The sequence below is a fragment of the Emcibacter sp. genome (assembly GCF_048269205.1).
GTDB lineage: Bacteria > Pseudomonadota > Alphaproteobacteria > Sphingomonadales > Emcibacteraceae > Emcibacter.
The window spans coordinates 344,327-568,062 of the sequence record NZ_JBLXJC010000001.1 but is presented as its reverse complement, the minus strand read 5'-3'; the positions used below and the strand labels follow the sequence as shown (position 1 = coordinate 568,062).

Sequence of the window (223,736 nt, the reverse complement as noted above, 5' to 3'; positions counted from 1 at the left end):
GATACCGCCCGGGCCGAACCCTTCGTAGCGAATTTCCTCGTAATCATCGCCTTCTCCGGCCTGGGATTTATTAATCGCCCGCTGGATATTATCCTTGGGCATGGAATTGGACTGGGCGTTTTTCACCGCCAGCCGCAGGCGCGGATTGGCATCAACATCAACGCCACCCATTTTGGCGGCAACGGTGATTTCCTTGCTCAGCTTGCTGAACAGGGAGGAGCGTTTTTTATCCTGCGCACCCTTGCGATGCATGATATTTTTGAACTTGGAATGTCCTGCCATAGGTCCACTTCTTTCTTACGTCTTCTGGTCTTCAATACCGGGGCCAACCGGTAAGTCTCCGGCCGCCCGCAAACAGGGTTTCCTCCTTGTACTTCACCGAGTCGCATTTGTGAACAGGGAGTTGTATTTTTTAGAAAAAAAGCTGACACCTAAAAAAAAACTTCGCTACCGTGCAGACACTGTCACCCCAGCCATCAACAAGCCATCAAACTGTAAAAAAAACTGATGATGTGTCAGGATTTTTTACATATTTAGAAGGACCTAATAATCAAAAACAATAAAAATTATTATTTTTCAATAGGTTATATTTTTGGCACGAAGATTGCGTAGTATCGCGGAAGTATAATTTATTAAGGGTAGTAAAATGAAAAAACTTGCAATTATTCTTTCTTCTCTTTTCCTGATGCTTTCCGCATCAGCCGCCCATGCCGTCACCGTCACCTATGATTTCGCCGGCATGAACGACATTGACGATGATATCGAGACTTTCGCCAATGGATTTATTGCCGATAGCGGCACCATTCTGGATGTAAATGTCGCTTTTCAGATTACCCCTGAATATGCAGGCGATATCAGTGTTTTCCTTAATTTCAACGGCACGTCGATCACGCTGATAAGCGCGGCAGAAGATGATGTTTTGGACGCATATTATGATGTTGTTCTGGACGATGAGTCAGGGAACAGCCTGCCTCTGTCCGGCACTATTGACGGAACCTTTGCCCCTGAAGAAGCCCTGAGCGCTTTTGATAGCATGAACGCCAACGGCCTTTGGAGCCTGAGCTTCCTTGATACCTATGAACCCGGCGAAGACAACACTCTGCTGGGCTGGAGCCTGGAAATCACTTACGGCGATGATTATATCGCCCGCGAAGTTTCCGCCCCGGCCTCGCTCGGCCTGCTGGGCCTGGGTCTGGCTGGCTTCGGCCTCGCCCGTCGCCGCGGCTAAAATATAACGACTAGTATTCTGAAAAGGCGGCCTCCGGGTCGCCTTTTTTATATCCCCTTTTCATTTTCATGGGCTTGCCCTTTCCGCGTTCCGGGGATAGGCTTTTCTCCATGAACAAGAAAACCATCGATTTCTGGTATGAATTCGCCTCCACCTACAGCTATCTGGCGGCGGAACGCATCGGCCCGCTGGCCCGTGACAGAGGCATTATCGTCCGCTGGCGGCCGTTCCTGCTGGGCCCGATCTTCCACGCCCAGGGCTGGAACACCACCCCTTTCAAGATATACAAGGCCAAGGGCGACTATATGTGGCGGGATATGGAGCGACAGGCAGCGCGCTATGGCCTTCCCTTTAAAGTCCCCGTCGTCAATGAATTGCCGCAGCACAGCGTATTGGCCGCCCGGGTGGCGCTCAGCCTACCCGATGACGGAATGCGGGCCGAATTCAGCCGCCGGGTCTACCGGGCGCAATGGACCGCTGATAAGTGCATCTCGGACCCGGAGGTGATTTCCGGCATTCTGGCGGACATGGAACTGGACGCCGGGCCACTTCTGGCGCAGACCCAGACCCCGGACATCAAGCAGGCGCTTAAAGATAATACCGACGAGGCCATAAGCCACGGCATTTTCGGCGCCCCCAGCCTCACCACCCCGGACGGGGAGCTCTTTTGGGGCGATGACCGGCTTGATCAGGCGCTGGACTGGGTCGCAAGCCGTTAAAAAGGCGGCCTTTCGACCGCCTTCCACTGCATCAGGCCGCTTCTGTCAGCCTTTCCCGCACATCAAGCATGGCGAGGCACGCCTGGGCCACTTCCTGGCCCTTGATCACAAAATGACCGCGGAAGAAGTTTTGATGATCCTCTGTCTCGTGGAAGTTATGCGGGGTCAGAACCGCCGAGAAGACGGGCACGCCCGTATCCAGCTGCACCCGCATCAGCCCGTCGATGACCGCCGCCGAGACGAAATCATGCCGGTAAATGCCGCCGTTGACCACAAAGGCGGAGGCAATCACCGCATCATACTGCCCGCTTTTGGCCAGATCCTGGGCCAGAAGGGGAATTTCAAAGGCGCCGGGCACCTTGAAAGCCTCCAGCTCAACCGCCTTGCCGGCATGATCACTGAAATAAGCCGCACAGCTGTCATGACACTGGTCGACAATGTCCGCATGCCAGCGGGCCTTGATAAAAGCGACCTTGAGAGCCGCAGAGGGGTTTTGGGATAATTTATCCATGGTTTGCTCCTTTTCAATTTAAGAAAACAGAACCAAGGCGCACGAAAAGATAAATCTGGCCGCCGACCGGCAACCAGTACATAACTTTCGCTCTCTTCCATCCGGACTGTGACCGTCGGCTTCGGAATCTCACCGAATCTGCTTGACCCATCTGCGATAAACCACAGGCAGATGGCGCTCGCGGGCTTGAGGCATACCGCCCCTCACCGCCGGTGGGGAATTTCACCCCGCCCTGAGAACTTGCCCTGCACCATGCAGGGCTGCACTCAGGCTAGCAAATGGAAGGAAATATGTCGATATTACAATTCCGGAAAGGCCCCATGCAGATGGGCGCCGAGCCTGACCGGCTCGATCCGTTTGGCAAGGCCGCTGCGATCGTCCGTCTCCACGAAAACCCCGCACAAGGTGCCCTCGCCCATGGCCGGGCTGAAGCGGCCGGTGGCAATCTTGCGGGTAAAGCGTTGTAACGGCTCCTCTTTTTCCATACCGATCACCGAATTATAGTCGCCGCACATGCCCGCATCGGTCTGATAGGCGGTGCCGCCCTCCAGAATATGCGCGTCCGCCGTCGGCACATGGCTGTGGGAACCGACCACGAACGAGACCCTTCCGTCGCAGAAATGGCCCATGGCCTGCTTTTCCGACGTGGCCTCGCAGTGAATATCCACCAGAATGAAGTTCACCGTCTGGCCAAGCCGGTGGCGGCCAAGCTCTTCTTCCACGGCGGCAAAGGGATCATCCAGCGGATCCATGAAAATGCGGCCCATGACATTGATAATGAGCGCCGTGCGCCCCCGGCCCGCCTCATAGATACCGGCGCCGATGCCGGGCGTGCCCTTGGGAAAATTGATCGGCCGGATCAGGCGTTTTTCCTGGCTGATGAACTGAACCGTCTCTTTCTGGTCCCAGATATGGTTGCCGGTGGTGATCACATCCACACCGCCCTCAAGGAGCTGATCGCAGATTTTCCGGGTGATTCCAAAGCCTGCAGCGGCATTTTCCCCGTTTACCACCACCAGGTCCAGTTTCAGTTTCTCGCGCAGTTCCGGCAGCTTTTCCAGCACCAGGGCCCGGCCAGACCGGCCCACAATGTCACCCAGATATAAAACCCGCACAGTTATCCTTTCTGTTCCGGCTCCTCAGAACCGGTAAATCTCTTCTTCCGTGACGATCATGTCCAGCGGCTGGTCATGCACATCGGCAAAGACATCATCCCGCCTCTGGCCCTCGAAGGCAAGACCGATGGTCAGCAAATCCTCGTTCCGGCTCCTGTAGGCATGCAGGGTGCGGTCGTAATAGCCGCCGCCGTAGCCCAACCGGTGTCCGGCCCCGTCAAAAGCCAGAAGCGGCACCAGCATCACATCGGGCATCACTTCGTGACATTTGTCATCGGGCTGCTTTGTCCCGTGCCCGCCGTCCTCCAGCGCATGAATCATGTCCCATTCCCGGAATTTTAGCGCATGGTCTTTGGCCACAATCACCGGCAGGGCGATACGGAAATGTGCCGCATGCAGGGCCTTCAGCACCACAAGGCAATCCAGCTCGCTGCCCAGCGTATGATAGCCGGCAACGATATCCGCCTCTTCCAGTTCCGGCAGCAGAATCAGCTTTGAGGCCACACGGCGGGCGGCGTCCTCTCCGGTCTTTTCTTTCAGCTCAAGCCGGTGTTGGGCGAGCTCCTGGCGCAGTTTTTTCTTGGTCGTCATATTTTCCTCCGGGAGATTTCTTTCCGGGTCAGGACCGCTAAAACCCCCGGTTTTCCTTGGTTTTTATAAACATAAATATATATACATATATATGCACGGGACCATCGCTGCCGTGATTTTATGTTTAATCCTCCGGAACCTGTTAAACAGGTGGGCGCCGTATAAAGAGACCACGGTCTCCACAGGGACAGCTCCCCGGATAGTGATTATAGCCCCAGGGAATAAAGAAAATCACGTACAGGGCAGTACCCGCGCACGTCCTATATGTAGGGATCATGGGACAAAAGGGCAATGGGGAAGTAGGAAACACCGCCTATTTTACTAGTTTTCCCACTCCAAAAAGAACAAAAAAAGAACAATTAGCTATAGACACCCAAATCTCTGGGTGATAAATTCCCCTAAATGTCAAAATAATTCCCAGATAAATGAAACAGGAGGAGAACATGGAAGTGGCCGAATTCAAGGAACTTCGGGAGCTCAACGCCCTTTCCGTGGAGGATACCGCCCACCTTCTGGGTGTCACGCCAAAAACAGTATATCGCTGGGAAAACGGGGAATCGGAACCAAAGAAAGCCTTTGTCCAGCTCCTGAAAGACAGACTGGAATATAAACGCGACTTCCGGGACCCTCATCCGGATTTCACCTTCATTGATCTGTTTGCAGGGATTGGCGGCATTCGCAAAGGCTTTGAAGCTTCAGGCGGCAAATGTGTATTCACCAGTGAATGGGATGAATATGCCCAGCGCACCTACCGGGCAAATTTTCATGACGACCACAAAATTGTCGGTGATATTACCAAGGTTGATCCAGCTGATATCCCCAGACACGATGTGCTGCTTGCCGGTTTTCCTTGTCAGCCTTTTTCAATTGCCGGCGTTTCCAAGAAAAAGTCTCTCGGACGCGAACATGGTTTTATGGACAAGGCCCAGGGTACACTGTTCTTTGATGTTTTACGCATTCTGAAACATCACCGTCCCGCCGCCTTTCTACTGGAAAATGTAAAAAACCTTAAAAGCCATAACAAGGGCGACACGTTCGCCACGATTGTTGGCGCCCTGGAAAACGAGCTTGGCTATAAAATCAGTTGCCGGGTCATTGATGGCAAGGGCTATGTCCCCCAGCACAGAGAACGTATTTTCATTGCCGGTTTTCGTGAAGACTGCGATTTTGATTTTGACAAGCTGGATTTTAAAACCCCGGACAATGGGCCGGTTATCGGCAGCATTCTGCATGAAGAAAGCGAAGAAGCAGAAGCAGAATATACATTGCCGGAAAACGCACCGGGTTCCAACGCCTCCTGCCGGATCAATGACAAATATACCCTGACCGACAAGCTCTGGAAATACCTTCAGGACTATGCCGCAAAACACAAGGCAGCAGGTAATGGATTTGGTTATGGCCTGGTCGGTCCAAATGACAAGGCAAGAACCCTGTCTGCCAGATATTACAAGGACGGCAGCGAAATCCTGATAAAGCAGGAAGGCAAGAACCCGCGCCGCCTGACACCCCGAGAATGCGCCCGGCTCATGGGTTTTGATCCGGACAGGAATACCCGGATGATTATTCCTGTATCAGATACAAGAGCTTACAAGCAATTCGGCAATTCCGTCGTTGTCCCGGTAATCACTGAAATTGCCAAATACATGAGACCCTACATACTTGACCAAAAAGAAAAAGAATTGATCCCCGAAGTGGTTGCAGCAGAATAGTCGTCAGTGACCGATGTCGTAACACCGCAAAAACGTAGCCAGATGATGGCTGGTATCACGGGCAAAAACACCCGCCCCGAGATGCTGGTGCGTCGAGCCCTGCATAAACAGGGTTTCCGCTACAGACTGCACGACAAGGACCTTCCTGGCAAACCGGACCTGGTTTTCCCAAAATACAAGGCTGTTATCTTAGTGCATGGCTGCTTTTGGCATGCACATGACTGTCATCTGTTCAAATGGCCTAAAACCAGACAGGATTTCTGGAAAGAAAAGATTGAAGGCAACAAGGCCAGAGACCGCAAAATCATCAAACAACTTCAGGAACAGGGGTGGCGTGTACTGAATATCTGGGAATGCGCCCTGAAGGGAAAAACAAGACTTTCCCTTGAAGAAGTTATAGAGAAAGCCTCTTTATGGTTGCACTCAAAAGATTCATGTGCTTCAGTTTTCGAAATAGTTGGGGAGAAAGCACAATATGACAATGGAGTTACCTGAAATCAAAAGCCTATCAAAAATTATAGGCCTCATGAGAAAAAATCAGGTACATACCCTTGTTTATAAACGTCTTGCTCCAAATGATAATTCAAAGAACCAGATATACTTGGGTGGAAATTATTCTATCTTGCAACTCCTTCCATTCGGTGCGGTTGTTACCGATAAAAGCAGGAAAGATAGCAAAAGAGACCGCTTCAAAGCCAACCTAGACTTTTTCTGGATGGACGATGAAGGAAAACTGTTTGAAGCTCCCGGCTCTCAACTTATTCTTTACCCGAAGTACCCTGAAGTACGCTTGTCGGGATTTCTTCAAGGCTCGGAGTACGCACCAAGAGACCACCTAAATTCAAGAAAGGAAGGACGAGTTCTATTACTCGGTATTACCCATGCCCGCCACATAGTTGCGCATGTAATTGGCCTCGAAAACCCTGCGAATCAAGAACTGGGAACTTTTGATACATGCAATGTCCTAAATGAAATCTACAGAGAACCAACCAACTTAGAATCGAAGCACAAACTTCTTGAGAAATTAAAAGAGATTCACGAAATAGGCTGGATAAACTCTTGTAAACTAGACAATAATGGTATTACACATCCTTATCAGGCACTGAACGGCGGTGGCTATACCATTGAAGCTATTCTTGGTGTTACACCAAATGGTCAAAACGAACCTGACTACCTTGGCTGGGAACTAAAACAACATAATGCCCCTCTGGATAAACCTCTATCAGGAGGGGCAATTACACTTATGACACCGGAACCTACCGGGGGTATCTACAAAACCAGCGGACTGATCAATTTTGTGAAAGAATTCGGGTATCCCGACACTAAAGGCCGAGAAAATAGATATAATTTTGGAGGTATACATAAATTTGGAGAAAGGCAAAATAGAACAGCTTTAACCCTTTCCCTCGATGGCTATGATATCAATTCACACAAAATTGTTAATATTGAAGGTGGTATCACTCTTCGCTCAGATTCTAATTGCAATGCAGCTTCATGGGACTTTGGCAGCTTGTTAGAAAAATGGAATAAAAAACACGCTCACGCAGTTTACATTCCATCACAGAAAAGAAAATCTGAAACTATTCAATATCGATATGGAAGCCATGTCGCACTAGGAATGGGAACGGATTTTGATAAATTTCTACATGCCGTCGCCATCCAATCAATATATTACGATCCAGGAATTAAGATCGAGAATATTGATCGTAATGACCAGAAATCAAAAAAACGTAGCCAATTCAGAATTAGACCTGCAAAGATTCCCGACCTCTATCAAGAAATGCAATTAGTTGATTTGATCAACTTTGAATAAATGTCACTTTATTTCTGACAATATAAAGCCCTAAACCCCCTCGAGCGTCCGGGCGAGGTTTTCCACCTTTTTCACGGCCTGGGACAGGGTTTTCTCGTAAAGGGCAGGGCTGTCCAGGTCGAGAGAGCCGTTTTTCAGGTCATCGAGCTCATCGGCCAGCAGAATAGCGGTCATCAGCATCAGCCGGCTGTCGGTAATGGCGCCCATCTGGGATTTGAGCTGGTCCGCCTTGGCATCGATAAATTCCGCCAGATTGCGCAGGCGCTCTTCCTCGCCGTTGCGGCAGGCCAGATGATAGGATTTATTATTGAAGGTGACGATGGTTTCCGCCATTTAAAATGCTCCCGCGCGTATGCGATTTCAATGCGATTCTAGTGAATGGTTTCCGCCTCGATCAGCTCATCAAGCTGACGGAGGGTGTCATCCAGTTCACGGTCTGCCGATTCGGCCCGGTCCTGAAGCTCCTGATGCTCCATTTCCAGAATTTCATACTGCTGTTTCAGCTTGGAAACAGCGTCCCGAAGCTGACGGTTTTCCGCTTCCAGCCGGCTCATCCGGTCTTCCACTTCACCCCCGGCCTCGCCGCCTTCGCGCACGCTGCGGGCCCGAACATCAAGGGCTGCGCGCTCGAGGCGGGTCAGCGCCTCGTCCAGCTCGATTCTCAGTTTTTCAGCGTTTGACTGGTCTTCCTTAAATGGCATTTCCTTGTACCCCTAACGGTCTCCTCCCGGGACCTTGAATTTATTCTCCAAGCCTAGACTCATTTCCATATGAAAATCCACTTAAAACGATTTCCGGGGCATTTTTTCATCAAAATCACCCCCAAATCATCAAAAAAGGGCCTGTTAACCACAAGATTCCCCAAATCGGTGCAGAAGTATATTGACGGGGGGACCTGTTTTGTTCATTGTGCCCGCGACCGAAGACAGAGTGCTTTATTTCTTTAAATACCTAGAGTAGACCGGCAAGAGGAATATGACTGCAACACATGGCGATATGGCCAACACGATCCGTGCCCTCAGCATGGATGCCGTACAGGCTGCAAATTCTGGTCACCCGGGCATGCCCATGGGCATGGCAGACGTGGCCACCGTTCTTTTCACGAAATATCTGAAATATGATCCCAAATGGCCCGACTGGCCGAACCGCGACCGTTTTGTATTGTCCGCAGGTCACGGCTCCATGTTGCTCTATTCCCTGCTCTATCTGACAGGCTATGAAAATCCGACCCTGGATGACATCAAGAATTTCCGCCAGTTGCACAGCCCCTGTGCCGGACATCCGGAATATGAGGAACTGCCCGGTGTTGAAATGACCACCGGCCCGCTGGGCCAGGGTCTGGCCACCGCCGTCGGCATGGCGCTCGCCGAACGCTTGAGCGCCGCCCGTTGCGGTGATGTTATCGATCATTACACTTATGTGCTGGCCGGTGACGGCTGCCTGATGGAAGGTGTGAGCCACGAGGCCATCTCCATGGCCGGTCACCTGGGCCTCAGCAAGCTGATCGTGCTGTGGGACGACAACAGCATCAGCATCGACGGCGACACCAATATCACCACCAGCGACGACCAGATCGCCCGCTTCCAGGCCCATAACTGGCATACCATTGCCATCGACGGCCATGATCCGGACGAGATTTCCGCCGCCATCGAGGAAGCGCAGCAGGCCGACAAGCCGACCCTGATCGCCTGTCGCACCACGATCGGTTATGGCGCCCCCAACAAACAGGGCACCTCCTCCACCCACGGTGCGCCGCTCGGGGACGAGGAAATTGCCGCCGCCCGGAAATTCCTGAGCTGGCCCCATGCCCCGTTCGAGGTCCCGGACAATATCATGAGCGCCTGGCGCGAAGCCGGCGAACGCAGCAAACAGGCCGCCTCCGACTGGAAAGCCGCCTGGGACGGGCTGGACGCCAATATCCGCGCCGATTTCGAGCGCCGGCTGAACAAAGAGCTTCCGGCCGGCCTGAAAGACGCCATCAACGACTATAAAAAGCAGCTGGCGGCCGAGCCAAAAAAAGTGGCCACCCGCAAGGCCTCCGAAATGGCGCTTGGTGTGATCAACCCGATCATGACCGAAACCATTGGCGGTTCCGCGGACCTGACCGGCTCCAACAATACCAAAACCGCTGACATGACCCCGGTAACCCGTGACGACTTCTCGGGCCGTTACATGTATTACGGAGTGCGGGAGTTCGGCATGGCCGCGGCCATGAACGGCCTCGCCCTGCATGGTGAATATATGCCTTATGGCGGCACCTTCCTGGTCTTTACCGATTACTGCCGTCCGGCGATCCGTCTTTCCGCCCTGATGAAACAGCGTGTGGTCTATGTGATGACCCATGACAGCATCGGCCTTGGCGAAGACGGTCCGACCCACCAGCCGATCGAGCATGTGGCGTCATTGCGCGCCATGCCCGGCGTGGCGGTGTACCGTCCCGCCGATGTGGTGGAAACTGCCGAATGCTGGCTTGCCGCCCTGGAAGACAAGGAACGGCCCAGCGTACTGGTGCTGACCCGTCAGAATCTGGAGCAGCTGAGGCTCGACCATACGGACGAGAACCTGTCTGCCAAAGGCGGATATATCCTGAAAGAAGCTGACGGAGAGGCCAAAGCCACCCTGTTTGCCACAGGTTCCGAGGTGGAACTGGCCGTCAAGGCCCACGAAGAACTGCAGGCTTCCGGCATTCCGACCCGCGTGGTTTCCCTGCCGAGCTGGGAGCGCTTTAACGAGCAGGACGAGGCTTACCGGGCCAATGTACTGGGGGCCACCCCGGTCAATGTCGCCATCGAAGCCGGCGCCACCCAGGGCTGGGAGCGTTTTGTCGGCCGCGACGGCACCGTCATCGGCATCGACCGTTTCGGCGCCTCTGCCCCGGCCGGTGATCTGTTCAACTATTTCGGCCTGACGGTGGACAACGTCGTCAAGACCGTCAAAAACAAGGTTTAACTGTCTAACAAACGGAGATTACCCTCATGACTACTCGTGTAGCAATCAACGGTTTCGGTCGTATCGGCCGTCTTGCCCTCCGGGCCATCTACGAATCCGGTCGCACCGACATCGAGGTCGTCGGCATCAACGATCTTGGTCCTGTGGATATGAACGCCTATCTGCTGAAACGTGACTCCGTCCACGGACCCTTTCCGCATGAGGTAACGGTAAACGGCGATGTCATCAACCTGGGCCGCAACGACATCAAGGTGGCCGCAGAGCGTAACCCGGCCGATCTGCCCTGGGGCGACCTGGGCGTTGACATTGTTTACGAGTGCACAGGTATCTTCACCCACCGCGACAAAGCCAAGGCGCATCTGGACGCCGGCGCCAAGAAAGTGCTGATTTCCGCACCGGGCACCGAAGTCGACCAGACTGTCGTTTACGGTGTAAACCACGACAAGCTGGAAGCAGGCCACACCATCGTGTCCAACGCCTCCTGCACCACCAACTGCCTGGCCCCGGTGGCCCAGGTGCTGAACGACACTGTCGGTATCGAAAAAGGCTATATGACCACCGTGCATGCCTACACAGGCGACCAGCCGGTGCTCGACACCCTGCATTCCGACCCGCGCCGCGCCCGTGCTGCTGCGCTCAGCATGATCCCGACCTCCACCGGTGCGGCCAAGGCCGTTGGCCTGGTTCTGCCGGAACTGGCCGGGAAGCTGGACGGTTCAGCAATCCGCGTTCCGACACCGAACGTGTCCATGATCGACCTGAAATTCGTGGCCAGGAAATCCACAAGCGCTGACGAAATCAACGCCGCCATCCAGGAAGCCGCCAACGGCCGCCTGAAAGGTGTTCTGGCCTATATCGATGAGCCAACCGTTTCCATCGATTTCAACCATGACCCGCACAGCTCCAGCTTTGATTCAAGCCAGACCAAAGTCATGGACGGCACGCTGGTCCGTGTGCTGAGCTGGTACGACAACGAGTGGGGCTTCTCCAACCGTATGTCCGACACTGCCAAAATCATGGCATCCCTCTAACCCGAACCGGGGGAGCCTGATGGCGACGTTTAAAAACATCGAAAGCCTGGGCGCGCTTGACGGCAAGCGCGTCCTGGTTCGTGCCGACCTCAATGTCCCTATGCAGGACGGTGAAGTCAGTGATGACACCCGCATCCGCTCCGTCACGCCGACCATCAAGGCGCTGGCGGCAAAGGGAGCCAAAGTCATTGTCATGTCCCATTTCGGCCGCCCCAAGGGCCAGGTCGTCCCGGACATGTCACTGGAAGCCCTCGGCCAGCCGCTGGCCAATATCACCCGGCTGCCGGTGGCCTTCATCAATGACTGTATTGGTGACGATGTGACGGAAACCATTGACGCCATGGAAAACGGTTCCGTACTGTTGCTGGAGAACGTGCGTTTCTATCCCGGCGAGGAAAAGAACGATCCGGAGTTCACCAAACTGCTGGCCGCCAATGGCGATGCCTATGTGAATGACGCCTTTTCCTGCTGCCACCGGGCCCATGCCTCCACCGAGGGCATCGCCCACCTGCTGCCGAGCGCGGCGGGCCTGGCACTGGAAGCGGAACTTGTGGCGCTGGAAAATGCCCTTGGCACCCCGAAACACCCGGTTGCTGCCGTGGTCGGCGGGGCCAAAGTCTCCACCAAGCTTGATGTCCTGACCCATCTGGTGGAAAAGGTCGATCACCTGATTATCGGCGGCGGCATGGCCAATACCTTCCTTGCCGCGCAAGGCGTGGATGTGGGCAAGTCGCTGTGCGAGCATGACCTGGCCGATACCGCCCGGGATATTCTTGGACGTGCCGAGAAAGCCGGTTGTACCCTGCACCTGCCGACAGATGTGGTGGTGGCCAAGGAATTTGCCGCCAACGCGGAAAACCGTACAGTGGCGCTTGACCAGGTGGCCGCGGACGACATGATCCTGGATGTGGGCGCGGCTTCTGTCGCAGACCTTTCCGCCGCCCTGCATGGATGCAAGACCCTGATCTGGAACGGCCCCATGGGTGCCTTCGAGATCGAGCCGTTTGACAAAGCCACGGTCGCCTTGGCAAAAGCGGCGGCAGAGCTCACTGATGAAGGTTCCCTTCTCAGCGTGGCCGGCGGCGGTGACACCGTTGCAGCGCTTAATCACGCTGGTGTGGCCGAAAAGTTCACCCATATTTCCACCGCCGGCGGCGCCTTCCTCGAATGGATGGAAGGCAAGGAACTGCCGGGCGTAAAGGTGCTCGAAGTATAGTTTTAGTCAAGGTCCCGGTCCGAAAAGGTCCGGGATTTTCATTATAAAACAATAGAATATACAAAATACACAGATAGAGATAACGAGGTAAATGACATGAGAATGACACGCAAGGTAAAGCAGATCCTCTCCTATTATGAAAGCGACAATCCCGGCACAAAAACCAATCTGGCCCGCATCCTGATGCAGGGCAAGCTCGGCGGTACCGGCAAGATGATCATCCTGCCGGTTGACCAGGGTTTCGAACACGGGCCGGCGAGAAGCTTCGCGCCGAACGCCCCGGCTTACGATCCGCATTACCATTACCAGCTTGCCATCGATGCCGGCCTCAATGCCTATGCTTCCACGCTGGGTATGCTGGAAGCGGGAGCCGACACCTTTGCCGGCCAGATCCCGACGATCCTGAAAATCAACAGCTCCAACAGCTGGGCCACCACCAAAGACCAGTCTGTGAACGCCAGCGTCAATGACGCCCTGCGCCTGGGCTGTTCCGCCGTCGGTTTCACCATGTATCCGGGGTCCGAATTCGCCCTCGAACTGATGGAAGAGTTCCGTGAAATTTCCGAAGAAGCCAAAGCTGCCGGCCTGGCCGTCGTTCTGTGGTCCTATCCGCGCGGCGGCGACCTTTCCAAAGACGGCGAGACCGCCATGGACGTGGGCGCCTATGCCGCTCACCTGGCCGCCGAACTGGGCGCCCATATCATCAAGGTGAAGCTGCCCTCCGATCACCTGGAACAACCGGAAGCCAAGAAAGCCTTCGAAGACGCCAAGATCGACCTGTCCACACAGGCGGCCCGTGTGGCCGAAGTGATGCGCTCGTCCTTTAACGGCCGCCGCATTGTGGTCTTCTCCGGTGGTGCCAAGAAAGGCGCCAACAGCATCTATGACGACGCCCGCGCCATCCGCGACGGCGGCGGTAACGGTTCCATTATCGGCCGCAACACCTTCCAGCGTCCGCGCGAGGAAGCGATCGAGATGCTGAACAAGATCATCGCCATCTACAAAGGCCAGGAATAAACATTTAGGCAAGAAATAAGCCTGCCGGGAGACCCAAGCATATAAAGACCAGGCTTATTTCTGAAATGTCTGAGGGACGACCGGGCTCGCTTCATGCGGGCCCGGTTTTTTATAATTGTCTTACGTTCGGGAAAACATTACCCTTTTGAAGCAATCCGAAATTAAGTCATGGGGAAAATCCGTGGACGTATTTCTAGAAATTAACCTTATCGCCGTTTTGTTGTTGATACCAGCATGGAAAATTTGCGGCAAAGCAGGATTCTCGCCTGCACTTTCCCTGCTGATTTTAATTCCCGGCCTCGGGTATCTGATTTTATTGATCATACTTGCCCATTCAGATTGGCCAAATACCACGCAAAAAGTGGAGAGTTAAAATGGGATTATCTATTTGGCAGATACTGCTCGTAATTTTCTTCATCTATTCTATCTGGGCATCCATTCGAGTTATTCATAAGGCTGGTTATTCTGGATGGTGGGTATTAATTACCTTCGTGCCGATCGTCAATTTTATCATGATCTGGGTCTTTGCTTTCGCTGACTGGCCAAACTTGCGTTACCAGGAAGACGAGCCCGCCGCTATAGAATAAAACTGGGTGCTGGCGACAGCCCCCTACTTCAACCAGTTCACCTCATACAGGTCAAAGCGGCGGTCCTTGAAGTTGCGCACCGTGCCGGACTTGCGGGCAATCAGAAGGTCGTCCAGGTTCAAATCGGCAAAGATGATGGTTTCGGCGTTGCTTTCCGCCTCCGCCGCGATGCCGTCCCGGGCGAACGGGAAATCGCAGGGGGTGAGAATATGGCTGGCGGCATAATGGATATCCATATTTTCCACATCCGGCAGGTTGCCGACCATGCCTGATGTTGCCACATACAGCTGGTTTTCCACCGCCCGGGCCTGGGCACAGTAACGGACCCGCAGATATCCCTGCCGCTCGTCGGTGCAGAAGGGCACAAAAAGAATTAGCGCCCCCTGGTCGGCGAGATGACGGGCCAGTTCCGGAAATTCCGCATCATAGCAGATCAGCACGCCGATGGGGCCGCAGTCGGTCTGGATCACATTCAGTTCGTCGCCGCCCTTCATGTTCCACCAATAGTCCTCGTTGGGGGTGCAATGAATCTTGGCCTGCTGATGGACCTCCCCGCCGCGCAGGAAGACATAGGAGATATTCATCAATTCGTCGCCCACCATGGTCGGATGGGTGCCGCCGATGATGTTGATGTTATAGCTGATGGCCATCTGGTTCATGGCCTTCACATAGTCTTCCGTATAGGAGGTGAGCCTGAGCGCGGATTCCTGCGGCGTGAGGCGGTTGTCCTCCGCCGACAGCAGCGCCTGGGTGTAAAGTTCGGGGAAAACCACGAAATCACCCCGGTAGTCGGAGGCAATATCAACAAAATATTCAATCTGGTTCATGAAGTCCTCGAAGGATTTTACCTTGCGGGCCTCGAACTGCACACTGGCCACGCGGACCACGCCCGGCCGGTGGCGGCGCTGCTTCTTGGGCGTATCCTCCACATACAGCGCATTATGCCAGACCATATGCACGGCAAAGTCGGCGCTTTCCTTGTCCCCCACCAGATAGTTTTTAAGGATGCCGATGGGCTCGAATTCATTGCGGAGCTGAAAGCCAATGACTGTATCGCGAATTTTCTTTTCCCTGACCTGCTCCAGATATTCCTCAGGGGTCATGCCCTTACGGGCATAACGGGCGTAACCGGGCATGCGGCCGCCGAACACAATCCCCTTGAGGCCGAGCTGAACGCAGAGCTTCTTGCGCATGTTATAGAGCCGCTGCCCAATCCTGAGACGCCGCATGTCCGGATCGACACAGACCTCCATGCCATAAAGGTAATCGCCTTCCGGGTCATGATGGGTGGCATACCCCTTGCCGGTGATCTGTTTCCAGCTATGGGGGCGGAGGGCCGTTTTCTCGTCAATAATGAAGGTGGCGGCATGACCGACGATACGGCCCTCATAGATGGCGATGATCTGCCCCTCGGGAAACTTCTTGATATGGCTGGCGATCATTTTTTCCGTAAAGCTGAAATCGCCATAAACCTTGCGGTTGAGGGCGGCAAGGCCCGGCACATCTTCCAGAGTGGCTGTGCGGATAAAAAGTTTCTGGCGTTTAATAATATTGCTCATGGCGGAAAAGCCCTAAAACAGCAGTTGATAATAAAATCTCGTATATACTAAAACTGCGGCCATACAAGAAGATTTGAAGGGATAGACCGCAGTAGTTTCAACCATCCACGAGACAGTTAACTTTCCCCCTGTCCCTTGGCCTTTTTTTTCGGTAGGCTCACGGAAACAAGCCACAGGATCAAAGCCCTCAATGGAAGAACATTATCACGCCCTGACCTACCTCGCCAGCGTCCTTGCAGCCGCCTTTGTCGGCGGGGCCGTGTTCAAGAAACTGAAACAGCCGGTGATGATCGGCTATATCATCGTCGGGCTGGTGCTCGGCCCTTCCGTGCTGGGCCTTGTGGAAGGGCGTGAGGAAATCTCCCTGCTGGCGGAGCTCGGCATCCTGCTCTTGCTGTTTGTCGCCGGGATGGAGCTTGACCTGCATAATTTCAGATCGGTTTCAAAAATCTCGCTCATCACCTGTGCGGCGCAGATTATCCTGGGCCTGGTCATTATGTTCATTCTCGGCTGGCTGTTTGACTGGCCGCTCAACCGATCGATACTGATGGGCTTTGCGGTATCCCTGAGCTCCACCGCCGTGGCGCTCAAGATTCTTGAGGATATGAAGCTGAAAGACACGACCATCGGCCATTCCAGCCTTGGTATCCTGATTGCCCAGGATCTGGCCGTGATCCCCATGATCCTGATTATCGGCGCCATGCATACGGCCGAAGGCTTCAACTATATGGGCATGGCGCGGCTGGCCATCGCCGTGGTGCTTATGGGCGGGCTGATGTATGTGCTGACACAAAAACCCAGGATATTCCTCGGCATCTGGGCCCGTTTTGAACGCATCAAGGGCGAGGCCATGCAGGGACAGGCGGCAATCACCGCACTGGCCTTCTGCTTTACCGCCGCCGCCGTCTCCGGCTTCTTCGGCCTGTCCGCCGCCTACGGCGCCTTCCTTGCCGGGATCGTGCTGGGCCATACCATGAACCGGCACGAGCTTGAGGAACACACCCGGCCCATCTTTGATGTGATGATCATGGTGTTTTTCCTGTCCATCGGCCTGCTGATCGACCTGCAGTTCCTGTGGGATCACCTGTTCGCCGCCCTTACCGTTCTGTTCCTGACCATGTGCCTGAAAACCGTCGCCAATGTGGCGATCCTGCGCTGGCAGGGCATGGAAAAACAGGAAGCCTATACCACCGGCGCGGTGCTGGCCCAGGTGGGGGAGTTCTCCTTTATCCTCGCCGCCATGGGGCTCGGTGCGGGCACCATTGATTATGACAGCTACAAGTATGTGGTGGCGGTGATTACCCTCAGCCTGTTGTTCACACCGCTCTGGCTGTATCTGGTGAAACATAACGAGAGCCTGCCACAGCTGGAGCTTGGCCGCCTGAAGGAACAGGTGGACAAAATCAGGCAAAACGGGTCAAGCGGGGATGTGCGCACAAAACACAGCCCCAAGAATGACGACGATACTGAAAGCACTGATAAAGGCGCTTGATTTGCCCCTCATCCGGACGACGGTTATTTCAGGGACTTCGAGAGAGCCGAAGGCGAACCTTTTGCCGAAATCTGCCCCGCCCCTCCGATCCTCATGCCGTTGACATGTCCCGGGCTGGTGCAAATGTTTGCATTGCCGGCAATTTTATCTATACTTAGAGTCATTATAAAAAATAATGTATCTGCGCTAAACAAAGATAAAAAAGGGAAGTTTTCATGTCTTCAGACGTCATGACCGCAACAAGCGGCCTGCGACAGCCTTTGCTGGGCATCGTCGCCACCATTTTCCTGATTGTTATTTCTTTTGCCGTCATCAAATTCAGCGGCAGCAACTTTGCCACCTGGGTGGCTTTTTTGTTCATGTGCTGTGTGCCCGCACAGATGCTGATGGCGCTGGCCTGGCATACAGACTTGCCCAAATTTGCCAGCCGGCTGGCACAGCCGCTCAAGGGACTTGTTTTCCTTGCCCTGACCATGGGTATCGGCGCCATCGTGGCGATACTGTCCATTATCGTGATCGGCAAGGGCCATACACCGCCCACCCCGCCCCTGATCATGTATATTATTTTCAGCGTGGTCTGTACCTTCTGGATCATGGCCCTGTGGCGTCTTTATCCCTTCAACAGATTCTGCAAAAACCCTATGATAGCGGGCATTGTCGGACTGATCGCCGCCTATGTGATTGCCTGGGCGCTGTTTGTCAGCCTGTTTAATTTCTCCTTCCTGGCTGGCTCACCGGTCTATATCGCGGCTCAGGACCCGGGCGGCGCTTTCATGGCCTGGGATGTGCTGACCTTTGCCGTCACCACAGTCGCTGCCATCATGATGTGCACCCTGTTTGACTTTTGGCCGGTGACAGAGCTGAACCCGTCAGGAAATCCCTTACTTCATGGCATCCTGGGCAGTATCTATGTCCTGCTTATTGCCGGGGCGGTCAAATATATCTCAACCCAGATGCTGGGCATGGACCAGGTGGTTTATATGGTCACCGTACCGATCAGCTTCATTTTTGCGGTCTTTGTCATCAATGTCTTGTTGGAACACAGTCTGTTTGCAGGCAAGGCGCAGCCACTCAAAGGTGTCCTGTCGCTCGCGGTCGCCATTGTCCTGACCTTTGCCTGCAAGCAGGTCTATATGGCTGCAGCACCGATGCTGAGCGGCGACATGCTGTCGGGACCGCCAGCTTATACCCTTGACCTGTGGATTGCCGATGCGCTGCTGGCCATCACTTTCCCACTGATAGTGGCCTTCTGCGACTATTTCAATTTCTGGCCGTTCCGGCGTTAACCCAACAGCTTTCGAAAGTTATTTATAGCTTCTGGTCATCTCTCCCCCTTGGCAGTCCTGGACTGCCAAGGGATTTTTCTGTTCACCAACGCAACTGAAGGACCAGCCCCTCACTTAACGTTGTCAAGGTACCGCATTGACGAGCAGCAACATTTATGCAAAAATTTGCGCAATATATTTTATATTTACTACAGGAGGCCACAAGGTGGACCCGGAACCCTTCTTTTACAAACTGTCCTATGCCTCGGCATTCACGGCCCATATGGCCGACAGGGTCAATGAAAGCATCATGGACCAAAGCAAGCATCTGTTCGAGCTGAACCATATCCAGACGCCGACACGATCGGCCTCGATCATGATCTATCTTTATGAGCATGGTGCGAAAAGTCTGACCGAGATTGCCCGCGACTATGTTCAGCAGCATCAGCTTGTTGCTTCCAGAGTTACCCCCCTTGAAAAGCTGGGGCTTGTGGAACGATATCGCGATCCGGACGATGCCCGGCGCAACCTGCTCAGGCTTACTGAAAAAGGGAAAAAAGACGCGGAAAAAATTGTCCAGGTCAGCAAACTAATCGCCACTGCCCTGGATGAAATATTCAAGCAGACCGGGATTGATCTGATGTCCGGCCTTCTGGAAGTGGAAAAGCGCCTTAAACGCCCCCACCCTTCGGACAGGCCTGGCACGATTTCCAAGCCAAGGGAAAAATAGATGCGTATAAAAAAAATAATATCGGTAGTGGCGCTGGCAGTTTTTCTGTTCACCCCCACAGTTCAGGCCGCCTGTAAAAACGCTCTTTACGGCCATAATCAGGAAAAAGTCGTTCTTTACCAGCGCGCAAGCGACATGAAAGAGAATATTGTCCGCTATCTGTTTGTAGACGGCCGGCGCGGCATCTTGGGCAAACCCGGCGCAGAGGTCAGCTGCAACGAAGACAGGCTTTTAAACCGGAGCGGCAAAGCCTTCGAAAGCATTGAACTGAAAGAACAGGATATTTCTTTCCGGAGCAGTGGCCTGGACCTTGTCGGCAAACTGGTTGACGCCGCCGGCGGGGCAGGCTCGGATAAACCGCTGGTGGTTTTTGTCCACGGCTCGGAAAGCACACCGACCGTGGGCTATTCCCCCTATCCATATATCCTTGCTGCTCAGGGCATCTCTGTTTTCGTTTATGACAAGCGCGGCACCGGACAATCCGGCGGACATTATAGTCAGGATCTGATTGCTCTGGCCGGTGACGCCGCCGCAGCTGCAGAAGCCGCAAAAAGGATGGCATCAGGACGCTATAACCGCTTTGGTTATTACGGTGGCAGTCAGGGCGGCTGGGTTGCGCCCCTTGCCGCGAAGACCACAAATGCGGATTTTATTGTCATCGGTTTCGGTCTGCTGTTGTCCCCGGTCGAAGAAGATGCCGAACAGGTGTATGACGAGCTCAGGCGCATGGGCTATGGGGAAGATGTCATTGACCTGGCGCGGGACGTCACTGCTGCGACAGGGGAAATCATTGCCAGTCATTTCACGAAAGGCTTTGAAGACTTGACCCGGGTCCGGAAAAAATACGCAAACACAAACTGGCTCGGGAAAATCGAAGGTGAGTTTACCGGCATGGTGCTTGCGGCCAGTGAACATGACCTGAGAAAGGGCATAGCCGGCGATTTCGAGGATTCCGGCGTCCCCTGGCGTCATAATGCCGTCGATGTGATCCGCAGCCTCAGCGTGCCACAATTGTGGGTAATTGCCGGAGATGATATTGTCGCGCCGGGGTCCGTGACGCGGGACCGGCTGGAACTCTTGAGGAAGGAAGGCCTGCCCCTGACCACTGCGCTGTTCCCCAAAACGGACCATGGCATGCTTGATTTTACGCTAAGGGAGGACGGATCCCGCATCTGGACCCGTTTTACCGAGGGCTATTTCCGACTGATCGCTGACTTTATGAAAAGCCGTCTGGAGCCACCCTACGGCAGGGGACAAATCACAGAACCCCGGCCCGAATAAGCAGGCTGCGCCTGCAAAGACTGTCCGCAGTCAGCTTTTTCTTTGACCCGCCGGAGGTTTCGGATATCTATAGGGGAAACAGTCAGGACAGGAACCATGGCAGAAACACGTCTTTATCTGATTTCCCCGCCACGTATCAATGTGGAAAACTTCGCCGAGCAGCTCAGAAATGCACTGGAAGGCGGAGATGTGGCCAGTTTTCAGTTGCGTCTGAAGAGCGTACCCGATGTGGAAATCGAGCGGGCCGCAAAAGCCCTGATGCCGATCTGCCACAAGCATGATGTGGCCTTTCTGATTAATGATCACCCAAAGGTTGCCGCACGACTGAAAGCGGACGGCGTACATATCGGACAGAACGATATGCCCTACCAGGAAGCACGGGAGATTGTCGGCCCTGACAGCATCGTCGGTGTGACCTGCCATAACAGCCGCCATCTGGCCATGACGGCCGGCGAGGCCGGCGCAGACTATGTGGCTTTTGGCGCCTTTTTCCCCACGGACACCAAGGATGTCAGCCATGTGGCCGACAAGGAAATCCTGGGCTGGTGGGCAGAGCTTTTTGAGGTGCCCTGCGTCGCCATCGGCGGCATTACGGTGGATAACTGCCGGGAACTGATTCAGGCCGGTGCAGACTTCATCGCCGTCTCCGGCGGGGTCTGGAACCATCCGGACGGCCCGAAAGAGGCCGTCCGGCAGTTCAATCAGGTCATATCAGACGTCTGACCGGTCACTTCCGCCGCGGCGGCAAGGGCCATTTGTTCCAGCTCCGCCCGGGTATAGTCCCTGTCCGGCGAAGTCTGTTCCAGTCCGGCCTGCCTGCGTTCCCCGTAACGCCGGCGGGCTTCTTCCCTGTCCTGTACTTCCTGTTGTTTTCTCTGGCGACGCACCAGAATCAGGCCACCGCCGCTAATAAGGCCAACAAGGCCGAGGGAAACATCCATAGGTACCTCCGGTTTTTGTTTATCTTCCTCCCCTCCCGCGAGCTTGAACCCGGGGAGAGCATAACCTTCATAGTCAAGTGTAGCCCCTGCAAAATGGTAATCCCCCTCCCCGTCAAGGGTGAAGGGAAGAATACCGTCTTCTGCAAGATCCCGCAGGGCCTCCAGACTAAGATTCTTGCTGTGAATAGTGAATTCATCGGAATAGCCGTCCCAGCGTTCCACCAGTGTACGCTTTGTCAGGGAATAGGCTGCCAGTTTGCCCGCACTCTCGGCATCCTGTTTCAGTCCGAGGAAGCTTCGGCTCTCGCCGCGATCGTGGACTTTCTCGAGCCGACGGTGACTGGTGGCGGCATAATACCGGTCCGCCCCGATCTGAAGGCGGGCCACCTCTGGCGGGTTTGAATATAGATTATAGACTTCCTGGATATAATGCTGCTCAAGCGCCGGACCTTCGGTACCGACGATGCTGCGGGTCATGGTCCGGCGGGGCCGTCCGTCTTTTTGCGGCCGGCCCCTTCGTTCCTTCATCTGCCATTGATCATTGTCCCGGAAGTGGAAAGTCACCACAACCCGGGTCAAGGTCAGCCGGGGGTTGTCTCCCCACTGATCCCTGAGATCGAATTGTCCCGTGTATGGTTTATTCTCGCTGATCAGCACGTCTTCCGCCGGAAGACTTACACTGCCTTTCAGGTTTGCCGTCGCCATCGCCTCAGCACTCCAAAGAGTAATAAAGGCTCCGAAAAGCGACATTTTGAAACCATTGCGAATCCGGTTGTCTGTCACTTCTGCTCCAGCGGGAAAGCATAGACTTTCTGCCTTCTTCCCGTCATGAGAGAAATTTCTTTCCCCTAATGTGAACAGAAATTGTAGCCAACAAAAATATCCGATCCCTTAAAAATAGCTAAAAACTTATCTGTCTTGTTTTCAGTGCCTCCAGCTATCAGACCCAAGCTTGCCCAAGGGCAGATTAACCCGCTATGAACAGGGCTGTTCAGCCGCGGTTCAGGAGCAGGTCTGTAGAAGGAAAAGACAACATTTATTCCTCCTACCCGTGGTGTTGTGAAGAGGCGGGCCGCAGTTCCCTACGCTGCGGCCCCTTTTTTATTTGCAAACATCCACACATGTGGCAGCATGCGGCCATGACTAAAAAAGCTGGACAAATAGACGTCAGAAAACTGCCCCCCGACAGCAGCCTCGGGGACTGTTTCATGATCCGCCGCAAGGTGTTTATCGAAGAACAGGATGTTTCCGAGGAAGAGGAAATGGACGGCCGGGATGATACTGCGGATCATTATATCGTCACCGTGAGCGGCACCCCCGCCGCCACGGCAAGGGTCCGCTACCCCGAAGCGGGAAAGGGCAAGGTTGAGCGTGTCGCTGTGTTGAAAGAGTTCAGGGAGCTGGGGCTCGGCCGGATCATTATGGAGAAAATAATCCAGGATATTTCCGCCCGACAGGGAACCAGGGAAATACTGCTTGCCGCCCAGACACAGGTGACAGGCTTTTACGAGAAACTGGGCTTTACCGCTTACGGGGAGGAATTCCTGGACGCCAACATCCCCCACTACTGGATGACCAGGTCACCCCTGAAACAATAACCACCGTTGTTCAGATTTTTACATCCTGCGCCCATTTCTCGGCCAGGTCGCCAATCACCGGCAACTTGTATTTTTCTCCCTGGTATGCCTTGATCATCAGAATGATCCAGAGCACAACGCCGATCACATACAGCAGTGGCACCAGAACGGCCCCCACAAGTGTCACGACCAGAACAAAACCGGCCAGATGCAACCCGCCGAACAAAACCATCGACTGCATGGCGTGAAATTTGATGGTGGCGTTTTCCTTCTCGATCAGGAAAAAGGCCAGACCGGAAATCCAGAACAGAAGATAGCACAGCAGACTGGCAACATTTTCCTCTAGTCCCGTACTCGTTTTTTCACTCATTTCCTTCCCCTTGATTAGCATGATTGAAAAAAGTCTACCTCTTTTGTGGAAAGTTTTCCAGCATGCGTCGTCAGAACTTCACAAAAATACAGGCCCTTGCAACAGTTGTCGTCATTGGTTACATGGGAGGGATGACCTATCCCGTCCTCTATAGCTTCCGACGCTGCCCCTATGCCATGAGAGCGCGCCTGGCCCTTGCCTACGCCGGAATCACCTGTGAACTGCGCGAAGTGGTCCTGCAGGACAAACCACGGGAATTGTTGGCCCTGTCCCCCAAGGCTACGGTTCCCGTGCTGCAGTTACCCAACGGGACCATCCTGGAAGAAAGCTTTGATATTCTGAAGTGGGCCCTGTCACGGAACGATCCCGACAATTGGCAGGCCGGCCTTGACAAGACCGGGGAACTTGTCAGGGAAAATGATGGTCCCTTCAAGGACGCCCTGGACAAATATAAATATTCAAGCCGTCATCCGGAAGAACCAAAAACAGTCTATCGGAGCCGCGGAGAAGTTTTCCTGGGCAGACTGAACCGGCAACTGACGGACAAGGAATTTCTGTTGGGCGATCGGCAGACGGCGGCAGATATCGCTGTCTTTCCCTTCATCCGACAGTTTGCCTTTGTGGACAAAACCTGGTTTGACGAAAGCTCTTATGAAGCGCTCAAGAGATGGCTCGATCATCATCTGCACAGCAGCCTCTTCCAGAGTGTCATGAATAAATATGCCCAATGGACTCCGGACCGGGAACCGGTCTTTTTCCCATGATACATCCCGATGACCTGGATCAATGAAGGCGAAGAAGTCTTGGCGCACCTTCGGGAAAGTGATATTCTTTTCGAAGGAGGTAGAACATGGCTGCACTGAACATCGATACAATCAATTACATCATTTCCCTGGCCCGCGAGGTTCAACAGGACGCTCCCGAAATAATAGAGGAGGAACTGGCTGAATCCGGAGACGGCGCCACCCTTCTGACAAACGATGACATCACCCAGATTGCCGATGAGGGCATTATGGAAGACCACGCGCAGGATGCCACCTACCAGGCCTTTGTTGCAGCCATCGATCGTATGAACGAGGAAGAGCGCAACGAACTTGTCGCTCTGATGTGGGTCGGCCGCGGCACCTACAGCAATGAAGAATGGGACCAGGCAGTCGCCGCTGCAGCCGAAGCCTCCAACGATCATACAGCCGACTATTTGATCCGGGCACCGCTTCTCCCCGACTATCTGGAAGAAGGCCTCGTTCAAATGGAGGACTTTCTGGGAGAAGATTGAGGGTTCCTCCTTGCCGTTTCAGCAGCCTATCCGTTTTATTATAAATATCTTAATTATTTTTCAGTAATGTTCAGCCATTAAACTCGGACCTGACCCCAAAACCGGTATGGCAGAATGCACGAAAACAGCCTGATATTTCCCCCCGCAGATTCAGCAAGAAAATCACATACGCTCCTTGAGGAAACTCCATTGGCCGACCCGTCGAGAATACTTTCGCCACGTCTGAAAGAAATTCTCGACATTTGGAAAGCCAGTGGCGGAGAAACAGGCGTGCCGTCCTGGAAATTATTTAATCCTATGAACTTTCCGGATCTCCTGCCGACCATGAGCGTCTACAGCAATGAGGGCACACCTGAAGAGCCGGACTATATCCTGCGGCTGGAAGGTGACCTGAGTGCGCAATTTTTTAATGTACCAACCTCCATGACAAGAGTTCGCGATATCCACAGCCACAGCCAGAAAGATTATCTGGTCAATCACCTGACAACTGCCATTCGTCTCGGCAAGCCCAACTATATCGTGAGAAACCTGGGCTGGAACAAGGGGCGTGACTTCATAGAGTACGAAATTTTAAGCCTGCCTTATGCAGGCTACAACGAAGGTATTGCAGACAGAATCCTGTGCGCTAAAATTTTCCGCAACAGAGAAAGCTCCCCGGTCCTGTGACCTTCTTTTTAAAACCCCGCTTGTATCCGGAAACATTCTTCCCTAGACTCTGGAGAAACAGGCTTGAGAATAACAGACAGGCGGTCATGGCAGCCGGAAAAAACGAAAACTCCCGTAATGCGAAGGATCAGGATTCTTCCTACCTCCTTGTGGAAGCGCCACTTACCGACATCTCTCTGGTTGAGAGCCCGCGTCTGAGAGAAATTCTGAAATTCTGGGAAAGCCAGAAAAGAGGCGATGATGTTCCGCTCTGGAAAAGCTTTAATCCCATGAATTTTCCCGATATTCTTCCTACAATCAGCGTTTTCAGTAATGAAGGCACCCTGGACGAGCCCGATTACCTGCTCAGAGTGGAAGGAGAGCAAAGTGCGAGAATTATGGACCTTCCCACATCCATGACCCGGGTCCGGGAACTGGACTCATATTTCAGCAATACCAGACTTCGGGAACATCTGGATATTATGGCCCGGGAAAAAATGCCGATTTATTTCATCCGCAATATGGGCTGGAGAGAATACAAAGACTATATAAACTACGAGATCCTTTGCATGCCTTTCGCGACGCAGGAGAACGGCCCCGTTGACAGGTTCCTGTCAACAAAGACGTTCAACCAGAAACCACTGAAAAAATAACGCTAGTCGTCAAGAAGCCTGTCCAGCGCGTCATCTTCCAGGTGATAGAGGGTGTGCTGCCGCTCCCGGCGTGAACCGAGCGCCTCGTAAAACCCGATGCCGCTTTCATTCCCGTTTTCCACCCACCAACGCAAAAAATATCCGCCGCTATCCCGGACTTCCCCGGCCAGGTGGGCGAAGACTTTCTTCCCTATTCCCAATCCGCGGTAAGGCGGCTGGATATAGATGTCCTCAAGATATATCCCCGGTTTTCCCCGGTAGGTGGCGAAGAAATAAAAATAAAAGGCGGACCCGACCGGTGTGCCATCCACTTCCATAACAAGGGTCTTTGCTTTCGGCTCCGGCCCGAAAAGGAAATGGCGGAGGCCCTCTTCCGTGGCCTCCACCTTGTCCAGCTCTTTTTCATATTCCGCAAGTTCCCGGATGAACCCCAGCAGCGTTGGGATATCATCCGCTGTTCCCGGACGCAACACTACCTCCGTCATGACAGCTTTTCCGCCACCATCAGAATGACCCCGTCCGATCCGGTCACATGCACAACATCTCCGGTCTTGCCGGCGAATTCCCCCCTGACTTTCCACAGCGTATCACCGATCTTGATCTTGCCCTCGCCGTTTTCCATGTCGGAAACCAGGGTATAGTTATGACCAATATACTGAGCGCCGCGGCGGTTCAGGTTGGTATCCTCTGTCTCCAGGGGATGTTTTTTAAGGTAACTCCGCCCGGCGAATACGCTGACCACCGACAGGACCGAGAAAATAACAAACTGCATTTCCCAGCTCATATCCGGCAGCACCAGAACAATCAGACCAACGATGGCGCTGGCAATGGCAAGCCACAGGAAGACAACACCCGGCAGGGCCACTTCGAACCCGATCAGGGCCAGGGCGGCCACAAACCAGAGCCAGTGATTGAATACGATATCCTCAAACATGCTTACATCCTTTCCTGACTAGCCCGCATTGGGCACCCGACCGCGCGCACCGCCGGTTTTCGGGGCATCCTTGAGATTATTCAGCATCTCCGTCATGCCGCCCAGCGCCCCGATCACACCGGAGGCCTCCAGCGGCATAAAGACCAGTTTTTCATTGGGGGAGCGGGCAAAATCGCTGAGCGTTTCCACATATTTCTGGGCTACGAAATAGTTGATCGCCTGGGGGTCACCATGGGCGATGGCGTCAGATACCATCTGGGTCGCCTTGGCTTCCGCTTCTGCCTCGCGTTCCCGTGCTTCCGCATCCCGGAAAGCGGCCTCCCGACGGCCTTCGGCTTCCAGAATAGCGGACTGTTTCTCACCTTCCGCCTTCAGAATTTCGGACTGACGAATACCTTCCGCTTCCAGAATATTGGCGCGCTTTTCGCGCTCTGCCTTCATCTGGCGGGCCATGGCATCGATGATGTCGCGCGGCGGCTCAATATCCTTGATTTCGATACGGGTAATCTTGATCCCCCAAGGAGTGGTAGCATCATCTACAACAGTCAGCAGGCGGGTATTGATCTGGTCGCGCTGTGACAACAGCTCGTCCAGGTCCAGAGACCCCATCACTGTCCGCAGGTTGGTCATGGTCAGATTGAGTATGGCCAGCACCATGTCGTGAACTTCATAGGTCGCCTTGGCCGCATCCAGAACCTGGTAAAAAACCACACCGTCAGCCCGCACCATGGCATTGTCCTTGGTAATCACTTCCTGGGAGGGCACGTCCAGAACCTGCTCCTGCATGCTGACCTTGGAGCCAACGCGGTCAATGAGCGGAATGATCAGATTAAATCCCGGCTTGAGAGGTCTGGTATAGCGACCGAACCGCTCAAGTGTCCACTCATATCCCTGTGGAACCGTTTTCACACCTGCAAAAATAAGAAATACGGCAATGACGATCAGTGCAATGCCGAATGTGCTGAAACCTAGCATATCAATGTCCCCTTGTTCTGTTTACATAGTCACCGGTCAAAGATACCCGATTGAATGGCAACAGGATACAGGATTGTAGAATTGCTAATCCAGTCACAAAAAACGGCAGTTTTCCAGTGGAAAACTGCCGCTGATATCTTTTTCTGCGTTGTGACTTCAGAGCTGGGTCAGCACATGTTCCGCGCTGGAGACCCGGAACTCGCCAGGACCCTCGATATTAAGCTCTTTCAATACACCGTCCTCAACAATCATCGCAAAACGCTTGCCTCGGGTACCCATGCCGAAACCTGTGGCATCCATTTCCAGTCCCAGCGCTTTGGTATAATCCGCGTTGCCATCGGCCAGCAGAGTTACCTTGCCGTCCGCGCCCTGGGATTTACCCCAGGCGCCCATGACAAAGGCATCATTAACGGCGAGACAGACAACTTCATCCACACCCTTGGCTTTGAGTTCATCCGCATGCTCTACAAAGCCCGGCAGATGCTTGGCTGAACAGGTGGGTGTGAAAGCCCCCGGAACAGAGAAAAGCACCACCTTGCGGCCATTAAAGAGATCTGCTGTTGACCGTGGCGCAGGACCGTCCGCGGTCATTTCAACAAGTGTGCCCTCAGGCATTTTATCGCCAGTTGAAACTGTCATGATTTTTCCTTTTCTGATTGTTTAACCCTGAATACGAGAAGAAGTATGAAAGACATAAGAAACGGCACCAGTCTTTCAAGTATATCACCAACAGAATCCGGCTGCAGGTAAAAATAGATGGTGGACAGGGTACCAAGCGCCATTGCCGGCAGGATGCTGCGCGGGTTAAGTTTCATTCCCGCCAGACGGAGCACCACAACCGGCCCGAAGGCGGCCCCCAGCGCGGTCCAGGCGAAAATCACCCGGGTGAAGATATCCGACGGCAGGTAGATCGCCACCAGCATCGACAGAACACACAGAAGAGTAATCACCAGCCGGGAGACCCAGAGATGACTTTCCCCTTCATTGGGCTCCCCCATGATGTCATGGGCGATGGCAGAGGCGCTGACCAGGAGCTGGCTGTCCGCCGTGGACAGGATGGCGCTGAGAATGGCCGCCAGCAGAACAGCGCCGAGCAGCGTGGGCAGCAAGCCGTCAGATAGAACGAAAAACAGGCTTTCCGGATCCTGCAGCGGCGTACTCACCAGTACTTTTCCACACAGTCCCAGAACCACCATATTCCCGAGCACCACAAAGAACCAGAAAATCGCATATTTTTGCGCAGTGCGGACCGATTTCGCATCTTTCAGGGACATGAATCGGGCCAGCAGGTGGGGCTGGCCGAAGGCCCCCACCCCCATGGCCATGGTGCCGATGATATACCCCACGGCCGTCAGTCCGAGATTGGGCCCGCTTAGTGACAGCTGATCCGGTGTCGAAACCGCCTGGAGGCCCTCCCAAAGCCCTGAAGGACCACCTACTTCATAGAGAGCGGTCGCCGGCAGCACAATGGCTGCAAACAGCATCAGCAGTCCCTGCAGCGTATCGGTCAGGCTGACGGCCCAGAAGCCCCCAAGCAGGGTATAGAGCAGCACGATGCCGCCACCGATAATGATGCTTGAGGAAGCCGATACATCAAAACTGCTGGCAAAGGCCTTGCCGGCGCCCATGAACTGGGTTGCCACATAAAAAATGAAACAGAAGGTCACGATGGCCGCTGCAAAATAGCGGATATTCCGGCGCGTCTTCTCTTCGCCTTCCAGCGCCAGAAAATCGGTCAGGGTGACGAGCTTCTTGTCATGAGCCGCTTTCTGTAACTTCGGCGCAACCCAGAGCCAGGATGTGCTGTGTCCGACAAGCAGGCCGAACAACATCCAGACCGTGGAAATGCCATAAGTGAAGGTGGCGGCACTCAGGCTGAGGATCGACCAGGCCGAAGCAGAGCTTGCCGCATAGCTGATGGAGGCCACCAGCGGGCCGAGGCTTCTATTACCAATAAAGAAATCCGAATTGTCGTGTGTCCGGCCCTTGGCCCAGAAACCGATCAGAATCAACACCAGCTTGTACACAACAAGCGTGACGAGAATGGTTGTTTCTCTCGACATATACTCCCCTGCCACAAAACAGTTTCAGGCGATCACTCGCCCGTCACCCCGACCTCTGCCTCAAGCGCCGGGCCGGAGACCGGCACCAGGGTCAGGGTAATTTTTCTGCCGGCCAGTGTACCGTGTTCCCGTTCCCGGGTATAGGGAATTTCAAAGATGACGTCCTGTCCCTTGCCGACGGGGACCGGAGTGGAAAAGTAAAACTCGTCCGGCCCCTCCACAAACAGATCCCGATAGGCTGGCTTGTCCTGCAGGGGACCTGCAAGACGCACCTCCAGTTTGCCTTTTCCATTATCCCGGACGTCAACGAAGCCGTTTTTCGCCTTTCGGGGTACAAGGGCACTGTATTTTTGAAGAAGCGCCGACTGGTAGGGCGTAATTTTCAGAGCCGCCGGATCCTCAATGTGAAGCCTGTATTTCGCATCAAGAGGAATACAGACATCCTTGCAGATCATGAAATCCACACGGAGCGCGATCGCCACCTCCCCGGCATCTTTTTTCAGGCGAACATCAATGGGGATGACAATCTCGTCATGGTAGATATTGGAATCATACCCGAAAAAGGTCATTCTCTCGGGCGCTGGCCATTTCACTGATATTTCACTGATTCGCCCCTTGTTGTTCCAGTTCCAGGACGGCGGCATGCCGGTTTCACCAGGGGAACGCCAGTAGGTTTTCCAGCCGTCTCTGAGCCTAATCTGCCAGCCCAGATGAACGATATTGTTCCCTGCATCATATCCGCCCACGAACAGCCGTGAGGTGGTATAGGGGCTTTTGACCCAGGCAGAAGAGGGCTCATCTGCAAAAACAGGTGAGGAAACACACAGAGCCAGTACAATAAAGCACCCGACAATTTTTATTATGGTTTTCATGATGTTTATGTAGCCTTTCCCACCCCTGTGTTAAAGTCACTTCTTCGTGAAAAATAATTCCGGTTCGGCTCTGGCCTCACCGGTCCGGCTGATGTAAAATGCGCGTAATCCAGCTTCACAACGGATCAAAGGGTTTTTGACAGTGAAAAAACAAGGCTACCTGGAAGGTCAGCTGTTACTGGCGATGCCAGGCATGACGGACCCCAGGTTCGATCACAGTGTGATCTATGTCTGTTCCCACAATGAAGAGGGAGCAATGGGTCTGATTATCAACAAGAGAACCACAAGCATCGACTTCCTCTCCCTTCTGGACCAGCTGGATATTGATGTGGATAGCGACCTCGGCGACAGTGACAACCCCGTCCTGAACCGGATCATGCTGCATGCCGGCGGCCCGGTTGAAATAGGGCGCGGCTTTATCCTGCATTCCGCCGACTATGTGCAGGATTCCACCTTGATCGTTTCCGAGACCATCGCCCTGACCGCCACCGTGGACATTCTGAGCGCCATCGCCCGGGGAGAAGGCCCCCAGGACTACATTATCGCCCTGGGCTACAGCGGCTGGGGCGCCGGACAACTGGAACAGGAAATGCAACAAAACAGCTGGCTCAACATAGAGGCTGACGAGGAGCTTGTGTTCCGGACAGACCTGGAACTCAAATGGCCGCGGGCCATGGCAAAACTGGGGGTGGACGTCTCTCTGCTTTCCATGGACAGCGGACATGCCTGATATCGACACAAGCGACGGAGGTTCGCTGGAAATAAAATATTCCAGCGGCCCGACAGCTGAAACTGTGGAACGATTTGTCAGAGAAACAGCCTCCATGACCAGTCTGGAGCAATTGAAAAAGAAGTTCGCCGAAACCCTGTTGGAATTCGACTGCCCCTGGTTTAACTGCTTCTCCATCACCAACCTCGATAAACTGCCCTCGAATGCAGTCCGTATTCTGCACTTCCCGAAACATTGGGTGGATAGATATATCACCCAGGGTTATTTCAGGATTGACCCGGTTCTGACAGAGGCCCTTAAAACACACCTGCCCCTCATCTGGGACGAGAAACTGAACCCGGCCGGATACACCCCGGATCAGATTAAGCTATTCGAGGAGGCGGCGGAGGCCGGCCTTAAACATTTTCTGACCGTGCCTGTACACAAGCCAGGCGCCCTGCCCGCCGTCATCACCATCGTCGGGGAGAAGGCATTTTCTGACCGCACACACATTCACCTGCTTCATCTGCTGGCCCTTCACCTGCATGACAGTGCGGACAGAATTATCAACACACCGAACCGTCCCCATCACCGCAAACAAATATTGACCCCCCGGGAACAGGACTGCATTACCTGGTCAGCCTATGGAAAGACAGATCATCAGATCGCCGACATCCTGTCCATCAGCCACAACACCGCCCATCGACATCTTGAAAACGCCAAGCGAAAACTGGGCGCTTTCAACCGGGCGCACGCCGTCAGTATTGCCATAAGATTAGGGGAAATTATCCTGTAATCGACTCAAGTCAAGCGATTCGCTCAACCCTCAGCACAAAGCTATGCATTTTATGCATATCTGATCTGTGGTATTAGGTGGTTCTCAATTGCCGGAAGCCTCCCTATATACCCTCACAGATGTTGTATGCGTCTAAGACTGAAATCCTCCCTTTTTATTTCAGTCGGATATAACCTCTTCTCCCCTTTGGGGTTATATCCAGTTTCATTGTCTCCTAGGCATGAAACCTCCCTATATTTTTACTATGCCGGGCTTGTCCCGGCATTTTTTTTCTTCCCTTATTCTGCCGCTGTCAGACGTAAAAAAAACAGCAAAACCGTAAGCTACCCATACAAATATTATCCCGCACCACGCCGCCCCGGCCAAATTTCCTTCGTCTTTCACGAAAAAATAATATCTAAAATTTTATCCATTAAACCTATGTTAACTACTTACACTCTAAACAGTTTTTAGGATTTTAGGGTATCCCCTGTCCACGGCGCAGGTCCGTTGAAAAACCCGGGGTATCGAAAACCTGATTTGGATTGAGTTAAATAATACTAGGGTAAAACATTATGACCAACGTAAAGACAATTTTGAAAATCGCCACACTGGTGTCCGCACTCGCACTGCCTGTTTCTTTTGCACAGACTGCAAGCGCTGGCGACATCAAGTCCTGGCAGACTTCTATTGTGAAACTGGTTGCCAAGAAGCAGGTTTATCCCCGCGCAGCCATGAATGACGAGCTGGAAGGCAAAGCCAAAGTTAAAATCAGCATTGACCGCACCGGCACCATCACCGCTCACGAACTGATCGAATCATCCGGTCATGACGTTTTCGACCAGGAAGTTGAAGCCCTGGTGTCACGCATCAACCCGCTGCCAACCCCTCCGGCCGAACTGTCAGACAATAACCTGAGTTTCGTTCTGCCCCTGACCTGGCAGATCAACTAATCTACCGCTATTTTTAAATAGCCTGTATGCGTAAAGGAGCTGCCCTGCGGGGCAGCTCCTTCGCATTTGTGGAAATAGTTCCGGACCTCAGTATCCTGCGGCCTGGCCATCCTTACGCATTTCACTGGCGCCTTTGTAAACGCCCTGTTTCCCGTCCCGCATGATCGCCTGGTAGCCGCCATACCCGCCCTTTCCGACCTCTACAGTGTGGCCCCGGGCCCTGAGCGCATCAACCACGCCGGACGTGATGCCGCTTTCCACATGCAGAACACCTCCGTCCCGCATCACATGACCTGTGGGCTGGCTTGATCCGTCATGCCGATAACGGGCGGCATCTCCGGCCTCCTGCACATTCATGCCAAAGTCGACGATATTGGTGACAATCTGGGCGTGCCCCTGGGGTTGCATACCACCTCCCATGAGGCCAAAGCTCATGAAAGGTTTACCGTCTTTCATGATGAAGGCGGGGATGATGGTATGGAACGGCCGCTTGCCCGGGGCATAGACATTGGGGTGCCCCTTTTTCAGGGTGAAGAGTTCCCCCCTGTCCTGCAGCATAAAACCAAGTCCGTCCGGCACCAGGCCGGAGCCCATGCCCCGGTAGTTGCTCTGGATCAGGGATACCATCATGCCGTTTTCATCGGCAACAGTCAGATAAATGGTGTCCCCTTCCTGCAGCACATCCGGATCCGGATAGTCCACTTCACGGAGGACCTTGTCCATACTGATCAGCTTGCGCCGTTCCGCCGCATAATCCTTGGACAGAAGTTTATCCATAGGCACCTTGTAAAAATCGGGGTCGGCATAGAAGCGGGCCCGGTCTTCAAAGGCAAGTTTTTTGGCCTCCACATGCAGATGCAGATAGTCGGCCGAATTATGCCCCAGGGACTTCAGGTCATATCCTTCGAGGATATTGAGCTGTTGCAGGGCGGCGATACCCTGCCCCTGCGGTGGCAGTTCGTAAACATCATAGCCCCGGTAATTGACGCTGGCGGGCTCTACCCAGCGGCCCCGATGAGCCGCCAGGTCTTCCTTGCGCAGATAGCCGCCGATCCGCTTCATATAACCATCAATGACCTCGGCAATTTCACCTTTGTAAAATACATCCCGGCCGCCTTCGGCGATTTTCTCGAGAGTATTGGCCAGGTCGGGATTGCGGAAAACCTGCCCTTCCCCCGGCGCTTTGCCGCCCGGAAGATAGGTTTTAACGAAATTGTCCGTTTCCTCCACACCGCTGTCCGGGGCGAGATAGCGTTTCTTCGCCACGCTCATATAATAGGCAATCAGCTGGGTAACCGGAAATCCTTCACGGGCATAGCCAACAGCCGGCGCCAGCACATCGGTCATCTTCATGCTGCCAAAGCGATCATGCATCATGAACCAGCCGTCGACGGTTCCCGGAACAGATACCGGCAGCGACCCGAAAGGCGGAATACTGTCCCGACCCCGTTTCTTCAGTTCTGCCGCCATCTGATCATAGCTCAACCCCTTCGGTGAAGCCCCGGCTGCATTGAGACCATATAGCTTTTTGGTCTTTGGATTCCAGATAATGGCAAACAGATCGCCGCCGATACCGTTACCCGTGGGCTCCATCAGGCCGATTGCCGCATTGGCGGCGATGGCCGCGTCCACCGCATTGCCGCCCTTCTTCAGCACATCAAGGGCGACCTGCGTCACCAGGGGAATGCTGGTCGCCGCCATGCCCCGTGTGGCAATGACCTGGGAACGAGTGGCGAACTGCGCCCCCACATTGCGGTCCCCCTTGTTGGTCAGAGGCCATTTTTCATCGGCCAGCGCCTGTTCTGTCTGGCCCGTCATCAGCAAAACTCCTGCTGCCATGAAGCCAGCCAGGAACTTCTTTTTAACACCTGTGCGCTCCCTGCTCATTTTGTACCGTCCAGAATAAACTGCCGCACTGTATTCGCCAGTTTTTCCAGCGACGGACGATGCACATACATCATGTGACCGGCTTCGTAATAGGTCATGGTGACCCGGGAGGTATCCATGCCGTACTGGCTGAAAGTCTGTTCCGTGGCGAAAAACGGTGTCGCCATATCATAATATCCGTTTGCCACATAGACCCTGAGGTCCTTGTTCTGGCGCATCCCCTTGGCGACGACCGGCCCCAGGGTCGGATAGCCACCGGTCCAGCCGTCACTGGTTTTCCAGTTCCAGTTGCGGCCCGGCTGGCTGCTCAGCACCTGGTAGCGGTCATCAATTTCAACCTGGAGGTCACGGGCCATATAGTCGTTTACCGCGGCCGTATAGGCGGCGCTGATGCCATAGCCCGAGGGATCGGCGGTGAAGGTTTCCCCGGCATCATCCTGCTCCTCGCCCACGTAACGGCTGTCGAGACGGCCCACCACTTTGCCTTCTTCCCTGAGCAGTTCCCGCATGAAACGGAATTCATTGACCCAGAGGCGGGTTTTTTCGAGATAGCGTTTCTTGAGACCGGTATAGAGGCTGAGCTTGTCGAGCACGGCGTCTTTCTCCGCCTCGCTCAGCCGACTGCCCTTGAAAATGGCCAGCATATAGTCATTCAAGGCAAACTGGCGGGCTTCCTCGACAAAGCCCTCAAAGGTCCGGCCGGTCTTGTCCACCTTGCCGTGGTACCAGGCCGTTGCCGCAAAGGTCGGCAGGAAGAAGATATTGGGCTCCGGATTGTCGGCACTGTGACCGTCCACGGTCTGGAAATCGAGAATGCTGGACACCAGAATGATCCCGTTCAGGGCCATGCTGTTGTAGCCCTCCTGAAGTTCCTTCACCAGAGCGGCCGTCCGGGTCGTGCCGTAGCTTTCTCCACCGACATATTTAGGGCTGTTCCAGCGCTTGTTGTCGGAAACATACTTGCGAATAAAGTCGCCCACCGACCTGGCGTCTTCATTGATGCCCCAGAAATCCTTGCCGTCTCCTTTGCCGATGGCTTTGGAATATCCCGTTCCAACCGGGTCAATAAATACAAGGTCGGTGACATCCAGCAGGCTGAGCGCATTATTCGCCACATTATAGGGCGCCGCGCCGGCATTTAAGGCATCAGACGGCACATCAATGCGTTTGGGACCAAAAACCCCCATATGCAGCCACAGGGATGCTGAACCAGGGCCGCCGTTGAAAAAGAAGGTTACGGGTCGGGCGGACGGGTCTTTCACATCATCCTTTGTATAGGCGATGGAAAAAATACTGGCTGTGGCCTCGCCCTTTTCATTCTTGAGATGAGTATCCCCCGCAATGGCGGTATATTTGATCTTTGCGCCGTTAAAGGTGCCGGAATGGGAGGTTTTGAACTGCCGGGCCTCAGGGATTTCCCCGGAGGCCTCCTTTTCAGCCGGGTTGGCGGCGGCTCCCGCACCATGAACAAAGTTCACTGGCAGACAGATCATTGCCGCCGCCAGCACTATTTTCAGAAATGCTTTCATGTTATATCCCCTTAATCTTATATATATAATTGAGCAAAGTCTGACAAAAAAAACCACTCTGTGCAACCGGAAGCGTTTTTTATCTGTAAATACTGGAAGCCCTGCCCGATATGGGATATAGAAAAATCAAAACGTGAGGATTATCATGCCGCTTAAAAAACTTATCTCGGGGCACAAGAACTTCCTGAAAGGTCGATTCCAGCAGGACAAAAAACTTTATGAAGACCTGGTGGAGAAAGGCCAGTCGCCGGAGGTCATGATCATTTCCTGTTGTGATAGCCGGGCCGATCCGGTTCTCATTACAGAGGCCGATCCGGGTTCCATCTTTTCCCTGCGCAATGTGGCCAACCTTGTCCCGCCAAGCCACCCCGACGGTACCCGGCACGGCAGCAGCGCCGCCCTTGAATTTGCTGTCCGGCACCTGAAAGTCAAGGACATCGTGGTTATGGGACATGCTCACTGCGGCGGCATAAAGGCACTCTATCACGGCGACTTTGACAATCAGGAACATGTGGATTTCATCGAACCCTGGATGAGCATCGCCAACGAGGCTCGCTATACTACCCTGAAGAAGTTTGAGGGAGAGCCGGAAGAAAAAATCCTCAAAGAACTGGAAATGGAATCCATTAGAAACAGCCTTAAAAATCTGCGCACCTTCCGCTGGATCAAGTCGGCAGAAGAAGAAGGAAAACTCGGCCTGCATGGCTGGCACTTCGATATTGAGAGCGGCAGGCTTTACGCCCTCAATGAAAAAAGCGGTGAATTCTCTCCTCTGGTCTGAACGGGTATTTTCCGGCATACTCCAGCACCAGCAATGATAGCGGAAACTAGAAGAACAGAAGATGATTTCCCTGACGCTTCCCATAATGGCTGATCCTGCGACGGTCTGGGCCTGTCTGACAGAAAATAAACATCTCACGAAATGGTGGGATGACGGGGTATCCCTTGAGCCCAGGGTGGGGGGCGCCTTTGAGGAACGCTGGTTTGACCGCAAGGGAAATGAAAAAATAACCCGCGGCACCGTCAAGGCGCTGGAGAAAGACTCAAAGCTTCACCTGACCTGGACCGATGAGGACTGGGAGGTGGATACCGAAGTGGTCGTCACCCTCACCCCTGCAGAGACCGGCACCGAACTAACCCTGTCCCATACGGGCTGGGAAGGTTTTATGGGCGATCTGATGGATACATTGCGGGAAACTCACGAGGCCGGTTGGCAAAGCCATCTTCACAACCTGAAATCCTACGCTGAACGGCTTAATGCCGGGTAAGTAGCTTTTCGATTTCCGGCTGGCCCTGGGCAAAATCCCTGGCGCGGCGGCCATCTTCGGCAACGAGCGATGAATCAGCGCCTTTTTCCAATAACAAAGTGACCAGCTTGTCATACCCCTGATGGGCTGCAGACATCAGCGCCGTATAGCCCCCGGCCTGGATTGCATTGGGATCCGCCCCGGCTTCGAGAAGAAGGCCGGCAACAGCCTCCTGTCCGGCGGCCACTGCACTGTGAAGGGGATAAAGCCGGCTGTCGTTTGGCGCCATCATATTGACGTCAGCCCCCTTGTCGATCAGCAGTTCCACCGTCTCCGCCTGCCCGAAAAATGACGCCAGATGCAGGGCGGAAAAACCGTCGCCTGCATACATGTTCACATCCACCCGCGTATCGGTGAGGATCACCGCCAGCAGATCATTCATGCCCAGCGCCGCCAGATCGAATAGATCAAGCTGCGGGTCATGGTCCAGCAGGATATCTGTCAGGTCATGTTTCTGGAGATAGAGGGTAAACAGCACCGCCGACAGACCATCCTCGCTGCGGGCAGACGCGAGGCCCGGCTCCCGCTCCAGTATTTCGGTCAGTTTGTCCGCATCAGCGATATCAATGGCCTTGAACACATCGTCTCTGGTTGCCATCTCCGTCTCCTCTACTGGTATTTCGACATGCCGCGCCGGGCCAGTTCGTCGGCCTTTTCATTCCCCGGGTGCCCGGAATGCCCCTTGACCCATTTCCAGCTGACATTGTGGCTTTCAATGGCCTTGTCCAGTTTCTGCCAGAGTTCGGCATTTTTCACCGGCTTTTTCGCCGCTGTCCGCCAGCCGTTATTTTTCCAGTTGTGAATCCATTTGGTAATGCCGTCTTTCACATAGGTGCTGTCGGTATAAATGGTCACATGACAGGAAAATTTAATGGCGTTCAGAGCCTTGATGGCGGCCATCAGCTCCATCTGGTTGTTGGTGGTTTCCCGCTTGCCGCCGCACAATTCCTTTTCATGAGTGCCCGACTGCAGCAGCACACCCCAGCCACCGGGACCCGGATTGCCTGAACAGGCGCCGTCCGTATAGGCGATGACTTCCTTCATCACATATCCAGTCCGTAAGCTGTGGCGTTCCTGACTTCCTGATGGAATCTCAGCTTGGTGAGATATTCGGTCGGGTCCTTGACCTGGACCAACGCCCCTTCCACCCGGTTAAGCCAGTCATAGAGACGGGTCAGCAGGAAGCGGAGCGCCGCCCCCCGGCATAACAGGGGAAGAGCCTGAAGCTCCTGTTGCCCAAGCGGCCTGACCTCGTTATAGCCTTTAAGCAGCTGGGTGGATTTGGTGATATTGAACGACCCGTCGGCCTCGAAACACCAGCTGTTCATACAGACCGCAATATCATAGGCAAAGAAATCATTGCAGGCGAAATAATAATCGATCAGGCCCGACAATTTGCCATCGAGAAAAAACACATTGTCCGGAAACAGGTCCGCATGAATGATCCCTTTCGGCAAATCCACAGGCCAGTTTGCCTTGAGGAAAGCAAGTTCCTCGTTAAGGACATTCCGCAGGCCCGGCGCACAACGGTCCGCCTCTGCCTCACAGTCTGCCACCAGCTTTTCCCAGCCGGAGACAGACAGGTCATTTTCCCGGCTCATATCGAAATCTGCCGCCGCCATATGCATGCGGGCCAGTTCACCGCCGAGCTGACGGCAATGTTCCGGCTTCGGCCTGTTGACCGCCATGCCGTTGAGGAAGGTAATCAGGGCCGCCGGACGGCCACAAAGGGTCTTCAGGTTGCTGCCCTCACGATCCCGTACCGGCGTGGCGCAGACGATATTCTTGTGATTGAGATGATCCATCAGCCCCATGTAGAAAGGCAGGTCATCAGGATTAACCCGGGCCTCGAACAGGGTCAGGATGAAACTGGCCTCTGTGGTTTGCAGAAAATAGTTGGAATTTTCCGATCCCTCGGCGATCCCTTTGAAAGAAACCACCTCGCCCACATCATACTGGGTGATAAACTCGTTAATTTCTTCTGCGGTTACCTGCGTATAAACAGCCATTTTTAATCCCTGAGCAGTATGGCGGGTACTTTGAACACTACATTTTCCTCGACGGTCATGACCTGGTCAAGGTTGACATCATACCTGTTCCGGAAGGCGTCGATAACTTCCTCGACCAGAACCTCGGGGGCGCTTGCCCCGGCGGATATCCCGACATTTCCGACCCCCTCCAGCCAGCTCCAGTCAATATCGGCGGCCCGCTGGATCAGCATGCTCTTGCAGCCCTGGCGACTGGCCACTTCCACAAGACGCTTGGAGTTGGAGCTGTTGGGCGCGCCGATAATCAGCACAGCATCCACTTTTTCCGACATGGCCTTGACGGCGCCCTGCCGGTTGGTGGTGGCGTAACAGATATCTTCTTTTTTCGGGTCCTGTATGGACGGAAAGCGCTCTTTCAGCGCGGCAATAATATCAGTGGTGTCATCGACAGACAGGGTGGTCTGGGTAATATAGGCCACATTGTCCGGATCATTGAGCTCAAGGGAGGCCACATCCTCCACCGTTTCCACCAGATTGATCCGGCCTGCCGGCAACTGCCCCATGGTGCCGATCACTTCCGGATGCCCGGCATGCCCGATCATAATGATGTCATGGCCGGTGCGGTCATGTCTTTCCGCTTCCCGGTGCACCTTGCTCACCAGCGGGCAGGTGGCGTCCACATAAAGCATTTTGCGTCGTTCCGCCTCGGCAGGAACCGATTTCGGCACCCCGTGGGCGGAAAAGACCACCGGCATATCGTCCGGCACCTCGTCCAGTTCATCCACAAAGATAGCGCCACGCTTTTTCAGGCCCTCGACCACATATTTATTATGCACGATTTCATGGCGCACATAGACCGGCGCGCCGAACTTTTCCAGCGCCATTTCGACGATCTGGATAGCCCGGTCCACCCCGGCGCAGAAGCCCCGCGGGTTGGCGATATAGAGATTGATAGCGGCTTTGTTCATGGCCCCGCTTATACACAAACTTCCCGGCATTGAATACCGGAAATTTACCGCGACTTTTGCTCCCCTCAGACCGACCCTGGCCTCACCGATATTTGCGGATGATTCGCCCCCGGAAAAATAGTCCAGTCAAAGCAATATGTTAATGTTGTGAACGAAACTTCTGGAAACTCACATGAATTTTTTCCGGAAATTTCACCGATTGACTTGCCCGTTTTCCCGTCTATGCTGGGGATCGCAAGTATACCCTGCGGGAGAGACCGCTAATACCGGCGCCGAAGGAGCAACCGCCCCGGAAACTCTCAGGCAAAAGGACCGCAGGGAACAGCACTCTGGAAAGCGGGATCTCCTTCGCCGGAAATCCCCACCGACGGGGTAAATCTCTCAGGTTCCATGACAGAGGGGGCACAGTTTGGCGAATTAGTCTGCTGTGAAACCCTATGTGACATAGTCACTGTCTGGAGAGATTTATGAGTGCTGATCTGAATGATCTGAAACAAACACCCCTTTTCAAGCTGCATGAAGAGCTCGGCGGCAAGATGGTGCCCTTTGCGGGCTATGCCATGCCCGTACAATATCCCATGGGCGTCATGAAGGAACATCTGCACTGCCGCGCCGAAGCGGGACTGTTCGATGTCTCCCACATGGGCCAGGTGGTGATTACCGGTGATGATGCCGACCGCTGGCTTGAAAAGCTGGTGCCCGGCAATATCGTCGATCTGAAACCGGGCCGCATGCGCTATACCCAGTTTACCAACGACGCGGGTGGCATCCTCGACGATCTGATGGTGACCAAACGGGAGAATGACCTGTTCCTGGTGGTCAATGCCGCCTGCAAGGTTCAGGACATCGCCCATCTTGAGGCTCACCTGCCGGAAGACTTTACCCTCACAGAACTCACCGACAGGGCCCTTGTGGCGCTGCAGGGACCGAAGGCTGCCGCCGTGCTGGCCCGCTTCGTTCCCGCCGTCGCGGAAATGCCCTTCATGTCCTGTCTTGAGGACGACCTGGATGGTGTTCCCTGTTTCTTCAGCCGTTGCGGCTACACCGGCGAAGACGGTTACGAGATTTCCCTTCCATCGGAAGAGGCCGATAGGCTGTGCCGCCTGCTGCTCGCCGAAGCGGAGGTGGAAGCCATCGGCCTTGGCGCCCGCGACAGCCTGCGGCTGGAAAGCGGTCTCTGCCTCTATGGTCACGACATTACCAAAAGGACCAGCCCTGTCGAGGGCAACCTTCTCTGGTCCATCGGCAAACGCCGCCGGGAACAGGGTGGATTTCCAGGTGATGTGATCATCCAGACCCAGATCGCCGATGGACCAGGCCGTCTCAGGGTTGGCATCCTGCCCAAAGGCCGCGCCCCGGCCCGGGAAGGCACCGAAATTCTGGATGCAGACGACAATGTCATCGGCACCATCACCAGTGGCGGCTTCGGCCCTACCCTCGGCGGCCCTGTCGCCATGGGCTATGTCAAAAGCAGATTTTCCAAAACCGGCACGGAAGTCTTCCTGTCGGTCCGGGGCAAGAAACTGCCGGCCCGTGTGGCCGACATGCCCTTCGTTAAGCAGCGTTATTACCGAGCATCAAAATAAAAAGTCAGAGGAAGTAAAATGACAACCTATTACACAGACGAACATGAATGGATTACCGTTGACGGCGAGATCGGCACCGTCGGCATCACCAATTATGCCCAGGAAGCCCTTGGCGACATCGTTTTTGTGGAACTGCCCGAAGCAGGCCGCGAGCACAAGAAAGGCGACGAGATCGCTGTAGTGGAATCCGTCAAGGCCGCCAGCGAAATCTATGCCCCGGTGGACGGTGAAGTCACCGAGAGCAACCCGGCGCTTGAAGAAGACCCGGCCCTGGTGAATGGTGCTGCCGAAGGCGACGGCTGGTTCTATAAAGTGAAACTGAGTGATATGAGCCAGCTCGACGGCCTGATGGATGCCGCAGGCTACAAGGCCTTCACCGACGGCCTCAACTAAGCCAAACAACAGGATTTCCCATGCGTTATCTGCCCCTTACCCCCGATGATCGGTCGGCCATGCTGGCCAAAATCGGCGTTAGTCATATTGACGATCTCTTTTGCGACGTGCCGAAAGAGGCGCTTCTGGCCGGGCCGGTCGACCTGCCCCGCCATGCCACGGAAATGGAAGTGGAAGCCGCTTTCAAGGCCTTCGCCGGACGCAACCTGCCCGCGGGCGAAGCGCCTTTCTTCGTCGGCGGCGGCGCCTATCGCCATCATGTGCCCGCCACCGTGGATTATATGATCCAGCGCGGCGAGTTCCTGACCGCCTATACCCCCTATCAGCCGGAAATCAGCCAGGGCACCCTGCAGGCCCTGTTTGAATTCCAGACCCAGGTTGCGCAAATCTTCGGCATGGATGTGGCCAATGCCTCCATGTATGACGGCTCCACCGCCGCCGCCGAGGCGGTCCTGATGGCGCGCCGGGTGACCCGCAAGAACAAGGCGATCATTTCCGGCAGCCTGCATCCGCAATATATCGAGGTCATCCGCTGCACCACCGCCTTTACCGAGGATGTGACTGTGGTCAACCCGCCCGCTGTCAGCGGGGTCGAGGACTTGATCAACCAGATCGATGACGAGACAAGCTGCATCGTGGTCCAGAACCCGGATTTCTTCGGCAATATCCAGGACTTCACCAAACTGGCCGAGGCCGTGCACGCCAAAAAGGCGTTGCTTGTCGTCGTCGTGACCGAAGTAGTCTCCCTCGGCGCCATCAAGTCACCGGGCGAAATGGGCGCGGACATTGTGGTCGGCGAAGGCCAGTCCCTTGGTGTCGGCCTCAACTTCGGCGGGCCCTATGTAGGCCTGTTCGCCACCAACCAGAAATATGTGCGCCAGATGCCGGGGCGGCTGTGCGGGGAAACCCGGGATGCGGACGGCAAGCGCGGTTTCGTCCTCACCCTCTCCACCCGCGAGCAGCATATCCGCCGCGAGAAAGCCACTTCCAACATCTGTACCAACGCCGGGCTTTGCACCCTCGCCTTCAGTATTCACATGACGCTGCTGGGCGAAGCGGGCTTTACCAAGCTGGCGGCGCTCAATCATGCCAAGGCCGTTGAACTGGCCGACAAGCTTTCCGGCATCGACGGGGTGGAAGTGCTGAACGACAGCTTCTTCAACGAATTCACCCTGAAGCTCAGCAAACCCGCCGCCGAAGTGGTGGAAAAGCTGGTTGACCAGGGCGTGATTGCCGGCCTGCCGGTGAGCCGCCTTTATCCGGGCAAGAAGGAGCTTGAAAACCTGTTGCTGGTCGCGGTGACCGAAACGGTGAGCGAGAATGACATGTATGCCCTTTATTACGAACTGAAGGAGGCGCTGAAATGATGAACAATCAGGGACGCCCCACCAACATCGATGCGGCACAGGATCTGTCCGCCGCCGCCCGTGACACCTTCAGCGGCAACATGGGCCTCGCCCAGGAAGAGCTGCTGATTTACGAGATCGGCGATACGACCACCTCAGGCGTCGACCTGCCGGAGGTGCCGGAAGTGCACAGCCGCCTCGGCGGGCTGGACCGGACCGGCGAGATCGGCCTGCCGGGCCTGAGCGAGCCGGAGGCCATGCGTCACTACACGCGCCTCAGCCGCCAGAACTATGCCATCGATATGGGGCTTTATCCGCTCGGCAGCTGCACCATGAAGCATAACCCGAGGCTCAATGAAAAGCTCGCCCGCCTGCCGGGCCTTGCCGACATTCATCCGCTGCAGCCGCAGTCAACGGTGCAGGGTGCCTTTGACCTGATCGACACCCTCGCCCACTGGCTCAAGGAACTGACCGGCATGCCGTCTGTGGCCATGTCGCCCAAGGCGGGCGCACATGGGGAGCTGTGCGGCATGATGGCGATCCGGGCCGCGCTTGATAAACGGGGTGAGAACCGCAGCATCGTGCTGGCCCCGGAGAGCGCCCACGGCACCAACCCGGCCACCGCCGCGCTCTGCGGTTATCAGGTCAAAGCCATTCCGGCCACCGAAGACGGCCGTGTGGACCTACAGGCCCTCAAGGACGCGCTTGGTCCGGATGTGGCGGCGATCATGCTGACCAACCCCAACACCTGCGGCCTGTTCGAACGGGACATCAAAAAAATCGCCGATGCGGTGCATGAGGCGGGCGCTTACTTTTACTGTGACGGCGCCAACTTCAACGCCATTGTCGGCAAGGTCCGTCCCGGCGATCTGGGTGTCGACTGCATGCACATCAACCTGCATAAGACCTTCTCCACCCCGCACGGCGGCGGCGGCCCGGGCGCGGGTCCGGTGGTCTTCTCGGAAGCCCTGGCCCCCTTCGTCCCCACCCCTTATGTGGTGGTGGGCGAAGAGGACTTCACCATGGTCGAGCATGACGACACCGGCGACAGCTTCGGCCGCATGACCGCCTTCCATGGCCAGATGGGCATGTTCACCCGGGCATTGAGCTACATGATGTCACATGGCTCAGACGGGTTGCGCCAGGTGGCCGAGGATAGCGTCTTGAACGCCAACTATATCCTCGCCAGCCTCAAGGATGTGATGACCGCCAGCTTTGAAGGCCCCTGCATGCATGAGGCTTTGTTCGATGATAGGTTCCTGAAGGGCTCGGGCGTGGAAACGCTCGACTTCGCCAAGGCCATGATCGACGAGGGCTATCACCCCATGACCATGTATTTCCCCTTGGTGGTGCACGGCGCCATGCTGATCGAACCGACCGAGACCGAAAGCAAGCAGTCGCTCGACCAGTTTATCGGCGCCATGCGCTTTCTGGTGGACAAGGCCAAATCCGGCGAGGCCGATCGCTTCGCCGGCGCGCCCTATCACGCCCCGCGCCGCAGGCTCGATGAAACCACCGCGGCCCGGAAGCCGGTGCTCAGGTGGCAGAAGCCGCAAGAGACGGCGGAAGCTGCGGAATAAAATGAGAAAGGGAGCCGGTTGGCTCCCTTTTTTAATGCCTGACGGTCTTTCCGTCTTCGATCGTCACCCCCGCGCCCCCTTCGTCACCCCCGCGAAGGCGGGGGTCCAGTCCTGATAAAAAAAGCCCCTGTCAGCCACGTCCTGGATTCCCACTCTCCTTAATTTTTCGCAGAAACGACAAAGCTTTTCTTGAAAGCTGTTAGCTCATGAGATTTTTATTTACTCACCTTCTCATATGCTTCCAATAACTGCTTAGAAAATTGCTGAAAATCTGTATCTGTGGACATGAGATCATTTGTCAGAAAGACATTGGTTGGATACCTCCAGAAGAGGAAATACGCGCTCCCATACCTTTTACTTGATCCACGCCTTACCAAATGCTCACGATATGCATAGACATCGTTGGCTCCCATATAATAGGGTAAGGATAGTACTACACAGGCCGCAAAACTCTTACTTTCCTCTGGTGTGTACCCCTTTTTGTTAGGGTCGTATTTGACAATGGCCAGAACGGGGCTGATATAGCCGTTCTCTATATGCCTGCCGTAAAGGCAATGGCCTTTATTTGGTAGGTTCTCCACAAGCAGATCTTTAGAACCCACCTCGTGTCCAAAATATTTCTCATATGTACTTTCAGGCATATCAAACAAATACTCTTTAATGTCCTTTACACCTATCAATGTGAGGTTGCCTTCACCTCCACTGGTATGGCTCACTGAATTATGAAATTGCCATATTGGATTAGCTATCTGAGATACAAATGGCAAATTACGCGGTCCAACTTTCTCTAAGCCACCATCCAGTTTGTAGATGATATGAGAGTCTTTGGCTTTGTAAAAACGATCACTTTCTCTCTTGAATACAATTGCCTGATAAGCAGAGAGCGCAAATTTTTTATCGCACTTTTTAAATAATTCTGTTTGTTCCAGGTTTTGTGTATCTTCCACATCATCCTTCAATTTATCCCGGCAATCCTGAGGGAATTCTTTGTTCAACTCGAATTCCCCATCTCCGCAAGATTGTAGAAGAAAACAAACAAACAGAAGGTGTATACTGGCTATCCTCTTCCCCCGGTTTTCTTCACTTCGGTTGTGCAGAAAACGAAAAAAAATCCGGATCCTATAAAATAATGTCACGGGCTTCCCCCTATTCTTAAGAATAATCAGTCTAGCCCGGATTTACCCCGCCCTCAACCCGTCACCCTCGCGAAAGCGGGGGTCCAGTCCTGATAAAATAAGCCCCTGTCCACCATGTCCTGGATTCCCGCCTCCGCGGGAATGACGAGATATGTCTGTTGTGCTATCATCTCTCAAACAAATTATTGGGGAGCCAGAATGGAAAATCTCATCACAATAGTCGGAGCATTAGGAATTGGTGGTGTTCTATCTTCCTATGCGACCATGATTTGGACCAAAAAGCAAAAACTAGACGAAGCTCGCCAGAATTTTAAAGAAGAACGCTATAAATGCATAATTCTGTTAATGACTGCCTATATAAGTTTTGACGAGAAGGCGAAGCGCTATTTGCAAAAATACGGCTATAACATTGAAACGGAAGAGGACTTGGGCGACTTGCTAACAGACGAGTATGTTAACTCTTTCTTGTTTGCCTCCGATGAGTTTGTACTAGCTATGAAGGATTTCATGCTTGATCACACAAAAGAGAAATTGATGATAACTGTGCTTAGCATGAGGAAAGATTTGTACGGCATAAAATCCAAACTTACGACAGATCAACTTTTCTAACTTATTCTCAACAAGTTAATTCGTCACCCCCGCGAAGGCGGGGGTCCAGTCCTGATAAAAAAAGCTCCTGTCAGCCATGTACTGGATTCCCGCTTTTTATGACTTTAGGCGCGGGAATGACAACAAAGGGGTAGGAATGACGCATTTTTTGCTTCGTCACCCTCGCGAAAGCGGGGGTCCATGGGTCCGCGTGAAAGACCGGGCCGGTTGAACGATGGATTCCTGCTTTCGCAGGAATGACGGGGAAAAGTGCAGGAATGTCGAGGGGGTAGTCCGGAATGACAAGGAAGAGTGCGGGAATGACGCCCTTCCCTTCCTGTGCTATCCTGTCCCAAACCACATAAGGGGACATCACATGCTCAGAACATTCACCCTCGCCGCCCTGCTTTCCGCCCTCGCCCTGCCGGTCCTGGCGGACGTGACACATCATCCACACCCTAACCCAAACCTGCCCTTTGCCGAGGCGGTCGACTATAACGGCGTGCTCTATATGTCAGGCCAGATCGCCACCGGGCCCGACGGCAAGATCGTCCCGGGCGGCATGGCGGAACAGGCGCGGCAAACCATGGACAACATCAAGGCGGTGACGGAAAAATACGGAAGCCACATGGATAAAATCCTGAAATGCACCGTGTTCCTGGATGATATGAGCCAGTGGGGCGACTTCAACAAGGTTTACGTGACCTACTTCCCCAAGGGCAAGCTCCCGGCCCGCTCGGCCCTGGGGGCGGACGGGTTGGCGCTGGGGGCGCTGCTGGAAGTGGAGTGCATAGCTGCGGTAGATTAGAATCTAGAACCGATAAGCAATCCCGGCCAGGGCCATCAGCTCGTCCCGGGTTTCGATCAGCGGGCTGTCGGCCGCATCGCCCAGCAGGTGGCTGTACAGCGCCAGGCCGTAAACCCCGATTTTGGGGCCGATGAAAGTGATCACATTGACCTTGACGCCCATCTTGTGGAAGCCGGCCCCCACATCATAAGCCTCGAAACTGCTGGCCGCGGCCTGGGCGTCGGTCACGCCGTAAAAGGCATTGACGAATTTCTGGTCGCCAAAACTGATGAAGGGCCCGCCCTGGACCTGGTATCTGGTAAAGATACGCTGGCCATATTCAAAACTGAGGGTGGTGGAAAAGCCGCCATGGCCGGAGGAATTAAGCCCCTGCGCGCCCTCGAGGCTGACGTTGAAGCTGCCAAGCTGATAGTCGGCAAACAGCATCAGCTCCACCGAGCCATCCACATCGCCGAGCCCGGCGAACCGGGGATCATCACTTTCCTTGCGGTTGCTGAAACTGTAACGCAGGGACGTGGAGAGCGAGAGGGTATGATCCTTATCGAAATCAACCTTGGCAAACCGGGCGCCGAGCCCGTAATAGGGATTGAGGAAAAACCGGCCCTTGTAACGCACCTCGCCAAAGGGAATGGGGGTCACATTATAGGATTTGCTGCCGGGAAATTCCGGGGAAATAATGGTGCCGAGACCGGCAAAGATACGCCAGTCTTTCTGCGGCCTCGCCTCGGGCGGCCCTGAAGCGGGCATATCCTGGGCCCGGACAGATGAAGCCATCATCACCGCAAAAAGAAATAAAAGAAAATAAACCGAACCGTTTCCCATACGCATTAGTCTGATATTCCCCAACGTTCACTTGGTGTTTATTTATTCGCCGGCACAGTGTGTGTAAAGCCTGTAATTATTACGACATTTCCCTGCAACCGGATTATCGTCCTGCATCCAGAAGGCCATATTATGGCAACAATATGTGAAAATATACTGACATTATCTGTAAGCTGCCATTCCTTTCGGACATGGATCGGCCCGGTTTTTATATTCATGTTTCTCCCAGGATAGGTTATTAACAGGGCCGGGTTTCCCTTTTTTTAACATCTTGGCTCTACCATACGGCGAAAAATCAGAGGAAGACGGCAGAGGAAAATAAATGACTGAAACCGATATAAAAATGAAAAGAAAACCAAATCTGTTTCTGGTCGGCGCGGCCAAAAGCGGCACCACCGCCATGGATACCTATCTGGCCCGCCACCCCGACGTTTTTATGGCCATCAAGGAGCCCCATTATTTCGCCACCGACCTGCTGGATGAAAGCCGTCCCGGGCGGCAATGGGAAAGATACTGCCGGATCTTCGCGCCGGTGGAGGACCAGAAAGTGGTCGGCGAATCCTCGGTCTTTTACCTCTATTCAAAGGAAGCCGCGCAGAATATCCGCGCCTTTAACCCGGACGCCAAGATCCTGATCCATCTGCGCAACCCGATCGAGGTGATCCCGTCCCATCATTCGCAGAATATTTTTGAAAATAACGAGCCGCTGGAAGACCTGCGCGAGGCGCTGGCGGCGGAAGAGGACCGCCTGCAGGGCAATCGCCTGCCCAATCACGTCTGGAACAAGGTGACCTGCTACCGGGATTTTGTCCATTTTCATGACCAGGTCAAACGCTTCATGGATGAATTCCCCCGGGAACAGGTCAAAATCAACTTTTTCGACGACCTGAAAAAGGACACCCGCGAAGTGTTTCGCGACACCTGCCGGTTCCTGGAAATCGATCCGGAGTTCGATGCCGGGTTCGAGGTCATGAACCCCAACAAGAAAATGCGCAGCAAGAAAGCCATGGACCTGTTTGTGCGCAAGCCGCCGGCCTGGCTGTCCGCCATTGCCAAAACCATCATGCCGCTGGAAAGCCGCACCGCCCTCAAGGCCAAAATCAAGGAAATGAATACTGCCAAACCCAAACGCGACGCCCTACCGGAAGACATTCGCGAGGCGCTGAAGCGGGACCTGGCCGAGGATGTGGAAAAGCTGTCCCATCTTGTGGACCGGGACCTGATGCACTGGGTCGCCTGAGACAAACAAAAGCCCCGTTATAAACCGGGGCTTTTTTTTACTTCAGAAGATTGCGGACCGTCTGGGTCAGTTCATGACACCAGAGGCCCCGGTCGCCCGGAAAAAATCCGTCTGAATAGATCGCCGGATTAAGCCCGACCAGCAGGAAATTCACCAGCGCGCCAAGCTTTTTACCAATCCCGACCTCCCCATCCTTGAGGAGCGAGAGAAGATATCCGGTCTCGAACGACAGGCAACGGGCCGTGGCGGGCCGGGGCACAGGATAACTGGGCACGGTGTCGAGCCCGAGATGGTCATCAGCCAGCAGCATCGGGAAATCCACCCCGCCATAAAGGCAGAGATGCAGATAGCCCCAGAACCTGAGGTTAATCTCCACCAGGGCGAAACGGTCGGTTTCCTCATCCCAGCGATATTCGACCATCAAGGCCCCGTTCCAGCCCACATGACGCATCTTGGCGATGGCATCGGCCAGCATGGTGTCATGCTGCCAGGTATGGCGCAGGGAGGCGACACCGCCCTTGTGCGGGGTCTCATGGGTCGCCTTCATCACATAGTGAGCTTTGACCTCGCCGTCTTTGATCAGCAGGTTGATCCCCGCCTTGCGGCCCGGGATATAGCCCTGCATGAGGAATTTGTCATAGCTTTCGGCAAGTTCCATGATTTTGGCGAAAGCCTCTTCCGGTGTCGTGACCTTGGCAATGCCGTCGCCATCTTCCGCCGTCCGCCCGTGCGCCGCATCCATTTTGATGAAACAGGGAAAGGGCATGACCGAAATCTGCCTTTTCAATTCCGCGTCTGGGGGCATATTTTCCCGATCCACATAAAGAATATCCGGACAGTTCTGACGCACCTGCGGATCGTCGCTTGTGGTGATGGCATGGAAATAATCATATTTATTGATCATGCGGTAGATAAAGTCCGCCTCAGGCCGGATCGGCATTTTGGCGGCCAGCCTGTCGAAAATGGGACGGACCGCCCAGAGGAAGCCCTCACTCGGGATGATCAGATCGATGTTATTTTCGGCGATATATTTTTCCAGCCAGTCACAAAAACCGGGATCGTCATAGGTCGGATGTTGTGTCCTGACCTCGGCCAGACGGGAACGGAGCCCGAGGGCATCCGCCTTCGCACTCAGGGCATGGACCCGGTACCCGGCCCGGCCGAGCGAACGGATCACCGCAATCTGCCCCATGGCGTGCACATCGCTCACCATGACCCGGTAATTGCTTCTGAGCTGCTGGTTTTGGTCCGGCATGCTGGCCATTTTCCCCTGCTTTATCCTTATTCGACCAGTATAAGTCACTGGTCCCAAATGTCATTCATAGAATAAAGCCGTTAAGAAATTCCTGCAAAGCCGTCATAAGGGACTGCAAATAAAAAGGGGCCCGAAGGCCCCTTTCCTTGTTGTCAGTTTATCAGGCTCAGCCCAGAAGAGGGGCAATCACCAGAGAGACAAGCGCCATCACATTGATCAGGATGTTCATGCTGGGCCCGGAGGTGTCCTTGAACGGGTCACCCACCGTATCCCCAACCACAGCCGCGGCATGGACTTCTGAGCCCTTGCCGCCGAGGTTGCCTTTTTCAATGTACTTCTTGGCATTGTCCCAGGCGCCGCCGGCATTGGCCATCATCAGCGCCATCAACACACAACCGAGAAGCGCGCCGCCGAGCATGCCGCCCAGACTTTCCGCCCCAAGCAGGGTGCCCACCGCCACCGGTGTGACAATGGCAATGGCGCCCGGAAGGATCATCTTCTTCAGTGCCGCCGTGGTGGCAATATCCACACATTTTTCCGTATCCGGATCGGCGGTGCCTTCCAGAAGGCCGGGGATTTCCTTAAACTGCCTGCGGATTTCCACAATCATTTCCATGGCCGCATCCCCCACCGCCGTCATGGTGATGGAAGCAATCAGGAACGGTAATGTGCCGCCGATGAAGATGCCGACCAGAACCTGGGGATTGTTCAGTTCCAGATTAAAGTCCGGCACATGCTGGGACACGATGGCCACATAGGCGCTGATAATGCTGAGCGCCGCCAGGGCCGCGGCCCCGATGGCAAAGCCCTTGCCGATGGCGGCAGTGGTGTTGCCCAGTTCATCAAGGCTGTCGGTGATATCACGGGTTTCCTTGCCAAGACCGGCCATTTCCGCAATGCCGCCGGCATTGTCCGCCACCGGGCCGTATGCGTCGATGGCCATGGTAATGCCCACGGTCGCCAGCATGGCGATGGCGGCAAGGCCGACACCATAAAGACCGGCAAACATGGTCGACAGGAAAATGATGACACAGATAGTCAGCACAGGGATCACGACCGACTGCATACCCACGGCCAGGCCGGTGATCATCACCGTCGCCGTACCTGTTTTACCGGATTCAGCAATACGACGCACCGGCGCACCGGCGGTGTAATATTCCGTCACCAGGCCAATGATGATGCCGCCGACGGCGCCACAGATAATGGCATACCACTTGCTGACATCAATGCCGAAATGCTGAATCACAAAGTAAGCCGCGGCAATAAACAGGACTGCCGCCCCAATGGTTCCGGTGCGCAAAGCCTTTTCCGGCGAGCTGTTTGACATCAGCGTGACCAGGACAATACCCAGAATGGAGCAAATCAGGCCGATGGAGGCCAGCATCAGCGGCAGCGACATCAGGTTGGCCTGGTTGGCCACCGCCAGGGTTTCCGCCAGGGCAATGGTGGCAATCATGGAACCGCAATAGGATTCGAAAATATCCGACCCCATACCGGCCACATCACCCACATTGTCCCCCACATTGTCGGCGATCACACCGGGGTTGCGGGGGTCGTCCTCGGGAATACCGGCTTCCACCTTGCCCACCAGGTCGGCGCCCACATCGGCGGACTTGGTATAGATACCGCCGCCCACACGGGAGAACAGCGCCACCGTAGAGGCCCCCATACCAAAGCCGTGAATGGCTTCCGCATGTTCTGCGCCAAGGAAATAATACAGCAGCCCCAGCCCCAGCAGGCCGAGAGAAGCCACACAAAGCCCCATGATAGAGCCGCCAAAGAAAGCCACTTTCAGAGCTGCGGCCGCCCCTTCATTATGGGCCGCCATTGTCGTCCGGGTATTGGCCTTGGTGGCGGAAAACATGCCCAGATATCCGGCGACGGCGCTGGCCACGGTACCGGCAATAAAGGAGATGGTTGTTTCCACCCCAAGATAATAATAGAGCGGGATAATAATCACGATATTGAACAGGAACAGCATTTTATATTCGCGGTTCATGAACACCATGGCGCCCAGATGAATCTGGTCGCCGATCTTCGCCACTTTTTCATTGTCAACCTTATGGCTGACCACAACACGGTATAAAATAAAGGCCACCACCAGACCCAGAAGGCCAAGTGCCGGGGGATATAATGCCAAATCCGCCATATTCACTCCTCAGATTAGTTCAGTTACAAGCTACCTATATTTTCAATCTATTTTGTCGTTATTCCGGGCTCTTCTCCCTCAAGCCCGAAAAAACGTTAAATCATATGGGGAAAGTTAGCAAGATTCATGCTGACAACGGCCGAGAAATGGGTATATTGCGGCGCAATAGATCAAAACATTCAACCGCAAGACAAACAGGTGAATATTCATGCCACAAGTACACTTGATCAGCGCCGGGCTTAATCCCCCTGAAGAAATCAATGTGATCATCGAGGTTCCCGCTGGCGGCGCCGCCGTAAAATATGAAATGCACAAGCGTTCCGGCGCCATCCTGGTGGACCGGATCCTGCATACCCCCATGCGCTACCCGACCAACTACGGCTATATGCCGCACACCCTGTCCGAGGACGGCGATCCCTGCGACGTGATGGTGGTGGTTGACGAACCGCTGGTGCCCGGTTGTGTGATCCGCGCCCGTCCGGTCGGCGTACTGCTGATGGAAGACGAAGCCGGCGGTGACGAGAAAATCCTCGCCGTGCCGGATACAAAAACCGACCCGACCTACAAAAATGTAAAATCCTACGAGGACCTGCCGGAAATCCTGATCCAGCGCATCCAGCATTTCTTTGAACATTACAAGGACCTGGAAAGCGGCAAATGGGTCAAGGTGACCGGCTGGGAAGGCCCGGAAAAAGCCAAAGCCATGATCCTTGACGGTATCAAGCGAGCGGAACAGGAAGAAGCCGAGGAAGAAGCCAACGCCTGATTTCCTCCCGTATAGACAATATGAAAAGGCCTCCACATTCCGGGGGCCTTTTTTATGTCCGGAACTGTAAAAATTCCTGACAAAGCGTCGGAATTTTTTACAACTTTCAAGTACGCCAGCCATCATTCAGCACCACCTGTGATAATAACCCTTTGTTTTTCCAGCACCCTCTTTTCTGGCATAATATTTGCTTAGATAGCTCAGTATATTTTTATTTTTTTGAGCAGAGGGGATTACCATGCGTAAATCTGTATTATTCGGCGCTCTGATGGCTACAGCAACAATGGCATCAGCCGCATCAGCCGCCACAGTTAACATCGATGCCTTTGACCAGGGCTGGTATGACGAGTTTGATGGTCATGACCCCGGTAATACTAACATTTTTGTCGGGCAGGAAACGTATACGGAGGATGATGAAGAAATTACAGCAAATACGCGTAATTTCCTGACCTTTGACGTGTTCTCAGTCTCTGGCCCGGTCACAGGGGCGAGCATCACATTTCGCGCTAATCCGGATTATACACCTCCTGGTCCAGAACCTCTACCAACAGATTATTCAGGGACCGGCGCATATTACTCAAACGATCCATCAGAAACTTACGAACTATATTCCTATGAAGGGGATATTTTAGATCTGCTCTTTGGTGGACCAGACCCAGATTCGGTATATGACGACCTGGGCGACGGAGACAATTATGGGTCCTATGAATATTTTGGAACCTGGGCCGAAGGGATGAAGGAGTTCACCATTCAGCTTTCACTGGATGCCGTCGATGATATCAATGCGGCCCTTCTTGGAGACGGGTACTTTGCAGTAGGCGGACTTCTTTCCTCACTGGGCGGCGGCGAAGTTGAAGCGCTCTTCTCCTACAGCGCATGGGAGACATTTATCCCCGCCGCCTATCTGACGCTCGAAATCGCTGACGTGCCTGAACCCGCCGCCCTTGGCCTGCTGGGCTTAGGTCTTGCCGGTTTCGGCCTCGCCCGCCGTCGCCGCAGCTAGGCCCATCTAAAAATTTTCCTGAAGGCCTTCGGTAACCGGGGGCCTTTTTTGTGGCTGAAACTGTAAAAAATTCTGACAAAGCGTCGGGATTTTTTACAGCTTTCAAGCACACTAGTCATCATTCAGCACCACCTGAGATGATAAGCCTTTGTTTTTCCATCGCTTTCTTTTCTGGGATAATATTTGCTTTGACTGCTCAGTATATTTTTATTTTTTGAGTAGAGGGGATTACCATGCGTAAATCTGTATTATTCGGCGCTCTGATAGCCGCGGCGACATTCGTGACATCAGCACCCGCCGCCACTGTTGATATCAACAGCTATGACAATGGCTGGTATAATTCATCAGGTGTCCATAACTCCAACATCGACAACACCATTACCGGCGCCTGCTGTGGCGCAGCAGAATATCGCAACTGGTATGCCTTTGACCTGTCTGCCGTTTCCGGCCCGGCCACCGGGGCCAGCATTACCTTTTATGCCAACGGGAACTATGATTCCCCCGATGCCTCCGAGACCTATCAACTGAATGACTACAGCGGTGATATTGCTGCCCTGGTTGCCGGCGGCAGCGGACTAACCGCTATTTTTGATGATCTGGGTGACGGCGATATCTACGGCTCCGTTGAATATGTCGGTGTGGCAGGTGTTGTGTCCCCCATGGTTCAGTTCACCATCAACCTGTCCCTCGCCGCCCTGACGGACATCAATGCGGCTATGCTGGGGGACGGTCAATTCGCCCTCGGCGGCATGTTAACCACCCTGTCCGGTCAAACACAGCTCTATGAAAATCTGTTCTCCAAATCCAGCGGAGTTCCCGCCGCCTTCCTGAGCATCGAAGTCGCTGACGTGCCGGAACCCGCCACTCTTGGCCTGCTGGGTCTGGGTCTTGCCGGTTTCGGTCTTGCCCGCCGTCGCCGCAGCTAGGCATATAAATATTTCAGATCAGAGGCCCTCGCATACCGGGGGCCTTTTTTCTGTTTCCCCTCTTTTCTGTTTTCCCCCTTTTTTATTTTCCCTTTGCGACTTTTCACTTATAACCGCTTTATGAGTTATTCCTCTTTACGCGACTTCATGGATCATCTGGAACAGACCGGCCGTCTGGTGCGGGTCAGCGAGCCTGTGTGCACGGACCTGGAAATGACCGAGATCCAGACCCGGGTGCTGGCCGAGGGCGGGCCTGCGATCCTGTTTGAAAATCCGGTCGGCCCGAACGGCGAAAAATACCACATGCCGGTGCTGGTCAACCTGTTCGGCACCGTGGAGCGGGTCGCCTGGGGCATGAATAGGGAACCCGCCGAACTGCGCCAGATCGGCGAAGACCTGGCCGTGCTGCGCCAGCCGCAACCGCCGCGCAACATGCGCGATGCGCTCGATATGCTGCCCATCGTCAAGAAGGCCATGACCATGTCGCCGAAAACGGTCAAGAAAGCCCCCGTGCAGGAAGTAATGCTGACCGGTGACGATATTGACCTTTCCAGGTTGCCCGTCCAGGGCTGCTGGCCCGGTGAACCGGCGCCATTGATCACCTGGCCCCTTGTCGTGACCAAAGGGCCGGGCAAGGTAGCCGAGGATGATTTCAACCTGGGCATCTACCGCATGCAGATGCTGAACAAGAAGCAAACCCTGATGCGCTGGCTCAAGCATCGCGGCGGGGCCCAACATTATGCCCGCTGGAAAAATGAAAAGCCGGAGCCCCTGCCCGCCGCCGTGGTGCTGGGCGCGGACCCGGGCACCATCCTGGGCGCGGTGACGCCAGTGCCGGATACCCTGAGCGAATATAAATTCGCCGGCCTCTTGCGCGGCAAAAAAACCGAACTTGTCGACTGCAAGACCGTGCCGCTCAAAGTCCCGGCCACGGCCGAGATTGTGCTGGAGGGGCATGTCTCGCTCTCAGACTATGGCGACGAGGGCCCCTACGGCGACCACACCGGCTATTATAACTCCGTCGAACAATTCCCGGTCTTCACCGTCAGCGCCATTACCATGCGCAAAGACCCCATTTACCTCAGCACCTATACCGGACGTCCGCCAGACGAGCCCAGCGTGCTGGGAGAGGCCCTGAACGAGGTCTTCATCCCGCTGTTGCAGCAGCAATTCCCGGAAATTGTCGATTTCTGGCTGCCGCCGGAAGGCTGCAGCTATCGCATTGCCGTGGTCAGCATGAAAAAGGCCTATGCCGGACATGCCAAGCGGGTGATGATGGGGGTCTGGTCCTACCTGCGCCAGTTCATGTACACCAAATTTGTCATTGTGGTGGATGATGACATCAACTGCCGCGACTGGAAAGATGTGATGTGGGCCATTTCCACCCGCATGGACCCGGTGCGCGACACCACCCTGATGGAACATACCCCCATTGACTATCTGGACTTTGCCTCGCCCGTCTCCGGCCTTGGCGGCAAGATGGGACTTGACGCCACCAACAAGGTGGGCGGCGAAACCGACCGGGAATGGGGCGAAGAAATCAGGATGGATCGCAAAGTGGTCGAAAAAATTGACGGTCTCTGGGAGAAGCTCGGTTTGCCCGGCACGGGCAGGTCAATCTGGAAAAACGACTGATCCCCGGTTTCAGATTGGCTGTGGCCCGGCAATCTTCTGAACCACATTGGAAATATGGTTGATTGAGGACAGGTGGTTCAGGAAATCCTCGGCTGTGAAATTCTCTGTGATTTTCTGTTGCGCCACTCGCCAGTAGTTCAGGCCGTCCGCCACCACATCCCGCCCCTTGTCGGTCAGTGAGACAATTCTCTGCCGGCGGTCCTTGCCGGGTATGACCGTGATCAGTTTCTGCTTTTCAAGCGGTCTGAGGTTGCGGGCCACGGTCGATGTATCCATGACCAATTCCTCGGCAAGCCCGCTGACCGTGATATTTTCCAGATGGTCCAGAACCATCAGGATGATCAACTGGGTATATCTGATCCCGGTCTCGTGAAGCGCTTCATCATAGAGTCTGGTGACTGCCCTGGATGCTTTCCGGATATTCAGACAAACACAAGTATCTATATATTTCTTCAACTCGTTCTTGGATATTTCCGACCCCTGGTTGCCCACGGTTTTTACCCCTTTCCCACTCAATACATTGCACGGGACGCCTGCCAGTCTCTGGTGTTGCCACTCAAAACTTTATTGCTTCATTATACTTTAATGCAGGTGTCGTACCGGCCATGCTGTAAATATAGCGACTGCCTTACAATATTAACCATGTTAATTAACCATATGGATGCATGTCAGGCAATCATTTAACTTAAAAAAATTCAATATTTAAATACTCTCACGGGCAGAAGTTGAATCTGGCGCTCCCGATGAATAGCTTTTATAAACAGGAGTCTATAAACAAAAAAGTGCGTCCAAAGGAAGCAAAAATGTCCCAAAATGAAATTAATATTGCTCAAAATAACCTAAATAGGTTAGAAAACCTGATCAATCTCGCACAAAAAGCAGGGGCAGATCAGGCGGACGCTGTTTTTTTCTCCAGCCAGTCTGAATCAGCCTCCTGGCGACTCGGTAAGATGGAAGAGGTTGAAAGATCCGAGAATACCGACCTGGGGTTGCGGGTCATCATCGGTAAAAAGCAGGCCATTGTCTCCTCAAGCGATCTCAGCCAGGCCAATCTGGACATGCTCGTAGAGCGGGTAATCGACATGGCGCGTAATGCCCCCGAAGATCCCTGGTCCGGCCTGGCCGACAAAAATCTGCTGGCCGACAGGATTCCGGAGGATCTCGATCTCTATGATAATACGGAAATCACCGCCGAATTTCTGAAAGAGCAGGCCCGAAAAACAGAGGAACTGGCCCTGCAGGTCGACGGCATCACAAATTCCCAGGGGGCTGGCGCCGGCACCGCAACAACAAGCATTGCGCTCTGCAACTCCGACGGTTTTGCCCAGACCTACCGGGCCAGCAGCTTCAGCCTCAGCGTGTCCGTGATTGCCGGTGAAGGCACCGGGATGGAACGGGACTATGCCTACAGCTCCAAACGCCATCTGGACGACCTGGACAGCCCCGAAAAAATTGCCCGGGAGGCCACAGAGAGAGCCCTCAGACGCCTTAATCCGCGCAAGGCCAAAACAGCAGAGGTTCCGGTTGTTTTTGATCCGCGGGTCTCCAAGACACTTGTCGGCCATCTGGCAAGCGCCGTCAACGGACAATCTGTGGCCCGGGGCACCAGCTTCCTGAAAGACTCCATGGAGAAACAGATCCTGCCCGCCGGAATTTCCATCATTGATGATCCGCATATCCGCCGGGGCGTTTCTTCCAGACCCTTCGACGGTGAAGGGGTCGCTAACGGGAAAATGGAGGTTGTCGGTGACGGGGTCCTGAGCAACTGGATACTGGACAGCACAAGCGCCCGACAGCTTGGGCTCAAAACAAACGGCCACGCCAGCCGCGGCACGTCTTCTCCGCCGCATCCGTCCTCAAGCAACCTCTATCTGGCGGCAGGGACAGTCAGTCCCGAGGAGCTGATTTCGGACATCAAGTCAGGTTTTTATGTCACCGAACTGATCGGTATGGGCGTGAACGGCATTACCGGTGACTACAGCCGGGGCGCCAGCGGCTTCTGGATCGAAAATGGCGAAATCACTTTTCCGGTCAATGAAATCACCATTGCCGGCAACCTGAAAGACATGTTCCTGCGTTTAAGCGCCGCAAACGATCTTGAGCTGAAATACGGCACCGATGCACCAACCCTGCGTATCGAAAAAATGATGCTGGCCGGAAGCTGACCACCCCCCCTGTACCAATAAATAAAGAGCCCGCCCCCACAAAGGGGACGGGCTCTGAAATCTTTACTGTTCTAACTGATTAGAATGCAGCGCCGATTGTGAATACGACAGTGGCGTCGGACAGTTCGTCATCCAGGTCAGTGTCTACATAAGCCAGACCGAAATCCAGACCGCCGTAGGAAACAGAAGCACCGAGGCTCCAGTCCAGTTTGCTGTCAAAGAAACCGTCTTCATAACCCAGGTGGGCTGTCAGAGTGATGGGAGTATCCGGAATGGCTGATTCCAGATCGCCATACACATATACGTCATCCTGGTCGCCGGTGTTTTCGCTTGAGAAAGCATAGGCAAGACCAATGGTAGCAGAAGCTACACCCAAGTCGGCGCCAACTGAACCGTAAGCTTCCAGGTAGTCACCATCGTTGCCTGACGGATAAGCATAATACAGCAGACCGATGTCATAGGAGAAACCTTCGACTTCACCACCGAAACCGGCGTAAATGTCCATTTCAGTTTCACCAAACTGTACAGAATCGTCCATGCTGGACATCCATGTACCTACGTAGAAACCACTTTCGTGGGCGTAGTCAAGACCACCCTGAATGGCGATGTCTTCACCACTGAAAGATACACCGCGGAATCGGTAGTCGGTAGTGATCGCGACATTTGCGCTGATCTCACCGCCCATAAAGCCCTCTTCTTCAGCAAATGCAGGTGCTGCAGCTGAAGCAATGGCGACAGTAGCAACAGAAGCCAAAATGGCACTCTTAAGTGTTTTCACGTTTCTCTCCTTAAACTTTAAAGTTTTATTATAGAACCTTGGCAAGTTCATACTGCCTCAATTCAATTTTCATGCCAAACTTCCCACATGAATTAATAATCTATTATTATCAATGTATTAACGGAAGGTTAACAGAAGGGGCCGGTTGATAACCAGTCCCAGAACCGATGTATCTACCCCAATTAAGGCAAAATTTTGTTCAGTACGTGCCTATTTTTTACTCAATAATTTACGATGATCATTTTTTAATCACGCGCTGCGGCAAAAGCCGCAGAAATCCTCACTGGCGGATGCTGCGCCTGCGAAGCAAAAAAATACAAACTAATTTTTTTAGCCGTTTTTTTCGGCCAAATGGAAGACTGCGCCCGACAACCCTCTCCAATCGTTGCAAAATCTTGACCAAAAGTACCGGACGTGACAGGCTGTTTTTTCTGCCGGAACAAGTGCTATTCAAGCAATCCGGCTTTTGTCACATATGGCACAATACCGGGGAAGACTGATGTCAGGAAACGAATCCGCATATCTGAAAAATATTGTTCTTGTTGTTGCCGCCCTCATCGTCATTTCATTGGTCATCTGGCCACTGAGCAAGTTCTTCCAGTCCTCCGGCTACCGTACCCTGATCTTTTTTCTGTCCCTGGAGGCCGGCATTTATTACTGGCAGGAACTGAAAAATCATCACTGGCTGGAAAATATCAAGCATACCCAGTGGATGAGAGTGGCCTATCATGCCGGTCTTGTGATACTGGCCATTGCCCTCGCGGTCTTTACGGAAAGATATTTCTTCGAAGGCCTGAACAAGGCGATCGAGTTCCTGCTGCTGGTGGCGCTGGCTATCTTCGGGCTGAAAAAAGCCAAGGATTTCCTGATTTAATCCTCAGGGACTGGGGAGTGACAATTCCGGATTGAGCCGTTCCCCGTACCAGTTCAGCCCCCAATGCAGGTGCGGTCCGGTGGCCCGGCCGGTCATGCCGACCTTGCCCAGGTCAGCGCCCTGCTCGATTTCCTGGTTTTGCTCCACATCAACCGAGGACAGGTGGCAATAAACGGTACTGACCCCATAGCCGTGATCGATGATCACCGTATTGCCGGTATAATAAAGGTCAGCCACCATCGTCACCCGGCCACCCCAGGGCGCCACAACGGGTGTGCCTTCGGGTGCCGCAATATCCATGCCTGTATGGGGGCTGCGCGGCTCCCCATTCAAAATCCGGTGGTTACCGAAATGACCGGAAATACGCCCCTTGACCGGCCAGATCATGGGCTTGCCGAAATCGCTGAGATCGCTGTCGGACTTGCGGGCCTCACGCACCCTGATCGAATCCTGCTTGATCCGTTCCTGTACTTCCGGCGGCGGGGTTACCATTTTCGGCGGCAGGCCATCCACAACAGAAACATCATATTTCTGCTCGGCCACCGCAAAGCTGTATGTTTTCTCGGTTCCGTCCCCGTTCACTACCCGGAAGGAGACTTTTTTGCCTTCCTTCCAGTTCAGGCCGAAAGGGAAATAGCCGGCCGGTGTTGTTCGCACCCTGCGCCCCCGGAACCAGACTTCCGCCTCTTTCGGGGCCTTGCCCACATAAAAGCCGCCCTGGGTCAGGGTATCGGGCACCCGGAATTCCTCTGCCGTGGCCGCCAGCGGTCCAAAAATGGAGATCAGAAAAAACAGTCGCACCATCATTAGAACAAACTCTCCTGCCGGTCATCTTTCGAAGATTTCGGTGATGATTTTGCGGGACGTTTTTGTTTTTTCTGTGGCGATGACAGTTTGGGAGGTCCATCGCCCTCGGCCCGGGCGGCCACATGACCGTCCCGGAACTCGATATCCAGCAGGTTACCGGCCGATACATCGGCCGCCACCGTCACCGCCTTGCCGTCATCACCGCGGATCACCGCATAGCCGCGATCCAGCACCCGCTTGTAATTGAGGCTGTCAAACAAGCGGGTTGAGCTTTCCAAAGCCCTGCGGTGCTGATCGATCTGTCGCCCGGCGGCCCGATCAAGACGCTGGCCAAGATCGCCAGTTCTGTCAGTCTGTCGCCCGATGTCGCGCACCAGAATGTCAGAGCGCAGGCGATGACTGACCGTTTCCAGACGCATCTGCTGGCGGTCGCTCAGGTTTTTCAGCGCCCGGGGCAAGCGTTCGCTAAAATCATCAAACTTCTGCTGACTGAGGGACAACAGATCCTGCGGTTTGGGCAGACCGCGGCCAAGTCCCTCCACCCGCTGGCGGCGTTCGGCAAGCAGACGCTGGACGGCCCGGTTCTGGCGGGCAACAAGATCTTCTACCGTATAGACCAGGTCGGCACGCACCGGTACCGCCATTTCCGCCGCTGCCGTCGGGGTCGGCGCACGCCGGTCCGAGGCATAGTCAATCAGGGTGGTGTCGGTTTCATGCCCGACGGCACTGATCAGCGGAATACGGCTTTCCGCCGCGGCCCGCACCACATTTTCTTCGTTGAAACTCCAGAGGTCTTCGAGGCTGCCGCCGCCACGCGCCACAATCAACACATCCGGGCGCGGCAGATCGCCGCCCTCGGGCATTTGGTTAAATCCCCGGATGGCTTCGGTGATCTGGTCAGCCGCCCCTTCCCCCTGCACCAGCACCGGCCAGACCAGCACTCGGCGCGGAAAACGGTCGCGGAGCCTGTGCAGGATATCGCGGATCACCGCCCCGGTCGGTGACGTCACAACACCAATGACCTCGGGCAGGTAGGGAATCGGCTTCTTGCGGGAGGGTTCAAACAGGCCTTCGGCGGCCAGTTTCTTCTTGCGTTCCTCCAGAAGCGCCATCAGGGCGCCGGCGCCGGCAGGCTCCATGCGGTCAATGACGATCTGATATTTGGAACGTCCGGGATAGGTGGTCAGCTTGCCGGTGCAGATGACTTCGAGCCCGTCCTCGGGCCGGAAATTGAGACGTCCCGCCGTACCTTTCCACATGACGCCGTCGAGAACCGATTTTTCATCCTTGAGAGCGAGATAGACATGGCCGGAAGCCGCCTGCTTGAAACCGCTAATCTCACCCCGCACCCGCACATAGCCGAAATTCTCCTCGACAAACCGCTTCAGCGAAACACTGAGCTCGGTGACGGAATATTCAGGGGCATTGCTGGACTGCTGCTCGGAGGAATAGGGATAATCTGACATCTGCTCCACGGGCTCTACTTGAATATCGTTTTGCTTATGGTACAAGAGGGAAATTTTTTTTAACAGGATTAATCTGCATGAATATTCTGATCATCGGTTCAGGCGGCCGCGAACATGCGCTGACCTGGAAAATCGCCCAGTCCCCGCTGGTGGATAAAATCTTCACCGCCCCCGGCAACGGCGGCATGGACGATATTGCAGAACCGGTGAAACTGGACCTTGCCGATCACGGCGCGGTGATCACATTCTGCGATGAAAATGATGTGGAACTCGTTGTTGTCGGCCCGGAAGCCCCCTTGGTGGAGGGCCTTGTAGACAGCCTGCAGATTGCCGAAATCCCGGCCTTCGGCCCCACTGCCGATGCGGCCCAGCTCGAGGGCTCCAAGGGATTCACCAAAGACCTGTGCGCCAAATATAATATCCCGACGGCGGCCTACGGCCGCTTTACCGAGGCCGCCCCTGCCAAGGCCTTCATTTCCGACAAGGGCGCCCCGATCGTGGTCAAGGCGGATGGCCTGGCCGCCGGCAAGGGCGTGATCATTGCCACGTCCGTTGAAGAAGCCCACCAGGCCGTGGACGATATCTTCGGCGGCCAGTTCGGTGACGCCGGTGCGGAACTGGTGGTCGAGGAATTCCTCGACGGTGAGGAAGCCAGTTTCTTTGTCCTGACTGACGGGGAAAATATCCTGCCGCTGGCCACCGCCCAGGATCACAAGCGAGTGGGCGACGGCGATACCGGCCTGAACACCGGCGGCATGGGCGCTTACAGCCCGGCCCCGGTCATGACCCCGGACCTGGTGGAACGCACCATCAACGAAATTATCCTGCCGACCGTGCGCGGTATGAAGGAAGAAGGCTATCCCTTTACCGGTGTGCTCTATGCGGGACTGATGATCACCAACAAGGGACCGGAACTGATTGAATATAACGTGCGCTTCGGCGACCCGGAATGTCAGGTTCTGATGATGCGCCTGAAATCAGACATCGTGCCGGCGCTGATGGCCACCGCCAGCGGCACTCTGGATCAGGAAAATCTCGACTGGCATGATGACAACGCCCTGACTGTGGTTATGGCCGCCAAGGGCTATCCCGGCTCCTACGAGAAAAATACCGAAATCAAAAACCTTAAAGCCGCAGGATCCGACAAGGATGTCGTCATCTTCCACGCCGGTACCAAAAAGCAGGATGGTAAAATCCTCGCTACCGGCGGGCGTGTCCTGAATGTCACGGCCCGAGGCGAAAGCATCACCGAGGCGCAGAAAAAAGCCTACATCGCCCTTGATAAAATCGACTGGGACAACGGTTTCTGCCGCCGTGACATCGGCTGGCGCGCCATTGAGCGGGAACAGTCCTGATCAACACACCTTCCTGCCGCCATTAATTGTGACAGTTTTGTTGCAATAATATGACGCCCGTGGAATCATGCCGCCCAATTTAGATGATTCTTATCCGAGGGGATGGCATGACCGATATAACGGCGGCGGGGGAACAGGAAAAACAACTCTGGCAGACAATCATTCAATGGTTCTTTGTCGCCTTTCTGGTTTATATGTTGATCTGTGCCGTGGGCATGATCGGCTCCGGCTTCAAGGGCGCCACCAAGGGGCACGCAGAAGAGCTTTTTGAATTTGCCACCAATCCCTTTATGGGCCTGATCATCGGGGTGATTGCCACCTCCATGATCCAGTCTTCCTCCACCGTCACCTCGATCATCGTCGGGCTGGTCGCCGGCGGCCTTCCGGTGGAAACGGCAATTCCCATGGTCATGGGCGCCAATATCGGCACCACCATCACCAACACCATCGTCAGCATGGGCCATGTGCGCAAGAAAAAGGAATTCCGCCGGGCCTTTGCCGCCGCCACGGTGCATGATTTCTTCAATGTCATGGCGGTGATTATTTTCCTGCCCCTGGAAATCATGTTCGGCTTTCTGGGCAAAATCGGCGGCTGGCTGTCAGGCCACCTTGTCGGCGGCGAGGATATGAGCGTCAAGGGGCTCAATTTCATCAAGCCGGCCACCAAGCCGATCATCAATGAATTCAAGGATATCGCCCATATGCTCTCGGCCGAGGTCGGCAGTATCATCCTGATCATTTTTGGCGTCGCCATCATCTTCATCTCCATCACCTGGATCGGCAGGCTTTTGAAAAAGCTGATGGTGGGACGGGCCAAACGGATCATGCACGGTGCCATCGGCAAGGGCCCGCTGACCGGCATTACCTCCGGCGCCATTGTCACCGTACTGGTGCAGTCTTCTTCCACCACCACAAGCCTGATGGTGCCGCTGGCGGGAAGCGGCGTGTTCCGGCTGAAACAGATTTATCCTTTTACGCTCGGCGCCAATATCGGCACCACCATCACCGCCCTGCTGGCGGCGACGGGTGTGAGCGGACCGACCGCCGTACTGGCGCTGCAGGTGGCCATGGTGCATCTCTGTTTTAACATTGCCGCCGTCTTGCTGATTTTCGGCATCAAACCGCTGAGACAGCTTCCCATGGCCGGCGCCATGTGGCTAGGCAGGGTCTCCACAGAGAATAAAATTTATGCCATAGTCTATCTGCTTGGCGTGTTTTTTGTAGCCCCCGGGCTTATGGTTCTTCTTTACAGAGCATTCAGTTGAGGAATTAAAAATGGCAGAAAAAGATCTTTCACAACTTTCCAATAAAAAGCTGAAAAAACTGATCGCGGACACGGAAGAAATGCTCGTCCTGATGAAGGAAGAGCTTGAGGCGCGCGAGCTCCGTTCCCAGCATGAGGAAGTGGAGCATCTGGAAGAACATATGGACGAAGCCGAACACCGGCTCGGCAACCTGAAAACCTTCCTCACCGCCCTGTTCCAGGAGATGAAGAAAAGGTAATCAGCTCTCCGGACGGTCCTTCATATCCTTCATACGCACGTCCGAGACAATATGCACATCCCGTTGCGGGAACGGCATTTCGACGCTGTCGTCTTCCTGGAACTTCTTCCAGATCAGGTAATAGACGTCACTGGCCACATTGGTGACCCCATGTTCGCTGTCGGCGATCCAGGCGCGCAGCTCCAGATCGATGGAGCTATCCCCGAAACCCTTGATCAGCACCCGTGGCGCCGGGGCCTTCAGCACCCGCGGCGTTTCATCAGCCGCCTCAAGCAGGATTTCAATAGCCCGGTCCAGATTGGAGCCGTAGGAAATCCCCACCGGCAAATGACGGCGGACCTCGGAATTGGTGTAGGTCCAGTTGATCACCGGCTGGGTGATCATGTCCTCGTTCGGGACCAGATGTTCACGTCCGTCCCGGGAAATCACCGAGGTATAGCGGGCCGCAAGCTTGTCGATGCGCCCGTAAGTGCCTGATACCTCAATCACATCCCCCGGCTTGATGGAGCGATCCAGCAGCAGGATAACCCCGGAAATAAAGTTGGAGACCACCTTCTGCAGGCCGAAACCAAGCCCGACACCGATGGCGCCACCAAAGACGGCCAGCGCCGTGAGGTCAATCCCCACACTGGACAGGGCAATCAGGAAAGCCAGCGTGACCAGCAAAATGCGCGAGACCTTGCCCAGCAGCACCCGGGCCGAGGGGGTAACCGTCGGCACGCGCCTGAGCCAGTTTTCCATCAGGTTGGCCAGCAGGTTCCCCACCCAGACCAGGATCAGAAGGGTCAGAATGCCGACAATGAAGCCAAGGACACTGATTTCCGCCTCCCCCAGGGCAAAGCGGGTCTGGTCCATCATCGCCATGACCGGATCAAGCCAGCCAACGATATTGAGCGCCACCAGAATCCAGACGAATATCCTCACCAGCCGCGCAATTTCCCGCGTTTTGATAAGGTTTGTCGCAAGGCGGATCAGTATCCAGGCGGAAAGAAGGCTGATGGCCACCCGCATAACCCCCGTCGGCGTCAGCTGGGCCTCCATGATTGTCTGGGCAATCTGCAGGAAAATCAGCCAGATCACCGGCAAATAAAGGGGATTGAGATAAAGGCCTTCAAGTTTCTGGAAAGTGGATGTTTCACCCCAAAGTTTTTTGATTGCCGGCTTGAGCCAGAAAACAATGCCCGAGCTGATCAACAGCATGACAAAAACAGTGGCCAGTTGCGCAAGGCTTTCATAGGTCAGGACATCCCCCTGCACCCATTCCATTAACTGCCGGGCGAGATCCCGGCTTCTGGCTATTATCGCTTCCATGTCATGAGTTTAACCGCTTTCAGGCAAAATGCAAAAGGACTTCAGCGTCGGGTACGGAAGAATTCCCTGAGCAGGGCGCCCGCCTGTTCGCCGCCGGGGCCGCCGTAAACTTCCGGCCGGTGATGGCAGCTTGAAGAGGCAAATATTCTGGGGCCGTGTTCGACCCCGCCGCCTTTGGGATCTTCCGCCCCGTAATACAGCCGTCGTATGCGGGCAAAGCTGATCGCCTGGGCGCACATGGGGCAGGGCTCCAGGGTCACATAGAGGTCACAGTCGACGAGCCGTTCACTGTCGAGGGTGCGGCAGGCCTGCCGGATGGCAAGCAACTCCGCATGGGCAGACGGATCCTTGTCCAGCAGTACCCGGTTATGAGCTTCCGCAAGCAGCCGGTCCGTCGGGCCATGCACGATGACGGCACCGACCGGGACCTCGCCCTGATCGGCAGCTTTGGCGGCAAGCTCCAGCGCCCGCTTCATATGGGGTGACAACATCATGGGGGCAGAGTGCGTTTTCATGCTATAAAGGTCAAGCCGAAAGCGGGCCATAACGAAGGATTACATTGATTTTTTCCACAACAGGTCTATGGTGCGCGCTTGTTTACGGATGACGGATATGACCGAAGAGAAAACTGAAGATACTCCCCAGGAAACTTCAAAGGGAGAACGAATTGCCAAGCTGCTGGCCCGGGCCGGTGTCGGCTCCCGCCGCGCCGTGGAGCGCATGATCGAAGCCGGCATGGTCAAACAGCACGGCCGGGTCATCACCACCCCGGCGACGCTGATCACCTCCACCGAGGGCATTACCGTTGACGGCATGAAGGTAAAGGAGCCGGAACCGGCGCGCCTGTGGCTGTATCACAAACCGCCAGGACGGGTGACCAGCTACCACGATCCGGAAGGACGCCCCACCATTTTCGAGGCTCTGCCCGCCCACCTGCCGAGGGTGATTTCCGTGGGCCGGCTTGATCTCAATACGGAAGGCCTGATCCTGCTGACCAACGACGGAGAACTGAGCCGCTGGATGGAGCTGCCAGCCACCGGCTGGCTGCGCAGCTACAAAGTCCGCGCCCATGGCCGACCCTCGAAAAGGAAACTGGAGGAAATCAAGGAAGGCGTGACCATTGACGGTGTGGTCTACCGGGAAGTGGAAGTTGAGCTGGGTGAACAGGAAAAGTCCAATCTCTGGCTCACCGTCGGTATCCGCGAAGGCAAGAACCGGGAAGTGCGCAAACTTCTGGAATATGTCGGCCTGCAGGTTACCCGCCTGATCCGGCTCAGCTATGGCCCCTTCGACCTGGGCAAGCTTGAACGGGGCGCCGTGGTCGAGGTCGAAAAAGACGCCCTGCATCAGCTCTGCCGCCCCTTCTTTGTGGCTCGTGGAGTGGAAGTGGCCGAGGAGAAAAAACCGGCCCCCAAACCGAAACAAAAGACAGGCTGGGCCAGGGCAAAGCCCAAAACAGGTGGCCGGGCGAACCCGCGCCGGGATAGCAAGCAGCGCCAAAAGGCCGCGGCGGACGCTTCCCTGGCAAAGAGGATCGAACGTAAATCTGCAACCAGAGCTGCCGGGAAGCAGAGCAGCGGTGCCCAGCGCAAACCAGCCCCCACCAGAACTCCCCGGAAAAAATGAGGCTGATTGCCGGAACATACCGCGGCCGCAGGCTGAAGGCTCCTTCAGGCCAGCATATCCGGCCAACCACAGACCGGATGCGGGAGACACTGTTTAACCTGCTGCAGAACAGCCTCGGGCTCGAATTCAATGGGCTTCATGTGTTGGACGCCTTTGCCGGTACCGGCGCTTTGGGACTGGAGGCCCTGTCCCGCGGTGCAGTCCATGTGACTTTCGCCGACAAGGACCGACGGTCTTTCACGCTGGTAAAAGAGAATATCACGCTCCTCAAGGCAGAGGAACAATGCCTCTGTATCGGCATGGACGCCATCCGCCTGCCCGCCCCCGAGATACCCTACGGCCTGGTCTTCCTTGATCCGCCCTATCACAAGAATCTCCTCCGGCCGGCCCTCGACAATCTGCTCTCTAAAAAAGCATTGGCGGACGGCTGCCTGGTGGTCGCCGAATGCGCACATGATGAAGAACCGGACTTCCCGGACAGGCTTGAGGAGCTCACCTTCCGAACCTATGGCGATAGCAGGATCACCATCCTGAAATACGACAAATAGATTATTTATAAATACAACTTATAGTTGTATAATTTCTGCATGCCTGAGGGGGAAAATGCAGAATTTGATCTGGAAGTGTATCTGGCCATGGTCCGGCGTGACCGGGACGATAGTATCGCCTGCCTGAAATATCTGCTTGAAGAAGCCAGGAAGGACGACATGACATCGGTGGTGGAATTGCTCGAGCGGGCAATCCCGGAAGTGGAAACTGCCTTTAGCGACGAGAGTTAGCGGCGGCCGAACAGTCTCTCCACATCGGACAGTTTCAGTTCCACATAGGTAGGGCGACCATGATTGCACTGGCCGGAATGGGGGGTAGCCTCCATCTCCCGGAGCAGGGCATTCATTTCCTCGGTCGTCAAACGCCTTCCAGCCCGCACACTGCCGTGACAGGCCATGGTGGAGCAAACCTCCTCCAGCCGCTCTTTCAGAGACAGCGCTTCGTCCAGTTCGGCAAGCTCGTCGGCAAGATCGCGCACCAGCCCCTTGATGTCCGTATCGCCCAGCAAGGCAGGTGCCTCCCGAACCACTACGGCCCCCTCGCCGAAGGCTTCCAGCACCAGACCAAGCTCGGAAAGCTCTTCCGTTCGTGCCGCAAGACGGTCGGCGGCGCCCTGGTCGATCTCCACCACCTCCGGCAGCAGCAGGGTCTGGCGCGGTACGCCGGTTTCGGCCATATTCTTTTTCATTCGCTCGTAAACCAGCCGTTCATGGGCGGCATGCTGGTCCACCAGTACGATGCCGCTTTCCGTCTGGGCGATGATATAGGTTTCATGGAGCTGTCCCCGGGCGGCCCCCAGGGGATATTTGGTCAGGTCCGGCTGATTTGCAGAAGGTGCCTGCTCCGCCTCATGACGGCCCACCGGCGGGGCGAAAGGCTGCTCTTCCTGCTCTCCAAGACCATACTGCCTGCCCTGGTCCAGAGGACGCTGGAACTCCGACGCCTGGTCGGCAAATCCGGAAGGATAGGAAGGTGTTGAGCGGTAACGACCATAATTTCCCTGATACATGCCGCTATGGGGTTTCAATGCGGGTTCGGAAAGTTCAGGCCGCATGGCGCCCAGAGCCTGGTCAGCCACTGTGCTGGACGACCGGTGTCCGGCCCCTTCCAGCGCCCGGCGCAAACTGCCGACAATCAGGCCGCGGATCAGGGCGCTGTCCTGGAAACGCACCTCAGCCTTGGCCGGATGCACATTCACATCGACCAGTTCCGGCGGCACCTCCAGAAACAGGGCAAGCACCGGATGCCGGTCCCGGGCCAGATAGTCCATATAGGCCCCGCGGACGGCGCCGGTGAGCAGCTTGTCCTTGACCGGTCGGCCGTTGACAAACAGATACTGGTGCTGGGCGTTGCCCCGGTTAAAGGTGGGTAGCCCGGCAAAACCGCTGAGCCGAATACCTTCCCGCTCCACCTCTATGGCAAGGGAATTATCGGCGAACTCATGCCCGAGAATGGCCGACAGGCGCCTGAGGCGGCTGTCCAGGAGCTCCCCTTGCGCGGCAGAAACCTGAAAGCTTTTCCGTTCCCCGTCGCTCAAGGAAAAGGCCACCTCCGGATGGGCCATGGCAAGACGTTTCATCACATCGAGGGCATATGAATATTCTGTGCGTTCGGTCTTGAGAAATTTGAGCCGGGCCGGCGTCGCGAAGAAAAGGTCCCTCACCTCCACCCGGGTACCAGGCCCCTGCGCCGCCGGCTGCACGGCCTTCTTTTTACCGCCCTCGATTTCCATTCGCCAGCCTTCGTCAGAACCCTGCGGGCGGCTCGACATGGCAAAGCGGGCCACAGAAGCGATGGACGGCAGGGCCTCGCCGCGGAAGCCCATGGTGGTAATATGGGTGAGGTCGTCTTCGCGAAGCTTGCTGGTGGCATGTCGCTCCACTGCCAGCTCCAGTTCATCCCGGTCCATGCCGCAACCGTCATCGGTTACCGCAATCAGTTCCCGGCCTCCACGGGCCATCATTACCCCAATGTTACGGGCCCCGGCGTCAAGCGCATTTTCCACCAGCTCCTTCACGGCGCTGGCCGGACGCTCAATCACTTCCCCGGCGGCAATTCGGTTGATAGTACTTTCGGAAAGGCGGCGGATCTTCACGTAAAATTGATCTCCGGTTTATTTGTATTTTTCCCCTGCAAGTCTTATCCCTTCGGACGGCATCTTAGCAAGTCTGTCTGCCACAAAATAGCCCTATATTTTCACATTGCTGACATGCGGAAGACATATTAGGGGGCTAGGATCCAAATCATGGTTAGGGCAAACCAAAACGTCTAGAAGAAAACAACATTAATTGCCGGGGAACACATATGAAACTTGTACATGGTCTTATTTTCGGGCTGGGGCTTGGCGGACTTTCCGCCGCAGCGCTGGGTATTGCAGACAAACACCAGGTTCTGCTGGCAGCCGGCAGCATTCTTCTGCTGGTCGTGGAAATCAAACTGCTGCGGGACTTGCGCGGCGAGCACCGCGGGAGCCGGCCGGGCATCTGATCCCGGTCACCGTCTTCCCTATTCCTTTATCACCGCATCGCCCCTCAGCGGAATATCCAGAGTTTCAAGCCCGACAGGACTTCCCACAACAACCCAGAACAATTTATCCGGATGCAGCAGGCGCCTGGCAACCCGGCGGATCTGGTCGCAGGTGACCGCATCGATATATTCATTGCGGCGGTCAAAATAGACCGGTTCAAATCCCAGAATCTGGGCCCCGAGCAATTGCCCGGCAATGGCATCGCTGGTGGAAAAATTAAGCGCATAGGAACCGGTGAGATAGGTCTTGGCATCTTCCAGTTCCTTCTCTGTCACCCCCTCTTCGCGAAGGCGGCGAATTTCCTGCCGCGTCAGGGCAATGGCTTCCGACGCACGCTCATTCTGTGTGCCCATGCTGCCGCTGAACAGCCCACTGTATTCCATGGGCTGAAATCCGGTTCCCACCGAATAGGCCAAACCATTTTCCTCGCGCACCACTTCCGACAGGCGTGATGTCAGGCCACCACCGCCCAGAATATAGTTCATCACATAGGCCGCATACCAGTCCGGGTCCAGACGCTTGATCCCCGCATGGCCGAACAGGATTTTAGACTGATGGCCGGGATGCCGCTTAAGATACAGAGCTGCCGGCATCTTCGGCTTGGCGTCGGTAACACGGGCATCAATGGCCTCGTCCACCAGTGAACCAAAGGCCCGGTCCAGAAGATCGCCCAGTTCCTCGGCCGTCACATCGCCAACCACACTGATCACCAGCCGATCCCGGGTCACGCGCTCTTCCATATATTGCACCAGATCGTCCCGACTGAGAGCCTTCAGGGTCTCCTCGGTCCCGATGGGGCTGACACCATAGGGGTGGTCGGGAAAGGTATGTTCCCGGAAGATTTCAGACGCCATGCTGCCCGGATCTTCCTTCTGCCTGAGCAAAATGGTGATCAGTTGCTGGCGAACACGGTCAATGGCGTCCTGATCGAATCTGGGCCTGTTCAGGGCCAGGGAAAGAAGATCAAAGGCTTCAGACCGGTTTTCTGTCAATGTCTTGAGGTAACCGCTAAAACGGTCCCGTCCGGATGAAAAGCCAAGCTTGATGGCTTTTTCTTCGAGTCGGCTCTGAAATGCGCGGGAGTCCAGATCACCCGCGCCTTCATCCAGAAGGCCGGACACCAAGGCTGACAGGCCCGCCTTGTGAGCCGGGTCCTTCACTTCGCCGCCCTGGAAAGCAAAACGTATGCTGATCAACGGAATGGTGTGATTTTCCACCAGCCAGGCTTCAACACCCAGCGGGCTGATCACTTTCTGGATATCCATGGCCGCTAGAACGCGCCCGGCCGGCAGGGCCAGAATCACTGTCAGGAACAGAAGCAGGGATCTCAGTTTCATTTTGTAACTCCCTCTGCCTCAGGCTGCATTTCCGGTAACAACCGTCCGGTAACAGACTTCCGGATGTCCAGCACATACCTCGCCGCCTCCAGCACGTCCTGTTTTGTCACAGCCCGAATGTTATCAGGCCAGGCAAGGACATCCTTGATGGTATTGCCACTGGTCAGCGCCTGGCCGAAAATCTGGGCCATGGTGCTGTTTGAATCCCGGGCATAGATCATATCCGCCACGAGACTGTTTTTCACCCGGTTCAATTCCTCGTCGCTGACGCCCTTGTCCAGCAGGTCGGCGATCACCCCGTCAGTGGCCTGTTCCAGTATCTCCAGCGCCTTTTCGGGCGTTTCCGCCAGGCCGGGACGCGGAATGGCATACAAAAGAAAGCTGTCGGGATCATAGGATGTAGAGCTGTACTGGCTACCCGAGGCCACGGCCACCTGTTGTTCGACCACAAGCTTCTGATAAAGGCGACTGGTCACACCCCCTCCCAGGATTTCACCCAGCACATCCAGCGCAGGGGCATGCTGCTTTTCACCGGCGCTGTAGCTGGGGGCATGATAGCTGCGAAGCCAGGTGGGCTGCTGAACTCGCTGATCCCGATAATCCACACGTTTGGCTTCGGCCTGTTCAGGTTCCTGCGGGCGCTTCCGTTTCGGCAACGGCGTCCCCTTGAGAGGGCCATAGTATTTTTCAGCAAGATCCCGAATCTGATCCGTTGTCACATCCCCGGCAACGACAAGGACGGCATTCGCCGGATTATAATATTTATCATAGAAATTCCGCACATTCTCCAGCGACAGCTTTTCCAGCTCCCGGCGCCAGCCAATGATCGGAATGCCGTAAGGATGAATACTGTATTGGGCCGCGGCCATCTGTTCCCTGAGCAGGGACATGGGCTGGCTGTCAATGCGCATGCTGCGCTCTTCCAGCACCACATCACGCTCCGAGACAATGTCCTGTTCGTCCAGAACCAGGCCCACCATGCGGTCAGCCTCAAGTTCCATCATCAGCGGCAGGCGATCCACAGCCACAGTCTGGTAGTAGCCTGTATAATCAGCGGAAGTGAAGGCATTCTGCCGGCCGCCATTGCGGGCGACGATGCGGGAATATTCCCCCTCGGCCAGTTTTTCCGTGCGCTTGAACATCATATGCTCGAGAAAATGCGCGAGGCCGGACTGTCCCTTCGGATCGTCAGCCGCCCCGACATGATACCAGACCATATGGGTCGCGATGGGCGCGCGGTGATCGGGAATGACCACCACCTGCATGCCGTTATCCAGTGTGAAGCTGTCGACAATCGCCTGGTCCGGGCGGGCAGACGCAGAAAAGACAAACAGAAGCACCAGGACAGCGATGAACACCGCGCCCTGCCTTACTCTTCTTGTCTGGAGGAAAAAGCCGGTCATTTCAGTCTCCCGTCCGGAGAGGTCATGTCACAGGAAAGCAACAGGATTATTCGCCGAACAAAGCCTGACGGGCCAGTTCTTCCGGCGTATAGGTTTCCGTCGCGCCATCATCTCCCGGCGGACGCAGGTGATATTCCGGCGGTACCGCCAGAGACGGGTTTTTAAGAACCAGAAACTCGTCCGGAGCGTCCTTCCCGCCACAGGCGGAAAGAATGAGGGTCATTGCCGTTGCCCCGATTAACATTACATGTCTGATCACCAAAATATTCCCTTTCAATCGATATCTGCCATTCAGGGTGACAGTCCTGTCAGTTCTTTTGTTCCTTGTCGGCGCGACCGCTGCCGAAAAAGGCATCCCAGGCCAGCACCACTGCTCCGCAGGATATAAAACAGTCCGCCACATTGAACACTGCAAAAGACCAGTCCCCCACATGGAACTGAAAAAAGTCTGCCACAGCCCCGTATATGACGCGGTCATAGATGTTACCAATTGCGCCGCCAATGACAAGCCCTATTGCCACCATTGTGAGACGAGTGTGCACGGATCTGAGCCAAAACAGCAATATGGCAACGATCACAGAAGTCATTCCCACCAGAAACCAACGGCCTGTGTCCGTCTCCGCAGAAAAAAGACTGAAGCTGACGCCGCGATTCCAGACCATAACAACATTAAATACGGGCAGGATTTCGACCACGCCCTTCCGGGCCAGTTCATAGACGTCCATGAACCACCATTTGCTGAGACGGTCCAGCAGGAAAACAACAGCTGCCAGGATCAGACCGCGAGCAAACATCAGGCCTCTTCTTTTTCCGGAAGCTCGATACCCAGCGCGTCCACCGCTTCGGCGCAGCGGCCGCAGATGTCTTCATGCCCGTCGATGGTGCCCACTTCCGGCAGCACCTGCCAGCAGCGTTCGCACTTGTTACCATCGGCAAGTTCCGGCACCACAGCCACATCCGCCACATCTTCAAGGGTAAAGGCCCCTGCCGGTGCCGCGGCTTCCACCAGGGACGCCATGGATGTGATACTGATTTCGGCGAGGTCGATGTCTTTCAGGGCGTCCACATAGCCACCATCGGCCACGTAAACCGCCACTTTCGCCTGCAGGCTGGAGCCGATGCGCTTCTCGCGACGTTCCACTTCCAGTGCCCCGGTCACCACCCGGCGCAGGGACCGGACCTTCGACCATTTGGCGGCCAGCGCCTCGTCGCGCCAGTCGGCCGGCACATCATAGAATTCCTTCAGATGTACGCTGTCCCTGTCATCAGGGAAACGGGCCTGCCAGACCTCGTCAGCCGTAAAGGCCAAAATCGGGGCCATCCAGCGGGTCAGGCAATGGAAAATGGCATCCAGTACCGTACGCGCGGCCCGGTGACGCGACGTCATCAGCCCATCGCAATAAAGCGCATCCTTGCGGATGTCGAAATAGAACGCACTCAGATCGACAATGCAGAAGTTATAGAGCGCATTATACATCCGGTGGAAATTATAATTCTCGATGCAGTCGCGCACCAGCACGTCCAGTTCGCTCAGGCGATGCAGTACCCAACGTTCCAGTTCCGGCATCTCGGATACCGGCAGACGCTCTTCCTCGGCGAATCCTTCCAGGTTGCCGAGCAGGAAGCGCAGCGTGTTGCGAATCTTGCGGTAGGCTTCCACCTGGCCCTTGATGATATTGTCGCCGATCCGGTGATCGTTGAAATAATCGGTGGAGGTCACCCACAGGCGGATGATGTCGGCGCCATACTGATTGACCACCTTCTGCGGATCGACGCCGTTGCCCAGAGACTTGGACATTTTCAGTCCCTTTTCATCCAGGGTAAAGCCGTGGGTCAGCACCGCCTTGTAGGGCGCATGGCCCCGGGTGCCGCAACTTTCCAGAAGCGAGGACTGGAACCAGCCACGATGCTGATCGGTACCTTCCAGGTAAAGGTCAGCCGGGCTCTGCAGGTCAGGGCGGTCCTCCAGCACGAAGCTATGGGTGGAGCCGGAATCGAACCATACATCCAGGATGTCCATGACCTGTTCATAATCGTCAGGATTATAGTCGTTACCAAGGAACCGGCTGGGCTCGGAAGCGAACCAGGCGTCGGCGCCCTCTGCCTTCATAGCCTCGATAATGCGCCGATTGACATTTTCGTCTTTCAACAGCTCGCCATCGGACTTGCGTACGAAAAGAGAGATCGGCACACCCCAGGCGCGCTGGCGGGAGATCACCCAGTCGGGACGATCCGCCACCATGGAACGGATGCGATTCTGGCCGGTCTGAGGGAACCATTTCACTTTTTCGATTTCGCTCAGTGCCGTGTCGCGCAGGTCGTTGGTGTCCATGCTGATGAACCACTGCGGCGTACAGCGGAAGATCACCTTGGCCTTGGACCGCCAGCTGTGCGGGTACGAATGCTCGAAATCGTCGCTTGCCGCCAGCAGCTGACCGCTGTCGCGCAAATCACTACAGATCGGGCCGTCCGAAGCGACAAATTTCTTGTTGATCACATTGCCCTGACCGCCAAGCCACAGCCAGTCATCCCGGTAGGTGCCGCCGTCGGTGACCGCGAAAACCGGATCGATGCCGTTTTCCTTGCAGAGGTAGAAGTCATCTTCACCATGGTCCGGCGCCATATGCACCAGGCCGGTACCAGCATCGGTGGTGACAAAATCACCGGACAGGAACGGGCGGGGAGTTTCATAGAATCCACCAAGATGCGCCATCGGGTGCTTTGCCTTGGTACCGGCGAGATCAGAGCCCTTTCCTTTCCACAACGCAGCAGGTGTCGCCCCTTCATATCCCATACGTCCAAGAAGGGATCCAAGCAACGCTTCAGCCGCAAGCACACGCTTGCCGTCAACCTCGGCCACCACATAATCCACCTCGGCCCCGTAAGCCAGCGCCTGGTTGACGGGGATGGTCCAGGGGGTCGTGGTCCAGATGACCGCGTTGGCGCCAACCAGCTCCTTGATCGGGCTGTCGGTGATTTCGAAGGCCACATCGATCTGGGTGGAGGTCACATCCTGATATTCCACTTCGGCCTCGGCGAGGGCGGTTTTTTCCACCACTGACCACATGACAGGCTTGGCGCCCCGGTACAGGCCACCGTTCATCAGGAATTTGAGAAGCTCTTCCTCAATCTTGGCTTCTGACGCGAAATTCATGGTCAGATAGGGATTGTCCCAGTCGCCGAAAATGCCGAGCCTTTTGAACTGTTCCCGCTGCACATCAATCCAGTGGGCGGCAAAGTCGCGGCATTCCTGACGGAATTCGCTCAAAGGCACCTCGTCCTTGGATTTCTTTTTCTTGCGGTATTTTTCCTCGATCTTCCATTCGATTGGCAGGCCGTGGCAGTCCCAGCCCGGCACATACACTGCATCAAAACCGGACATCTGCTTGGCACGGACGATCACGTCCTTCAAAACCTTGTTCAGGGCATGACCAATATGGATATCGCCGTTGGCATAGGGCGGGCCATCATGAAGGATAAATTTCTCTTTACCTTCGCTTTCCCTGCGCAGGCGGCCGGGAATATCGTTCTCCCTCCAGCGCTCGAGCCACTGGGGTTCCCGGTTAGGCAGGTTGCCTTTCATGGGAAAGTCGGTCTTCGGCAGGAAGATACTTGTGCGATAATCTTTGGTCATGTCTTTTCTTGTTGTCAGAGCTTGGGTTCCGGACTGAAAAACGTCACTTTGTAGCAAGGCTTGTTGCTTACTGTCGAGCCTTTTCTCGGGCGGGAAGCGGAATCAGGCGATTATATCTCAAAGATAATCTTCAAGGCGGGGAACGGGAATATAATCCCGGGCATTTTCCGGCTTTGCCAGAAGCTCGCGGGCCGTCAGGCAATCCTGCCCGATCTGCGTCTTCAGGGCCTCCAGACCATCGAACTTGGCTTCCTCGCGGATGAAGTCGACAAACTCCACTTTCACCGGATGGTCGTAAATGTGATCGTCAAAGTCAAAAAGATGAACCTCCAGCAGAATATCCTTTTTGTCAAAGGTGGGTCTGCGGCCCACATTGGCCACCCCCTGCCAGATACCTTCCTCCTCGATAATCACCCGGACCGCATAGACACCGGCCAGCGGCTTGAGATAGCCATCCATGGAGATATTGGCGGTCGGGAACCCAATCATCCGCCCCCGCTGATCCCCCTGGATCACATGGCCTTCCACGCTCCACCAGTGGCCGAGGCGCTCCGCCACCTGGCGCACATCCCCCTGGCGCAGACTGTCGCGAATATTGGTAGAAGAATAGATATGATCCCCTTCCATCACTTTCTCCACAATGGTGTAGCCGAATTGTTCCACTTCACTGAGCCAGCCCAGCACATCTGTCCCGCCGCCGCGTCCCGCACCGAAACGATAGTCATAACCGGTGACCACATGCAGGGCGCCGATTTTGTCCCGCAGAACATCCAGAACAAAATCCTGGGCCGTCATTTTCGAGAAATCCCTGTCAAAGGGCAGGGTAAACAGCTGGTCTACGCCGAATTGTTCCAGCAAATGCGCCTTGGTGCGAAAGGAGGTCAGCCGGAAGTCCTCCTGCGACGGATTAAAAAAGGTGCGGGGGTGCGGTTCTACGGTCAGCACCGAAAGCGAGGTCTTCATTTCCCGGGCAATACGTCCAGCCCGTCCTATGACGATCTGATGCCCCTTGTGAAAACCGTCAAAATTGCCCAAGGCAATGACAGATCCCCTGCAGGTATCCGGTATATCGTCGTAATGCCTGAATATCTTCATAGGCGCGTTCGATTGTCCCTCGGATCATCTGACCGGCGTGCAGCATCTTTTCCGGCCGTATCTCTTGCTTGCCCCTGTTATCCGCGGGCAGGAACCATCATAAGGGCTTCCCCGTCCATAACAACGGTATCGCCTACTTTACACACGCACTGAAGTTTTACACGCTTTTTTTCCACAATCACGTCTTCCACCGTCACCGAGGCCTGGATTGTATCGCCGATTCTGACCGGGGCCCGGAATTTAAGATTCTGGGACATATAGATTGCGCCCGGCCCGGGAAGTTCGGTTCCCAGAACGGCGGAAATAATGCCAGCAGTCATCATGCCATGGGCAATTCGCCCCTCAAAGACTGTTGTCGAGGCATATTCCTCTTCCAGATGAAGGGGATTCGAATCTCCTGTCACCTCGGCAAAAAGTTCAATATCTCTCTCGGAAACTGTTTTTTTCAGGCTGGCCGACTGGCCGGGAGCCAGGTCTTCAACAAAATACTTCACTAAATCGGACACAGGTAACTCCCACAAAATATGTTAGAATTTCTCGATATACGCATATAAATGCCGCAATTTTTTTGCAGCGCACCATATACCAATATAAAAAAAAACAAAACCCCCCCCATTCTATTAACCCTTTTTTTAGTCCCTCGGGATAATTTGTACCTGTCACCTACTCGGATTTGCCGGATACTGACGTGTTTAAGATTTTTAACCTGTTAGCTTAAGGAGCGGGGAAAATAATGGCTGTAGAAATGTCAATGCCTATCCTGATCGTGGATGATTACAAAACCATGCTGCGTATTATCAGGAACCTGTTGAAACAGCTTGGTTTCCAGAATGTAGATGAAGCCAGCGACGGTTCAGAGGCCCTGAACAAAATGCGGGCCAAGAACTATGGTCTGGTTATTTCCGACTGGAATATGGAACCGATGACCGGATATGAACTTCTGAAAGAAGTCCGTTCGGATGAAATGCTGAAGGCGGTTCCCTTCATCATGGTTACTGCTGAATCCAAAACCGATAACGTGATTGCGGCCAAAAAAGCCGGTGTAAACAACTACATCGTCAAGCCGTTTAACGCAGCGACCCTGAAAACGAAGCTGGTTACTGTTCTCGGAGACTTCTAATGGGTTCGGGGCTGCTGCCTGACCATATAAGTCCGCTTGTCGACAAATTGCGACAGGGCGACCACACTCCTGTATCACTACCGGATGTGGCCGCGCTGACCGAAGTCCTCATGCGGTCCACCGAGAGCTATTTCCGCTCTATCGACCTGACACTCTATCAGGAGTGCCAGTCGCTGGCCGACTATATTAATGACGCCAAGTCGGAAATTGCTTCCCTGTCAGCAGATCATTCTGACGATGCTCAGATCCCCCGCGCCGGTCAGGAGCTTGAAGCTATTGTTCAGCAGACCGAAAGCGCGACCAACACCATCATGGAAGCTGCCGAACGGATCATGTCTGCTGATCCGGAGGATCACGAGGCGTATCAGTCCTGCGTGAATGATGCTGTGATGGAGATTTTCGAGGCCTGTTCCTTCCAGGACATCACCGGCCAGAGAATCAGCAAGGTTGTCGGCACCCTCGAATATGTGGAAGACCGGGTCGACCGTCTGATCAACATTCTCGGCCTTCAGGAAGGTGATGTTGCCAAAACCAACGAGGATCAGGAAGAAGTTGATGAAGAAAAAGCTCTTCTCAACGGTCCGGCTCTCGAAGGTGAAGGTATCGATCAGAACGAAATCGACGCTCTTCTTAATGGAGAGACCGACCCTGGTGCCGCTGAAGAAGAAGCTGAAAGCCCAGAAGCCGCAGCAGAAGAAGTAGAAGCCGCCCCCGATGAGGAGGCTGCAACCGACCAGCAGGACCTGGATGCGGATGATATTGATGCGCTGTTCGCAGAAGATGACGCCGCAACGGAAGAAGCGCCAGCCGCAGAAGCAGAAGCCGAAGCTCCTGCCGAGGAAGCTGCCCCTGAAGAAGCTGCCACCGAAGAACTGAATGCGGATGATATCGACGCCCTGTTCTCAGAGGATGCGCCGGCAGCCGAAGCCGCCCCGGAACCGGCCCCTGAGCCGGAACCCGAGCCGAAACCCGCACCGAAGCCCGTAGCAAAGAAAAAACCCCAGACCTTTGCCAAGAAAACTTATGAACAGGATCCTCAAGCGGCCCTGGAGCCCAAAAAATCAGATAAAACCTCCCAGGAGGACATTGACGCCCTGTTCGGTTGATAAATTACAGCCATATCAATTAAGAATGCCGGCCCGTTAGGTCGGCATTTTGTTTTCATCTTGTTTTCAGGCGCTAGAGACTGAGCGACGTATCGCTGCTGAGTCGCGGCTCACCGAACAGGTACCCCTGACCGAAGTCCATACCGAAATCCAGCACTTCGAGAATCGTCTGTTCATCCTCAATCTTCTCGATAATCAGGTCAATGTCATAGCGGGCAAAGGCCTCCTTGATATCATCGGGATGAATATCGGATTCCTTGTTGAGCAGTGATGCGGCATCCATTTTAACATAGCGGAAATAGCGGGACGCCAGGTCACCGAGATCGATATTGTAATCAATCACCTTGTCCATGGAAAAACGGAACCCGCGCCGACCCAGGGCCGCCAGACTACGCCCCACATTAGTGGAATGACGCATTACATCCTGCTGCGAAAATTCGAAAACCAATCTGTCCGCCAGTTCCTGGTTTTCCAGCATGAAATCGATAAATTGCGGGAAAAACTCCTGATCATTGAGGGAGACCGAAGAAATATTACAGAAAAACCTGAGATCGGGCTTGCGAGGACCCAACCGGCGGATCACCTGGATACAGCGAAACAGAAGGAGATTATCCAGCGTTCCCACAAGGCCGCTATCCTCCGCCAGCGGCATATATTGACTGGGAAAAATCACATGATCCTGTTCATCCCTCACCCGCGAATAGGCCTCGAAATAAACCACACGGCGGGACGGAAGGGCAACGATTGGCTGCAAGTATAGATCCACCCGGTTGTCTTCCAAGGCATAATGCATGACGCGCAGGATATCCTCATCGCTGCGGTCCTTGCCGTTGTCCTCTTGGGCAGTCCCACCCGAAGTGCCGCCGGCAATCCTGCGGGCCAACGTCTCGTCCCCTCTCCGGCCGGAAAGTCTTTTGCCTGATTTTTCGACGACCTGGTTCAGAAGGGTCTGGAGAACCCGCATCTCGGAGATGATTTCCGCATTCTGGCTCGATTCAGAACGGCTCAGCTTCTCTTCCTGTTTTCTCAGTTCAAGCCGCATTTCCTCCAGACGGTCCACGGCCATCTGATAGTCCTGGTGAAGGTCCATGAGCCGGCCAGCCATATCCTGACGGCCCATACGGAAAATATAAAGGCCGTGGAGCTGCATACTGGCCAGAAAAACAGTCACGCCAAGGACCATCTGCGTGCCCGGAGCAAGAACAGGAAATACCTCGGGGCTGACCAGATAGACAAGAACAGCCACAACCGCATAACTCGCCATAATCAGAATATGCGTCAAAATATTCATCTAACGTCCCATAATCCGTTGGTGCGTATCCACAATTTGCTGATTACAGCGGATTACCACCCCCTCTGCCTCTTTTATTGCTTTTTATGCAATCTGGCTACGATAGATGAGATGAATTGCAGGATCAAGTATTCTGAAAACCGTAACAGCGTTTGCCGCATCGGGACAAAGGAACACCCCGGAAATCCGCCGTTTCAGAATTAAAAAAGGCGACCTCCCGATCGCCTCTCTTGATATATCTATATATATTTATATCTTGATGTCAGCTCTTGCCGCCAAGGAATTCCTTGATATCCGCAAGCCGCTTGGCTTCCTTGGAAAGATAGGAAATCCACTTGTTGGCCATTTTCCGGCTGCGCTCGAACTTGCGGGCTTCTTCAAATTCCTTGCGGGCCTTGTCCAGCTGTCCCAGATTGAAATAGGCCATACCGCGCACCACATGAGCGGTGTCCTCGCGCTTCAGCTTGCCTTTGTTAATGGCAAGACCGATATATTTGGCCGCATTCTCATAGTCATCAAGCTGCATATAAACCTGGCCGAGACGCATGTAGAGATCGCCGTCCTTGGACAATTCAGCTGCATTTCTCAGCGGCATCAGGGCTTTCTTGTAGTCCTGACCGTTGATGAATGCCTGGGAGAGATATTCCCAGTGTTTAGAGGTTTTCTCTACGGCGCCATCCTTGATGGCCTTATCGAGCACCTTTGAAGACTTGTAGGGAATCTCGTGATAGAGGAAAAGCTGGGACATATTGACCAGTTCCGATTCCTTCTTCAGGAAACCCTGGCGATAGGCCGTTTCATACACGGTAAGCTGTTTGCGTTCCAGTTCCCGTTTCTGTTTTTCGGTCATGCCTTTTTCGTTAGTCAGTTCGCCATACATGCCGGCCAGCTGAATCCAGTATTCCTTCTTGGGCCATTTGGTCACCAGAAGCTCAAGGATATCAGTAACCGTCTGATAGTCTTTCAGCTCGAAATACATGACACGAAGAAGCAGGTACCAGTTTTCCTTGGGCTCCTTGCCCTTTTCCTCGAAAAGCTTGATGGCTTTTTCAATATAGGGAATACCCGTCTTGTAATAGGACGTATCATTCTTCTGGTCACCCAGGGAATAATAGGCCTGTCCCAGAATGACGTAAGCGTTGGCGCTTGGCGTCTCCTGGTATTCCAGCCAGTCGTTCATATACTCAATGGTCTTGTTATACTGCTCCATCACGAAATAGAGCTGAGCCATGGTATAGGTGACGTTGTCCTCAAGAGCGGCCGGAAGATTTTCCTGCTTCAGCACGTTCTGGTAAGCCGTAATGGCGCCCTTGTAGTTTTCCTGGCTATAGGCCAGAAAACCCTTGAAGTTATAGTACTGGGCGCGTTCATAGCTGTTCAGACTGTCCAGCTTTGACCCCAGTTCTTGTTCAAGCACCTTGTCGGCTTCCACCCAGTTTTCCGCTTCAGCGAATTCCTGGGCCTTGCCAAGCGCATTACCCACTTTCAGCCTCATGGCCGGTGTTTTGCGGGTTTTTCGATCGGCATACTTGCTCTTTTCCTCCTCAGCCTGGACGACCTGGCCTGTCAGTTGAACAGTAACCGGGGCAACCAGAAGCGCTGCGGAAAGCGCAGAAGCAGAAAAGAGGGTTTTCGTAAATCCAGTCATTTTTTTCATTACGTTTCTCCGTTCTACTTCTCAAGCTCGAATGTGATTTTGTGAAGAACGCCGGCCACATCGACCGCCTCTCCGTCAACCACCTTCGGCTTGTACTTGAATTTTTCCGCTGCCTTGATGGCGGCCCGGTTAAACAGGCTGCTTGTGGTTTCAACAACCACAATATCAGTTACCGTACCGTTCTTTGTCACGGTAAATTCAAGGATCACATAACCCTCGATTCCCCGTTCCGCCGCACGGCGCGGATAGACCGGCGCCACCTTAACAATTGGCAGATAATCACCGTCGCTGGCGGCAAACCCGCCTGTTCCGGCAACCTGGATACCCGTGTCAACCTGGGCAGAACCGATCTCGAAACCGGTCTGAACATTGAGATTTGCATCCATTTCAATGTCAGGCGTTTCCGGCGGAGTTTCCACGTCTTCGGGCTTTTCGGGCTTGCGGACTTTCTGCTCCACTTCCCGGGCCTTACGGACATCGGCGATTTCCACGCGGATATTGATGCCTTTTTCCGTATTCGGCTTTCCACCCATTGCAATCAGCAACTGCATCCCAAAGAACAACGCAAAGGTAACCAGAAGGGCGAATGAAAACGCTAGTGTATATCTTGCTATCATTGATCCCTCGTCGATACTACGTAATCCATGACACCTGCAGCACGGACGGCGTCAACAACATCTGTCATCACACCGGCTTTCGCTGCAGTGTCGGCCTGGATCACTACGGTTCCTTCAGGGTTCTCTGCACGCAGTCGTTCCACATTGGCGCGGATCGCCCGCACATCAACACGTTTTTTCTGCATCCAGACTTCATTCTGATCGCTGACAGCGATCATGATGTTAGCCTTGGACTGTGGCACAGAGGTTTGGGACAGAGGCCGGGTCACATCGATACCGGCCTCTTTTACAAAGGCTGCTGTTACAATAAAAAAGATGAGCATGATAAACACGATGTCCAGCATCGGTGTCATATCGATTGTTGCATCATCCTGACTCTTTGCAGCATGTTTTCGCATGGCTCTCTCTTAATGATCCATAGTTAAGTGATCTTCGAGCATTTCGGCTTCCTTGTTGGCGCGGTTCTCCAGATAAGAGGAGGCAAACACGCCGGACAGGGCACCGACCATTCCGGCCATTGTCGGGATCGTGGCTTTGGATACACCCGCAGCCATGGCGCGGACATTGCCGCTTCCCAATATCGCCATCACGTCAAAGACCTCAATCATTCCGGTTACGGTACCCAACAGACCCAGCAGAGGACAAACAGCCACCAGAGTTTTAATCAGGGGGATGGTTCCTCTCAGATCCATGGTTACCTGGCTGATCATGGCTTCGCGAATTTTATGGGCGAACCAGGAAGTCCGCTCGGAGCGAGCTTCCCAGGTTCCCATTACTTCATTCACTTGCTTGCGATGTCCGGTTTTGAAATAGACCAGACGCTCGAAAACCAGCCCCCAGATCAACAAGATTACGAGAAAGATCCAGGTCAGGATCGGGCCACCCCGTTCCATAAAGTCCCGCACCAACTCGAATGCTTCAATCAGGGGCGTCATGATCAGGCTCCTCTACCGGACTGCTGCTCTGCATGAACGGCGATGATGCCAGCGCTCTGCTCTTCCAGGGTATGGATGATGCGCTTGCTCATACCAGACACGATGCTGTGCAGGAACAGTGTCGGCAGAGCCACCACAATACCAAGCACGGTTGTCATCAATGCCTGAGAAATACCACCGGCCATCAGCTTCGGATCGCCTGTACCAAACAGTGTCATGGACTGGAAGGTCACGATCATACCGGTCACCGTACCGAGCAGACCCATAAGCGGGGCAACGGCGGAGATGATTTTGATCATTACCAGGAAGCGTTCAAGAGCAGGTGTCTCTTTCAGGATTGCTTCGTCCAGTTTCAGTTCGAGAGTTTCAACATCAACAGTTCTGTTGGCATCATAAACGCTGAGCACACGGCCAAGCGGGTTGTCGGTGTTGACCACATCGCTGCGGATCTGCTTTTTGACTTTGCTGTTCGCAAGACCAAGGCTCACGAAGCAATAGATAATCAGCAGTACACCGATAGCGCCGATGGCCAGGATCAGGTAACCAATGGTACCACCCTGGTCGATACGCTCACCGATTGACGGTGCCTGGATCAGCAGAGCCAGGATTGAACCACGTGACGGGTCAAGCGCAAAGGCTGTGAAACCTTCTTCTGCTTCCTGAAGATCGGAGGCAGTTGAAAGGAAACGGTCAGCCGGCTGACGCACCAGTTCGGTCACACGCTTGGCGCCCGGGCTCCATTCCAGATATTTACCGTCAGAGACCAGGTTAAAGGTACCAACACGGGTCACTTCCTTTTCCTCGGTCACACCGTCCGGATACTGAACAGTGGTGTTGAACTTAACCACTTTACCGGATTCGGTCATTTCCCGCTGCACTTCATACCACAGACGCTCGATTTCCTCGATGGTCGGCAGCTTGGAGCTGGAAGCGGTTTTCTGAATCAGTTCGTCCAGGAAGTCTTCACGATTGGCGTACTGGGCGCTGATGATGGAAGATTCGAAGATACCGCGGGCATCACCGGATACCTGCTGCAACACACCGAACAGTTCTTTCAGAGCACCAAGCTCATTGGACAGCTCTTCCTGCAGCTGAGCCAGTTTTTCCTCGTTGGCATTGAATTCGGCCTCGAGGCGGTCAGAGCGGCGCTCTTCGGCCCGCTGCTCGGCTTCAGCCTGCCTCAGAAGCTGCTGCTGCTGGGCTTTGTTGCGCAGGAATTCCTGCTCACGTTTTTTATGCTCGGCAGTTTCATTGATTTTTCCCTGCCGGACAAGTTCCAGGAGCTCATCAAGATTCTGAGCTGCCTGCTGTGACATAGCTGTTGAGGCAATTCCGCCGATAGCAACAGCAAGAATAATTGTTATCAGCTTTTTCATTGTGCCTGCTCCGGTGCCAGAATGGGAAGTTTCAGAAGCCTGTCAGCAGCAGCCTGTTTGTTTGCCACTTTCAGAGCCTGGGTAACGGAAGAATTGTAGGAGTCAGAGAGAATCTCGAACTCACCCGTATTCTTGTTCCAGGCGCCGGAAATACTTCCGTCTTTAGTCTGGTAAACCAGGGCTACGCGACCAATCTGCAGGAACTCAACTTCACGTGAGGTTCCGTCAATTTCGATGGAATCCGTATAGGAAACCAGGGCGCGGCCATAATCACTCTCGATCTGATAAGCTTCAAACACGCTGCGGAACTTCTCGGAAGCGTCCACAGAAGGATCGTCCATCAGAGCTTTCAGCTTTTCGACAGCTTCCAGACGGGTTTCCTTCTGGAAAGGAATGTCATGTGTGACAAACTGCTCGAGGGCATCAACCATTTTTACCATAGTCGGCGTAATCTGACGCTTCACATAGGTAACCTGCTTGATGGATTCGTTCAGATCCACCATCATTGCTTTCTGGTTGTCAATCTGACGCTGCAGCTGGGCATTGTAGATTTTCAGACCTTCAACAGTTTTGATCACAGCCTTGTATTGGGCAGTGATTTTGTCAGTTTCTTCAACGATGCCGTCGATGCGTTTTTGTGACTCCTGTGCAATCTTGTTCGCAGCTTCGCCTTCATTGAGGACATCCTGCAAACCAGTTGCACCCGCTACGCCAGCGCCCAGAACAAGGGCCCCAGCAGCAACGGCGGAAAGAACAGCAGTTCTTACTCGGTGCTTAATCATGCGTCTTCCTACAGCTTTTTATGGGTTGTAAAAATTGAACCATCCAATATGGCATAATATGTATTCGGAGAATTTGTATGATGTCGGAAACTGCCCTGGCGAGAAAAACACACAAAGTTGTCCCGCAGTTCCAGGTCTGATTTCTTCATACTCGTCCCCTTGTACACAATCCTAATTAAGCGCTCTTCCTGCCAAAATGGCTTTGGACAGAAAGAGTCCTAAAAGTTTTAATCCGTTAGAATGCGGTTTTCCTTTTCGGTTTTATTATCCGCATTTTCTTTATTTGGCCCGGCGAACCGGGCTCACACCTCACAGACAGTGCGTCACACTATCCCAAAAACTGCATGCTTTTCAAGACCTGCTTCATGGCAAATCCAAAAAAAACTATATTTTATAATTTTGAAACCGTGATACGCCTCTGCCGGAAGTTCTAAAAAGTGTGTAATACCTACAGTTTATCAGTGTGTTAGCCCAATCAAAAATCAGCACCGCACAGGCCGGGTGCAAGGAAAAAAATGCCTCCGAACAACACTGCCGCCAGTCCAGCCAGCCACGTTTAATGAAATAAATATTAAATTACACCGGGGACCGGCGAAAGAATCATGCGGAGAATTTCAGTCGGCGGAAAAAAAATAAAAGCAGCACCCTTTAACTGTGCTGCTTTCTGTCACGCCGACCGACGACCGGCACGACCGGGCCAGACTCAATGCCGGACTCAAATATATGCATCAACCGCCGGAATTGCCCAACGAACGGGCAAGTCTATTAGTGAGTGCGGACAGCATTCACGGCTTCGAGCACACCGTGCCATCTGTTTTCAATGCAGGTCTGCCGGGCCGCGGCGAGACCGAACCTTTTCACCATCTGGTAAGCCAGTTCCTGCTTGTATTCGAAATCGTCTTTTGCGGAAAATTCTGTAGTCATCTTACTGCGTGCCATCCTAAATTTCTCCTTGCGGTAACCCTGCCATCCCCGAAGCATTTAGGGGGACCAGTGGTTTTGCGTCCCGCCGTTACCGACGGTTTGCCCTTGTCACCAGAGACTTTGAAACTCAACTCGTCTGGAATATTCAACTTTAAACAAAATATCTAAAAAGGTCGTAAACAAATGGGTAAAATTTTACAAAAATACGGCAGATATCCCGACTCACGGAAAACAGGCCGTGCGAACGTCATTTCTATTGAATGATTGGGGCGGTATTAAGACAGCTGTGACAGGAATTGTCGTCCGGGCTTACGGGTTTAGGGTTTTTGCCACATCCTCGACCTGGCGCCAGACCCTGAGCAGGTTGCCGCTCCAGATTTTGGCGACATCTTCCTCACTGTAGCCTCGGGACAGAAGCTCCCGGGTTACGTTTGTGGTCTCTGCAGCATTATTCCAGCCGATGATTCCGCCACCGCCACCGAAATCGGAACTGATTCCCACATGATCAACGCCCATAACCTTCACAGCGTGATCAATGTGATCGACGAACTCTTTCACTGTGGCAGGAGGATAATCCCGGTCCAGTTGTTCCAGACCCTGTTTCATTTCAGGCGTTTCATAAAGCTGATCTTCGTCCAGTCCCTGGCCACGGTAGATTTCAGCAACCCTTTCCTCGAGCACGTCATAGGCTGCCTTGCGGGCGGGATCCACCTTGATATAGGCGCTGAGCGCGACGATCTGTGCCACCCCGCCATGCTTTGCCAGCAAACGCATCTGGTCGTCGGTCAGGTTACGGGGGTGATCCGCCAGAGCCCGCACGCTGGAATGGGAAGCAATCACCGGCGCTTTTGAATATTCCACCGCCTGGCGCATGGATTTCTCGGAAATGTGGGATATATCCACCATCATGCCGAGCCGGTTCATTTCATCAACCACCTTGCGGCCAAAATCGCTGAGACCGCCGTGCTCCTCTTCACCGTCGCCCAGTTCCTCGCTCGGTGTGGAAGTATCACAGATATCATTGTGCCCCATGTGGGCCAGGGTCATATAGCGACCGCCCAGGTCATAATATTTTTTCAGGAGGGAGATATCCTTGCCGATCACAAAACCGTTCTCGATGCCGATCATGGCCACCTTGCGACCGGCGGCATGGATTTTCTCAGCTTCATCCGGGTGATAGGCCAGACCGATACGGTCGCGATACAGCTCGTCGGTCATACGGTGAATCAGGGAAAACTTCCTCAGCGCATCCTGTTTCGCCTTTGCGTAATTCTCAGGCGTTCTTTCGGTCTGCCCCACATAGACGATAAAGAACCCGCCATCGAGACCGCCTTTTTCCATCTTGCCCAGATCCACCTGCATCTCTGTGGCCTTACCGGGATCGGTTTCCGGCGTTTCGGTATAATTGAGAGGGATATCCACATGACTGTCTATGGTGAACATCTTGTGATGTGTTAACACTTCGGGCGTCAATAACCTTGAAGTTGCCCCCGCCGGCTGAGCACAAACCACGGCCATTCCCATGAACAGCGCCGCAGTCAGGCCGCAATAAAAACGTTTTCCCGTGGAACACCTCTGATTTTCAGTCATAATTCTGAAATCCCCGAATGATTTACATTAGATTACTTGCAGTTATACTCATATTTGGCATATGATAGCTGTAGATTATTATGCGGGCAACTCGATCCTGCCAGTACAGAAATAACAGTACATAATAAACTTTGACATCTGAGGGGACAGGGGTTTGGCTATTATAGACACATTGTCCGTTTCCCATTTGAAAAACAGTCACTTGGACCGTTTTTTCGCTTTCCTCGCCCTGTTTTTGACTCAAATCAATGAAGTAAAAGGACGAATGTCCTATCCGAGTGCTGATGATCCTGCACCGAAGGTCGGTGGCGGGTCGAATGGTACAGCACGCTATGCGAATTTTAATTCTCTAAAAAGACAGGTTTGTACATGACAACCCAAACTACACCACCTGCTGTCAGTTCACTGGCACAATGGCTTACCTCCCTGGGGCTTGGGATTGGCGCCATTCTCGCGCTGCTAATTGCAGCACAGACAACTTCAACCCCCTTCCAGATACATGCCTTTGTTATGCTGGCCGCCTTCATTCTGGGAATCGTCGGCGTTTTCAGTCTCGGGTTTGGCAAGAACAATATCGTCAAGTCAGAGCCTTCTCCGGCCGGCGTCTATTATAATGACGGCATCATCAAGGCCGGTGTCATTGCAACCGTCTTCTGGGGAATTGCCGGTTTTCTGGCCGGCGACATTATCGCCTGGCAACTGGCCTTCCCGGCATTGAATTTCGACCTGGAATATATCAACTTCGGACGTCTGCGCCCACTGCATACTTCGGCAGTGATTTTTGCCTTTGGCGGTAACGCGCTGATCACCACGTCTTTCTATGCCGTGCAGCGCACCTGTAAGGCCCGTTTAGCGGGGGAAGTCGCGCCCTGGTTTGTCTTCTGGGGCTATCAGCTGTTTATCGTGCTGGCCGCTACCGGCTACCTGCTGGGCATTACCCAGTCCAAGGAGTATGCCGAGCCGGAATGGTATGTGGATATCTGGCTGACCATTGTCTGGGTCACCTACCTGCTGGTCTTCCTGGCGACCTTGTGGCGCCGCCGTGAACCGCATATCTATGTGGCCAACTGGTTCTACCTGGCCTTCATCGTCACCGTGGCCATGCTGCACGTGGTGAATAACCTGACCGTGCCGATTTCCTGGACCGAACCGAAAAGCTATGTCCTGTTTTCCGGTGTTCAGGACGCCATGACACAATGGTGGTACGGCCATAACGCGGTGGGCTTCTTTCTGACCGCGGGTTTCCTTGGTATCATGTATTATTTTGTGCCCAAGCGGGCGGAACGGCCGGTCTATAGCTACCGGCTGTCGATCATCCACTTCTGGGCGCTGATCTTCATTTACATCTGGGCCGGCCCGCACCATCTGCATTATACCGCCCTGCCCGACTGGGCGCAGACACTGGGCATGACGTTCTCCGTCATGCTGTGGATGCCGTCCTGGGGCGGCATGATCAACGGTCTGATGACCCTGTCCGGCGCCTGGGACAAACTGCGCACCGACCCGGTTCTCAAGATGCTGGTGGTTTCCGTGGCTTTCTACGGTATGAGCACCTTCGAGGGGCCACTGATGTCCATCAAGGCGGTTAACGGCCTCAGCCACTATACCGACTGGACCATCGGCCATGTCCATTCCGGTGCTCTCGGCTGGGTGGCTTACGTCAGCTTCGGCGCCATTTACTGCCTGGTGCCCTGGATCTGGAAACGTCAGTCACTTTACTCCATGAAGCTGGTGAACTGGCATTTCTGGGTATCCACCATCGGCATCGTGTTCTATATCTGCGCCATGTGGGTCTCCGGCATCATGCAGGGCCTGATGTGGCGTGCCTATAACGAACTCGGCTTCCTTGAGTATTCTTTTGTGGAAACTGTCGAAGCCATGCATCCCTATTACATCATCCGCGCCACCGGCGGGCTGCTCTTCGTACTGGGCTCCCTGATCATGGCCTATAACCTGTGGATGACCGTGAAGGGCGAGGGCGACGCCAAGGCAAAAGAACCGGGCATGTCCCCGGCGATGGCTGAATAAGGAGGAATGGACCTATGTTTAAACATGAAATCTTTGAGAAGAACTCCATTCTTCTGGTCATCGGTATCCTGATTGTCGTCTCCATCGGCGGCATCATCGAGATCGCACCCCTGTTCTATTTGGACAGCACCATCGAAAAAGTAAAGGGCATGCGTCCCTATACGCCGCTGGAGCTGGCCGGACGGAATATCTACATCCGGGAAGGCTGCTACACCTGTCACTCCCAGATGATCCGCTCCACCCGTGATGAAGTGGAACGTTACGGCCATTATTCACTGGCAGCGGAAAGCATGTATGACCATCCGTTCCAGTGGGGCTCCAAACGTACGGGGCCGGACCTTGCCCGTCTTGGCAACAAATATTCCGACGAGTGGCACCGGGCCCATATGGTTGACCCCCGTCAGGTTGTCCCCGAATCCATCATGCCGGGGTACCCTTTCCTGGCAACCAGCAAGCTCAGATACCAGACTATCGAGGCCGATCTGAAGGCCAACCAGATGGTCGGCGTTCCCTATACCGATGACATGGTGGCAAACGCCACGGCGGATCTGGAAGCCCAGCTGAACGAGGACAGCGACGGTTACGACGGCTTGATGGAGCGCTATCCCGGCGCACAGGTTCGTGATTTTGACGGCAACCCGGAAAAAATCACCGAACTTGACGCCCTGATTGCCTATATGCAGATGCTCGGCACCCTTGTCGACTTCTCCCTCTATGACGAAGAAAGCAACCGGCGCTAATCCGGGTGAAGGAGAAAGAAGATGGATTTATCACATCACGAAGTCTCGGCTTTTGCCCAGACCTGGGGCCTGGTCCTGCTTTTGGTCCTGTTTGTGGGGGCAGTGGCGTACGCGCTGTGGCCCAAAAACAGGGACAAGTTCGAAAAAGCTTCTCACGCACCACTGGATGAGGAATAGACATGAGCACTCAAAAAGAAATCGATAATGTCAGCGGTGTGGAAACAACCGGACATGAGTGGGACGGCATCAAGGAACTGAACAACCCGCTGCCGCGGTGGTGGATCTGGACCTGGCTGGTCTCCATTATCTGGGCCATCGGCTACTGGGTGGCCATGCCGGCCTGGCCGCTCATTACGGAATATACCCAGGGGATGCTGGGTTACAGCCAGCGGGCCGTTGTTGATGCCCAGGTGGAAGCCATCAAGGCTGATCGCGCCACCCGGGCCCAGACACTGCTGACCGCCGACCTTGAAACCATCAAGAACACCCAGGAACTGATGGAATTCGCCATGGCTGGCGGCAAAGCCGCTTTCGGTGACAACTGTGCCGGCTGCCACGGCTCCGGGGCCTCCGGCGCCAAGGGCTATCCTAACCTGAATGATGACGACTGGCTATGGGGCGGCACGCTTGATGCCATCCATGAAACCATTAACGTCGGCATTCGTTCCGTTCATGAGGACACCCGGATAAACGACATGCCCGCCTTCCTCAAGGATGAAATTCTCGAGAAGAAACAGGTTGCCGACCTTGCCAACTATGTGATCTCGCTGTCTGACAGCGACGTTGCCGCACCGGAAGGCGCAGCGGTTCTCTTCGAGGAAAACTGCGCTTCCTGTCACGGCGAAGACGGTTCAGGCATTCAGGAGCTGGGCGGACCCAACCTGACTGACGGCATCTGGCTGTATGGCGGTGACTATAAAACGGTTTACGAAACCATCTCCAACAGCCGCCGCGGCGTGATGCCGACCTGGGCGGGACGTCTTGACCCGGCGACAATCAAAAGCCTGGCCGTGTACGTCCACTCGCTGGGTGGTGGCGAATAAAGCATAAAATCCGGGACCCGGGAGATGACACCTCTGCGGGGAGGAACTTGAGTTCAGAGTGACAAACAATGTCACCATGGGTCCCGGACTTCAACAGGGTATATTTACTAGTCAAAGGCATGTAATATGGCAAACCAGCCTCAAGATCCGGAGGGACACAACCCCCTGCCGGACCCCGCTCCCCAAAACATCGTCCCGCATCCCGAAGTGGAAAGGGCAGAGGTCGAAGCGGTCAACCGTCCTGAAGAACGCTCCCTCTATAAAAAAAGGGAGCAGATTTACCCGAAACGGGCCCGTGGCACCTTTCGCAGCATTAAATGGGCCATCATGATCGTCACCCTGGGTATCTATTACCTGGCCCCCTGGCTCCGGTGGGACAGGGGCGAGGGCCTGCCCGACCAGGCCATCCTGATCGATTTTCCGGCGCGGCGTTTCTATTTCTTTTTTATCGAAATCTGGCCCCAGGAAGTTTACTATCTCACCGGCCTGCTAATTCTGGCCGCCATCGGCCTGTTTCTGGTCACCAGTACCGCCGGGCGCATGTGGTGCGGCTATACCTGTCCGCAGACCGTCTGGGTCGACCTGTTTCTGGTGGTGGAACGCTTTTTTGAAGGCGACCGCAACGAACGAATCAAACTGGACAAGGCGCCCTGGACCTTCAGCAAAATCCGCAAAAAACTCTCCAAACATATCACCTGGCTGCTGATCGGTGTGGCGACAGGCGGGGCCTGGGTCTTTTATTTTGCCGATGCCCCCACCCTGTTTCAGCAACTGATCCATTTCGAGGCGGACCCCAACGCCTATTTCTGGATTGCGTTGTTTACCTCCACCACCTATCTGCTGGGCGGTTTCGCCCGGGAACAGGTCTGTACCTATATGTGTCCCTGGCCGCGTATCCAGTCGGTGATGCTGGACGAGGATTCCCTTGCTGTCATGTATCGCTACGACCGCGGCGAACCACGCGGGCCGCACAAGAAAGGCGAAAGCTGGGAAGGCCGCGGCGATTGCATCAGCTGCCGCCAGTGCGTGGTGGTCTGCCCCCAGGGGATCGATATCCGCGACGGCATGCAGCTGGAATGCATCCAGTGTTCGCTCTGTATAGACGCCTGTAACGAGGTCATGGACAGGATTGATCGCCCGCGCGGCCTGATCGCCTATGACAGTCTGGCCAATTTCGAAGCCCGGGCCAAGGGCGAAAAGGAACATTTCCGGATTATCCGCCCGCGGACCATTATTTACAGCACGCTGATCCTGGTGGTCGGCGCCTTCATGCTCTATACCCTGCTGACCCGGGCGGAGCTGGAAGTTAACGTGCTGAGAGACCGCAACCCGGTCTTTGTCCAGCTCTCCAGTGGGGATATCCGCAACGGCTATACCCTGAAAATCCTCAACAAATCCCGTTTGGACAGAGACTTCTCGGTCAAAGTCCTGGGCCTTGACGATTACGAAATCCGGGTGGAAGGTGTGACAGATATCACCGAGGGCGGACTTCCCGTCGTTCATGTGGAACGGGACCGGCTGAGATCCGTAAAGGTCTATGTCGCCGCACACCGGAAATCCCTGGCCGGACCCAGCACCGACATCGCTTTCGAGGTTCATGATGTGAACGGCGAGGAAACGGACGTCCGCAAAACCAACTTCAAGGGCCCCAGATAATGCATGACACACCAAAACGAATTACCGGCAAAACCGTCCTCATCTGGCTGATCGGATTTTTTCTGGTTGTCTTTGCCGTCAACGGTGTCATGGCCTGGATAGCCCTGGACAGCTGGAACGGCCTGGCCACCGACAATGCCTATCGCAAAGGGCTGGCCTACAACGAAGAGATTGAGCAGGACCGACTGCAAAAGATGTCCGGCTGGAAACTTCATATTGCCTCTCCTTTCAAAACACAGAAGGGAAGCACACTGGGCATCAGTCTTTTACGTCCGGATGATGCGGCAACCCCGGCTACTCTCCTGGTGCAGTTCCGCCGCCCCATAGTCGAGGGATATGATTTCGAAATGACCCTGCCGCTGACGGCAGAAAAAGACGGCAGTTTCCTGTATCAGGCCCCGGTCGACCTGCCGTTACCCGGCGTGTGGGAAATCACCGCCATTGCAAAAAGCGATAATGAGACTAAATATATTCTCAGGGATCGAATTATTGTGAGCAAGTAATGACCGAACCTCTGAAATCACCGGAGATTGAACATTTTGTGGTCGAGGGACTGCATTGCCCGTCCTGTATCCGCGAAATCGAGGGTACGCTGGCAAAGAATCCGGCAATCCGCAATGCCCGGGTGAATCTCACAACCCAGCGACTTGCGATCCAATGGGCCAATGACGACCAGCCCGAAACCAGGGACGAAACAGGCCGCAGCGAGCAAGTCATCGAAACCCTGAAGAATATCGGCTTCCGGGCTTTCCGCTTCAAGGATGACCCGTCACTGATGGCCGATGACAAGGAAAGCCGCAGATTGCTGATTTCCATGGCCGTGGCCGGGTTTGTTTCCGCCAATGTCATGCTGCTGTCGGTTTCGGTCTGGTCCGGCAATGTCTCCGACATGACCGAAAGTACCAGGCTTCTGATGCACTGGATTTCCGCCCTGCTGGTGCTACCGGCCGCCGCCTATGCCGGACTGCCCTTCTATCGATCTGCCTGGGGCGCCATCAAGGCGGGCAACCTGAATATGGATGTGCCCATCTCGCTGGCGGTTATCCTGGCCTGCGCCATGAGCCTGCTGGAAACCATGCAGGGGGCCATGCACACCTATTATGATGCCGCGGTGATGCTGCTGTTTTTCCTGCTGATCGGCCGCTATCTGGACCGCAAGATGCGCAATCACGCCCGCGGCATGGCCCAGAACCTGATGTCTTACCGGCCCCATACGGCAACCCAGTTGCTGGAGAACGGGGAGACCGAAACAAGCCCCATTGAAATGCTGCGTCCCGGCCAGATGGTGCGGGTCATGCCCGGTGACCGCATTCCGGTGGACGGTGTAATCCTGAAGGGTGTCTCGGAAGTGGATACCAGCCTGGTGACCGGTGAAACCCTGCCGGTCAAGGCGGAGGAAGGCACCGAAGTCTTTGCCGGCACCATGAACCTGAACGGTGCGCTGGACGTGAAAATCACCGCGCTGAGCGGCGAAACCCTGCTGGATGAAATCATTACCCTGATGGAAACCGCCGAACAGGGCCGGGCCAAATATGTGCGCCTTGCCGACAAGGCGGCGAAAATATATGCCCCGGCAGTGCACCTGCTGGCCCTGTTTACCTTCATTGGCTGGATGCTGTTTTCCAGCGTCGGCTGGGAACAGTCGCTGATCACCGCCATTGCCGTGCTGATCATCACCTGCCCCTGTGCGCTTGGCCTTGCCGTGCCGGTGGTGCAGGTGGTGGCCTCCAACCAGCTGTTCAAGTCAGGTATTCTGGTCAAGGCCGCCGACGGGCTGGAGCGGCTGGCGGAAGTGGACACAGTGGTGTTTGATAAAACCGGGACCCTGACGCTGGGCCAGCCGGAACTGGCCAATGCGGATGATCTTGATCCGGCAACGCTGGAACTGGCGGCAAGCCTCGCCAAATCTTCGAGCCATCCCCTGTGCCGGGCGCTGATTGTTGCCTGTCACGAGCGTAATATCCCCACCATCGCCACCGACAGTGCGCTGCATGAGGAAGCCGGCATGGGCCTGAAAGCGGTCATTGACGGCCGCGAAGTGCGGCTCGGCAACCGGACATGGTGCAACGTGCCTGATGACGCCCTGGACAATACCCGTTTCAGCGAGCTCTGGCTGGCCGTCGAGGGGGAAGCACCACTTTTCCTCGCCTTCCGTGACCGTCTGCGCCGGGATGCCGTCGAGGTCTGCGACTGGATGAAAAAAGACGGGCTGGACCTGATCCTGCTGTCCGGCGACCGGGAAGATGTGGTCCGCGAAGTGGCTGCCGAACTCGGCATCGGCAACTGGAAGGCCGCCTTCAAACCGCAGGACAAAATCAAGGTTCTCGAAGAGCTGAAAGACAAAGGCAAAAAACCGCTGATGGTGGGTGACGGCCTCAATGACGCCCCGGCGCTGGCCGCAGCCTATGTGTCCATTTCCCCCAGTTCCGCCGCCGATGTTAGCCAGAATGCCGCCGACTTCATCTTCCAGTCCCAGAAGCTGGATACTGTGGTCCGGGCGCTGCAGGTTTCCCGCAAGAGCCGGACCCTGGTCTTCGTCAATTTCGCCTTTGCCGCCGCCTATAATATGGTGGCCGTGCCCTTTGCTGCCCTTGGCTTCCTGACCCCGTTGATTGCGGCCCTGGCCATGTCCGGGTCCAGCATTGTAGTGACGTTGAATGCGCTCAGGCTGAACCTGGCAAAACTCTATAGCAGCAAGGGAGAGGCCTGATGGATATTATCATCTATCTGATTCCCCTTGCCCTGCTGATGGGCCTTGCCGGTCTCGCCGCCTTTCTGTGGTCACTCAGAACCGGCCAGTATGACGATCTGGACGGGGCCAGCTACCGCGCATTATTTGAGGAAGATGAGATGGAAAAGGAAGAGGGTCAAATCCCGGACGTTCAGTCCTCACCATCGAAATAATCCGTTTCATTGGGATAGAAAATTGACCTGATAGCCACATTTTCCGGATTGCCGCCCGGCGCCTGACCAGAAAAGACTCCCATTTTTCCGCTATTGGGATAAATAGCCACCTCCGGCTCATTCATGGTAGACATGCAGAGATATTCCAGGTCCTGATCGGTGTGGTTATACATCTGGTGGGAATAGTCTTCGCCCCGCGGCAGGGAAATGAAATTGCCTTCCCGAACGATCTGCTCTCCGCCGTTGCCAAGAAGCGTGCCTTCGCCTTTCAGGATATAGATCGCCTCCTCATTGGCCAGGTGATAATGCTCTGGAAAGGATCGTTTCCCGGCCGGCAGGCGGTTGAAGCAGCAGCCCAGTTCCCGGGCGCCGGAAGGCACGGTAAAGGATTTGGCCAGGAGATGTATTCTTCCCCCGTTACTCACCTCCCGCCAGTCCAGATCATCCCGGTGAACAATATTCGTACTTTTTTTCATATCCCCGCTCATCGGCTCAACTCCTGATATTTCTTTTCAACGGCTCCAAGATCATTTAAGACAGGCACTATAGCAGAGAAATAAATACGGCAGGATCACGAAAATGTCAGAGATCAGAATCGGAATTGTCGGGTGTGGCGGACGCATGGGACAGGCGCTGGTCCGGGAAGTGCTGGATAATAAGGCCGCGACCTTAAGCGGCGGTACTGAACGCCATGACAGCCCGCTTGTCGGCAGCCCCATCCGCCATCCCGCAACTGGCGAGGAAAGCGGCCTCAAGGTCACCGACAATGCGGAAAAGCTGTTCGAGATTTCTGATGTCGTGATTGATTTCACCTGCCCGACCGCGACCCGGCTGCATTGTTCCTATGCGGAAAAATACAATACCGCCCACATCATTGGCACCACCGGGCTGACAGAGAAAGACGAACGGGCCATTAACACCGCTGCCGAAGTCGTCCCGGTGGTCTATGCCTCCAACTTCTCGCTCGGTGTCAATCTGCTGTTTTACCTGACCCGGCAGGCGGCAAGCCTCTTGGACGAGGATTTTGATATCGAAGTCCTGGAAATGCATCACCGGCATAAGGTGGATGCCCCCAGCGGTACGGCCCTGAGCCTCGGCAGGGCGGCGGCACAGGGACGCGGTGTAAGGCTGGAAGATGTGACCGACAAGGTGCGCGACGGCATTACCGGCGAACGCAAGCGCGGTGATATTGGTTTTGCGGTGTTACGCGGCGGCAATGTGGCCGGCGAACATACCGTCAGCTTTAATGCCTATGATGAACGTGTGGAGCTCACCCACAAGGCCACGGACCGGGCCATCTTCGCCCGCGGGGCCCTGAAGGCCGCGCTCTGGTCCTTTGGCCACCAGGCCGGCCTCTATGACATGTTCGATGTGCTGGGACTGCCCAAGGGCTAGCCCCGGACCATCATCCTATTGTTCTGACGGCAGAACCTGTTTCAGGGCATCAAAGATCAGGTTCTGCTCCATCACGCCGCCGATAAGTTCCGATCCGGCGCCCTTGGCATAGATGGCCACATCTTCGCCGCCGTGGGTCTCGCTCTTGCGCGGCAGCAGGGCCTGTTGGTGAAACTCAGGATCCGTTGTATCCACCTGTGTCAGGTCCTTGCGGTCATAATGATGATCGTCCGTCGGCCAGATGCCGCCCGGGCCGTTCTGATAGCCCAGGGTGGTATAGGGTTTGCCGTCTTCCATCAGGCTGTAGCTTTTTGCCGGATTACCGTGATCGTCATTGCCGATGACCTTGCCCAGGATCGGATTGCCCCGGGTCGGATAACCGGCCATGACAAAGGTATGACTATGATCCGCTGTGACAATGATCAGGGTATCCCCGTCATCGGTCAGACTATCGGCCATTTTTACGGCCTCGTGCAAAGCCACGCCATCGGTCAGCGCCATCGCCGCCCGACCCTCATGATGACCGTGGTCGATACGTCCGGCCTCCACCATCAGGAAGAACCCCTTGTCATTCTTTGACAGCATCTTTACGGCTTTTTCAGTCATTTCCGCCAGTGAGGGTTCACGGGAACCGTCCTGCCGACGGTCATAGTCATATTGCATGTGCGCAGGCTCGAACAATCCCAGAAGCCGGTCGGTTTTTACCGGATCAATAGCGGCAAACTGCTCCGCATTCCAGACATAGGCTCCTTCCGGATGTTTTGCCTGCCACTCCCGGGTCAAGTCACGTCCGTCATGACGTTCACCGGATTGGTCACCATACTCCGGATCGGGCATGGTCGCCGGAATGAAATTGCGCCGGCCGCCGCCAAGAGCAACCTCTATGCCGTTGCCTTTATTAAAGTCAACAAACTGCCGGGCAATATCCTTGCATCCGTTTTGCCGGGCTTCGTCGCTCAGGTCGCTGTCCGCTTCCCAGTCCCGCTCGGAAATATGGGCATAAGCGGCCCCAGGGGTGGCATGGGTCAGCCGGGCCGTGGTTACAATCCCTGTAGACAACCCCTTCTCTTCTGCCAGCTCAAGAATGGTGGGAAGTTCTGTTCCAGGAGTTGAGGCACAGTCGGCTCTGATCACATCCGGTCCCACACCCAACACACCGGCCTTGGTCTTGATACCGGTATACATGGCAGTGGCCGTACCGGCGCTATCCGGCACCTGCTGATTAGTATTATAGGTCTTGGACAGGGCAACCCGGGGAAAAGCCTCCCAGCTCAGGATGTTTTCCTCCCCGCTCTGGCCACGCAACTGACCCTCATAGATCCGAATAGCCGTCACCGTACTGATTCCCATGCCGTCGCCGATAAACAGGATAACGTTTTTCGGTTTGACAGGAACCAGCGGCGTCTCTGTGATCTGTTTATCGGGCGCGCAGGCCGCAACAGACAGGGTGAGTAAGGCAGCACAGGAAAGACGGAAAATGCTTCCATCAATTTTTTTCAGCAGGTTCATTCAAAGTCCTTAATTGTACAAATTCCCGACCAGCCACAATCAGCCGATCAGAAATGATAAATTTCTGTTTTCATGTAATGGAGTTTTGTTGAACTATTATGAAATACCGGATGTGTTCAGATGGCGGCAGGAGGTTCACTGCTTTTATACCGCCACAACGCACCCGCCAGGTCCTGGTTTACTTCCTCACGCTCTTCCTCGGTCAGAAATTCGCCCACGAACAGCCCCTGCCCATGAGAGGAAATCAGCAAGTGACGCTGGCGCCAGGCCTTCGGATCCTTTTTCCGGTATTCCAGAGCCACCTGAACCCAATAGGGATTGAAAGACCAGGCTTGTTCTTCCCCCTTGTGATCAATGCGCCGGATAATCAGTTCATCACCAACCAGAGAGATTGTCTCTACCAGTCTGCCTGACCGGTAATTGAGTTTGAAGGCGGCATAGATCAGCAGGACGTCCAGCCCCATGAAGCCAAAAATGGGCCAGGCGCCGCGCAGGTAAAAAACCAGACCGATTGCAAAACTGACCAGGCAGATAAGCGTCATGAGGATCACAAATCCCCTGGGACTTAACGACCGATGCGGATAGAGTGTGGCGTCAAACCAGATTTTGTCAGTACTTTCCTGCATTATTCCAGTATAGCCCCCTTCCCTTGTGCAACCAAGCCCGTTAATATCCGGCCGGAAAAAGGACCTAGAAACAATGAAAAAACAGGATGTCTACGAGTTTTTCTCCCGCCTGCAGGAAAGGGATCCGGAGCCGAAGGGGGAACTGAACTACACCAATCCCTATACCCTGCTAGTGGCCGTCGCCCTGTCCGCCCAGTCCACCGATGTGGGGGTCAACAAGGCCACAAAGGACCTGTTCAAGATCATTTCCACCCCTCAGGACATGCTTGAGCTGGGGGAAGAGGGGTTGAAAGAGCATATCAAAACCATCGGCCTCTATAATTCAAAGGCCGCCAATGTGATCAAGGCGGCCCGGCTTCTGGTGGATGAATATGATGGCGTTGTCCCCCAGGAACGCGAAGAACTGGAAAAGCTGCCCGGTGTGGGACGCAAAACCGCCAACGTAGTCCTCAACATTGCCTTTGGACAGCCGACAATTGCCGTGGATACCCATCTGTTCCGGGTGTGCAACCGCACCGGTCTTGCTCCGGGTAAAACCCCGCTGGCCGTGGAAAAAAAGCTGGAAAAGATCATCCCGAAAGAATTTGCGCTGCATGCCCATCACTGGCTGATCCTGCACGGGCGCTATATCTGCAAGGCCCGGAAACCTAATTGTCCGGTGTGCCCGGTTGAGGATCTGTGTCGCTATAAGGCAAAGACGGTTCTTGATGACTGACAGCTTCTTCATCCGGTGTTTCCGCCCCGGATGAAAGCGCCGGCGTTGCCCCGTCGTCCTTGACGAAACTGTCAAGGCAGGCATCGGCCGAAACGGTCGGATTGGGCGCTGTCAGGTCCGCCGCCAGACTGTCCACATAGTCCAGGGTCATATCGCCAAGCTCATTTTCATAAAAATACAGATGAATGACGCAGTCGGCGTTCTTGTACATCCAGACCCTGGCGTCCTTTTCCCGGCGCGCGATTTCCGCCGGTCCCAGAATTTCCTCCACGGTTTGCGGCGACAGGCCGATGATATTTTCCACCCTGAACAGGGGTTCAGGCTCAGGCATGGCAGCCTCTTTCGTCGCCGTTTCCGGCGTTGCTGTTGCTTCAGCCTGCGAGACATCTGTGACCGGTGGATTACCCCCGGCTCCGCCACATCCGGATATCAGCAACACAGTGAGCGCCAGTAGAATATTTTTCTTCATATGTCGTTCAGTTCCCGTTCTTCGCCGCCGCGGCCATATTCCTGCGCAAACATATGTCCATTTGCCTGCCGGTCGCGTACAGTGAGATGAAAGACGTGGCACATGATCGCTGCCGCCAGGATGGGTGCTGCCAGATTGACAATGGGTATGGTAAACAGAATCGTGATCCCGAGCCCTGCAAACAGAACATACCCACGAATGGATTTCCGGTGATCACCGGCTTCCTTTACTCCCAAGTGACGCACCGCCACCATCTCATAGTACCCCCAGCCCAGAAGATAGCCGTTCAGCAGGTAAAAGATAATCAGCGGACCAATGCCGGTCCAGAAAAAGATGATGTAAAACGGCACAGCCAGGATATTGAGGAGAATGATATAAAAGGATAGCCGGAGGGCCAGATAACAGAGATGCCAGAGGCCCAGCCGCTTTCCGGCCCGGTGTGACGGATAATATTTGTTTTCCACTGCATCGACCACATCATCCAGAAAGATGGAGACGAATATGGTGGAGATGGGTACAAAGAACAGGGCGGCAAGCCAGGCCAGGACAAAACCGAACGCCACATCAAACAAAGCCTGGAGCCATCCCCAGTCAAAATCAAGGTAGGGAATCTGCCCCTTCAGCGCCCCGGCAAGAAAAAAAGCCACGGCCAGCGCCACAAGAGTGGATATCATCCCCAGAATGAAAACACGTAGAAATGCAGGATCGAAAATCTGTGCAAGGGTCCGTTCAATGGAGGTCACCAGATGGTTCACTTGTTTGCTCTTCCTTCTTTGCCCCTAAATACCCTCTCCAGAAATATGGGGATTTTTCAGAAAAAGGCAAGACTGATTTCCCCCCGCACCGAAATCCAGGCCGGTAACAATGAACTTGCGCCCCCTTCCGAGATATCTATACTCGGCGCACCTGCAGGAGTTTTATATGACACAGAAATATGACGTGGTTGGCATCGGCAATGCCATTGTGGATATCCTCACCCATGTGGAGGACAGTTTTCTGGCAGAGCGCAAGCTTGCCAAAGGCAGCATGCAGCTATTTGACGAGGCAGACGCCGCCAAGCTATACGCCACACTGGGCCAGGCCATTGAATGCTCTGGCGGATCAGCCGCAAACACGGTGGCGGGTCTTGCCTCCCTGGGCAGTAAAACAGCCTTTATCGGCAAGGTCCGCGACGATCAGCTGGGCCGGATTTTCCGCCACGACATTACCGCGCTCGGAGCGCATTTTCCCACCCCCAACGCAGTGGAAGGCCCGGCAACGGCACTGTGCCAGGTGCTGGTAACCCCCGATGCGGAACGGACCATGTGCACCTATCTGGGGGCCTGCGTCAACCTGACGGAAAAAGATATCGATGAAGAGACCGTCAGAAATGCCTCTATTACCTATCTGGAAGGCTACCTGTGGGACCCGGAAGAAGCCAAGAAAGCCTTCCGCAAGGCCATTGCCATTGCTCACGAAGCGGGACAAAAAACATCGCTCAGCCTGTCGGACCCATTCTGTGTGGATCGCCACAGGGAAGAATTCCTGTCCCTGACCAGAGAGGATATAGACATCCTGTTCGCCAACGAGGAAGAGCTCCTGATGCTGTTTGATACCCGTGATCTGAACAGCGCGCTTGAAGCCGTCAAGGAGCATTGCGAGATCGCCGCCATCACCCGGGGCGCCGCAGGCTGTATTGTTACTGTCAATGGCGAAACCATCGAGGTCAGCGGCAGGCACGTCAGCAATCTGGTGGACACCACGGGTGCCGGCGATCTGTTTGCCGCCGGTTTCCTGCATGGCCATGTATCCGGCAAGGACCTTGCCACTTGCGGCAGCATGGGAAATCTTATCGCCAGCGAGGTGATCAGCCATCTGGGCGCCCGGCCGGATATTGACCTGAAGGCGTTTCTGGCTCAGAATATGGACACAAGCGAAGAGGATAAATCATGAAGTCTGGTACCAGAGTCATTTTCCTGTCCCTGTTGCTGGCCACCGGCCTTGCACAGGCAGGGCATGCCGAATGCGAGTTCCCGAAGCGCCCCGTTATTCCGGATGGAAAAACGGTGAGCCGCGACCATCTTCTTGAAGTCATTCACGTCTTCAAGAGTACGTTCCAGCCCGAAGTAAGAAGTTTCCAGAACTGTATCAAGAATGAACAGATTGCCGTCGGTGACCTTGCCACATCCGAACAGACCGAAGAATGGACGGCCCGTCATGATGCCGCCTACCAGATCGAGGAACGTCTGGCCGGATTGTTAAACCAGGCGATCCGGGACTTCAAGGCCCGGGAGGCCGCCGGGGAGGATGTGTCAGGCGATACGGAAAGCGGGACAACCGCAACAACCGGTACCGGAACGGCACCGGATGCGGATACCCCTACCGGTGACGACGATACATCCCGGTAACGTTATTCCGCCTGGGTGCGGGCCTCGCCCACTCCGGTATTGAAGAAATAGTGAAAGCCGAAGAGGATCATGTTGACATCCCTGTCGTTGTCGGACAGGGGCAGGGCCAGGGCGTAATAGCTCAGATAGTTTTTATTCTTCCAGCTCATGGTATCACAGGAAAGATAGGGCTTATGGCTTTCCACAAGCCACAGCATGTGTTGTGTAAGCTTCTCATGATCATGCAGGGTTTCCAGATATTGGCCCGTCAGGTCCTCCCCCATGACTTTTACCGTTTCAGTGCCCATGAGCCTGATTTTAAAGCGTTCCGGGTTCTGTTCGACATCGACCAATACCAGCAGGGGCAGAATGGAGGCAAGTTCGGCGGGCTGGATATCTATCCGGGCAGGCATCATGCGGGTGCCGCGAATTCTGTTCCAGTATTCATATAATTCCCGCAGAGGTTCTACGGGAATATCCTCCAACCCCACATCTGTATTGAACATTCTTTTACCCAACTGCAACTAAACCCCAATGTGTCTTCACGCATTACTTGTGATTACACATAACTGAAAGTTTAGATAAAAAAATGGACCACACAAGGAATATTTTGCAGAAAAATCAACTTGTTACATAAGTTTCAAATGATATAGAGCGGAAATAGTGACATCCCCAGTTTACAAAATATTCACCAGCCATTAGCTCAGCACATAGCTGCCTTGCAAAATTTACGTCTTCTCGGGGAATGCTATTTTTTATAGGTTTATTGCGTTGCAACAATGCGGCCAAAAAAACTATAGGGAGGCCCCTGGACGTTTTTAGAATTTAAGGAGCCTCGACATGAAGAAGAATTTTGTACTTACAGGTATCTGCCTTGCTACACTGATTGCCACCCCTGCGCTGGCAGCAAAATGTGTCAAACCGGAAGCCCCCGTGCTTCCCGACGCCTATATTTCCGGCTCTGAGCAGCTGATTGATATGGTTGAAAAGTTTCGTAACGAATTCCAGCCTGCCAATGAGGCATACAAGAAATGTCTTCTGGATTCCATCAGCACCTATGCCCACAAAAGTGCCATCGAAACCAAGCTGGCCTTTGCCAATGCCACTGAAGTGAAAGCTGCCAAAAAGCTGAACGCTGCCATTCGTGAATTTAACGAGCAGTCTGAAAGCTAAAAACAGCTTACCAGTAAAATCAGGGTTTGGAATTACAAAAAAGCAGCTCCCTCGGGGCTGCTTTTTTTCTGTATAGTGCCTGTAATGCGACTGCGACAGCCTATCCCGCAAGCATTGGTCCCAGAGGTCTTCCCCCAAAGATGTGAATATGCAAATGCGGCACTTCCTGATGCCCGTGCGTGCCGATGTTGGCGAGAATGCGGTATCCCGGCTCGTCCAGTTCCAACTGACGCGCCACCTTTCCCACGGCCTGGAAAAAACCTGTGATCAGTTCCGCGGGGGCCTTGGCGGTAAAATCATCCATGCTCACATAGTCGCCCTTGGGGATCACAAGCACATGGACCGGGGCCTGAGGATTGATATCATGGAATGCCAGGCTGTATTCATCTTCATAGACCTTGTTGCAGGGGAGTTCCCCGCGCAGGATTTTCGCAAAAATATTTTCCGGATCATACGCCATTTCAATTTCCCTTTCCCGGGCTGTCAGCCCCGTGATTTCTTCTCTTCAATGCCTGAAATACCTTCCCGGCGGGCAAGTTCGGCATAGACCTCCTCGGGCCGGATATCCATATCCGCCCACAACACCATCAGATGGAAAATCAGGTCGGCAGATTCAGCAATCACCTCGTCATGACTGCCGTCAACGGCAGCAATGGCCGTTTCCACCGCCTCCTCACCCACTTTCTGGGCAATCTTGCGGCGCCCCTTGCGATACAATGAGCCCACATAACTGTTTTCAGGCGCAACACTTTTGCGTTCCTTCAACAGAGCTGCCAGACGTTCCAGCACTTCCGTATTTTTCATCATCTTCCCCTAGCGTCTTACCGGAATGCCGGCCTTTTCCATATATTCCTTGGCTTCCCCGATAGTATATTCGCCAAAATGAAAAATGGAAGCGGCCAGCACCGCCGTGGCATGCCCGTCCCTTATACCTTCCACCAGATGGTCCAGATTGCCGACCCCGCCGGAGGCAATCACCGGAATGGTGACCGCATCGGCAATCGCGCGGGTCAGATCAATATTAAAGCCCTGTTTGGTACCGTCCCGGTCCATACTGGTCAGCAGTATCTCTCCGGCCCCATATTCAGCCACCTTTTTGGCATATTCCACCGCATCAATCCCTGTCGGCTCACGACCGCCATGGGTAAAAACCTCATATTTGTCCGGCCCCGTCTGCTTGGCATCGATGGCGACGACGATACACTGACTGCCGAATTTTTCCGCCAGTTCCCGCACCAGCTCCGGCCTTTTTACCGCCGCCGTCATGACAGAAACCTTGTCGGCCCCGGCAAGAAGCAGGTTGCGGACATCTTCCTCGGTCCTGACCCCACCGCCGACGGTCAGCGGCATGAAACACTGTTCCGCGGTCCTGCGCACCACGTCCAGGATAATACCGCGATTATCGCTTGAGGCGGTAATATCGAGAAAACACAGCTCATCGGCACCGGCCCTGTCATAGAGGCGGGCCTGCTCCACCGGATCACCCGCATCGCGCAGATCGACGAAATTCACCCCCTTGACCACACGACCATCTTTCACATCGAGACAGGGGATAACACGGGCCTTCAGCATTATGCCTCTCCCCTGAGAAAGGCGAGCGCCTCTACCGGGTCAAGCCGGCCATCATAAAGCGCCCGGCCGGATATCGCTCCTTCAATGGTGCCGGTGGCCTTGTCAGCGGCCTCTTTCAATACGCGAAGATCGTCCATGCTGGCCACCCCCCCGGAAGCGATCACCGGGATATTCAAGGCATTGGCCAGATCAATGGTGCCTTCCACATTCAGCCCCTGCATGGTGCCGTCCCGATCTATATCCGTATAGACGATGGCGGCCACACCGGCATCTTCAAACTTGCGGCCCAGATCAACAGCGGTCATCTCGGAGGTTTCTGCCCAGCCTTCCACAGCGACCCGGCCGTCCCGGGCATCAATACCGACCACGATATGACCGGAAAACTCCCGCGAGGCCTCAATCACCATTTCCGGATTGCGCAAGGCCACCGTCCCCAGGATCACCCGGCGAATGCCCCTGTCCAGCCAGTATTGGATTGTCGCCATATCGCGGATACCGCCACCCAGCTGCACCGGAATATCCACGGCGGCGAGAATTGCGTCCACAGCCGCGCCGTTCACCGGCTTGCCTTCAAAAGCCCCGTTCAGGTCCACAAGATGCAGCCATTCGCAGCCTGTCTCCTGAAACTTGCGGGCCTGGTCAGCCGGGTTATCGTTAAAAACGGTGGCCTGGTCCATTTCCCCCTTGTAGAGCCGGACACAATTTCCGTCCTTCAGATCAATGGCTGGAAACAAAATCATCTAATCAATATCCTTCGTATAATAGTACCCCGGTACAAACTTGCCGTTGATCATGGCGTAGCGTTCCTTGATGCCCCATTTTTTCATGCCGAGCCATTCACAAATGGCGATGGCGGCCTGCTGGTCCGCCCGCATGTTACTGTTGAGAGACCTGAATCCCTGCCGGCGGGCATCATCCTCTACCTCTTTCAGCATTTTTTTGGCCAGATCAAATCCCCTGGCCCAGGGTGCAAGAAAGAAATTTACAATTTCCGCCGAGAAAGCACCGGCCTCGTTGCTGGTTGGCGGCCTGACCAGCTGGCAGGCGCCGCACACCTGACCGTCAAGCCGGGCCACAAACAGGGTCCGGTCGGGCATCAGCATGACACCCTTCCAATAATTCTCCAGGGTCTTTTGCGGCGGCTGATTCAGCCAGCCGAACCCGATACCGTCTTCGATGGCCTCCCGGGTCACCACGCACAGCTGCGACAGGGCGACGCCCTCGAGCATGGTCACCACCTCGATTTCCATGGAGGGAGCGTTTTTACCGGAATCGTCGTCAGCCATATCAGATCTCCGCAACCTTGTCAGGGGGCCCACCCCAGAAAATTGCCCAGAAGGCGGAGCCCCACCGCCTGGCTTTTTTCCGGATGAAACTGTGTCCCGATCATATTATCACGCCCGACAATGGCCGTCACCGGCCCACCATAATCGACCGAGGCCATAACCATCTCGGGATTTGCGGGACGGAAATAATAGCTGTGCACAAAATAGGCATGATCCCTGTTGCTGAGACCGGCCAAGACCGGATGATTGCCCGCCCGTTCTGAAAAATAGAGTTCATTCCAGCCCATATGAGGAATTTTCAGTCCACTGTCGGAGGGAACCTGAATAGGCTCCACAGTCCCGTCAAGCCAGCCAAGCCCCCGGCATGTGCCGTGCTCATGGCCTTCTGTCGCCATCAACTGCATACCAACGCAAATTCCGAGAAACGGGCGGCCCTTGCCGATCACCGTTTCCTCAAGTGCCTCCCGCATCCCCGGCAGGGCGGTAAGTCCCCGCATACAGTCGCCAAATGCTCCGACGCCAGGCAGGATCACCCTGTCTGCCGTCAATACGTCTTCGGCCAGGGCACTGACCCGGATTTCTGTGCTCAGGCCAAGTTCCGATGCCACACGCTCGGTCGCTTTTTCCGCCGATCTCAGATTGCCGGAACCGTAATCGATAATGACTGTTTTCATTTTTCCGGCTGTCCTGCGTATCCGGCAGCGGCAGGTGCATGCACTGTAGCCACAGTGTCCTTCGGCCCGAAACGGGGCAGGGAAATATCTCCCGCTGCCAGCAAATGGAAAAAGCGCCTCAAGGCCGTATGTTCGTCATCGCCCCCGACTATGCCGGTAGCGATATAACCTTTCTTCTCCAGGGACCAGCCTTTCCAGTTCAGTCCCTCGAAGCCGGTAAGCAGCGCCAGCCCCAGGAAAAGCAGTCCGGCCCCCTGAAACTCCAGCACAAAGAGAAGCAGGACATAGGCAATACCCAGCAGCCCCGCAACCACCCACATCTGATGGAAAAGCGCCCAAACAGGACCGAAAATCATAGCACCAAAGGAAAATTCATCCGGAACGACCACAAGATCGATACCGTTTTCCCCGGGGTCTGTGGAGGGGCGCACATACGCGGTGAAGGTTTTATAGCTCATTTCCCTACTCGTCTGTTACGGAATCAGATATCCACCTTGTCACCAAGCACCCCCTTGGTGGAGGGAATGGCATCGGACTTGCGCGGATCGATCTCAATGGCCTGGCGCAGGGCCCGGGCCAGCGCCTTGTAGCTGGACTCAATGATGTGGTGGTTGTTTTCCCCATACATATTTTCCACATGCAGGGTGAGGCCGGCGCCAAAGGCAAAGGCGCGGAACCATTCAAGAAACAGTTCAGTATCCATTTCCCCAAGCTTGTCACGGCTGAAGTCCACCTTCCAGACCAGGAAAGGACGACCTGAGACATCCAGGGACACCCGGGTACAGGTTTCATCCATGGGGATGATGGCATTGCCATAGCGGGTAATGCCCTTTAGATCCCCCAACGCCTTGCCGACAGTCTGGCCCAGAATGATCCCCACGTCCTCTGTCGTGTGGTGATAATCAATATGAAGATCGCCCTTGGCCCGGATTGTAATGTCGATCAGGCTGTGCCGGGACAGCTGCTCCATCATATGATCCAGAAATCCGATCCCGGTTTCCACGTCATAGACGCCTGTGCCGTCCAGGTTGACCGAAACAGAGATTTCAGTCTCTTTCGTCTTACGCTCCATACTGGCTTTACGCATGGGGTTCTCCTTAATACTCGACCCTTTTGACGGGCCTTTCAGGTGGCTATAATACATTAATCTGTGGCAGTAACAGACAAAATCGCGAAACATATAGCAGCCGGGGCCCCAAAGCGCCAGTGCGCAGAACGTATTTTATGCGGTTTATGGGCCGATTTACCTGATATTTTCGTCTTCACCCTTGACCATGGGGCCCCAATTGCCCAAATGTGAGATCATAATTCAGGAAAACACAGGATAACGGAATGACGGAAGAACAGAGAAGCTGGCGCGGTACAACCATTCTCAGCATCCGCAAGGGTAACAAAGTGGTCATCGCCGGCGACGGGCAGGTCTCGCTCGGAGACACGGTCATCAAGGGCAACGCCCGCAAGGTTCGCCCCCTTGGCGACGGCAGCGTCATTGCCGGATTTGCCGGCTCTACCGCTGACGCCTTCGCTCTGTTTGAAAGACTTGAGGAAAAGCTGGAACGTTTTAACGGCCAGCTCACCCGCGCCTGTGTGGAAATGGCCAAGGACTGGCGGACGGACCGTTATCTCAGGCGACTTGAAGCCATGATGATCGTGGTCGATGCGGAAGTCAGTCTGGTCCTGACTGGAAACGGCGATGTGCTGGAGACTCCCGACGGCATTCTGGCCATCGGATCAGGCGGCAACTATGCGCTCAGCGCCGCACGGGCCCTGATCGACCAGGACCTGGATGCGGAGGAAATCGCCCGCAAGGCCATGGGGATTGCCGCCGATATCTGCGTCTACACCAATAACAACCTGACTGTCGAAGTACTGGAAGCAAAATAATGTCATCTTTTTCTCCCCGTGAAATCGTCTCGGAACTTGATCGCTATATCATCGGCCAGAAGGATGCTAAACGCGCTGTTGCCATCGCCCTGCGCAATCGCTGGCGTCGTCAGCAACTTGACGAGGACATGCGGGAAGAGGTTCTTCCCAAAAATATCCTGATGATCGGCCCCACCGGTGTCGGCAAGACGGAAATTTCCCGACGGCTGGCCAAACTGGCCAATGCCCCTTTTGTAAAAGTTGAAGCCACAAAATTCACCGAGGTGGGATATGTGGGCCGGGACGTAGAGCAGATCGTTCGTGACCTGGTGGAGCTTTCCATCGGCATGGTGCGCGACGAGAACCGCAAGAAAGTCACTGCCAAAGCGGAACTGAGCACCGAGGAAAGAATTCTGGACGCCCTGGTGGGAGAAACCGCCAGCGCCGAGACGCGACAGAAATTCCGCAAGATGCTACGGGAAGGCCAGCTTGACGACAAGGAAATCGAGGTGGAAGTCTCGGACAATGCCTCGAGCCAGATGCCAACCATCGACATTCCCGGCATGCCCGGCGCCAGCATGGGCATGCTCAACCTCAATGACATCATGGGCAAAGCCTTTGGCGCCCGTACCGTTAAAAAGAAAATGACGGTCGGGGAAGCATCCGAGGCCCTCCTGTCCGACGAAGGCGACAAGCTGCTGGACGAAGAAGCCATCGTCCGCGAAGCTCTGGACCGGGTGGAACAGAGCGGCATTGTTTTTCTTGACGAAATCGACAAAATCGCCGGCGGACAGGACAGGCGCGGCGGTGAAGTAAGCCGGGAAGGCGTACAGCGGGACCTGCTGCCGCTGATTGAGGGCTGCACGGTGGCCACCAAACACGGCCAGGTCAAGACCGACCACATCCTGTTCATTGCCTCGGGCGCCTTCAGTCTGGCGAAACCGTCAGACCTGCTGCCCGAACTGCAGGGACGCCTGCCGATCCGGGTCGAACTCAGCGCCCTGACCGAAGCCGACTTCCGCCATATTCTTGTGGAGCCGGATTATAGCCTGATCAAGCAGTACATAGCCTTGCTGAGCACCGAAGAGGTAACCCTGACTTTTACAGACGATGGTATTGACGCCATTGCCCGTATTTCTGCCGAGGTCAACGAAACGGTGGAAAATATCGGCGCCCGGCGCCTGCACACGGTGCTGGAACGTATCCTCGACGATATCAGCTTCGAAGCAACCGACAGGGCGGGAGCAGAAGTGGTCGTCGATGCGGCCTATGTGGACGAACATATCGGCGACCTGACCGAACGTTCCGACCTGACCAAGTTTATCCTTTAATATCGTTAGAATTGAACTACTTTCCCGCTATCCTCCGATGGCGGGAATTAGTTTTTTCTAATTTTAGTATACATTAGAAAGACTTTATTAACCCAACGCTGAAATACTTTCGATTTATTAGTCGGAATCTTATACAAGCTTGGGTTTAATACATGTTTTCTAATATCTTAGACGGAACTTTTCTGAAAAATATCAGCATTTCCTATCGGATTTATGGTCTCGGGGCGATAGCAATCCTCGGCATCATTCTGCTTTCGGCCACGTCCCTTGTCACCTTTGACTACTTAAAGGCACATGAAGATGCCTATATGAAAAGTACGAGGGTAATATCCGACATTTCCCATATCGAGGAAACCGCCCTTCAGATGAGACGGGCTGAAAAGGACTTCCTGATTACCCGGGACATCCTATTCCTGAGCGAATTTCGGGAACATGAAGAAAAGTTGCTGGAAAAACTGCATAAACTGGGCAGTGATTCCACAGACAACAGACTCATCAGGGTCATTCAGAACCTTTCAGCTCTCGCCAAGAAGAACCAGGATATTTTTGAGCAGATTATCGATCTGCAAAAGGAGCTGGGCCTGGACAACCGGTCAGGCCTGGAAGGGCGTCTTCTAAGCGCCGCGCTGGACGTGGAAACAACCCTTGATAATCTGGCCAGCAATGCCGACCTGATCAAGCTCAAGCTCCTGATGCAAAGGGACGAACGGGACTTCCGGCTGCAACTGGATCCGGCTTTCGTGAAGGACATGGAAAAGCAATATACAAGCTTCCAGAAAAGTCTTGCCGGTAAAAATTATTCCCCGGATACCAAAACGGACATCCAGGCCAAACTTCAAACCTATTATTCCCTGTTCAAGGCCTATTCAGACAAATCCCTTGCCAGGAAAGAGCAGACCATCGAACTGGAAAAAACCTATGAGGCCATGGAACCTCTTCTGGCAGAATTAATGACTATTTCCGAGAAAAGGTTCCAGGCGGCCAATCTTGATATGGAACACACCCGGAGTAACGGCACCATGATCATTGTCGGTCTTTCCATGGTCATACTTCTTATTGCCGCTCTGTCTTCCTCCATTATGGCCCGGAGCATTGCCGTTCCCCTGGCCAGCCTGATTGAAACAGTCAGGAGAATTGCCGCAGGCGACTATCATACGGAAGTAACCGGACTTGACCGCAAGGACGGGGTGGGAGTGATTTCCCAAGCCCTGAATGAGCTGAAGATTGCAGCGCTGGACAAAATCACCTTCGAAAAAGAAGCCGGCCGCAAAGCGGAAGAAGCCGCGCAACTTTTATCCAAACAACAGGAAATGGAAGCTCAACAGCTTAGGGAAGAAGCCGAGCGAACAGAAAAAGAATCCCGCATTCGCGAGGAACGTACAAGAAAAATAGAATCACTGATCAGCTCTTTCGATGACCAGATCCGTGAAGCTCTGACACAGCTTTCAGAATCGTCAGACACCATGAGAACGACATCAGGCCAGCTTTTCACAACTTCGAATAGTATGAATGACGAAGCCGCAATTGTTTCTGAATCATCCGGCGAGACCAATTCCAATGTTCAGCTTGTCGCGGCAGCTGTTGAGGAATTCTCCGTATCCATCAAGGAGATTAATCAACAGGTATCGCTGGCGAACACCATTACCCGCGATTCAGAAGATGCCCTCAAACAGGGTGGTCAAGCCGTCGAAAACCTCTTGGGGAGTTCCCAGAAAATTGGTGATGTCATCCAGCTTATCAATGACATTGCCAATCAGACCAACCTGCTTGCACTGAATGCAACCATCGAGTCCGCCCGCGCGGGTGAAGCCGGGAAAGGCTTTGCTGTGGTTGCCAATGAAGTGAAATCCCTGGCGACGGATACCAGCAAGGCCACCGAGGATATTTCTCACCAGATCAAGGACATGCAGAACGCCACAAACCTAGCTGTTTCGGCAATTAATGGCATTCAGGATTCTGTTTCCAAGCTTAGTGAAATCATGCTGACCATTTCTTCCGCCATGGAGGAACAGAGCAGCACCACCCAGGAAATTAACCGTTCAGTTTCCTTTGCGGCCCAGGGGATGCAGAATGTCTCCAAAGGGATTACCCAGGTGTCCAGCGCCGTCACAGAAACCAAGGAAGTTGCCGGGAATATCAAAAACGCCTCTGAATCCATGGACAAGACGACCGGCCACATCAAAGGCGATGTTGAACATTTCCTGCAGGAAATACGAGCGGTATAAGCGGCGGTTATTTCATTGCAGCAGAACCCCGCACGATAAAAAAGAGCCCGCCATTGGCGGGCTCCTTCAGATTCATAAGGTATGTTTATCAGAAGTTGACCTTGCCCCGGAGGCCATAGGTAGCGACCCCTTCGTTGGGAACACAATAGGTACTTCCGTTGATGACACCCAGATCAAACTTGAAGTAGCAATATTTATCTGCGGTCAGGTTTTCCCCGTAAGCCGTGATTGAATATTGCTGCTCGTCACCAAAGGTATAGCTGGCCCGGACACCCAGCTCCGACATGGAACCAAGCTCATCAATCAGGTCAGCCGTATTCAGGGTCGTTTTCGGTGAGCTGCGATAGGCCCAGGTTGCCTGCACATTCAGGATATTCTCCCCGATATAGAAATCCTTGGAGACCAGCAGGTTGAAGGACGTGCTGGCCGCAAACGGCAGCTCATGGTCTTCCTCGTCCACCGGTGTCGGGCTGGCTTCGAGGATTTTGCTGTCCTGAAAACCTGCACCGGCTGAGACATACCATGTTTCTGCCGGAACCCATTTCAGCTCTGCTTCAATACCCATGATTTCAGACTTGGGCACATTGACGAACTCCGGACCGGAAGCGGGATTCACATAGAAGGTCTGCAGGTCATGCCAGGCATAATAGAAGACTGACATGTTGAACTGCATGCTGTTTTCCATCAGGTTTGACTTGAAGCCCACCTCGAAGGCATCCAGGGTTTCCTCGCTCAGATCCTGACGCAGGAAACCGGTATGGATCCCGTGCAGGAACTCAATATCGTAGGAGCCGGAACGGAAACCGCGGGAGTAACTGGCATAAAGCAGGAAGTCCTCATTGACGTGATAATCCAGGCCGATCTTGCCGCCCCACTCTTCGGTATCAATATCGTCACCGACCGTGTCCTCGGCACAACGACGGCCATTATCCGTACAGTCACCCGGCGCCTGGGCAGCAGCTTCTGCACGGATATATTCGTTGCTCCAGAAGGTTTCAAGGGCATGACCTGTGGTATCAAGAATACCGACGTAATAGGACGGCATTTTCTTCTTGTCGCTGGTATAGCGCAGACCGACCGTCAGGGTCAGGTCATCGGTGAAGTCATACTCCGTATGCAGGTAAGGCGACCAGACCTGGTTTTCCATGGTGGCAATACTGAAAGCCAGCGAATTGTTATAACCCGCTTCCGGATAACCTGACGTCAGGCCCTGTGACAGTGCCCACAGACCAAAGGAACCACCGGCTAGGATCGGCGGACCAGCCGCCACATCCGGATCAGTAGAGGGTACCGGCGAAGAAAGCACATTAGCCTGACCAAAGCGGATGTTCTGGCTGAGTTCCGAATCTTCATTGAAATAGAACATGCCGACAATCCAGCGGAAGTCCTGGTCGGACGGTGACGCCAGCCGGATTTCCTGACTGAACTGTTCGAAATCCTGGTCCTGATCGATCACCAGGTTCGCCTGACCGTTCACATTACCCGCACCGCTGGCATCCACGGTAAATTTGGTCGTGCTTTCGTCATAGGCCGTGATGGAGGTCAGGGTCATGGAGTCGAAGTCATGGGAGATTTTGAGATAGGCTCCGGTGGTATCCACCTTGTGAATATTGGACCCCGTACGCGACGTATCATTCCAGTTGGGGAAAGATGAATCCACAGCCTGGGCGTTCACCGTATTATAAATCCCGTTCTCATAATCTATCTGGGTCCCTGCCAGCGGCGCTGGACCGACAAAGGCGCCATCCACGGCAGCACCATCAGCCACAGTGCCACGGGTGCCGACATAACGATAGCCATCAAATTCGCTGTCCTCCCTGGCCCAGTGGATGTTGGCAGTCACGCTGGTCCGGTCGGTTGGCTCCCACTGCAGGGTGCCGCGCAGGGATTTCCGGTCTTTATCCCCGAAATCCTCGTCGGCGAATACATCATGCCAGATGCCATCACGATTATAGGATTTACCGGCGACCCGTAAGGCCAGGGTATCTCCAAGCGGAATGGACACGGCGCCTTCGATCTCGATTTCATTGAAACGGCCATAACCCAGGTCAAAATAGCCTTCAACCTCGCCGCCCACTTCCGGCATTCTGGAGATATAGTTCACCGCCCCACCGGTGGTATTCCGGCCAAACAGGGAATTCTGGGGACCGCGCAGAACCTCGACCCGTTCCATGTCATAAAGACCAAGAGCGGTCATATAGGGTGAACTGATGGTCACCTCGTCCATATAGATGCCTACAGACCCTGAAGCGCTGCCGAAGAAGGAATTGGTACCGACACCGCGAATGTTTATTTGCTGGTTAGCCGGGTTCTGCCCGGAAATATTCAGGTTAGGGGCAAGCTTGACCACATCCTTGGCCTTCTTTACCCCCATCTTCTGGAGCTGGTCACCGGTAAAAGCCTGCATGGCGATTGGAACCTCCTGCAGAGATTCTTCCCTTTTCTGGGCTGTAACGACGATTTCTTCAAGAGCTGTTTCCGCCAGAACAGGCGATATTGCCACGCTGAACAGCCCTGTGCTCAGCAGCAAGAGTGATTTGCTTTTCATGAAAGCCTCCCATTTTATTTGATTGCAAGATTCTGTGCCCGGATTTATTCATCCGGATTACTTTTTTACTTTTTTGTACTAAATGCTCTTTCCCTATTAAGAACTACTATAACTTACAATCTATCCTACTGAAATACAATACTTTTTATTTCCAAAAGAATTGCCATAAGTTACATTAGAGAAAATCATGCAACCCTTTGCATTGATTGAGGAATTCAGGACGTAGATTTTAGGGACAGACAAACAAAAAGCCCGATGGCGGAACCATCGGGCTTTTTGTTATCTTGCTTTGGTGGAGCTAAGCGGGATCGAACCGCTGACCTCTACAATGCCATTGTAGCGCTCTCCCAGCTGAGCTATAGCCCCGTATCCAAAACAACTCCTGAATCACAGGCAGGCAATAAATATTCATCCTGACGCAGAGAATCAAGAACAATATCAAAAAAAGTTCACTTAGTCGTCGCCGCCCTTTTTCACAGGGGCATCCACGACATCGGTGACATTGGTATCGTCCTCATCCGACAGGATAGTGGTATTGTCGTCCTCGTCGAGATCAACATCCACATCCTCGTCATCAGTCAGCAGGTCCTCGTCATCCAGCAGCACATCTTCATCGTCGTCTTCTTTGCTGTCATCAGAAGTAGACGCACTGGGCAGAATCTCCAGGGCATGCTGTTTACTCTTCAGGATGATCTCCGGCTTGAACTTTTGATCGCAGCTGATGCACATGATAGGGTCATCATTTCCCAGATCATAAAAGCGTGTTCCGCACTTCGGGCACTGACGTTTGGTACCCCATTCAGGTTTAGCCAATCTTCTTCTCCATAACCTGTAACATTACGTTTCAGAAAAGCCTTCCTTTGCCATGATAATTTCCATGTGTCAAAGCTTAATATGAACATAAAAGAAGCCTTTTGCATTTTTCTGCAATAAATAATGATAATGTCTAGGCGATTAAGCTGAAAATATGTTATCTCAGCCGCAAAACGCCACCATAAGAGCCATTATATAAAATATTATGAATCAGTTGATTTCCTCTGTTGCCCAGAAAATGTCCGGAACCGTGACGGTGCCCGGAGACAAGTCCATTTCCCATCGCGCCCTGATCATGGGCAGCATGGCCGTTGGCGAAACAGTAATACGTGGTCTACTGGAAGGCGAGGATGTTCTGAATACCGCCGCCGCCATGCGGGCGCTTGGTGCAGATATTTACCGGGACGACGAAGGATGCTGGCATGTGCACGGCGTCGGCGTCGGCGGTCTTCATGAACCGGCCGGTGCCCTGGACATGGGCAATTCCGGAACCGGTGCCCGTCTGTTGATGGGCCTTGTTTCCACTTACCCCTTCAGCAGCACATTCATCGGCGATGCCTCCCTGTCCTCCCGCCCCATGAAACGGGTCACTGTGCCTCTGGAACAGTTCGGCGCCGAATTTCACGGATCGGAAAACGGCACCCTGCCCATGACCGTCAGGGGAACCGGAAGCCCTCTACCCATAAGTTACGATGTGCCTGTGGCCTCCGCCCAGGTGAAATCGGCTATTATGCTTGCCGCATTGAACACCCCGGGGATCACCACCATTTTGGAAAAGAAGCCGACCCGTGATCATACGGAGCGCATGTTCAGCTTTTTTGGGGTGGAAACCACTACGACACCGCAGAACGGTGGCCGGCTCATTACCGTCACCGGCCAGCCGGAACTGACCGCCAGAAACCTGGTTGTGCCGGGCGACCCCTCCTCCGCGGCCTTTCCGCTGGTGGCCGCCCTGATCACACCCGGATCCGACATCACCATCAACAATGTGGGCCTGAATCCGGACCGGACCGGTCTGTTCACCACCCTGATAGAAATGGGCGCAAGGATCGACCTCCTGAACGAACGGGAAGAGTGCGGCGAACCGGTTGCCGACCTCAGGGTTCGCCACAGCACCCTGAAAGCCATCACCGTTCCAGAGGGCCGCGCGCCTTCCATGATCGACGAATATCCGGTTCTCTGTATCGCTGCGGCCTTTGCCGAAGGCACCACAGTGATGCGCGGCGCCGAAGAACTGCGGGTCAAGGAAAGCGACCGCATTTCCATCATGGTCAAAGGACTGCGCGCCTGCGGCATTGAGGTAGAGGAATTTGACGACGGCATGGCCGTCACCGGCAACGGCGACAAGCCGAAAGGCGGCGCCCTGGTGGAAACCCACCTGGACCACCGTATTGCCATGTCTTTTCTCACATTGGGCATGCAGAGCGAGAAGCCGGTCACTGTGGACGACGGCTCGGTGATCGAAACCAGCTTTCCCATATTCAGGTCCCTGATGAACGGCCTTGGCGCCAGCATCCAAGCGGACGGAGAAGAAAAGCAATGACCATTATCGCCATCGACGGCCCCGCCGCTTCCGGCAAGGGCACCCTTGCGCGCAAACTGGCCGCTCATTTTGACTATGCCCATCTCGACACCGGTGCCCTGTATCGGGCCGTGGGTCTGATAACGCTTCGGTCCGGCGGCAATCCGGAGGATGAGGCCGACGCCGTTGCCGCCGCGCAAAAAGTCGGCGAAATGGACCTGACCGACCCGGAATTGCGTACCGAATCAACCGGGGCTGCCGCATCGAAAGTGGCCGCAATCCCGGAAGTACGGCGGATTCTGCTTGATTATCAAAGGGGTTTTGCAGCAAATCCTCCCGGCGGAAAGGCCGGCGCCGTACTTGACGGACGCGATATTGGTACGGTGATTTGCCCCGGCGCGGACCACAAGATATTCATTACCGCAAATGTGGAAACCCGTGCAAAACGTAGGTTTCTGGAGCTTTTTGGCGAGAATGGAAGCACTGCAGACTATGAAAAAATCCTCGCGGAACTCCGTGAAAGGGACGACCGGGATATGAACCGCAGCACCGCCCCTTTGAAACCTGCAGAAAACGCAGACTTGCTTGATACATCAAATTCGGATATAGAGGCCGTGTTCCAAAAGGCGCTCAAGCTTATAAACGGCTGATTTCCGCCATTTTTGAACCAGAATCGCACGCCGGTCGAAAGATGAAAGACCGGGGTGTATTTGTAATGAACGATTTCCAAGACCGTCGGAGACAACCGGCAGGCCGGAAAAGACAAAATTTGAAAGAAGGACACTTAATGACCGCTGAACAAGCAGTACCAACCACAGAGGATTTCGCCGCGCTTCTTGACGAAACTCTCGGAGAATCCCAGCGCTTTGATGGCAAAGTCGTCACCGGCACCATCATCGCACTTGATAAGGAAGCAGCAATTGTAGACATCGGCCTGAAAGCAGAAGGCCGCGTCCCCCTTAAAGAATTTGCCCTGCCCGGACAAGCCCCGGAACTTAGCGTCGGCGACACTGTTGAAGTTTTCGTTGACCGCGTCGAAAACGCTCGCGGCGAAGCTCAGCTAAGCCGTGAAAAAGCGCGCCGCGAAGAAGCCTGGGTTCAGTTGGAGAAATCCTACGAGGCAGAAGAACGCGTCAAAGGCGTTATCTTCGGTCGCGTGAAAGGCGGCTTTACTGTTGACCTGAACGGCGCCGTGGCCTTCCTGCCCGGCAGCCAGGTGGACATCCGCCCGATCCGTGACGTCACTCCGCTGATGAACATCGAACAGCCCTTCCAGATCCTGAAAATGGACCGCAAGCGTGGCAACATCGTTGTCTCCCGCAGGGCCATCCTGGAAGAAACACGCGCCGAACAGCGCGCCGAGCTGATCGAGGGCCTGAGCGAAGGCAATGTGGTCGAAGGTGTTGTCAAGAACATCACCGATTACGGTGCCTTTGTGGATCTGGGCGGTATCGATGGTCTGCTGCATGTCACCGACATCAGCTGGAAGCGTATCAACCACCCCTCCGAGGTTCTCAACATCGGCGATACCATCAAGGTACAGATCATTCGCCTGAACCCGGAAACACAGCGTATCTCCCTCGGCATGAAACAGCTGCAGGAAGATCCGTGGTCCACCATTGAGGCCAAATATCCGGTCGGTTCCAAACTGACAGGACGGATCACCAACATCACCGATTATGGTGCCTTTGTTGAGCTGGAAGACGGTATCGAGGGTCTGGTCCATGTTTCCGAAATGAGCTGGGTCAAGAAAAACGTTCACCCGGGTAAAATCGTGTCCACCAGCCAGGAAGTGGAAGTTATGGTTCTGGAAATCGAACCTGAAAAACGCCGCATCAGCCTGGGTCTGAAACAGTGCATGGACAACCCGTGGACAACCTTTGCCGCAACTCATCCGGTTGGCACCGAAATCGAAGGTGAAATCAAGAACATCACCGAATTCGGTCTGTTTGTCGGTCTGGAAGGCGATGTGGACGGCATGGTTCACATGTCCGACCTGGACTGGAGCAAATCCGGTGAAGACGCCATTGCCGAATACAAAAAAGGCGATGTGGTCAAGGCGGTTGTGCTTGACATTGATGTGGACAAGGAGCGCATCTCCCTGGGCGTCAAACAGCTTGGTGGTGACCCGATGGCCTCCAGCACCCTGAGAAAGGGCAGCACCGTAACCTGTACCGTCACCAAAGTCACCGAGAACGGCCTTGAAGTCGCCGTTGGTGAAGACGATCAGGCCATGGACGCCTTCATCCGCCGCTCAGACCTGAGCCGCGACCGTTCCGAGCAACGTCCGGAACGCTTCTCTGTCGGTGACAAAGTCGACGCGCTGGTGACCAGCATGGACAAGAAAACCCGCAAGATCGGCCTGAGCATCAAGCAGCTTGAAATTTCCGAGGAAAAAGAAGCTGTGGCCCAGTACGGTTCTTCCGACAGCGGCGCAAGCCTCGGCGACATCCTGGGCGCAGCCCTGGCCGAAGGAAAAGAAGAAGACAAATAAGTCTTTTTCCGCAAAAAACATCCGGAAAACCCGCTCCCTCTTCGGAGCGGGTTTTTCTTTGGCCGGCAAATAACCTGTGCCACACAACAAGTTCTGGACAGCGGAAGGCAAAAAAAACTAAACTCGGCCATAAGTTCCGCAGATCACCAATACAATCACCGGGGATTTTTCATGAGTGATAATTTCGAGATGGTCATTGACCGCAGCCGGCTTCGCAAGAAAGTAACCTTCTGGCGCATTGCCGCTGTCATTCTCGGTGTCCTGTTTCTTCTGACCATGATCAGTCCGGCCGGACCGGTGCCCGGCCCCTATGTGGCCCGGATCACCATTTCCGGCATCATCATGGAAAACAATGCGCGGGACGAAAATATCCGCTCCATCGCCGAAGATGATTACGCCAAGGCCCTGATCGTACATATCAACAGTCCCGGCGGCGGCAGTACGGCCAGCGAACAGCTTTATTACGCCATTCGCAAGGTGGCGGAGAAAAAACCTGTTGTCATCACCATGGGATCGCTGGCAGCCTCCGGCGGCTATATCACCGCATTGGCCGGGGATCATATTTTCGCCCGGGAGACAACCATCACCGGTTCCATTGGTGTGATCATGCAATATAGTCACTTCGGCGACCTTATGGATAAAATCGGCATCGGTACCGAACAGGTCAAAAGCGGCAAACTGAAAGGCAGCCCGGACGGCGTTCATCCCATGAAGGAAGAGGCCCGGGCGGTTTTCCAGTCAATGATTGATGACAGCTACGCCTGGTTCACCGGACTGGTGGCGGACAGACGCAAACTGGACATGGAAAAAGTGAAGAATCTGTCGGACGGGCGGGTCTATACAGGACGCCAGGCCCTTTCCAACGGACTGATCGATTCTCTCGGTGGACAGGAGGAAGCCAGGGGCTGGTTGACCGCAGAACACAGTATTTCACACGAATTGCCGGTCATTAATGTGGACAAAAGTAGAAAAGAATTGCTTTTGGAAGAGTTTTTTAACTCTATTATGGGAAAAATGCCTTTTAATGAAGCACTTAGCCTTGACGGGCTGATTTCTGTCTGGCACCCTGACAATTACTAGCGGTGGGATAATACAAACAATAGGGAAGAATCGATGATTAAGTCGGAGCTCATAAACAGACTGGTGGAAGCCAACCCACACCTTTATCAGCGTGATGTGGAGCGCATCGTCAATACAATTTTTGAGGAAATCACCAACGCTCTGGCCGAAGGCAACAGGGTTGAACTGAGAGGTTTCGGGGCTTTTTCCGTAAAGCATCGCCCGGAACGCACCGGACGTAATCCGCGCACCGGTGAAACCGTTCACGTCCCTGAAAAGCATGTGCCTTACTTCAAGACCGGCAAGGACCTCAGGGAAAAGCTGAACGACTGAGCGCGGATTAACTGTCAGGATCAGCCCGCCGGATTGTCCGGCGGCTATCATTTGTGAATATATATTCATGCGTTATTTCATTTATGCGGCTTTTGCCCTGTTCACACTCTTCTGTGTCATCATTGCCGTTTCCAACCAGGAACCGGTTGACCTGAGCCTGTACCCCCTGCCCTGGGTGCTGGAGGGTATCCCCAGATTCCTGCTTGTTTTCTTCGGCATATTTATCGGTCTCGGTGCAGGATGGATCGTCGCCATCAGCAACGCCTTTCGTCACCGCCGCACCCGGCGGCGCCTGGAGAAACAGATCCGGGAACTGGAAAATGAGCTAAAATCCTTGTCAAACCGGCCGGTTCGTGAGACAAAAAGCCCCGAAATCAAACAGTAGACCAGTAAAGTGAACAGCATCATTCGGACCTGTTCCGGCTGGCTTACATGTCGGAAAATACAGGCAAACCGGAATATCTGAATGACCATGCAAGACTGTAAACGCATTCTCTGCGCTCTCGATACCACCGAGGTCTCACAGGCGACAAGCCTGGCACGCGCCCTCGCCCCCCATGTGGGCGGGGTCAAGCTGGGCCTGGAATATTTCGGTGCGCACGGCCCTGAGGGGTTCCGTCAAGTGGCCGAAACCGGCATGCCCATCTTCCTGGACCTGAAGCTGCATGACATTCCCAATACGGTGGCCAAGGCGATCCATGCGCTGATGCCTCTCCGTCCGTCCATCATGACAATCCATACGGCAGGTGGGCCGGCCATGATGGCTGCCGCCGCCAAAGCCGCTACAGAGGCCGCCGAGACTGTCGGCTGCCCCCGGCCGATCATTGTCGGTGTCACCATCCTGACCAGCCTGGACGAAAGTGATCTGGAAGCCGTAGGTTATCAGAACAACCTCTCCGACCAGGTTGTCCGCCTCGCCCGGCTGGCAAAGGACAGTGGCCTTGACGGCGTGGTCTGTTCACCCCTGGAAATCGAGCTGATCAAGGAAGCCTGCGGCCAGGAATTCAAACTGGTCGTGCCCGGCATTCGTCCGGCCGGCAGCGCCACGGGGGACCAGAAACGCATCATGACCCCGAAACAGGCCGTCGACAAAGGGGCCGACTATATTGTTATCGGCCGCCCCATCACCCAGGCTGAAGACCCGGTCGCCGCCGCCCGCGGCATCGCCCAAGATCTTGGGGCCTGATCCATGTCCGTGGCTGTAAAGATATGCGGGCTCAGCGAGCCCGAAAGCCTGAAGGCAGCCATTGATTCCGGGGCTGACTATGTGGGCTTTGTTTTTTTCCCGCCCTCGCCCCGCAACATTACCCCTGCAAAAGCGGGGGAGCTCGCCCGGCTTGTCCCGGCCGGGGTGAAAAAGGTCGGCGTCTTCGTCAATCCGGTAGATGACCTGTTGGAAGAGGTCCTTGCCTCGGCCGATCTGGATATTTTGCAGCTTCACGGTTCGGAAAGCCCGGACAGAGTGCGGGAAATCAGGCAGGCATTCGGAAAACCGGTGATGAAAGCCATTGCGGTTGCCAGAAAAGAGGATATCGAAGCGGCAAAAGCATATGAAAGCGTCGCAGACATGTTGCTGTTTGATGCGAAAGCGCCTAAAAACCTTGAAAACGCCCTGCCGGGCGGCAACGGCCTGATCTTTGACTGGCAGTTGATCCGGAATACGGACTGGTCCGTGCCCTGGATGCTGTCCGGCGGGCTGGAAGCCAACAATGTTTCCGACGCCATCGCCACAAGCGGCGCGGAAATGGTTGATGTCTCCAGCGGGGTTGAAAACAGGCCCGGCGAGAAAGATATAAACAGGATCAGGGCCTTTATCGACGCCACCAGAACAAGGCCATAATGAATAAGGACAGTTAACATGGGCAGCGAGACCCCAAAGCCAAACACTTTCCGGGCAGGACCAGACAGCGAGGGCCATTTCGGCATCTTTGGCGGCCGTTTTGTCGCCGAAACCCTGATGCCCCTCATTCTGGAACTGGAGCAGGCCTATACTGACGCTAAGGAAGACCCTGAATTCCACCGGGAGTTCCATGAGCTTCTGACAGAATTTGTCGGCCGCCCGAGCCCGCTTTACTATGCCGAACGGCTGACCGAACATCTGGGCGGGGCGAAAGTCTATTTCAAGCGGGAAGAACTGAACCACACCGGCGCCCACAAGATCAATAACTGCATTGGTCAGATCCTGCTGGCCCGCCGCATGGGCAAGACACGGATTATCGCCGAGACCGGCGCCGGACAGCACGGTGTGGCCACCGCCACGGTCTGTGCCCGCTTCGGCATGAAATGCGTGGTTTACATGGGTGCAAAGGATATCGAGCGACAGAAACCCAATGTGTTCCGCATGAAACTTCTGGGCGCGGAAGTGGTGCCCTGCACCTCCGGATCCGCCAGCCTGAAAGACGCCATGAACGACGCCATGCGTGACTGGGTCGCCAATGTTGAGGATACTTTCTATATCATCGGCACTGCCGCGGGACCACACCCCTATCCGGAACTGGTCCGCGACTTCCAGTGTGTGATCGGCAATGAAACCCGCGAACAGATCATGGAAAAAGAAGGCCGCCTGCCGGACAGTCTGGTGGCCTGTGTCGGCGGCGGTTCCAACGCCATCGGCCTGTTTCACCCTTTTCTGGACGACAAATGCGAAATGTTCGGTGTGGAAGCGGCCGGCCTCGGGGTCGATACGGACAAGCATGCCGCCTCTCTCACCGGCGGCAGGCCGGGTGTTCTGCATGGTAACCGCACCTATCTGCTGATGGATGACGACGGCCAGATCACCGAAGCCCACTCCATTTCCGCCGGACTGGATTATCCCGGAATCGGGCCGGAACACAGCTATCTTCATGAGACAGGACGGGTCACCTATGTCCCGGTCACCGACAAGGAGGCGCTGGAAGCCTTCCAGGTCTGCACCGAATATGAAGGCATCATTCCGGCGCTGGAAAGCGCCCATGCCATCGCTTTCGTGCTGAAAAAGGCGCCGGAGCTGCCGAAAGACCATATCATGGTCATGAACCTGTCCGGCCGGGGTGACAAGGACATCTTTACGGTGGCCGAGGCCCTGGGAGCGGAGATCTGACATGGGTGTAGAACGTATTGAACAGAAATTCGCACAGCTCAAGACGGAAGGACGGGCCGCACTGGTCACTTTCATCACTGGCGGTGATCCGGACTATGCAACCTCTCTCGACATCCTGAAGGGCCTCCCGGCCGCTGGCGCCGATATTATCGAGCTGGGCATGCCCTTTTCCGATCCCATGGCCGATGGTCCCGCTATCCAGGCGGCAAGCCTGCGGGCGCTGAACGGCGGTATGACCCTGAAAAAGTGCCTGGAAATGGTCCGGGAATTCCGCAAGGACAACAAGGAGACCCCGCTGATCCTGATGGGCTATTACAATCCCGTCTATATCTACGGCGTCGACCGCTTCCTGAAAGACGCCCTGGAAGCCGGTGTGGACGGCCTGATCATTGTTGATCTGCCGCCCGAGGAAGACCGCGAGCTTGCCATTCCCGCCATTGAGGCCGGTATGGGCATGATCCACCTGGCCACACCGACAACGGATGATGCGCGACTGGCCAAAATCGTCGCCCATGGATCAGGCTTCCTTTATTATGTGTCCATTGCCGGCATTACCGGCACCCGCGAGCCGGATCTGGTGCCGGTACGGGCCGCAATCGAGAATTTCCGCACACAAACCGACCTGCCTCTGGCGGTTGGTTTCGGCATCAAAACCCCTGAAAATGTGGCGGATTTCGCCGAGTTTGCCGATGCCGTAGTGGTAGGATCTGCCATTGTATCGATCATTGAAAATGACGAAAATGTTGCAAATTCTGACACAAAAGCTAAAGTCCTGACTTTCGTCCAGGAACTGGCGACCGGCATCGAGAAAGCCCGCCGCTAGGGCACAACAGTTGGAATAGGTGGAAAATGAACTGGCTGACCAATTATGTACGTCCCAAAATCCGGGCTGTCCTGCAACAGAAGAAGGACACGCCGGATAACCTGTGGCATAAATGTAAAAACTGCGGACAGCTCCTTTACAAGAAGGATTTCGAGGCAAACCTGAGTGTTTGCCCCCATTGCGATCACCATGACCGGATCGGCCCCACCGAACGTTTTAAAAGCCTGTTCAACGACGGCGACTATGCCCTTGTCAGCCTGCCTTCCCCCAAGGATGATCCGCTCAAGTTCAGGGATCAGAAAAAATATACCGACCGCATGAAGGCGGCCCGGGCCGAATCCGAATTCAAGGACGCCATTGCCGTGGCTTACGGCAAATTGGGCAATGTAAATACCGTCGTGGCGGTTCAGAACTTCCTGTTCATGGGCGGTTCCATGGGCATGGCCGTGGGTGAAGGCATTATCACCGCCGCAAAGCATGCCGTGGACAAGAAAGCGCCGCTGGTGCTGTTTTCGGCCGCAGGCGGCGCCCGTATGCAGGAAGGCATTCTGTCCCTGATGCAGATGCCCCGGACCACGGTGGCCGTGGAAATGGTCAGGGATGCAGGTCTGCCCTATATCGTGGTGCTGACCGACCCGACCACCGGCGGTGTGACCGCTTCTTACGCCATGCTGGGCGACGTGCATATTGCCGAACCCAATGCACTGATCTGTTTTGCCGGGCCCCGGGTCATCAAGGACACCATCCGCGAGGAACTGCCGGAAGGTTTCCAGCGCTCGGAATATCTGATTGAGCACGGCATGCTGGACATGATCGTGCATCGCAAGGAAATGCGGACGAAACTGGTTCAGCTTCTGAGCCTGCTGATGAAACAGCCGGGCACTCTGGCTCTGACCCATGAATCCGCCTGACAATAGCCGTTTCAGCGACCAGATTCTGGACCGCATATACCGGCTTCATCCGAAGAAAATCGACCTGTCCCTGGACCGGATGGAACGAATTCTGGCCGCGCTCGATCATCCGGAGAAAAAACTGCCGCCGGTGATCCATGTGGCCGGTACCAACGGCAAGGGGTCAACCACCGCCTTTCTCCGCGCTATTCTGGAAGCCGCGGGACTTCGTGTCCATGTCTATACCTCGCCGCATCTGGTAAAGTTCGCCGAACGCATCCGGCTGGCCGGAAAACTGATTTCCGAAGATTACCTTCTGGAGCTTCTGGACCATTGCGAAAAGGTCAATGGCGACCGGCCCATCACCTATTTCGAAATGACCACGGCGCTGGCCTTCAAGGCCTTTGCCGATGTGCCAGCGGATGTGCTGTTGCTGGAGGTGGGGCTCGGCGGGCGATTTGATGCCACAAATGTGATCGACCAGCCGCTCAGCACCGTGATTACCCCTGTCTCACTGGATCACGAGCAGTTTCTGGGCTCTGACCTGGCCGGAATAGCCCGGGAAAAAGCGGGTATTGCCAAAAAAGACACCCCCCTTGTTGTCGCTCCCCAGCCGACGGAGGTACTTGAGGCCATCCTCGAGGTCGCGGAAAAAGTCGATGCCAATCCGGTGGTTTCTTCCGGCCGGGCCTGGAAATATCATGCCACGGATAGTGGTTTCCATTACGAAGACCTGCAGGGTGTTCTGGACTTGCCGCAACCGGCTCTGCCTGGCCTGCACCAGCAGGAGAATGCCGCCCTCGCCATTGCCTGCCTGCGTCACCAGAAACGCTTCGAGATCACTGAAGAGCATATCCGCACAGGGCTTGCCACCGCAGAATGGGCGGCCCGGATGCAAAATCTTTCCAAAACATCCCTTGCGGGCACATTACCCGCAGGCAGCGAACTGTGGCTTGACGGTGGACATAATCCCGCCGCCGGAGAAATTATCGCCAATCTTCTGAGAGAACGTAAAGACCTGCCGCTTTATCTGATCTGCGGCATGATGGCCAACAAGGATACGCGCGGGTTTCTGGCCCCGCTTGCGCCACTGACAAGCAAGCTTTATGGCGTTCACGTGCCGGGCGAAGACAGCCACAGCGCCGAAGACATTGCGGATATGGCCCGGGAGACAGGCGTAAATGCCGTCGCCATGCCGGGTTTTGAGGAAAGTCTCGATCTGATCGGGCGGGAACAGGAAGGCCCGGTACGGGTCCTGATCTGCGGGTCGCTTTATCTGGCCGGCAAGGTCCTGGCCCTCACCCAGGAATAACTTCCCGAAGAATAGCCCCCAAATTGGAAGAGCGCCGACCAGGTGGTCGGCGCCCCTCCGTCTTCAAGCACCTTGGGGGAAAATGCTCAAAGATTCTCGTTCAGCCATGCAGTCAGGTCGGTTTTGGATGTGGCGCCGATTTTCATGGCTGCCACTTCACCGCCCTTGAACAGGAGCATGGTAGGAATGCTGCGTACACCGTAGCGGGTCGGTGCTTCGGGGTTTTCGTCAATATTGACTTTTGCAATGGTGACCTTGTCGGCCATCTCGGTGGAAACATCTTCCAGAACCGGGCCGATCTGTTTACAGGGGCCGCACCATTCTGCCCAGAAATCAACCAAAATAGGCTTTTCCGCGTTCAGAACTTCGCTTTCAAAACCTGCGTCGGTCACAGCAATTGTACTCATCAGTCATTCCTTGGTTTATGAAACAGTAATATTTACAGTGCAAATGTAGGAACAGGACGGGGCAACGTCAAGACAATCAAGAAAACGTGATCAAAAAACCACCTGATTCAGCATTTCGTCCGGTATTTCCATAAGTTTTGCCACGTCAGTCCACAAAAGTGCCGTGCGGATCACATGATCCGGATAGATAGCCGCAAGAATATGGCGATAGGCCGCCATCTGTCTGAGATATAGGGCGGGCACACCGTCCACTGCGGCAGGAGGGGGCCGGTTGGTCTTGTAATCCACCACCAGGATTTCCCCGTCGGTCATCACCAGGCGGTCAACCTGGCCGGAAACGGGCATTGTCCCTGCCAGACCGACAATGGGGACCTCGGCCCGGCTCAGGGGGCCGAAAATGGCGCTGAAACGATCATCCTCCAGAATAGACAGGACTTCACCGGCAATCTGCATCTGATCTGTTTCCGAAAGCCCGTGGGCGGGCTGGGACAGGAATTTCCCTGCCGCCGCCGAACGGACGCCGGACGAGAGTCCCGGCAGGATTTCCAGAAGCCGGTGGATGAGCCTGCCCCGGTGAAAACGCTGCTGTTCTCTTCCCTGCCGTTCCCGCATGGTGAGCGGGCTCAGGACCGCAGGCTCCTCCTCGGCCGGGCGGGAGGGGGTGAGCGGGCGCGGCGGTACCGGTTCATCCCCGGGCAGAGCCCGCGCCCAGGCGGGAAGCGGCGGGGTTCCTGCTGACGTGGCGAGGTCAACCATCTCGTGTTTGATATCTTTTTCCTGTGGATTGGAAAACCGCAAAAGCGGCTGGTCGTTCCAGCCCTCCTGTTCTTCAACCCCGTCCATACCCTTGAGGGCCTGTTCGATCAAATTGTACCAGCAGCCGTCCCGGCGCTTCTGCTTACCCTCCCAACCGGAAATATAGAGCCGGTCCTCGGCCCGGGTCAGGGCCACATAGAGCAAACGAAGATATTCCTCGTCACGGATTTCCCGGTTTTTCTCCCTTGCCTCTGCGGCAGGCCCGACGGCATTTGCAGCACCACCCGGCCAGAGCATCAGGGGAACGCCATCATGCTCCGCCCAGAGAATTTTATTCTCCTTCACCGGTGTCTGGCAGGTGTCCGGCAGGAACACGATCGGCGCCTGCAGGCCCTTGGAGCCATGCACGGTCATGATACGCACCTGATCCTGCCCCTGCTCCATGTCGCGCTTGATTTCCATTTTGCTGCGCCCGACCCAGCTTAAAAATCCCTGCAGGGAAGAGACATTGTTCTGTTCGTAGGCCATGGCCAGCGAAAGAAATTCATCCATGGGATCACTGGCTTCCTCCCCCAGGCGGGCGAGGATTTTCTCCCGCCCCCGAAGCGGACCCAGAAGATAGCTGTAGAATTCAAAGGGTGGCGCGAAATCAGCATAGCCGGTCAGTTTGGTGAGATAATCCACCGCACCGGAAAATCTTTCATTCTCATTCCGCCGCCTGAGCAGCCTACCCCAAAGGCTGTCCCCTTTTTTCCGGCCGTGGGCCAGTTCGAAAAGTTCCTCCTCATCAAATCCCACCAGCGGACTTTTCAGGACCACGGCAAGGGTCAGGTCGTCATCCGGCAGAAGCACGAAATTGCCCGCCGCGACCAGGTCTTCGACGGCAAGCTGTTCGGTCAGCACCATTTTGTCCTGCCCCGCCACGGGAATACCGCGGGACTTGAGCGCCCGGATCAGATAGTCATCAAACTTTCCACGTTTGCGGACAAGGATCAGGATATCCCCCGGCGTAATTGGCCTGTCAGAGGAATGCAGTTTCTCTCCTGACTTCAGCCAGCCGTGGATGGTATCGGCAATACGCCGGGCCAGCCGCATTTCCGGACTGCGGGAGGGTTTCTGGATTTTCGGTGGTGACCAGTCTTCCTCTTCAGCCTCCTCCGGCATGATCTCTACCGGCCACAGCTCCACCAGCCCCGCCTCACCCGTGCGGTGCGGTTTGTGGATGATTTCCTCGTGACTGAAGGACAGGGCCTTGCGGTGCTCCGTGGCCTCGAATACCCGGTCCACCACATTCAGCACCGCCGCCGTGGAGCGGAAGGACAGATCCAGCGACACGTCATGGAAATCACGGCTGATCTCCCCGGCGCGGCATTCGAAATGAGCGCGACTTTCCACAAACTGGCGCGGATCGGCCCGCTGGAAACTATAGATGGACTGCTTCACATCGCCCACGGCAAAGATCGTCCGGGTTATCTCCCGCGCCCCTTCACCGGCAAAGAACTCCCCCGCCAGGGTGCGGATCACCTGCCATTGTTCCGGGTTGGTATCCTGGGCCTCGTCAATCAGGATATGGTCGATACCGCCGTCCAGTTTGAACAGAACCCAGTCGGCGACATCCGGTTTGCCCAGAAGGCCCGTAACCGTCAGAATCAGGTCGTCATAATCAAGAACGGCGTGACGACGCTTGCTTTCCCGGTAGGCACTGCCAAAGGCCTCCCCGATCGCCAGCAGCGCCTTGGTATTGTCCAGCATGGCCAGCAGGCGGCAGCGTTCATTCACCCGGAGCAGACGCTCCGCTTCTTCCTGCATGATCTGGAGCGCCTGCGGACAGGCTTCCTGTACTTTCTTGGTCACCAGGCTAGCCCGGACATCACCGTCTTTTTTCAGGAACACAAGCTGATAGTCGCTTAACCCCGCCAAGCGCTCTTCGGGCGTGGACAGCCAGTGCGCCATGATTTCACTGTTTTTCTTGTCCGTCTTGCCGCCTGCCAACATATGCGGCAGGACAAGGCGAAGACCCGCGCCATCGAAATTTGCCTCGTTGCAGGCTGCTTCCAGAACATCTTCCTTCGTTTCTGTCGGCCCGAGCCCGAGGAAATTACGCAGCTTAAACATCACTTTGGCCACAGTCTGAAACCGGTCCATCAGTCGGTCCAGTTGCCCACGTTCACCGATCAGTTCCTGGATCAGTTCAGCAAAGGTCTGTTCAGCGACCCGGGCGGAGATATGGGCCAGGGCTTCGGAAAGCACCCGGTTGCCTTCGCCCCGGGCTTCGCTGAAAATGATATCCCGGGCCCGCTGCAGATATTCGCCCGATGTCAGATCGTCCATGACCTTGAAATGGGGGGCGAGGCTCGCCTCGATAGGAAAACGGCCTAGCAGGGACTGGCAAAAACTGTGGATGGTCTGGATCTTGAGCCCGCCCGGCACTTCCAGCACCTCGGCAAAGAGCTTGCGGGCCCGCTGTCGGATTTCCTCTGACGGCCTGTGATCAAGAAGGCCTGTCAGTTCTTCGGTCAGCTTTTCCTCGCTGCACACGGCCCAGACCGCAAGCCTGTCATTGATGCGATTGGCCATTTCGGCTGCCGCCGCTTTGGTGAACGTCAGACACAACAGGCGCTCAGGTGAGGCCCGCTCCCCGTCCAGCAGCAACCTCAGTACCCGGTTGGTCAGAACGAAAGTCTTGCCGGTACCGGCGGAGGCCCCCACCCAGACCGAAGCGGCGGGATCGGACGCGCGTCTTTGTTCGGGGGTCTGGCTCATGCGTCCCCTCCATCATCGTCCTTGACCCGGCCCTGCCATTCCTTGGTGCGAGCCAGATGATCATATTCACCATAGCCGAGCTGGGCCGGGTTGGGGTTGCTAAGGTAGGCGCTGTCCTCAAGATCAAAATAGCTGACCAGCTTCATCAGCCCTTCGCGGGATTTTTCGATAAGTTCGCCCACATCCTGCTTGTTCTGGCGGCTGGCCTCCCCGTTGAAGGAGGTAATCTTCGCCGGTTCCTCCTCCCCGCCTTTGAGCTGCCAGTAGCTAAGATCGCCAACCTTGCCGGAAAGCCCTTCGAAAGCGCCGGACTGCACCATCAGCCCCTCCAGCGGCAGCTGGGGCGCATAACCGGCATGGAGCTGACGCGCCGTGGCCGCCATGCCGGTCTTGTAGTCGATGATGCTGAGCATGCCGTCCGGACAGGCATCAATCCTGTCCGCCTTTGCCCGGAGAGTAAAGTCCCCACCCGGCAGGCTGAAAGTCATCTCGCCTTTGTGCTCTGTGGCCAGGGTTTTGAAGCCCTCGCCCCGGCGTTTTCGTTCCTCTTCCACAAACCATTTCGCCACCTGCAGGAACCTGGGCCACCAGAAGGCATAAACCATGGGCCGGTCAAGAATGGGACCAAAGGCCTTTCGCCCCAGTTCCTCCAGTTCGGCCAGCGGATCGGCAGGCAGCTTTTCCGGATAACGGGTCATGAAATCTTCCAGCGCCTGGTGGATCACCACCCCCTTGTCGATAGCGTTAGGGTCCGCATCCAGGTCGTCCAGCTTCTCCAGTCCCAAAATGCGCTGTGCATAAAGGCTGTAAGGGTCTTTCATCCAGGTCTGGATCGCCGTCACTGACAGGGTGCGGGGACGTACCTTGACCGGCGGCGAGGGCCTTGGCGGATCTATGGTGATGCTCTCAGCCGGACGATCCAGTTCATCATACCAGCGGAGCCATTTCCGCGCTTCGGCATGATCGAAAACCTCTGCCGGCACAATGGCGTCAAGACGGGCGAGCCAGCGGGATTTCACGGTCGGGGTGCCGTCCACCTTTTCCGCCCGTGTCAGGATCACCCGGGGCGCGGCACAGGCCTGGACGAAGTCATGGGCGCTGAGGCCGATTTTCTGTTCCAGGGACGGCAGGCCAAAATCCCGGCGCATGGGGCGGCTCATCCAGGGATCGACGGCAGCTTCCGGCGGCCAGCTTCCTTCATTGAGGCCGGCCAGGATCATCACATCCGCATGCTGCAACCGGGCTTCCAGCGGCCCCCAGATATTCAGCCGCGGATGCTGGCCGTACCGGGGACGCACGGTAACATCGCCAAGAAACACTTCGAACAGGGCGGGATAATGCTCCGGCGACATATCCTCCATATTTTCGGCCGCAAGCTGCAGGTCTTCCATCAGTCCGGCAGCGGCCTCCCCCGCCTCCCCCTTCCAGAGGTTTTCCGCGCCGCTGCGGTTTTCATCCGCCGCAAGGGCCTCCGCCAGGCCAATATGGGCCAGCAGGATATCATCAAAGGAAACCTTTTCTCTATCGAACAGGGCGGCAAAGGGCTGCATCAGGGCCATCACCCCGCGCCACCAGTCGCGTAGCTCTTTCAGCTTTTTACTGTCGCCCTCCGCCATCTTCACCCCAATGGCCCGGTCAATGCCGTCGAGACCCCCAACAGGACGGGGACCGCGGAAAATTTCCTTTTCCAGCCTGCGCACCATGACCCGGAAGCGGCCGGTGTCCATACCCGCAGACATGAGGGGATGTTTCAGCGCCGCCAGCAGGGGGACCGGCGCAAAATCCTCCGCCACCATCCAGGCCACAAGCCTGAGATACAGCGCAGGCGCCGTATTGAACAGCGGTGTGCCGGCAGAATCATCAATCAGGATGCCCCAGCGCTGCATTTCATTGGTGACCCGACGGGCCAGTTGCCGGTCCGGCGTCACCAGCGCAGCAGTACGTTCAGGGGTTTCCAGGACCTCGCGCAGAATCAGGGCAATCACCCCCGCTTCCTCACGTGCGCCGGGCAGGTCAAGACGGGTCAACCCCGCCAGGGCCTGTTTCACATCAAAATCAAGATCACGCCATTTGTCGGTGGTTTCCGCCGGGCGCATCACCTCGCCAAGCAGGCGTTCCCGGGCCAGACCGGAACCGTCTCCCCCCTCGCGCCAGAGGTCGATTTCCGCACGGTCGACACCGATCTTGTTCAGCAGCATTTTCATGCTGTACTGGCTGTGGGTCGGTCCCAGCACCTCCCAGCTTTCGGAGTCCATGTCCAGATCCACCCCCGGCAATACTACACATCCGGCGGGCAGGCGGGCAATGACCTCCAGAAGATCCGCCGTCGCCGGAATGGAGCCGGTGGAGCCTGCCGCAATTACCGGGTGGGTCGGCTGATTTTCCAGCCACTGTTTCTTAAGCCCTTCCAGCAGCACGTTGCGCCGCTCGGCCGCATCCATATAGCCGGTGGCTTCCAGCACTGTGGGCCATCCTGGTGTCAGAATCTGCAGGAAATCAAGGGTATCCTGCCAATGCACGGCATAATCTTCCGGGACAAGCTCTTTCAGGTCACCAAAGGACAGGCGCTCTGTCTGCACCTGGTCAAGAAACCGGCCGAGCGCGCCGGCCAGAATCGCACATTGCGCCACTTCCGGCGCCTCCTTACCCCGTTTGCTGTACCAGCTCCGGATAATTTTCATCAACAGAAGCTGCCGCTGGTATGTGGAGATGGCCGGCGGCAGGTCGACATCGTCAAGCCCCGTCGGCAGCGCGCCGGATGTGAGCAACAGCTCGTCCTCATCCACATCGCCGACAGGCTGCATCCGGGGCAGAAGCAGGGCTTTCTCGCCAGACAGACGCAGAAAAGCCTCCCTCAGAGAGCGCACCGCCCGCCGATTGGGCAGAAGCACCAGCACATCGCTCAATATCAGGGGGTCGCTGCCATAACGGTCAAGGAGCCCCAGGGCCAGGCATTCCACAAAGGAGGTGCGCGCGGGGATGGTATATAGTTCCGGATTTTTCCCCAGACGTCGCGGCATCAGCTTTTCCCCGGTTCGGCCAGCGCCCTGTTACAGTCTTCCAGGGCCTCCGGCGTGCCCACATGATACCATTCGCCCTCATGAACCAGACCGAACAGCCTGCTGCTCTCAAAGGCCTTGTCGAACACTTCACGCAGGGAGAAAGGCCTGTTGGGGAATCCTTCCAGCAGGATCGGTTTCATGATCAATACCCCGGCATACATGTGGTCTGCAGGCGCCTCCGGATCGGCGGACAGCCTGCGCGGTGTGAGCCGCCCGTCTTCCTCTACATGAAAATCACCTGCACCGTCGTAGCCCCGGGCCTTGTCCGTCGGCATCAGCAGCATCAGGATATCCATTTCCTCCGGCTTCCAGGCTGCCGCAAGCCTGTGCAGCATGGCCTGCCTGCCCGGCGCATCACTTTCCTGCCAGACAAGGTCGCTGTTCAGAACAAAAAAACTGCGATTGCCGAAATAAGGTATGGCTTTGAGAACTCCGCCGCCGCTGTCCATCAACTGATCCCGCTCATCGGACAAGATGACTTTTGGCCGGTGATCGGGACGATCCTTGATGGCTTTTTCTACCTGATCGGCCAGATAATGCATATTGACCACTGTTGTTTTCACTCCAGACGCGGCAAGGCCGTCCAGCAGCCGGTCCAGCATGCTCTTGCCCGCCACTTTCAGGAGCGGTTTGGGCGTATCGTCCGTCAACGGCCGCATGCGGGTGCCGAGCCCGGCGGCAAGGATCATGGCCCTTTCCGGCATCAATGCCCGGATGCCGGGCGCAGTCTGCCTTTGATTTTCCGGCACCATCCTGTCGAACCAGGCCTTCAGTTCGCCAAGCGCCGGATGCTCAAGATCCCGCTGCAGAAGCCCCCAGACCCGCGGGATCAGGGAAAAATACTTTTCCTTGCCGTCCCGCAAAAACAACCGGGCAAATATACCGATGATCTTGGCATTGCGCTGGGCGCCAAGAACCGCATAGTCCTGCAGGAAGTTTTCAGTCTCAAGTCCGGTCAGCTCAAGATAATTGTTCAGCATGGCCCGTTCCAGCTCCGGCGACACATCCCGTCGGGCATCCTGAAGCAGGGAGACCAGGTCATAGGCCCGGTGCCCGTTCAGGGCATCCTGAAAATCCAGAAGCCCCACCTGGCGATGATCGAACCTGTCGGGCAGGTAAAGCAGATTTTCCGCATGATAGTCCCTGAGCACAACACAGTCCCGGGCCCGGGAAACATCTTCCAGAACAAGCCCCCAGAGGTTGATAAATTCCTGACGTTCGCGCTCATCAAGGCGGTTGCCAGTGAGCAATGGCAGATACCAGTCGACAAACAGGACCACCTCGTCCAGCAGGACCTTCATGTCATAGGCGGGAACTCGGAAGATATCGTCCCGGGTCACCATCAAATGTTCCGGGACAGGCCGCCCCTGCAGGAAAGCCAGCAGGGAGACGGCCTTTTCATAAAGCCCCTGTTCCAGAGACGGATCCTTTTCGATCAGGCGGGCATAGAGATCGTCACCCAGGTCCTCCAGCAGCAGAAAACCATGTTCCATATCCGCCGCCAGGATCTGCGGCGCCGACAGACCCACATCACAGAGGAAGCGATCAATGGCGACAAAGGGCTTGATATCCTCGAAAACCGGCGGCGCATCCATCAGAATGGCCGAGGCCTCCCCTTTCTCCAGCCGGTCATAGCGACGAAAGGAGGCATCCCCGGCCACTGGCCGGATATGGCTCCCGCCCCAGCCCTGCTGGCGGATAAAGGCCTCTTTCATCGACTTGCGGTCAGTCATCGCCAAATACTCCTGCAAGACGCTTCTGCCAGTTTTGATCCCCTTCGATAGACACCAGCCTCTCCTCACTCTCCCCGTCGATTTCAAGCCGGACCAGTAAATGATCCTGCGGCAGATAGCTCCCGATCCTGGACGGCCATTCGATAAGGCTGACAGCCTGGTCAAAGGCATCATCAATGCCAAGCTCGATGGCATCCTCCGGCTCTTCCAGACGATAAAAATCAAAATGCCAGACGGCGGGCGTTTCCCGGTCATCCACCGCCGGCTCGTAAATCTGGACCAGATTGAACGTGGGACTGGGTACATCCTCGGCATATCCCAGCGCATGGATGAGGGAACGGCAGAATTCGGTCTTGCCGGCGCCCAGGTCCCCGTCAAAAGCAACGATATCCCCGGCACGCAAGCATGAAGAAAGACTCTGCGCCAGTTTCCTGGTGGCGTTCAGATCCTTGAGCCGGGTTTGATAAATTACAGTTTTTGTCATGAAAGATTATTGTCGTCTCAGCGGCCGGTTGGCAAGGGTCATTCCCCGGCCATTTTGATATTCTGATCTTCGCGAACGGATTTGGGTAAAAGACAGGTCACTGTTGTGCCCATGTTCAGGCTACTTTCCACTTTCAGCGTCCCGCCATGCATTTCGACGAAGCTTTTGGCCAGCGACAGTCCGAGACCTGCCCCCTGGGTATTGCGCACATTGCTGCCGGTATAGAATTTTTCAAAAACCTTTTCGGTTTCACCGGCCGGTATGCCAACACCTGTATCCTTGACAAATATGCGGTAGGAGCCATTTTCTTCTCGTGCACCGACAGTGATAAACCCGGGAGAAGACGTGAATTTCACCGCATTACTGATCAGATTATAGACGGTGTGATGAAGCCGCTTGCCGTCCCCGCTGATGATGCCGATATCATCGGGGCAATCAAATTCCACCTCAAGCTCCTTGGCCCGGACATTATCTTCAATTTCGTTCAGGACATCTTTCAGCATCTGCTGCAGACTGAAGGAAGACACTTCCAGCGTCATGCCGCCGGCCTCGATCACTGCCAGGTCGAGAATATCATTGATCAGACCGAGAAGGTGATCGGAAGCGGAAAGAATATTGCGCATATACTGGTGCTGGTCGTCATTAAGCGGCCCCTGGTATTCCTTCTCCAGAAGCTCTGAGAAACCGATAATGCTGTTGAGCGGATTTCTGAGCTCATAGGACATATGGGCCAGGAATTCGGTCTTGACCTTGTCGGTCGCCTCCAGGGCCAGGTTGCGTTCACGCAACGCATTTTCGATACGGAAACTGTCGGTCACATCCAGGAAAGTGACCAGCACACCGCCGTCCGGCAGGGAGACGGACATATAGTCAATCACCGTGTCATTGCGGAAATGCAGACGCCCGGCCCCGCCTGCCCGGCTGCCTTCACCCCCGACCACCAGATGACGGAGATCTTCCAACTGTTCCAGATTGCTGAAGTTGCCGGCCCCCTGCTCGAGCACATCTATGATATGGGGGGATTCCTTGAGATAGTCTTCCGAAAGTCCCCACATTTTCGCAAAGCCCGGATTGTTCAGCTGCAGACAGCCGTCGACCCCGAACACCGCCACGGCTTCGTGCAGATTATTGAGGGTTTCCTGCTGAACCGCAAACAGGGTGTTATAGGACCGCTCCAGCGCCAGATAGTCGGTCACATCCTCATAGAAAATCAGCAGGCCGCCCTGGGGATGAGGCTGGGTCACCACACGCAGGGTGGCCTCGTCAGGCAGGTGCCACATCTCCTCCACCGGCTCCATCAGTTCCGTATAGGCCGACAGCTGTTTCTGCTTCCAGGCCGGGAAATTAGCCTGTTCGGGCAGGCGGCGGGCCTCCCGCATGATTTCAAGGACTTCCGTATGATGAGGATGGGTAAACAGCCTGTCTTCTGGAATCTTCCACAACCTGACAAAGGCGCTGTTGTAATATTCCAGGCGCTTGTCGAGGCCGAAAATTGCCACCGCCGTCGACAGTTTGTTCAGGGTTTCCGAATGGGATTCTGTATGATGGATCAGTTCGCCGCGGGCTTCTTCCAGTTCGGTGATGTCCATGGCATAACCGAGAAAGGCCCGGCTGCCGTTATCGCCATAGAGGGGGATATTGTGAATATCCATGGCCCGTCGCTCGCCGCGGATGACGACAAAATGCTTGTCCCTCTGGGCCTCACCGGCCTTTTCCACCATGACCGCCATGTCCCTGGCACTTTGCCCGAGGGTACTTGTCACAAGCTCGAGACCGTCTTCCAGCACCTGCTCGCGGCTTTCCCCTTCCACCGCCTCCACATAGGCTTTATTCACCCAGATCAGGTCGAGATCCTCGTTCCTGATCCAGAACGGCAGGGTCACATGATCCGCTACGATCTGGTAGAACTGCAACTCCGCACTCAGGCGGCCAAATTCACGCTGCTGGTGAAGGGCGACATTTTCCTCTTCGGAAAGATTACGAAACCAGATGATGCTGCCGCCGTCGGGACCGGCGACCTGGTCTATAAGCTCACCATGCACCACGATCCGTCTTTCACCGTCTTTGAGCTTCAGGGTTATATAGAAGGACTTTCCCTGCTCGACCAGTTTCTCGCTATATTCCCGGAGCTTCACAAACTCGGGCAGAGAAATGCGGGCGATGGCTCCCCTCAGACCGTCCAGCGACAGAATATCCTCCTTCAGCCCCATCCACTGGGCAAATCCCGGGCTGGTGCTCAAGTGCCCGCGGGCACCGATGCGGATATAGACTTCCTGGCGCGATGAAAGAAGCCGGGCAAGATCATTATATTGCTTTTCCTGGTTCCTGACCTGCCGGACAAGTCTGCGGCGCGTAAAAACCAGCCAGACCAGCAGGGCAAAGGTCAGGAAACAAAAAGGAACAAACAGAGCGAGAAAACCTCTGCTTTCGGGCCACAATCCGGCGTCAGCCGCCGAAGCCACCTCATTTATTACCGGATATATAGTCAGAAACAGGCCGGCGAACCGGAAAAAACTGCTACCTGCTTGTCTTGTCATTCTTCTACCCACAACCGAAGCTTCCACGCTAAGTTAGCGGCTTGGCGGGCAAAAAGAAAGCCTGTTAATGGTTAACACCCACCGACAGGCTTTCAAAAATCGGATTCAGACGAATCAGTATCTGTAATGTTCGGGCTTAAAGGGCCCGCTCACAGGCACGTCAATGTAATCGGCCTGTTTCTGGTTCAGTTTGGTCAGTTTCACCCCAAGACGAGCAAGGTGCAGGGAGGCCACTTTTTCATCCAGATGCTTGGGCAGCACATAAACCTTATTGCCGTAGTTGTCGGAATTATTCCACAGTTCAATCTGGGCCATCACCTGGTTGGTGAAGGAGGCGCTCATGACGAAACTGGGGTGGCCGGTCGCACAACCGAGGTTGACGAGACGGCCTTTGGCCAGGACGATCAGACGTTTACCGTCCGGGAATACAACTTCATCCACCTGGGGCTTAACCTCTTCCCAGGTATAGTTTTCCAGCGCCGCAATCTGGATTTCGGAATCAAAATGGCCGATATTGCAGACAATGGCCCGGTCCTTCATCTCCCGCATATGATCAATGGTGATCACATCCACATTGCCGGTTGTTGTGACAAAGATATCACCCTCAGACGCCGCGTCCTCCATGGTGGTCACTTCATAACCTTCCATGGCAGCCTGAAGGGCACAAATGGGGTCGATTTCAGTTACCAGGACACGGGCGCCCTGATTGCGCATGCTGGCCGCAGAGCCCTTGCCCACATCACCGTAGCCACACACCACGGCGATCTTGCCGGCCATCATCACGTCCGTGGCCCGCTTGATGCCGTCTACCAGGCTTTCCCGACATCCATAAAGGTTGTCGAATTTTGATTTTGTCACACTATCATTCACGTTGATGGCAGGCACCGTCAACTTTCCGGCTTTTTCCATCTGATACAGCCGCAGCACGCCGGTGGTGGTTTCCTCGGAAATACCACGAACCTCATCCATCAGTTCCGGGAAGTCCTCGTACATCATGGCCGTCAGATCACCACCATCATCAAGGATCATGTTGGGACGCCAGCCGTCCGGTCCAACAATGGTCTCCCTGATACACCAGAGAAATTCTTCCTCGGTCAGCCCCTTCCAGGCAAAAACCGGTATATTCGCCGCCGCAATAGCCGCCGCGGCATGATCCTGGGTGGAAAAGATATTACAGGATGACCAGCGAATTTCAGCGCCCAGCTCGATCAGGGTTTCGATCAGTACCGCGGTCTGAATGGTCATATGCAGACATCCGGCGATCCGGGCGCCTTTAAGGGGCTTGCTCTTGCCATATTCCTCGCGCAGGGCCATCAGGCCGGGCATTTCTGTCTCTGCAATGGCAATTTCACGACGCCCCCAGTCGGCAAGCGAAATATCTGCAACCTTGTAATCAGTGAATTCGGTCATCTGTAGATCTTTCCTTTTCATATAATCAGAAAGGCTTATAGCAAGTCTGCCGACCAGCCACAAGCCATAAATAAAGAAATCTTTATATCTCTATATTTACCCCGAAAATAGTTAAGAAATATCTAATCTTCTCCGAATTTGTCTTCCACAAGCGCCTGTAGCGCCTCAAGAGCCTCACCGGCCTGTGCGCCATCACAGCGTATCATGATCTGATCCCCCGGCGCTGCTGCAAGCATCATCAGCCCCATAATGGAGGTGCCGGAAACAGAAGTACCGTCTTTGGAAACCTGAATGGAGGAATCATATTTTTCCGCCACAGAAACAAATTTAGCCGATGCCCGGGCATGCAGGCCCCGGCGGTTCAGAATGGTCAGTATTTTTTCACAGGGATTGCCGTTGACCCCCTGTCCTGCTGTCATGAAATCTCTCCGGACAGGACATGAGAGGCCACATTGATGTATTTCCGTCCGGCCTCCTGGGCGGCAGAAATAGCTTCTTCCATGGAACAGGCCACACGTACGCTGGCAAGCTTGATCAGCATGGGCAGATTAATTCCGGCGATCACCTCGACATTGGCATTATCCATGATGGAAATGGCAAGATTTGAAGGCGTACCGCCAAACATATCCGTCAACAGAATAACGCCCTCGCCCTGGTCCACTTCCTTGACCGCATTCAGGATATCCTGCCGGCGCTGTTCCATATCGTCATCCGGTCCGATGCAAATCGAGCGGACGGCCTTCTGCGGGCCAACAACATGCTCCATTGCAGAGACAAATTCCTCCGCCAAGCGACCATGCGTTACAACCACCATACCAATCATATATTAATTCCGTCTTTTTAGAATATCACTCACCGGACAGCAATTCGCGGTGATGCACATTCACCCAGTAACCTTGGCGACGCAACAGCTCTGCCAGTTCCCGGGCCACAAAAACCGATCTGTGCCTGCCGCCAGTACAGCCAAAGGCAATGGTCAGATAGGATTTCCCCTCCTTTTTATATTCGGGGAGCAAAGACAATATCAGAGAACCGATTTTATCCCAAAAACTTTCGAATGCGGGATCTCCTTTTATGAAATCCCCGACTTCGTCCTGTTCTCCGGTCAACGGGCGCAGATGATCCTGATAATGGGGATTCTTCAGGAAACGAACGTCAAATACCAGATCAGCGTCCCGGGGAACACCCTTTGGATAGCCGAAAGAGCAAATGGAAATATTCAGCGCGCCGCCCGCCTTGCGCTCAAATCGCTGGGTCAGCATACGTTTCAGCTCATGAATACCGAGGTCGGACGTGTCAAAGAAATAGTCCGCTTCCGCCCGTATTACTTCCAGCATCTGGCGTTCCCGCACGATACCATCGGCAACCGGCCTGTCGATGGCCAGCGGATGACGGCGGCGGGTTTCGGTAAAACGTTTGGCGAGAACCGTATTGTTGCTGTCAAAATAAAGTACTTTTACGTCCAGATCGTCCCGGTCCTTCAGTTCCTGCAGTCGGGAAAGGATTTTATCGGGACGGAAATTCCGGGTCCGGGCGTCAATACCAATGGCGAAGGCCGGATTGATGTGGTCGGGATCCTCGCCCTTGGCAAGTTCGATCAGGTTAGGCAACAGGCTCAACGGAAGATTATCCAGCGCCTCATAGCCGATATCCTCCAGCGCCTTCAGCGCTGTGGACTTACCGGCTCCCGACATGCCTGTAATCAGCAAAAGTGTTAGCCTGTCGGCACCGCGACCGGCTGTATCACTGTTTTTTGTCACCATTGTCCTCTGTTGCATCTTTCGAACAGGCTGACCTTACAAGAGGCCTGCCGTTCGGGAATCAATCCACGATCCGATATTCTCACAGCAGGCGGAAATATACAAATTCATTTCAAGCAGAGGGTGCCGGTTCAGGACGCAAGATGCCTGAGCGCCGTTCTGGCCTTCGTCACGGCCGAGGCTTCAAAGGGCATAAAATCAAGTTGCGGCACACGAAGCCCTTCAAATTCAAAGAATTGCTCCTCCGGCAGACGCTCGGGCCTGCTGTCCGTCCCGGATGAGGGCAGAACCAACACCAAATCCACCATCGCCGACGGCAGAAACGGCATCTTTACAAGCCCGACACCACGCACTTCAAGAAGACCTGCGATATTTTCCGCCGGTTTCGCCAGCAGGCGGCCTTCTTGCTTCTCCAGGGTGACATAGTCATCCCCGACCAGCATTGCGCCCGCTTCCTCGATCAGCCGGAGGGCGAGATCGGATTTTCCCGATCCCGACAGCCCCATGATCATAATCCCGTGCCCGTCCAGGGCGACAACCGTGGCATGAACAAGGCTCATTGTCTTTTCCCCTCCTCGGCCCGCGGCAGGCGCACTTCAAAACGGGCGCCGCTCCGGTCTTCACGGTTTTGAGCGGTAATGGTGCCGCCATGGGATTCCACGATCTGTTTACAGATACTCAGGCCAAGCCCCGAATGTTTGCCGAAAGCCTCCCCCTTGGGACGCTCGGAATAGAAACGCTCGAAGATGTTTTCCAGTTTGTCTTCGGGAATCCCCACACCCTCGTCCTCAATGACAAGTTCCACCATGTTTTTGCGTTCACCAAGCCTGACCAGGACATGCCCGTCCGGGCGTGAAAAGGAGATGGCATTGTCCAGCAGGTTTCTCACCACCTGGCCAAGCTGTCCTTCCAGCCCCATGACGTGATAGGGCCGATTTTCCCCGGATTTGCGTTGCCTGCGGCTGCCATTCACCTCAAGCACGATATCCGGCAGTTTGTCTTTCTGAGTGGCATCATAGATATCGATCAGGGTTTCGAGCATGGCCGTCATGTTCACCAGCTCCATGCGGCTGCGGGCCAGTTCCGCATCCAGCCGGGAGGCATCGGAAATATCCGAAATCAGGCGATCAAGACGCTGGACGTCCTGCTGGATAATTGCCAGCAGCTTTTGCTTGTCTTCTTCCTTTTTGGCGAAAGACAATGTTTCGATGGCACTGCGCAAGGAAGTGAGCGGGTTTTTCAGCTCATGCGCCACATCGGCAGCAAAAGAAGCCACAGCATCAATCTGCCGGGCCAGGTTATCGGTCATTTGCCTGAGCGACCGGCTCAAATCGCCGATTTCGTCATTGCGTCCGGAATAGTCCGGGATCTGGTAGTCCGGATTGGTGGCCATTCTGATCCGGTCGGCGGCATGAGCGAGACGCAAAATCGGACGGATGATAGTCCGGCCCAGAAAGGAGGACAGGGCCAGGGTTATCAACAGGGCGGCAAAGAACAGTTGCAGGATGGTCATGCGGGCATCCTGGACCGCCTCCCTGATGTCCCGGTCATCGGCCGAAACCATCAGCACACCCAGCACGCGGCGAAAACGCTGTACAGGCACAGCCACTGTAATAATATCAAAACGATCGGTCAGCACCCGGATACGATAGCCACTTTCCCCGGCCATGGCTTCCATCACTTCCGGGTAGTTTTCAGCCACCTCATTGGCCTTTTCCTTATATTCACCCAGGGCATATCTTTTATTCAACCGGTCCAGAATACCGGAAATCTCCCAGCTCAGGTTGTCCCAGAAACTGGCCAGTCCTCCCTCGGGGGGCAAGGGGTTGACCACAATGGACTGCTCAATGGCCAGATCCCGGCTGTCGATCAGTTTGGTGCCGGAAATATCAAAGAAACGTGCTCTGTTGCGGGTAACGTCCACCAGGCGGATAATAATCTGCTGGGCCGGAATAAGCTCCACCTCGGTGGTCTCGGGACCTCCAGTGGCCGCCTCGCCCAGTGCCCCGGCCATGATTTCCGCATCCTTCATCAAAGAATCGATCCGCGACTGGATCAGGGTATGCTGAAGATCGTCCACATAGAGAATACCGCCGCCAAGAAAGATAAGCGCGATCACATTGACCATCATGATACGGATTGCTAACGGCGAAACCCGGCGCTTTGGCCGGGTCCTGATTAGAGGTGCCTTTGTATCCGAGTTCATTAATGTTTATTAGCGCAATTAACCGGCACCATCAACTTTCCCAGCATATCAACTTTCACTGTAGCGGTAGCCAACTCCATACAAAGTCTCGATACCGTCAAATTCCTCGTCAACGGCCCGGAACTTTTTGCGCAGCCGCTTGATATGGCTGTCAATGGTGCGGTCGTCCACATAGACATCATCGTGATAGGCCACATCCATCAGCTGATCGCGGCTTTTCACATGCCCCGGGCGATGGGCAAGAGCCTGAAGGATCAGAAATTCGGTCACGGTCAGCTTCACATCCTTGCCGTCCCATTCGCACTGATGACGCACCGGGTCCAGGCGCAGCCGGCCTCGGACAATAACGCCGTCCTCGTCCTCCTCGGCCGTGGCGCTCTTCTTTACCGCCTCCACCCGACGCAGGACGGTTTTGATCCGCTCGATAAGCAGTCGCTGGGAGAAAGGCTTTTTGATATAGTCGTCGGCCCCCATTTTGAGCCCGAGCATTTCATCAATCTCGTCATCTTTTGAGGTCAGGAAGATAACCGGAAAATTATGTTTTTCCCGCAGGCGACGCAATAATTCCATGCCGTCCATGCGCGGCATTTTAATATCCAGCACCGCCATATCGGTGTTATTCCTGTTCAATCCCTCCAGAGCAGCTGCCCCGTCCGTATAGGTCTTGACATCAAATCCCTCCGCCTCTAGAGCCATACTGACAGACGTCAGGATATTCTGATCGTCATCCACAAGCGTAATCGTCGTCGCCATTTAGCTTTTTTTCCTTATCTTGCAAGCAATTCCAACTGACAGTAGCACGAAACCATGGCAATATTAAGAATTTCCGACACAGCCTGTAAATGGCCTCCGGATGATATTATATGGAAAGAAAATCTTTATTGATCAGGATTATGATTTGCTGTTAATCATGACCTTCTGCCAACGAGCCTGAGAAACATGTCGAGATCAAAAAGCTGGGGCTTTCCCCGATGGGACGGATATCATGTGCAGCGCGAGCCTGTATCGGTCAGGCTGTGCGACTATGATGGCTGTGAGGAGCCCGGTGACTACCCGGCACCGAAGGCTCCGGATTCCCCGGAAAAGTGGCATTTCTGCCAGCGGCATGTCGCGGAATATAACCAGAACTGGAACTATTTCTCCGGCCGCAACAAGGCGGACGCCTTTCGCCGCGCCCAGGAAGAGGCCCGCGCCAGTGCCGGCTACAAAACCAGTGGTGCCTATGATACAGAACCCGACGTCTACGGCGCTGACCAGCGCCGGGCTGATGCTTTTGAGATTCTCGAACTGGATGACGACGCCACCCAGACGGAAATCAAATCCGCCTATCGCACCCTGGCCAAACGCTACCACCCGGACACCAACCGGGGTGACAAGCAGGCCGCCATAAAGTTCCAGCAGGTCACGGCCGCCTATCAGGTGCTTGCGACCAGATAGGCAAAAAAACCTTGGATTCTGCGGAATTTGTCATAATAATGTAACAAAATTATGATTGGCGTTGCGACCCCGCCTTCTTATAGTTCGCCACACAAAAAAGCTATCGTGCACAGCAGATAAGGGGTGTCATGTATTTTTACGGACCGGAAAAATTTGACCTGGCCGCCATCCGCAGCATGCTGGAAAAGACAAACGGGCTTTCCCTGGTCGGGGAAATATCACTGCACCAGGAATTCCTGGATACCTTTGACTGGCGGCTGTTCAATGCCCAGGGATATCTGATCCGGGAACAGCATGGTCAGGAGAACCGTTTCCTCTGGCGGCACCTGATGGATGACAGCCTGCAGGGCAGCGTGACCCTGCACAGGGCCTCGCCCGTCTTTGCCGCCGATTTCCCGGCCAGTCCTATCCAGAAGCGCCTGGAAAAAATCACCAGCATGCGCCGGCTTCTGTCAGTGCTCCGGCTGAAAACACACCGGCTCGAGTTTCATGCCCTGGACCGGGAGCAGAAAAAGACCGCCACACTTTGTCTGGACAGGAACGATATCAGCTGTCCGAAAGGCAACGCAGGCACTGAGACTGAATGGTCGCTGCAACTACTGCCTGTCAGGGGCTATGAAAAAGAATGTACAAAAATTGCCCGCAAGCTAGAGCAGATGGGATTCAGACGCCGGAAAACGCCCTATATTCACGAAACACTTGAACGCTTCGGCGTCACACCGGGGGTCTATAGCTCCAAGCTCAACATCAAACTTGCCGGGGAAGCCGCCGCCGCCAAAACAACTACAAAAATCCTGAAAACCCTGTTTGCCACCATGCAAGAGAATGAAGCAGGCACCATCGCCGACCTGGATTCCGAATTCCTGCACGATTACAGGGTCGCCGTCCGCCGGACCCGGTCCGCCCTCAGCCAGATCAAGGAAGTCTACGGCGAAGCAGAAACAAACAAATGGAAAGATGCCTTTGCCTGGCTCGGCCAGATTACCGGCCCCACCCGCGACCTGGATGTCTATTTGCTGAAATTTGAGGATTACCGCGCCTTGCTACCGGAGGAATACCGGAACTCCCTCGGGGATTTGAAAAAATTCCTGACCCGGAAGCAGGTTACAGAGCAGAAAAAGCTGGCCCGCGCCCTGGGCACCGTGAAATACAAAGACCTGCTCGGCGGCTATCAGGCATTTCTCGACAGTGACGACAAGGGCAAAGGGAAAAACGCCGGCCAGCCGATCAGCGAGCTTGCCAGTCAGCGCATCTGGAAAACCTTCCGGCGCATTGTTCAGGAAGGCAAGGCCATCACCGATGAAAGCCCGGCCGAGGACCTGCATGAATTGCGCAAGACCGGCAAAAAACTGCGCTATCTTATGGAATTTTTCCAGAGCCTTTATCCCGCCGCTGAAATCAAGAAACTGATTTCCGGCCTGAAGCTGCTACAGGAAAATCTGGGAGACTTCCAGGATTATGAAGTACAGGCCCAGAGTATCGCCGGATTTTCCGAGGAAATGCAGGAGAACAACCTTGGCGACGCCCAGACCTTTATGGCCATGGGTATCCTTGCCTCACACCTGCTTGAGGGACAGGCGACAGCCCGCAGGGATTTTTCCGCACGCTTCAAGGCATTTGATTCCCCCGAAGCCGAACTGGCCTTCAAACAGCTCTTCGGTCCGGAAAACCGGAAATCACGAAAAAAATCCTCCCCCAAGTCCTCCAAAGGAAAAAGCCCGTCATGAAAACACTTGGCGTCTTTAACATCAAGGGCGGTGTAGGCAAAACCGCTACTGCCGTCAATATTGCCTATCTTGCCGCCCGCGAGGGCTTCAAGGTGCTGTTCTGGGATCTGGACCCGCAGGCGTCATCCACCTACTACTTCCGGGTCAAACCGAGAATTAAAGGCGGCACCCGGGGACTGGTGGACAAAAAGCACGACCTTGACCGGCTGATCAAGGGAACCGACTATGACAATCTGGACATTCTGCCAGCGGACTTTTCCTATCGCCTGCTGGATATCGAACTGATGGAAAAGAAACTGACCACCCTGTTCAAGATCTTCAAGCCGGTAACCAATGAATATGATCTTCTGGTGCTGGACTGCCCGCCCAGCATCTCGGCCCTGTCGGAACATATCTTTTCCATTGCCGATGGCTTGCTGGTGCCGATTATCCCCACCAGCCTGTCACTCAGGACCTATGAACAGCTGATGAACTTCCGGGAAGAAAAGGGATACGACAATTCCCGGGTCTGGCCCTTCTTTTCCATGGTAGACCGGCGCAAAAAACTGCATCGGGACATTATCGATCATGCATCCGACGAATATCCGGAATTTCTCAACAGCTATATTCCCTATTCAAGCATTGTGGAGCAGATGGGCATAAAGCGGGCACCGGTGCACGCCTTCGCGCCGTCAAGCCCGCCAGCCCTGATGTATAACTCGTTATGGGAAGACCTGAAGTTCCGCCTGCAGCTGCTCTGAGCGGCTATTTTCCGCCGAGAAGTTCGTCATAGGTCAGCCCCCAGCCGATAAAGGGATGACTGAACAGATAGGCATTGAAAAAGCGGGCATCCTGGCTGACCTCACGGCCGATCCAGTCCGGCTTTACAACCGCCTCGTCAGCCCGGTCCAGCTCCACCTCGGCGATCACCAGGCCGTCATTGACGCCGTGGAAGATATCCACCTCCCAGAGATGGCCACGATAGCTATGGACCTCCCTGGTTTTCTCGATCAGGGGGCCGTTGCACAGGCTGAACAGAAGCGTAGCGTCGGTCTCGTTAACCTCATACTCCAGTTCATAGCGTTCATTACGCCCTTTTTTCGCTTTTATGCTCAGAATGAATTTATCGTTTTTCTGGCGAATGCGCACCGTATTGCCGCCTTCGCGGGCGATATACCCCTGACGAATAGACTGACGCTTGACAAGTTCACCGTCGGGACGCCCGGAAACAAGAAATTTCCGTTCGATTTCAACGTTCGAAGAATTATCGGACATAAAAAATACTCTGGTAACAGATAACAGATGGACAATAACGCCGGATCAGGACAGGATTTTTCCAGCAACCGCACGATAGATATCAAGCATATAGAGCCGTTCCAACTGTTTTTTTCTGAACAGCCCTGCACAGATGTGCTCTTCGGAGATTGTGACATCCTTCAGGGAAGAAAATTTTACCTTGCAGTAATAGGTGGCCACACAGATATCAGTGCGGCCCCGGTCCCGGGAACGGACACAAAGATCAACCAGATTTGCCGATTTGATCTTGAGGCCGGTTTCCTCGTACACCTCGCGGTGCAGGGTATCTTCAAGGGCTTCACCCTTGTCCAGTTTCCCGCCCGGAAGCTCCCATTCCTCGTCATGTTCCTGGAGCAGCAGGACCTTGTCTTCAAGCGTAATGATAGCCTTTACCGAAATCGGAAGACCGTCGGCTTTTCTGAAAACGTCCCTGGCTGTCGGCTTTGCGCCCATAGTTTTTCCAAAGTTCATGACTGTTACATCTGGTATAGCTTAGTAACATAAAACACCAGATATGGTATTGTCCAGCTTCCCCCTTCGGAAATTAACTATATCACTCCTTGGTTAACGAATTGTTTATTTTTTCTTTTTGGACTTGCTCTTGGATTTGGCGGCAGTTTTTTTCTTGTCCGCTTTTTTCACGGGCTTTTTCTTGTCGGCCTTTTTCTTTGTGTCTTTTTTCTTTTTATCGGCGGACTTTTTCTTTGCTTCAGCTTTTTTGGCCTTGTCCTTTTTGGCGTCCTTTTTCTTTACCGCTTTCTTTTTGTCTGCTTTCTTATCGGTTTTCTTGGCAGAAGCCTTCTTTGTTGCCGGTTTCTTTGACGCAGTTTTCTTGGCGGCAGGTTTCTGGGCAGCGGGTTTCTGGGCAGCGGTTTTTTGAGCCGCAGGTTTTTGGGCCGTCGGCGCGACAGTAGGCGCAGAAGAAGTCAGAAGAATAGCCGCCTCAATCACCCGGGATGCCCGAAGCACCGAAAAGCCCTGTATTTCAGAGAGTTTTTCGGGTGTCATCTTGCTCAACGCTGCAACTGTTTTAATGCCATGCGCCTCCAGAAGCTTCTGGGTGGTCGGACCGATTCCATTCACATCAGACAATAAGTATGCCATGCACTTCCTCCGCTATTATGTAGATACGTTATTTTCTGGTAGGCATTGTATGCCCATCCACCCTGCGGGTAAATGACATAAGTATGTAGTTTTTGTTACATATTTGTGAATTTTACCACGATCCGGGAGGGGCGTCCAGCCCCCGCCCCGTCATCAGATAAGTAGCGAAACTGGCGAGCCAGTGACCGCCTGCATAATGTTCGCCGGTCACCGCCTGCAGACCGACAATCCGGTGCACCTGGGCCGCATTGAGCAGGGAAGCCCGCCGGCGTTCCCGCTCCGGCAGCGCCGCAGCAATATTTTCCATATTCCAGGCCCTGGACAGGTTAAGCCCGTCAAGATGGGCCAGCTTTCCGTCTGCAAGATCGCCAACAATGCCCGGGACAAGCCATTTCCAGCTGCCGTTTCTTGGCACCTGCGGCATGAACTTGCGGAACCATTTTGCATATTTCTTCGGCGGCAGAACCCGGCGCATGAGATCCGCTTCCATCAGGCAGGGAGAAAGAAAATCCTCGCCGGAGGGCTCATAGGCCAACGGGCATTTCACATCCTTTGCATGGAATTCCAGGGACCGGGTGACAATCATCTGCTCAAGTTCCTGGTCCCCCGCCTCCCGCGCCCAGTCCAGCATCAGACCGAAAGCGAAAGCGGTCTGGTTATGGGTACCGATACGCACCGGATAGACCAGTTTGGGCAACCAGATCTTGATATTTTCCACCACCACCGCCTCAAGCGGCTGGAGCGTACTGGCCCATTGATATCCCAGCGGATCATCCCACTGTCTGAGTTCGGTCATCAGTTGCAGGAACCAGGCCAGACCGTAGGGCCGTTCAAAGGAACTGCCCATGCGCGCCCGGAAATAGGCCACCTCCCCCGCGACCCTGCCGGGGGTAAAGCTGCGGGCCAGGGCCGGCAGAATACGCCTTTTGTACGCGTCATCCGGTCCCACACTCAGCAATCGCACAAGCATCCAGTGCCCGTGCACCGCCGAATGCCAGTCGAAACAGCCGTAAAACACCGGATGCAGCTCCCGGGGCGGGGCCACGGCAGTATCATCCTTCATGCTATGTGAAATCTTGTTGGGATATTCCTTGTGAATGCACTTCAGGGCCAGAGCTGCAAATTTCTCCGCCTGTACAGCATCAAACACCGGCGCCTCGATCTGCGCCTGGGCCGGAACGGCAAACCCGATAAAGACCAGAACCCTTATAAAAAACATGGAACGCTCCCTGAATATCCCGGCCTTCTCCTTATCCATTGCTGTATGGCCGCAGGTTTATAAATGCATAACATATGATAAAAAACTCTGATACCCTGTAAAGCGTACAGAAAAGAAGGGGAAGAATAATGTCGGTTTTTTATCCCATGGCTTTGATGGCCATTTTCACCGTCCTCTATTCACCGATCCTGGTAATCGGACGGTTCAAATCGGTGCGGCTGGGCGATGTTCCGTCCTATTATTACAAAACCCTGGACGGGGCCGAACCGCCGGAATATGTGAAGAAACCAACCCGCCACTGGTCAAACCTCTATGAAGTGCCGGTGTTGTTCTATGCGGTCTGCCTGGCCATTCTGGTCAAGGGACAGGAAGATAACATCTTTGCCTATATGGCCTGGGGGTTCCTGGGGCTCAGGCTGTTGCAGGCCTTCATCCACAGCACCTATAACAATGTCTACCACCGGCTCTGTGTGTTCGGGACAGGCCTTGCCGTAGTGCTGGCCATGTGGATCAGGCTTTTGCTGATGAATCTCTGATACTAGATTGCTCAGTGTTAAAGAGAACCCCGCCTTCAGAAAAGAAGCTAGACGCGGGTCTCGAGCTCCAGCCTGAGCACTTCCACCACATCATAGATCAGGGCCAGCTCCCGGGCGCTTTTGTGAATGCGTTCAGGGTCGGCGAAGTTTGAAAACATGGACCCACCCTCGAAACTATTCTCCGATTTGCGGATCGACAGATAGAGATTGCCCTTGTCGAAAGCCAGTTGCAGGTTTTCTGTCCCCACAAGGGCAGAGAGCTGCTTGATGCGCTCCATAAAGGTCGGGGTAAGCAGATAACGGGCCTCTACCTGATCGGTGGCATAGACCTCGAACAGCCGCTCGAATTCCGGATCCTCCAGCCTGACCCGTTCCCCCTCACTGAAGGCGCCGTCAAAGAAATTTCCAATAGCTGATTTGTCCTTGCGGATGATGGTGGTGCCGGAAAAATTCTTGTGAAAATCAAAATGTGACAGGAGGCCGCGAAAAACCGTCCGGCTGCTCTTGCGGCCCTTGCTGTCCCGGCTTTCCCGGATTAGCATGGCCTCGAACAGGTTGAAATCGACACCCCTGACCACACCGAATATCCGGTCTTCAGTCTTGCGCTTGTTATGGCCGGGAATAAGATGCAGATGCTTGAAGGTGCCGACCGGCTGATTTCCGGGCTTCATCTGGTATTCCAGTCCCAGATAACGGCACAGGGCAGCCATGATCCGCCCCTTGGCCTTTTTCTGCAGGTTGGACAGGGGCTTGAGTCCCAGAGCGCCGATCCCGACACAGGCCATCCCCGCAAAGATCATGACCTGGGGTTCCGCCATATGGCGGATAAATATGAAATATCCAGCAGCGGCAAACACCGTTATTGCCAGAATGACCGCCGCAGTGAAGATATTCATGGCCCGGGGACGTTCGGCTTCTATCTCCTGGAGACCGGGAAGCAGTTCCGTTTCAAAGAAGGCCTCGAACCCCTCAAGCCCTTTCAGCGATGCACCGAAATCCATTGATCGTCCCCTAGAGGAACTCTGCCGCGTTCACCGGTTTTTTCTCTGCCTCGTCCATTTCAAAATAGGGCATGGAACGGATATTCAGGTGGGAGGCAATGACGCTGGACGGAAAAATCTGCACCGCATCATTGAGGTCGGTGACGCTGCTGTTGTAAAATCTGCGGGCGGCAGAGATATGGCCTTCCACTTCTTCGTAAGCCTGCTGGGCCTGGATCATATTCTGGTGAGACTTGAGGTCCGGATAATTTTCCGCCACCGCAAAAAGCTGCATCATGGCGGACTGAAACCCTTTTCCCGCTTCCAGGTGTTTGCCGACCTCCTCCGGGTTGGCCGGATTATAGTCACGACCCGCCAGATTGCGCAGTTCCGTCACCCGGGTCAGGAGCTCCTTTTCATGCTCCATGAATTTCTTGGCGATGGTCAGGATATTGGGCAGCAGGTCATGACGTTTTTTCAGCTGTACATCGATACCGGACAAGGCTTCCAGCGCCCGGTTGCGCTTTTTAATCAGTGCAGCATAAAGCCAGTAGATTATGGCAATAATAAAAACAACTAAAATGGCCAGATAAAGCATGACATTCCCCGTTCTGCAATTTGTGATCATTCATTGTTGGGTAAATCACACTGTCATGCAAGTGGAAAGGGCGGCCCGGAATCCACGCCCGGATCCGCACCGCCCTCAATAGTTCTCAGTTTGGCTATATCAGCCTTATTTGATCAGGCCCTTGAGCTTGCTGCCCACATCTTTCAGGGCCTTGTTCATCATGTCCTTGGTGACAATCTTGCTGAGCCCGCTGTTGACTGCGCCCAGCACCTTGTCCATGACTTCGGCACCACTGGCACCGTCGCCGTCGTTGCCGATATCCTCAAGATGAATGTCCGGCAGGGTCAGGCCCGTGCTCTTGCCGCCAAGCAGGTCGGTCGCCAGCTGTACCCTGGTACCCGTCACATAAATATCGTCAATGACAAATTTTTTGGTGCTTTCACTGTCGCTTTCGCCGAACCTGGACATATATTTCTGCACGTTATCCTGCAATTTGCCGATATTGTTGCCTTTGGTACCGATCTCGTAAATCAGGTCGGCGCCGTCAATGCGCACTTCCCTGATGTGGATGACATCGGAGGTTACCGATTTCACATCCATGGAGATATCGACCGAGCCCACCTTGAAGGCATGTGCCGATTTGAATCCTTCCGGATTGCCAACCACAAGTCCGTTGATCCCGGCGGTACCGCCCAGGAAGGACACATTAACACCGTCCAACCCGACGCTGGTCCCGGTCACATCCGGCCCATATTCAACCACAGCTTTATGAATAATACTGCTGGCCTGGGATCCGAAATAAAAGAGAACACCCAGAACAATCAACAGAATAACAATCAGTCCGATCGCAACTTTCTTCATCAAAAATTCCCCTTGAATATTGTCGTTCCCAGTGTCCCCGATCACCCGGACAAAAGCAAGGGGTTAGAAGGCGCTAATTTGCCCCGATATCATTTGCTGCGCCCGGATATTTTTTCCGCACTCCTCAGCGCCCCAAGGCCCAACAGGGCAAGGACCAACTCCATCATGTTGTCGGTGACAATGAGGGGCGCTGTAATATCTAGCCCCTGCAGAACCACCAGCCATTCAAACAAGGGGTGCAGCAGAAAGGCCCAGAGAAAACCGACCCCACAGACCCAGCCGATAAAGGGACGCCAGCCGGCCACGAATACAGAACGGTGCGCCGCCTCGATGCGGTTGATTTCCGCCTGCAGGATTTGCGGTTGCTGGCGGATTTTTTCCATCACTGCCGCCGCCTGGGCCTTTTCCTCATCGCTGGTGAAGAGCCTGTCGAACACATTGCCCACTGCAGAGACCGCATCCACCGCCGGACTACCGATCAGCCTGGACAGTAAGGACATCATCCATCTCCCTGTATGTGGTGCCGTCAAAAATCAGCGCCTGCCCCCGGTTTTTGCGGCCCGAGGCCGGGTCCACCAGTGAACAATGCAGCCAGCCGCTGTCCGGTTCGGCGACCCTGTGATATTCCAGGATCAACTGATCGAAGGTCAGCTCCCGCCGGATCAGGGAAGCAAGTTCACGGAGGTCAAAACCTGGAATTTTCAGATCCACCGCCTCACCCCGCACATGCTGGGAGGTGTCGGAAGATCCGATCAACCGGTTCAGCGGCGGACAACGATAGCCGCTGGTCGGACTGAAGGGACGGCCGACAAGGCGGCGCAGCGGTTCCAGAAAATCTTCCGCCAGGTGGCGAAGGCATCTCAACTCCCTTTCTCCCGGGCTGTTCTCAAGCCCGTGCCTCAGGGCGGTCTGGCTGTGACAAAGCTCCGCCAGAGAAAAATGCTCAGACAGCTTCATTGATCCGGCCCTCCGCCAGTCCTTTTTGGCTGCACCACCTTTATGTAGAGATCCAGAGACTGTTGAAGGTGACCTTTGGCCCAGCCCTTGCGGCGTCGCCATTTCCTGTCAATCCCGGCCAAAGAGGCCTCCTCCACCACCAGATCAAGGACGGGACCGACCATCAGCTTCTCCTCCGTCATTCTGTCGACCCAGTCGGTGTAACGATCCTTTAGCAGGACCTCACGTTCACTTTCCCCAAGGTTCGAGCGCCGGCTGTTCTGCACCATCACTTCGGTAAAGCTGGTCACCCGGGGACCGGTACCTTCAGTAATAAGTCGGTAGGCCTGGCGAATGGAATGGGCGGCCCAGAGCTGCCGGGAGCCGAGAATACCCCGTTCTTCATAAGATTTCAGCGGGTCCGGCGTCAGCTTGCGGGCCGTCTGCACCGTCGGTCCCACACTACCGGCTTCCGGCGGGATGACCCTGATACGCGGCCCCTTTGGCTCCAGGGCGGCGGTCAGGAGCTTTTCGGCACGCTTCCGGCGTCGGGTGCGCCGCGCCTGACGGAATGACGACACGGGTCCGGCGGGGCTGGCGGTCCGGGACTTATATTCCATACCAGGCATGGGTTGCATGGATGGGATAGGCGACTGATGTTCCATTTGACCTCCTTTGGCGACACATCTCATGAGAGAATCATTTTTAATAAGACTATTATAGGTATAAATAGGAACAAAACAAGAACATCGAGGAAAAAACATTAAAATCTTGACCTTCCGGACGGTTGGTTCAACAATTCCGGTTTCCTGAGCGCTGTCACGGACAGCGGCACATGTCAGCAGAATGGAGGCCATAAATGCGCATATTATCCTATGCCGGGGGGCTTGGACTCATATGCCTCATCGTGATGATCATGGTCATCGGCCGCGATCTTTTGGTGCCCTTTGTCATCGCCGTAGTGATCTGGTATCTGATTCACACCCTGTCCGACTATTTCCAGAAGGTCAAAGTCGGCGGAAAGGGCATGCCGTCCTGGCTGAGCTTCAGTCTTTCCCTGCTCACCATGCTTCTGGCGCTGGCGCTGCTGTACGATATGATCAACTCCAACATCACAGATGTAAGGGCCGCCGCCCCCGGCTATCAGGAGAATTTTGCCAAGCTTACTCATCGGTTGTCGGATCTTCTGGGCACCGATGAACAGGTTAATCTAAAACAATTTCTGGGCCAGATCAGCCTTGCCCCCTTCATTACCAACATCGCCTCAACCATGGTAACCCTGGCCGGTAACGCCAGCCTGATCCTGATCTATCTCTTGTTTTTGATTTTGGAACAGAAATTTTTCCCGCTGAAGCTGGAGGCGCTTTTGCGTCATTCATCCTATGACAGGACCGTCAGGGATATTCTGGCGCATGTGCAGGAGGATGTTGAGAAATATGTAGCCATCAAGACCTTCACCAGCGTGTTGACCGGCCTGGCCTGTTATGCAGTGCTTTATATGGTCGGTGTGGATTTTGCAGAATTCTGGGCCTTCATTATTTTCCTGCTGAACTTTATCCCCACCGTAGGATCGCTGCTGGCGGTGATCTTCCCGGCCCTGCTCAGCCTGATTCAATTTGACACCCTGACCCCCTTTGCCATTGTCATCACCACTCTGTCCACCATCCAGTTCAGCATCGGCAATGTGCTGGAACCGAAACTGATGGGCAATTCACTGAACCTGAGCCCGCTTGTGGTCATGTTGTCCCTGGCGCTGTGGGGCAGCATCTGGGGCATCACCGGTATGTTCCTGAGCGTTCCCTTCACGGTCATCCTGATGATAATCTTCGCCCAGTTCGAAAGCACGCGGCCGGTGGCGATACTTTTGTCCCAGGACGGCAATATAAAAACCATCCGCCGGGACGACTGACGGACAAAGCAAAATAAAACAGACTAGGCAAAAATTAAATTGCCGGCAACGGCCCCCCGACCATTCCCGGCAACTTAATCAAAAAGATTGTCAGATATCAGACCGCGACAGCAACCTGGTCTGAAGTATCCCGACAAAAAAGCTCATAGGTGACGCGCAGCATATGACCTACCCGCTCATCCTTGATACGATAGAAAATCTGCTGACTTTCCCGGCGGGTGGTCACAAGACCTTCCGCCCGCATGCGGCTCAGATGCTGGGAAAGAGCTGACTGGGAAATATCCAGGTTCTTTTCCAGATCACCGACACACATTTCCTCGTCCAGAAGACGGCTGAGGATTACAAGCCGGTTGGAATTTGCCAGAGTTTTGAGAAAATCAGCTGCCTGAAACGCCTTGCTTTGAAGCTTTTCGACGTCAATCACATCCTTATTGCTATTCATGATCCCTTACCTATTACACTAGTTTTCTGCCAAGTAATTTATTGTGTTAATTAGTGGTGTGTACACGTTTTTTATTTAATATATCCTAATTCTCTTTAAACGTGAAACACTATTTTTCATATTAATTTTAAAATTATAACTAACTTGTTAATAATTTTAGACTATTCGGTAAAATTTTCTTAAAATTTACTTAATTAAAAGCCGTTCGCAACAAATTCTTTCAACTAATACACCAATGTTCCCAATATTCTATGCCATTTCCTATTTATTAAACAAGAAAGTTTTGTGCCGTTATTATTTCGGCCTGAAATTCGGAAAAAAAGACGATATTAACGAAACAGGCCCCGGACGTTAATATCCGGGGCCTGCGAATCACAACCATGAAGAGAAGATATATATTTACCCTGTTTCGGCAAAGAGCTCCCGGCCAATCAGCATGCGGCGGATTTCGCTGGTGCCGGCACCGATCTCATAGAGCTTGGCATCTCTCAACAGACGTCCAGTCGGGAATTCATTGATATAACCATTGCCGCCCAGGGCCTGGATTGCCTGCAAAGCCATCTGGGTCGCTTTCTCCGCAGAATAGAGAATACAACCGGCCGCATCCTTGCGGGTGGTCTCCCCCCTGTCGCAGGCAGCAGCCACCGCATAGACATAGGCCCGGCTGGCATTGAGCTCAGTATACATATCGGCAAGCTTGCCCTGCATGAGCTGAAACTCGCCGATCGGGGTATCGAACTGCTTGCGTTCGTGAACGTAAGGCAGCACCACATCCAGACAGGCCTGCATGATGCCCAGCGGACCGCCAGAAAGCACAACCCGTTCATAGTCGAGACCGGACATCAGAACACGCACACCGGAATTTTCCTGCCCCAGAATATTTTCCTCAGGCACCTCGCAATCTTCAAACACCAGTTCGCAGGTGTTGGAGCCGCGCATGCCGAGCTTGTCCAGCTTCTGGGCCGTAGAAAAGCCTTTCATGCCTTTCTCGACCAGGAAGGCGGTAATGCCGCGGGGACCGGCAGACATATCGGTCTTGGCATAGACCACAAGCGTATCCGCATCAGGGCCATTGGTGATCCACATCTTGTTGCCGTTGAGCACATAGTGGTCGCCCTTCTTTTCGGCGCGCAGCTTCATACTGACCACGTCAGAACCTGCACCCGGCTCGCTCATGGCCAAGGCGCCGACATGTTCACCGCTGATCAGCTTGGGTAGATATTTATGCTTCTGTTCCTCGGTACCATTGCGTTTGATCTGGTTCACACAGAGGTTGGAATGAGCGCCGTAGCTCAGCCCCACGCTTGCAGACGCGCGGGAGATTTCCTCCATAATCACGGTATGGGCCAAGTAGCCCATATTGACCCCGCCATATGCCTCATCCACGGTCACGCCGAGCAGGCCGAGATCACCCATCTTTCCCCACATATCCGCGGGGAACTCGTTCTTTTCATCGATTTCCGCCGCCCGCGGGGCAAGCTCTTTGTCTGCGAAGGACTTCACTGTGTCCCGCAGCATGTCAATATCTTCACCAAGATTAAAATTCAGAGAAGGATAAGAAGCCATCCCGTTGTCCTTTCGTTAATTTGGAGCCTAGTCAGGTCTCCCTAAAGCTATCGCAACCTTTGAAGCCGGAGGTCTGCCCAGTACGTCCGCAATATACCAGGCAGCTTTGACAAGTTTCTCCAGATCAACGCCGGTTTGGAATCCCATGCCATTCAGCATGTAGAGGACATCTTCCGTCGCCACATTGCCGGAGGCTCCCTTCGCATAGGGGCAGCCGCCAAGGCCAGCGATGGAACTGTCAATGACCCGCACGCCACGCTCCAGCCCGGTCAATATATTGGCCAGGGCCTGTCCGTAGGTATCATGGCAATGCAGGGCAATTTTTTCGACCGCTATACGGTCCAGCACCACCTCAAGCATGTCAGCCATGCTTTTCGGTGTTCCCACACCGATGGTGTCACCGAGGGAGACTTCATAACATCCCATTGCCAGAAGCCTCTCGGTCATGTCGGCCACCGCCGACGGTGCAATGTCGCCCTCGTATGGGCAACCAACAATACAGGATACATAACCGCGCAGGGCCACGCCCGAAGCCTTTGCCTTTTCCACAACCGGTTCAAACCGGTCCAGACTCTCGGCAATGCTGCAGTTTATGTTTTTTTGACTAAAGCTTTCCGATGCCGCACCAAAAATGGCCACTTCCTGCGCCCCGGCATCAAGCGCCGCCTCCAGCCCCTTCATATTGGGGGTAAGAACCGGGTAGGTAACGCCTTCCCGCTTCGGCAGGGCTGCCATGACATCAGCATTGTCACCCATCTGCGGCACCCATTTGGGGGACACAAAACTGGTCGCCTCGATATGGGTCAGGCCCGCATCGGCGAGAAGCTCGATCAGCCTGACCTTGACATCGGTGGGCACCACCTGCTTTTCATTCTGCAGGCCGTCCCGCGGGCCGACCTCATACAGCCTTACATGGTCCGTCATTGTTCCGGTTCCGTGATTTTTACCAGCACCTGGCCGTCAGAGACCTGGTCGCCTTCCCCGGCGGAAAGTTTTTCCACCGTTCCGGCCACCGGAGCCTTCAGGGTGTGTTCCATTTTCATGGCTTCCAGCACCAGAAGAGGCTGGCCGGCTTGCACCTCGTCACCTTCAGCCACCATCAGACGGCTCAGCTTGCCGGGCATGGGAGTAACGATGACACCGCTGCCGCCGGCTTCCTCGGCATCCTCTGCCCCGGGCACGAAGTGATGCAGGTAATGAACCCGGCCGTCACAAAAGACCGTCAGGTCCTTGCCGGCTTCGGCGACGGTCGCATGAACCTCCCGATCGCCATTCATCATCAGAAAGATGCGGCCGTCCTCATCATGCACATGGTTGACGCTTGCCTCGCCCACGTCACCGGATATCCGGAATCCGTTTTCCAGATATTCAACGATGATTTCATGACGCTGCTCCCCCTCCAGGAACACCAGCGGCGCTTTCAAAGACATATTCATACGCCAGCCGTCGGTCCAGCCAAAGGGGTCGGTTCCTTCACCGTTGCGTCCGAGAATACGTACCGCCGCACAGGCGAGAGTCTCCATCCCGGCTTTTTTGCCGGACGGCAGAAGCGCCTCTGCATGATGTTCGATGAAATGGGTGTCCACATCACCGTCCCTGAAGGCGGGATGATCAAATATGGCCGCCAGGAATTCCAGATTGGTCCTGACACCGGCCACCGAGGTCTTGCGCAGAGCCCGGGCCATCTGCCGCAGAGCCCCGGTGCGGGTACGGTCCCAGACAATCAGCTTGGCGATCATGGGGTCATAATAGATGGAAACCTCGTCCCCTTCCTCGATCCCCGTATCCAGCCGGAAATGTTCATCCCGCGCAGGAGTACGGAAATGGTGGAGCGTGCCGGTCTGGGGCAGAAAGTTATTGGCCGGATCCTCGGCATAAAGGCGCACCTCGAAAGCATGACCGTTGAGGGCCAGTTGCTCCTGGGAGAGCGGCAGGGGATCACCGGACGCCACCCGAAGCTGCCATTCCACAAGATCCTGTCCGGTGATCAGTTCGGTGACCGGATGCTCCACCTGCAAACGGGTGTTCATTTCCATGAAGTAAAAGCTGTCTTCGGTCAGGCCGCGGCCGGAATCGACGATAAACTCGATAGTCCCCGCACCGCAATAGCTGATGGCCTTGGCCGCCTTGACCGCTGCCTCGCCCATGGCCTGGCGCACGGCCTCCGGCATATCAGGGGCCGGAGCTTCCTCGACCACCTTCTGATGGCGGCGCTGCAGGGAACAGTCACGCTCGAACAGATGCACCGCATCGCCGTGACTGTCAGCGAAGACCTGCACCTCGATATGGCGGGGACGGGTCAGATATTTTTCGATCAGCACATGGGCGTTGCCGAAGGAGGCCTTGGCTTCCCGCTGGCAGCTTTCCAGCGAGGAAAGGAAGTCCTCCGCTTTCTGCACCAGCCGCATGCCCTTGCCGCCGCCGCCGGCCACCGCCTTGATCAGCACCGGATAGCCGATTTCATCGGCTTCACTTTTCAACAAGGCGGGGTCCTGATCTTTGCCCTGATAGCCAGGCACCACCGGCACGCCGGCTTCCTGCATCAGTTCCTTGGCCTTGTCCTTGAGGCCCATGGCCCGGATGCTGTCGGCGGACGGACCGATGAAAGTAATCCCCGCCTTGGCGCAGGCTTCGGCGAATTCGGCATTTTCCGACAGGAAGCCATAGCCCGGATGAATGCCCTGGGCACCGGTCTTTTTGGCCACCTCGATCAGCAGGTCGCCCTTGAGGTAGCTGTTGGCGGCTTCCGGCGCACCGATATGCACCGCCTCGTCGGCAAGGCGCACATGGCGGGCATGTTCGTCCGCATCGGAATAGACCGCAACGGTGCGCACCGCATTCCTGCGGGCGGTTTCAATAATACGGCAGGCAATCTCGCCGCGATTGGCGATAAGTATTTTGTCAAACATGCCTTATCCTTCCGTCCAGCCCGGTTTGCGTTTCTCAAAGAAAGCGGTAATACCCTCTTTCGCCTCGCCACCGGCACGGGTAGAGGCAATACGTTCCGCACTATCCTCGATGATTTCCGTTTCCAGCGGACGGAAGGCATAGTCCAGAACCAGTTTTTTGGACGCCGCCATGGCCTTCGGCGCTGACAGCTTTACATCCACCAGGACTTTTTCCAGGATTTCGGCCATATGCTCGTCCGTGTCAGCCACTTCATGCACCAGGCCGATCTCTTTCGCCTTGTCGCCGAAAAAGGCCTCTCCCGTCTGGAAGTAGCGCTTGGCCTGTCGCGGCCCGATCGCTGCAATAACATAGGGTGAGATAGTGGCCGGGATCAGACCCAGCTTCACTTCCGAAAGGGAAAAACGGGTATCCCTGTGGGCAATGACAAGATCACAACAGGACACCAGGCCGAGTCCGCCCCCCATGGCCGCCCCGTGTACAAAAGCAATCGTCAGCTTGGGCATCTCGTATAAATGTTTCAGCATATAGGCCAGTGCCTCCGCATCGGCCTTATTCTGGTCATGGCTGAAATCGGCGGCCCGTTTCATCCAGTCCAGGTCGGCCCCGGCGGAGAAACCCTTGCCATTACCGGAAATGATCACCGCCTTGACTGTGTCGTCCCCGCCAAGATCCCGGAAGGTCTCTGTCAGTTTGCGGATCATGTCTTCGTTAAAGGCGTTGCGGACCTCCGGGCGGTTGAGCGTTACCCGGGCCAGACCGTTTGCCTGCTTCTCTACCTTTAAAATCTCTGCGCTCATGACTTACATCCTGAATATGCCGAATTTGGTTTTCTCGATGGGGGCGTTGAGACTGGCGGAAAGGCCCAGACCAAGCACCCGGCGCGTATCCGCCGGATCGATCACCCCGTCATCCCACAGCCGGGCGGAGGCGTAATAGGGATGCCCCTGCAGCTCATATTGTTCCATGATCGGTTTGCGGAACTCTTCTTCCTCTTCCGCCGACCAGCTCTGGCCGGCGCGCTCCATGCCGTCTCTTTTCACAGTTGCCAGAACGCCTGCCGCCTGCTCTCCGCCCATAACGGAAATGCGGGCATTGGGCCACATCCACAGGAAGCGCGGGTTATAGGCCCTGCCGCACATGCCGTAGTTACCGGCCCCGAAGGAACCGCCGATGATCACCGTGAATTTCGGCACCCGGGCGCAGGAGACGGCGGTCACCATTTTGGCCCCGTCCTTGGCGATGCCGCCTGATTCATATTTGCGTCCGACCATGAAGCCGGTGATATTCTGCAGGAACACCAGCGGGATACCCCGCTGACTGCAAAGCTCCACAAAGTGGGCGCCTTTGAGCGCGCTCTCGGAAAACAGCACGCCGTTGTTGGCGACGATGCCGACCGGCATGCCGTAGATATGGGCGAAACCGCACACAAGCGTCGTGCCGTAGCGTTTCTTGAATTCGTCAAAGTCGCTGCCGTCAACAATACGGGCAATCACCTCGCGCACATCATAGGGAACTTTGGGGTCGGCAGGCACCACACCGTAAATTTCTTTCGGGTCATAGGCCGGTTCACAACTTTCCTTCAGTTCCAGCTGGGCGGGCTTGAGACGGTTCAGATGCGAGATACTGCGCCGGGCAATTTCCAGGGCGTCATTATCGTCCTGGGCCAGATGATCGGCCACTCCGGAAATGCGGGTATGCACGTCACCGCCTCCCAGGTCTTCCGCGCTGACTTCCTCACCCGTTGCCGCCTTAACCAGCGGCGGTCCGGCCAGAAAGATGGTGCCCTGCTCCTTAACGATTATGCTCTCGTCGCTCATGGCCGGGACGTAAGCCCCGCCGGCGGTACAGGAGCCCATCACCACAGCAATCTGGGGAATGCCCTTGGCGGACATATTGGCCTGGTTATAGAAAATGCGTCCGAAATGAAGTTTGTCCGGGAAGACCTCGTCCTGATTCGGCAGGTTGGCGCCGCCGCTGTCCACAAGATAGATACAGGGCAGATTATTCTGCTCGGCGATTTCCTGGGCACGCAGGTGTTTCTTGACGGTCAGGGGATAATAGGTGCCGCCCTTCACGGTGGCATCGTTGCAGACGATCATACATTCCCGACCGGCCACACGGCCGATCCCGGCGATCACACCGGCGGCGGGAATATTGTCGTCATAGACCCCATAGGCAGCAAGCTGCGAGAGCTCAAGAAATGGAGAGCCCCGGTCCAGAAGCCGTTTAACCCGGTCACGAGGCAGAAGCTTGCCGCGGCTCAGGTGACGCTCGCGAGACCGCTCCCCTCCCCCCTGTTCAATGGCGGTAATTTTCTGTTTCAGGTTCTCAACCAGTGCCTGCATGGCCTCCGTATTGGCCCTGAAGTCCGCACCGTTGACATCCAGATCGGATTTTAACTGGGTCATACCTTGTTTCTCGATGGTTTGTTGTGACCCGGCCAGTGTATCAAAAGCCGACCCATAGAAAAAATCACTAATATTTATTTGTGTGATAGAAGGTTTCTATTATTCTGAAGTAATGTAATTCAGGAACGTTGTGATGATCGAACTATACCAGCTACGCTATTTCCTCGCAGTTGTGGAAACCGGCAGCTTTACCAAGGCTGCGGAACGGGTCTATGTCACCCAGCCGACCCTGTCGGCAGGCATCCAGAAACTGGAGGCGGCGCTGGAGACGAAACTGTTCGACCGCTCCAGCAGACGGGTATTTCTTACCGAAAGCGGCAGTCGTTTCGTGGATCGGGCTAAGGCCATCCTGCACCAGGTAAGCCTGGCCGAAGCGGAAATGGGCGATACGGACAACCCTAAAATTCTGAGATTCGGGGTGTTGATGACCATTCCGGCGGATACGGTCCAGCAGCTTCTCCAGCCTTATCTGCGGGAGGAAGGCGGCCTTGTCATCGAACTGTTTGAAGGGACCGAACAGGAAATCCTCAACCGGCTGGATTCGGGACAGGTGGATATTGCGCTCACCATTCTGCGCCCCGGACAAAAGGGGAAGACCGTGGCGCTCTACCGGGACCGCTATTCACTGGCCATTCCCGCTCACCACCCGCTGGCCGAAAAAAAAATCATCCAGCCTCGCGATCTGGCCGATGCGCCAACCATTGTGCGTTCCCGTTGTGAACTGCTAAGCGAAACCAGCCGTTTTTTTACCGACCACAATGTTCGGCCGCGTCTGGTCTATCGTACGCCACAGGATGAACGGGCGCTGATGATGGTGGCCGCAGGTATCGGCTTCACAACCATGCCCGACCAATACACCATGGAAGGGGTTGCGCGCCTGCCCATGGAAGGTTATGACTTTGAACGGCAGATCGGCCTGATCTGGACCGGGCACCACTTAAGTCCGGAACGGGAAAACCTGCTCAGCCGCTTCAGCATGCATGCAAAAAGCCAGCTCCCCGATCTGGCCTATAAAGGTAGTCCCTGATGTTTTCCCAGTTGTTCGCCGTAACTGCACCAGTTTTCCTGATTGCCCTGCTGGGTTTCGCCTGGGTCAAACGGGGCCAGAATTACCCTTCGGATTTCGTCACCGTCATGAATATGAACATCGGTGCCCCCGCGCTGGTGTTCAACGGTCTGATCGGTCTCGGCGACAACCTCCTGGAATCTATAGACTTCGTCATCGCCTCTTTTGCGGTCATTGTCGCCCTTCTGGTACTCAGCACCCTGATCAGTCTCGCCTTGCGCCTTCCGGGCCGGGGCTACATCATTGCCCTTTATTCAACCAACAGCGGCAACATGGGCCTTCCCCTGTGTTTGTTTGCCTTCGGTGAGGCTGGACTGGGACTGGGAGTGGTCTTTTTCGCCGTATCCGTGGTTTTCCAGTTCACTGTCGCCCTGGCCATCAGTCATGGCAGCATCAGCCCGGCGGCTCTGGCGCGGGTCAGCCTGCTTTGGGGAATAGCCTTCGCCCTGTTTTTTATTTTCACCGGTACTACGCCACCGGCCTGGCTCACCAATACCACCGAACTGCTCGGCGGCCTCACCATCCCTCTGATGCTGCTTACTCTCGGCGCATCCCTCGCCCGGCTCAAAGTGGAAAATTCGGGTCAGCTGATGGCCCTGTCCGCCGTCAAGATCGCCATGGGTGTCGGAGTGGCTTTTCTCATCACCTGGCTATTCGGTTTCAGCGGCGTGGAAAGAAATGTCCTGATTCTCCAGAGCAGTATGCCCGTGGCCATATTCAGCTATCTTCTCGCCAGCCAATACAATCGCAATCCCCAGGAAGTGGCGGCGATGGTGTTTTTTTCAACCCTCATATCCGTTCTGACCGTGCCGCTTTTGCTGACATGGATGCTGTAAAACGCTTTTGATAGGAAAAACGGGACTTCAAGAGCAAAGAAAGGGACGGGGCTTTATAGTCGTTACCACACAAACCTGTTACCACACAGGAACAATCCTCCGTATAATCCCGGCTCTGCCTTGACTGCCTGAGCCCCGCTCCCTGCCTCTGAAATACCGGGATCAAGATGATTGTATACAATCGAAATATCACTAAATGATATAAATTACAAGTACTAACCGTAGTTTAAGATCCAGGTTATTTAGCATCTGACGGGGCTTTCAAATTCAAGGTCAGGGCATGTACCGGACCGGCAAGTTCATCAGCCAGAATTTTATAGACCAGCCTCTGGCGCTGAACGCGGTTCAGATCATCAAAGACAGATGACACAGCTTCCACATGGAAATGGGTTTCTCCCTCCGGCCGGGCGCCCGCATGCCCCGCATGATCGCAGGACTGGTCGATGACCTCCAGTTGTTCCGGGGTAAGTTCCCGGGTCAGTTTTTCCCTGATGGATGCAGCTACTTTCATGTCTTTTTTTCCTTGTCTGATTTCTTTCTATTTGCGCCGGATACGCTATGGGTTCAAGTCCCGGCAGCAGATAAATTTTGAAATTTGCGCCCGACGATATATCTATTGACGTATGAAGGATAATACAGCCCGACCACATCCCGGCCTCGATCTGGGACAAAAAAAGGATATTCAGTCCTGCGATCACCCCGATTGCCGGGAGGAAGGCCTGTTCCGGGCGCCCAAATCCCGCGACCGGCCTGATGACTATTACTGGTTCTGCAAACCCCATGTGCGCGATTACAACACAAGCTGGGATTTTTTCGCCGATATGGACCGGGACCAGATCAACGCCTGGCAGCGGGACAGCCAGACCTGGCACCGCCCCACCTGGCGCATGGGAACCCGCCCCATGGGTGGCATGGACGGCATTCGCGATGACATGGGCATTTTTGAGGATCTTGCGGGTTTTGCGGGCCGTTTTACGGAAAATGCCCCCCCGAATCCCGGAAAAAGCACCTATGGCGCCGAAGATATGCGGCAACTGGCCATACTTGGTCTTGACGAATCGGCCACAATCGCCGACATAAAGAATGCATACAAAAAGCTGGTTAAACGATACCATCCGGATGTAAACGGAAATGACGCCTCCGCAGAAGACAAGTTCAAGGAAATCGTCAACGCCTACCATCATATGACCAGCCTCAAATCAGGAAGTTCAGAATGACAGTTTCAGGATCTGACCAGAGTTATAACGATCTGCCCGACATCAAGGTCAACGTCCGGCAGGTTTTCGGCATCGACAGCGATATGGAAGTCCCCGCCTTTGCGGACCGGGATGAACATGTACCGGATCTGGACGATAACTATATTTTCGATCATGACACCACGCTTGCCATACTGGCCGGTTTTGCCTTTAACCGCAGGGTCATGATCCAGGGCTATCACGGCACCGGCAAATCCACCCATATCGAACAGGTGGCGGCCCGCCTGAACTGGCCCTGTATACGGATCAATCTGGACAGTCATATCAGCCGTATCGACCTTGTGGGCAAAGACGCCATTGTGCTGAAGGACGGCGTCCAGGTGACCGAATTCCAGGAAGGCATCCTGCCCTGGGCCCTTCAGAACCCCACTGCGCTGGTCTTTGACGAATATGACGCCGGGCGACCGGATGTGATGTTTGTGATCCAGAGGGTGCTGGAGGTTTCCGGCAAGCTTACCCTGCTGGACCAGAACAAGGTGATCCGCCCCCATCCGGCCTTCCGTCTGTTTGCCACGGCCAATACCATCGGCCTTGGCGATACTTCCGGCCTGTATCACGGTACACAACAGATCAACCAGGGGCAGATGGACCGCTGGAACATCGTCACCACACTCAACTATCTGGCCCATGAAATGGAAGAGGACATTATCCTCGCCAAAATGCCAGCCCTGAACAGTGACGATGGCAAAAAACTGATCAAACAGATGGTCCAGGTGGCCGACCTGACGCGGAACGGGTTTATCAATGGCGACATTTCAACAGTCATGTCACCGCGTACGGTGCTGACATGGGCGGAAAATAATGCCATTTTCCACGACCCTGCCTTTGCGTTCCGGGTTACCTTCCTCAACAAATGTGACGAGATGGAGCGTCCCCTGGTGGCGGAATATTACCAGCGCTGTTTTGGCGAGGAACTGCCCGAAGCGCCGGCACAGGGACTGACCGGCAACGCACCGGTTGTCAACTAACAGGCGGATTTTCCGGTGAGTAAAACCAGCAATCGCGAGATCGAGAAATTCAAGCAGGCGGTGACATCCACCGTCCGGGCGATTGCCGGTGACGCCACCATTGATGTGACTTTCGGACCGGAAGCAAACGCCCGACCGGGACAAAGCCCCCGCCTGCCCCTTGTCAGCCAAGACCTGCCTGCCGCCGAAGTAACCCTGACCCGTGGATACGGCGACGCCTACGCCCTGCGCCAGCGGTTTCACAATGACGCCCTGCACCGGAAAAACGCGCCGACACTGCCGGATGCCCGGTCAATCTATGATGCCATGGAAAATGCCCGGGTCGAGGCCATTGGCAGCACCCACATGAAAGGGGTTGCCGGTAACCTGGATGCCCTGACACGGAAATATTACAAGGATCACAAGCTGGAAGCCTCCGGCAGTCTGGACGAAGCGGCAATCGGTGAGGTAATGAACCTTCTGGTCCGGGAGAAACTCACCCACCAGGCGCCACCGGATGATGCCCGGGAGGCCGTCAATGCGCTCAGACCCCTGATCGAGGAAAAAGCTTCCAGGCATCTGGACCAGCTGACAACGGCAATGGAAGACCAGGAAGCGTTCAGCAGGATCAGCCGCCAGGTGATCTCTGACCTCGGACTGGCAGAAAACCTGAATCCCGACGAACAGCCCGAGGACAGTGACGAGGAAAGCCAGGACCAGCAGGATCAGCAGGAAGAACAGGGCGACGAGGATATGGATCAGGACCAGTCTTCCGACGCCAGTACCGACACAAGCGACAGCGGGGAAAGCCAGGAGGATAGTTCCAGTACGGAATCTGGTGCGGACCTGACTCCGGAACAGCTTGAGGAACTGCTGAACGAAGCTGCGCTGGAACAAATGTCGGAAGTGCCTTGGGCGCATATGAGCAATCATCCTGGTCAGGGCCCCATCACCAGCTACAAGGTCTACACAACAGAATTTGATGAATATGTGTCTGCCGAGGAATTATGCGACCCGGACGAGCTTATCCACCTGAGAAAAACTCTGGATCAGCAGTTGAGCCATCTTCAGGGCATGGTCACGAAGCTTGCCAACCGGCTGCAGCGCATGCTGATGGCCCAGCAGAGACGATCCTGGGACTTCGATCTGGAAGAAGGCATGCTGGATACGGCGCGGCTGACCCGGGTGGTCACCAATCCGTTGCATCCCCTTACCTTCAAGATGGAAAATGAGACCGATTTCAAGGACACGGTGGTCACCCTGCTGATCGATAACTCCGGTTCCATGCGCGGCCGCCCCATCACCATTGCCGCCATGTGCGCCGACATTCTGGCCCGTACCCTGGAACGCTGCGGTGTCAAGGTGGAGATCCTGGGCTTCACCACCCGGGCCTGGAAAGGCGGCAAGTCACGAACCCAATGGCTCGAGAATAACAAGCCCAAGAATCCGGGGCGGCTCAACGACCTCAGGCATATCGTTTACAAGACCGCCGATACGCCCTGGCGGCGGGCCAATACAAATCTGGGCCTGATGCTTCGGGAAGGGCTGCTCAAAGAAAATATCGACGGGGAGAGCCTGCTCTGGGCCCATAACCGGCTGATCAGCCGGCCGGAGGAGCGACGCATTCTTATGGTCATCTCCGACGGCGCACCGGTGGATGACAGCACTCTGTCCTCAAATAACGCCAATTTTCTGGAAGATCACCTGAGGGCCGTTATCGACTGGATTGAAAAAAAATCACCTGTCGAGCTTCTGGCCATTGGCATCGGGCACGATGTGACCCGCTATTACCAGAATGCCATTACCATCATGGATGCGGAACAACTGGGCGGCGCCATTACCGAACAGCTTGCCGCCCTGTTTGACGAAAAACCGGCAAGGCGCAAACTGAACTAGAATAGTCGGGAAGCGACCGGGATTGCCCCTACATGGAACGTATCCAGCTTTTCAGCTGGCTGAACTGGTTGCGAAGCATCGCCTCGTCGCCGGCTGCTGAAGACAACAGTGTCACCCCGTACAGCGCCCCGGCAAGGCGTGTCGCCAGATCCGGTGCATCATCCACAAAGCTCATGTGATGAAACTGCTCGGTGACCCACTCCAGACGTCGGCTGACCAGTTTCCGTGCCGCCTTTTCCAGCGCGGCCGGGCTTTCATTCTTAAGGTCCAGATAGAGACGGGTGATGGGACAACCGTATTGTACCAACTCATCTGCTTCATCAATGAGGCTGTCGATCAGGCAGCTCAGACGCTGCCTGGGGTTTGACTGCTCTTCGGTTTTCTCCAGAATTTCAGTCAGACGGCTGTTGTGCAGTTCGATCACCTTGAGACAGATGTCGTCCTTTGACTTGAAGCAATTGGTAATCTCGTCGACGGAAAGACAGATGTCTTCGGAAATGTCCTCGAGAGTGGTTTTGTGATAACCCTTTTTGCGCATGAGAACAATGGCAGACAGGACAATCCTGTCCGCATTAATCTGTTTAAGGTCCCGACTCTTGGAGTTCTCCTTCACGGCTTTGCCCCCAGTTGGCAAACTCTCCGTCTTCGCCTCTTCTGCGATCTGAGTCTGCATTGTCTGCTTTCTCTTTGTTTTTACATATTTTCTGCCTTTTATAGTGTTTCATCAAATTCTTAACATATTGTTATGAAAAACATTCAACTTTACAGAAACAGATTTACTCAAGTTTTAGAGAATTTTTGTGGATTTTTTTGCGGGAATATGGAAATTATCCGGATAATGAAAACACGTGGCTTGATCAGGCAGTTTGCAATATGTGTTGCGGGGGTAGTCATCTGCTTTCCGTTCTTCCTGCATTCCGAGCCGTCCCAGGACCTTTCAAGTATCCGGGAAGTGGACCTCAAGGCGACAGCCGTCCCGTTGAGCCACAAGAATGTTTCCGAAACCCGGGTCGGCGCCCTGACTTATCTTGGCGGCATCCAGTTGCTCAGCGGGAATACAACATTCGGCGGCATTTCAGGTTTTGTGGTCAGCCCGGACGGCGGTAAAGTCCTCGGGATTTCGGACCGGGGCTTCTGGTTCCTTGCTGATGTTGTCTATGACAAAGGCCGCCTGACAGGCCTGAAAAACGGCAAAATGAGTCCCCTTGCAGATGAAAACGGCGGCAGATACAGCGGAAAGCACAGTGACGCAGAAGCCGTCACCCTGGTGGACAGCGCCGGTCTCGTGGTCTCTTTCGAAAATGATCACAGGATGCGCTATTACCAGGCTTCATCCCGACTTGATTTTGACTCCATCCTCAAGGCAAACGCCCAGGTGATCAGTTTTGCACCGGATATGTCCCCCGTCCTCAAGGATCAGCCCCGGAACCTCGGCGTCGAAGCCCTGACCACGCTGGCGGACGGCCGGATGCTTGCCATTTCCGAAGCTGCCACAGAAAGCCGCAATAACGGCATGGCCCGAGCCTGGATCATCGGTCGCGGCACCGCCCTGCCGCTGAATTATGAACTGACCGATATGTACCGCCCTACGGACATGGCCACATTGCCAAACGGAGATGTACTTGTTTTGGAAAGGCATTTTTCACTGGCCCGCGGCATGGCCAGCCGGCTGCGCCGTATCAGTCATACCGACATCCGGGAAGGCACGGTTCTCAAGGGCGACGTGATCGCCTGTATGGAGTTCCCCTATAATATCGACAACATGGAAGCCCTCGCAGTGCGGCAGAACGAGGCCGGTGAAACCATCCTCTATATGATGTCCGACAATAACTTTAACCCGCTACAGCGCAACCTGCTGATGATGTTCCGGCTGGATGAGCCCACAGTAGAAAAACAACCGGACATTCCCGCACAGCAAATCGCCCACAGCCAGGGACTGGTTACCGGCAGCCGGTAATCGCCTGCCCCCCACTCGACATCCGTCTGTTCCAGCCATAAAACCTGTTCCGGCCATAAAACCTGTTCCGGCCATAAAAAAAGCCGCTGTAACAGCGGCTCTTCATCATATTCTGTCCAGAAAAATCAGGCGGCTTTCTCAGCAGCCTTTTTCTTGACCTGCTTTTTCAGGCGACGGGCTTTGATGGACAGATTTTCATCCCGTGATTTCATCAGGAAGTTGTCCAGACCGCCGTTATGCTCGACAGAGCGCAGGGCATGGGCTGAAATCCGCAGGCTGACGGATTGACCCAGTACATCGCTCAGAAGAGTTGCCTTGGTCAGGTTCGGCAGAAAACGGCGACGAGTCTTGTTCATGGCATGGCTTACGTTGTTGCCGCTCATCACACCCTTGCCGGTCAATTCACATACGCGTGACATTGCTTTGTCCTTGTTTTTTAACGTTGTATCCAGGGGCCATCACCAATAACTCACGAGAATCGCCGGGAGGCCCCGTAAAACTTGAAAGCGGTATATATGGTATTGCGGCAATCCCGTCAAGAACAAACAACCCAAGAATCAAAATGAACCTGCCAAACCCGGAGACCCTTGAATTTCTTCCCCCCTGCACCTCAGACAGGGGAAAGACAGCTTTTCAGAAATAGGCCGCCTCGGCGTCTCCTTCTTCGACCTGTAGCTTCCCGTCAGGTGTAAGATTGACCTTCACATAAACATCCTTCGACAGATCTACATCGAGATGGATATCCTGGTTCCGCTTGGGAAGTTCAATATCCAGAGTGGCGCTGTCGGACTGGCTCTCAAGAACAACCCGTTCAGCCAGACCGATTGAATAATCTGTGGTCAGGCCGGAATATATTTTCCTGCTGTTGTTCATTTCCACAACAACTTCATCATTTTCAAATCCTGCCTGAAAGGCAATTTCAATTTTTGACATTCCCGAATTCCTTTACAAATTCACCTTAGGTGCAGCAGCCGGGACCCTGGTCCCGGCTGCTGCATGGGATAGCTTCAGGCGTCTTCTTTTTTGCCTTTGCCCTTCACATCGCTCAGAGCATCCTGGAAATGGCCAAAGAGCTCGGGACCCATCTTGTTCTGGGCGCCTTTGTTCTTCAGGGCCCTGGACAGATAGTCTGCGGTCGCTTTCTGATCCTTGCGCTTGACTTTGACCTTGTGGTCAAGGTCAATCTGGACAAAGTCCCGACTGGATTTCAAGCCTTCCACACTGCCGACGAATGCCGCAATGGGATGTTCCGGATATTCCTCTAGCACCTGCTGGAAGGCATCATCGCCTTTTTTCAGGAAGCTGGAGGGAGAGCCCTCGAGGAAGAACTGCATGCCCTGTTCATGTCCGAGCATGAGATCAGCCAGATTATCTTCGGCTTCCGTACGCGGGGCCTTGATGTTGACCCGCTGGACAGGAGAAACAATGGCGGAGCCATCCTCGGCATAATAGGTGGCCACAAGCTGATACATGCCCGGCGTTTCAAAGATCAGGCCGTCTTCACCGTCCAGACCGATAAAGGCATTGGCTTTCAGGGCCTCGCCAGGCTTCAGGATCTTGCTTTCCGGAACGATCAGGTTGCACATGGGCGGCTTGTAGGTCAGGACCGCGCCATCCGGTTTTCTGATCAGTATCTGGACCAGACCGCTCGCCGGATCAAGATCCTTGAACACGGCTTTCGGTCCCGAAGAAGTATTTTCCACTTTCACGGTCACATAAACCGGGGTGCCCAGACTATCCGCATGATGGGCCTCCACAGAAACACTCAGGCCGGAATCATCCGTCAGGGTGCCCATAAAGTCCAGATGATCCTCTGCAGCCGCCCCCTTGCCAAAGGGGTTGCCGCCAAAGATGACGTCATTGCGGTAAGCATGCCGGAGATGGGTCACCTCCAGAGTATCGAACTGGAAGTCGAAGTTGCTCCAGAAGGTGGCTGCCCCGCCGGGATAATTCTGGGGATAGTTCATCCAGGACAAGGAGTCCGGCCGATTGGGAAGCGGCGGGTCCATGTAGGTTTTATGGAACGAATGGAACAGGTTGAAGCAATGCCCCAGTTCATGCACGTTCACATAGACCTGGGTCCTTTGATCGGCAGCAGATCCGCTGGAAATATTCTGATAGAAAGAGGCGCAGCCCTGGCGCTGCTTGTCTTTCTGGTCATACATAATGCCCAGCAGTCCGGTGCCATATTCATGGGCGCGGGCATGAAACAGCCAGACCTTCCAGTGCGGCACATCCTGCCACAGGCTGAAATTCGCTTCCATGGCATCATGCAGTTCCGCATTGCTCCATTGGTGATTTGCGCCAGCTGCAGACGTCGGCACCTGGTTGGTCACGCCGGAACTGATCACCTCGACCCCGGCTTCCCCGTAAGCCTTGGCCACTGTCAGGGTCCTGGCGCTGCCGCCGGAGGGCAGGGCGCCGGTATTGTAGGAAACGAAGGGTGTGACAGATTCTTCGTGATCCTGCTCCAGTTCCACTTTCCTGAAATAGGCCGAATCATAGGTGCAGACATACTGGGCCCCTTTCTTGTTGTTCAGGGTCAGCCATTGCACATAGGCATTTGCCGCCGGCTGATAGATATTATGCCGGGGAATCTGAACCACAATCTTGCGGTAGCTCGTATTCCAGGTCGTTTCGGCAATTCCCGTAATCACCACCGTATTGTTGCTGATTTTGATGGTGGGGGCCTTCACTTTGAAGGATCCGAAATAGCTGGTCGTGGAACCGGACTTGTAGAAATAGTCGCCACTGACCATCCGTAACGGACGGCGTCCGTCCACATCTACACGCAGTTCAAGTTTCCAGGGTTTCGGGCAGTTTGAATAACACCCGCTTACCCTGCGGGACCTTACCGGGAGCGGAAGCGGAATCGGGGCACCCTTGACCGGCTTGGCGACTGCCGCATCTGCTCCTTGCCCCTCACCTGCTACACCCTGGGATTCCTCGGAAACCCCGTGCACATCCCCGCCACCTGCCTGTATTGCACCAGCCCCTTCTCCGGGTGAAAGGAGAGGGCTTGTCATTTGGTTGCTTTCTTCAATCGCTGAAATGTCTTCGATGCTCAGCTCTTGATCATATCCGGCAATATCGTCAACAGCCGGAGAACTAGGGTCGATGTTAATCATAACATGCTCCTTTGCTAGCATTCTGTTTGAACCATTAATAGGCGGGAATAAAAGTCTGCTTTCTGCGGGCTCTCACAACGAACCTGCAGATACATGAACACAACCGTTTTTCAGAACTTATCACTGTACGCGCAGTACAGACTCGCGCGTTACTTCACCTTTTTTTGATGAGACAATCTGGTGATTTACTTAAAGAATTGATAGATAATTTTATGAAAAAATACCAGTAATGAAAGCGAGGCGGACTATACCATATAATCGGTACACAGACCAGTAGCTCAAAGAAACTAGTAGGATGCTCAGAACCGGGTTTACCCGAGGAAGGCTTCCAGAAGCTCCCGTGCCGCCGCAGTCGGCGGCAGCTTGCCCTCCCTGACCGCCGTCTCGGTCTCGGCGAGCCGTTCCGGCAGATGGTCGCGGAAACGATCCACCAGCTGGTCGTGGATTTCAGACCACATCCAGGACACAGCCTGGTCCGCCCGATTGGCCGCCAGCTCCCCACTGTCGCCGAGCTTTTCCCGGTACTGTCCGACAGCCTGCCAGATCTCCTCCAGCCCCTTGCTCTTCAGGGCCGACGCCAGACAGACATGGGCCGTCCAGTTGGGGCTCTTCGGCCGCATCAGATGCAGGGCAAGGGTATAATCCGCCGCTGCCCGCTTGGCTGCCGCCTCCAGGTCACCGTCGGCCTTGTTGACAATCACCAGATCGGCAAGCTCCATGATCCCGCGTTTGATGCCCTGCAGGTCATCGCCGCCACCGGGGGACAGCAGCAGCAGGAACATGTCCACCATTTCCGCCACGGCAACTTCCGACTGGCCGACACCGACCGTCTCGATCAGGATCACATCATAGCCCGCCGCCTCGCACATCAAGAGTGCCTCCCGGGTGCGCCGGGCCACGCCGCCGAGGCTGCCGCCGGAAGGAGACGGGCGGATAAAGGCTTTCGGATTACGGCTCAGGTGCTCCATACGGGTCTTGTCACCAAGGATGGAACCGCCGTTGAGGGTCGAGGAAGGATCAATGGCCAGGACAGCGACCTTCAGGCCCTGTTCGGTAAGAAAGGTGCCAAAGGCTTCGATAAAGGTGGATTTGCCGACACCGGGCGTGCCGGTAAAGCCGAGCCGGATTGCCCCGCCGGTATGGGGCAACAGGGCGGTCAGAAGTTTCTGGGCCTCGGCCTGATGTTCGGAGCGGGTGGATTCAGACAGCGTAATTCCCTTGGCCAGCGCCCGGCGCTGGCCCTTGAGAATACCCTCTTTCAAACTTTCGATATCCATGGCCTGGTCCTTAATTCCCTATTGGTTTTAAGGACTAACAAGCCGAATGTACAGAGGATTTATAGAACGCGCATCAGGGCTTTGCAGCCTCAATCTCTTCCTCCTCTTCAGGATAATCCACAGCCACGCCGTAATGGGGATCCTCGATCACAGAAACCTCCATAAACTTGTTGGCCCGGGTCAGAAGGCGCTTGCAGTCCGGGCTCAAATGCCTGAGGTGCAGTTTCTTACCGGCCTTTTCATATTTTTCCGCCATGCTGTCGATGGCCTGCAGCGCGGAATGGTCCACCACCCGGCTGTTGATGAAGTCCACGATCACATCATCCGGATCCCGGGCCGGATCAAACAGCGCATTGAAGCTTTCCACCGATCCGAAAAACAGCGGGCCGCTCAGCAGATAGACCTTGCTGCCCCGGTCATCAATCTGGGTTGTGGCATTAATCCGTTTCGACACCTGCCAGGCATAGACCAGTGCGGAAACGATCACCCCGGCGATCACCGCCATGGCCAGATCGCTGATCACCGTGATACCTGTTACCAGCAACAGCACAAAGGCATCGGCCCGGGGGATCACCATCAGGATCTTGAAAGTGGTCCAGGCAAAGGTGCCGATCACCACCATGAACATCACACCCACCAGAGCCGCCAGCGGAATCTGTTCAATCAGACCGGAGGCAAACAGGATGAAGACCAACAGGAACAGCGCAGCAGTAATGCCGCTGAGGCGGTGCCGCCCGCCGGATTTGAGGTTAATGATGCTCTGGCCGATCATGGCGCAACCGCCCATGCCGCCAAAGAAACCGGTTACCACATTGGCCGCGCCCTGGGCCACGCATTCCTTGCTGGCGCCGCCCTGTTTGTCCAGCATTTCGTTGGCCAGGTTGAGGGTCAGCAGAGACTCAATGAGCCCGATGGCCGCCAGGATCAGGGAATAGGGCAGGATAATTTCAAAGGTTTCAAGGGTTAGCGGCACCATGGGAATATGGAAATCCGGCAGTCCCCCGGCGATGGAGGCCATGTCGCCGACCCGCGGCACATCAAGGTCAAGGCCGATCACCACGGCGCTGACCCCGACAATGGCGGCCAGCGGAGCGGGAATGAATTTGGTGATTTTCGGCATGAAATGGATGATGAACATGGTCAGGACCACCAGCCCCAGCATCATGACGAGCGGCGTCCCGGTCATCCAGACTTTCTCACCAAGCTCGTTGGTAACCTTGAACTGCCCCATCTGGGCCAGGAAAATCACAATCGCCAGACCGTTGACAAAGCCCAGCATCACCGGGTGGGGGATCATGCGGATGAACTTGCCGAGCCGGAAAATGCCGGCCAGGATCTGGAAAATACCCATCAGGACGACGGTGGCAAACAGATATTCCACCCCGTGGGCCGCCACCAGACTGACCATCACCACGGCCAGCGCGCCGGTGGCGCCGGAGATCATGCCCGGACGGCCCCCGAACAGGGCCGTGATCAGCCCGACGATGAAAGCGGCATATAGCCCGACCAGCGGATTAACCCCGGCAACGAAGGCAAAGGCCACCGCTTCCGGCACCAGGGCCAGGGCCACGGTCAGGCCGGAAAAGATTTCGGTCTTGGCCTGTCCGAGAGAAAGGCCATGGAAAGGAGACGGTTTTTTGCCGTCTGCGGCTTGTGCAGAACTGTTCACGATATACCCTGTCCGGCCTTACAGGCCTTTGTTTTACGGCCACCCCGAATTGTTCAGGCGGCGGCCCTGATCAGCGGCTTCAATAGCGCAAATCATGCTGCATCGCAACCGTTTCACCGGAAATTCACAGAATGACGGGGTCACACCTCGTACTGATGAACCTCAATGGTCACATGATCCAGGCCGGCAATTTCCGGCATCAGCGCCCGGTAGTGCTCCGGCGCCTGCGGGGACCGGGAAACGATGGACAGAATCGCCACTTTCTTGTGCGGGCTCACCTGCCAGAGGTGCAGGTCCACCACCTGGTCCTCACTGTCGCCTTCGATCGCCTCGATGATTTTCGCCCGGAGGCTGGGATCCTCGGTCCGGTCCAGCAGCACATGGCCGGTGTCCCGCATCAGGCCCCAGGCCCATTTGCTGATGATGATGGCGCCGACAATGCCCATCAGCGGATCCATCCATACCCACCCCAGCGACTTGCCGGCAAACAGGGCAATGATGGCCAGCACCGAGGTCAGGGCATCGGCCAGCACGTGCATATAGGCGGCCCGCAAATTATGATCTTCCGCATGATGATGATCGTGATCATGCCCCGGTTCATGCCCGTGTCCATGTCCGTGATCATGGTGATGATGATGACTGTCTTTCAGCATCCAGGCGCTGACCAGATTGACGATCAGGCCCACGACCGCCACCAGAATGGCCTCGTTAAAACGGATCGCCTGGGGCGTAATCAGCCGGGAGACGGACTCCGCCACCATCAGCAGGGCGACAATGCCGAGCACGATGGCGCTGGTATAGCCGCCGAGGAACCCCACTTTGCCGGTGCCGAAACTGAATTTTTCATTTTCCGCATTGCGCCGGGCATAGCCATAGGCGAACAGGGTGATACCCAGCGCCGCCGCATGGGTGCCCATATGCAGCCCGTCGGCCAGCAGCGCCATGGAGCCGAAGGAAAGCCCGGCGGCGATTTCCACCACCATCATGAAGACGGTGAGCAGAATGACCCGGAAAGTGCTCTTCTCCCCCTTTACATTTTCCAGGTGAAAGTCATGTTCCGGCTGCCAGCGGTCGAGATTATCCATACTTCGAAAATACCCTGTTTTTTGTACTTCTGCTGAATCGTTTTTAATCGTTCAGGCCGACCTTGGCACGTGTTTTTTTCACCCCGCCCCGTTTCTTCTTGCCCTCGATGCGCCGCGCCTTTGCCGCCCGTGAGGGTTTGGTGGGCCGGCGTGTTTTCGGCACCACCGTCGCCTCCCGGATCAGGGCCACGAGCCGCTCCAGCGCCAGTTCCCGGTTGCGGGCCTGGCTGCGGGTATCATGCACCGAAATCACCAGGACGCCTTCCTTGGTCATGCGCTGACCGGCAAGGGTGCGCAGGCGGGCAAACAGGGCCGGATAAAGGGCGGGGGAATTTTTCGCATCAAAACGCAGTTGCACCCCGGTCGAAACCTTGTTCACATTCTGCCCGCCGGGACCGGGCGAGCGGATGAACTGCTCCTCGATCTCGTCCTCGTCGATATGGATATGGGATGTTACCTCGATCATGGCGCCACTTTAGCAAGGACGGCGCGAATGTCAAAAGGGAGAGAAAATAATATCGATTGACGATACTATTGATGTACGATACCATGAGGCATGATCAGGGGGTTTCGGGATAAGCAGACGGAGCGCGTCTTTCATCGGAAGTTTACCAAAAAACTACCGTAGAACCTGCACCGCCTAGCCTACCGGAAACTGCTCCTGATCCATGCCGCCTCAGACGTCAACGAGCTGCGTATCCCGCCGGGTAACCGGCTGGAACAGCTGAAGGGCGACAGAACCGGTCAATACAGCATCCGCCTCAATGACCAGTGGCGCATCTGTTTTGTCTGGCGGGACGGCAACGCCCATGAGGTGGAAATTTGTGATTATCATTAGGACGTGCAAATGGACGGACAAATAAAAAAGATAGCCCCCATTCATCCCGGAGAAATCCTGCAGGAGGAGTTTCTGACCCCCATGGGGCTCAGCGCCTATGCTTTGGCCAAGGCCACCGGCATGACCCAGACCCGCCTGTCCGAGATCCTGAAAGGCAAGCGAGCCGTCACCGCCGACACGGCGCTGCGCCTCGGCCGCGCCTTTAACATGTCCGCCGATTTCTGGATGACCCTGCAGACCCACTATGATCTGGAAGTGGCGCGGGATGAAGTGGGTAAAAAGATCGAGGAAGAAGTGAAGGTGGTGGCGGCTTAAACCAAAGATAAATTAAACCGTATTCCGGTTCATAAAATCGATAACACCTGATAGCATGAGCTTGACCTGCTCGGCAGTGTAGTCGTCATAATCTCCATGTGCCGCACTATTACGAATTCCCAGCCAAGACGTCACACTCTTCTGTTCAAGCTTATTATAAACTTTTGCTTTAACCAAATCAGCATTCAAAGCATCCGCCTTTTTCGGGAAAGGCTTCCCTTTACGCTCAAAAGTAACCCCTACCCCATCATCCCGTAACCGCGGGCCATGAGGACCGCCAGCAGCGGCATGACGGCGAGCAATGTGAGCTCGATCCGGATGATTTTGATCATTTTCGGCGGCACGGCGATCATGCCCCCGGTCTGTTTACGGTTTTTCAGGAAGAAAAAAGTGGGCCCGAGCGACAGGATGCCAAGCACCACAAATACGCCGATCTTCAGATGAAAGATCCAGTTGGCGGCATAATAGTCCGGGATGCCCACGACAAACCACAGGGCGAGGCCCGCCACCAGCACCGTCACGGCGCTGAGACCGTAAAGCCCGTCGATGAGCGCAATCCGGCGCATCTCGGTCACCGTCATTTCCGATTTCAGCAAAAGATGTTCCGCCACCAGCGTCGCGGCAATGCCGAGTATGCCGAGGAAATGAAAATAGCGGATAAAAACGTCTTCCATTGCTGCCCCCTGTTATCACGGGGAAAGGATAAGCTTTCCCCGTCAGAGAGCAGTATGCTATTTCCCTTCCAGCTTGTCGAGGATTTCGGCGGCGGCTTTGGGAATGTTGGTGCCCGGGCCGAAGATGGCGGCGGCACCGGCCTTATAAAGGAAATCATAATCCTGCTGCGGGATCACCCCGCCACAAGAGACCAGGATATCCTCCGCGCCTTCCTTCTTGAGCTCGGCGATCAGGGCCGGTACCAAAGTCTTGTGCCCGGCGGCCAATGAAGAAACCCCGATGATATGCACGTCGTTTTCAATGGCCTGGCGGGCGGCTTCCTCGGGCGTCTGGAACAGCGGGCCCACATCCACATCAAAGCCGATATCGGCAAAGGCAGTGGCCACCACCTTGGCGCCGCGGTCATGGCCGTCCTGACCCATTTTCACCACCATCATGCGGGGGCGGCGGCCTTCGCGTTCGGCGAATTCCTCGACCCGTTTCTGAATGGCCTGGAAACCCTCATCCCCTTCATAGGCGGAACCATAGACGCCGGAGATGGAGCGCACTTCGGCCTTGTGACGATCGAATATTTTTTCCATGGCGTCTGAAATCTCCCCGAGTGAGGCGCGGGCGCGAGCCGCGTCCACGGCTTTCTCCAGAAGATTGTCGCCGCTTTTGGCCGCTTCTGTCAAGGCATCAAGCGCGGCCTGGCATTTGGCTTCGTCCCGGCTCTCGCGCATTTTTCTGAGCCTGGCGATCTGGGCCTCACGCACGGCGGCATTGTCCACATCGAGAATATCGATGGGGTCTTCCTTGGCGAGCTGGTATTTGTTGACACCGACGACCACTTCCTCGCCCTTGTCAATACGGGCCTGTTTGCGGGCGGCGGCTTCCTCGATCTTCATTTTCGGCAGGCCGGTCTCCACCGCCTTGGTCATGCCGCCCAGTTCCTCAACTTCCCAGATCAGTTTCCAGGCTTCCTGGACAAGTTCGTTGGTCAGGCTTTCGATGTAATAGGAGCCACCAAGCGGATCGACCACATTGCAAATGCCGGTTTCTTCCTGCAGCACCAGCTGGGTATTCCGCGCGATGCGGGCGGAGAAATCGGTCGGCAGGGCGATGGCTTCATCGAGCGCATTGGTATGCAGCGACTGGGTGCCGCCAAGCGAAGCCGCCATGGCTTCGACCGTGGTGCGGATCACATTGTTGTAGGGGTCTTTTTCAGTCAGCGACACGCCGGAAGTCTGGCAATGAGTACGCAGCATCAGGCTTTTCGGGTCCTTGGCGCCAAAATTTTCCATGATCTGGGCCCAGATGGTGCGGGCGGCCCGCAGCTTAGCCACTTCCATGAAGAAATTCATGCCGATGGCGAAGAAGAAGCTGAGACGCGGGGCGAAGCTGTCCACATCAAGTCCCTTGGCCTGGGCAGCGCGGACATATTCCATACCGTCGGCCAGGGTAAAGGCCAGTTCCTGCAGCTGGGTCGCGCCCGCTTCCTGCATGTGATAGCCGGAAATGGAGATGCTGTTGAAGCGCGGCATGTTTTTGGAGGTATATTCAATGATATCGCCAATAATCCGCATGCTCGGTTCCGGCGGATAGATATAGGTGTTGCGGACCATGAACTCCTTGAGGATGTCGTTCTGGATGGTGCCGGAAAGCTGTTCCGGCTTCACACCCTGTTCCTCGGCGGCAACGATATAGAAAGCGAGGCAGGGAATGACCGCCCCGTTCATGGTCATGGAGACAGACATTTCATCAAGCGGGATCTGGTCGAAGAGGATTTTCATATCCTCGACAGAATCGATGGCCACACCGGCCTTGCCCACATCACCAACCACACGCGGATGATCGCTGTCATAGCCCCGGTGGGTGGCAAGATCAAAGGCTACGGACAGGCCCTTCTGACCAGCGGCCAGGTTGCGGCGATAAAAGGCGTTGGATTCCTCGGCAGTGGAAAAACCGGCATACTGCCGCACGGTCCAGGGACGGCCCGCATACATGCTGGCCCTGACCCCGCGGGTATAGGGCGCAAAGCCGGGCAGGAACGTCTCACCTTCGGCCAGATGGGGAATGTCCGTCAGATCCTCGTCCGTATAGAGCGCCTTGACGTCAATGCCTTCCGGCGTGTGCCAGACGATGTCGTCCGCCGTCCTGCCACGCAGTTCCCTGGAAACCAGGTTCTGCCAGTCGGTAATGCCTTTGGTCTTTTTTGTATCGCTCATGTCTTGTCCCGGGGTCCCTCTTGCGCCCTACAGGGCTGGCCTCAATGCAAAATGTTACTCATGAGTAAGGTATTTATCCCATTCCCCTGCCGATAGCAATAAATCTTTTGCGCAGATCACTGAAATTCCATCACTGAATTTTGGAGTCAAAATCGTATACAATCTGGCTTTGGTCCAGTATTGTTGCGCTTTGCAAAACCATAAAACAGCATCATAACATACATGGGGAATTAAATGTCTTTCCGTACCATAGTTTTCAGTCTGGTTGTTTTTGCCCTGTCCCTGGCGACAGCCCGCGCAGACACTACCGCCGATTTCCACAAACTTCTCGACAAACACTGGCAAAAGGCCAATGAAGAACAGGTCTTTTTCCACACCGACCCCGACGGCTGGAAGCCGGACGGCAAGCTTGCCGACATCTCAAAGGCCGGATTTGACCGCCGTCAGAAGTTTAATGACCAAATGCTGGCGGAACTGGCGAAAATTCCAATGGAGAAACTGTCTGCCGAAGATAAAATCAGCTATCGCCTGTTCAAATATGAGCGCGAGCTGGAACAGGAAAGCTATACGACCCAGGACCGTTATTTTCCGGTAACCTATCTGTTCGGCTGGTTCAGTTATTTCGCCGAGGCGCCCGCCAATATGGCGTTCCTGACCCGTCAGGACTATGAAAAATTCCTCGTCAGCCTGGAGGACTATCCCCGTTTCAACCGGGAAAATACGAACCTGCTGCGTGAAGGCATCAAGGCCGGTTACACCCAATATTGCGAAAGTTTCCAAAACTATCACAAGAACATCAGCACCTATATTACGGACAGGGCTGAAGACAGCCCTCTGTTCGTGCCGTTTAAAAAGTTTCCGGCCACCTTTCCGGACAAGCTGAAAAAGGAAATGGCGGCACAGGCGAAAAAGCTGATCACAGAAAAAGTGACCCCCGCTTACCGGGAATTCTATGAGTTCTGGACAAAGGACTATATGCCCAACTGCCGCAAGGAAGCGGGCATTTCGTCCCTTCCGGGCGGGGCGGACTATTACGCCTGGGCGATCCGCTTCTTCACCACCACCGACATGACAGCACAAGAGATCCATGACCTTGGGCTTAGCGAAGTGAAACGCATCCGGGCGGAGATGGACGCCATCATCAAGAAGGTCGGTTTCAAAGGCAGCTATAAGGAATTCCTGGAATTCCTGCGTACCGACGACCGTTTTTATGCGACTGACGAGCAGGATCTGATGGAGAAAACCGCCTATATCAACATGAAGATGTACGGCGAACTTCCCTATCTGTTCGGCACCCTGCCGCGCAATACCTTCACCGTAAAGGCGACAAAGAACCGCGGCACCTTCTATATGCCGCCACCGGACAACCGCACCCCCGGCACCTATTTCCTGAGCGTGAAGTCCCTGCGGGATCAGCCGCTCTTCAGCCTGGTGGCGCTGAGCCTGCATGAAGGGGTGCCCGGCCATCACCTTCAGAACGCCCTTGCCATGGAATCAGAGGTACCCGCCTTCCGCCGCACCCTGAACCACAACGCCTATACCGAAGGCTGGGGGCTTTATTCGGAAAAGCTGGGCCTGGAAGCCGGCATGTATGACGACCCTTACGCCGACTTTGGCCGCCTCAGCAATGAAATCTGGCGCGCCTATAGGCTTGTGGTGGATACCGGACTGCATGCCATGGGCTGGGAGCGCCAGAAGGCGATTGATTTGCTGGTCGATAATACCGGCCTTTCCGAAGCCGAGGCCGCCGGACAGATCGACCGCTATATTTCCTGGCCGGGCCAGGCGCTGTCCTACAAGGTTGGGGAACTGAAACTCCTTGAACTGCGCCAGCGGGCAGAGAAAAAGCTGGGCGAAAAATTCGATATCCGCGCCTTCCATGACGTGATCCTCGGCGACGGCTCCCTGCCGCTCAGCATGCTTGAGGAAACCGTTGACGAATGGATCAAAAACCAGACCAAATAATAAAGGGGATAAACATGAGACTGAAAACGACATTTGCCGTGCTGCTGCTTGCGGGGGCTTTGGCCCTGCCCGCCGCCGCCGATACAACAAAGGACTTTCACAAGATCCTGGATGACAGCTGGGAATTTACCTTAAAGGAGTATCCCACTTTCGCCAGTGACCTGGGCGACAAACGATATAATGACCGTCTCGGCACCGCCTCGATCAAAGATCATGAGCGCCGGGCGGAGTATGAAAAGAAGGTCCTCGCCCGGCTCGACAAGATCAATGTGAAAAAGCTGAGTGACGAGGACCGGATCAACTACAAGCTTTTCCGCACCGAGGTGGAACGGGAGCTGGAGGCGTTCAGTTTCAAGAGCTATCTGTTCAACATCACCAACCGGGGCGGCTGGCATATGAATTTCGCCCGGTTGCCGAGCCTGATCAGCTTCTCGAAAGAACAGGACTACCGGGACTATATCTCCCGGCTTCGGGATTATCCGCGGCTGAACACGGAAAATATGGAGGTGATGCGCGAGGCCATCAAACAGGGCTTTATCCATGCCTGTGCCTCCATGGAAGGTTATGAGACCTCCATTTCCAGCCATATCGTCAAGGATGCCGGCAAAAGCGCCCTCTATGCGCCCTTCGTGAAAATGCCGGACATCATCCCGGCCGCCACCCAGGCCGAGCTCAGGACCGAAGCCAAGAAAGCCATTATGGACGGGGTTGTGCCCGCCTTCCAGGCCTTCTACGAGCTTTATACCAAAGACTACGCCCCCAACTGCATGAAGAAGGTGGGCGCCCTGCACTGGCCCGACGGAAAGGCCTATTACGAACATCGGGTGCGCCAGTTCACCACCACCGACATGACCCCGCAGCAGGTGCATGACCGGGGCATGAGCGAAGTGAAACGCATCCGCGGCGAAATGATGGAAATCATCAGGGAAGTCGAGTTTGACGGTGGCCTTCAGGAGTTCATCCAGTTCCTGCGCACCGATCCCCAGTTCTATCCCAAGACACCTGAGGAACTGGTTGACAAGGTCAGCACCATCGCCAAAAAAATGGACGGGGAACTGCCCAAACTGTTCGGCCGCCTGCCGCGCCAGCCCTACGGCATTGCTGTTGTCCCGGCGGACATCGCGGAGAAAACCACCGTTGCCTATTATATGCCGGGGGCGCCGGACGGCAGCCGGGCCGGATATTATTTCATTAACACCACCAAGCTGGACAGTCGGCCGCTTTACACCATGGAATCCCTGACCCTTCATGAAGCGGTGCCGGGCCATCACCTGCAAATAGCACTCGCCAGTGAAACCGACCTGCCCAATTTCCGCCGCTATGGCGGTTATACGGTCTTTGTAGAAGGCTGGGGCCTTTATGCGGAACGGCTTGGCCTGGAAGTGGGTTTTTATGAAGACCCCTACAGCAACTTCGGCCGCCTGAGTTATGAAATGTGGCGGGCGCTTCGCCTGGTGGTGGATACCGGCATGCATTATATGGGCTGGACCCGCCAGCAGGCCATCGATTTCATGGCCGAAAATTCCGCCCTCAGCCTGCATAACATCACTGCCGAGGTGGATCGCTATATCACCTGGCCCGGACAGGCGCTGGCTTATAAGACCGGTGAACTGAAAATCAGGGAGCTTCGGGCAAAGGCGGAGAAGGAACTGGGCACGGATTTCGACCTCAGGGCCTTCCATGACGAAATCCTGCGTCACGGCGCTGTGCCGCTTTCCGTTCTGGAAGATATCGTCAACGACTGGATTAGTGCCCGCAAAGGCTGATCCCGGAAATTACCTCAAAGGCCCAGCTCGGTACGCTGGGCCTTTGTCAATTTGCCGGCAATGATGTCGTGGGCATCAGTGATATGCAGCCGGATATCCTCATCCGTCATGGCGTTGGGCGAGATAAGCTGCACCCATTTGGCCCTTGCGAGATAGGGGGCAGGAATGATGCCCTCCCGTTCACAGAGAACCTCGTACGCCAGATCGGAACATTTAAAGCTGATCTTCTGTTCCTCGCCCTCACCCCAGATAGAGCAGATGGCGAATATCTTTCCGCCCACTTTCCACACCGAACTATTGCCCCACTGGACCACATTATCGGTAGCCTTCAGCGTGGCGCAAAAATCATCAAATTCTTCACGTTTCATCCACTTCCCCTTGCAACAGGGGATTGTTCCTTAAAAAGCGGCTGGAGACAAGTATTATAAAAGCTGCATATTCAGGGATGAACCGATTTAGCTTGACATTGTGCACTGCAGCGCTCATATGAGGCCGTAACGCCGTGCCAAGGATGCACGGCTTTTGAACATCCGCCGTGAAAGCAGGTCAGGCCTGCCAGACCAGTCATAAAGTTATTGGGTATCATCGCGGAACAGAGCCGGAAGTCCGGCATAACGCACGCGAAAGGAATATCCGTGACTGAAATGACCACGTCGGCATTTGCCGATCTGGGCCTTGAAGGCCCTTTGCTGAAAAACATCCAAAAAGAAGGTTTCGAAAGCCCGACCCCTATCCAGGAAAGCGCCATCCCGCTTCTTCTTGAAGGCCGGGACATGATCGGCCTGGCCCAGACTGGCGGCGGCAAGACCGCAGCTTTCGGCCTGCCCATGCTGCAACGGCTCAGCGAAACTGCCGGCAGGCGTACACCCAATACCCCCCGCGCCCTGATCCTGGCCCCGACACGGGAACTGGCCAAGCAGATCGCCGACAGCATTTTTCCCTTCAATAAGGGCCTTGGCCTGAAACAGACAGCCATTTTCGGTGGTGCCCCGATGGGTAAACAGATCGGCCTGCTGCGCCAGGGTATTGATGTGCTGGTGGCCACACCCGGCCGTCTGCTGGATCATAAGAAACGCGGCAGCATCAAATTTGACGAAATTGACATCTTCATCCTGGACGAAGCGGACCGGATGCTCGACATGGGCTTCATCCATGACGTGAAAGACATTGCGGCAAGCCTGCCGGAAAACCATCAGACCGTGCTTTTCTCCGCCACCATGACTGCCAACGTCAGGAAACTGGCGTCACAAATCCTGCGCAACCCCGCCTATGTGGAGATGCCGCAGGAAACGGCCGTGGCCGAGACCATCAGCCACAAGGTGATGTTCCTGGACGGCAAGAATAAACGGGCGCTGCTGAACGACGTGCTGGACAAGGAAAACCCGGGTCAGGCCATTATCTTTGCCAAGACCAAAGCCGGCGCTGACAACCTGGCGCGCGCACTGTCTTCCAATGATTGCACCGTTGCCTCAATCCATGGCGACAAGCACCAGTCCATGCGGGAAAAGATTCTGCGCCGGTTCCGCAACGGTTCCCTGCGCTATCTGGTGGCCACCGACGTGGCTGCCCGCGGCATTGACGTGCCGGGCATCGATATGGTGATCAACTATGACCTGCCGATGGAGCCGGAAAACTATGTGCACCGCGTGGGCCGGACCGGTCGTAACGGCGAAAGCGGCCAGGCGATTTCCTTCTGCGATGGCCGGGACAAGGGTCTGCTGCGCCAGATTGAACGGCAAATTGATCAGAAAATCGAAGTGGACGATGAACATCAATTCCATGTAGATGTAAAAGAAGAAAAAGGCGGACGCGGATACAAGGGACGTGGCCGGTCTTCTGGAAAACCAGGTGGAAAACCGGGCCAGAAATTCTCCAGAGCCAGAAAACCCCGGGGCCCGAAAAATGCGCTGGGCGAGAGCCGCCGCGTAAAGCCGGAAGGCAAGTCCGGCGGCCCCAACAAGAATTCGAACGCCAATGGTAAAAACAAGTTCGTCAAATCCAGAAAACCGTCAGGCGGCCCGAAACGGCGTGCAGCCTGAGCCTTTTGATATCATCATCATTGGGGCCGGCGCTGCCGGCCTCATGTGCGCCATAGAAGCAGGAAAAAGAGGACGGCGGGTACTGGTTCTGGACCATGCCGCCAAACCTGCTGAAAAAATCCGCATTTCCGGCGGCGGACGCTGCAATTTCACCAATATCCATGCCGCACCGGAAAATTACCTCTCTCAAAATCCCCGTTTTTGTGTCTCTGCCCTGAAACGATACTGTCCGCAGGACTTTATCGATCTGGTCGACCGCTATCAGATCAAGTGGCATGAAAAGACCCTGGGCCAGCTCTTTTGCGACAACAGCGCCAAAGACATCATCAATATGCTGCTCCGGGAATGCGAACAGAATGGTGTCGCCATTGTCACAAGCACCGAGGTCGAAGAGATCAACAAGGATGCAGAGCTGTTCCGGCTCACCACCTCGCGCGGTCCCTATGCCTGCCACAAACTGGTGATCGCCTGTGGCGGACCGTCGATTCCGAAAATGGGAGCGAGCTCCTTCGGCTATAAAATCGCCCGTCAGTTCGGCTTGCATGTCATTGACCCCCGGGCCGGGCTGGTGCCGCTCACCTTTTCCGGCCCGATCAAGGAAAAACTCTCTGCCCTTTCCGGCGTATCGGTTGAGGCCGAGGTCAAATTCGGCAAGGTGAAATTCCGCGAGGCCCTGCTGTTCACCCACCGGGGGCTCAGCGGTCCCGCCATCCTGCAGATTTCCAGCTACTGGCGGGAGGGAGAGCCTGTCCGGATCAATATGCTGCCCGATCAGGACATGTTTGCCTTGCTAAAAGCCGCCAAGGACCATTCGCCAAAGCAGGAACTTGTAACTCTTCTGGCGGAACACCTGCCGCGACGCCTGGCCCAGTTTATCGGTGAAGAAACCGGTATCGAGGGGCGACTGGCCGACCTGAGCCATAAAAAACTGCACCTGGTGGCCGCCATGATCAACGACTGGCAGATCCTGCCCAATGGCACGGAAGGTTACCGGACAGCAGAAGTGACCGTCGGCGGTGTGGACACGGATGAATTGTCGTCAAAAACCTTCGAAGCCCAAAAGGTCCCCGGGCTTTATTTCATCGGCGAAGTGGTGGATGTAACCGGCCATCTGGGCGGCTATAATTTCCAGTGGGCCTGGGCCTCGGGTCATGCCTGCGGGCAGGTCATCTGACGCTATTTCCCCACATCCATGCTGCGGCGGAAAAGGATCAGGCTGAGACCGAAGAAGAATAACCCCATGACCCCCACGATCAGGAACTGGGGCCAGACCACCTCGATTCCGGCATCCCGAAGCAATATGGACTGGGAAAAGCTGACATAATGCCGCGATGGCAGGAAAAAGGTGATAGTCTGCATCCAGTCGGGCTGGTTTTCCACCGGCGTCTTGCCGCCGGACAGCAACATCATCGGCAAAATCACCAGAATGGTCAGAAGGCCAAGCTGGGGCATGCTGCGCACGATGGTCCCGATGAACACGCCGAAGGCCGTGGCAAAAAACAGGAAAATTGTGGTGCCGGCCAGATAAAGGGGCACCGACCCCGCCACGGGCACCGAGAGAACTTCCCGGATCACCAGCAGAATGGCAAAGGTCACACCAAGCAGGATCACCAGACCGTTGGCCCAGACCTTGGACAGGACGATTTCCCAGGGGGTAAGCGGCATGACCATCAGATGCTCGATGGTGCCGTGCTCCCGCTCCCGGATCAGGGCCGCGCCGGTCAGGATAACAGTCAGCATCACCACCTTGTCAATGACCGACGCCAGACTGGTAAACCACATGGAAACGGCGTTGGGGTTAAAGGCCATATGACTGACCAGCTTGACCGGCGGCTCAACCCCCTCCGATGTGCCAAGAACAAAATTTGCCACCTCGGCATTGATCAGCTCCTGCAGATACCCTGCCCCCTTGCCGGCCTGGTTTACCGCCGTGGCATCCACATCCACCAGGATTTCCGGTTTCCGTCCGGCCAGCATATCCTCTTCGAAGCCCTTTGGAATATAGAGCACAAACATATAATGGCCGTCATCCATTCCCTTCAGGGCCTCCGGCGCACTGATCAGGACCGGATCCCGAAAATATGGTTTAGGCACTGCATCCATGATTTGTTTGGACAGACGGGACTGGTCCTCGTCCACTACCGCGACGGAGGCATTATGTACCTGGCCGGTGATCCCCGTCGCCTCCACATAGATGGCCAGGGTGAAGGAATAAATGACCAGAATCAGCAGCACAATGTCCCGCTTCAGACTGAACAGTTCCTTGATGCCGAGCCAGAAGATATGCCGAAGCCTGTTCATGCTATTTCTCCTGCTTTCTCATGGCTACCACAGCAAGGAACAGAAACACCGGTATATAAATCGACAAACGAACCAGATCCGGTATCAGGGCCTCCAGGGAAAGGGCCTTGGTAAAAGCCCCGACCCCGAGATGCAGGAATTTGCCCGCCGGCCAGAGATTCCCCATAAGTTCTGCCCGTCCCTCAAGGGTGGAAACAGGTTGCGTCAGGCCGGAAAACTGGATTGTCGGCATGATCGCCAGAATCGCGGTGGCGAAAATGGCGGCGATCTGGCTGCGGGTAAAGGCGGAAATCATCAGGCCAAACCCGGTCGTCACGGTTACATAGAGCAGACTGCCGATCAGATAGGCGGTGATGCTGCCCTTGATCGGGACACCAAACAGGAATATTGCCATCATCAGCAACAGAAGAGTATTGATGTAAAATATAATAATATAGGGCAGCTGCTTGCCAAGCAGAAATTCAAGCCGGGTTACCGGTGTCACATAAAAATTATTGATGCTGCCCAGTTCCTTTTCCCGGACAATACTGACGGCCATCAGAATCGCCGGAACCATGAACAACAGGATGGTGGGTATGGCCGGAACCATGGCATATATGCTTTCGAACGTCGGGTTATAACTATAGCGGATAACGATATCCACCGGGAGCTGCTGCAGCGGCTCTCCCGTTGTCCGGCGACTATAGTCATCCAGATAAGCCCGGTGCAGGCCCTGGACATACCCCTTGATGGTTTCCGCCTGGTCCGGCATGGCTCCGTCAATCCAAGCCGCCACCTCGGGCTTTTTGCCCTGATGGATATCTCGTCCGAAACCGGGCGGGATTTCCACCACCAGCGACGCCTTGTTGCCCTGCAACATTGATTCCGCTTCCTGTGGACTGTAGATCCTGCCCACTTCACGGAAGTAACGGGAACCGCGAAAATGTTCCACATAGGAACGGCTCTCGGGAGAATTGTCCAGATCCAGTGCCACATAGCGCAGGTTTGTCACGTCGGCGGAAATACCATAGCCGAACACAATATAGAGAAGAGCCGTACCGACAAAGGCAAAGGCCAGCCGGATCGGATCACGTATAATCTCCAGATATTCCCGGTAGCTATAGGTCAACAGACGCGATAGTCGGAAAAAGCCCTGTTTCTTCCGCAGTGCGGGTTCTGCCGGCGCTTTCACGGCAGCAATTTCCTCGGCTTCGTATGCCTCTTCGCCCACAGTTTCACGGATATATTCGATGAAGGCTTCCTCGAAATCCCCGGTATTCTTCGCCTGCATCAACTTGTCGGGCGTATCACACGCCAGCACCCTGCCGTCGTGCATCAGGGATACCCGGTCACAACGCAGGGCCTCGTTCATGAAATGGGTGGAAATGAAGATGGTCACATTGCGATTTCGGGACAGGTCGATCAGAAGCTTCCAGAATTCGTCCCTGGCCACCGGATCAACCCCGGAGGTGGGTTCATCCAGGATCAGCATTTCCGGCTCGTGAATGACCGCCACCGCCAGGGACAGACGCTGGCGTACGCCAAGCGGCAGGGATTCGGCAAGGTCGTCCAGGTGTTTTTCCAGAGAAAACCGGGAAACCAGATCCTTTATCCGCTCCCTGATTTCCCGATCCGTCAAATCAAACAACCGCCCGTGCAACATCAGATTCTGGCGCACGGTCAGTTCCCCGTAAAGGGAAAAGGACTGCGACATATAGCCGACACGCCGCCGGGTTTTCATATCTCCGCCATTCACCCGGCCGCCTAACAGGAATGCCTCACCCTCCGATGCCGGCAGAAGCCCGGTCAGCATCTTCATGGTGGTGGTCTTGCCGCAGCCGTTGGAGCCGAGAAATCCGAATATCTCCCCCCGCTGGATCTCGAAACTGACATCGTCAACGGCTGTAAAATTCCCGAAGCGGCGAGTCAGGTTCCGCGCTTCAATGGCAATTCCCCCGTCCGCCGTTTTCAAAGGCGGAATCTCCAGCCGTCCGCCCGTTTCCTGGCCCGGCAAGAGGCGTACAAACGCCTCCTCCAGCGTATCGCATCCGGTTTGCTGCCTCAATTCGGTCGGGGTCCCGGTAGCCAGCACCTGCCCGTCGTTCATCGCCACCAGCCAGTCAAACCGGTCCGCCTCATCCATATAGGCGGTGGAAACCAGTACGCTCATTTGCGGACTGGCCGCCCGGATTTCATCAATCAGGCTCCAGAACTGCTGCCGGCTGAGCGGATCAACACCGGTGGTCGGTTCATCCAGGATCAACAGGTCGGGGTCGTGAACAAGGGCGCAGCACAGGCCCAGCTTTTGCTTCATGCCGCCGGACAGTTTCCCCGCCGGACGCCGCTTGAACGGCAGAAGCCCGGTAGCCCGCAGCAGACGATCAATGCGGCTTTTCCTGTCCTGGCGGGTCAGGCCGAACAGCCGGGCGAAAAACTGCAGGTTTTCATGAATGCTCAGGTCCATATAGAGGTTCTTGCCCAGACCCTGGGGCATATAGGCGATGTGGGGATAGACACTGTCGCGGTGTTTTTCTGACGTCATATCGCCGCCCAGCACAGTGACCTCACCCTCCTGAAGTTTGCGGGCACCGGAGACAAGCCCCATAAGAGTGGACTTCCCAACCCCGTCGGGACCGATCAGCCCCACCATGCAGCCGGCCGGCAGGGAAAGAGCAACATCCCGGAGAGCATATTTTTTGCCGTACCGGTGGCTCACACCGGTAAGTTCGGCGACATATTTTTCCGGTGGCACGGCCACACCGCTATCCTTCAGGCTGGGTCAGGTTAATCTGCAACTCGTCGGGCCAGGGCGTCTCCTTGTTCAACTGGACAAAGGCCTGTCCCCTGACACCGGTCTTGACCCGTTCAATATTTTTCATCACGAGTTCGCTGGGAATGGTCACCTTGACCCGGAACATGAGCTTCTCCCGTTCGTCACGGGTTTCAACCTGTTTCGGCGTAAACTGGGCTTCGGGGGAAACAAAAGTCACGACCGCGGGAATAACCCGGCCGGGCGCTGCATCAATCCTGATGCGGGCTTCGGCGCCGAAACGGATTCTGGCGGCCTCAACCGACGGCAGGAAAATAGTCATATAGATATCGCTCAGATCAATCAGGGTCAGCACCTTGCCGCCCGCCCCCAGAACCTCTCCATTTTCTGCCAGCCTGTAGAGTACCCGACCATGCACCGGCGATTTCAGCGTGGCCTCATCAATCTGGATTTTGACCCTCTTCACTTCCGCCCTGGCCGAGGCTACCGCCTGTTCCGTAGTCTTGAAACGCGCCCGGGCGGCACTCAGCGCTGCAACGGCAATATCCCGGGCACTGATTTTCTGGTCCGCCTGTTGCTGGGACACATGGCCCTTGGCAACAAGAGTCTTTGTACGTTCCAGTTCCTGCTCGGCAAACTTCAGTTCACTTTCCCGCTGAACGATGGTGGCTTCCACTTCGTGGACGGTCTGCTCCGCCTGGGCGATGGCGGCCCTGGCCTCTTCCAGAAGGGCTTCCTCTTCAGCCGTATCCATAACTGCAAGAACCTGGCCAGGCTGCACCAGATCGCCCTCATTGGCATAGATGGCGACAATACGCCCGCCGTATTTGGTCGCCACATCCACCTGGTCCGCTTCGATTCGACCGTTCCCGGAGGCAAAATCGGAAAAACTCTCGCTATTTCTCGCCTGCCACCAGCGAACCCCGCCAACTACAGCAGCCAGAATAATAACGAATATGACCAGATTCCTGAGAAGCGAACCGCTCATGGGAGATTTCTCCTGCCCTTTTTATTGTGCACCTGCACATTAAGCGACATTAGATATCTTCCCATGACACAAGTCAATCACCGGGCCCTTTTTTGGCCCCATTCATACTTATACTTCCTCCGAAAGGGAGAAAGAGGGATGCTTCACCGCACTTTATTAATTTTATTTCTTTTTTCACTGGCGGCCTGCAGCCGGGAAGCCGGTGAGAATACGGCCCGCAACATCTGTTCTGGATCCAGTAACTGCAGCTACAGCTGTCCGGACGGCACCGTTACCGATGCCCGCTTTCCCAGATGTCCCGTGAACGACAGGGACCTTCTGCCCCCCGCCAACGAAGATGTGGGACCGCCGAGATAATCCCTGCGTCAGTCCAGCTTGACAATCTGTTTGCCGAAATTCTCCCCCTTGAGCAGGCCGATGAAGGCCCTGGGGGCATTCTCGAGCCCATCGGTAATGGTCTCACGGTACTTGAGTTTACCTTCCTTGACCCAACCGGCGGCTTTGGCCATATATTCCCGGCACAGATCCTGATGATCAAACACAATGAAACCCTGCATTTTCAAGCGCCGCTGAACAATCAGCGCCATGCCGCGGGGACCGGGCGCCGGTTCCTTGTCATTATAAGCCGAGATCAACCCGCACATGATTATCCGGCCGAAATCATTCATTTGCCATAACGCCGCTTCAAGAATTTCACCGCCTACATTCTCAAAATTAATATCGATTCCTTCAGGGCACAGCTCCCGCAGTTTTTTATATACCGGACCGCAGGTCTTGTAGTTGAAGGCCGCATCAAAACCCAGCTCATCGGTCAGCCAGGCGACCTTGGAATCCTCACCGGCACAACCGACAACCCTGAGCCCCATGATTTTGCCGAGCTGGCCAACCACACTGCCCACAGCCCCGGAGGCAGCGGATACAAACAGGGTTTCCCCCTCCTTCGGCTGACCGATGGACATCAGCCCTACATAGGCGGTCATCCCGGGCATGCCAAGAATCCCAAGATACCAGGATAGCGGCGCCAGATCCGGGTCCACCTTCATCAATCCCTGGCCATCAGACTTTGAATAATTTTCCCAGCCAAGCCGCCCGGTCACATGATCACCAACAGCATAATCATCATTGTTGGAGACGATGACCTCGCCTACAACCCCGGCTTCAAGCACTTCGCCAACCGCGAAAGGCGGCACGTAGGACTTGCCTTCATTCATGCGACCGCGCATATAAGGATCAAGGGACATAAACTTGTTGCGGACCAGAATTTCCCCCGGTCCCGGGGCCGGCATCTCCCCGGCAGCATACTCAAAATTTTCCTCGCTGACCCAGCCTACAGGTCTCGACTTCAGCAAAATTTGATAATTGGTTTCGGTCATGACATCATCCTTCTATATATCTTGAAGATACGTTATCCTTCTCCCCGGGGCAAGACAGTTGACTTGCCGGGATCAATCCGCAAAGCTTGCCCCGAACTCTTACCATCACAAGTATAACAGAGATCGGCCCAACATGAGATTTTCCTGTATCATTGCCCTGTATTTTTCTTTATTCGCAAGCCTTGCCTTCGGGGAAAACCTGGAAGGAAAAATCTGGGACACGAAGCAACAGGCTTTCATAGCGGAAAAACAGCTTCTGAACCACCTGAAAAAGATGCGATTTGTGCTGCTGGGCGAGGTTCATGACAACAAATCCCATCACGACCGGCAGGCCAAGTTGCTTGAAAGACTGATCGGCAGCGGACAGGCGCGGGCCGTGGTTTTTGAAATGGTAGACCGAAGTAAACAGAACGCCTTTGCCATTTTCCGGGGCCGCTTCCAAACCCCCGGCCCCGATACAGAATCCGTGCGGCACGATGCCACCGGCCTGGAAATACTGCTGGACTGGAAAAACAGCGGCTGGCCGAACTGGGACTGGTACAAGCCTTTGTTTGACATCGCCATGCTGAAGAATCTGCCGCTCGGTGCCGGTGGCCTGTCCCGCCACGATGTGGGGGCCGTTCATAAACAGGGGCTTGCCGGCCTTAGCCCGGACCTCAGGGAAATTCTCTCCCCCTGGCTGGACATTGAATGGCCGGACAATCTGGAGCAGAGAAGTCGCCGGGAAATCAGGGAAGGTCACTGTAACGCCCTGCCCGAAAATATCCTCCCTGCCTTCAGTCTGATCCAACGGCTCCGCGATGCTTCCATGAGCCAGAGCCTTATGGAGCAAAGCCTGAAGAGCCTCGATGGACAAGCGATTCTGATTGCCGGCAACGGACATGTCAGAAACGATATGGCCGTTCCCTACTTTCTGTTGAAACGCGGGGCCGATAGCGTTGCGAGCGTCGGCATGCTGGAAATCAGGAAAGAGCTGCAAAAGCCCTCAGACTATGCCCGAATTTATGACCTTGATGGGCTGCCTTTTGATTTTGTGATTTTTACAAAGGCGGCAGAACGGGAAGATCCCTGCGCCATGTTTAAACAGAAATCGGAAAAATAGAGCTGCAGGCGTTCGCCAAACCCGAACCTGATTTGCTGATTTTGAATATATCGGACGCTACTTCTGCCTGGGCGCCAGCGTCAGCCTGTAAAAAAACTGCCATTTTCAGAAGCTAGATATGATCAAGCGGGAGGATTATTCAGTTTTCCACCCTTTCGCCGGAGAAATAAATGTTCACGAAAATTGCCTTTGTTACTGCCTTCCTGACGGCTTCGCTTGCCTGCGCCGTTGCTGGTGAAAAACCCCTATATCAGGCAGTCCTGCTGAAGAGCACAGAAACATTCGATGCCCGCCAGGGAATAGCCGTGGATGAAAATTATTTCTATGCCACCAACAATTTCCGTATTACCAAACATGACAGGAAAACCGGCCGGCCCCTGCTGCAATGGGACGGCGAACAGGAAGGAGCTCCGCTTGTTCATCTGGACAGCATGATGGAGCTTGACGGCAGGCTCTATGCCGCCCATTCCAATTATGGCCAGAGGCCGATGACAAGTTCCGTGGAAATTTGGGATGCAGGGACCATGGCTCACATCGGCACCCACAGTTTCGGAATCAATCGCGGGTCTTTCACATGGCTTGACCGACACAAGGGCTTCTGGTGGGGCGCTTTCGCAAATTATGACAGGGTTCCAAAAGGTCAGACCGCGCCTTATGGAGAAACCCTGAATACCCAGATCGTCAAAATGGACAATAATTTTAACATTCTTCAGTCCTGGACTCTTCCCGAAAAAATTCTGCAACGCATGCGCCCCATGAGCAATAGTGGAGGCTCCTGGGGGCCCGACGGATATCTTTACCTTACCGGACATGACCATGGGGAACTCTATGTCATGGAACTCCCCCGTGCCGGATCAGTTCTTCACTGGGCCGCCACGGTAAAAGTGCCCAATATGGAAGGTCAGGGCATCGCCTGGGACCGATCGTCATCGGAACGTCGCCTCTGGGCTATCCGTAAAAAGGATCGCATGGTATTTGAATTTTCCATTCCGGAGATCACCGAAACCATCCCACATCCGGAAGGGCGGCTTCACGGCAAGGCATTCAACAAAAACTAAAAAGCCGGCACTCGGCGGTATTTTGCCGCACCGGAAGAGTAAATTAGTTACCTTTCCCGGCAGCACGCATATCCGCAGGGACAGAGGCGCCGGGCGCGGAGGCCAGCATAATTCGTCCTCTGCCCGCTTTTTTGGCGGCGTAAAGCGCTTCATCCGCGACCTTGACAAGGTCCTCGGAAGACCGGGCATGAAGCGGATACAGGGCGACCCCCATACTTGAACCCACATTAAGCACCTGGTCGTCCACCGTAAGCGGCTGGCCAATCTTTTCCATAATACGGTTCAGGGGAATCATGATTTCGTCCACATGCTTGATACCGCCCAGCAAAAGGGCGAATTCATCGCCCCCCAGACGGGCGGCAATGTCGTGGCTGCGAATATTGGAGGCAAATATTCCCGCGACTTCCACCAGAAGGCTGTCGCCCATGGGGTGCCCGTAGGTGTCGTTGACATGTTTGAATTTGTCCAGATCGATCATGACCACGGCGAAGCGTCCGCCGGTCTGCCGGTTCTGATGCAGAAGGGCTTCCAGTTTTTCGGTAAACCTGACACGATTGGCAAGCCCGGTCAGGGAATCATAATGAGCCATATGCCGGATCACACGCTCCGACTTCTTGCGCTCGGAAATATCGGTATAGGTGGCAATGAAACCGCCGTCAGGCATAGGTGTACGCAGAACCTCGAGGGTGCGGCCATCCTGCATATCGCGTTCATAATGTATGACATTCTGTGGCAGGTCATACTCGGCGCAGTTTTCCGGCACTGCGGACTCAGCCTCGTCGCCGCTTTCGAGAAGCCGTAAGCGCGCTTTGTCCAGGTCAGCAGTGACCTCGCTGAAGGCAATGCCTACCCGCGCCGTCCCCTCAGGCATACTGAACAAGGGTTCAAATTTCTTGTTCCACTTCAGAAGCGTCCCGTCGGCGGCAACAGCACAGACCGCCTGTGGCATATTTTCCATTATTGCCGACACAACCCGGTTGTTGGCTTCCGCCTCTTCGCGGGCAAGAAAGTTGTCTTCAGCCAGGCCGATATTTTCCGCCGCAATCTTCTGCATGGCGGATTTTTCCGCTGCCAGGGCATCACGGCTTGCCTGAAGATCCAGGGTCGCCTCTTCCAGCCGCTCCTCCAGGGAGTTGTTTTTGCTATAAAGATGGAACAGGAAAACGCCAAGCAGAACAATCGCCCCCACACCGGTGATCGGCGCATATTTGGGAGCAATAAACACCATCCCGGCAACCAGCAGGGTCAAGGTTAGGGAGCCAAGGATCGGATATATGATTGAACTGGTCTTTTCTTGTGTCATTATCAGCCCTGAAAACTACGGTATACCTAGGTTATAAGCTATTTATAAACAAAACATTGATATATAAATTTGTATCTAAAATTGCCCCTGTTTTTGTCTCCGAACTGACCCAAATGATGCTGAAATTTCAGGGTTTTTTCCCCTGCATTTTTTTTACCGGGAACGCCTGGTCGGTTCATGAAACGCGGATGAGGTTTTGTTTGAACTCCCCTCCTGATCTGATACAGTCGGTGTCAGCAGTAAGTCTGATTTAAAAAACAATACTACGGGGATATCCAATGAAAAAAACCGCTGCCTTGTTTTTCGGCATGATCCTGATGGCCTCCTCCACCGCCTTTGCGGGCGATGATCTGGCCAGCGCCGTTGCGAAGGATTACGACAAACATCTGAAAGATCTTTTCATCCACTTCCACCAGAATCCGGAACTGAGTCTGATAGAAACCAAGACCGCCGCCCGGATTGCGAAAGAATTGCGGGCCGAGGGCTTCGAGGTGACCGAAGGGGTCGGCGGCACGGGCATTGTCGCCATCATGAAAAACGGGGATGGCCCGCTGGTCATGATGCGCGCGGACATGGATGGCCTGCCGGTGGAAGAGAAGTCCGGCCTGTCCTACGCGTCGAAAGCAAAACAGAAAGATCCAATCACCGGCAATATGGTGCCTGTGATGCATGCCTGCGGACACGACGTGCATATCACCAGCCTTGTCGGCACCGCCCGGCGCATGAACGCCATGAAGGACCAGTGGTCCGGCACCCTGATGCTGATCGGTCAGCCGGCCGAGGAACGGATCATGGGCGCCAAGGCCATGATGAAGGACAACCTCTGGAAGCGTTTCGGCAAACCGGACTACGCCCTGGCTTTCCACGTGTCATCCAACGATGAAGCGGGAATCATCAATGTTTCTGAAAACTCACCCTATGCCGGGTCCGACAGCGTCGATATTATTGTCCACGGCATTGGATCTCACGGGGCCTATCCCCATGCCGGCAAGGATCCGGTCCTGATCGGCAGCCAGATTGTGGTCGCCCTGCAGACCCTGGTTTCCCGTGAACTGCCGCCCCGCTGGCCGGGAGTGGTAACCGTCGGCTCTTTCCATGCCGGCACCAAACATAATATCATTTCGGACCGGGCCCATCTCCAGCTCACCGTGCGGAATACGAGCCCGGAAACCCGGAAAATCCTTCTCGACGGCATCAAAAGAATCGCCGTTAACATCGGCCGGGCGGCAGGCCTGCCGGAAGACAAGTTGCCGGAAGTCATCTATTCCAAGGAAAGCACCCCGCCAACAGTCAATGACGCTGCCACGACCAAGCGCCTGAAAATGGTCTGGAGCGAAAAAATGGGTAAAGATGCCGTTGTAGACATCCCGACCAAAGGTATGGGAGCAGAGGACTTCCCCTTCTTCACCACCGACCCGGCCATCAAAAGTGTTTATTTCGCCATTGGCGGCACTCCGAAAGAGACCCTGGAGGCAGCGAAGACGGGTGGTCCGGCGGTTCCAAGCCATCATTCGCCGCTGTTCAGGATTTCTCCGGAACCGGCCATCACCAAAGGCGTTGAGGCGACAGTTTATGCCTTGCTGGACCTGATGGCCAAAAAATAACACTTCCCCTCCTGCCCCGGCGGGAGGGGATTCCCTTTCGGTTCAGATTTCGTCGATAATCAGGAAATGCAGATGGGCCTTGGCGATGGGTTTATCGTGGTCTTCCTGCCAGGCGACCACATGCAGATTGGCAAAACGGCGTCCCATACGCACGACTTCCGCCCGGGCAAAAACATCCTGCGGTTTGCCGCTTCTCAGATAGTCTATGCTCATATCCACTGTTTTAGGGCTCTTGGCCATGTCCAGGTCGAAAACAAGCTGGCAATAGGCGGCAATTTCCATCATGGCCGCCACTGTGCCGCCATGCAAAGTCGGCGGGAAGGGCGCCCCGATCAGGTCCTCTTCGAAATCCATCACTGTGATCAGCGTGCCGTCCTGCCGTTTGAGGCGCAAATGTAAGAATTCCCCATAGGCGCCATCAGCTATTGGACAATCAAATTCTTCCAGGCAGTGGAGGGGTTTCAGATCTTCTACAATCATTTTCCCGCTCCGGAATCCAGACTAATCTCTGCAATGGAAAAGGCCGCCATGGACTGGGCCACAGGTTTTTCCGGATCATCACACCAGGCCACCCCCCTGGCGAAGGCCACTTCGCGGGTCAAGCGAATACATTCGGTGCGGGAATAAACCGTATGGTTCGGCAGGCAGGGCCTCAGGAAGTCCATCCTCAGGTCCAGGGTCGCCAGCTTCCTCATTTCACCCAGACGTTTGAACACCGCCGCCCCTAGCGCCGTATCCATCATGGTGGTAACGGCGCCATTGGCAATGATTCCACTGCCCTTGCGGGCGACAATAGCTTCCTGGAAAGGCATTTCCACAATCATGGCATCACCGTCGGTTTCGACAAACCTGAGCCCAAGCTTTTTGGCATGGGGAATGAAAAAGACAATTTCCTTTAGATCCATGGCCATGACAGCTGTTCTATCCCTGTTGTTTAACTCTGGTCCCCCGGGGTCCAGGGCTTGGCGACAAACCCGCCTTCCTGGCCCAGTATCCTGAAGATAGCAATTTGCAGGCTTTCCGCAATAAGATTACTGCGGGCAACAAACTTCTCTGCCAGCTCCGGCTCGTACAGCTCCTGCGCTGTGGCATGAAAAAGCTCGAGCCAGCGGGAAAACATCTCCCTGTTGATGCCTTTGATCCCCACATGGGGCGGCACGGGCCGACCGTCATACCCGCCGGTTTTCAGCATCACATTGCCCCAGAAGGCATACATTTTCGGCAGATGCTCCTGCCATCGGTCACCGATCTTTTCCATGAAAATGGGGCCAAGCAGCTCATCCTCGCGGATTTTGCCATAGAAGCTATCCACCAGGGTTTTGATATTCTCGGGGGTAATTTCGGAAAATACCATCAGGTCACCCCGGCATAGGCCCGGGCAACGGATTTGATTTTCTCGTCCATGGCAAACAGGCCGTTGGTGCGCATGGGAGACAGATGTTTTTCAAGTCCCAGCTGGTTGAGAACATCACGGGCATTGGTCTTCATGATCTCGGCCGGGCTTTTGCCTGAATAGATCATCAGCATCAGCGCCACCAGCCCCTTGACGATATGGGCATCGCTCTCGCCCCGAAAGACCACCTTGCCGTTCTCCAGGCCATGCACCAGCCAGACCCGGCTGGTACAGCCATGCACCCTGTTTTCCTCGGTCTTTTCCGCTTCATCCAGTTCCGGCAGATCCCGGCCGAGGTCGATGATATATTTATAGCGGTCTTCCCAGTCTTCCAGAAATTCAAAGGTCTCGATGACTTCGCTGATGTTCATAACTGATGCTACCCTGATTTGCCCTGTGCGCCGCATTTGCGGACCAGATATATATATTCGCCGTCCTCTTCACTCTGTTCTTCCAGTTTATGGCCGGCCTGGTGACAGAAGTGCGGAATATCCAGAAGGGTCATCTCGTCCGTGGCCCTGACCCTGATATAGGAGGACGGTGCACTGATTTCCAGCATTTTCCGGAGACGCAGCACCGGAATGGGACATTTGTGTCCTGATACATCCAGTTCCCTGACTTCTCTTTCCTTGTTCATTTCCACGTCCTGCCGGGCCTTCGGCATCAAATATGACTGTTGTCTGAAGCCGATTTAGCATTTCGTCCCCGGGCTGGCAAAATAATTCCGTCCGGGGGCTCGGCCAATGGACGAAATTTTACGGCAGTTACCCGACAGACAAAGGGACGCGAAAATCGAAGATATTCAACAAATGAGGGTATTCTGCCCATGGTCGCATAAAGGGAATTGTCGAACAATCCCCCCGCGGGGAGAATGTATTTTCTCTTGCAAATAAAAAGACTTACCCCCCATGCCGATTGATAGATTTATATTTATCTATTTGCTTTGCGTTAACCACAAATTAAGCCTGCCCCCCTAAACTCGTCAGAATTGCAGACAGGGATTCAGCACATAGTATGAATGGTGATATATTGCCGGTAAGAAAAAAAACAGCTGCACCAGCGGCAGGCGATATTCAGTTTTTGCTCGAGGGGTTGCCACATGGGGTTGCGTATTTTGACCGCAACCTGCGTTTGGAAACCTTGAACAGGAAGCTTCTGAATATTCTCGAAATACCGGAAAGCATTTTCGGCGAAACCACCTATCTGCGTGATGTTCTTGAACACGCAGCCCCTGCTTGCTCCGATCAAAAAGACTCCGTTTCCGACGCCATGATTGCCAGGATGAAAAAAGCCGACCTGGCGGACAATCTTTCTGCGTTCTCCGCCGAACATAATCTGGAAAACGGCAAACATGTGGAAATCAGGGGAGAAGTCCTTCCCGGCACCGGTTATGTGCTGACCCTGGCGGATATCACATCCCGCAAAAAAATTGGTGTTCAAAGAAATAATAACGCAGCCGAGAGCCAGGACAAAACAGGAGACGCCGGTAAAAACGGCTCGTTGGATACCCTGGAACTTGCCAAAGAACTTGTTGCCGCACAGAACAGAGCCGAGGAATCCGCACGCCACACCCAGGCCATTCTGGATGCAATGACGGACGGCCTTCTGACCATCGATAAAAATGCTGTTATCGTGGCCGCCAACCACGCGATCGAGAAAATGTTCGGCTATACTGTTGATGACGTGATCGGACAGAGTCTGCTGTTCCTTCTGAATTCCACATTTTTCGTGAACCAGGAAGACCTCGTTATCTATTTCGATTCCCTTGAGCGGGAAAAAAAGGAATATAAACGCAAGGAAACCGGTTACCGCAAAAACGGCACCCATTTTCCAGTCGAACTGAGCATCCGGGAAGTCGGCATTGGCGAGCAAAAACAGTTTACGGTACTGGTCCGCGACGTCACGGAAAGGTTCGAGGCCGAGGCCCTGATCCGGAAAATGGCCATGCATGACAGCCTGACGGGACTGGCCAATCGTAATCTGTTACAACAGCGCCTTGATGAAGCCCTGAGAATGGCGAAACGCCTGGGCAAGAAAGTTTCCGTCATGTTCCTTGATCTGGACATGTTCAAGCCCGTGAATGACCTTTACGGCCATGCCACCGGCGACCGTCTGCTGCGGATTGTGGCGGAACGGCTGATAGAATGCGCCCGGGAAGTGGACACAGTAGCCAGGCTCGGCGGCGACGAATTCGCTATTGTCTTTACCAACCTGGACGATGAATCAGTGGTCACAAAAATTGCGCAGCGGATTCTCGACAGCATCCAGCAGCCGATCGAGATTGACGATAAAATCCATCATGTGGGCACCAATATCGGCATCAGCTTCTTTCCTCATGATTCCCGCAACCCGGATGAACTGATCCGTATGGCCGATGTGGCCCTTTATCAGGCCAAGGACAACGGCCGCAGGCTGTATCGCATCTATGATTCCCTGATGGACGCTTCCGCCAAGGCGGAAAAGGAAATCGAGATGGATTTGAGCGAGGCCATCGAGAAAAACGAATTGAGCCTCTATTACCAGCCGCAGCTGGACACCATCGACAACAGCATTGTCGGCGCCGAGGCACTGGTCCGCTGGTGTCATCCGACCCGGGGTATTGTGCCGCCCAATCAATTTATTCCCATTGCCGAAAATTGCGGAGAGATCATCCCCATTGGCCAATGGATCATGGAAACCGCCTGCCGTCAGGCAAAGGAATGGCAGGAACGGGGACTACCCCCGTTCAGGGTCTGTGTGAATATATCTGCCAAGCAGTTTCACCTCAGTGACTTTACAGAACGCGTGGAAGATGCCCTGTACAACTCAAAACTCGCTCCCCAGTGGCTCGAGCTGGAGATCACGGAGGGCATGGTAATCGCCGACAAGGCTGCCATCATTCCAAAATTGGAAAAACTGTCCAGTCTCGGCGTCACACTCGCCATAGACGATTTCGGCACCGGATACAGCTCGCTTGCCTATCTCAAGAGATTCTCGGTCCATCAGCTGAAAATCGACCAGTCCTTTATCCGGGATATCACCGAGGACCATGACGATGCGGCCATCACCGATGCCATCATTCGCCTGGGCCACAGTCTGGGTCTAAAAGTCGTGGCAGAAGGTGTGGAGACAGAAGAACATGTCCAGCTTCTGCGCCAGAAGGGATGTGACGTGTTGCAGGGGTTCCACTTCGCCGAACCATTGCCTGTCGCACAGTTCGAGGACTGGGTCCAGATCCACAACGACAAATTGTCTGGCTAGACGGCAACCGGTTCTAATCCCCGGAAGAAAGACAGTCGGCTTCCATTTTGTTCATGGTGAAAGAGCCGCCCTTTGTCCTGTATTTGACCACCTGGGCGGTCATGGCACCCGGAACCTTTGTCTGATATCGCATGCAGCCGTCTTTATCCGGCCCCAGCGGCACCTGATATACCCCCGCGGAGGTTTCGATCGTGCCGGCCGGCCAATCTGCCGAGGCGGCACGCGGAAAACCGTCTCCCCTTGCACAGGCTGCAAGCATCACTGTCGAAAGAAGAACCATCAGATATTTCATATCTCACCTCAGAAACCGGAGGAAAGCCTGAGCAGGACAGATGAACTGTCCCCGGCCCTGCTGCTGTGTCCCGGATTGATCTGATGCAGCAGGTTGACGCGCAATCTGGCGCCAAAAAAGTTTCCCGTCTCCAGGGCCAGCTCAATATCCAGTTCCCGGCCGTCCGGGACAAGGGAGATCTGTCGGCTGGAAAAGTTCAGCACATCGTTCACATAGTCCCGGCTTTCCACATAACTGACGCCCGCCTGTCCGCTCTCGACCCGGAGCGGCTGACTTAGCGCCAGGCTCATCTGTTCGCCGAGCCCGGCAAGATTACGGCCTTTCAGACCAAGAGAGAAACTACGGGACAGCAATCTGTCCATGTTGCCAAGCAAACTGGCCGTCGCCGCCTTCACATCGGTAATACCATAGGAAAGACTGCCGAACAGGCTGAGTTTCCCGGACAGGGCATAGTCGAAATTGAGGGTGCCGAACAGGCTGTTTGCCCCTTCCCCGATTTTCAGGGCGCCATCGGAAAGACTGCCGAGAACGGTGCCTTTTTCATGCAGGAACCCTATATCGATTCCGGCAATGAGGGACGGAAAAATGTCATGTTCCAGTTCGGTAAGAAGCAGGGTGCTTTCGGTCTCCAGGTCAAGGCCGTCATATGTCTTCTGCCCCTGGCCCAATGACATCCGGAGCCGGGTTTCCCGGTTCAGCGGCAGGCCCATCAGCGCAGTTTCGCTGCCGTCGCGGATCATCAGGGACAGGAAATCTCCCTTGCCGATGGTCAGAAAGTCATCATGATTATAGTCAGAGGTGATTTCCGCCACCGTCAGACCGCTGGCGAGATTGAAATGCGCCCCGTCCGGCAAATCCTGACGGAAAGAAAAGCGCAGGTCACGGACACGTTTCTCCGCCGCATTCCGGTTGCTGAAGTAAAGCGCATCGATGTCCCGGAACCGGTCTTCCTCTTTCCAGGAAAAACTGATTTCCGCCGTGGATGACAAAGACAATGTCGCGTCCCGGGCCTCAAGGCTGCTGTCAATGATGGTGGAAAGACGCGGCCCCGTCTCGGCAGTACGGATACTGCCGCCCAGGTCAATGCTGTATGACCGGTTGTAACCGTCCAGCATCATGCTGTCGCTAAGCGCCGACGCCATTCCGGCGAGACTGCCAAAAGCGCCGGGATCGTATATGACGCTATTGTCCGTCGACAGGGTCGTCACATCGCCGGACGCGGTCTTCACTGCCACCGACGTGGCGCCCTGCGGGGCAAAGGCAGCCGTCAGATTGACCAGACCGGAGCCATAAACCGGGTCAAGCCCGGCATCCCCCAGATCGGTAGCCGTGCTATAGAGCAATTCCGCCACCTGTTCGCCGGTCAGGTTGGGAAAGGCCTGGAACAAAAGTGCCGCCGCCCCGGCGATATGGGGCGTAGCGAAAGATGTGCCGGAATAGAGCCAGTGAAAATCTTCATCCTTGTCAACAACAGGCACGCCTTCACCTGCTGCCACCAGAAAGACCTCCCGGGCATCGTCACCAGCTTTGTAACTGAAATCGCTGATCTGGTTGGCTTCATTCACCGATCCGGCAATGATAATCTGGCCATTGGCCCAGTTTTCCAGCGCATCCAGACTGGAAGCCTGGGGTTCGTCTCCTGTGCCCGCGGGATCGCTGTCTTCTATGTTGCCTGCGGCAATGACAATCACCAGGCCGGCCTCCACCGCATCCTGCAACGCATTTTTCAGCTGTGAATTGTTGGGCGCGTCACCACCAAGGCTGATATTGATGACCTTGGCGCCGCGCGCGACAGCATAATCCACCGCATCGGCAATATCGTTATCATAAAATACGCAGCCGTCTTCTGTTTCACATGATCCCGGGTGTGCCGCATTAATGGCGAGAATGGTCGAGTCAAAGGCCACTCCATGCACCCAGGTATTGTTTTTTTCAGCCGCGATTACCCCGGCGACCGCCGTCCCGTGACCACTCAGATCCTCAACACCTGACGGGCTGCCGGAAATGATATTGATGCTTGCTGAATGGATATTGTTGTCCAGTTCCGGATTATCCGTATCAATCCCGGAATCGATCACCGCCACGGTGATACCTTGTCCTGTAGCCCCCGCTTCATAGGCGGCAATGGCCCCGATCTGGTCAAGTCCGTAATTCAGGCGATATTCCGCAGTGTTATAATTGACGACCGGCACAATAGGCACCGTCGGCGCAGGTGTCGGGTCGGAAGTGGCAGGCACCGGGGAAGCAACAGGCCCGCTCCCCCCCGAGCCGCCGCAGCCGGCAAGCCCGAAAATCAGGGGGACGGCAATGACCGCACCTGCTAACCTGATCAGATTCAATTGTTCCCCCATATTAAGGACCATGCCCAAAAGCTCCATACCATATCGCAAAGTCTAGACACCGGAGCTTACCTAAAGATTAATCCGTATACTCAATTATCACTCTGATCCTCTTCCTCGTCCTCAAACCGGCGCTGGTTGAGATTGCGGTGATAAATGAAATCGAAAACCGTTTCCCATTCCCCGGTCCCTTCCTTGCGGCGTTCGGACCGGTTCAGGAGCGTACCGTCCTTGTTCGGGACCCAGCTCATCCTGTAGTCATAACCGCCTACAGGTGTCTCCGAATATAAAATGAAGGACTTGTCCTCGGGCCCGCCTTTAAGCACCTGGGAACCGGCCTGGTTATCGACCCAGAACTGCACCCACTGGGCCCCGTCAAAGGCGGTCAGGCTCTTGCCGTTCATCCGAAAAGGCACTTTCGGAGAGGAAAAATGGTCGTCCAGTGAAATCCAGCTCTGCTGCAGGGCGCAACCGGCGAGGGTCCGGCTGACCCGGTCATAGCCTGCCAGCTTGCCGCTGTCCCGGTGATAGACCAGCCATTCCCCGACCCAGAAGTCAAACAGCCTGAAGACCGGATGAGAACAGGGAATAATCGGTTTCTTGCTGTCCTTCGCATACCCGGGCTGTACCATTGCCACAAGCAACAGAAACAGCACGCCACATAACCGACCGGTTTTCATTCAAACTCTCTCCCTGAATGCACTGTTAACCATACCGGCAGCAGCATAGCGGCAATCCCGCAAAATGCCAATTGCTTCAAATGGCAATTGCTTCCGGCGCAGGGTTTCCTATGATCGGGGCATGACTGTTGCATATGGAGAAAATAGCGAATGTCGCCGGACGACCTTTACTGGCAGGATGATGTGACCCCCGCGTCCCGGCGGTTTGACGACATCTATTACAATCCTGAAAACGGGCTGGAAGAAAGCCGTTACGTCTTTCTACAGGGTGTTGGCGGCCCGGACGTCTGGAAAGACCAAGACCAGTTCAGCATCGGCGAAACCGGTTTCGGCACCGGGCTTAATTTCCTGCTCACCGTTCGGGAATGGCTTGCCACAGCCCCCGAAGAGGCCCGGCTTTTCTATTTATCCGTGGAAAAATACCCGCTTTCGCCAGCGGATATCCGCCGGGCCCTCTCCCGCTGGCCGGAACTGGCACCTGAACTGGAAGAACTCCTGGCCGTCTGGCCGGAGCGCATAGAGGGATTCCACCAACGCAGCCTGTTCGGCGGACGCATCACCCTGCTGCTGCTCTTCGGCGACGCCTGCGACATGCTGGACAAGGCTGTCCCCCGGCCACTGGATGCCTGGTATCTGGACGGCTTTGCCCCGCGTCGCAATCCGGACATGTGGAACGAGCAGTTATTTACCTCTGTCGCCAGCCTGAGCGGACCGGGCACCCGGATTGCCACCTTTACCGCCGCCGGGTTTGTGCGCCGGGGACTGGAAGAGGCGGGCTTCATGATGGAAAAGGCGCCGGGATTCGGTCACAAGCGGGAATGTCTGCGCGGCAGTTTCAGAAACGACCAGCCAATAACCGCGCCCCGCTTCCTTGCCGGTGAACCCTGGTACAGCCTGCCTGCCCCGCTGGATCGTGCTGGTCAAATTGCCGTGCTGGGCGCCGGGATTGCCGGCATGATGACCGGCTGGCATCTCGCCCGGGCGGGATACCGGGTCACGATCCTCGACCGGAACGCCTCCCCCATGCAGGAAGCCTCGGGCAATCCGGCCGCCATTCTTGATCCTTTCCTCAGTGTTGACGACGGACGGGAGGGACGTTTTCACCGCCATGCCCTTTTGCATGCCCTGCAGTTCTATCATGCCCTGCCCGAGGGAATATTTTCTCCCTGCGGCATTGAGCGGCGGGCCACATCGGAAAAAGAGCAGGAAAGATTCGAGCGTCTCATGGAACGCACTCCCCTGCCGGATCATATTTTGCAGCGACAAGAGGACGGCAGCCTCCAGCTTCCGGCCCTCGGTTATCTGATCCCGGAAAAGCTTTGCGAATTTCTGGGCCGGGACCTTGAATTCCGGGGCGGTCTGGAGATAGACCGGCTGGAACAGCGTCACGGGCGCTGGCATCTTCTTGATGCCGACGGAGGAAGCCTTTTCGAGGCTGATGCCATGGTGCTGACCGCACCGTCCCTGATTCGAAAATCCGAACTGACCGGCCACCTGCCACTGGAAGCTTTAAGTGGCCAGGTTAGCCTGTTTCGCGCCCCGGCTGAAAGTCCGGACCATGTGATCACCGAAGAGGGATATATGGTGCCGAAACTGACCGTAGAGGGCAGCGACGCCCTGCTTGCCGGTGCCAGCTTCCGGCCTGTGGAAAATCCTGACGTACCGCTGCCACAGACCCCGGAAGAGCACGAGGAAAACAGGGAGAAAGCCGCCGCCCTGGCGCCCGGACTGGACAAGGCCGAATTGCTGGGCGGGCGCAGCGCCATCCGCTACTTCAGCCCCGATCACCTGCCCTATGCAGGGCCGGCGCCGGACCGGGATTTTTACCTGCGGGAATATGACGACCTGAAACACGGTCCGCGCCACCGGCCGCTGCCCGATGCCCGCTACCATAACAACCTCTATATCCTGAGCGCCCTGGGGGCGCGCGGGTTCCTGAGCGCCCCTCTTCTGGCCACCCATCTGACAGGAATCCTGGCCGGAAACGTTCCGCCTCTGGAGAAGAAAATCATCCATGCCCTGCATCCGGCGCGCTTCCTGATCCGTAAACTGATCAAAGGGCGCTGAAAACCACAAGTTTCTTTGACTCAGGCCCGTCAAAAAAATATGATGTACATATACACAACCAGCAAACATATAAGGGATGAGCCATGTCTGAAATAATCACGCATCCGGTGCCTAAAGAGGTGGCCGCACGGGCCCATGTCAACAACGACAAGTATCTGGAAATGTATAAGCGATCGGTCGAGGACCCGGAAGGTTTCTGGGGCGAAATGGGTCGCACTGTTGACTGGATCAAACCTTTCACCAAGGTCAAGGATACTTCTTTTGCCAAAGAGGACCTGCATGTGCGCTGGTACGAGGACGGCACGCTCAACGCCTCTTACAACTGTATCGACCGGCATCTTCCGGAAAAGGCCGACCAGGTCGCCATTATTTTCGAAGGCGACGAGCCCGACGTCTCCCGCAATATCACCTATCGCGAGCTATATGAGGAAGTCTGCCGTTTCGCCAATGTGCTTAAAGAGCATAATGTGAAAAAAGGCGACCGGGTTACCATCTACATGCCCATGATTCCCGAAGCCCTGTATGCCATGCAGGCCTGCGCCCGGCTCGGCGCCATCCACAGCGTGGTATTCGGCGGCTTTTCCCCCGAGGCCCTTGCCGGTCGCGTGCATGATTGCGAAAGCCATGTCATCATTACCGCCGACGAAGGCCGGCGGGGTGGCAGGTTCGTGCCGCTCAAGGCCAATGTGGACAAGGCGCTGGAACATAAAGACATCAGTGTGGAAAGCGTGATCGTCGTCCGCAATACCGGAAATAAAGTGAACTTCGTCGAGGGACGCGACGTCTGGTACCAGGATGCCGCGGCAAAAGTACCGGCCGAATGTGAACCTGTGGAAATGAACGCGGAAGATCCGCTGTTTATCCTTTACACCTCCGGCTCCACCGGCCAACCCAAGGGGGTTCTGCATACCACTGGCGGATATCTGGTCTATACCAGTCTGACCTTCAAATATGTGTTCGACTATCATGACGGCGATGTTTACTGGTGCGCCGCCGACGTGGGCTGGATCACCGGCCACAGCTATATTTGTTACGCACCGCTGGCCAATGGTGCCACCATGGTGTTTTTTGAAGGTCTTCCCACTTATCCGGATGCCGGACGGCTTTGGCAGACGGTGGAAAAACACAAAGTGAATATCCTTTATACTGCGCCCACGGCCATTCGCGCGCTGATGGGCGCCGGGGACGAATTTGTGACAAGACATGACCGGTCCAGTCTGAAACTCCTGGGATCGGTGGGCGAACCGATTAACCCGGAAGCCTGGGAGTGGTATTACCGTGTCGTGGGCGACAGCCGTTGCCCCATCGTTGATACCTGGTGGCAAACTGAAACCGGCGGCATCATGATTACGCCGCTGCCCGGCGCCACCGACCTGAAACCCGGTTCCGCAACCCGTCCCTTCTTCGGCATCAAACCGCAGATTGTGGACAACGAAGGTAAGGTTCTGGAGGGCACAACCGAAGGCAATCTGGTTATTACTGACAGCTGGCCCGGCCAGATGCGTACCGTTTACGGCGACCACGGCCGTTTCCACCAGACCTATTTCGCCAATTATGCCGGCAAATATTTTACCGGCGATGGCTGTCACCGGGACAAGGACGGTTATTTCTGGATCACGGGCCGGGTTGACGATGTGATCAATGTGTCCGGCCACCGCATGGGCACGGCCGAAGTGGAAAGCGCCCTTGTTGCCCATCATGATGTGGCAGAGGCCGCCGTGGTCGGCTATCCCCATAACATCAAGGGTCAGGGCATTTACGCCTATGTGACCCTGAATACAGGAATTACCCCCACGGAAGAGCTGAGAAAGGAACTTGTCAACTGGGTGCGCAGTGAAATCGGACCCATTGCCACCCCTGACCTGATTCAATTTTCCCCCGGACTGCCGAAAACCCGGTCTGGCAAGATCATGCGCCGCATCCTGCGCAAGATTGCGGAAAACGAATATTCCAACCTGGGTGACACCTCCACCCTTGCGGAACCGGCCGTGGTGGACGAACTGATTGAAAACCGGCAAAACCGGTAAGCCAACACAGACAATTCCCGAAAATTCCAGGCGGCCACCTTCGGGTGGCCGTTTTCTTTCACACTCCTTTTTTTGTGCGCCTTCACCCGATACAATTTTAAATTGTCTTCCCTTGGTGCCTGTACTACAATTTTCCGACAGTTTCATGCGAGTACCACTCAACAGGAGACTGGCTCCATGTCTTTCAAAGAGGTGCCTATTGATCCCGCTGGCGGACAGATCACACTCAATATTTCCATCGAAAGCAATTGTTATGTGAAATATCTGATCGAGCTACGGCCGGATGAAACCAATGGCGAAGTGCTCAAATCCTGGCGCGGACATAACAAGGACGAGACAAGTTTCAGTTATCAAGTCAACCGGTCAGCAAGAGATTTGAAATATGATTTTCTCAACTGGGAATTTACGATCTTTCCCTTTCCGGGAAAGGATGATTCCTATTACGAGATTAAATTTCAGATTCAACAGGGGCAGAAGGAACTGTTCTCGGCATCTTATTCAGGTGAGCCGGCCATGCCCGTAATTGAGTCCGGGGAAATTCTTTTCGTCTGAACACAAACGGTCACGACATAACAGGGGAGGGGGAAATATGCATAGATTCTTTTATGTTTGCATGAGCTTGCTGCTGATACATGGTGTTGCCTCTGCCGAGGAAGTTCCAAATACAGATGACAGCATCAATAGTACGGATAGTTTTAAAGTAAAGGAACTACGGGAAGACTTCCTTGTTCCCAATTCTCCAGCCTTTGCCATCATGGGGCTCTCTCCCGAGGAAGTCATCACACCGACCACTCCGCAGGAACTGGCAACAGCGCTCCTGAACGGTATCGACGCCAACGGCAACTTTCAATCGGGTGTGGCCATGGATTTCTCGCCTTATCTGATGTTGGTGGGACGTGACCTGACGCTCTATGACTACCGGCATAACCGGGCGGCGCGCATTCTGTCCAGAACCCAGCTTTCCTTTGCCATTACCAAAGGGGCGGAAGAAGCGGACAAATCCAGTCGACTGGCGCTGGGTATGCGGGTGGCCATACTGGATTCAGCTGATCCCCGTGGGGACGACAGACTGACGGCCTGTTATGACCGGGAAAATGACTTGTTGGAAACGGAGCGGACAAATTTACAGAGAAGCATTGCGGTTCACCGGCAAAATATCCGCAAGACCAATGATAGAATTAAAACCCTGGAGAACCAGCCAAACCTGCCGGTTTCTGAAATTGAAGAATTGCGCCAGCTGCGCACCGACCTGAATAACCTCGCCAGCAGCCTGGAAGAAAAACTGGCCGAGCAGGCCAATCTTAAATCCAGAAGGCAGGATTATCTTCAGCAAAACTGGCTGACCTGTAATACTGAAATGGAGGAAAGAAACTGGAACGCCTCCAACATTACCGTCGGCCTCGCCCATGTCTGGGTCAGCGAGGACGGTAATCTTGGCCAGCTGGATGGCCGCGGCTTCGCTGCCTATCTGTCCGCCGCCTATGGCTTTGAAGGCATCCCCGGACTTGATGACAGGTTTCATCTGATCGGCTCGGTCACCTACAGGACCAATGAAACCATTCCCGACCCGAACAGTACCGGTCAGTTTTTCGAACAGGATACCCTGGTCGGCGGCCTTCAGTTACGGGTGGCCGGCCCCGATATGGGTGAAAAAAAGGGCGGCCGGGACCTCGCCTTTTTCTTCGAATATGATTTTATCAAAAACATGCCACATGACAGCCCGGACGAAACGACCAACCGCTGGGCGCTTGGCGCGGATTTCAAGATTTCGGAGGGCTTCACCCTCAACCTGTCCCTTGGTGATGAAACCGGCGGGGAAATGCAGTCCGGCGGAAGCTTTGTCATCAGTAACCTGAACTGGTCATTTTAGGAATTGATATCAAGGCAACGCCGATTACTGAAACGGCGTTGCTCTTTTGTCCATCAGGCCACTGGCGCAGGTGATGCCGCCGGCTTGTAAACCAGTGCTGTGGTCATGCCTCCGCAGATATAAACCACGATCTCCGCCAGGACCCCGGCCACTGTCGTCTCCACGCTGAACGGCAGAGCCGTATGGAGAATAACATTGGTTGTGCCCATGAAAATCCCGATGACAACGCCGAAACGCGCCCCTTCCATCAGATCCCCAGCCTCACGTCCCTTGATGTAGATATAACAGAACAGGGCCGTCTGAACCAGATAGGCGAACAGAAACAGCGGCATCATGGCCATCATCTCTTCCTCGCTTCTGCCGATGGCCATAAAACTTTCATAATAGGACTGGAGCACGATATCGGAGCTGATCCCGACAATAGCCATAACAATATAGGCGGCGACAACCGCAAGCACATAGCTTTTTATGTTCATCTTAAAACTCCCCTTATTTTTTTGAACAGGGAAAGTATACATCATTCGAATGCATTCACAAAAAGTCGCCTGTTAATGACAGAAGAGCGCAGCCGGATTAGCGATAGTCGGAATTCTTTCCAAGGATCTCGGCAGCCTTGTCTTCTTCACCCATTGCAACATAGGTGTCCGCCATCAATGCATAGAAACGAGGTTCCTCAATTTTCTTGGCAAGCACCATACGTAAATGCCCCAAGGCATCTTCATACCGCCCCTCATTGTAGGCATCCTGCGCCATATAGTACCTGTAATAAGGATTTTTCATCTGGTAGTTCCGGGCCTGCTTTCTGAAATATTCAGCTTTTTCGTAGCTCTCCAGATGATCATAGAGAATGGCCAGGTTGGACATGGCTGAATAGTTGGACCCATCATATTTCAGAGACATAAAATAGGCCTGCTCAGCATGTCTGAAGAGATTATTCAAACGGTAAAATACCCCGAGGTTGGACCAGAATTCGGAACCGGCAGGAGAAAGCCTAAGGGCCTTGACGAAATAACGGAAGGCATTTTTCATGTCCTTTTTTTCAAGATATTCCGCACCGATGTTACTGTAATAATGAGCCTCCGCTTCGCGGTCGGACAATTTACGCACGGGATAATAGGATTTCACATTGATCCTGTTGATATCCACAATCGCATCAAAGGGTGTGTTCGTTCTGGCCCTCACATTCACATGACGGCTCGCATACAATATGTTTTCCGATTCCTCGGACCATTCAGGCGGGATATCCACTTCCTGAAAGACAGTCTGAACGCCACGTTCCCTAGCCATGGCAGTAACCAGGAAACTGAAGCCGAGACAATTTCCTTCCGCCTTGCGAAACGCTTCGCGGGCCGTATAGGTAGCCTCCGGATTATATTCCATGCCGAGAGTACCCTGCCCGATCACAGCCGCCATCAATGTTCGTATCTGGACATAGTCCTTGTGCCCTTTCGGCACATAACGATCCAGAAACGCTTTCATCTCCGGGGTCAATTCAAGCACATGATCTTCCGGCAATGTCAGGCTGTCCGCTTCCCTGCCGAACAAAGCCCGGCCCGTCAGCAGGTCCTCCCGGGAAATTCCCGCAGACTGCTCCGACTGCTTGCTGCTATATACCGAAGAACATCCGGCCAGAACCAGCAAACAGATCGCTACGGCAATTCTGCCGCAAACTGAAAACGTATTTCCCAGATCATTAATGCACCGCATACGCTCACCTATCGTCCCCCGGTCACGTCACCCCTGTTTTTTAATTTTTAGATATTTGCTTGTTTTAATATATCACAGATCGGGCGAGCACCGGGGTAAAATTCTGTAACCTGCCGGATATCCCCCTGTCATATGAGACCCCTGAAAAGGCCACATCCTCTATTGTCCTCTGACGATATGGTGCTTTTTCCGAGATTTTCAATGAATTTTGTAGTACAATATCACCCCTCTCCAGATCGTAAATAAGAAATACAGCCAGCAGCCAAGGAGGCAATAATGGGTATAGCCATATCCCTGAAAGACTATCTGAGGAGCATGAACACCTCCTATGAAACTCTTACGCACCCCCATGCTGAACGCAGCATTTATATCGCCCGGAGCGCCCATATCCCAGATGAAAAACTGGCCAAGGGGGTCCTTCTTGCCTCCGGCAGCGGTTACCTGCTTGCGGTAATCCCCGCAGGCCACCGACTGGACATCCACAAGATTGAACATGTTCTCAAGGAAAAGATCAACATGGCGTCCGGAGAAGAAGTGGAAATGATTTTCAATGATTGCGATCCGGGCGCTGTCCCTCCGGTCGGCCAGGCTTACGGCCTACTGGTCCTTCTGGATGACCATCTGGCTGACTGCGCAGACATTTATCTGGAAAGCGGCGATCACGAATCCCTGGTGCACCTGGATGCCGAGGACTTTCATTACATCATGCAGGGCGCCGTATACGGCGATTTTTCCCAAAATGGCTAAAGCCTATTTTTGGGGCGAGGCTCCCGGCCGGGCCAGGTCGGAAACCTTCTCCCAGACCTCGTTGGGTACCAGAAATGTCAGCGAATAATGGGCGATCTTCCACCCATCTCCCTGCTTCATCACAACACCAGTCCCCCGAAAATCACCCCATTTTTCCGACCGGGTGATTTCATCGAACCAGCCGGTCCGGCCGTCCGGGGCAAAATTGATATGTTTCTCGATGGAACGATAGGA

The 223,736-nt window shown here is 54.9% G+C and carries 223 protein-coding genes, 1 tRNA gene, 1 other RNA gene, 1 pseudogene and 3 riboswitches (2 of these 229 running past the window's edge); of the genes and pseudogenes, 103 read left to right on the top strand and 123 right to left on the bottom strand.

What is annotated here, in order from left to right:
* A protein-coding gene (locus ACN0YD_RS02710; RefSeq protein WP_417317106.1) for a YebC/PmpR family DNA-binding transcriptional regulator crosses the window boundary here: on the bottom strand, positions 1–282 show its beginning. 468 nt of this gene lie to the left of the window's left edge; the window shows 282 of its 750 coding nt (coding positions 1–282); its start codon is at positions 280–282; its stop codon lies off the left edge, out of view.
* Positions 283–646: 364 nt separating this feature from the next.
* Between ACN0YD_RS02710 and ACN0YD_RS02705 the strand changes: the two genes are divergently transcribed.
* Both ACN0YD_RS02705 and ACN0YD_RS02700 read left to right on the top strand, forming a co-directional pair.
* Entirely contained in the window at positions 647–1,228 is a 582-nt protein-coding gene (locus tag ACN0YD_RS02705; protein ID WP_417317105.1) for a PEP-CTERM sorting domain-containing protein, read from the top strand.
* A 110-nt stretch (positions 1,229–1,338) separates the two neighbouring features.
* On the top strand, positions 1,339–1,947 hold the full coding sequence (locus ACN0YD_RS02700) for a 2-hydroxychromene-2-carboxylate isomerase (protein WP_417317104.1): 609 nt from the start codon (positions 1,339–1,341) through the stop codon (positions 1,945–1,947).
* Between the two features lie 31 nt (positions 1,948–1,978).
* On the opposite strand, the gene ACN0YD_RS02695 is transcribed toward ACN0YD_RS02700, so the two are convergent.
* The 4 genes from ACN0YD_RS02695 to ssrS all read right to left on the bottom strand — a co-directional run bounded on the left by ACN0YD_RS02695 (position 1,979) and on the right by ssrS (position 4,416).
* Positions 1,979–2,458, bottom strand: a complete 480-nt coding sequence (locus ACN0YD_RS02695) for a 6,7-dimethyl-8-ribityllumazine synthase (RefSeq protein ID WP_417317103.1) — start codon at positions 2,456–2,458, stop codon at positions 1,979–1,981.
* Between the two features lie 85 nt (positions 2,459–2,543).
* Positions 2,544–2,702, bottom strand: a riboswitch (FMN riboswitch).
* A gap of 55 nt (positions 2,703–2,757) precedes the next feature.
* Positions 2,758–3,573, bottom strand: coding sequence for a TIGR00282 family metallophosphoesterase (locus tag ACN0YD_RS02690; RefSeq protein ID WP_417317102.1), 816 nt, complete (start codon positions 3,571–3,573; stop codon positions 2,758–2,760).
* Between the two features lie 24 nt (positions 3,574–3,597).
* Positions 3,598–4,164: a 5-formyltetrahydrofolate cyclo-ligase gene (locus tag ACN0YD_RS02685; protein ID WP_417317101.1), complete on the bottom strand. Its 567-nt coding sequence runs from the start codon at positions 4,162–4,164 to the stop codon at positions 3,598–3,600.
* A 94-nt stretch (positions 4,165–4,258) separates the two neighbouring features.
* Positions 4,259–4,416: non-coding RNA, 6S RNA (ssrS, locus tag ACN0YD_RS02680), on the bottom strand.
* 191 nt (positions 4,417–4,607) lie between these two features.
* Here ssrS and dcm point away from each other — a divergent pair.
* The 3 genes from dcm to ACN0YD_RS02665 are packed head-to-tail and all read left to right on the top strand — an operon-like array spanning position 4,608 to position 7,686.
* Positions 4,608–5,873: a DNA (cytosine-5-)-methyltransferase gene (gene dcm, locus ACN0YD_RS02675; RefSeq protein ID WP_417317100.1), complete on the top strand. Its 1,266-nt coding sequence runs from the start codon at positions 4,608–4,610 to the stop codon at positions 5,871–5,873.
* Positions 5,874–5,879: 6 nt separating this feature from the next.
* Positions 5,880–6,368: a very short patch repair endonuclease gene (locus ACN0YD_RS02670; RefSeq protein WP_417317099.1), complete on the top strand. Its 489-nt coding sequence runs from the start codon at positions 5,880–5,882 to the stop codon at positions 6,366–6,368.
* Entirely contained in the window at positions 6,349–7,686 is a 1,338-nt protein-coding gene (locus ACN0YD_RS02665; protein WP_417317098.1) for an MvaI/BcnI family restriction endonuclease, read from the top strand. Before ACN0YD_RS02670 ends, ACN0YD_RS02665 begins: the two co-directional genes overlap by 20 nt.
* A 30-nt stretch (positions 7,687–7,716) precedes the next feature.
* On the opposite strand, the gene ACN0YD_RS02660 is transcribed toward ACN0YD_RS02665, so the two are convergent.
* Positions 7,717–8,019 carry a cell division protein ZapA gene (locus ACN0YD_RS02660; protein ID WP_417317097.1) on the bottom strand — a complete coding sequence of 101 codons (303 nt, stop codon included), beginning with the start codon at positions 8,017–8,019 and terminating at the stop codon, positions 7,717–7,719.
* A 38-nt stretch (positions 8,020–8,057) separates the two neighbouring features.
* Positions 8,058–8,387: a hypothetical protein gene (locus ACN0YD_RS02655; RefSeq protein ID WP_417317096.1), complete on the bottom strand. Its 330-nt coding sequence runs from the start codon at positions 8,385–8,387 to the stop codon at positions 8,058–8,060.
* Positions 8,388–8,661: 274 nt separating this feature from the next.
* On the opposite strand from ACN0YD_RS02655, the gene tkt reads away from it, so the two are divergent.
* From tkt to ACN0YD_RS02625, 6 genes are all read left to right on the top strand, one after another.
* Positions 8,662–10,635 carry a transketolase gene (gene tkt, locus ACN0YD_RS02650; protein WP_417317095.1) on the top strand — a complete coding sequence of 658 codons (1,974 nt, stop codon included), beginning with the start codon at positions 8,662–8,664 and terminating at the stop codon, positions 10,633–10,635.
* A gap of 26 nt (positions 10,636–10,661) precedes the next feature.
* A complete protein-coding gene (gene gap / locus ACN0YD_RS02645; protein ID WP_417317094.1) occupies positions 10,662–11,666 on the top strand; it encodes a type I glyceraldehyde-3-phosphate dehydrogenase in 1,005 nt (334 codons plus the stop codon).
* Between the two features lie 19 nt (positions 11,667–11,685).
* Complete coding sequence (locus ACN0YD_RS02640; RefSeq protein ID WP_417317093.1) at positions 11,686–12,882, top strand: phosphoglycerate kinase; 1,197 nt, start codon at positions 11,686–11,688, stop codon at positions 12,880–12,882.
* 96 nt (positions 12,883–12,978) lie between these two features.
* Positions 12,979–13,899, top strand: a complete 921-nt coding sequence (locus tag ACN0YD_RS02635; RefSeq protein ID WP_417317092.1) for a class I fructose-bisphosphate aldolase — start codon at positions 12,979–12,981, stop codon at positions 13,897–13,899.
* Between the two features lie 181 nt (positions 13,900–14,080).
* Positions 14,081–14,272 (top strand): hypothetical protein, encoded by a 192-nt coding sequence (locus ACN0YD_RS02630; protein ID WP_417317091.1) that lies wholly within the window; start codon positions 14,081–14,083, stop codon positions 14,270–14,272.
* Position 14,273: 1 nt separating this feature from the next.
* The gene (locus ACN0YD_RS02625; protein WP_417317090.1) at positions 14,274–14,486 is read left to right on the top strand and encodes a DUF805 domain-containing protein; all 213 of its coding nucleotides are present in this window, start codon (positions 14,274–14,276) and stop codon (positions 14,484–14,486) included.
* Positions 14,487–14,509: 23 nt separating this feature from the next.
* Here ACN0YD_RS02625 and ACN0YD_RS02620 read toward each other — a convergent pair whose 3' ends face one another.
* Positions 14,510–16,045 carry a GNAT family N-acetyltransferase gene (locus tag ACN0YD_RS02620; protein WP_417317089.1) on the bottom strand — a complete coding sequence of 512 codons (1,536 nt, stop codon included), beginning with the start codon at positions 16,043–16,045 and terminating at the stop codon, positions 14,510–14,512.
* A gap of 190 nt (positions 16,046–16,235) precedes the next feature.
* Between ACN0YD_RS02620 and ACN0YD_RS02615 the strand changes: the two genes are divergently transcribed.
* The 5 genes from ACN0YD_RS02615 to thiE all read left to right on the top strand — a co-directional run bounded on the left by ACN0YD_RS02615 (position 16,236) and on the right by thiE (position 21,536).
* Positions 16,236–17,537, top strand: a complete 1,302-nt coding sequence (locus tag ACN0YD_RS02615) for a cation:proton antiporter (RefSeq protein ID WP_417317088.1) — start codon at positions 16,236–16,238, stop codon at positions 17,535–17,537.
* Positions 17,538–17,752: 215 nt separating this feature from the next.
* Positions 17,753–18,823 carry a hypothetical protein gene (locus ACN0YD_RS02610; protein WP_417317087.1) on the top strand — a complete coding sequence of 357 codons (1,071 nt, stop codon included), beginning with the start codon at positions 17,753–17,755 and terminating at the stop codon, positions 18,821–18,823.
* A gap of 205 nt (positions 18,824–19,028) precedes the next feature.
* Positions 19,029–19,532, top strand: a complete 504-nt coding sequence (locus ACN0YD_RS02605; RefSeq protein ID WP_417317086.1) for a MarR family winged helix-turn-helix transcriptional regulator — start codon at positions 19,029–19,031, stop codon at positions 19,530–19,532.
* Complete coding sequence (locus tag ACN0YD_RS02600; protein ID WP_417317085.1) at positions 19,533–20,813, top strand: alpha/beta hydrolase family protein; 1,281 nt, start codon at positions 19,533–19,535, stop codon at positions 20,811–20,813. It begins immediately after the preceding gene.
* Positions 20,814–20,909: 96 nt separating this feature from the next.
* Positions 20,910–21,536, top strand: a complete 627-nt coding sequence (gene thiE / locus ACN0YD_RS02595; protein ID WP_417317084.1) for a thiamine phosphate synthase — start codon at positions 20,910–20,912, stop codon at positions 21,534–21,536.
* On the opposite strand, the gene ACN0YD_RS02590 is transcribed toward thiE, so the two are convergent.
* On the bottom strand, positions 21,515–22,537 hold the full coding sequence (locus ACN0YD_RS02590; protein WP_417317083.1) for a hypothetical protein: 1,023 nt from the start codon (positions 22,535–22,537) through the stop codon (positions 21,515–21,517). The two genes, thiE and ACN0YD_RS02590, sit on opposite strands and share 22 nt — an antisense overlap.
* A 356-nt stretch (positions 22,538–22,893) precedes the next feature.
* Between ACN0YD_RS02590 and ACN0YD_RS02585 the strand changes: the two genes are divergently transcribed.
* On the top strand, positions 22,894–23,352 hold the full coding sequence (locus ACN0YD_RS02585) for a GNAT family N-acetyltransferase (RefSeq protein ID WP_417317082.1): 459 nt from the start codon (positions 22,894–22,896) through the stop codon (positions 23,350–23,352).
* A gap of 10 nt (positions 23,353–23,362) precedes the next feature.
* Here ACN0YD_RS02585 and ACN0YD_RS02580 read toward each other — a convergent pair whose 3' ends face one another.
* Positions 23,363–23,701 (bottom strand): DUF4870 domain-containing protein, encoded by a 339-nt coding sequence (locus ACN0YD_RS02580; RefSeq protein ID WP_417317081.1) that lies wholly within the window; start codon positions 23,699–23,701, stop codon positions 23,363–23,365.
* Positions 23,702–23,763: 62 nt separating this feature from the next.
* Here ACN0YD_RS02580 and ACN0YD_RS02575 point away from each other — a divergent pair, with 62 nt between their 5' ends.
* From ACN0YD_RS02575 to ACN0YD_RS02560, 4 genes are all read left to right on the top strand, one after another.
* The gene (locus ACN0YD_RS02575; protein ID WP_417317080.1) at positions 23,764–24,465 is read left to right on the top strand and encodes a glutathione S-transferase; all 702 of its coding nucleotides are present in this window, start codon (positions 23,764–23,766) and stop codon (positions 24,463–24,465) included.
* An 86-nt stretch (positions 24,466–24,551) separates the two neighbouring features.
* Positions 24,552–24,977 carry a DUF3775 domain-containing protein gene (locus tag ACN0YD_RS02570; RefSeq protein WP_417317079.1) on the top strand — a complete coding sequence of 142 codons (426 nt, stop codon included), beginning with the start codon at positions 24,552–24,554 and terminating at the stop codon, positions 24,975–24,977.
* A 114-nt stretch (positions 24,978–25,091) separates the two neighbouring features.
* A complete protein-coding gene (locus tag ACN0YD_RS02565) occupies positions 25,092–25,643 on the top strand; it encodes a hypothetical protein (RefSeq protein WP_417317078.1) in 552 nt (183 codons plus the stop codon).
* A gap of 86 nt (positions 25,644–25,729) precedes the next feature.
* On the top strand, positions 25,730–26,275 hold the full coding sequence (locus tag ACN0YD_RS02560; protein ID WP_417317077.1) for a PAS domain-containing protein: 546 nt from the start codon (positions 25,730–25,732) through the stop codon (positions 26,273–26,275).
* A 2-nt stretch (positions 26,276–26,277) separates the two neighbouring features.
* Here the strand turns inward: ACN0YD_RS02560 and ACN0YD_RS02555 are convergent, their stop codons facing one another.
* From ACN0YD_RS02555 to ACN0YD_RS02530, 6 genes are all read right to left on the bottom strand, one after another.
* Positions 26,278–26,760 (bottom strand): GNAT family N-acetyltransferase, encoded by a 483-nt coding sequence (locus tag ACN0YD_RS02555; RefSeq protein WP_417317076.1) that lies wholly within the window; start codon positions 26,758–26,760, stop codon positions 26,278–26,280.
* Positions 26,757–27,209, bottom strand: coding sequence for an NfeD family protein (locus ACN0YD_RS02550; RefSeq protein ID WP_417317075.1), 453 nt, complete (start codon positions 27,207–27,209; stop codon positions 26,757–26,759). The genes ACN0YD_RS02555 and ACN0YD_RS02550 overlap by 4 nt, the downstream gene beginning before the upstream one ends.
* 18 nt (positions 27,210–27,227) lie before the next feature.
* Entirely contained in the window at positions 27,228–28,184 is a 957-nt protein-coding gene (locus ACN0YD_RS02545) for an SPFH domain-containing protein (RefSeq protein WP_417317074.1), read from the bottom strand.
* Positions 28,185–28,340: 156 nt separating this feature from the next.
* On the bottom strand, positions 28,341–28,823 hold the full coding sequence (locus tag ACN0YD_RS02540; RefSeq protein ID WP_417317073.1) for a peroxiredoxin: 483 nt from the start codon (positions 28,821–28,823) through the stop codon (positions 28,341–28,343).
* Positions 28,820–30,247 carry a sodium/proline symporter gene (locus tag ACN0YD_RS02535; protein WP_417317072.1) on the bottom strand — a complete coding sequence of 476 codons (1,428 nt, stop codon included), beginning with the start codon at positions 30,245–30,247 and terminating at the stop codon, positions 28,820–28,822. The genes ACN0YD_RS02540 and ACN0YD_RS02535 overlap by 4 nt, the downstream gene beginning before the upstream one ends.
* A gap of 32 nt (positions 30,248–30,279) precedes the next feature.
* A complete protein-coding gene (locus tag ACN0YD_RS02530) occupies positions 30,280–31,119 on the bottom strand; it encodes a protein-disulfide reductase DsbD domain-containing protein (protein WP_417317071.1) in 840 nt (279 codons plus the stop codon).
* Between the two features lie 142 nt (positions 31,120–31,261).
* On the opposite strand from ACN0YD_RS02530, the gene ACN0YD_RS02525 reads away from it, so the two are divergent.
* The 3 genes from ACN0YD_RS02525 to ACN0YD_RS02515 all read left to right on the top strand — a co-directional run bounded on the left by ACN0YD_RS02525 (position 31,262) and on the right by ACN0YD_RS02515 (position 33,556).
* The gene (locus ACN0YD_RS02525) at positions 31,262–31,849 is read left to right on the top strand and encodes a YqgE/AlgH family protein (RefSeq protein ID WP_417317070.1); all 588 of its coding nucleotides are present in this window, start codon (positions 31,262–31,264) and stop codon (positions 31,847–31,849) included.
* Complete coding sequence (locus ACN0YD_RS02520) at positions 31,842–32,624, top strand: helix-turn-helix transcriptional regulator (RefSeq protein WP_417317069.1); 783 nt, start codon at positions 31,842–31,844, stop codon at positions 32,622–32,624. Before ACN0YD_RS02525 ends, ACN0YD_RS02520 begins: the two co-directional genes overlap by 8 nt.
* A gap of 554 nt (positions 32,625–33,178) precedes the next feature.
* The gene (locus ACN0YD_RS02515) at positions 33,179–33,556 is read left to right on the top strand and encodes an energy transducer TonB (protein ID WP_417317068.1); all 378 of its coding nucleotides are present in this window, start codon (positions 33,179–33,181) and stop codon (positions 33,554–33,556) included.
* Between the two features lie 87 nt (positions 33,557–33,643).
* Here the strand turns inward: ACN0YD_RS02515 and ggt are convergent, their stop codons facing one another.
* A complete protein-coding gene (gene ggt, locus ACN0YD_RS02510) occupies positions 33,644–35,374 on the bottom strand; it encodes a gamma-glutamyltransferase (RefSeq protein ID WP_417318833.1) in 1,731 nt (576 codons plus the stop codon).
* Between the two features lie 65 nt (positions 35,375–35,439).
* A complete protein-coding gene (locus ACN0YD_RS02505; protein WP_417317067.1) occupies positions 35,440–36,972 on the bottom strand; it encodes a S10 family peptidase in 1,533 nt (510 codons plus the stop codon).
* A 145-nt stretch (positions 36,973–37,117) separates the two neighbouring features.
* On the opposite strand from ACN0YD_RS02505, the gene ACN0YD_RS02500 reads away from it, so the two are divergent.
* A complete protein-coding gene (locus ACN0YD_RS02500; RefSeq protein ID WP_417317066.1) occupies positions 37,118–37,753 on the top strand; it encodes a carbonic anhydrase in 636 nt (211 codons plus the stop codon).
* Between the two features lie 61 nt (positions 37,754–37,814).
* Positions 37,815–38,240 (top strand): SRPBCC family protein, encoded by a 426-nt coding sequence (locus ACN0YD_RS02495; protein WP_417317065.1) that lies wholly within the window; start codon positions 37,815–37,817, stop codon positions 38,238–38,240.
* On the opposite strand, the gene ACN0YD_RS02490 is transcribed toward ACN0YD_RS02495, so the two are convergent.
* Genes ACN0YD_RS02490 through ispH form a run of 4 tightly spaced genes read right to left on the bottom strand, consistent with a single transcriptional unit; the run spans position 38,227 to position 41,235 of the window.
* Entirely contained in the window at positions 38,227–38,877 is a 651-nt protein-coding gene (locus ACN0YD_RS02490) for an ankyrin repeat domain-containing protein (protein ID WP_417317064.1), read from the bottom strand. The two genes, ACN0YD_RS02495 and ACN0YD_RS02490, sit on opposite strands and share 14 nt — an antisense overlap.
* 11 nt (positions 38,878–38,888) lie before the next feature.
* Positions 38,889–39,323, bottom strand: coding sequence for a ribonuclease HI (rnhA, locus tag ACN0YD_RS02485; RefSeq protein ID WP_417317063.1), 435 nt, complete (start codon positions 39,321–39,323; stop codon positions 38,889–38,891).
* The gene (locus ACN0YD_RS02480) at positions 39,323–40,288 is read right to left on the bottom strand and encodes a homoserine kinase (RefSeq protein WP_417317062.1); all 966 of its coding nucleotides are present in this window, start codon (positions 40,286–40,288) and stop codon (positions 39,323–39,325) included. The genes rnhA and ACN0YD_RS02480 overlap by 1 nt, the downstream gene beginning before the upstream one ends.
* Positions 40,289–40,290: 2 nt before the next feature.
* A complete protein-coding gene (gene ispH / locus ACN0YD_RS02475; protein ID WP_417317061.1) occupies positions 40,291–41,235 on the bottom strand; it encodes a 4-hydroxy-3-methylbut-2-enyl diphosphate reductase in 945 nt (314 codons plus the stop codon).
* Between the two features lie 238 nt (positions 41,236–41,473).
* Positions 41,474–41,560, top strand: a riboswitch (glycine riboswitch).
* A gap of 142 nt (positions 41,561–41,702) precedes the next feature.
* Between ispH and gcvT the strand changes: the two genes are divergently transcribed.
* Genes gcvT through gcvPB form a run of 4 tightly spaced genes read left to right on the top strand, consistent with a single transcriptional unit; the run spans position 41,703 to position 46,140 of the window.
* Positions 41,703–42,821 (top strand): glycine cleavage system aminomethyltransferase GcvT, encoded by a 1,119-nt coding sequence (gene gcvT, locus ACN0YD_RS02470; RefSeq protein ID WP_417317060.1) that lies wholly within the window; start codon positions 41,703–41,705, stop codon positions 42,819–42,821.
* A gap of 18 nt (positions 42,822–42,839) precedes the next feature.
* Positions 42,840–43,214 carry a glycine cleavage system protein GcvH gene (gcvH, locus tag ACN0YD_RS02465; RefSeq protein ID WP_417317059.1) on the top strand — a complete coding sequence of 125 codons (375 nt, stop codon included), beginning with the start codon at positions 42,840–42,842 and terminating at the stop codon, positions 43,212–43,214.
* 20 nt (positions 43,215–43,234) lie between these two features.
* Positions 43,235–44,581, top strand: coding sequence for an aminomethyl-transferring glycine dehydrogenase subunit GcvPA (gene gcvPA / locus ACN0YD_RS02460; protein WP_417317058.1), 1,347 nt, complete (start codon positions 43,235–43,237; stop codon positions 44,579–44,581).
* On the top strand, positions 44,578–46,140 hold the full coding sequence (gcvPB, locus tag ACN0YD_RS02455) for an aminomethyl-transferring glycine dehydrogenase subunit GcvPB (RefSeq protein ID WP_417317057.1): 1,563 nt from the start codon (positions 44,578–44,580) through the stop codon (positions 46,138–46,140). The genes gcvPA and gcvPB overlap by 4 nt, the downstream gene beginning before the upstream one ends.
* 215 nt (positions 46,141–46,355) lie before the next feature.
* Here gcvPB and ACN0YD_RS02450 read toward each other — a convergent pair whose 3' ends face one another.
* The gene (locus ACN0YD_RS02450; protein WP_417317056.1) at positions 46,356–47,135 is read right to left on the bottom strand and encodes a hypothetical protein; all 780 of its coding nucleotides are present in this window, start codon (positions 47,133–47,135) and stop codon (positions 46,356–46,358) included.
* Positions 47,136–47,474: 339 nt separating this feature from the next.
* Here ACN0YD_RS02450 and ACN0YD_RS02445 point away from each other — a divergent pair, with 339 nt between their 5' ends.
* Together ACN0YD_RS02445 and ACN0YD_RS02440 are read left to right on the top strand one after the other, a co-directional pair.
* Positions 47,475–47,885, top strand: coding sequence for a hypothetical protein (locus ACN0YD_RS02445; RefSeq protein WP_417317055.1), 411 nt, complete (start codon positions 47,475–47,477; stop codon positions 47,883–47,885).
* A 355-nt stretch (positions 47,886–48,240) separates the two neighbouring features.
* Positions 48,241–48,672, top strand: a complete 432-nt coding sequence (locus tag ACN0YD_RS02440; protein ID WP_417317054.1) for a RidA family protein — start codon at positions 48,241–48,243, stop codon at positions 48,670–48,672.
* Between the two features lie 3 nt (positions 48,673–48,675).
* Here the strand turns inward: ACN0YD_RS02440 and ACN0YD_RS02435 are convergent, their stop codons facing one another.
* Positions 48,676–49,500, bottom strand: a complete 825-nt coding sequence (locus tag ACN0YD_RS02435) for a MipA/OmpV family protein (protein ID WP_417317053.1) — start codon at positions 49,498–49,500, stop codon at positions 48,676–48,678.
* Positions 49,501–49,816: 316 nt separating this feature from the next.
* On the opposite strand from ACN0YD_RS02435, the gene ACN0YD_RS02430 reads away from it, so the two are divergent.
* Positions 49,817–50,734, top strand: coding sequence for a sulfotransferase domain-containing protein (locus tag ACN0YD_RS02430; protein ID WP_417317052.1), 918 nt, complete (start codon positions 49,817–49,819; stop codon positions 50,732–50,734).
* 37 nt (positions 50,735–50,771) lie between these two features.
* On the opposite strand, the gene ACN0YD_RS02425 is transcribed toward ACN0YD_RS02430, so the two are convergent.
* Positions 50,772–51,998 carry a hypothetical protein gene (locus tag ACN0YD_RS02425; RefSeq protein ID WP_417317051.1) on the bottom strand — a complete coding sequence of 409 codons (1,227 nt, stop codon included), beginning with the start codon at positions 51,996–51,998 and terminating at the stop codon, positions 50,772–50,774.
* Positions 51,999–52,155: 157 nt separating this feature from the next.
* Positions 52,156–54,138, bottom strand: a complete 1,983-nt coding sequence (locus ACN0YD_RS02420) for a sodium-translocating pyrophosphatase (protein WP_417317050.1) — start codon at positions 54,136–54,138, stop codon at positions 52,156–52,158.
* Positions 54,139–54,346: 208 nt separating this feature from the next.
* Between ACN0YD_RS02420 and ppa the strand changes: the two genes are divergently transcribed.
* From ppa to ACN0YD_RS02400, 4 genes are all read left to right on the top strand, one after another.
* Positions 54,347–54,904: an inorganic diphosphatase gene (gene ppa, locus ACN0YD_RS02415; protein ID WP_417317049.1), complete on the top strand. Its 558-nt coding sequence runs from the start codon at positions 54,347–54,349 to the stop codon at positions 54,902–54,904.
* A 238-nt stretch (positions 54,905–55,142) separates the two neighbouring features.
* The gene (locus tag ACN0YD_RS02410; protein WP_417317048.1) at positions 55,143–55,907 is read left to right on the top strand and encodes a PEP-CTERM sorting domain-containing protein; all 765 of its coding nucleotides are present in this window, start codon (positions 55,143–55,145) and stop codon (positions 55,905–55,907) included.
* A 233-nt stretch (positions 55,908–56,140) separates the two neighbouring features.
* Positions 56,141–56,833 carry a PEP-CTERM sorting domain-containing protein gene (locus ACN0YD_RS02405; RefSeq protein WP_417317047.1) on the top strand — a complete coding sequence of 231 codons (693 nt, stop codon included), beginning with the start codon at positions 56,141–56,143 and terminating at the stop codon, positions 56,831–56,833.
* Between the two features lie 120 nt (positions 56,834–56,953).
* Positions 56,954–58,468, top strand: coding sequence for a UbiD family decarboxylase (locus ACN0YD_RS02400; protein ID WP_417317046.1), 1,515 nt, complete (start codon positions 56,954–56,956; stop codon positions 58,466–58,468).
* Positions 58,469–58,477: 9 nt separating this feature from the next.
* Here ACN0YD_RS02400 and ACN0YD_RS02395 read toward each other — a convergent pair whose 3' ends face one another.
* Positions 58,478–58,960 (bottom strand): MarR family winged helix-turn-helix transcriptional regulator, encoded by a 483-nt coding sequence (locus ACN0YD_RS02395; RefSeq protein ID WP_417317045.1) that lies wholly within the window; start codon positions 58,958–58,960, stop codon positions 58,478–58,480.
* Between the two features lie 311 nt (positions 58,961–59,271).
* Here ACN0YD_RS02395 and ACN0YD_RS02390 point away from each other — a divergent pair, with 311 nt between their 5' ends.
* The gene (locus tag ACN0YD_RS02390; protein WP_417317044.1) at positions 59,272–60,633 is read left to right on the top strand and encodes a TldD/PmbA family protein; all 1,362 of its coding nucleotides are present in this window, start codon (positions 59,272–59,274) and stop codon (positions 60,631–60,633) included.
* Positions 60,634–60,712: 79 nt separating this feature from the next.
* On the opposite strand, the gene ACN0YD_RS02385 is transcribed toward ACN0YD_RS02390, so the two are convergent.
* Complete coding sequence (locus ACN0YD_RS02385) at positions 60,713–61,411, bottom strand: TorF family putative porin (protein ID WP_417317043.1); 699 nt, start codon at positions 61,409–61,411, stop codon at positions 60,713–60,715.
* Between the two features lie 499 nt (positions 61,412–61,910).
* Between ACN0YD_RS02385 and ACN0YD_RS02380 the strand changes: the two genes are divergently transcribed.
* Positions 61,911–62,285, top strand: coding sequence for a hypothetical protein (locus ACN0YD_RS02380; RefSeq protein ID WP_417317042.1), 375 nt, complete (start codon positions 61,911–61,913; stop codon positions 62,283–62,285).
* A 3-nt stretch (positions 62,286–62,288) separates the two neighbouring features.
* On the opposite strand, the gene ACN0YD_RS02375 is transcribed toward ACN0YD_RS02380, so the two are convergent.
* Positions 62,289–63,092 carry a M23 family metallopeptidase gene (locus ACN0YD_RS02375; RefSeq protein WP_417317041.1) on the bottom strand — a complete coding sequence of 268 codons (804 nt, stop codon included), beginning with the start codon at positions 63,090–63,092 and terminating at the stop codon, positions 62,289–62,291.
* A complete protein-coding gene (xseA, locus tag ACN0YD_RS02370; RefSeq protein ID WP_417317040.1) occupies positions 63,092–64,558 on the bottom strand; it encodes an exodeoxyribonuclease VII large subunit in 1,467 nt (488 codons plus the stop codon). Before xseA ends, ACN0YD_RS02375 begins: the two co-directional genes overlap by 1 nt.
* 77 nt (positions 64,559–64,635) lie before the next feature.
* Between xseA and purD the strand changes: the two genes are divergently transcribed.
* The 3 genes from purD to ACN0YD_RS02355 all read left to right on the top strand — a co-directional run bounded on the left by purD (position 64,636) and on the right by ACN0YD_RS02355 (position 67,416).
* Positions 64,636–65,913: a phosphoribosylamine--glycine ligase gene (gene purD / locus ACN0YD_RS02365; RefSeq protein WP_417317039.1), complete on the top strand. Its 1,278-nt coding sequence runs from the start codon at positions 64,636–64,638 to the stop codon at positions 65,911–65,913.
* A gap of 107 nt (positions 65,914–66,020) precedes the next feature.
* Complete coding sequence (locus tag ACN0YD_RS02360) at positions 66,021–67,178, top strand: Na/Pi symporter (protein ID WP_417317038.1); 1,158 nt, start codon at positions 66,021–66,023, stop codon at positions 67,176–67,178.
* Positions 67,179–67,188: 10 nt separating this feature from the next.
* Positions 67,189–67,416: a hypothetical protein gene (locus tag ACN0YD_RS02355; RefSeq protein WP_417317037.1), complete on the top strand. Its 228-nt coding sequence runs from the start codon at positions 67,189–67,191 to the stop codon at positions 67,414–67,416.
* Here ACN0YD_RS02355 and ACN0YD_RS02350 read toward each other — a convergent pair whose 3' ends face one another.
* Both ACN0YD_RS02350 and ACN0YD_RS02345 read right to left on the bottom strand, forming a co-directional pair.
* Positions 67,417–68,727 carry a mechanosensitive ion channel family protein gene (locus ACN0YD_RS02350; RefSeq protein ID WP_417317036.1) on the bottom strand — a complete coding sequence of 437 codons (1,311 nt, stop codon included), beginning with the start codon at positions 68,725–68,727 and terminating at the stop codon, positions 67,417–67,419.
* Positions 68,728–68,768: 41 nt separating this feature from the next.
* Positions 68,769–69,242: a nucleoside deaminase gene (locus ACN0YD_RS02345; RefSeq protein ID WP_417317035.1), complete on the bottom strand. Its 474-nt coding sequence runs from the start codon at positions 69,240–69,242 to the stop codon at positions 68,769–68,771.
* Positions 69,243–69,339: 97 nt separating this feature from the next.
* On the opposite strand from ACN0YD_RS02345, the gene ACN0YD_RS02340 reads away from it, so the two are divergent.
* Genes ACN0YD_RS02340 through ACN0YD_RS02330 form a run of 3 tightly spaced genes read left to right on the top strand, consistent with a single transcriptional unit; the run spans position 69,340 to position 71,132 of the window.
* Complete coding sequence (locus tag ACN0YD_RS02340; protein WP_417317034.1) at positions 69,340–70,353, top strand: pseudouridine synthase; 1,014 nt, start codon at positions 69,340–69,342, stop codon at positions 70,351–70,353.
* Positions 70,350–70,901 carry a 16S rRNA (guanine(966)-N(2))-methyltransferase RsmD gene (gene rsmD / locus ACN0YD_RS02335; RefSeq protein WP_417317033.1) on the top strand — a complete coding sequence of 184 codons (552 nt, stop codon included), beginning with the start codon at positions 70,350–70,352 and terminating at the stop codon, positions 70,899–70,901. The genes ACN0YD_RS02340 and rsmD overlap by 4 nt, the downstream gene beginning before the upstream one ends.
* 39 nt (positions 70,902–70,940) lie before the next feature.
* The gene (locus ACN0YD_RS02330; protein WP_417317032.1) at positions 70,941–71,132 is read left to right on the top strand and encodes a hypothetical protein; all 192 of its coding nucleotides are present in this window, start codon (positions 70,941–70,943) and stop codon (positions 71,130–71,132) included.
* Here the strand turns inward: ACN0YD_RS02330 and mutL are convergent.
* Positions 71,129–72,997, bottom strand: coding sequence for a DNA mismatch repair endonuclease MutL (mutL, locus tag ACN0YD_RS02325; RefSeq protein WP_417317031.1), 1,869 nt, complete (start codon positions 72,995–72,997; stop codon positions 71,129–71,131). The two genes, ACN0YD_RS02330 and mutL, sit on opposite strands and share 4 nt — an antisense overlap.
* 209 nt (positions 72,998–73,206) lie before the next feature.
* Here mutL and ACN0YD_RS02320 point away from each other — a divergent pair, with 209 nt between their 5' ends.
* Positions 73,207–73,389 carry a hypothetical protein gene (locus ACN0YD_RS02320; protein ID WP_417317030.1) on the top strand — a complete coding sequence of 61 codons (183 nt, stop codon included), beginning with the start codon at positions 73,207–73,209 and terminating at the stop codon, positions 73,387–73,389.
* Between the two features lie 18 nt (positions 73,390–73,407).
* Here the strand turns inward: ACN0YD_RS02320 and ACN0YD_RS02315 are convergent, their stop codons facing one another.
* From ACN0YD_RS02315 to ACN0YD_RS02285, 7 genes are all read right to left on the bottom strand, one after another.
* Complete coding sequence (locus ACN0YD_RS02315) at positions 73,408–74,766, bottom strand: M16 family metallopeptidase (RefSeq protein WP_417317029.1); 1,359 nt, start codon at positions 74,764–74,766, stop codon at positions 73,408–73,410.
* Positions 74,763–76,169: a M16 family metallopeptidase gene (locus tag ACN0YD_RS02310; protein ID WP_417317028.1), complete on the bottom strand. Its 1,407-nt coding sequence runs from the start codon at positions 76,167–76,169 to the stop codon at positions 74,763–74,765. The genes ACN0YD_RS02315 and ACN0YD_RS02310 overlap by 4 nt, the downstream gene beginning before the upstream one ends.
* Before the next feature lie 46 nt (positions 76,170–76,215).
* A complete protein-coding gene (locus ACN0YD_RS02305; RefSeq protein WP_417317027.1) occupies positions 76,216–76,428 on the bottom strand; it encodes a DUF3035 domain-containing protein in 213 nt (70 codons plus the stop codon).
* 49 nt (positions 76,429–76,477) lie between these two features.
* On the bottom strand, positions 76,478–76,963 hold the full coding sequence (gene lspA, locus ACN0YD_RS02300) for a signal peptidase II (RefSeq protein WP_417317026.1): 486 nt from the start codon (positions 76,961–76,963) through the stop codon (positions 76,478–76,480).
* A complete protein-coding gene (ileS, locus tag ACN0YD_RS02295; protein ID WP_417317025.1) occupies positions 76,963–79,803 on the bottom strand; it encodes an isoleucine--tRNA ligase in 2,841 nt (946 codons plus the stop codon). Before ileS ends, lspA begins: the two co-directional genes overlap by 1 nt.
* Positions 79,804–79,920: 117 nt before the next feature.
* Positions 79,921–80,898, bottom strand: coding sequence for a bifunctional riboflavin kinase/FAD synthetase (locus ACN0YD_RS02290; RefSeq protein ID WP_417317024.1), 978 nt, complete (start codon positions 80,896–80,898; stop codon positions 79,921–79,923).
* A gap of 77 nt (positions 80,899–80,975) precedes the next feature.
* Positions 80,976–81,404 (bottom strand): MaoC family dehydratase, encoded by a 429-nt coding sequence (locus ACN0YD_RS02285; RefSeq protein WP_417317023.1) that lies wholly within the window; start codon positions 81,402–81,404, stop codon positions 80,976–80,978.
* 227 nt (positions 81,405–81,631) lie between these two features.
* Here ACN0YD_RS02285 and ACN0YD_RS02280 point away from each other — a divergent pair, with 227 nt between their 5' ends.
* Complete coding sequence (locus ACN0YD_RS02280; RefSeq protein ID WP_417317022.1) at positions 81,632–82,018, top strand: response regulator; 387 nt, start codon at positions 81,632–81,634, stop codon at positions 82,016–82,018.
* Entirely contained in the window at positions 82,018–83,124 is a 1,107-nt protein-coding gene (locus ACN0YD_RS02275) for a protein phosphatase CheZ (RefSeq protein WP_417317021.1), read from the top strand. The genes ACN0YD_RS02280 and ACN0YD_RS02275 overlap by 1 nt, the downstream gene beginning before the upstream one ends.
* Before the next feature lie 73 nt (positions 83,125–83,197).
* Here ACN0YD_RS02275 and ACN0YD_RS02270 read toward each other — a convergent pair whose 3' ends face one another.
* The 9 genes from ACN0YD_RS02270 to ACN0YD_RS02230 form a co-directional block, all read right to left on the bottom strand.
* Positions 83,198–84,415, bottom strand: a complete 1,218-nt coding sequence (locus ACN0YD_RS02270; protein WP_417317020.1) for an EAL domain-containing protein — start codon at positions 84,413–84,415, stop codon at positions 83,198–83,200.
* Positions 84,416–84,677: 262 nt separating this feature from the next.
* Entirely contained in the window at positions 84,678–86,072 is a 1,395-nt protein-coding gene (locus tag ACN0YD_RS02265; protein WP_417317019.1) for a tetratricopeptide repeat protein, read from the bottom strand.
* 14 nt (positions 86,073–86,086) lie between these two features.
* Positions 86,087–86,689: a TonB family protein gene (locus ACN0YD_RS02260; protein ID WP_417317018.1), complete on the bottom strand. Its 603-nt coding sequence runs from the start codon at positions 86,687–86,689 to the stop codon at positions 86,087–86,089.
* Complete coding sequence (locus ACN0YD_RS02255; RefSeq protein ID WP_417317017.1) at positions 86,686–87,087, bottom strand: ExbD/TolR family protein; 402 nt, start codon at positions 87,085–87,087, stop codon at positions 86,686–86,688. Before ACN0YD_RS02255 ends, ACN0YD_RS02260 begins: the two co-directional genes overlap by 4 nt.
* Positions 87,088–87,096: 9 nt before the next feature.
* On the bottom strand, positions 87,097–87,624 hold the full coding sequence (locus tag ACN0YD_RS02250) for a MotA/TolQ/ExbB proton channel family protein (protein WP_417317016.1): 528 nt from the start codon (positions 87,622–87,624) through the stop codon (positions 87,097–87,099).
* Between the two features lie 2 nt (positions 87,625–87,626).
* On the bottom strand, positions 87,627–89,000 hold the full coding sequence (locus tag ACN0YD_RS02245; RefSeq protein ID WP_417317015.1) for a MotA/TolQ/ExbB proton channel family protein: 1,374 nt from the start codon (positions 88,998–89,000) through the stop codon (positions 87,627–87,629).
* Positions 88,997–89,782: a DUF3450 domain-containing protein gene (locus ACN0YD_RS02240; RefSeq protein WP_417317014.1), complete on the bottom strand. Its 786-nt coding sequence runs from the start codon at positions 89,780–89,782 to the stop codon at positions 88,997–88,999. The genes ACN0YD_RS02245 and ACN0YD_RS02240 overlap by 4 nt, the downstream gene beginning before the upstream one ends.
* Before the next feature lie 765 nt (positions 89,783–90,547).
* Positions 90,548–90,721, bottom strand: a complete 174-nt coding sequence (locus tag ACN0YD_RS02235) for a hypothetical protein (protein WP_417317013.1) — start codon at positions 90,719–90,721, stop codon at positions 90,548–90,550.
* Positions 90,722–90,735: 14 nt separating this feature from the next.
* Positions 90,736–90,820: riboswitch (cyclic di-GMP riboswitch) on the bottom strand.
* Between the two features lie 195 nt (positions 90,821–91,015).
* Complete coding sequence (locus tag ACN0YD_RS02230; RefSeq protein ID WP_417317012.1) at positions 91,016–92,296, bottom strand: dipeptidase; 1,281 nt, start codon at positions 92,294–92,296, stop codon at positions 91,016–91,018.
* Positions 92,297–92,665: 369 nt separating this feature from the next.
* Between ACN0YD_RS02230 and ccoN the strand changes: the two genes are divergently transcribed.
* The 8 genes from ccoN (at position 92,666) to ccoS (ending at position 100,667) form a co-directional block, all read left to right on the top strand.
* Positions 92,666–94,324, top strand: a complete 1,659-nt coding sequence (ccoN, locus tag ACN0YD_RS02225; protein ID WP_417317011.1) for a cytochrome-c oxidase, cbb3-type subunit I — start codon at positions 92,666–92,668, stop codon at positions 94,322–94,324.
* A gap of 14 nt (positions 94,325–94,338) precedes the next feature.
* On the top strand, positions 94,339–95,064 hold the full coding sequence (gene ccoO / locus ACN0YD_RS02220; RefSeq protein WP_417317010.1) for a cytochrome-c oxidase, cbb3-type subunit II: 726 nt from the start codon (positions 94,339–94,341) through the stop codon (positions 95,062–95,064).
* A 21-nt stretch (positions 95,065–95,085) separates the two neighbouring features.
* Positions 95,086–95,241 (top strand): cbb3-type cytochrome c oxidase subunit 3, encoded by a 156-nt coding sequence (locus tag ACN0YD_RS02215; RefSeq protein ID WP_417317009.1) that lies wholly within the window; start codon positions 95,086–95,088, stop codon positions 95,239–95,241.
* Positions 95,242–95,243: 2 nt separating this feature from the next.
* The gene (gene ccoP, locus ACN0YD_RS02210; RefSeq protein WP_417317008.1) at positions 95,244–96,107 is read left to right on the top strand and encodes a cytochrome-c oxidase, cbb3-type subunit III; all 864 of its coding nucleotides are present in this window, start codon (positions 95,244–95,246) and stop codon (positions 96,105–96,107) included.
* Between the two features lie 126 nt (positions 96,108–96,233).
* Positions 96,234–97,763, top strand: coding sequence for a cytochrome c oxidase accessory protein CcoG (gene ccoG / locus ACN0YD_RS02205; protein WP_417317007.1), 1,530 nt, complete (start codon positions 96,234–96,236; stop codon positions 97,761–97,763).
* Positions 97,763–98,266, top strand: coding sequence for a FixH family protein (locus ACN0YD_RS02200; RefSeq protein WP_417317006.1), 504 nt, complete (start codon positions 97,763–97,765; stop codon positions 98,264–98,266). The genes ccoG and ACN0YD_RS02200 overlap by 1 nt, the downstream gene beginning before the upstream one ends.
* On the top strand, positions 98,266–100,473 hold the full coding sequence (locus tag ACN0YD_RS02195; protein WP_417317005.1) for a heavy metal translocating P-type ATPase: 2,208 nt from the start codon (positions 98,266–98,268) through the stop codon (positions 100,471–100,473). Before ACN0YD_RS02200 ends, ACN0YD_RS02195 begins: the two co-directional genes overlap by 1 nt.
* On the top strand, positions 100,473–100,667 hold the full coding sequence (ccoS, locus tag ACN0YD_RS02190; protein ID WP_417317004.1) for a cbb3-type cytochrome oxidase assembly protein CcoS: 195 nt from the start codon (positions 100,473–100,475) through the stop codon (positions 100,665–100,667). The genes ACN0YD_RS02195 and ccoS overlap by 1 nt, the downstream gene beginning before the upstream one ends.
* Here the strand turns inward: ccoS and ACN0YD_RS02185 are convergent.
* Positions 100,646–101,143: a cupin domain-containing protein gene (locus tag ACN0YD_RS02185; RefSeq protein WP_417317003.1), complete on the bottom strand. Its 498-nt coding sequence runs from the start codon at positions 101,141–101,143 to the stop codon at positions 100,646–100,648. The genes ccoS and ACN0YD_RS02185 overlap by 22 nt on opposite strands.
* A gap of 103 nt (positions 101,144–101,246) precedes the next feature.
* Between ACN0YD_RS02185 and dapB the strand changes: the two genes are divergently transcribed.
* Complete coding sequence (dapB, locus tag ACN0YD_RS02180; RefSeq protein WP_417317002.1) at positions 101,247–102,062, top strand: 4-hydroxy-tetrahydrodipicolinate reductase; 816 nt, start codon at positions 101,247–101,249, stop codon at positions 102,060–102,062.
* A 15-nt stretch (positions 102,063–102,077) separates the two neighbouring features.
* Here the strand turns inward: dapB and ACN0YD_RS02175 are convergent, their stop codons facing one another.
* On the bottom strand, positions 102,078–103,571 hold the full coding sequence (locus ACN0YD_RS02175) for an alkaline phosphatase (RefSeq protein ID WP_417317001.1): 1,494 nt from the start codon (positions 103,569–103,571) through the stop codon (positions 102,078–102,080).
* 116 nt (positions 103,572–103,687) lie between these two features.
* Complete coding sequence (locus ACN0YD_RS02170) at positions 103,688–104,197, bottom strand: DUF2244 domain-containing protein (RefSeq protein ID WP_417317000.1); 510 nt, start codon at positions 104,195–104,197, stop codon at positions 103,688–103,690.
* A gap of 73 nt (positions 104,198–104,270) precedes the next feature.
* On the opposite strand from ACN0YD_RS02170, the gene nth reads away from it, so the two are divergent.
* A complete protein-coding gene (gene nth, locus ACN0YD_RS02165) occupies positions 104,271–104,912 on the top strand; it encodes an endonuclease III (protein WP_417316999.1) in 642 nt (213 codons plus the stop codon).
* Here the strand turns inward: nth and ACN0YD_RS02160 are convergent.
* Together ACN0YD_RS02160 and ACN0YD_RS02155 are read right to left on the bottom strand one after the other, a co-directional pair.
* Positions 104,845–105,381: a hypothetical protein gene (locus tag ACN0YD_RS02160; protein WP_417316998.1), complete on the bottom strand. Its 537-nt coding sequence runs from the start codon at positions 105,379–105,381 to the stop codon at positions 104,845–104,847. The genes nth and ACN0YD_RS02160 overlap by 68 nt on opposite strands.
* Positions 105,378–106,136, bottom strand: coding sequence for an EI24 domain-containing protein (locus ACN0YD_RS02155; protein ID WP_417316997.1), 759 nt, complete (start codon positions 106,134–106,136; stop codon positions 105,378–105,380). The genes ACN0YD_RS02160 and ACN0YD_RS02155 overlap by 4 nt, the downstream gene beginning before the upstream one ends.
* Positions 106,137–106,302: 166 nt before the next feature.
* On the opposite strand from ACN0YD_RS02155, the gene ACN0YD_RS02150 reads away from it, so the two are divergent.
* Positions 106,303–107,313 carry an adenosine kinase gene (locus ACN0YD_RS02150; RefSeq protein WP_417316996.1) on the top strand — a complete coding sequence of 337 codons (1,011 nt, stop codon included), beginning with the start codon at positions 106,303–106,305 and terminating at the stop codon, positions 107,311–107,313.
* Positions 107,310–107,768 carry a hypothetical protein gene (locus ACN0YD_RS02145; protein ID WP_417316995.1) on the top strand — a complete coding sequence of 153 codons (459 nt, stop codon included), beginning with the start codon at positions 107,310–107,312 and terminating at the stop codon, positions 107,766–107,768. Before ACN0YD_RS02150 ends, ACN0YD_RS02145 begins: the two co-directional genes overlap by 4 nt.
* A gap of 2 nt (positions 107,769–107,770) precedes the next feature.
* Here the strand turns inward: ACN0YD_RS02145 and ACN0YD_RS02140 are convergent, their stop codons facing one another.
* The gene (locus ACN0YD_RS02140; RefSeq protein WP_417316994.1) at positions 107,771–108,253 is read right to left on the bottom strand and encodes a PAS domain-containing protein; all 483 of its coding nucleotides are present in this window, start codon (positions 108,251–108,253) and stop codon (positions 107,771–107,773) included.
* Between the two features lie 334 nt (positions 108,254–108,587).
* Between ACN0YD_RS02140 and ACN0YD_RS02135 the strand changes: the two genes are divergently transcribed.
* Entirely contained in the window at positions 108,588–108,920 is a 333-nt protein-coding gene (locus tag ACN0YD_RS02135) for a hypothetical protein (RefSeq protein WP_417316993.1), read from the top strand.
* Between the two features lie 100 nt (positions 108,921–109,020).
* Here ACN0YD_RS02135 and ACN0YD_RS02130 read toward each other — a convergent pair whose 3' ends face one another.
* Genes ACN0YD_RS02130 through hisB form a run of 8 tightly spaced genes read right to left on the bottom strand, consistent with a single transcriptional unit; the run spans position 109,021 to position 113,539 of the window.
* Positions 109,021–109,380 (bottom strand): histidine triad nucleotide-binding protein, encoded by a 360-nt coding sequence (locus tag ACN0YD_RS02130; RefSeq protein ID WP_417316992.1) that lies wholly within the window; start codon positions 109,378–109,380, stop codon positions 109,021–109,023.
* Positions 109,381–109,403: 23 nt separating this feature from the next.
* Positions 109,404–109,727: a phosphoribosyl-ATP diphosphatase gene (locus tag ACN0YD_RS02125; protein ID WP_417316991.1), complete on the bottom strand. Its 324-nt coding sequence runs from the start codon at positions 109,725–109,727 to the stop codon at positions 109,404–109,406.
* Between the two features lie 6 nt (positions 109,728–109,733).
* Positions 109,734–110,492, bottom strand: a complete 759-nt coding sequence (gene hisF / locus ACN0YD_RS02120; RefSeq protein ID WP_417316990.1) for an imidazole glycerol phosphate synthase subunit HisF — start codon at positions 110,490–110,492, stop codon at positions 109,734–109,736.
* A complete protein-coding gene (gene hisA / locus ACN0YD_RS02115) occupies positions 110,492–111,232 on the bottom strand; it encodes a 1-(5-phosphoribosyl)-5-[(5-phosphoribosylamino)methylideneamino]imidazole-4-carboxamide isomerase (RefSeq protein ID WP_417316989.1) in 741 nt (246 codons plus the stop codon). Before hisA ends, hisF begins: the two co-directional genes overlap by 1 nt.
* Positions 111,233–111,778: a GNAT family N-acetyltransferase gene (locus ACN0YD_RS02110; RefSeq protein WP_417316988.1), complete on the bottom strand. Its 546-nt coding sequence runs from the start codon at positions 111,776–111,778 to the stop codon at positions 111,233–111,235.
* A 20-nt stretch (positions 111,779–111,798) separates the two neighbouring features.
* Positions 111,799–112,452, bottom strand: a complete 654-nt coding sequence (gene hisH / locus ACN0YD_RS02105) for an imidazole glycerol phosphate synthase subunit HisH (protein WP_417316987.1) — start codon at positions 112,450–112,452, stop codon at positions 111,799–111,801.
* Positions 112,449–112,910, bottom strand: coding sequence for a DUF2628 domain-containing protein (locus ACN0YD_RS02100; protein WP_417316986.1), 462 nt, complete (start codon positions 112,908–112,910; stop codon positions 112,449–112,451). The genes hisH and ACN0YD_RS02100 overlap by 4 nt, the downstream gene beginning before the upstream one ends.
* 23 nt (positions 112,911–112,933) lie before the next feature.
* Positions 112,934–113,539 carry an imidazoleglycerol-phosphate dehydratase HisB gene (gene hisB, locus ACN0YD_RS02095; RefSeq protein WP_417316985.1) on the bottom strand — a complete coding sequence of 202 codons (606 nt, stop codon included), beginning with the start codon at positions 113,537–113,539 and terminating at the stop codon, positions 112,934–112,936.
* Between the two features lie 245 nt (positions 113,540–113,784).
* Here hisB and hslV point away from each other — a divergent pair, with 245 nt between their 5' ends.
* The 3 genes from hslV (at position 113,785) to ACN0YD_RS02080 (ending at position 117,871) form a co-directional block, all read left to right on the top strand.
* On the top strand, positions 113,785–114,336 hold the full coding sequence (hslV, locus tag ACN0YD_RS02090; RefSeq protein ID WP_417316984.1) for an ATP-dependent protease subunit HslV: 552 nt from the start codon (positions 113,785–113,787) through the stop codon (positions 114,334–114,336).
* Positions 114,336–115,646, top strand: coding sequence for an ATP-dependent protease ATPase subunit HslU (hslU, locus tag ACN0YD_RS02085; protein ID WP_417316983.1), 1,311 nt, complete (start codon positions 114,336–114,338; stop codon positions 115,644–115,646). The genes hslV and hslU overlap by 1 nt, the downstream gene beginning before the upstream one ends.
* A 152-nt stretch (positions 115,647–115,798) precedes the next feature.
* The gene (locus tag ACN0YD_RS02080) at positions 115,799–117,871 is read left to right on the top strand and encodes a methyl-accepting chemotaxis protein (protein ID WP_417316982.1); all 2,073 of its coding nucleotides are present in this window, start codon (positions 115,799–115,801) and stop codon (positions 117,869–117,871) included.
* Between the two features lie 88 nt (positions 117,872–117,959).
* Here ACN0YD_RS02080 and ACN0YD_RS02075 read toward each other — a convergent pair whose 3' ends face one another.
* The 3 genes from ACN0YD_RS02075 to ACN0YD_RS02065 all read right to left on the bottom strand — a co-directional run bounded on the left by ACN0YD_RS02075 (position 117,960) and on the right by ACN0YD_RS02065 (position 121,232).
* Entirely contained in the window at positions 117,960–120,419 is a 2,460-nt protein-coding gene (locus tag ACN0YD_RS02075; protein ID WP_417316981.1) for a TonB-dependent receptor, read from the bottom strand.
* A gap of 290 nt (positions 120,420–120,709) precedes the next feature.
* Positions 120,710–120,785: transfer RNA gene (locus ACN0YD_RS02070), tRNA-Ala, on the bottom strand.
* A gap of 87 nt (positions 120,786–120,872) precedes the next feature.
* Positions 120,873–121,232 carry an FYDLN acid domain-containing protein gene (locus tag ACN0YD_RS02065; RefSeq protein ID WP_417316980.1) on the bottom strand — a complete coding sequence of 120 codons (360 nt, stop codon included), beginning with the start codon at positions 121,230–121,232 and terminating at the stop codon, positions 120,873–120,875.
* Between the two features lie 205 nt (positions 121,233–121,437).
* On the opposite strand from ACN0YD_RS02065, the gene aroA reads away from it, so the two are divergent.
* From aroA to ACN0YD_RS02005, 12 genes are all read left to right on the top strand, one after another.
* Positions 121,438–122,775 carry a 3-phosphoshikimate 1-carboxyvinyltransferase gene (aroA, locus tag ACN0YD_RS02060; protein WP_417316979.1) on the top strand — a complete coding sequence of 446 codons (1,338 nt, stop codon included), beginning with the start codon at positions 121,438–121,440 and terminating at the stop codon, positions 122,773–122,775.
* Entirely contained in the window at positions 122,772–123,404 is a 633-nt protein-coding gene (cmk, locus tag ACN0YD_RS02055; protein WP_417316978.1) for a (d)CMP kinase, read from the top strand. Before aroA ends, cmk begins: the two co-directional genes overlap by 4 nt.
* A gap of 137 nt (positions 123,405–123,541) precedes the next feature.
* Positions 123,542–125,248, top strand: a complete 1,707-nt coding sequence (gene rpsA, locus ACN0YD_RS02050) for a 30S ribosomal protein S1 (protein ID WP_417316977.1) — start codon at positions 123,542–123,544, stop codon at positions 125,246–125,248.
* A gap of 171 nt (positions 125,249–125,419) precedes the next feature.
* Positions 125,420–126,328: a signal peptide peptidase SppA gene (gene sppA, locus ACN0YD_RS02045; protein WP_417316976.1), complete on the top strand. Its 909-nt coding sequence runs from the start codon at positions 125,420–125,422 to the stop codon at positions 126,326–126,328.
* A gap of 33 nt (positions 126,329–126,361) precedes the next feature.
* Positions 126,362–126,640 (top strand): integration host factor subunit beta, encoded by a 279-nt coding sequence (ihfB, locus tag ACN0YD_RS02040; RefSeq protein WP_417316975.1) that lies wholly within the window; start codon positions 126,362–126,364, stop codon positions 126,638–126,640.
* 67 nt (positions 126,641–126,707) lie between these two features.
* The gene (locus ACN0YD_RS02035) at positions 126,708–127,025 is read left to right on the top strand and encodes a lipopolysaccharide assembly protein LapA domain-containing protein (protein WP_417316974.1); all 318 of its coding nucleotides are present in this window, start codon (positions 126,708–126,710) and stop codon (positions 127,023–127,025) included.
* Positions 127,026–127,106: 81 nt separating this feature from the next.
* Entirely contained in the window at positions 127,107–127,826 is a 720-nt protein-coding gene (pyrF, locus tag ACN0YD_RS02030) for an orotidine-5'-phosphate decarboxylase (protein ID WP_417316973.1), read from the top strand.
* Positions 127,827–127,829: 3 nt separating this feature from the next.
* A complete protein-coding gene (locus tag ACN0YD_RS02025; protein WP_417316972.1) occupies positions 127,830–128,480 on the top strand; it encodes a phosphoribosylanthranilate isomerase in 651 nt (216 codons plus the stop codon).
* 18 nt (positions 128,481–128,498) lie between these two features.
* Entirely contained in the window at positions 128,499–129,719 is a 1,221-nt protein-coding gene (gene trpB, locus ACN0YD_RS02020; RefSeq protein ID WP_417316971.1) for a tryptophan synthase subunit beta, read from the top strand.
* A gap of 1 nt (position 129,720) precedes the next feature.
* Positions 129,721–130,542, top strand: coding sequence for a tryptophan synthase subunit alpha (gene trpA, locus ACN0YD_RS02015; RefSeq protein WP_417316970.1), 822 nt, complete (start codon positions 129,721–129,723; stop codon positions 130,540–130,542).
* A 26-nt stretch (positions 130,543–130,568) separates the two neighbouring features.
* A complete protein-coding gene (accD, locus tag ACN0YD_RS02010) occupies positions 130,569–131,453 on the top strand; it encodes an acetyl-CoA carboxylase, carboxyltransferase subunit beta (protein ID WP_417316969.1) in 885 nt (294 codons plus the stop codon).
* Entirely contained in the window at positions 131,440–132,744 is a 1,305-nt protein-coding gene (locus ACN0YD_RS02005; protein ID WP_417316968.1) for a bifunctional folylpolyglutamate synthase/dihydrofolate synthase, read from the top strand. The genes accD and ACN0YD_RS02005 overlap by 14 nt, the downstream gene beginning before the upstream one ends.
* An 86-nt stretch (positions 132,745–132,830) precedes the next feature.
* Here the strand turns inward: ACN0YD_RS02005 and trxA are convergent, their stop codons facing one another.
* From trxA to ACN0YD_RS01940, 13 genes are all read right to left on the bottom strand, one after another.
* Positions 132,831–133,151, bottom strand: coding sequence for a thioredoxin (trxA, locus tag ACN0YD_RS02000; protein ID WP_417316967.1), 321 nt, complete (start codon positions 133,149–133,151; stop codon positions 132,831–132,833).
* A gap of 90 nt (positions 133,152–133,241) precedes the next feature.
* Entirely contained in the window at positions 133,242–136,670 is a 3,429-nt protein-coding gene (addA, locus tag ACN0YD_RS01995; RefSeq protein WP_417316966.1) for a double-strand break repair helicase AddA, read from the bottom strand.
* Positions 136,667–139,690 (bottom strand): double-strand break repair protein AddB, encoded by a 3,024-nt coding sequence (addB, locus tag ACN0YD_RS01990; RefSeq protein ID WP_417316965.1) that lies wholly within the window; start codon positions 139,688–139,690, stop codon positions 136,667–136,669. The genes addA and addB overlap by 4 nt, the downstream gene beginning before the upstream one ends.
* Positions 139,690–141,465 carry a phosphotransferase gene (locus ACN0YD_RS01985; protein ID WP_417316964.1) on the bottom strand — a complete coding sequence of 592 codons (1,776 nt, stop codon included), beginning with the start codon at positions 141,463–141,465 and terminating at the stop codon, positions 139,690–139,692. Before ACN0YD_RS01985 ends, addB begins: the two co-directional genes overlap by 1 nt.
* Entirely contained in the window at positions 141,458–141,949 is a 492-nt protein-coding gene (gene tsaE / locus ACN0YD_RS01980) for a tRNA (adenosine(37)-N6)-threonylcarbamoyltransferase complex ATPase subunit type 1 TsaE (RefSeq protein WP_417316963.1), read from the bottom strand. Before tsaE ends, ACN0YD_RS01985 begins: the two co-directional genes overlap by 8 nt.
* A gap of 38 nt (positions 141,950–141,987) precedes the next feature.
* Positions 141,988–144,486 carry an ATP-binding protein gene (locus ACN0YD_RS01975; protein WP_417316962.1) on the bottom strand — a complete coding sequence of 833 codons (2,499 nt, stop codon included), beginning with the start codon at positions 144,484–144,486 and terminating at the stop codon, positions 141,988–141,990.
* A gap of 114 nt (positions 144,487–144,600) precedes the next feature.
* Entirely contained in the window at positions 144,601–145,896 is a 1,296-nt protein-coding gene (gene ahcY, locus ACN0YD_RS01970) for an adenosylhomocysteinase (RefSeq protein ID WP_417316961.1), read from the bottom strand.
* A 122-nt stretch (positions 145,897–146,018) separates the two neighbouring features.
* Positions 146,019–146,315 (bottom strand): HPr family phosphocarrier protein, encoded by a 297-nt coding sequence (locus ACN0YD_RS01965; protein WP_417316960.1) that lies wholly within the window; start codon positions 146,313–146,315, stop codon positions 146,019–146,021.
* On the bottom strand, positions 146,312–146,719 hold the full coding sequence (locus ACN0YD_RS01960; protein WP_417316959.1) for a PTS sugar transporter subunit IIA: 408 nt from the start codon (positions 146,717–146,719) through the stop codon (positions 146,312–146,314). Before ACN0YD_RS01960 ends, ACN0YD_RS01965 begins: the two co-directional genes overlap by 4 nt.
* Before the next feature lie 25 nt (positions 146,720–146,744).
* Positions 146,745–147,659 (bottom strand): RNase adapter RapZ, encoded by a 915-nt coding sequence (rapZ, locus tag ACN0YD_RS01955; RefSeq protein WP_417316958.1) that lies wholly within the window; start codon positions 147,657–147,659, stop codon positions 146,745–146,747.
* 128 nt (positions 147,660–147,787) lie between these two features.
* Positions 147,788–148,216: an HPr kinase/phosphorylase gene (locus ACN0YD_RS01950; protein ID WP_417316957.1), complete on the bottom strand. Its 429-nt coding sequence runs from the start codon at positions 148,214–148,216 to the stop codon at positions 147,788–147,790.
* Complete coding sequence (locus ACN0YD_RS01945; protein ID WP_417316956.1) at positions 148,213–149,862, bottom strand: stimulus-sensing domain-containing protein; 1,650 nt, start codon at positions 149,860–149,862, stop codon at positions 148,213–148,215. Before ACN0YD_RS01945 ends, ACN0YD_RS01950 begins: the two co-directional genes overlap by 4 nt.
* A 48-nt stretch (positions 149,863–149,910) precedes the next feature.
* Positions 149,911–150,615 carry a response regulator gene (locus tag ACN0YD_RS01940; RefSeq protein WP_417316955.1) on the bottom strand — a complete coding sequence of 235 codons (705 nt, stop codon included), beginning with the start codon at positions 150,613–150,615 and terminating at the stop codon, positions 149,911–149,913.
* A gap of 186 nt (positions 150,616–150,801) precedes the next feature.
* Here ACN0YD_RS01940 and ACN0YD_RS01935 point away from each other — a divergent pair, with 186 nt between their 5' ends.
* From ACN0YD_RS01935 to ACN0YD_RS01925, 3 genes are all read left to right on the top strand, one after another.
* The gene (locus ACN0YD_RS01935) at positions 150,802–151,299 is read left to right on the top strand and encodes a J domain-containing protein (protein WP_417316954.1); all 498 of its coding nucleotides are present in this window, start codon (positions 150,802–150,804) and stop codon (positions 151,297–151,299) included.
* Between the two features lie 128 nt (positions 151,300–151,427).
* Complete coding sequence (locus tag ACN0YD_RS01930) at positions 151,428–153,026, top strand: CHAD domain-containing protein (protein WP_417316953.1); 1,599 nt, start codon at positions 151,428–151,430, stop codon at positions 153,024–153,026.
* Positions 153,023–153,766, top strand: coding sequence for a ParA family protein (locus ACN0YD_RS01925; RefSeq protein WP_417316952.1), 744 nt, complete (start codon positions 153,023–153,025; stop codon positions 153,764–153,766). Before ACN0YD_RS01930 ends, ACN0YD_RS01925 begins: the two co-directional genes overlap by 4 nt.
* 4 nt (positions 153,767–153,770) lie before the next feature.
* On the opposite strand, the gene ACN0YD_RS01920 is transcribed toward ACN0YD_RS01925, so the two are convergent.
* From ACN0YD_RS01920 to ACN0YD_RS01905, 4 genes are all read right to left on the bottom strand, one after another.
* A complete protein-coding gene (locus ACN0YD_RS01920) occupies positions 153,771–154,280 on the bottom strand; it encodes a CYTH domain-containing protein (protein WP_417316951.1) in 510 nt (169 codons plus the stop codon).
* Between the two features lie 45 nt (positions 154,281–154,325).
* Complete coding sequence (locus ACN0YD_RS01915) at positions 154,326–154,772, bottom strand: NUDIX domain-containing protein (RefSeq protein WP_417316950.1); 447 nt, start codon at positions 154,770–154,772, stop codon at positions 154,326–154,328.
* A gap of 105 nt (positions 154,773–154,877) precedes the next feature.
* Positions 154,878–155,405 carry a helix-hairpin-helix domain-containing protein gene (locus ACN0YD_RS01910; protein ID WP_417316949.1) on the bottom strand — a complete coding sequence of 176 codons (528 nt, stop codon included), beginning with the start codon at positions 155,403–155,405 and terminating at the stop codon, positions 154,878–154,880.
* A gap of 112 nt (positions 155,406–155,517) precedes the next feature.
* Entirely contained in the window at positions 155,518–156,624 is a 1,107-nt protein-coding gene (locus tag ACN0YD_RS01905; protein ID WP_417316948.1) for a DUF2891 domain-containing protein, read from the bottom strand.
* A gap of 128 nt (positions 156,625–156,752) precedes the next feature.
* Between ACN0YD_RS01905 and ACN0YD_RS01900 the strand changes: the two genes are divergently transcribed.
* Positions 156,753–157,160 (top strand): MAPEG family protein, encoded by a 408-nt coding sequence (locus ACN0YD_RS01900; RefSeq protein WP_417316947.1) that lies wholly within the window; start codon positions 156,753–156,755, stop codon positions 157,158–157,160.
* A gap of 47 nt (positions 157,161–157,207) precedes the next feature.
* Here ACN0YD_RS01900 and ACN0YD_RS01895 read toward each other — a convergent pair whose 3' ends face one another.
* From ACN0YD_RS01895 to ACN0YD_RS01870, 6 genes are all read right to left on the bottom strand, one after another.
* Complete coding sequence (locus ACN0YD_RS01895) at positions 157,208–158,161, bottom strand: DUF3137 domain-containing protein (RefSeq protein ID WP_417316946.1); 954 nt, start codon at positions 158,159–158,161, stop codon at positions 157,208–157,210.
* A gap of 10 nt (positions 158,162–158,171) precedes the next feature.
* On the bottom strand, positions 158,172–158,738 hold the full coding sequence (locus ACN0YD_RS01890; RefSeq protein WP_417316945.1) for a LemA family protein: 567 nt from the start codon (positions 158,736–158,738) through the stop codon (positions 158,172–158,174).
* Positions 158,739–158,873: 135 nt separating this feature from the next.
* Positions 158,874–159,569, bottom strand: coding sequence for a hypothetical protein (locus ACN0YD_RS01885; RefSeq protein ID WP_417316944.1), 696 nt, complete (start codon positions 159,567–159,569; stop codon positions 158,874–158,876).
* A gap of 89 nt (positions 159,570–159,658) precedes the next feature.
* Positions 159,659–160,072, bottom strand: coding sequence for a 3TM-type holin (locus ACN0YD_RS01880; protein WP_417316943.1), 414 nt, complete (start codon positions 160,070–160,072; stop codon positions 159,659–159,661).
* Entirely contained in the window at positions 160,041–160,526 is a 486-nt protein-coding gene (locus tag ACN0YD_RS01875; protein WP_417316942.1) for a D-Ala-D-Ala carboxypeptidase family metallohydrolase, read from the bottom strand. Before ACN0YD_RS01875 ends, ACN0YD_RS01880 begins: the two co-directional genes overlap by 32 nt.
* Positions 160,523–161,170, bottom strand: coding sequence for a hypothetical protein (locus ACN0YD_RS01870; protein WP_417316941.1), 648 nt, complete (start codon positions 161,168–161,170; stop codon positions 160,523–160,525). The genes ACN0YD_RS01875 and ACN0YD_RS01870 overlap by 4 nt, the downstream gene beginning before the upstream one ends.
* 194 nt (positions 161,171–161,364) lie before the next feature.
* Here ACN0YD_RS01870 and ACN0YD_RS01865 point away from each other — a divergent pair, with 194 nt between their 5' ends.
* Positions 161,365–162,414: an AI-2E family transporter gene (locus ACN0YD_RS01865; protein WP_417316940.1), complete on the top strand. Its 1,050-nt coding sequence runs from the start codon at positions 161,365–161,367 to the stop codon at positions 162,412–162,414.
* A gap of 97 nt (positions 162,415–162,511) precedes the next feature.
* Here ACN0YD_RS01865 and ACN0YD_RS01860 read toward each other — a convergent pair whose 3' ends face one another.
* From ACN0YD_RS01860 to ACN0YD_RS01835, 6 genes are all read right to left on the bottom strand, one after another.
* Positions 162,512–162,856, bottom strand: a complete 345-nt coding sequence (locus ACN0YD_RS01860; protein WP_417316939.1) for an ArsR/SmtB family transcription factor — start codon at positions 162,854–162,856, stop codon at positions 162,512–162,514.
* A gap of 399 nt (positions 162,857–163,255) precedes the next feature.
* Positions 163,256–164,422, bottom strand: coding sequence for an isovaleryl-CoA dehydrogenase (locus tag ACN0YD_RS01855; RefSeq protein ID WP_417316938.1), 1,167 nt, complete (start codon positions 164,420–164,422; stop codon positions 163,256–163,258).
* 27 nt (positions 164,423–164,449) lie between these two features.
* Complete coding sequence (locus ACN0YD_RS01850; protein ID WP_417316937.1) at positions 164,450–165,346, bottom strand: hydroxymethylglutaryl-CoA lyase; 897 nt, start codon at positions 165,344–165,346, stop codon at positions 164,450–164,452.
* Complete coding sequence (locus ACN0YD_RS01845; RefSeq protein ID WP_417316936.1) at positions 165,343–167,331, bottom strand: acetyl-CoA carboxylase biotin carboxylase subunit; 1,989 nt, start codon at positions 167,329–167,331, stop codon at positions 165,343–165,345. Before ACN0YD_RS01845 ends, ACN0YD_RS01850 begins: the two co-directional genes overlap by 4 nt.
* A 3-nt stretch (positions 167,332–167,334) precedes the next feature.
* Positions 167,335–168,129, bottom strand: coding sequence for an enoyl-CoA hydratase-related protein (locus tag ACN0YD_RS01840; protein WP_417316935.1), 795 nt, complete (start codon positions 168,127–168,129; stop codon positions 167,335–167,337).
* Positions 168,130–168,132: 3 nt separating this feature from the next.
* Entirely contained in the window at positions 168,133–169,740 is a 1,608-nt protein-coding gene (locus ACN0YD_RS01835) for a carboxyl transferase domain-containing protein (RefSeq protein ID WP_417316934.1), read from the bottom strand.
* Between the two features lie 133 nt (positions 169,741–169,873).
* Here ACN0YD_RS01835 and ACN0YD_RS01830 point away from each other — a divergent pair, with 133 nt between their 5' ends.
* Complete coding sequence (locus ACN0YD_RS01830; protein WP_417316933.1) at positions 169,874–170,767, top strand: LysR family transcriptional regulator; 894 nt, start codon at positions 169,874–169,876, stop codon at positions 170,765–170,767.
* Positions 170,767–171,642, top strand: a complete 876-nt coding sequence (locus tag ACN0YD_RS01825) for an AEC family transporter (RefSeq protein WP_417316932.1) — start codon at positions 170,767–170,769, stop codon at positions 171,640–171,642. The genes ACN0YD_RS01830 and ACN0YD_RS01825 overlap by 1 nt, the downstream gene beginning before the upstream one ends.
* Positions 171,643–171,880: 238 nt before the next feature.
* Here ACN0YD_RS01825 and ACN0YD_RS01820 read toward each other — a convergent pair whose 3' ends face one another.
* Positions 171,881–172,153, bottom strand: coding sequence for a BolA family protein (locus ACN0YD_RS01820; protein WP_417316931.1), 273 nt, complete (start codon positions 172,151–172,153; stop codon positions 171,881–171,883).
* A gap of 112 nt (positions 172,154–172,265) precedes the next feature.
* Here ACN0YD_RS01820 and ACN0YD_RS01815 point away from each other — a divergent pair, with 112 nt between their 5' ends.
* From ACN0YD_RS01815 to cobT, 3 genes are read left to right on the top strand one after another with little or no spacing between them, the layout of a single operon-like run.
* Positions 172,266–172,859 carry a J domain-containing protein gene (locus ACN0YD_RS01815; RefSeq protein ID WP_417316930.1) on the top strand — a complete coding sequence of 198 codons (594 nt, stop codon included), beginning with the start codon at positions 172,266–172,268 and terminating at the stop codon, positions 172,857–172,859.
* Positions 172,856–173,866, top strand: a complete 1,011-nt coding sequence (cobS, locus tag ACN0YD_RS01810; protein WP_417316929.1) for a cobaltochelatase subunit CobS — start codon at positions 172,856–172,858, stop codon at positions 173,864–173,866. The genes ACN0YD_RS01815 and cobS overlap by 4 nt, the downstream gene beginning before the upstream one ends.
* A 15-nt stretch (positions 173,867–173,881) precedes the next feature.
* The gene (gene cobT, locus ACN0YD_RS01805; RefSeq protein ID WP_417316928.1) at positions 173,882–175,741 is read left to right on the top strand and encodes a cobaltochelatase subunit CobT; all 1,860 of its coding nucleotides are present in this window, start codon (positions 173,882–173,884) and stop codon (positions 175,739–175,741) included.
* A gap of 28 nt (positions 175,742–175,769) precedes the next feature.
* Here the strand turns inward: cobT and ACN0YD_RS01800 are convergent, their stop codons facing one another.
* The gene (locus tag ACN0YD_RS01800; RefSeq protein ID WP_417316927.1) at positions 175,770–176,414 is read right to left on the bottom strand and encodes a TetR/AcrR family transcriptional regulator; all 645 of its coding nucleotides are present in this window, start codon (positions 176,412–176,414) and stop codon (positions 175,770–175,772) included.
* A 165-nt stretch (positions 176,415–176,579) separates the two neighbouring features.
* On the opposite strand from ACN0YD_RS01800, the gene ACN0YD_RS01795 reads away from it, so the two are divergent.
* Positions 176,580–177,698, top strand: coding sequence for an esterase-like activity of phytase family protein (locus ACN0YD_RS01795; protein ID WP_417316926.1), 1,119 nt, complete (start codon positions 176,580–176,582; stop codon positions 177,696–177,698).
* Between the two features lie 125 nt (positions 177,699–177,823).
* On the opposite strand, the gene rpmB is transcribed toward ACN0YD_RS01795, so the two are convergent.
* From rpmB to arfB, 7 genes are all read right to left on the bottom strand, one after another.
* The gene (gene rpmB / locus ACN0YD_RS01790; protein WP_417316925.1) at positions 177,824–178,117 is read right to left on the bottom strand and encodes a 50S ribosomal protein L28; all 294 of its coding nucleotides are present in this window, start codon (positions 178,115–178,117) and stop codon (positions 177,824–177,826) included.
* A 214-nt stretch (positions 178,118–178,331) separates the two neighbouring features.
* Positions 178,332–178,631 carry a hypothetical protein gene (locus tag ACN0YD_RS01785; RefSeq protein ID WP_417316924.1) on the bottom strand — a complete coding sequence of 100 codons (300 nt, stop codon included), beginning with the start codon at positions 178,629–178,631 and terminating at the stop codon, positions 178,332–178,334.
* A gap of 74 nt (positions 178,632–178,705) precedes the next feature.
* Positions 178,706–180,826 carry a hypothetical protein gene (locus tag ACN0YD_RS01780; protein WP_417316923.1) on the bottom strand — a complete coding sequence of 707 codons (2,121 nt, stop codon included), beginning with the start codon at positions 180,824–180,826 and terminating at the stop codon, positions 178,706–178,708.
* 311 nt (positions 180,827–181,137) lie between these two features.
* Complete coding sequence (gene meaB / locus ACN0YD_RS01775; protein ID WP_417316922.1) at positions 181,138–182,103, bottom strand: methylmalonyl Co-A mutase-associated GTPase MeaB; 966 nt, start codon at positions 182,101–182,103, stop codon at positions 181,138–181,140.
* A gap of 73 nt (positions 182,104–182,176) precedes the next feature.
* Positions 182,177–183,691, bottom strand: a complete 1,515-nt coding sequence (locus ACN0YD_RS01770; RefSeq protein WP_417318831.1) for a SulP family inorganic anion transporter — start codon at positions 183,689–183,691, stop codon at positions 182,177–182,179.
* Positions 183,692–183,912: 221 nt separating this feature from the next.
* Positions 183,913–184,857: a CDF family Co(II)/Ni(II) efflux transporter DmeF gene (gene dmeF / locus ACN0YD_RS01765; RefSeq protein ID WP_417316921.1), complete on the bottom strand. Its 945-nt coding sequence runs from the start codon at positions 184,855–184,857 to the stop codon at positions 183,913–183,915.
* Between the two features lie 43 nt (positions 184,858–184,900).
* Positions 184,901–185,323 (bottom strand): alternative ribosome rescue aminoacyl-tRNA hydrolase ArfB, encoded by a 423-nt coding sequence (gene arfB, locus ACN0YD_RS01760; RefSeq protein WP_417316920.1) that lies wholly within the window; start codon positions 185,321–185,323, stop codon positions 184,901–184,903.
* Positions 185,324–185,413: 90 nt separating this feature from the next.
* Between arfB and ACN0YD_RS01755 the strand changes: the two are divergent.
* Both ACN0YD_RS01755 and ACN0YD_RS01750 read left to right on the top strand, forming a co-directional pair.
* Positions 185,414–185,695 (top strand): annotated as a pseudogene (locus ACN0YD_RS01755) (type II toxin-antitoxin system RelE/ParE family toxin).
* A gap of 9 nt (positions 185,696–185,704) precedes the next feature.
* Positions 185,705–186,010 (top strand): HigA family addiction module antitoxin, encoded by a 306-nt coding sequence (locus ACN0YD_RS01750; RefSeq protein ID WP_417316919.1) that lies wholly within the window; start codon positions 185,705–185,707, stop codon positions 186,008–186,010.
* Between the two features lie 239 nt (positions 186,011–186,249).
* Here ACN0YD_RS01750 and ACN0YD_RS01745 read toward each other — a convergent pair whose 3' ends face one another.
* Together ACN0YD_RS01745 and scpA are read right to left on the bottom strand one after the other, a co-directional pair.
* Positions 186,250–186,684, bottom strand: a complete 435-nt coding sequence (locus tag ACN0YD_RS01745; protein WP_417316918.1) for a DUF2214 family protein — start codon at positions 186,682–186,684, stop codon at positions 186,250–186,252.
* A 57-nt stretch (positions 186,685–186,741) separates the two neighbouring features.
* The gene (gene scpA / locus ACN0YD_RS01740; RefSeq protein ID WP_417316917.1) at positions 186,742–188,892 is read right to left on the bottom strand and encodes a methylmalonyl-CoA mutase; all 2,151 of its coding nucleotides are present in this window, start codon (positions 188,890–188,892) and stop codon (positions 186,742–186,744) included.
* A gap of 234 nt (positions 188,893–189,126) precedes the next feature.
* Here scpA and ACN0YD_RS01735 point away from each other — a divergent pair, with 234 nt between their 5' ends.
* Positions 189,127–190,857, top strand: a complete 1,731-nt coding sequence (locus ACN0YD_RS01735) for a DUF885 domain-containing protein (protein ID WP_417316916.1) — start codon at positions 189,127–189,129, stop codon at positions 190,855–190,857.
* A 14-nt stretch (positions 190,858–190,871) separates the two neighbouring features.
* Positions 190,872–192,623, top strand: coding sequence for a DUF885 domain-containing protein (locus tag ACN0YD_RS01730; protein ID WP_417316915.1), 1,752 nt, complete (start codon positions 190,872–190,874; stop codon positions 192,621–192,623).
* 14 nt (positions 192,624–192,637) lie between these two features.
* Here the strand turns inward: ACN0YD_RS01730 and ACN0YD_RS01725 are convergent, their stop codons facing one another.
* Positions 192,638–192,991 (bottom strand): MmcQ/YjbR family DNA-binding protein, encoded by a 354-nt coding sequence (locus tag ACN0YD_RS01725; protein ID WP_417316914.1) that lies wholly within the window; start codon positions 192,989–192,991, stop codon positions 192,638–192,640.
* A 276-nt stretch (positions 192,992–193,267) separates the two neighbouring features.
* Here ACN0YD_RS01725 and ACN0YD_RS01720 point away from each other — a divergent pair, with 276 nt between their 5' ends.
* Together ACN0YD_RS01720 and ACN0YD_RS01715 are read left to right on the top strand one after the other, a co-directional pair.
* Positions 193,268–194,662 carry a DEAD/DEAH box helicase gene (locus ACN0YD_RS01720; RefSeq protein ID WP_417318829.1) on the top strand — a complete coding sequence of 465 codons (1,395 nt, stop codon included), beginning with the start codon at positions 193,268–193,270 and terminating at the stop codon, positions 194,660–194,662.
* On the top strand, positions 194,598–195,836 hold the full coding sequence (locus ACN0YD_RS01715; RefSeq protein WP_417316913.1) for an NAD(P)/FAD-dependent oxidoreductase: 1,239 nt from the start codon (positions 194,598–194,600) through the stop codon (positions 195,834–195,836). The genes ACN0YD_RS01720 and ACN0YD_RS01715 overlap by 65 nt, the downstream gene beginning before the upstream one ends.
* Positions 195,837–195,838: 2 nt before the next feature.
* Here ACN0YD_RS01715 and ACN0YD_RS01710 read toward each other — a convergent pair whose 3' ends face one another.
* The 3 genes from ACN0YD_RS01710 to ACN0YD_RS01700 are packed head-to-tail and all read right to left on the bottom strand — an operon-like array spanning position 195,839 to position 200,700.
* Complete coding sequence (locus ACN0YD_RS01710) at positions 195,839–196,963, bottom strand: ABC transporter permease (protein ID WP_417316912.1); 1,125 nt, start codon at positions 196,961–196,963, stop codon at positions 195,839–195,841.
* A gap of 1 nt (position 196,964) precedes the next feature.
* Entirely contained in the window at positions 196,965–199,700 is a 2,736-nt protein-coding gene (gene rbbA, locus ACN0YD_RS01705; RefSeq protein ID WP_417316911.1) for a ribosome-associated ATPase/putative transporter RbbA, read from the bottom strand.
* A gap of 4 nt (positions 199,701–199,704) precedes the next feature.
* Complete coding sequence (locus tag ACN0YD_RS01700) at positions 199,705–200,700, bottom strand: HlyD family secretion protein (protein ID WP_417316910.1); 996 nt, start codon at positions 200,698–200,700, stop codon at positions 199,705–199,707.
* 138 nt (positions 200,701–200,838) lie between these two features.
* Here ACN0YD_RS01700 and ACN0YD_RS01695 point away from each other — a divergent pair, with 138 nt between their 5' ends.
* Positions 200,839–201,057, top strand: a complete 219-nt coding sequence (locus ACN0YD_RS01695) for a hypothetical protein (protein WP_417316909.1) — start codon at positions 200,839–200,841, stop codon at positions 201,055–201,057.
* An 8-nt stretch (positions 201,058–201,065) separates the two neighbouring features.
* Here the strand turns inward: ACN0YD_RS01695 and ACN0YD_RS01690 are convergent, their stop codons facing one another.
* Positions 201,066–202,073 (bottom strand): NADP-dependent oxidoreductase, encoded by a 1,008-nt coding sequence (locus tag ACN0YD_RS01690; RefSeq protein ID WP_417316908.1) that lies wholly within the window; start codon positions 202,071–202,073, stop codon positions 201,066–201,068.
* 133 nt (positions 202,074–202,206) lie between these two features.
* Between ACN0YD_RS01690 and ACN0YD_RS01685 the strand changes: the two genes are divergently transcribed.
* Positions 202,207–203,175, top strand: a complete 969-nt coding sequence (locus ACN0YD_RS01685; RefSeq protein WP_417316907.1) for a ChaN family lipoprotein — start codon at positions 202,207–202,209, stop codon at positions 203,173–203,175.
* 170 nt (positions 203,176–203,345) lie between these two features.
* The gene (locus ACN0YD_RS01680) at positions 203,346–204,233 is read left to right on the top strand and encodes a hypothetical protein (protein ID WP_417316906.1); all 888 of its coding nucleotides are present in this window, start codon (positions 203,346–203,348) and stop codon (positions 204,231–204,233) included.
* 43 nt (positions 204,234–204,276) lie between these two features.
* Here ACN0YD_RS01680 and ACN0YD_RS01675 read toward each other — a convergent pair whose 3' ends face one another.
* Complete coding sequence (locus tag ACN0YD_RS01675; protein ID WP_417316905.1) at positions 204,277–205,536, bottom strand: diguanylate cyclase domain-containing protein; 1,260 nt, start codon at positions 205,534–205,536, stop codon at positions 204,277–204,279.
* Between the two features lie 278 nt (positions 205,537–205,814).
* Between ACN0YD_RS01675 and ACN0YD_RS01670 the strand changes: the two genes are divergently transcribed.
* Positions 205,815–207,140 (top strand): amidohydrolase, encoded by a 1,326-nt coding sequence (locus ACN0YD_RS01670; RefSeq protein ID WP_417316904.1) that lies wholly within the window; start codon positions 205,815–205,817, stop codon positions 207,138–207,140.
* 42 nt (positions 207,141–207,182) lie between these two features.
* On the opposite strand, the gene ACN0YD_RS01665 is transcribed toward ACN0YD_RS01670, so the two are convergent.
* The 5 genes from ACN0YD_RS01665 to ACN0YD_RS01645 are packed head-to-tail and all read right to left on the bottom strand — an operon-like array spanning position 207,183 to position 209,170.
* Positions 207,183–207,620, bottom strand: coding sequence for a PaaI family thioesterase (locus ACN0YD_RS01665; RefSeq protein WP_417316903.1), 438 nt, complete (start codon positions 207,618–207,620; stop codon positions 207,183–207,185).
* Positions 207,617–208,051, bottom strand: coding sequence for a PaaI family thioesterase (locus ACN0YD_RS01660; RefSeq protein WP_417316902.1), 435 nt, complete (start codon positions 208,049–208,051; stop codon positions 207,617–207,619). Before ACN0YD_RS01660 ends, ACN0YD_RS01665 begins: the two co-directional genes overlap by 4 nt.
* Positions 208,052–208,074: 23 nt before the next feature.
* Positions 208,075–208,494, bottom strand: a complete 420-nt coding sequence (locus ACN0YD_RS01655; RefSeq protein ID WP_417316901.1) for a group III truncated hemoglobin — start codon at positions 208,492–208,494, stop codon at positions 208,075–208,077.
* Complete coding sequence (locus ACN0YD_RS01650) at positions 208,494–208,904, bottom strand: SufE family protein (protein ID WP_417316900.1); 411 nt, start codon at positions 208,902–208,904, stop codon at positions 208,494–208,496. The genes ACN0YD_RS01655 and ACN0YD_RS01650 overlap by 1 nt, the downstream gene beginning before the upstream one ends.
* Positions 208,905–208,912: 8 nt before the next feature.
* Positions 208,913–209,170 carry a sulfurtransferase TusA family protein gene (locus tag ACN0YD_RS01645; RefSeq protein ID WP_417316899.1) on the bottom strand — a complete coding sequence of 86 codons (258 nt, stop codon included), beginning with the start codon at positions 209,168–209,170 and terminating at the stop codon, positions 208,913–208,915.
* Positions 209,171–209,547: 377 nt separating this feature from the next.
* Here ACN0YD_RS01645 and ACN0YD_RS01640 point away from each other — a divergent pair, with 377 nt between their 5' ends.
* Complete coding sequence (locus tag ACN0YD_RS01640) at positions 209,548–211,773, top strand: EAL domain-containing protein (protein ID WP_417316898.1); 2,226 nt, start codon at positions 209,548–209,550, stop codon at positions 211,771–211,773.
* 13 nt (positions 211,774–211,786) lie between these two features.
* Here ACN0YD_RS01640 and ACN0YD_RS01635 read toward each other — a convergent pair whose 3' ends face one another.
* The 3 genes from ACN0YD_RS01635 to ACN0YD_RS01625 form a co-directional block, all read right to left on the bottom strand.
* Positions 211,787–212,065, bottom strand: a complete 279-nt coding sequence (locus ACN0YD_RS01635) for a hypothetical protein (RefSeq protein WP_417316897.1) — start codon at positions 212,063–212,065, stop codon at positions 211,787–211,789.
* 8 nt (positions 212,066–212,073) lie between these two features.
* The gene (locus ACN0YD_RS01630; protein WP_417316896.1) at positions 212,074–214,428 is read right to left on the bottom strand and encodes a S8 family peptidase; all 2,355 of its coding nucleotides are present in this window, start codon (positions 214,426–214,428) and stop codon (positions 212,074–212,076) included.
* Positions 214,429–214,496: 68 nt separating this feature from the next.
* Complete coding sequence (locus tag ACN0YD_RS01625) at positions 214,497–215,084, bottom strand: hypothetical protein (protein WP_417316895.1); 588 nt, start codon at positions 215,082–215,084, stop codon at positions 214,497–214,499.
* A gap of 150 nt (positions 215,085–215,234) precedes the next feature.
* Here ACN0YD_RS01625 and mnmC point away from each other — a divergent pair, with 150 nt between their 5' ends.
* The 4 genes from mnmC (at position 215,235) to ACN0YD_RS01605 (ending at position 221,048) form a co-directional block, all read left to right on the top strand.
* Entirely contained in the window at positions 215,235–217,151 is a 1,917-nt protein-coding gene (gene mnmC, locus ACN0YD_RS01620) for a bifunctional tRNA (5-methylaminomethyl-2-thiouridine)(34)-methyltransferase MnmD/FAD-dependent 5-carboxymethylaminomethyl-2-thiouridine(34) oxidoreductase MnmC (protein WP_417316894.1), read from the top strand.
* Positions 217,152–217,234: 83 nt separating this feature from the next.
* Positions 217,235–219,178, top strand: a complete 1,944-nt coding sequence (gene acs, locus ACN0YD_RS01615; RefSeq protein ID WP_417316893.1) for an acetate--CoA ligase — start codon at positions 217,235–217,237, stop codon at positions 219,176–219,178.
* Between the two features lie 177 nt (positions 219,179–219,355).
* Positions 219,356–219,730 carry a hypothetical protein gene (locus ACN0YD_RS01610; RefSeq protein WP_417316892.1) on the top strand — a complete coding sequence of 125 codons (375 nt, stop codon included), beginning with the start codon at positions 219,356–219,358 and terminating at the stop codon, positions 219,728–219,730.
* A gap of 37 nt (positions 219,731–219,767) precedes the next feature.
* Positions 219,768–221,048, top strand: coding sequence for a hypothetical protein (locus ACN0YD_RS01605; protein WP_417316891.1), 1,281 nt, complete (start codon positions 219,768–219,770; stop codon positions 221,046–221,048).
* A 53-nt stretch (positions 221,049–221,101) separates the two neighbouring features.
* On the opposite strand, the gene ACN0YD_RS01600 is transcribed toward ACN0YD_RS01605, so the two are convergent.
* Both ACN0YD_RS01600 and ACN0YD_RS01595 read right to left on the bottom strand, forming a co-directional pair.
* Entirely contained in the window at positions 221,102–221,524 is a 423-nt protein-coding gene (locus ACN0YD_RS01600; RefSeq protein ID WP_417316890.1) for a hypothetical protein, read from the bottom strand.
* 97 nt (positions 221,525–221,621) lie between these two features.
* The gene (locus ACN0YD_RS01595) at positions 221,622–222,755 is read right to left on the bottom strand and encodes a hypothetical protein (RefSeq protein WP_417316889.1); all 1,134 of its coding nucleotides are present in this window, start codon (positions 222,753–222,755) and stop codon (positions 221,622–221,624) included.
* A 276-nt stretch (positions 222,756–223,031) separates the two neighbouring features.
* On the opposite strand from ACN0YD_RS01595, the gene ACN0YD_RS01590 reads away from it, so the two are divergent.
* Positions 223,032–223,502, top strand: coding sequence for an aminoacyl-tRNA deacylase (locus ACN0YD_RS01590; RefSeq protein WP_417316888.1), 471 nt, complete (start codon positions 223,032–223,034; stop codon positions 223,500–223,502).
* Between the two features lie 3 nt (positions 223,503–223,505).
* Here ACN0YD_RS01590 and ACN0YD_RS01585 read toward each other — a convergent pair whose 3' ends face one another.
* Positions 223,506–223,736: the 3' portion of a nuclear transport factor 2 family protein gene (locus ACN0YD_RS01585; RefSeq protein ID WP_417316887.1), read on the bottom strand. Its footprint extends 267 nt past the window's final position; the window shows 231 of its 498 coding nt (coding positions 268–498); the start codon falls outside the window, past its right edge — the gene reads right to left on this strand; it ends in the stop codon at positions 223,506–223,508.

Excerpts from the sequence above, each read along its gene's own strand:
- ACN0YD_RS01720 (WP_417318829.1), top strand. The coding sequence starts at position 193,268 with ATGACCACGTCGGCATTTGCCGATCTGGGCCTTGAAGGCCCTTTGCTG.
- ACN0YD_RS02130 (WP_417316992.1), bottom strand. The coding sequence starts at position 109,380 with ATGGCGTATGATCCGGAAAATATTTTTGCGAAAATCCTGCGCGGGGAA.
- ACN0YD_RS02600 (WP_417317085.1), top strand. The coding sequence starts at position 19,533 with ATGCGTATAAAAAAAATAATATCGGTAGTGGCGCTGGCAGTTTTTCTG.
- ACN0YD_RS02400 (WP_417317046.1), top strand. The coding sequence starts at position 56,954 with ATGAGTTATTCCTCTTTACGCGACTTCATGGATCATCTGGAACAGACC.
- ACN0YD_RS01690 (WP_417316908.1), bottom strand. The coding sequence starts at position 202,073 with ATGACCGAAACCAATTATCAAATTTTGCTGAAGTCGAGACCTGTAGGC.
- ggt (WP_417318833.1), bottom strand. The coding sequence starts at position 35,374 with ATGACGGGCCAGACAGAACAGGCGCTGGCCGATGAAAAATGGCCTCTG.
- meaB (WP_417316922.1), bottom strand. The coding sequence starts at position 182,103 with ATGGATATCGAAAGTTTGAAAGAGGGTATTCTCAAGGGCCAGCGCCGG.
- ACN0YD_RS02545 (WP_417317074.1), bottom strand. The coding sequence starts at position 28,184 with ATGCTAGGTTTCAGCACATTCGGCATTGCACTGATCGTCATTGCCGTA.
- cobS (WP_417316929.1), top strand. The coding sequence starts at position 172,856 with ATGACAGTTTCAGGATCTGACCAGAGTTATAACGATCTGCCCGACATC.
- ACN0YD_RS01650 (WP_417316900.1), bottom strand. The coding sequence starts at position 208,904 with ATGAACATCAGCGAAGTCATCGAGACCTTTGAATTTCTGGAAGACTGG.
- ACN0YD_RS01860 (WP_417316939.1), bottom strand. The coding sequence starts at position 162,856 with ATGAATAGCAATAAGGATGTGATTGACGTCGAAAAGCTTCAAAGCAAG.
- ACN0YD_RS02075 (WP_417316981.1), bottom strand. The coding sequence starts at position 120,419 with ATGAAAAGCAAATCACTCTTGCTGCTGAGCACAGGGCTGTTCAGCGTG.
- ACN0YD_RS02290 (WP_417317024.1), bottom strand. The coding sequence starts at position 80,898 with ATGAAGATATTCAGGCATTACGACGATATACCGGATACCTGCAGGGGA.
- ACN0YD_RS02200 (WP_417317006.1), top strand. The coding sequence starts at position 97,763 with ATGCATGACACACCAAAACGAATTACCGGCAAAACCGTCCTCATCTGG.
- ACN0YD_RS02160 (WP_417316998.1), bottom strand. The coding sequence starts at position 105,381 with ATGAAGAAAAATATTCTACTGGCGCTCACTGTGTTGCTGATATCCGGA.
- ACN0YD_RS01825 (WP_417316932.1), top strand. The coding sequence starts at position 170,767 with ATGTTTTCCCAGTTGTTCGCCGTAACTGCACCAGTTTTCCTGATTGCC.
- ACN0YD_RS01920 (WP_417316951.1), bottom strand. The coding sequence starts at position 154,280 with ATGTCCGATAATTCTTCGAACGTTGAAATCGAACGGAAATTTCTTGTT.
- ACN0YD_RS01820 (WP_417316931.1), bottom strand. The coding sequence starts at position 172,153 with ATGAAAGTAGCTGCATCCATCAGGGAAAAACTGACCCGGGAACTTACC.
- ACN0YD_RS01840 (WP_417316935.1), bottom strand. The coding sequence starts at position 168,129 with ATGAGCGCAGAGATTTTAAAGGTAGAGAAGCAGGCAAACGGTCTGGCC.
- ACN0YD_RS02505 (WP_417317067.1), bottom strand. The coding sequence starts at position 36,972 with ATGAAAGCATTTCTGAAAATAGTGCTGGCGGCGGCAATGATCTGTCTG.
- ACN0YD_RS01665 (WP_417316903.1), bottom strand. The coding sequence starts at position 207,620 with ATGATTGTAGAAGATCTGAAACCCCTCCACTGCCTGGAAGAATTTGAT.
- ACN0YD_RS02655 (WP_417317096.1), bottom strand. The coding sequence starts at position 8,387 with ATGCCATTTAAGGAAGACCAGTCAAACGCTGAAAAACTGAGAATCGAG.
- ACN0YD_RS01735 (WP_417316916.1), top strand. The coding sequence starts at position 189,127 with ATGTCTTTCCGTACCATAGTTTTCAGTCTGGTTGTTTTTGCCCTGTCC.
- ACN0YD_RS01715 (WP_417316913.1), top strand. The coding sequence starts at position 194,598 with ATGGTAAAAACAAGTTCGTCAAATCCAGAAAACCGTCAGGCGGCCCGA.
- ACN0YD_RS02315 (WP_417317029.1), bottom strand. The coding sequence starts at position 74,766 with ATGAAACTGAGATCCCTGCTTCTGTTCCTGACAGTGATTCTGGCCCTG.
- ACN0YD_RS02515 (WP_417317068.1), top strand. The coding sequence starts at position 33,179 with ATGACCAACGTAAAGACAATTTTGAAAATCGCCACACTGGTGTCCGCA.
- ccoP (WP_417317008.1), top strand. The coding sequence starts at position 95,244 with ATGAGCACTCAAAAAGAAATCGATAATGTCAGCGGTGTGGAAACAACC.
- ACN0YD_RS01930 (WP_417316953.1), top strand. The coding sequence starts at position 151,428 with ATGTATTTTTACGGACCGGAAAAATTTGACCTGGCCGCCATCCGCAGC.
- ACN0YD_RS01725 (WP_417316914.1), bottom strand. The coding sequence starts at position 192,991 with ATGAAACGTGAAGAATTTGATGATTTTTGCGCCACGCTGAAGGCTACC.
- ACN0YD_RS01600 (WP_417316890.1), bottom strand. The coding sequence starts at position 221,524 with ATGAACATAAAAAGCTATGTGCTTGCGGTTGTCGCCGCCTATATTGTT.
- ACN0YD_RS02350 (WP_417317036.1), bottom strand. The coding sequence starts at position 68,727 with ATGGAAGCGATAATAGCCAGAAGCCGGGATCTCGCCCGGCAGTTAATG.
- rapZ (WP_417316958.1), bottom strand. The coding sequence starts at position 147,659 with ATGGTGACAAAAAACAGTGATACAGCCGGTCGCGGTGCCGACAGGCTA.
- tkt (WP_417317095.1), top strand. The coding sequence starts at position 8,662 with ATGACTGCAACACATGGCGATATGGCCAACACGATCCGTGCCCTCAGC.
- ACN0YD_RS01610 (WP_417316892.1), top strand. The coding sequence starts at position 219,356 with ATGTCTTTCAAAGAGGTGCCTATTGATCCCGCTGGCGGACAGATCACA.
- hisA (WP_417316989.1), bottom strand. The coding sequence starts at position 111,232 with ATGATTTTGTTTCCAGCCATTGATCTGAAGGACGGAAATTGTGTCCGG.
- ACN0YD_RS01975 (WP_417316962.1), bottom strand. The coding sequence starts at position 144,486 with ATGACAAGACAAGCAGGTAGCAGTTTTTTCCGGTTCGCCGGCCTGTTT.
- ACN0YD_RS02145 (WP_417316995.1), top strand. The coding sequence starts at position 107,310 with ATGAAGTCTGGTACCAGAGTCATTTTCCTGTCCCTGTTGCTGGCCACC.
- ACN0YD_RS02035 (WP_417316974.1), top strand. The coding sequence starts at position 126,708 with ATGCGTTATTTCATTTATGCGGCTTTTGCCCTGTTCACACTCTTCTGT.
- ACN0YD_RS01795 (WP_417316926.1), top strand. The coding sequence starts at position 176,580 with ATGAAAACACGTGGCTTGATCAGGCAGTTTGCAATATGTGTTGCGGGG.
- ACN0YD_RS02640 (WP_417317093.1), top strand. The coding sequence starts at position 11,686 with ATGGCGACGTTTAAAAACATCGAAAGCCTGGGCGCGCTTGACGGCAAG.
- hisF (WP_417316990.1), bottom strand. The coding sequence starts at position 110,492 with ATGCTGAAGGCCCGTGTTATCCCCTGTCTCGATGTGAAAGATGGTCGT.
- hisB (WP_417316985.1), bottom strand. The coding sequence starts at position 113,539 with ATGCGTAAAGCCAGTATGGAGCGTAAGACGAAAGAGACTGAAATCTCT.
- ACN0YD_RS02245 (WP_417317015.1), bottom strand. The coding sequence starts at position 89,000 with ATGAAAAAGCTGATAACAATTATTCTTGCTGTTGCTATCGGCGGAATT.
- ACN0YD_RS02355 (WP_417317037.1), top strand. The coding sequence starts at position 67,189 with ATGGCAGAAAAAGATCTTTCACAACTTTCCAATAAAAAGCTGAAAAAA.
- ACN0YD_RS02430 (WP_417317052.1), top strand. The coding sequence starts at position 49,817 with ATGACTGAAACCGATATAAAAATGAAAAGAAAACCAAATCTGTTTCTG.
- ispH (WP_417317061.1), bottom strand. The coding sequence starts at position 41,235 with ATGAACAAAGCCGCTATCAATCTCTATATCGCCAACCCGCGGGGCTTC.
- ACN0YD_RS02270 (WP_417317020.1), bottom strand. The coding sequence starts at position 84,415 with ATGAATATTTTGACGCATATTCTGATTATGGCGAGTTATGCGGTTGTG.
- ACN0YD_RS02170 (WP_417317000.1), bottom strand. The coding sequence starts at position 104,197 with ATGCAGGAAAGTACTGACAAAATCTGGTTTGACGCCACACTCTATCCG.
- purD (WP_417317039.1), top strand. The coding sequence starts at position 64,636 with ATGAATATTCTGATCATCGGTTCAGGCGGCCGCGAACATGCGCTGACC.
- ACN0YD_RS02380 (WP_417317042.1), top strand. The coding sequence starts at position 61,911 with ATGTCAGGAAACGAATCCGCATATCTGAAAAATATTGTTCTTGTTGTT.
- acs (WP_417316893.1), top strand. The coding sequence starts at position 217,235 with ATGTCTGAAATAATCACGCATCCGGTGCCTAAAGAGGTGGCCGCACGG.
- ACN0YD_RS01845 (WP_417316936.1), bottom strand. The coding sequence starts at position 167,331 with ATGTTTGACAAAATACTTATCGCCAATCGCGGCGAGATTGCCTGCCGT.
- ACN0YD_RS02240 (WP_417317014.1), bottom strand. The coding sequence starts at position 89,782 with ATGATTAAGCACCGAGTAAGAACTGCTGTTCTTTCCGCCGTTGCTGCT.
- ACN0YD_RS01595 (WP_417316889.1), bottom strand. The coding sequence starts at position 222,755 with ATGCGGTGCATTAATGATCTGGGAAATACGTTTTCAGTTTGCGGCAGA.
- ACN0YD_RS02110 (WP_417316988.1), bottom strand. The coding sequence starts at position 111,778 with ATGGCTGACGACGATTCCGGTAAAAACGCTCCCTCCATGGAAATCGAG.
- dmeF (WP_417316921.1), bottom strand. The coding sequence starts at position 184,857 with ATGGATAATCTCGACCGCTGGCAGCCGGAACATGACTTTCACCTGGAA.
- ACN0YD_RS02665 (WP_417317098.1), top strand. The coding sequence starts at position 6,349 with ATGACAATGGAGTTACCTGAAATCAAAAGCCTATCAAAAATTATAGGC.
- ACN0YD_RS01695 (WP_417316909.1), top strand. The coding sequence starts at position 200,839 with ATGCTTCACCGCACTTTATTAATTTTATTTCTTTTTTCACTGGCGGCC.
- ACN0YD_RS02275 (WP_417317021.1), top strand. The coding sequence starts at position 82,018 with ATGGGTTCGGGGCTGCTGCCTGACCATATAAGTCCGCTTGTCGACAAA.
- ACN0YD_RS01670 (WP_417316904.1), top strand. The coding sequence starts at position 205,815 with ATGAAAAAAACCGCTGCCTTGTTTTTCGGCATGATCCTGATGGCCTCC.
- ACN0YD_RS01680 (WP_417316906.1), top strand. The coding sequence starts at position 203,346 with ATGTTCACGAAAATTGCCTTTGTTACTGCCTTCCTGACGGCTTCGCTT.
- ACN0YD_RS02585 (WP_417317082.1), top strand. The coding sequence starts at position 22,894 with ATGACTAAAAAAGCTGGACAAATAGACGTCAGAAAACTGCCCCCCGAC.
- ACN0YD_RS01785 (WP_417316924.1), bottom strand. The coding sequence starts at position 178,631 with ATGTCAAAAATTGAAATTGCCTTTCAGGCAGGATTTGAAAATGATGAA.
- ACN0YD_RS02635 (WP_417317092.1), top strand. The coding sequence starts at position 12,979 with ATGAGAATGACACGCAAGGTAAAGCAGATCCTCTCCTATTATGAAAGC.
- ACN0YD_RS01750 (WP_417316919.1), top strand. The coding sequence starts at position 185,705 with ATGGACGGACAAATAAAAAAGATAGCCCCCATTCATCCCGGAGAAATC.
- ACN0YD_RS01830 (WP_417316933.1), top strand. The coding sequence starts at position 169,874 with ATGATCGAACTATACCAGCTACGCTATTTCCTCGCAGTTGTGGAAACC.
- ACN0YD_RS01700 (WP_417316910.1), bottom strand. The coding sequence starts at position 200,700 with ATGAGCGGTTCGCTTCTCAGGAATCTGGTCATATTCGTTATTATTCTG.
- ACN0YD_RS02230 (WP_417317012.1), bottom strand. The coding sequence starts at position 92,296 with ATGACTGAAAATCAGAGGTGTTCCACGGGAAAACGTTTTTATTGCGGC.
- ACN0YD_RS02480 (WP_417317062.1), bottom strand. The coding sequence starts at position 40,288 with ATGGCTGTTTATACGCAGGTAACCGCAGAAGAAATTAACGAGTTTATC.
- ACN0YD_RS02580 (WP_417317081.1), bottom strand. The coding sequence starts at position 23,701 with ATGAGTGAAAAAACGAGTACGGGACTAGAGGAAAATGTTGCCAGTCTG.
- rnhA (WP_417317063.1), bottom strand. The coding sequence starts at position 39,323 with ATGAAGGAAGTCATCGCCTATACGGACGGCGCCTGTTCAGGCAATCCG.
- ACN0YD_RS02565 (WP_417317078.1), top strand. The coding sequence starts at position 25,092 with ATGCACGAAAACAGCCTGATATTTCCCCCCGCAGATTCAGCAAGAAAA.
- ACN0YD_RS01800 (WP_417316927.1), bottom strand. The coding sequence starts at position 176,414 with ATGCAGACTCAGATCGCAGAAGAGGCGAAGACGGAGAGTTTGCCAACT.
- addB (WP_417316965.1), bottom strand. The coding sequence starts at position 139,690 with ATGCCGCGACGTCTGGGGAAAAATCCGGAACTATATACCATCCCCGCG.
- ACN0YD_RS01640 (WP_417316898.1), top strand. The coding sequence starts at position 209,548 with ATGAATGGTGATATATTGCCGGTAAGAAAAAAAACAGCTGCACCAGCG.
- ACN0YD_RS02100 (WP_417316986.1), bottom strand. The coding sequence starts at position 112,910 with ATGAGCTATAAAACCTTCACCGCGTATGTGCGCCCCTCCACAGACCCC.
- ppa (WP_417317049.1), top strand. The coding sequence starts at position 54,347 with ATGCCACAAGTACACTTGATCAGCGCCGGGCTTAATCCCCCTGAAGAA.
- ACN0YD_RS01890 (WP_417316945.1), bottom strand. The coding sequence starts at position 158,738 with ATGCTTTATCTGGCCATTTTAGTTGTTTTTATTATTGCCATAATCTAC.
- ACN0YD_RS02495 (WP_417317065.1), top strand. The coding sequence starts at position 37,815 with ATGATTTCCCTGACGCTTCCCATAATGGCTGATCCTGCGACGGTCTGG.
- ACN0YD_RS02420 (WP_417317050.1), bottom strand. The coding sequence starts at position 54,138 with ATGGCGGATTTGGCATTATATCCCCCGGCACTTGGCCTTCTGGGTCTG.
- ACN0YD_RS01675 (WP_417316905.1), bottom strand. The coding sequence starts at position 205,536 with ATGACACAAGAAAAGACCAGTTCAATCATATATCCGATCCTTGGCTCC.
- ACN0YD_RS01915 (WP_417316950.1), bottom strand. The coding sequence starts at position 154,772 with ATGAACTTTGGAAAAACTATGGGCGCAAAGCCGACAGCCAGGGACGTT.
- ACN0YD_RS02530 (WP_417317071.1), bottom strand. The coding sequence starts at position 31,119 with ATGAAAACCATAATAAAAATTGTCGGGTGCTTTATTGTACTGGCTCTG.
- ACN0YD_RS02550 (WP_417317075.1), bottom strand. The coding sequence starts at position 27,209 with ATGTTTGAGGATATCGTATTCAATCACTGGCTCTGGTTTGTGGCCGCC.
- ACN0YD_RS02625 (WP_417317090.1), top strand. The coding sequence starts at position 14,274 with ATGGGATTATCTATTTGGCAGATACTGCTCGTAATTTTCTTCATCTAT.
- ACN0YD_RS01960 (WP_417316959.1), bottom strand. The coding sequence starts at position 146,719 with ATGATTGGTATGGTGGTTGTAACGCATGGTCGCTTGGCGGAGGAATTT.
- ACN0YD_RS01745 (WP_417316918.1), bottom strand. The coding sequence starts at position 186,684 with ATGGAAGACGTTTTTATCCGCTATTTTCATTTCCTCGGCATACTCGGC.
- ACN0YD_RS02615 (WP_417317088.1), top strand. The coding sequence starts at position 16,236 with ATGGAAGAACATTATCACGCCCTGACCTACCTCGCCAGCGTCCTTGCA.
- ACN0YD_RS01655 (WP_417316901.1), bottom strand. The coding sequence starts at position 208,494 with ATGGTATTTTCCGAAATTACCCCCGAGAATATCAAAACCCTGGTGGAT.
- ACN0YD_RS02520 (WP_417317069.1), top strand. The coding sequence starts at position 31,842 with ATGCCTGATATCGACACAAGCGACGGAGGTTCGCTGGAAATAAAATAT.
- ACN0YD_RS02435 (WP_417317053.1), bottom strand. The coding sequence starts at position 49,500 with ATGCGTATGGGAAACGGTTCGGTTTATTTTCTTTTATTTCTTTTTGCG.
- ACN0YD_RS01950 (WP_417316957.1), bottom strand. The coding sequence starts at position 148,216 with ATGAGCCTTGTTCATGCCACGGTTGTCGCCCTGGACGGGCACGGGATT.
- lspA (WP_417317026.1), bottom strand. The coding sequence starts at position 76,963 with ATGTTTGCTCGCGGTCTGATCCTGGCAGCTGTTGTTTTCCTGCTGGAC.
- rpmB (WP_417316925.1), bottom strand. The coding sequence starts at position 178,117 with ATGTCACGCGTATGTGAATTGACCGGCAAGGGTGTGATGAGCGGCAAC.
- ACN0YD_RS01985 (WP_417316964.1), bottom strand. The coding sequence starts at position 141,465 with ATGACTGACCGCAAGTCGATGAAAGAGGCCTTTATCCGCCAGCAGGGC.
- ACN0YD_RS01815 (WP_417316930.1), top strand. The coding sequence starts at position 172,266 with ATGAAGGATAATACAGCCCGACCACATCCCGGCCTCGATCTGGGACAA.
- ccoG (WP_417317007.1), top strand. The coding sequence starts at position 96,234 with ATGGCAAACCAGCCTCAAGATCCGGAGGGACACAACCCCCTGCCGGAC.
- ccoO (WP_417317010.1), top strand. The coding sequence starts at position 94,339 with ATGTTTAAACATGAAATCTTTGAGAAGAACTCCATTCTTCTGGTCATC.
- ACN0YD_RS01855 (WP_417316938.1), bottom strand. The coding sequence starts at position 164,422 with ATGGCTTCTTATCCTTCTCTGAATTTTAATCTTGGTGAAGATATTGAC.
- ACN0YD_RS02235 (WP_417317013.1), bottom strand. The coding sequence starts at position 90,721 with ATGGCACGCAGTAAGATGACTACAGAATTTTCCGCAAAAGACGATTTC.
- ACN0YD_RS02345 (WP_417317035.1), bottom strand. The coding sequence starts at position 69,242 with ATGAAAACGCACTCTGCCCCCATGATGTTGTCACCCCATATGAAGCGG.
- ACN0YD_RS02260 (WP_417317018.1), bottom strand. The coding sequence starts at position 86,689 with ATGATAGCAAGATATACACTAGCGTTTTCATTCGCCCTTCTGGTTACC.
- ACN0YD_RS02125 (WP_417316991.1), bottom strand. The coding sequence starts at position 109,727 with ATGATGAAAAATACGGAAGTGCTGGAACGTCTGGCAGCTCTGTTGAAG.
- ACN0YD_RS01835 (WP_417316934.1), bottom strand. The coding sequence starts at position 169,740 with ATGACCCAGTTAAAATCCGATCTGGATGTCAACGGTGCGGACTTCAGG.
- ACN0YD_RS02445 (WP_417317055.1), top strand. The coding sequence starts at position 47,475 with ATGGAAAATCTCATCACAATAGTCGGAGCATTAGGAATTGGTGGTGTT.
- ACN0YD_RS02310 (WP_417317028.1), bottom strand. The coding sequence starts at position 76,169 with ATGACCGGCTTTTTCCTCCAGACAAGAAGAGTAAGGCAGGGCGCGGTG.
- ACN0YD_RS02695 (WP_417317103.1), bottom strand. The coding sequence starts at position 2,458 with ATGGATAAATTATCCCAAAACCCCTCTGCGGCTCTCAAGGTCGCTTTT.
- ccoS (WP_417317004.1), top strand. The coding sequence starts at position 100,473 with ATGGATATTATCATCTATCTGATTCCCCTTGCCCTGCTGATGGGCCTT.
- scpA (WP_417316917.1), bottom strand. The coding sequence starts at position 188,892 with ATGAGCGATACAAAAAAGACCAAAGGCATTACCGACTGGCAGAACCTG.
- thiE (WP_417317084.1), top strand. The coding sequence starts at position 20,910 with ATGGCAGAAACACGTCTTTATCTGATTTCCCCGCCACGTATCAATGTG.
- ACN0YD_RS01630 (WP_417316896.1), bottom strand. The coding sequence starts at position 214,428 with ATGGTCCTTAATATGGGGGAACAATTGAATCTGATCAGGTTAGCAGGT.
- ACN0YD_RS01685 (WP_417316907.1), top strand. The coding sequence starts at position 202,207 with ATGAGATTTTCCTGTATCATTGCCCTGTATTTTTCTTTATTCGCAAGC.
- ACN0YD_RS02440 (WP_417317054.1), top strand. The coding sequence starts at position 48,241 with ATGCTCAGAACATTCACCCTCGCCGCCCTGCTTTCCGCCCTCGCCCTG.
- ACN0YD_RS02330 (WP_417317032.1), top strand. The coding sequence starts at position 70,941 with ATGCCTGAGGGGGAAAATGCAGAATTTGATCTGGAAGTGTATCTGGCC.
- ACN0YD_RS01660 (WP_417316902.1), bottom strand. The coding sequence starts at position 208,051 with ATGGCCATGGATCTAAAGGAAATTGTCTTTTTCATTCCCCATGCCAAA.
- ACN0YD_RS02265 (WP_417317019.1), bottom strand. The coding sequence starts at position 86,072 with ATGAAAAAAATGACTGGATTTACGAAAACCCTCTTTTCTGCTTCTGCG.
- ACN0YD_RS02255 (WP_417317017.1), bottom strand. The coding sequence starts at position 87,087 with ATGCGAAAACATGCTGCAAAGAGTCAGGATGATGCAACAATCGATATG.
- addA (WP_417316966.1), bottom strand. The coding sequence starts at position 136,670 with ATGAGCCAGACCCCCGAACAAAGACGCGCGTCCGATCCCGCCGCTTCG.
- ACN0YD_RS02555 (WP_417317076.1), bottom strand. The coding sequence starts at position 26,760 with ATGACGGAGGTAGTGTTGCGTCCGGGAACAGCGGATGATATCCCAACG.
- ACN0YD_RS02560 (WP_417317077.1), top strand. The coding sequence starts at position 25,730 with ATGGCAGCCGGAAAAAACGAAAACTCCCGTAATGCGAAGGATCAGGAT.
- ACN0YD_RS02490 (WP_417317064.1), bottom strand. The coding sequence starts at position 38,877 with ATGGCAACCAGAGACGATGTGTTCAAGGCCATTGATATCGCTGATGCG.
- ACN0YD_RS01940 (WP_417316955.1), bottom strand. The coding sequence starts at position 150,615 with ATGGCGACGACGATTACGCTTGTGGATGACGATCAGAATATCCTGACG.
- ccoN (WP_417317011.1), top strand. The coding sequence starts at position 92,666 with ATGACAACCCAAACTACACCACCTGCTGTCAGTTCACTGGCACAATGG.
- xseA (WP_417317040.1), bottom strand. The coding sequence starts at position 64,558 with ATGTCAGATTATCCCTATTCCTCCGAGCAGCAGTCCAGCAATGCCCCT.
- ACN0YD_RS01880 (WP_417316943.1), bottom strand. The coding sequence starts at position 160,072 with ATGATGTCCTTACTGTCCAGGCTGATCGGTAGTCCGGCGGTGGATGCG.
- tsaE (WP_417316963.1), bottom strand. The coding sequence starts at position 141,949 with ATGACAAAAACTGTAATTTATCAAACCCGGCTCAAGGATCTGAACGCC.
- ACN0YD_RS01605 (WP_417316891.1), top strand. The coding sequence starts at position 219,768 with ATGCATAGATTCTTTTATGTTTGCATGAGCTTGCTGCTGATACATGGT.
- ACN0YD_RS02340 (WP_417317034.1), top strand. The coding sequence starts at position 69,340 with ATGACCGAAGAGAAAACTGAAGATACTCCCCAGGAAACTTCAAAGGGA.
- gap (WP_417317094.1), top strand. The coding sequence starts at position 10,662 with ATGACTACTCGTGTAGCAATCAACGGTTTCGGTCGTATCGGCCGTCTT.
- trpA (WP_417316970.1), top strand. The coding sequence starts at position 129,721 with ATGGGTGTAGAACGTATTGAACAGAAATTCGCACAGCTCAAGACGGAA.
- ACN0YD_RS02080 (WP_417316982.1), top strand. The coding sequence starts at position 115,799 with ATGTTTTCTAATATCTTAGACGGAACTTTTCTGAAAAATATCAGCATT.
- hslV (WP_417316984.1), top strand. The coding sequence starts at position 113,785 with ATGACGGAAGAACAGAGAAGCTGGCGCGGTACAACCATTCTCAGCATC.
- ACN0YD_RS02280 (WP_417317022.1), top strand. The coding sequence starts at position 81,632 with ATGGCTGTAGAAATGTCAATGCCTATCCTGATCGTGGATGATTACAAA.
- ACN0YD_RS02500 (WP_417317066.1), top strand. The coding sequence starts at position 37,118 with ATGCCGCTTAAAAAACTTATCTCGGGGCACAAGAACTTCCTGAAAGGT.
- hisH (WP_417316987.1), bottom strand. The coding sequence starts at position 112,452 with ATGAAAACAGTCATTATCGATTACGGTTCCGGCAATCTGAGATCGGCG.
- ACN0YD_RS01875 (WP_417316942.1), bottom strand. The coding sequence starts at position 160,526 with ATGAAGCTGTCTGAGCATTTTTCTCTGGCGGAGCTTTGTCACAGCCAG.
- gcvT (WP_417317060.1), top strand. The coding sequence starts at position 41,703 with ATGAGTGCTGATCTGAATGATCTGAAACAAACACCCCTTTTCAAGCTG.
- gcvPB (WP_417317057.1), top strand. The coding sequence starts at position 44,578 with ATGATGAACAATCAGGGACGCCCCACCAACATCGATGCGGCACAGGAT.
- ACN0YD_RS02185 (WP_417317003.1), bottom strand. The coding sequence starts at position 101,143 with ATGAAAAAAAGTACGAATATTGTTCACCGGGATGATCTGGACTGGCGG.
- ACN0YD_RS01935 (WP_417316954.1), top strand. The coding sequence starts at position 150,802 with ATGTCGAGATCAAAAAGCTGGGGCTTTCCCCGATGGGACGGATATCAT.
- ACN0YD_RS02215 (WP_417317009.1), top strand. The coding sequence starts at position 95,086 with ATGGATTTATCACATCACGAAGTCTCGGCTTTTGCCCAGACCTGGGGC.
- dapB (WP_417317002.1), top strand. The coding sequence starts at position 101,247 with ATGTCAGAGATCAGAATCGGAATTGTCGGGTGTGGCGGACGCATGGGA.
- trxA (WP_417316967.1), bottom strand. The coding sequence starts at position 133,151 with ATGAGTACAATTGCTGTGACCGACGCAGGTTTTGAAAGCGAAGTTCTG.
- ACN0YD_RS01710 (WP_417316912.1), bottom strand. The coding sequence starts at position 196,963 with ATGAACAGGCTTCGGCATATCTTCTGGCTCGGCATCAAGGAACTGTTC.
- ACN0YD_RS01905 (WP_417316948.1), bottom strand. The coding sequence starts at position 156,624 with ATGTTTTTTATAAGGGTTCTGGTCTTTATCGGGTTTGCCGTTCCGGCC.
- rsmD (WP_417317033.1), top strand. The coding sequence starts at position 70,350 with ATGAGGCTGATTGCCGGAACATACCGCGGCCGCAGGCTGAAGGCTCCT.
- ACN0YD_RS02320 (WP_417317030.1), top strand. The coding sequence starts at position 73,207 with ATGAAACTTGTACATGGTCTTATTTTCGGGCTGGGGCTTGGCGGACTT.
- ACN0YD_RS02250 (WP_417317016.1), bottom strand. The coding sequence starts at position 87,624 with ATGACGCCCCTGATTGAAGCATTCGAGTTGGTGCGGGACTTTATGGAA.
- ACN0YD_RS01590 (WP_417316888.1), top strand. The coding sequence starts at position 223,032 with ATGGGTATAGCCATATCCCTGAAAGACTATCTGAGGAGCATGAACACC.
- ACN0YD_RS02570 (WP_417317079.1), top strand. The coding sequence starts at position 24,552 with ATGGCTGCACTGAACATCGATACAATCAATTACATCATTTCCCTGGCC.
- pyrF (WP_417316973.1), top strand. The coding sequence starts at position 127,107 with ATGACCATGCAAGACTGTAAACGCATTCTCTGCGCTCTCGATACCACC.
- dcm (WP_417317100.1), top strand. The coding sequence starts at position 4,608 with ATGGAAGTGGCCGAATTCAAGGAACTTCGGGAGCTCAACGCCCTTTCC.
- rpsA (WP_417316977.1), top strand. The coding sequence starts at position 123,542 with ATGACCGCTGAACAAGCAGTACCAACCACAGAGGATTTCGCCGCGCTT.
- ACN0YD_RS02405 (WP_417317047.1), top strand. The coding sequence starts at position 56,141 with ATGCGTAAATCTGTATTATTCGGCGCTCTGATAGCCGCGGCGACATTC.
- ACN0YD_RS01925 (WP_417316952.1), top strand. The coding sequence starts at position 153,023 with ATGAAAACACTTGGCGTCTTTAACATCAAGGGCGGTGTAGGCAAAACC.
- ACN0YD_RS02660 (WP_417317097.1), bottom strand. The coding sequence starts at position 8,019 with ATGGCGGAAACCATCGTCACCTTCAATAATAAATCCTATCATCTGGCC.
- ACN0YD_RS02705 (WP_417317105.1), top strand. The coding sequence starts at position 647 with ATGAAAAAACTTGCAATTATTCTTTCTTCTCTTTTCCTGATGCTTTCC.
- ACN0YD_RS01870 (WP_417316941.1), bottom strand. The coding sequence starts at position 161,170 with ATGGAACATCAGTCGCCTATCCCATCCATGCAACCCATGCCTGGTATG.
- ACN0YD_RS01635 (WP_417316897.1), bottom strand. The coding sequence starts at position 212,065 with ATGAAATATCTGATGGTTCTTCTTTCGACAGTGATGCTTGCAGCCTGT.
- ahcY (WP_417316961.1), bottom strand. The coding sequence starts at position 145,896 with ATGACCGAATTCACTGATTACAAGGTTGCAGATATTTCGCTTGCCGAC.
- ACN0YD_RS01910 (WP_417316949.1), bottom strand. The coding sequence starts at position 155,405 with ATGGCATACTTATTGTCTGATGTGAATGGAATCGGTCCGACCACCCAG.
- ACN0YD_RS01865 (WP_417316940.1), top strand. The coding sequence starts at position 161,365 with ATGCGCATATTATCCTATGCCGGGGGGCTTGGACTCATATGCCTCATC.
- accD (WP_417316969.1), top strand. The coding sequence starts at position 130,569 with ATGAACTGGCTGACCAATTATGTACGTCCCAAAATCCGGGCTGTCCTG.
- ACN0YD_RS01850 (WP_417316937.1), bottom strand. The coding sequence starts at position 165,346 with ATGACGGACCATGTAAGGCTGTATGAGGTCGGCCCGCGGGACGGCCTG.
- gcvPA (WP_417317058.1), top strand. The coding sequence starts at position 43,235 with ATGCGTTATCTGCCCCTTACCCCCGATGATCGGTCGGCCATGCTGGCC.
- sppA (WP_417316976.1), top strand. The coding sequence starts at position 125,420 with ATGAGTGATAATTTCGAGATGGTCATTGACCGCAGCCGGCTTCGCAAG.
- ACN0YD_RS01780 (WP_417316923.1), bottom strand. The coding sequence starts at position 180,826 with ATGATTAACATCGACCCTAGTTCTCCGGCTGTTGACGATATTGCCGGA.
- ACN0YD_RS01645 (WP_417316899.1), bottom strand. The coding sequence starts at position 209,170 with ATGAACAAGGAAAGAGAAGTCAGGGAACTGGATGTATCAGGACACAAA.
- ACN0YD_RS01900 (WP_417316947.1), top strand. The coding sequence starts at position 156,753 with ATGTCGGTTTTTTATCCCATGGCTTTGATGGCCATTTTCACCGTCCTC.
- trpB (WP_417316971.1), top strand. The coding sequence starts at position 128,499 with ATGGGCAGCGAGACCCCAAAGCCAAACACTTTCCGGGCAGGACCAGAC.
- ACN0YD_RS02005 (WP_417316968.1), top strand. The coding sequence starts at position 131,440 with ATGAATCCGCCTGACAATAGCCGTTTCAGCGACCAGATTCTGGACCGC.
- gcvH (WP_417317059.1), top strand. The coding sequence starts at position 42,840 with ATGACAACCTATTACACAGACGAACATGAATGGATTACCGTTGACGGC.
- ACN0YD_RS02025 (WP_417316972.1), top strand. The coding sequence starts at position 127,830 with ATGTCCGTGGCTGTAAAGATATGCGGGCTCAGCGAGCCCGAAAGCCTG.
- ACN0YD_RS02575 (WP_417317080.1), top strand. The coding sequence starts at position 23,764 with ATGCGTCGTCAGAACTTCACAAAAATACAGGCCCTTGCAACAGTTGTC.
- ACN0YD_RS02360 (WP_417317038.1), top strand. The coding sequence starts at position 66,021 with ATGACCGATATAACGGCGGCGGGGGAACAGGAAAAACAACTCTGGCAG.
- ACN0YD_RS01895 (WP_417316946.1), bottom strand. The coding sequence starts at position 158,161 with ATGGATTTCGGTGCATCGCTGAAAGGGCTTGAGGGGTTCGAGGCCTTC.
- ACN0YD_RS02425 (WP_417317051.1), bottom strand. The coding sequence starts at position 51,998 with ATGGCCAGCATGCCGGACCAAAACCAGCAGCTCAGAAGCAATTACCGG.
- ACN0YD_RS02140 (WP_417316994.1), bottom strand. The coding sequence starts at position 108,253 with ATGTTCAATACAGATGTGGGGTTGGAGGATATTCCCGTAGAACCTCTG.
- nth (WP_417316999.1), top strand. The coding sequence starts at position 104,271 with ATGAAAAAACAGGATGTCTACGAGTTTTTCTCCCGCCTGCAGGAAAGG.
- aroA (WP_417316979.1), top strand. The coding sequence starts at position 121,438 with ATGAATCAGTTGATTTCCTCTGTTGCCCAGAAAATGTCCGGAACCGTG.
- arfB (WP_417316920.1), bottom strand. The coding sequence starts at position 185,323 with ATGATCGAGGTAACATCCCATATCCATATCGACGAGGACGAGATCGAG.
- ACN0YD_RS02390 (WP_417317044.1), top strand. The coding sequence starts at position 59,272 with ATGTCCCAAAATGAAATTAATATTGCTCAAAATAACCTAAATAGGTTA.
- ACN0YD_RS01945 (WP_417316956.1), bottom strand. The coding sequence starts at position 149,862 with ATGAACTCGGATACAAAGGCACCTCTAATCAGGACCCGGCCAAAGCGC.
- ihfB (WP_417316975.1), top strand. The coding sequence starts at position 126,362 with ATGATTAAGTCGGAGCTCATAAACAGACTGGTGGAAGCCAACCCACAC.
- mnmC (WP_417316894.1), top strand. The coding sequence starts at position 215,235 with ATGTCGCCGGACGACCTTTACTGGCAGGATGATGTGACCCCCGCGTCC.
- cmk (WP_417316978.1), top strand. The coding sequence starts at position 122,772 with ATGACCATTATCGCCATCGACGGCCCCGCCGCTTCCGGCAAGGGCACC.
- ACN0YD_RS02175 (WP_417317001.1), bottom strand. The coding sequence starts at position 103,571 with ATGAACCTGCTGAAAAAAATTGATGGAAGCATTTTCCGTCTTTCCTGT.
- hslU (WP_417316983.1), top strand. The coding sequence starts at position 114,336 with ATGTCATCTTTTTCTCCCCGTGAAATCGTCTCGGAACTTGATCGCTAT.
- ACN0YD_RS02135 (WP_417316993.1), top strand. The coding sequence starts at position 108,588 with ATGAAGAAGAATTTTGTACTTACAGGTATCTGCCTTGCTACACTGATT.
- ACN0YD_RS01730 (WP_417316915.1), top strand. The coding sequence starts at position 190,872 with ATGAGACTGAAAACGACATTTGCCGTGCTGCTGCTTGCGGGGGCTTTG.
- ACN0YD_RS02535 (WP_417317072.1), bottom strand. The coding sequence starts at position 30,247 with ATGTCGAGAGAAACAACCATTCTCGTCACGCTTGTTGTGTACAAGCTG.
- ACN0YD_RS02610 (WP_417317087.1), top strand. The coding sequence starts at position 17,753 with ATGTCTTCAGACGTCATGACCGCAACAAGCGGCCTGCGACAGCCTTTG.
- ACN0YD_RS01885 (WP_417316944.1), bottom strand. The coding sequence starts at position 159,569 with ATGAAGAAAGTTGCGATCGGACTGATTGTTATTCTGTTGATTGTTCTG.
- ACN0YD_RS02620 (WP_417317089.1), bottom strand. The coding sequence starts at position 16,045 with ATGAGCAATATTATTAAACGCCAGAAACTTTTTATCCGCACAGCCACT.
- ACN0YD_RS02540 (WP_417317073.1), bottom strand. The coding sequence starts at position 28,823 with ATGACAGTTTCAACTGGCGATAAAATGCCTGAGGGCACACTTGTTGAA.
- ACN0YD_RS02375 (WP_417317041.1), bottom strand. The coding sequence starts at position 63,092 with ATGATGGTGCGACTGTTTTTTCTGATCTCCATTTTTGGACCGCTGGCG.
- ACN0YD_RS01965 (WP_417316960.1), bottom strand. The coding sequence starts at position 146,315 with ATGACAGCAGGACAGGGGGTCAACGGCAATCCCTGTGAAAAAATACTG.
- ACN0YD_RS02150 (WP_417316996.1), top strand. The coding sequence starts at position 106,303 with ATGACACAGAAATATGACGTGGTTGGCATCGGCAATGCCATTGTGGAT.
- ACN0YD_RS01625 (WP_417316895.1), bottom strand. The coding sequence starts at position 215,084 with ATGAAAACCGGTCGGTTATGTGGCGTGCTGTTTCTGTTGCTTGTGGCA.
- ACN0YD_RS02410 (WP_417317048.1), top strand. The coding sequence starts at position 55,143 with ATGCGTAAATCTGTATTATTCGGCGCTCTGATGGCTACAGCAACAATG.
- ileS (WP_417317025.1), bottom strand. The coding sequence starts at position 79,803 with ATGACCAAAGATTATCGCACAAGTATCTTCCTGCCGAAGACCGACTTT.
- ACN0YD_RS02685 (WP_417317101.1), bottom strand. The coding sequence starts at position 4,164 with ATGACGACCAAGAAAAAACTGCGCCAGGAGCTCGCCCAACACCGGCTT.
- ACN0YD_RS02195 (WP_417317005.1), top strand. The coding sequence starts at position 98,266 with ATGACCGAACCTCTGAAATCACCGGAGATTGAACATTTTGTGGTCGAG.
- ACN0YD_RS02700 (WP_417317104.1), top strand. The coding sequence starts at position 1,339 with ATGAACAAGAAAACCATCGATTTCTGGTATGAATTCGCCTCCACCTAC.